This window comes from Streptomyces sp. NPDC001816 (assembly GCF_042892235.1).
In the GTDB taxonomy this organism is placed as follows: Bacteria; Actinomycetota; Actinomycetes; order Streptomycetales; family Streptomycetaceae; genus Streptomyces.
In genome coordinates, this window is the sequence record NZ_JBIATY010000004.1 from 451,309 (window position 1) to 671,985 (window position 220,677).

At 71.0% G+C, this 220,677-nt stretch carries 224 protein-coding genes, 1 tRNA gene, 4 pseudogenes and 1 riboswitch (2 of these 230 cut by a window edge); of the genes and pseudogenes, 110 read left to right on the forward strand and 119 right to left on the reverse strand.

Translation table 11 applies throughout. From position 1 onward, the window contains the following. Positions 1-79, reverse strand: the start of a protein-coding gene (locus ACFYZZ_RS17575) for a TIGR03084 family metal-binding protein (protein WP_389176460.1). Its footprint begins 716 nt before the window's first position; only the first 79 of its 795 coding nucleotides appear in the window; the start codon lies at positions 77-79; the stop codon falls past the left edge of the window. A gap of 134 nt (positions 80-213) precedes the next feature. Beyond that, a complete protein-coding gene (locus ACFYZZ_RS17580; protein ID WP_389176462.1) occupies positions 214-942 on the reverse strand; it encodes a hypothetical protein in 729 nt (242 codons plus the stop codon). A 193-nt stretch (positions 943-1,135) separates the two neighbouring features. On the opposite strand from ACFYZZ_RS17580, the gene ACFYZZ_RS17585 reads away from it, so the two are divergent. The 3 genes from ACFYZZ_RS17585 (at position 1,136) to ACFYZZ_RS17595 (ending at position 2,988) form a co-directional block, all read left to right on the forward strand. Beyond that, a complete protein-coding gene (locus tag ACFYZZ_RS17585; protein WP_389176464.1) occupies positions 1,136-1,588 on the forward strand; it encodes a hypothetical protein in 453 nt (150 codons plus the stop codon). Between the two features lie 96 nt (positions 1,589-1,684). Further along, positions 1,685-2,164, forward strand: coding sequence for a hypothetical protein (locus ACFYZZ_RS17590; protein WP_389176466.1), 480 nt, complete (start codon positions 1,685-1,687; stop codon positions 2,162-2,164). A gap of 80 nt (positions 2,165-2,244) precedes the next feature. Next, positions 2,245-2,988 carry a class I SAM-dependent methyltransferase gene (locus ACFYZZ_RS17595; RefSeq protein ID WP_389176468.1) on the forward strand — a complete coding sequence of 248 codons (744 nt, stop codon included), beginning with the start codon at positions 2,245-2,247 and terminating at the stop codon, positions 2,986-2,988. A 3-nt stretch (positions 2,989-2,991) separates the two neighbouring features. On the opposite strand, the gene ACFYZZ_RS17600 is transcribed toward ACFYZZ_RS17595, so the two are convergent. From ACFYZZ_RS17600 to ACFYZZ_RS17625, 6 genes are all read right to left on the reverse strand, one after another. Next, on the reverse strand, positions 2,992-3,933 hold the full coding sequence (locus ACFYZZ_RS17600; RefSeq protein WP_389176470.1) for a DMT family transporter: 942 nt from the start codon (positions 3,931-3,933) through the stop codon (positions 2,992-2,994). A 128-nt stretch (positions 3,934-4,061) separates the two neighbouring features. After that, positions 4,062-6,035 carry an ABC transporter ATP-binding protein gene (locus tag ACFYZZ_RS17605; protein ID WP_389176472.1) on the reverse strand — a complete coding sequence of 658 codons (1,974 nt, stop codon included), beginning with the start codon at positions 6,033-6,035 and terminating at the stop codon, positions 4,062-4,064. 99 nt (positions 6,036-6,134) lie between these two features. Then, positions 6,135-6,266: a hypothetical protein gene (locus ACFYZZ_RS17610; protein WP_389176474.1), complete on the reverse strand. Its 132-nt coding sequence runs from the start codon at positions 6,264-6,266 to the stop codon at positions 6,135-6,137. A 124-nt stretch (positions 6,267-6,390) separates the two neighbouring features. Further along, on the reverse strand, positions 6,391-7,515 hold the full coding sequence (locus ACFYZZ_RS17615; protein ID WP_389176476.1) for a lipid II:glycine glycyltransferase FemX: 1,125 nt from the start codon (positions 7,513-7,515) through the stop codon (positions 6,391-6,393). 53 nt (positions 7,516-7,568) lie between these two features. Next, complete coding sequence (locus ACFYZZ_RS17620; RefSeq protein ID WP_389176478.1) at positions 7,569-8,345, reverse strand: metallophosphoesterase family protein; 777 nt, start codon at positions 8,343-8,345, stop codon at positions 7,569-7,571. Then, positions 8,342-11,203, reverse strand: coding sequence for an FAD-binding and (Fe-S)-binding domain-containing protein (locus ACFYZZ_RS17625; protein ID WP_389176480.1), 2,862 nt, complete (start codon positions 11,201-11,203; stop codon positions 8,342-8,344). Before ACFYZZ_RS17625 ends, ACFYZZ_RS17620 begins: the two co-directional genes overlap by 4 nt. 156 nt (positions 11,204-11,359) lie before the next feature. Between ACFYZZ_RS17625 and serC the strand changes: the two genes are divergently transcribed. After that, positions 11,360-12,478 carry a phosphoserine transaminase gene (gene serC / locus ACFYZZ_RS17630; RefSeq protein ID WP_389176482.1) on the forward strand — a complete coding sequence of 373 codons (1,119 nt, stop codon included), beginning with the start codon at positions 11,360-11,362 and terminating at the stop codon, positions 12,476-12,478. A 231-nt stretch (positions 12,479-12,709) separates the two neighbouring features. Here serC and ACFYZZ_RS17635 read toward each other — a convergent pair. From ACFYZZ_RS17635 to ACFYZZ_RS17645, 3 genes and pseudogenes are all read right to left on the reverse strand, one after another. Continuing rightward, positions 12,710-13,577: pseudogene (locus ACFYZZ_RS17635) on the reverse strand (sensor histidine kinase); the annotation flags it as partial. A 1,096-nt stretch (positions 13,578-14,673) separates the two neighbouring features. After that, the gene (locus ACFYZZ_RS17640) at positions 14,674-14,853 is read right to left on the reverse strand and encodes a hypothetical protein (RefSeq protein WP_386573570.1); all 180 of its coding nucleotides are present in this window, start codon (positions 14,851-14,853) and stop codon (positions 14,674-14,676) included. A gap of 196 nt (positions 14,854-15,049) precedes the next feature. Then, positions 15,050-16,039 carry a WD40 repeat domain-containing protein gene (locus tag ACFYZZ_RS17645; RefSeq protein WP_389176484.1) on the reverse strand — a complete coding sequence of 330 codons (990 nt, stop codon included), beginning with the start codon at positions 16,037-16,039 and terminating at the stop codon, positions 15,050-15,052. An 89-nt stretch (positions 16,040-16,128) separates the two neighbouring features. On the opposite strand from ACFYZZ_RS17645, the gene ACFYZZ_RS17650 reads away from it, so the two are divergent. From ACFYZZ_RS17650 to ACFYZZ_RS17665, 4 genes and pseudogenes are all read left to right on the forward strand, one after another. Then, a complete protein-coding gene (locus ACFYZZ_RS17650) occupies positions 16,129-16,812 on the forward strand; it encodes an SGNH/GDSL hydrolase family protein (protein ID WP_389176486.1) in 684 nt (227 codons plus the stop codon). Between the two features lie 88 nt (positions 16,813-16,900). After that, a complete protein-coding gene (locus ACFYZZ_RS17655; protein WP_389176488.1) occupies positions 16,901-17,494 on the forward strand; it encodes a Uma2 family endonuclease in 594 nt (197 codons plus the stop codon). 132 nt (positions 17,495-17,626) lie between these two features. Then, a pseudogene (locus ACFYZZ_RS17660) lies at positions 17,627-17,977 on the forward strand (hypothetical protein); the annotation flags it as partial. 96 nt (positions 17,978-18,073) lie between these two features. Continuing rightward, positions 18,074-19,066 carry an aldo/keto reductase gene (locus ACFYZZ_RS17665; protein WP_389176490.1) on the forward strand — a complete coding sequence of 331 codons (993 nt, stop codon included), beginning with the start codon at positions 18,074-18,076 and terminating at the stop codon, positions 19,064-19,066. Positions 19,067-19,211: 145 nt separating this feature from the next. Here the strand turns inward: ACFYZZ_RS17665 and thpR are convergent, their stop codons facing one another. After that, a complete protein-coding gene (thpR, locus tag ACFYZZ_RS17670) occupies positions 19,212-19,784 on the reverse strand; it encodes an RNA 2',3'-cyclic phosphodiesterase (protein WP_389176492.1) in 573 nt (190 codons plus the stop codon). Positions 19,785-19,860: 76 nt separating this feature from the next. On the opposite strand from thpR, the gene ACFYZZ_RS17675 reads away from it, so the two are divergent. Beyond that, positions 19,861-20,397 carry a GNAT family N-acetyltransferase gene (locus ACFYZZ_RS17675; protein WP_389176494.1) on the forward strand — a complete coding sequence of 179 codons (537 nt, stop codon included), beginning with the start codon at positions 19,861-19,863 and terminating at the stop codon, positions 20,395-20,397. Between the two features lie 25 nt (positions 20,398-20,422). Here ACFYZZ_RS17675 and ACFYZZ_RS17680 read toward each other — a convergent pair whose 3' ends face one another. Next, a complete protein-coding gene (locus ACFYZZ_RS17680; protein WP_389176496.1) occupies positions 20,423-21,694 on the reverse strand; it encodes an MFS transporter in 1,272 nt (423 codons plus the stop codon). A 123-nt stretch (positions 21,695-21,817) separates the two neighbouring features. Next, positions 21,818-22,255 carry a MarR family winged helix-turn-helix transcriptional regulator gene (locus tag ACFYZZ_RS17685; RefSeq protein ID WP_386573586.1) on the reverse strand — a complete coding sequence of 146 codons (438 nt, stop codon included), beginning with the start codon at positions 22,253-22,255 and terminating at the stop codon, positions 21,818-21,820. 156 nt (positions 22,256-22,411) lie between these two features. Here ACFYZZ_RS17685 and ACFYZZ_RS17690 point away from each other — a divergent pair, with 156 nt between their 5' ends. Both ACFYZZ_RS17690 and iscB read left to right on the forward strand, forming a co-directional pair. Continuing rightward, complete coding sequence (locus tag ACFYZZ_RS17690) at positions 22,412-22,609, forward strand: ribbon-helix-helix protein, CopG family (RefSeq protein ID WP_389176498.1); 198 nt, start codon at positions 22,412-22,414, stop codon at positions 22,607-22,609. Positions 22,610-22,948: 339 nt separating this feature from the next. Further along, the gene (gene iscB / locus ACFYZZ_RS17695; RefSeq protein WP_389176886.1) at positions 22,949-24,244 is read left to right on the forward strand and encodes an RNA-guided endonuclease IscB; all 1,296 of its coding nucleotides are present in this window, start codon (positions 22,949-22,951) and stop codon (positions 24,242-24,244) included. 141 nt (positions 24,245-24,385) lie between these two features. Here the strand turns inward: iscB and ACFYZZ_RS17700 are convergent, their stop codons facing one another. Then, positions 24,386-25,837, reverse strand: coding sequence for an NCS2 family permease (locus ACFYZZ_RS17700; RefSeq protein ID WP_389176500.1), 1,452 nt, complete (start codon positions 25,835-25,837; stop codon positions 24,386-24,388). 163 nt (positions 25,838-26,000) lie between these two features. Here ACFYZZ_RS17700 and ACFYZZ_RS17705 point away from each other — a divergent pair, with 163 nt between their 5' ends. Together ACFYZZ_RS17705 and ACFYZZ_RS17710 are read left to right on the forward strand one after the other, a co-directional pair. Next, positions 26,001-26,270 (forward strand): DUF2530 domain-containing protein, encoded by a 270-nt coding sequence (locus ACFYZZ_RS17705; protein ID WP_389176502.1) that lies wholly within the window; start codon positions 26,001-26,003, stop codon positions 26,268-26,270. A gap of 127 nt (positions 26,271-26,397) precedes the next feature. Then, positions 26,398-28,794 (forward strand): HAD-IC family P-type ATPase, encoded by a 2,397-nt coding sequence (locus ACFYZZ_RS17710; RefSeq protein ID WP_389176504.1) that lies wholly within the window; start codon positions 26,398-26,400, stop codon positions 28,792-28,794. Between the two features lie 3 nt (positions 28,795-28,797). On the opposite strand, the gene ACFYZZ_RS17715 is transcribed toward ACFYZZ_RS17710, so the two are convergent. Then, on the reverse strand, positions 28,798-29,040 hold the full coding sequence (locus tag ACFYZZ_RS17715; protein WP_389176506.1) for an FG-GAP repeat protein: 243 nt from the start codon (positions 29,038-29,040) through the stop codon (positions 28,798-28,800). A gap of 31 nt (positions 29,041-29,071) precedes the next feature. Here ACFYZZ_RS17715 and ACFYZZ_RS17720 point away from each other — a divergent pair, with 31 nt between their 5' ends. Next, positions 29,072-29,257, forward strand: a complete 186-nt coding sequence (locus ACFYZZ_RS17720) for a hypothetical protein (protein WP_389176508.1) — start codon at positions 29,072-29,074, stop codon at positions 29,255-29,257. Then, the gene (locus tag ACFYZZ_RS17725) at positions 29,245-29,625 is read left to right on the forward strand and encodes a DUF6086 family protein (protein ID WP_389176510.1); all 381 of its coding nucleotides are present in this window, start codon (positions 29,245-29,247) and stop codon (positions 29,623-29,625) included. Before ACFYZZ_RS17720 ends, ACFYZZ_RS17725 begins: the two co-directional genes overlap by 13 nt. 71 nt (positions 29,626-29,696) lie before the next feature. Here the strand turns inward: ACFYZZ_RS17725 and ACFYZZ_RS17730 are convergent, their stop codons facing one another. From ACFYZZ_RS17730 to ACFYZZ_RS17745, 4 genes are all read right to left on the reverse strand, one after another. Continuing rightward, entirely contained in the window at positions 29,697-30,476 is a 780-nt protein-coding gene (locus ACFYZZ_RS17730) for a hypothetical protein (RefSeq protein WP_389176512.1), read from the reverse strand. A gap of 194 nt (positions 30,477-30,670) precedes the next feature. Next, entirely contained in the window at positions 30,671-31,558 is an 888-nt protein-coding gene (locus tag ACFYZZ_RS17735; protein WP_389176514.1) for a hypothetical protein, read from the reverse strand. A 112-nt stretch (positions 31,559-31,670) separates the two neighbouring features. Beyond that, positions 31,671-34,799, reverse strand: coding sequence for a sacsin N-terminal ATP-binding-like domain-containing protein (locus ACFYZZ_RS17740; protein ID WP_389176516.1), 3,129 nt, complete (start codon positions 34,797-34,799; stop codon positions 31,671-31,673). A gap of 127 nt (positions 34,800-34,926) precedes the next feature. Next, positions 34,927-35,853 (reverse strand): DUF3027 domain-containing protein, encoded by a 927-nt coding sequence (locus tag ACFYZZ_RS17745; protein WP_389176518.1) that lies wholly within the window; start codon positions 35,851-35,853, stop codon positions 34,927-34,929. Between the two features lie 678 nt (positions 35,854-36,531). On the opposite strand from ACFYZZ_RS17745, the gene ACFYZZ_RS17750 reads away from it, so the two are divergent. The 4 genes from ACFYZZ_RS17750 to ACFYZZ_RS17765 all read left to right on the forward strand — a co-directional run bounded on the left by ACFYZZ_RS17750 (position 36,532) and on the right by ACFYZZ_RS17765 (position 40,054). Then, positions 36,532-37,938, forward strand: a complete 1,407-nt coding sequence (locus ACFYZZ_RS17750) for an MFS transporter (RefSeq protein WP_389176520.1) — start codon at positions 36,532-36,534, stop codon at positions 37,936-37,938. Positions 37,939-37,999: 61 nt separating this feature from the next. Continuing rightward, complete coding sequence (locus tag ACFYZZ_RS17755) at positions 38,000-38,497, forward strand: DUF2771 domain-containing protein (RefSeq protein ID WP_389176522.1); 498 nt, start codon at positions 38,000-38,002, stop codon at positions 38,495-38,497. Further along, a complete protein-coding gene (locus ACFYZZ_RS17760) occupies positions 38,470-39,216 on the forward strand; it encodes a futalosine hydrolase (RefSeq protein ID WP_389176524.1) in 747 nt (248 codons plus the stop codon). Before ACFYZZ_RS17755 ends, ACFYZZ_RS17760 begins: the two co-directional genes overlap by 28 nt. Then, on the forward strand, positions 39,206-40,054 hold the full coding sequence (locus ACFYZZ_RS17765; protein WP_389176526.1) for a 1,4-dihydroxy-6-naphthoate synthase: 849 nt from the start codon (positions 39,206-39,208) through the stop codon (positions 40,052-40,054). Before ACFYZZ_RS17760 ends, ACFYZZ_RS17765 begins: the two co-directional genes overlap by 11 nt. A 12-nt stretch (positions 40,055-40,066) precedes the next feature. Here the strand turns inward: ACFYZZ_RS17765 and ACFYZZ_RS17770 are convergent, their stop codons facing one another. After that, on the reverse strand, positions 40,067-40,450 hold the full coding sequence (locus ACFYZZ_RS17770; RefSeq protein WP_389176528.1) for a cold-shock protein: 384 nt from the start codon (positions 40,448-40,450) through the stop codon (positions 40,067-40,069). A gap of 165 nt (positions 40,451-40,615) precedes the next feature. On the opposite strand from ACFYZZ_RS17770, the gene ACFYZZ_RS17775 reads away from it, so the two are divergent. Beyond that, a complete protein-coding gene (locus tag ACFYZZ_RS17775; RefSeq protein WP_094217163.1) occupies positions 40,616-40,867 on the forward strand; it encodes a hypothetical protein in 252 nt (83 codons plus the stop codon). On the opposite strand, the gene ACFYZZ_RS17780 is transcribed toward ACFYZZ_RS17775, so the two are convergent. Then, complete coding sequence (locus tag ACFYZZ_RS17780) at positions 40,843-41,478, reverse strand: HAD family hydrolase (RefSeq protein ID WP_389176530.1); 636 nt, start codon at positions 41,476-41,478, stop codon at positions 40,843-40,845. The two genes, ACFYZZ_RS17775 and ACFYZZ_RS17780, sit on opposite strands and share 25 nt — an antisense overlap. A 183-nt stretch (positions 41,479-41,661) precedes the next feature. Then, positions 41,662-42,657, reverse strand: coding sequence for a hypothetical protein (locus tag ACFYZZ_RS17785; protein ID WP_389176532.1), 996 nt, complete (start codon positions 42,655-42,657; stop codon positions 41,662-41,664). A gap of 146 nt (positions 42,658-42,803) precedes the next feature. Here ACFYZZ_RS17785 and ACFYZZ_RS17790 point away from each other — a divergent pair, with 146 nt between their 5' ends. The 3 genes from ACFYZZ_RS17790 (at position 42,804) to ACFYZZ_RS17800 (ending at position 47,584) form a co-directional block, all read left to right on the forward strand. Continuing rightward, the gene (locus ACFYZZ_RS17790; RefSeq protein ID WP_389176534.1) at positions 42,804-44,417 is read left to right on the forward strand and encodes a hypothetical protein; all 1,614 of its coding nucleotides are present in this window, start codon (positions 42,804-42,806) and stop codon (positions 44,415-44,417) included. A gap of 114 nt (positions 44,418-44,531) precedes the next feature. Beyond that, complete coding sequence (locus tag ACFYZZ_RS17795; RefSeq protein WP_389176536.1) at positions 44,532-44,975, forward strand: carboxypeptidase-like regulatory domain-containing protein; 444 nt, start codon at positions 44,532-44,534, stop codon at positions 44,973-44,975. 65 nt (positions 44,976-45,040) lie between these two features. After that, complete coding sequence (locus ACFYZZ_RS17800; protein WP_389176538.1) at positions 45,041-47,584, forward strand: helicase-associated domain-containing protein; 2,544 nt, start codon at positions 45,041-45,043, stop codon at positions 47,582-47,584. Between the two features lie 189 nt (positions 47,585-47,773). Here ACFYZZ_RS17800 and ACFYZZ_RS17805 read toward each other — a convergent pair whose 3' ends face one another. Beyond that, positions 47,774-48,319 (reverse strand): hypothetical protein, encoded by a 546-nt coding sequence (locus tag ACFYZZ_RS17805; protein ID WP_389176540.1) that lies wholly within the window; start codon positions 48,317-48,319, stop codon positions 47,774-47,776. Between the two features lie 148 nt (positions 48,320-48,467). Here ACFYZZ_RS17805 and ACFYZZ_RS17810 point away from each other — a divergent pair, with 148 nt between their 5' ends. Beyond that, positions 48,468-50,111 carry a DNA repair helicase XPB gene (locus ACFYZZ_RS17810; protein ID WP_389176542.1) on the forward strand — a complete coding sequence of 548 codons (1,644 nt, stop codon included), beginning with the start codon at positions 48,468-48,470 and terminating at the stop codon, positions 50,109-50,111. 39 nt (positions 50,112-50,150) lie between these two features. Here the strand turns inward: ACFYZZ_RS17810 and ACFYZZ_RS17815 are convergent, their stop codons facing one another. From ACFYZZ_RS17815 to ACFYZZ_RS17825, 3 genes are read right to left on the reverse strand one after another with little or no spacing between them, the layout of a single operon-like run. Continuing rightward, positions 50,151-50,480 (reverse strand): hypothetical protein, encoded by a 330-nt coding sequence (locus ACFYZZ_RS17815; RefSeq protein ID WP_389176544.1) that lies wholly within the window; start codon positions 50,478-50,480, stop codon positions 50,151-50,153. Next, a complete protein-coding gene (locus tag ACFYZZ_RS17820; protein WP_389176546.1) occupies positions 50,444-51,637 on the reverse strand; it encodes a glycosyltransferase 87 family protein in 1,194 nt (397 codons plus the stop codon). Before ACFYZZ_RS17820 ends, ACFYZZ_RS17815 begins: the two co-directional genes overlap by 37 nt. 18 nt (positions 51,638-51,655) lie before the next feature. Continuing rightward, a complete protein-coding gene (locus ACFYZZ_RS17825; RefSeq protein WP_389176548.1) occupies positions 51,656-51,838 on the reverse strand; it encodes a hypothetical protein in 183 nt (60 codons plus the stop codon). A 291-nt stretch (positions 51,839-52,129) separates the two neighbouring features. Between ACFYZZ_RS17825 and ACFYZZ_RS17830 the strand changes: the two genes are divergently transcribed. The 3 genes from ACFYZZ_RS17830 to ACFYZZ_RS17840 all read left to right on the forward strand — a co-directional run bounded on the left by ACFYZZ_RS17830 (position 52,130) and on the right by ACFYZZ_RS17840 (position 58,527). Beyond that, positions 52,130-54,184, forward strand: a complete 2,055-nt coding sequence (locus ACFYZZ_RS17830) for a HelD family protein (protein WP_389176550.1) — start codon at positions 52,130-52,132, stop codon at positions 54,182-54,184. Between the two features lie 102 nt (positions 54,185-54,286). After that, entirely contained in the window at positions 54,287-54,703 is a 417-nt protein-coding gene (locus ACFYZZ_RS17835; RefSeq protein ID WP_389176552.1) for a hypothetical protein, read from the forward strand. Then, entirely contained in the window at positions 54,700-58,527 is a 3,828-nt protein-coding gene (locus tag ACFYZZ_RS17840) for a hypothetical protein (RefSeq protein ID WP_389176554.1), read from the forward strand. The genes ACFYZZ_RS17835 and ACFYZZ_RS17840 overlap by 4 nt, the downstream gene beginning before the upstream one ends. Before the next feature lie 29 nt (positions 58,528-58,556). Here ACFYZZ_RS17840 and ACFYZZ_RS17845 read toward each other — a convergent pair whose 3' ends face one another. Then, complete coding sequence (locus ACFYZZ_RS17845; protein ID WP_389176556.1) at positions 58,557-59,258, reverse strand: copper homeostasis protein CutC; 702 nt, start codon at positions 59,256-59,258, stop codon at positions 58,557-58,559. Between the two features lie 77 nt (positions 59,259-59,335). Continuing rightward, positions 59,336-60,004: a maleylpyruvate isomerase family mycothiol-dependent enzyme gene (locus ACFYZZ_RS17850; protein ID WP_389176558.1), complete on the reverse strand. Its 669-nt coding sequence runs from the start codon at positions 60,002-60,004 to the stop codon at positions 59,336-59,338. 224 nt (positions 60,005-60,228) lie between these two features. Here ACFYZZ_RS17850 and ACFYZZ_RS17855 point away from each other — a divergent pair, with 224 nt between their 5' ends. Further along, a complete protein-coding gene (locus ACFYZZ_RS17855; RefSeq protein WP_389176560.1) occupies positions 60,229-60,873 on the forward strand; it encodes a hypothetical protein in 645 nt (214 codons plus the stop codon). A gap of 27 nt (positions 60,874-60,900) precedes the next feature. After that, the gene (locus ACFYZZ_RS17860; protein ID WP_389176562.1) at positions 60,901-62,001 is read left to right on the forward strand and encodes a GNAT family N-acetyltransferase; all 1,101 of its coding nucleotides are present in this window, start codon (positions 60,901-60,903) and stop codon (positions 61,999-62,001) included. A gap of 47 nt (positions 62,002-62,048) precedes the next feature. Here the strand turns inward: ACFYZZ_RS17860 and ACFYZZ_RS17865 are convergent, their stop codons facing one another. Both ACFYZZ_RS17865 and ACFYZZ_RS17870 read right to left on the reverse strand, forming a co-directional pair. Beyond that, on the reverse strand, positions 62,049-62,330 hold the full coding sequence (locus ACFYZZ_RS17865; RefSeq protein WP_386573632.1) for a DUF4031 domain-containing protein: 282 nt from the start codon (positions 62,328-62,330) through the stop codon (positions 62,049-62,051). 7 nt (positions 62,331-62,337) lie between these two features. Beyond that, positions 62,338-62,721 carry a hypothetical protein gene (locus ACFYZZ_RS17870; protein ID WP_389176564.1) on the reverse strand — a complete coding sequence of 128 codons (384 nt, stop codon included), beginning with the start codon at positions 62,719-62,721 and terminating at the stop codon, positions 62,338-62,340. 67 nt (positions 62,722-62,788) lie between these two features. Between ACFYZZ_RS17870 and ACFYZZ_RS17875 the strand changes: the two genes are divergently transcribed. The 5 genes from ACFYZZ_RS17875 (at position 62,789) to ACFYZZ_RS17895 (ending at position 67,031) form a co-directional block, all read left to right on the forward strand. After that, complete coding sequence (locus ACFYZZ_RS17875) at positions 62,789-63,694, forward strand: MurR/RpiR family transcriptional regulator (protein WP_386573634.1); 906 nt, start codon at positions 62,789-62,791, stop codon at positions 63,692-63,694. Positions 63,695-63,729: 35 nt separating this feature from the next. Beyond that, entirely contained in the window at positions 63,730-64,653 is a 924-nt protein-coding gene (gene murQ, locus ACFYZZ_RS17880; RefSeq protein WP_389176566.1) for an N-acetylmuramic acid 6-phosphate etherase, read from the forward strand. A gap of 16 nt (positions 64,654-64,669) precedes the next feature. Further along, positions 64,670-66,121, forward strand: coding sequence for a PTS transporter subunit EIIC (locus ACFYZZ_RS17885; protein ID WP_389176568.1), 1,452 nt, complete (start codon positions 64,670-64,672; stop codon positions 66,119-66,121). Between the two features lie 34 nt (positions 66,122-66,155). Continuing rightward, the gene (locus ACFYZZ_RS17890) at positions 66,156-66,368 is read left to right on the forward strand and encodes a hypothetical protein (RefSeq protein ID WP_389176570.1); all 213 of its coding nucleotides are present in this window, start codon (positions 66,156-66,158) and stop codon (positions 66,366-66,368) included. A gap of 90 nt (positions 66,369-66,458) precedes the next feature. Then, positions 66,459-67,031 (forward strand): hypothetical protein, encoded by a 573-nt coding sequence (locus ACFYZZ_RS17895; protein ID WP_389176572.1) that lies wholly within the window; start codon positions 66,459-66,461, stop codon positions 67,029-67,031. Here the strand turns inward: ACFYZZ_RS17895 and ACFYZZ_RS17900 are convergent. From ACFYZZ_RS17900 to ACFYZZ_RS17915, 4 genes are all read right to left on the reverse strand, one after another. Beyond that, positions 67,028-68,575: a carboxylesterase/lipase family protein gene (locus ACFYZZ_RS17900; RefSeq protein ID WP_389176573.1), complete on the reverse strand. Its 1,548-nt coding sequence runs from the start codon at positions 68,573-68,575 to the stop codon at positions 67,028-67,030. The genes ACFYZZ_RS17895 and ACFYZZ_RS17900 overlap by 4 nt on opposite strands. Before the next feature lie 89 nt (positions 68,576-68,664). Then, positions 68,665-69,792 carry an NADH:flavin oxidoreductase gene (locus tag ACFYZZ_RS17905; protein ID WP_389176575.1) on the reverse strand — a complete coding sequence of 376 codons (1,128 nt, stop codon included), beginning with the start codon at positions 69,790-69,792 and terminating at the stop codon, positions 68,665-68,667. Between the two features lie 146 nt (positions 69,793-69,938). Further along, a complete protein-coding gene (locus ACFYZZ_RS17910; RefSeq protein ID WP_389176577.1) occupies positions 69,939-70,085 on the reverse strand; it encodes a hypothetical protein in 147 nt (48 codons plus the stop codon). 77 nt (positions 70,086-70,162) lie between these two features. Further along, on the reverse strand, positions 70,163-70,396 hold the full coding sequence (locus ACFYZZ_RS17915) for a hypothetical protein (RefSeq protein WP_389176579.1): 234 nt from the start codon (positions 70,394-70,396) through the stop codon (positions 70,163-70,165). A gap of 115 nt (positions 70,397-70,511) precedes the next feature. Here ACFYZZ_RS17915 and ACFYZZ_RS17920 point away from each other — a divergent pair, with 115 nt between their 5' ends. The 3 genes from ACFYZZ_RS17920 to ACFYZZ_RS17930 all read left to right on the forward strand — a co-directional run bounded on the left by ACFYZZ_RS17920 (position 70,512) and on the right by ACFYZZ_RS17930 (position 72,336). Continuing rightward, positions 70,512-71,351 carry a Scr1 family TA system antitoxin-like transcriptional regulator gene (locus ACFYZZ_RS17920; RefSeq protein ID WP_389176581.1) on the forward strand — a complete coding sequence of 280 codons (840 nt, stop codon included), beginning with the start codon at positions 70,512-70,514 and terminating at the stop codon, positions 71,349-71,351. After that, a complete protein-coding gene (locus tag ACFYZZ_RS17925; RefSeq protein WP_389176582.1) occupies positions 71,335-71,526 on the forward strand; it encodes a DUF397 domain-containing protein in 192 nt (63 codons plus the stop codon). The genes ACFYZZ_RS17920 and ACFYZZ_RS17925 overlap by 17 nt, the downstream gene beginning before the upstream one ends. A 126-nt stretch (positions 71,527-71,652) precedes the next feature. After that, positions 71,653-72,336, forward strand: coding sequence for a class I SAM-dependent methyltransferase (locus ACFYZZ_RS17930; protein ID WP_389176584.1), 684 nt, complete (start codon positions 71,653-71,655; stop codon positions 72,334-72,336). A 90-nt stretch (positions 72,337-72,426) separates the two neighbouring features. Here ACFYZZ_RS17930 and groL read toward each other — a convergent pair whose 3' ends face one another. From groL to thrC, 4 genes are all read right to left on the reverse strand, one after another. After that, positions 72,427-74,049, reverse strand: a complete 1,623-nt coding sequence (gene groL, locus ACFYZZ_RS17935; RefSeq protein ID WP_389176586.1) for a chaperonin GroEL — start codon at positions 74,047-74,049, stop codon at positions 72,427-72,429. Between the two features lie 325 nt (positions 74,050-74,374). Continuing rightward, the gene (locus ACFYZZ_RS17940) at positions 74,375-74,581 is read right to left on the reverse strand and encodes a cold-shock protein (RefSeq protein ID WP_019057200.1); all 207 of its coding nucleotides are present in this window, start codon (positions 74,579-74,581) and stop codon (positions 74,375-74,377) included. A gap of 441 nt (positions 74,582-75,022) precedes the next feature. Beyond that, positions 75,023-75,298, reverse strand: coding sequence for a MoaD/ThiS family protein (locus ACFYZZ_RS17945; RefSeq protein WP_145876013.1), 276 nt, complete (start codon positions 75,296-75,298; stop codon positions 75,023-75,025). Continuing rightward, positions 75,295-76,578, reverse strand: coding sequence for a threonine synthase (gene thrC / locus ACFYZZ_RS17950; RefSeq protein ID WP_386573651.1), 1,284 nt, complete (start codon positions 76,576-76,578; stop codon positions 75,295-75,297). The genes ACFYZZ_RS17945 and thrC overlap by 4 nt, the downstream gene beginning before the upstream one ends. A gap of 17 nt (positions 76,579-76,595) precedes the next feature. Continuing rightward, positions 76,596-76,737, reverse strand: a riboswitch (SAM riboswitch). A gap of 159 nt (positions 76,738-76,896) precedes the next feature. Here thrC and ACFYZZ_RS17955 point away from each other — a divergent pair. Together ACFYZZ_RS17955 and ACFYZZ_RS17960 are read left to right on the forward strand one after the other, a co-directional pair. Beyond that, positions 76,897-77,841: a glucosyl-3-phosphoglycerate synthase gene (locus ACFYZZ_RS17955; RefSeq protein WP_389176888.1), complete on the forward strand. Its 945-nt coding sequence runs from the start codon at positions 76,897-76,899 to the stop codon at positions 77,839-77,841. A gap of 86 nt (positions 77,842-77,927) precedes the next feature. Beyond that, positions 77,928-79,346 carry a trehalose-6-phosphate synthase gene (locus ACFYZZ_RS17960; RefSeq protein ID WP_389176588.1) on the forward strand — a complete coding sequence of 473 codons (1,419 nt, stop codon included), beginning with the start codon at positions 77,928-77,930 and terminating at the stop codon, positions 79,344-79,346. A 26-nt stretch (positions 79,347-79,372) separates the two neighbouring features. On the opposite strand, the gene otsB is transcribed toward ACFYZZ_RS17960, so the two are convergent. Genes otsB through ACFYZZ_RS17975 form a run of 3 tightly spaced genes read right to left on the reverse strand, consistent with a single transcriptional unit; the run spans position 79,373 to position 81,759 of the window. Beyond that, positions 79,373-80,206, reverse strand: a complete 834-nt coding sequence (gene otsB / locus ACFYZZ_RS17965; RefSeq protein ID WP_389176590.1) for a trehalose-phosphatase — start codon at positions 80,204-80,206, stop codon at positions 79,373-79,375. Positions 80,207-80,255: 49 nt separating this feature from the next. Continuing rightward, entirely contained in the window at positions 80,256-80,480 is a 225-nt protein-coding gene (locus tag ACFYZZ_RS17970) for a DUF3263 domain-containing protein (RefSeq protein ID WP_389176592.1), read from the reverse strand. Between the two features lie 34 nt (positions 80,481-80,514). Beyond that, a complete protein-coding gene (locus ACFYZZ_RS17975; RefSeq protein ID WP_389176594.1) occupies positions 80,515-81,759 on the reverse strand; it encodes an extracellular solute-binding protein in 1,245 nt (414 codons plus the stop codon). Between the two features lie 139 nt (positions 81,760-81,898). Between ACFYZZ_RS17975 and ACFYZZ_RS17980 the strand changes: the two genes are divergently transcribed. The 3 genes from ACFYZZ_RS17980 to ACFYZZ_RS17990 all read left to right on the forward strand — a co-directional run bounded on the left by ACFYZZ_RS17980 (position 81,899) and on the right by ACFYZZ_RS17990 (position 85,096). Further along, on the forward strand, positions 81,899-82,840 hold the full coding sequence (locus ACFYZZ_RS17980) for an ROK family protein (protein ID WP_389176596.1): 942 nt from the start codon (positions 81,899-81,901) through the stop codon (positions 82,838-82,840). A gap of 80 nt (positions 82,841-82,920) precedes the next feature. Next, a complete protein-coding gene (nagA, locus tag ACFYZZ_RS17985) occupies positions 82,921-84,048 on the forward strand; it encodes an N-acetylglucosamine-6-phosphate deacetylase (protein WP_389176890.1) in 1,128 nt (375 codons plus the stop codon). 118 nt (positions 84,049-84,166) lie between these two features. Then, positions 84,167-85,096 carry a 1-phosphofructokinase family hexose kinase gene (locus ACFYZZ_RS17990; protein WP_389176598.1) on the forward strand — a complete coding sequence of 310 codons (930 nt, stop codon included), beginning with the start codon at positions 84,167-84,169 and terminating at the stop codon, positions 85,094-85,096. A 34-nt stretch (positions 85,097-85,130) separates the two neighbouring features. Here ACFYZZ_RS17990 and ACFYZZ_RS17995 read toward each other — a convergent pair whose 3' ends face one another. Both ACFYZZ_RS17995 and cdgB read right to left on the reverse strand, forming a co-directional pair. Continuing rightward, the gene (locus ACFYZZ_RS17995) at positions 85,131-86,030 is read right to left on the reverse strand and encodes a carbohydrate-binding protein (protein WP_389176600.1); all 900 of its coding nucleotides are present in this window, start codon (positions 86,028-86,030) and stop codon (positions 85,131-85,133) included. Positions 86,031-86,147: 117 nt separating this feature from the next. Further along, positions 86,148-87,803, reverse strand: coding sequence for a diguanylate cyclase CdgB (cdgB, locus tag ACFYZZ_RS18000; protein ID WP_389176602.1), 1,656 nt, complete (start codon positions 87,801-87,803; stop codon positions 86,148-86,150). Between the two features lie 293 nt (positions 87,804-88,096). On the opposite strand from cdgB, the gene ACFYZZ_RS18005 reads away from it, so the two are divergent. Further along, positions 88,097-88,669: a flavin reductase family protein gene (locus ACFYZZ_RS18005; RefSeq protein ID WP_389176604.1), complete on the forward strand. Its 573-nt coding sequence runs from the start codon at positions 88,097-88,099 to the stop codon at positions 88,667-88,669. 200 nt (positions 88,670-88,869) lie between these two features. Here ACFYZZ_RS18005 and arfB read toward each other — a convergent pair whose 3' ends face one another. Next, entirely contained in the window at positions 88,870-89,307 is a 438-nt protein-coding gene (arfB, locus tag ACFYZZ_RS18010) for an alternative ribosome rescue aminoacyl-tRNA hydrolase ArfB (RefSeq protein WP_389176606.1), read from the reverse strand. Positions 89,308-89,457: 150 nt separating this feature from the next. On the opposite strand from arfB, the gene ACFYZZ_RS18015 reads away from it, so the two are divergent. Then, the gene (locus ACFYZZ_RS18015; RefSeq protein WP_389176608.1) at positions 89,458-90,033 is read left to right on the forward strand and encodes a TerD family protein; all 576 of its coding nucleotides are present in this window, start codon (positions 89,458-89,460) and stop codon (positions 90,031-90,033) included. Positions 90,034-90,103: 70 nt separating this feature from the next. Here ACFYZZ_RS18015 and ACFYZZ_RS18020 read toward each other — a convergent pair whose 3' ends face one another. Then, a complete protein-coding gene (locus tag ACFYZZ_RS18020; protein WP_389176610.1) occupies positions 90,104-90,532 on the reverse strand; it encodes a hypothetical protein in 429 nt (142 codons plus the stop codon). Between the two features lie 96 nt (positions 90,533-90,628). On the opposite strand from ACFYZZ_RS18020, the gene ACFYZZ_RS18025 reads away from it, so the two are divergent. Together ACFYZZ_RS18025 and ACFYZZ_RS18030 are read left to right on the forward strand one after the other, a co-directional pair. Beyond that, positions 90,629-91,150 carry a GNAT family N-acetyltransferase gene (locus ACFYZZ_RS18025; protein ID WP_389176612.1) on the forward strand — a complete coding sequence of 174 codons (522 nt, stop codon included), beginning with the start codon at positions 90,629-90,631 and terminating at the stop codon, positions 91,148-91,150. A 363-nt stretch (positions 91,151-91,513) separates the two neighbouring features. Continuing rightward, the gene (locus tag ACFYZZ_RS18030; RefSeq protein ID WP_389176892.1) at positions 91,514-93,070 is read left to right on the forward strand and encodes a M4 family metallopeptidase; all 1,557 of its coding nucleotides are present in this window, start codon (positions 91,514-91,516) and stop codon (positions 93,068-93,070) included. Positions 93,071-93,100: 30 nt separating this feature from the next. Here the strand turns inward: ACFYZZ_RS18030 and ACFYZZ_RS18035 are convergent, their stop codons facing one another. After that, positions 93,101-94,495 carry a M1 family metallopeptidase gene (locus ACFYZZ_RS18035; protein WP_389176614.1) on the reverse strand — a complete coding sequence of 465 codons (1,395 nt, stop codon included), beginning with the start codon at positions 94,493-94,495 and terminating at the stop codon, positions 93,101-93,103. A gap of 70 nt (positions 94,496-94,565) precedes the next feature. On the opposite strand from ACFYZZ_RS18035, the gene ACFYZZ_RS18040 reads away from it, so the two are divergent. Beyond that, positions 94,566-95,066: a hypothetical protein gene (locus ACFYZZ_RS18040; RefSeq protein WP_389176616.1), complete on the forward strand. Its 501-nt coding sequence runs from the start codon at positions 94,566-94,568 to the stop codon at positions 95,064-95,066. Between the two features lie 4 nt (positions 95,067-95,070). On the opposite strand, the gene ACFYZZ_RS18045 is transcribed toward ACFYZZ_RS18040, so the two are convergent. Next, positions 95,071-95,754, reverse strand: a complete 684-nt coding sequence (locus ACFYZZ_RS18045; protein ID WP_389176618.1) for a pentapeptide repeat-containing protein — start codon at positions 95,752-95,754, stop codon at positions 95,071-95,073. A gap of 137 nt (positions 95,755-95,891) precedes the next feature. On the opposite strand from ACFYZZ_RS18045, the gene ACFYZZ_RS18050 reads away from it, so the two are divergent. From ACFYZZ_RS18050 to ACFYZZ_RS18060, 3 genes and pseudogenes are all read left to right on the forward strand, one after another. Beyond that, the gene (locus ACFYZZ_RS18050) at positions 95,892-97,052 is read left to right on the forward strand and encodes an NAD(P)-binding protein (protein WP_389176620.1); all 1,161 of its coding nucleotides are present in this window, start codon (positions 95,892-95,894) and stop codon (positions 97,050-97,052) included. A gap of 49 nt (positions 97,053-97,101) precedes the next feature. Further along, positions 97,102-98,076, forward strand: a complete 975-nt coding sequence (locus ACFYZZ_RS18055; RefSeq protein ID WP_389176622.1) for a zinc-binding dehydrogenase — start codon at positions 97,102-97,104, stop codon at positions 98,074-98,076. Positions 98,077-98,136: 60 nt separating this feature from the next. Further along, positions 98,137-98,415 (forward strand): annotated as a pseudogene (locus ACFYZZ_RS18060) (MFS transporter); the annotation flags it as partial. Between the two features lie 106 nt (positions 98,416-98,521). Here the strand turns inward: ACFYZZ_RS18060 and ACFYZZ_RS18065 are convergent. After that, positions 98,522-101,764, reverse strand: coding sequence for a Tat pathway signal protein (locus tag ACFYZZ_RS18065; RefSeq protein WP_389176624.1), 3,243 nt, complete (start codon positions 101,762-101,764; stop codon positions 98,522-98,524). Positions 101,765-101,862: 98 nt separating this feature from the next. After that, positions 101,863-103,269 (reverse strand): NAD(P)/FAD-dependent oxidoreductase, encoded by a 1,407-nt coding sequence (locus ACFYZZ_RS18070; RefSeq protein ID WP_389176626.1) that lies wholly within the window; start codon positions 103,267-103,269, stop codon positions 101,863-101,865. 617 nt (positions 103,270-103,886) lie between these two features. On the opposite strand from ACFYZZ_RS18070, the pseudogene ACFYZZ_RS18075 reads away from it, so the two are divergent. Continuing rightward, positions 103,887-104,282: pseudogene (locus ACFYZZ_RS18075) on the forward strand (CHAT domain-containing protein); the annotation flags it as partial. A gap of 17 nt (positions 104,283-104,299) precedes the next feature. Here the strand turns inward: ACFYZZ_RS18075 and ACFYZZ_RS18080 are convergent. Continuing rightward, a complete protein-coding gene (locus ACFYZZ_RS18080; protein WP_389176894.1) occupies positions 104,300-105,019 on the reverse strand; it encodes a rhomboid-like protein in 720 nt (239 codons plus the stop codon). Positions 105,020-105,162: 143 nt separating this feature from the next. On the opposite strand from ACFYZZ_RS18080, the gene ACFYZZ_RS18085 reads away from it, so the two are divergent. Both ACFYZZ_RS18085 and ACFYZZ_RS18090 read left to right on the forward strand, forming a co-directional pair. Beyond that, positions 105,163-106,233, forward strand: a complete 1,071-nt coding sequence (locus ACFYZZ_RS18085) for a nitrous oxide reductase family maturation protein NosD (protein ID WP_389176628.1) — start codon at positions 105,163-105,165, stop codon at positions 106,231-106,233. 56 nt (positions 106,234-106,289) lie between these two features. Continuing rightward, on the forward strand, positions 106,290-107,318 hold the full coding sequence (locus ACFYZZ_RS18090; RefSeq protein ID WP_389176630.1) for a methyltransferase: 1,029 nt from the start codon (positions 106,290-106,292) through the stop codon (positions 107,316-107,318). A gap of 84 nt (positions 107,319-107,402) precedes the next feature. Here ACFYZZ_RS18090 and ACFYZZ_RS18095 read toward each other — a convergent pair whose 3' ends face one another. From ACFYZZ_RS18095 to ACFYZZ_RS18125, 7 genes are all read right to left on the reverse strand, one after another. Next, a complete protein-coding gene (locus ACFYZZ_RS18095) occupies positions 107,403-107,726 on the reverse strand; it encodes a TcmI family type II polyketide cyclase (protein WP_386573687.1) in 324 nt (107 codons plus the stop codon). 22 nt (positions 107,727-107,748) lie between these two features. Then, a complete protein-coding gene (locus ACFYZZ_RS18100; RefSeq protein ID WP_389176631.1) occupies positions 107,749-108,228 on the reverse strand; it encodes an SRPBCC family protein in 480 nt (159 codons plus the stop codon). A gap of 1 nt (position 108,229) precedes the next feature. Further along, a complete protein-coding gene (locus ACFYZZ_RS18105; protein ID WP_389176633.1) occupies positions 108,230-108,487 on the reverse strand; it encodes an acyl carrier protein in 258 nt (85 codons plus the stop codon). A gap of 19 nt (positions 108,488-108,506) precedes the next feature. Beyond that, positions 108,507-109,754, reverse strand: a complete 1,248-nt coding sequence (locus tag ACFYZZ_RS18110) for a ketosynthase chain-length factor (RefSeq protein WP_389176635.1) — start codon at positions 109,752-109,754, stop codon at positions 108,507-108,509. Further along, positions 109,751-111,031 (reverse strand): beta-ketoacyl-[acyl-carrier-protein] synthase family protein, encoded by a 1,281-nt coding sequence (locus tag ACFYZZ_RS18115; RefSeq protein ID WP_389176637.1) that lies wholly within the window; start codon positions 111,029-111,031, stop codon positions 109,751-109,753. The genes ACFYZZ_RS18110 and ACFYZZ_RS18115 overlap by 4 nt, the downstream gene beginning before the upstream one ends. Further along, a complete protein-coding gene (locus tag ACFYZZ_RS18120) occupies positions 111,028-111,465 on the reverse strand; it encodes a cupin domain-containing protein (protein WP_389176896.1) in 438 nt (145 codons plus the stop codon). The genes ACFYZZ_RS18115 and ACFYZZ_RS18120 overlap by 4 nt, the downstream gene beginning before the upstream one ends. An 89-nt stretch (positions 111,466-111,554) precedes the next feature. Beyond that, positions 111,555-112,637 carry a SchA/CurD-like domain-containing protein gene (locus tag ACFYZZ_RS18125; RefSeq protein ID WP_389176639.1) on the reverse strand — a complete coding sequence of 361 codons (1,083 nt, stop codon included), beginning with the start codon at positions 112,635-112,637 and terminating at the stop codon, positions 111,555-111,557. Positions 112,638-112,838: 201 nt separating this feature from the next. On the opposite strand from ACFYZZ_RS18125, the gene ACFYZZ_RS18130 reads away from it, so the two are divergent. Beyond that, positions 112,839-114,479 (forward strand): FAD-dependent oxidoreductase, encoded by a 1,641-nt coding sequence (locus tag ACFYZZ_RS18130; RefSeq protein ID WP_389176641.1) that lies wholly within the window; start codon positions 112,839-112,841, stop codon positions 114,477-114,479. Between the two features lie 59 nt (positions 114,480-114,538). Here the strand turns inward: ACFYZZ_RS18130 and ACFYZZ_RS18135 are convergent. Next, a tRNA-Thr gene (locus tag ACFYZZ_RS18135) sits at positions 114,539-114,612 on the reverse strand. Between the two features lie 206 nt (positions 114,613-114,818). On the opposite strand from ACFYZZ_RS18135, the gene ACFYZZ_RS18140 reads away from it, so the two are divergent. From ACFYZZ_RS18140 to ACFYZZ_RS18150, 3 genes are all read left to right on the forward strand, one after another. Next, positions 114,819-115,955: an ABC transporter ATP-binding protein gene (locus tag ACFYZZ_RS18140; protein ID WP_386573694.1), complete on the forward strand. Its 1,137-nt coding sequence runs from the start codon at positions 114,819-114,821 to the stop codon at positions 115,953-115,955. 207 nt (positions 115,956-116,162) lie between these two features. Then, positions 116,163-116,624, forward strand: a complete 462-nt coding sequence (locus ACFYZZ_RS18145) for a hypothetical protein (RefSeq protein WP_386573695.1) — start codon at positions 116,163-116,165, stop codon at positions 116,622-116,624. A gap of 85 nt (positions 116,625-116,709) precedes the next feature. After that, a complete protein-coding gene (locus tag ACFYZZ_RS18150) occupies positions 116,710-117,441 on the forward strand; it encodes an NDP-sugar synthase (RefSeq protein WP_386573696.1) in 732 nt (243 codons plus the stop codon). Between the two features lie 63 nt (positions 117,442-117,504). Here ACFYZZ_RS18150 and ACFYZZ_RS18155 read toward each other — a convergent pair whose 3' ends face one another. The 7 genes from ACFYZZ_RS18155 to ACFYZZ_RS18185 all read right to left on the reverse strand — a co-directional run bounded on the left by ACFYZZ_RS18155 (position 117,505) and on the right by ACFYZZ_RS18185 (position 124,292). After that, positions 117,505-119,172, reverse strand: a complete 1,668-nt coding sequence (locus ACFYZZ_RS18155; RefSeq protein WP_389176644.1) for a DoxX family protein — start codon at positions 119,170-119,172, stop codon at positions 117,505-117,507. Between the two features lie 128 nt (positions 119,173-119,300). Continuing rightward, on the reverse strand, positions 119,301-120,242 hold the full coding sequence (gene rlmB / locus ACFYZZ_RS18160) for a 23S rRNA (guanosine(2251)-2'-O)-methyltransferase RlmB (protein WP_389176646.1): 942 nt from the start codon (positions 120,240-120,242) through the stop codon (positions 119,301-119,303). 87 nt (positions 120,243-120,329) lie between these two features. After that, positions 120,330-121,733: a cysteine--tRNA ligase gene (cysS, locus tag ACFYZZ_RS18165; RefSeq protein WP_389176648.1), complete on the reverse strand. Its 1,404-nt coding sequence runs from the start codon at positions 121,731-121,733 to the stop codon at positions 120,330-120,332. A 45-nt stretch (positions 121,734-121,778) separates the two neighbouring features. Beyond that, positions 121,779-122,183: a PPOX class F420-dependent oxidoreductase gene (locus ACFYZZ_RS18170; protein WP_389176650.1), complete on the reverse strand. Its 405-nt coding sequence runs from the start codon at positions 122,181-122,183 to the stop codon at positions 121,779-121,781. Between the two features lie 62 nt (positions 122,184-122,245). After that, complete coding sequence (gene ispF / locus ACFYZZ_RS18175) at positions 122,246-122,767, reverse strand: 2-C-methyl-D-erythritol 2,4-cyclodiphosphate synthase (protein ID WP_389176652.1); 522 nt, start codon at positions 122,765-122,767, stop codon at positions 122,246-122,248. After that, complete coding sequence (gene ispD / locus ACFYZZ_RS18180; RefSeq protein ID WP_389176654.1) at positions 122,757-123,509, reverse strand: 2-C-methyl-D-erythritol 4-phosphate cytidylyltransferase; 753 nt, start codon at positions 123,507-123,509, stop codon at positions 122,757-122,759. The genes ispF and ispD overlap by 11 nt, the downstream gene beginning before the upstream one ends. Before the next feature lie 300 nt (positions 123,510-123,809). Beyond that, positions 123,810-124,292 carry a CarD family transcriptional regulator gene (locus ACFYZZ_RS18185; protein ID WP_003953493.1) on the reverse strand — a complete coding sequence of 161 codons (483 nt, stop codon included), beginning with the start codon at positions 124,290-124,292 and terminating at the stop codon, positions 123,810-123,812. 639 nt (positions 124,293-124,931) lie between these two features. On the opposite strand from ACFYZZ_RS18185, the gene ACFYZZ_RS18190 reads away from it, so the two are divergent. Next, on the forward strand, positions 124,932-125,621 hold the full coding sequence (locus tag ACFYZZ_RS18190; RefSeq protein ID WP_389176656.1) for a DUF461 domain-containing protein: 690 nt from the start codon (positions 124,932-124,934) through the stop codon (positions 125,619-125,621). Between the two features lie 100 nt (positions 125,622-125,721). Here ACFYZZ_RS18190 and ACFYZZ_RS18195 read toward each other — a convergent pair whose 3' ends face one another. Continuing rightward, positions 125,722-126,402, reverse strand: a complete 681-nt coding sequence (locus ACFYZZ_RS18195; protein ID WP_010358452.1) for a response regulator transcription factor — start codon at positions 126,400-126,402, stop codon at positions 125,722-125,724. Continuing rightward, positions 126,399-127,652: a sensor histidine kinase gene (locus tag ACFYZZ_RS18200; RefSeq protein ID WP_386573705.1), complete on the reverse strand. Its 1,254-nt coding sequence runs from the start codon at positions 127,650-127,652 to the stop codon at positions 126,399-126,401. The genes ACFYZZ_RS18195 and ACFYZZ_RS18200 overlap by 4 nt, the downstream gene beginning before the upstream one ends. 234 nt (positions 127,653-127,886) lie before the next feature. Here ACFYZZ_RS18200 and phoU point away from each other — a divergent pair, with 234 nt between their 5' ends. Both phoU and ACFYZZ_RS18210 read left to right on the forward strand, forming a co-directional pair. Beyond that, on the forward strand, positions 127,887-128,576 hold the full coding sequence (gene phoU / locus ACFYZZ_RS18205) for a phosphate signaling complex protein PhoU (RefSeq protein WP_389176658.1): 690 nt from the start codon (positions 127,887-127,889) through the stop codon (positions 128,574-128,576). 132 nt (positions 128,577-128,708) lie between these two features. Continuing rightward, a complete protein-coding gene (locus ACFYZZ_RS18210; protein ID WP_179851626.1) occupies positions 128,709-128,864 on the forward strand; it encodes a hypothetical protein in 156 nt (51 codons plus the stop codon). Between the two features lie 65 nt (positions 128,865-128,929). On the opposite strand, the gene ACFYZZ_RS18215 is transcribed toward ACFYZZ_RS18210, so the two are convergent. After that, the gene (locus ACFYZZ_RS18215) at positions 128,930-129,664 is read right to left on the reverse strand and encodes a GAF and ANTAR domain-containing protein (RefSeq protein ID WP_389176660.1); all 735 of its coding nucleotides are present in this window, start codon (positions 129,662-129,664) and stop codon (positions 128,930-128,932) included. Positions 129,665-129,863: 199 nt separating this feature from the next. On the opposite strand from ACFYZZ_RS18215, the gene ACFYZZ_RS18220 reads away from it, so the two are divergent. Then, entirely contained in the window at positions 129,864-130,181 is a 318-nt protein-coding gene (locus ACFYZZ_RS18220) for a hypothetical protein (protein WP_389176662.1), read from the forward strand. A gap of 301 nt (positions 130,182-130,482) precedes the next feature. Here ACFYZZ_RS18220 and ACFYZZ_RS18225 read toward each other — a convergent pair whose 3' ends face one another. Beyond that, on the reverse strand, positions 130,483-130,704 hold the full coding sequence (locus tag ACFYZZ_RS18225; protein WP_386573710.1) for a CarD family transcriptional regulator: 222 nt from the start codon (positions 130,702-130,704) through the stop codon (positions 130,483-130,485). A 238-nt stretch (positions 130,705-130,942) separates the two neighbouring features. Between ACFYZZ_RS18225 and ACFYZZ_RS18230 the strand changes: the two genes are divergently transcribed. After that, a complete protein-coding gene (locus ACFYZZ_RS18230) occupies positions 130,943-132,949 on the forward strand; it encodes an Ig-like domain repeat protein (protein WP_389176664.1) in 2,007 nt (668 codons plus the stop codon). A 70-nt stretch (positions 132,950-133,019) separates the two neighbouring features. Next, entirely contained in the window at positions 133,020-133,274 is a 255-nt protein-coding gene (locus ACFYZZ_RS18235) for a ribosomal protein L7/L12 (protein ID WP_389176666.1), read from the forward strand. Between the two features lie 136 nt (positions 133,275-133,410). Here ACFYZZ_RS18235 and ACFYZZ_RS18240 read toward each other — a convergent pair whose 3' ends face one another. Next, positions 133,411-134,172, reverse strand: a complete 762-nt coding sequence (locus ACFYZZ_RS18240) for a phosphoglyceromutase (RefSeq protein ID WP_386573714.1) — start codon at positions 134,170-134,172, stop codon at positions 133,411-133,413. Positions 134,173-134,334: 162 nt separating this feature from the next. Here ACFYZZ_RS18240 and ACFYZZ_RS18245 point away from each other — a divergent pair, with 162 nt between their 5' ends. The 4 genes from ACFYZZ_RS18245 to ACFYZZ_RS18260 all read left to right on the forward strand — a co-directional run bounded on the left by ACFYZZ_RS18245 (position 134,335) and on the right by ACFYZZ_RS18260 (position 137,347). After that, on the forward strand, positions 134,335-135,627 hold the full coding sequence (locus ACFYZZ_RS18245; protein ID WP_389176668.1) for an MDR family MFS transporter: 1,293 nt from the start codon (positions 134,335-134,337) through the stop codon (positions 135,625-135,627). A 138-nt stretch (positions 135,628-135,765) separates the two neighbouring features. Continuing rightward, positions 135,766-136,239, forward strand: a complete 474-nt coding sequence (locus ACFYZZ_RS18250; RefSeq protein ID WP_145875930.1) for a carboxymuconolactone decarboxylase family protein — start codon at positions 135,766-135,768, stop codon at positions 136,237-136,239. 255 nt (positions 136,240-136,494) lie between these two features. After that, the gene (locus ACFYZZ_RS18255) at positions 136,495-136,674 is read left to right on the forward strand and encodes a hypothetical protein (RefSeq protein ID WP_389176670.1); all 180 of its coding nucleotides are present in this window, start codon (positions 136,495-136,497) and stop codon (positions 136,672-136,674) included. Between the two features lie 22 nt (positions 136,675-136,696). Then, positions 136,697-137,347, forward strand: coding sequence for a DUF2637 domain-containing protein (locus ACFYZZ_RS18260; RefSeq protein WP_389176672.1), 651 nt, complete (start codon positions 136,697-136,699; stop codon positions 137,345-137,347). Between the two features lie 20 nt (positions 137,348-137,367). Here the strand turns inward: ACFYZZ_RS18260 and ACFYZZ_RS18265 are convergent, their stop codons facing one another. After that, positions 137,368-137,853: a DUF2000 family protein gene (locus tag ACFYZZ_RS18265; RefSeq protein ID WP_389176674.1), complete on the reverse strand. Its 486-nt coding sequence runs from the start codon at positions 137,851-137,853 to the stop codon at positions 137,368-137,370. Between the two features lie 49 nt (positions 137,854-137,902). Here ACFYZZ_RS18265 and ACFYZZ_RS18270 point away from each other — a divergent pair, with 49 nt between their 5' ends. Further along, positions 137,903-138,703 carry an AraC family transcriptional regulator gene (locus ACFYZZ_RS18270; protein ID WP_389176676.1) on the forward strand — a complete coding sequence of 267 codons (801 nt, stop codon included), beginning with the start codon at positions 137,903-137,905 and terminating at the stop codon, positions 138,701-138,703. Positions 138,704-138,948: 245 nt separating this feature from the next. After that, on the forward strand, positions 138,949-139,464 hold the full coding sequence (locus ACFYZZ_RS18275) for a hypothetical protein (RefSeq protein WP_389176678.1): 516 nt from the start codon (positions 138,949-138,951) through the stop codon (positions 139,462-139,464). A 19-nt stretch (positions 139,465-139,483) separates the two neighbouring features. Here ACFYZZ_RS18275 and ACFYZZ_RS18280 read toward each other — a convergent pair whose 3' ends face one another. After that, complete coding sequence (locus ACFYZZ_RS18280; RefSeq protein ID WP_389176680.1) at positions 139,484-139,984, reverse strand: YbjN domain-containing protein; 501 nt, start codon at positions 139,982-139,984, stop codon at positions 139,484-139,486. Beyond that, a complete protein-coding gene (gene mshA / locus ACFYZZ_RS18285; protein ID WP_386573723.1) occupies positions 139,977-141,314 on the reverse strand; it encodes a D-inositol-3-phosphate glycosyltransferase in 1,338 nt (445 codons plus the stop codon). Before mshA ends, ACFYZZ_RS18280 begins: the two co-directional genes overlap by 8 nt. A 192-nt stretch (positions 141,315-141,506) precedes the next feature. Between mshA and ACFYZZ_RS18290 the strand changes: the two genes are divergently transcribed. From ACFYZZ_RS18290 to ACFYZZ_RS18300, 3 genes are all read left to right on the forward strand, one after another. Then, entirely contained in the window at positions 141,507-142,322 is an 816-nt protein-coding gene (locus ACFYZZ_RS18290; RefSeq protein WP_389176682.1) for a class I SAM-dependent methyltransferase, read from the forward strand. Between the two features lie 199 nt (positions 142,323-142,521). After that, complete coding sequence (locus tag ACFYZZ_RS18295; protein ID WP_389176684.1) at positions 142,522-143,595, forward strand: NlpC/P60 family protein; 1,074 nt, start codon at positions 142,522-142,524, stop codon at positions 143,593-143,595. A 296-nt stretch (positions 143,596-143,891) separates the two neighbouring features. Next, entirely contained in the window at positions 143,892-145,196 is a 1,305-nt protein-coding gene (locus tag ACFYZZ_RS18300) for a PP2C family protein-serine/threonine phosphatase (protein ID WP_389176686.1), read from the forward strand. Between the two features lie 18 nt (positions 145,197-145,214). On the opposite strand, the gene ACFYZZ_RS18305 is transcribed toward ACFYZZ_RS18300, so the two are convergent. The 3 genes from ACFYZZ_RS18305 to ACFYZZ_RS18315 form a co-directional block, all read right to left on the reverse strand. Next, a complete protein-coding gene (locus ACFYZZ_RS18305) occupies positions 145,215-145,565 on the reverse strand; it encodes a DUF2516 family protein (RefSeq protein ID WP_389176688.1) in 351 nt (116 codons plus the stop codon). Between the two features lie 106 nt (positions 145,566-145,671). After that, positions 145,672-146,268 (reverse strand): hypothetical protein, encoded by a 597-nt coding sequence (locus ACFYZZ_RS18310; protein WP_389176690.1) that lies wholly within the window; start codon positions 146,266-146,268, stop codon positions 145,672-145,674. Positions 146,269-146,347: 79 nt separating this feature from the next. Continuing rightward, on the reverse strand, positions 146,348-146,839 hold the full coding sequence (locus ACFYZZ_RS18315) for a helix-turn-helix domain-containing protein (RefSeq protein ID WP_389176692.1): 492 nt from the start codon (positions 146,837-146,839) through the stop codon (positions 146,348-146,350). 221 nt (positions 146,840-147,060) lie between these two features. On the opposite strand from ACFYZZ_RS18315, the gene ACFYZZ_RS18320 reads away from it, so the two are divergent. After that, positions 147,061-148,257, forward strand: a complete 1,197-nt coding sequence (locus ACFYZZ_RS18320; RefSeq protein WP_389176694.1) for an NAD(P)/FAD-dependent oxidoreductase — start codon at positions 147,061-147,063, stop codon at positions 148,255-148,257. A gap of 25 nt (positions 148,258-148,282) precedes the next feature. Next, the gene (locus ACFYZZ_RS18325; protein ID WP_389176696.1) at positions 148,283-149,179 is read left to right on the forward strand and encodes an RNA polymerase sigma-70 factor; all 897 of its coding nucleotides are present in this window, start codon (positions 148,283-148,285) and stop codon (positions 149,177-149,179) included. On the opposite strand, the gene ACFYZZ_RS18330 is transcribed toward ACFYZZ_RS18325, so the two are convergent. Then, the gene (locus ACFYZZ_RS18330; RefSeq protein WP_389176698.1) at positions 149,103-150,506 is read right to left on the reverse strand and encodes an MFS transporter; all 1,404 of its coding nucleotides are present in this window, start codon (positions 150,504-150,506) and stop codon (positions 149,103-149,105) included. The two genes, ACFYZZ_RS18325 and ACFYZZ_RS18330, sit on opposite strands and share 77 nt — an antisense overlap. Positions 150,507-150,702: 196 nt before the next feature. Continuing rightward, complete coding sequence (locus ACFYZZ_RS18335) at positions 150,703-151,374, reverse strand: DUF4097 family beta strand repeat-containing protein (RefSeq protein ID WP_389176700.1); 672 nt, start codon at positions 151,372-151,374, stop codon at positions 150,703-150,705. Positions 151,375-151,606: 232 nt separating this feature from the next. Here ACFYZZ_RS18335 and ACFYZZ_RS18340 point away from each other — a divergent pair, with 232 nt between their 5' ends. Then, the gene (locus ACFYZZ_RS18340; RefSeq protein WP_389176702.1) at positions 151,607-152,359 is read left to right on the forward strand and encodes a helix-turn-helix domain-containing protein; all 753 of its coding nucleotides are present in this window, start codon (positions 151,607-151,609) and stop codon (positions 152,357-152,359) included. 17 nt (positions 152,360-152,376) lie between these two features. Here ACFYZZ_RS18340 and ACFYZZ_RS18345 read toward each other — a convergent pair whose 3' ends face one another. Together ACFYZZ_RS18345 and ACFYZZ_RS18350 are read right to left on the reverse strand one after the other, a co-directional pair. After that, positions 152,377-152,853: an HAD domain-containing protein gene (locus ACFYZZ_RS18345; RefSeq protein ID WP_389176704.1), complete on the reverse strand. Its 477-nt coding sequence runs from the start codon at positions 152,851-152,853 to the stop codon at positions 152,377-152,379. A gap of 12 nt (positions 152,854-152,865) precedes the next feature. After that, a complete protein-coding gene (locus tag ACFYZZ_RS18350) occupies positions 152,866-153,489 on the reverse strand; it encodes an RraA family protein (protein ID WP_389176706.1) in 624 nt (207 codons plus the stop codon). 159 nt (positions 153,490-153,648) lie between these two features. Here ACFYZZ_RS18350 and ACFYZZ_RS18355 point away from each other — a divergent pair, with 159 nt between their 5' ends. After that, the gene (locus ACFYZZ_RS18355; protein ID WP_389176707.1) at positions 153,649-154,491 is read left to right on the forward strand and encodes a nitroreductase/quinone reductase family protein; all 843 of its coding nucleotides are present in this window, start codon (positions 153,649-153,651) and stop codon (positions 154,489-154,491) included. 18 nt (positions 154,492-154,509) lie between these two features. Here the strand turns inward: ACFYZZ_RS18355 and ACFYZZ_RS18360 are convergent, their stop codons facing one another. From ACFYZZ_RS18360 to ACFYZZ_RS18380, 5 genes are all read right to left on the reverse strand, one after another. Beyond that, complete coding sequence (locus tag ACFYZZ_RS18360; RefSeq protein ID WP_389176709.1) at positions 154,510-156,549, reverse strand: HelD family protein; 2,040 nt, start codon at positions 156,547-156,549, stop codon at positions 154,510-154,512. 31 nt (positions 156,550-156,580) lie between these two features. Beyond that, a complete protein-coding gene (locus ACFYZZ_RS18365) occupies positions 156,581-157,216 on the reverse strand; it encodes a TetR/AcrR family transcriptional regulator (RefSeq protein WP_389176711.1) in 636 nt (211 codons plus the stop codon). A 10-nt stretch (positions 157,217-157,226) separates the two neighbouring features. After that, positions 157,227-159,503: a phosphotransferase family protein gene (locus tag ACFYZZ_RS18370; protein ID WP_389176713.1), complete on the reverse strand. Its 2,277-nt coding sequence runs from the start codon at positions 159,501-159,503 to the stop codon at positions 157,227-157,229. A gap of 86 nt (positions 159,504-159,589) precedes the next feature. Next, positions 159,590-160,327: an HAD family hydrolase gene (locus ACFYZZ_RS18375; protein ID WP_389176715.1), complete on the reverse strand. Its 738-nt coding sequence runs from the start codon at positions 160,325-160,327 to the stop codon at positions 159,590-159,592. After that, complete coding sequence (locus ACFYZZ_RS18380) at positions 160,327-161,205, reverse strand: GntR family transcriptional regulator (RefSeq protein WP_386573746.1); 879 nt, start codon at positions 161,203-161,205, stop codon at positions 160,327-160,329. The genes ACFYZZ_RS18375 and ACFYZZ_RS18380 overlap by 1 nt, the downstream gene beginning before the upstream one ends. A 130-nt stretch (positions 161,206-161,335) precedes the next feature. Here ACFYZZ_RS18380 and ACFYZZ_RS18385 point away from each other — a divergent pair, with 130 nt between their 5' ends. Then, on the forward strand, positions 161,336-161,524 hold the full coding sequence (locus ACFYZZ_RS18385) for a hypothetical protein (protein WP_389176717.1): 189 nt from the start codon (positions 161,336-161,338) through the stop codon (positions 161,522-161,524). Positions 161,525-161,537: 13 nt separating this feature from the next. Here ACFYZZ_RS18385 and ACFYZZ_RS18390 read toward each other — a convergent pair whose 3' ends face one another. The 3 genes from ACFYZZ_RS18390 to ACFYZZ_RS18400 form a co-directional block, all read right to left on the reverse strand. Next, positions 161,538-162,446 carry a FadR/GntR family transcriptional regulator gene (locus tag ACFYZZ_RS18390; RefSeq protein ID WP_386573748.1) on the reverse strand — a complete coding sequence of 303 codons (909 nt, stop codon included), beginning with the start codon at positions 162,444-162,446 and terminating at the stop codon, positions 161,538-161,540. Between the two features lie 303 nt (positions 162,447-162,749). Continuing rightward, positions 162,750-163,988, reverse strand: a complete 1,239-nt coding sequence (locus ACFYZZ_RS18395) for a GNAT family N-acetyltransferase (RefSeq protein WP_389176719.1) — start codon at positions 163,986-163,988, stop codon at positions 162,750-162,752. Positions 163,989-164,046: 58 nt separating this feature from the next. Then, on the reverse strand, positions 164,047-164,637 hold the full coding sequence (locus tag ACFYZZ_RS18400) for an aerial mycelium formation protein (protein WP_389176721.1): 591 nt from the start codon (positions 164,635-164,637) through the stop codon (positions 164,047-164,049). Between the two features lie 160 nt (positions 164,638-164,797). Between ACFYZZ_RS18400 and dtd the strand changes: the two genes are divergently transcribed. Continuing rightward, positions 164,798-165,223 carry a D-aminoacyl-tRNA deacylase gene (gene dtd / locus ACFYZZ_RS18405; RefSeq protein WP_389176723.1) on the forward strand — a complete coding sequence of 142 codons (426 nt, stop codon included), beginning with the start codon at positions 164,798-164,800 and terminating at the stop codon, positions 165,221-165,223. A 33-nt stretch (positions 165,224-165,256) separates the two neighbouring features. On the opposite strand, the gene ACFYZZ_RS18410 is transcribed toward dtd, so the two are convergent. The 6 genes from ACFYZZ_RS18410 to ACFYZZ_RS18435 all read right to left on the reverse strand — a co-directional run bounded on the left by ACFYZZ_RS18410 (position 165,257) and on the right by ACFYZZ_RS18435 (position 169,999). Then, on the reverse strand, positions 165,257-166,222 hold the full coding sequence (locus tag ACFYZZ_RS18410; RefSeq protein ID WP_389176725.1) for a YgfZ/GcvT domain-containing protein: 966 nt from the start codon (positions 166,220-166,222) through the stop codon (positions 165,257-165,259). 10 nt (positions 166,223-166,232) lie between these two features. Continuing rightward, positions 166,233-166,670: a Fur family transcriptional regulator gene (locus ACFYZZ_RS18415; RefSeq protein WP_386573755.1), complete on the reverse strand. Its 438-nt coding sequence runs from the start codon at positions 166,668-166,670 to the stop codon at positions 166,233-166,235. Positions 166,671-166,702: 32 nt separating this feature from the next. Then, complete coding sequence (locus ACFYZZ_RS18420) at positions 166,703-167,278, reverse strand: FABP family protein (RefSeq protein WP_389176727.1); 576 nt, start codon at positions 167,276-167,278, stop codon at positions 166,703-166,705. 209 nt (positions 167,279-167,487) lie between these two features. After that, positions 167,488-168,333: a hypothetical protein gene (locus ACFYZZ_RS18425; RefSeq protein ID WP_389176729.1), complete on the reverse strand. Its 846-nt coding sequence runs from the start codon at positions 168,331-168,333 to the stop codon at positions 167,488-167,490. Next, positions 168,330-169,181, reverse strand: a complete 852-nt coding sequence (locus ACFYZZ_RS18430) for a hypothetical protein (RefSeq protein WP_389176731.1) — start codon at positions 169,179-169,181, stop codon at positions 168,330-168,332. Before ACFYZZ_RS18430 ends, ACFYZZ_RS18425 begins: the two co-directional genes overlap by 4 nt. Beyond that, positions 169,178-169,999, reverse strand: a complete 822-nt coding sequence (locus ACFYZZ_RS18435; RefSeq protein ID WP_389176733.1) for a hypothetical protein — start codon at positions 169,997-169,999, stop codon at positions 169,178-169,180. Before ACFYZZ_RS18435 ends, ACFYZZ_RS18430 begins: the two co-directional genes overlap by 4 nt. Positions 170,000-170,101: 102 nt before the next feature. On the opposite strand from ACFYZZ_RS18435, the gene ACFYZZ_RS18440 reads away from it, so the two are divergent. Beyond that, a complete protein-coding gene (locus ACFYZZ_RS18440; protein WP_094217032.1) occupies positions 170,102-170,464 on the forward strand; it encodes a DsrE family protein in 363 nt (120 codons plus the stop codon). A gap of 10 nt (positions 170,465-170,474) precedes the next feature. On the opposite strand, the gene ACFYZZ_RS18445 is transcribed toward ACFYZZ_RS18440, so the two are convergent. From ACFYZZ_RS18445 to ACFYZZ_RS18475, 7 genes are all read right to left on the reverse strand, one after another. Then, complete coding sequence (locus ACFYZZ_RS18445; protein WP_389176735.1) at positions 170,475-170,738, reverse strand: DUF3099 domain-containing protein; 264 nt, start codon at positions 170,736-170,738, stop codon at positions 170,475-170,477. An 89-nt stretch (positions 170,739-170,827) separates the two neighbouring features. Next, positions 170,828-171,115 carry a DUF1416 domain-containing protein gene (locus tag ACFYZZ_RS18450; protein ID WP_145875861.1) on the reverse strand — a complete coding sequence of 96 codons (288 nt, stop codon included), beginning with the start codon at positions 171,113-171,115 and terminating at the stop codon, positions 170,828-170,830. 45 nt (positions 171,116-171,160) lie between these two features. Continuing rightward, on the reverse strand, positions 171,161-172,006 hold the full coding sequence (locus tag ACFYZZ_RS18455) for a sulfurtransferase (protein WP_389176738.1): 846 nt from the start codon (positions 172,004-172,006) through the stop codon (positions 171,161-171,163). Between the two features lie 132 nt (positions 172,007-172,138). Next, positions 172,139-172,219 (reverse strand): Ms5788A family Cys-rich leader peptide, encoded by an 81-nt coding sequence (locus ACFYZZ_RS18460; RefSeq protein ID WP_350751515.1) that lies wholly within the window; start codon positions 172,217-172,219, stop codon positions 172,139-172,141. Positions 172,220-172,417: 198 nt separating this feature from the next. Next, positions 172,418-173,155, reverse strand: a complete 738-nt coding sequence (locus tag ACFYZZ_RS18465; RefSeq protein WP_389176739.1) for a DUF2993 domain-containing protein — start codon at positions 173,153-173,155, stop codon at positions 172,418-172,420. Between the two features lie 113 nt (positions 173,156-173,268). Continuing rightward, entirely contained in the window at positions 173,269-173,409 is a 141-nt protein-coding gene (locus tag ACFYZZ_RS18470; protein ID WP_389176741.1) for a hypothetical protein, read from the reverse strand. 143 nt (positions 173,410-173,552) lie between these two features. Continuing rightward, positions 173,553-173,957, reverse strand: a complete 405-nt coding sequence (locus ACFYZZ_RS18475) for a hypothetical protein (protein ID WP_389176743.1) — start codon at positions 173,955-173,957, stop codon at positions 173,553-173,555. A 164-nt stretch (positions 173,958-174,121) separates the two neighbouring features. On the opposite strand from ACFYZZ_RS18475, the gene ACFYZZ_RS18480 reads away from it, so the two are divergent. Then, positions 174,122-174,964, forward strand: coding sequence for a helix-turn-helix transcriptional regulator (locus ACFYZZ_RS18480; protein WP_389176898.1), 843 nt, complete (start codon positions 174,122-174,124; stop codon positions 174,962-174,964). Further along, on the forward strand, positions 174,946-175,152 hold the full coding sequence (locus ACFYZZ_RS18485; RefSeq protein WP_389176745.1) for a DUF397 domain-containing protein: 207 nt from the start codon (positions 174,946-174,948) through the stop codon (positions 175,150-175,152). The genes ACFYZZ_RS18480 and ACFYZZ_RS18485 overlap by 19 nt, the downstream gene beginning before the upstream one ends. Here ACFYZZ_RS18485 and ACFYZZ_RS18490 read toward each other — a convergent pair. From ACFYZZ_RS18490 to ACFYZZ_RS18500, 3 genes are read right to left on the reverse strand one after another with little or no spacing between them, the layout of a single operon-like run. Next, a complete protein-coding gene (locus ACFYZZ_RS18490) occupies positions 175,149-176,342 on the reverse strand; it encodes a hypothetical protein (RefSeq protein WP_389176747.1) in 1,194 nt (397 codons plus the stop codon). The genes ACFYZZ_RS18485 and ACFYZZ_RS18490 overlap by 4 nt on opposite strands. 4 nt (positions 176,343-176,346) lie before the next feature. Beyond that, entirely contained in the window at positions 176,347-176,601 is a 255-nt protein-coding gene (locus ACFYZZ_RS18495; RefSeq protein WP_094217022.1) for a MoaD/ThiS family protein, read from the reverse strand. 47 nt (positions 176,602-176,648) lie between these two features. Then, positions 176,649-177,521, reverse strand: a complete 873-nt coding sequence (locus ACFYZZ_RS18500; protein ID WP_389176749.1) for an alpha/beta hydrolase — start codon at positions 177,519-177,521, stop codon at positions 176,649-176,651. 181 nt (positions 177,522-177,702) lie between these two features. Between ACFYZZ_RS18500 and ACFYZZ_RS18505 the strand changes: the two genes are divergently transcribed. From ACFYZZ_RS18505 to ACFYZZ_RS18530, 6 genes are all read left to right on the forward strand, one after another. After that, positions 177,703-178,482 (forward strand): winged-helix domain-containing protein, encoded by a 780-nt coding sequence (locus ACFYZZ_RS18505; protein WP_389176751.1) that lies wholly within the window; start codon positions 177,703-177,705, stop codon positions 178,480-178,482. 97 nt (positions 178,483-178,579) lie between these two features. Further along, entirely contained in the window at positions 178,580-179,602 is a 1,023-nt protein-coding gene (locus tag ACFYZZ_RS18510) for a LacI family DNA-binding transcriptional regulator (RefSeq protein WP_389176753.1), read from the forward strand. A gap of 88 nt (positions 179,603-179,690) precedes the next feature. Beyond that, positions 179,691-180,704, forward strand: a complete 1,014-nt coding sequence (locus tag ACFYZZ_RS18515; RefSeq protein WP_389176755.1) for a S1C family serine protease — start codon at positions 179,691-179,693, stop codon at positions 180,702-180,704. A 28-nt stretch (positions 180,705-180,732) separates the two neighbouring features. Continuing rightward, the gene (locus ACFYZZ_RS18520) at positions 180,733-180,984 is read left to right on the forward strand and encodes a hypothetical protein (RefSeq protein WP_389176757.1); all 252 of its coding nucleotides are present in this window, start codon (positions 180,733-180,735) and stop codon (positions 180,982-180,984) included. Between the two features lie 106 nt (positions 180,985-181,090). Then, positions 181,091-181,825: a response regulator transcription factor gene (locus ACFYZZ_RS18525; protein WP_389176759.1), complete on the forward strand. Its 735-nt coding sequence runs from the start codon at positions 181,091-181,093 to the stop codon at positions 181,823-181,825. After that, positions 181,822-183,300 carry a sensor histidine kinase gene (locus ACFYZZ_RS18530; protein ID WP_389176761.1) on the forward strand — a complete coding sequence of 493 codons (1,479 nt, stop codon included), beginning with the start codon at positions 181,822-181,824 and terminating at the stop codon, positions 183,298-183,300. The genes ACFYZZ_RS18525 and ACFYZZ_RS18530 overlap by 4 nt, the downstream gene beginning before the upstream one ends. Here the strand turns inward: ACFYZZ_RS18530 and ACFYZZ_RS18535 are convergent. Continuing rightward, a complete protein-coding gene (locus ACFYZZ_RS18535; protein WP_389176763.1) occupies positions 183,275-183,634 on the reverse strand; it encodes a hypothetical protein in 360 nt (119 codons plus the stop codon). The genes ACFYZZ_RS18530 and ACFYZZ_RS18535 overlap by 26 nt on opposite strands. Beyond that, on the reverse strand, positions 183,631-183,981 hold the full coding sequence (locus ACFYZZ_RS18540; RefSeq protein WP_389176765.1) for a DUF6247 family protein: 351 nt from the start codon (positions 183,979-183,981) through the stop codon (positions 183,631-183,633). The genes ACFYZZ_RS18535 and ACFYZZ_RS18540 overlap by 4 nt, the downstream gene beginning before the upstream one ends. 414 nt (positions 183,982-184,395) lie before the next feature. Between ACFYZZ_RS18540 and ACFYZZ_RS18545 the strand changes: the two genes are divergently transcribed. Beyond that, positions 184,396-185,118: a hypothetical protein gene (locus ACFYZZ_RS18545; RefSeq protein WP_389176767.1), complete on the forward strand. Its 723-nt coding sequence runs from the start codon at positions 184,396-184,398 to the stop codon at positions 185,116-185,118. Between the two features lie 58 nt (positions 185,119-185,176). Here ACFYZZ_RS18545 and ACFYZZ_RS18550 read toward each other — a convergent pair whose 3' ends face one another. Further along, positions 185,177-186,970 carry a bifunctional metallophosphatase/5'-nucleotidase gene (locus ACFYZZ_RS18550; protein ID WP_389176769.1) on the reverse strand — a complete coding sequence of 598 codons (1,794 nt, stop codon included), beginning with the start codon at positions 186,968-186,970 and terminating at the stop codon, positions 185,177-185,179. 170 nt (positions 186,971-187,140) lie between these two features. Here ACFYZZ_RS18550 and mshD point away from each other — a divergent pair, with 170 nt between their 5' ends. The 8 genes from mshD to ACFYZZ_RS18590 all read left to right on the forward strand — a co-directional run bounded on the left by mshD (position 187,141) and on the right by ACFYZZ_RS18590 (position 195,515). Continuing rightward, positions 187,141-188,067 carry a mycothiol synthase gene (gene mshD / locus ACFYZZ_RS18555; RefSeq protein ID WP_389176771.1) on the forward strand — a complete coding sequence of 309 codons (927 nt, stop codon included), beginning with the start codon at positions 187,141-187,143 and terminating at the stop codon, positions 188,065-188,067. 105 nt (positions 188,068-188,172) lie between these two features. Then, a complete protein-coding gene (locus ACFYZZ_RS18560) occupies positions 188,173-188,559 on the forward strand; it encodes a GntR family transcriptional regulator (RefSeq protein ID WP_389176773.1) in 387 nt (128 codons plus the stop codon). Next, positions 188,556-189,452 carry an ABC transporter ATP-binding protein gene (locus ACFYZZ_RS18565; RefSeq protein ID WP_389176775.1) on the forward strand — a complete coding sequence of 299 codons (897 nt, stop codon included), beginning with the start codon at positions 188,556-188,558 and terminating at the stop codon, positions 189,450-189,452. Before ACFYZZ_RS18560 ends, ACFYZZ_RS18565 begins: the two co-directional genes overlap by 4 nt. Continuing rightward, a complete protein-coding gene (locus ACFYZZ_RS18570; protein WP_389176777.1) occupies positions 189,449-190,462 on the forward strand; it encodes an ABC transporter permease in 1,014 nt (337 codons plus the stop codon). The genes ACFYZZ_RS18565 and ACFYZZ_RS18570 overlap by 4 nt, the downstream gene beginning before the upstream one ends. Next, the gene (locus tag ACFYZZ_RS18575; RefSeq protein ID WP_389176779.1) at positions 190,459-191,316 is read left to right on the forward strand and encodes a hypothetical protein; all 858 of its coding nucleotides are present in this window, start codon (positions 190,459-190,461) and stop codon (positions 191,314-191,316) included. Before ACFYZZ_RS18570 ends, ACFYZZ_RS18575 begins: the two co-directional genes overlap by 4 nt. Before the next feature lie 222 nt (positions 191,317-191,538). Beyond that, positions 191,539-193,893, forward strand: coding sequence for an RNA degradosome polyphosphate kinase (locus ACFYZZ_RS18580; RefSeq protein ID WP_389176781.1), 2,355 nt, complete (start codon positions 191,539-191,541; stop codon positions 193,891-193,893). After that, positions 193,874-195,082, forward strand: a complete 1,209-nt coding sequence (locus tag ACFYZZ_RS18585) for a CHAD domain-containing protein (protein ID WP_389176783.1) — start codon at positions 193,874-193,876, stop codon at positions 195,080-195,082. Before ACFYZZ_RS18580 ends, ACFYZZ_RS18585 begins: the two co-directional genes overlap by 20 nt. Positions 195,083-195,101: 19 nt before the next feature. Then, positions 195,102-195,515 (forward strand): NUDIX hydrolase, encoded by a 414-nt coding sequence (locus ACFYZZ_RS18590; RefSeq protein ID WP_389176785.1) that lies wholly within the window; start codon positions 195,102-195,104, stop codon positions 195,513-195,515. 22 nt (positions 195,516-195,537) lie between these two features. Here the strand turns inward: ACFYZZ_RS18590 and ACFYZZ_RS18595 are convergent, their stop codons facing one another. After that, positions 195,538-195,711 (reverse strand): hypothetical protein, encoded by a 174-nt coding sequence (locus ACFYZZ_RS18595; protein ID WP_389176787.1) that lies wholly within the window; start codon positions 195,709-195,711, stop codon positions 195,538-195,540. Positions 195,712-195,855: 144 nt separating this feature from the next. Here ACFYZZ_RS18595 and ACFYZZ_RS18600 point away from each other — a divergent pair, with 144 nt between their 5' ends. Both ACFYZZ_RS18600 and ACFYZZ_RS18605 read left to right on the forward strand, forming a co-directional pair. Beyond that, positions 195,856-196,725, forward strand: a complete 870-nt coding sequence (locus tag ACFYZZ_RS18600) for a hypothetical protein (protein ID WP_389176789.1) — start codon at positions 195,856-195,858, stop codon at positions 196,723-196,725. A gap of 95 nt (positions 196,726-196,820) precedes the next feature. Then, positions 196,821-196,994 carry a hypothetical protein gene (locus ACFYZZ_RS18605; RefSeq protein ID WP_386573815.1) on the forward strand — a complete coding sequence of 58 codons (174 nt, stop codon included), beginning with the start codon at positions 196,821-196,823 and terminating at the stop codon, positions 196,992-196,994. Positions 196,995-197,034: 40 nt separating this feature from the next. Here ACFYZZ_RS18605 and ACFYZZ_RS18610 read toward each other — a convergent pair whose 3' ends face one another. Continuing rightward, positions 197,035-197,340 (reverse strand): metal-sensitive transcriptional regulator, encoded by a 306-nt coding sequence (locus ACFYZZ_RS18610; protein ID WP_345059085.1) that lies wholly within the window; start codon positions 197,338-197,340, stop codon positions 197,035-197,037. Positions 197,341-197,546: 206 nt separating this feature from the next. Here ACFYZZ_RS18610 and ACFYZZ_RS18615 point away from each other — a divergent pair, with 206 nt between their 5' ends. Together ACFYZZ_RS18615 and ACFYZZ_RS18620 are read left to right on the forward strand one after the other, a co-directional pair. After that, entirely contained in the window at positions 197,547-198,167 is a 621-nt protein-coding gene (locus ACFYZZ_RS18615) for a DUF47 domain-containing protein (RefSeq protein WP_094216994.1), read from the forward strand. 7 nt (positions 198,168-198,174) lie between these two features. Continuing rightward, the gene (locus ACFYZZ_RS18620) at positions 198,175-199,173 is read left to right on the forward strand and encodes an anion permease (RefSeq protein WP_389176791.1); all 999 of its coding nucleotides are present in this window, start codon (positions 198,175-198,177) and stop codon (positions 199,171-199,173) included. Positions 199,174-199,452: 279 nt separating this feature from the next. Here ACFYZZ_RS18620 and pstB read toward each other — a convergent pair whose 3' ends face one another. The 4 genes from pstB to pstS all read right to left on the reverse strand — a co-directional run bounded on the left by pstB (position 199,453) and on the right by pstS (position 203,616). After that, positions 199,453-200,229: a phosphate ABC transporter ATP-binding protein PstB gene (gene pstB, locus ACFYZZ_RS18625; RefSeq protein WP_389176793.1), complete on the reverse strand. Its 777-nt coding sequence runs from the start codon at positions 200,227-200,229 to the stop codon at positions 199,453-199,455. 45 nt (positions 200,230-200,274) lie between these two features. Then, complete coding sequence (gene pstA, locus ACFYZZ_RS18630; RefSeq protein ID WP_389176795.1) at positions 200,275-201,336, reverse strand: phosphate ABC transporter permease PstA; 1,062 nt, start codon at positions 201,334-201,336, stop codon at positions 200,275-200,277. Then, on the reverse strand, positions 201,333-202,340 hold the full coding sequence (pstC, locus tag ACFYZZ_RS18635; protein WP_389176900.1) for a phosphate ABC transporter permease subunit PstC: 1,008 nt from the start codon (positions 202,338-202,340) through the stop codon (positions 201,333-201,335). The genes pstA and pstC overlap by 4 nt, the downstream gene beginning before the upstream one ends. A gap of 145 nt (positions 202,341-202,485) precedes the next feature. Next, complete coding sequence (gene pstS / locus ACFYZZ_RS18640; protein ID WP_389176797.1) at positions 202,486-203,616, reverse strand: phosphate ABC transporter substrate-binding protein PstS; 1,131 nt, start codon at positions 203,614-203,616, stop codon at positions 202,486-202,488. A 327-nt stretch (positions 203,617-203,943) separates the two neighbouring features. On the opposite strand from pstS, the gene ACFYZZ_RS18645 reads away from it, so the two are divergent. Further along, the gene (locus ACFYZZ_RS18645; RefSeq protein ID WP_389176799.1) at positions 203,944-205,503 is read left to right on the forward strand and encodes an FAD-binding oxidoreductase; all 1,560 of its coding nucleotides are present in this window, start codon (positions 203,944-203,946) and stop codon (positions 205,501-205,503) included. Between the two features lie 90 nt (positions 205,504-205,593). On the opposite strand, the gene ACFYZZ_RS18650 is transcribed toward ACFYZZ_RS18645, so the two are convergent. The 4 genes from ACFYZZ_RS18650 to ACFYZZ_RS18665 all read right to left on the reverse strand — a co-directional run bounded on the left by ACFYZZ_RS18650 (position 205,594) and on the right by ACFYZZ_RS18665 (position 210,010). Continuing rightward, positions 205,594-206,298, reverse strand: coding sequence for a phosphatase PAP2 family protein (locus ACFYZZ_RS18650; RefSeq protein ID WP_389176801.1), 705 nt, complete (start codon positions 206,296-206,298; stop codon positions 205,594-205,596). Between the two features lie 228 nt (positions 206,299-206,526). Further along, positions 206,527-207,528: an NlpC/P60 family protein gene (locus tag ACFYZZ_RS18655; RefSeq protein ID WP_386573823.1), complete on the reverse strand. Its 1,002-nt coding sequence runs from the start codon at positions 207,526-207,528 to the stop codon at positions 206,527-206,529. 56 nt (positions 207,529-207,584) lie between these two features. Next, positions 207,585-209,321 (reverse strand): serine/threonine protein kinase, encoded by a 1,737-nt coding sequence (locus ACFYZZ_RS18660; protein WP_389176803.1) that lies wholly within the window; start codon positions 209,319-209,321, stop codon positions 207,585-207,587. 86 nt (positions 209,322-209,407) lie between these two features. Then, complete coding sequence (locus tag ACFYZZ_RS18665; protein WP_386573825.1) at positions 209,408-210,010, reverse strand: ScbR family autoregulator-binding transcription factor; 603 nt, start codon at positions 210,008-210,010, stop codon at positions 209,408-209,410. Positions 210,011-210,144: 134 nt separating this feature from the next. Here ACFYZZ_RS18665 and ACFYZZ_RS18670 point away from each other — a divergent pair, with 134 nt between their 5' ends. From ACFYZZ_RS18670 to ACFYZZ_RS18680, 3 genes are read left to right on the forward strand one after another with little or no spacing between them, the layout of a single operon-like run. Continuing rightward, on the forward strand, positions 210,145-211,092 hold the full coding sequence (locus ACFYZZ_RS18670; RefSeq protein ID WP_389176806.1) for a ScbA/BarX family gamma-butyrolactone biosynthesis protein: 948 nt from the start codon (positions 210,145-210,147) through the stop codon (positions 211,090-211,092). Between the two features lie 2 nt (positions 211,093-211,094). Beyond that, positions 211,095-211,358 (forward strand): LysR family transcriptional regulator, encoded by a 264-nt coding sequence (locus ACFYZZ_RS18675; RefSeq protein ID WP_386573828.1) that lies wholly within the window; start codon positions 211,095-211,097, stop codon positions 211,356-211,358. A 58-nt stretch (positions 211,359-211,416) separates the two neighbouring features. Continuing rightward, positions 211,417-212,115 (forward strand): HAD family hydrolase, encoded by a 699-nt coding sequence (locus ACFYZZ_RS18680; protein ID WP_389176808.1) that lies wholly within the window; start codon positions 211,417-211,419, stop codon positions 212,113-212,115. 136 nt (positions 212,116-212,251) lie between these two features. On the opposite strand, the gene ACFYZZ_RS18685 is transcribed toward ACFYZZ_RS18680, so the two are convergent. Next, positions 212,252-212,812, reverse strand: coding sequence for a TetR family transcriptional regulator (locus ACFYZZ_RS18685; RefSeq protein WP_389176810.1), 561 nt, complete (start codon positions 212,810-212,812; stop codon positions 212,252-212,254). A gap of 108 nt (positions 212,813-212,920) precedes the next feature. On the opposite strand from ACFYZZ_RS18685, the gene ACFYZZ_RS18690 reads away from it, so the two are divergent. From ACFYZZ_RS18690 to ACFYZZ_RS18715, 6 genes are all read left to right on the forward strand, one after another. Beyond that, positions 212,921-214,063 (forward strand): acyl-CoA dehydrogenase family protein, encoded by a 1,143-nt coding sequence (locus ACFYZZ_RS18690; RefSeq protein ID WP_389176812.1) that lies wholly within the window; start codon positions 212,921-212,923, stop codon positions 214,061-214,063. Positions 214,064-214,311: 248 nt separating this feature from the next. Then, positions 214,312-215,934, forward strand: coding sequence for an arginine decarboxylase (locus ACFYZZ_RS18695; RefSeq protein WP_389176814.1), 1,623 nt, complete (start codon positions 214,312-214,314; stop codon positions 215,932-215,934). Between the two features lie 6 nt (positions 215,935-215,940). Further along, positions 215,941-217,527: a class I adenylate-forming enzyme family protein gene (locus ACFYZZ_RS18700; RefSeq protein WP_389176816.1), complete on the forward strand. Its 1,587-nt coding sequence runs from the start codon at positions 215,941-215,943 to the stop codon at positions 217,525-217,527. A 66-nt stretch (positions 217,528-217,593) separates the two neighbouring features. Next, complete coding sequence (locus ACFYZZ_RS18705) at positions 217,594-218,607, forward strand: DMT family transporter (RefSeq protein WP_389176817.1); 1,014 nt, start codon at positions 217,594-217,596, stop codon at positions 218,605-218,607. Between the two features lie 252 nt (positions 218,608-218,859). Further along, on the forward strand, positions 218,860-219,372 hold the full coding sequence (locus ACFYZZ_RS18710) for a hypothetical protein (protein ID WP_389176818.1): 513 nt from the start codon (positions 218,860-218,862) through the stop codon (positions 219,370-219,372). A 114-nt stretch (positions 219,373-219,486) separates the two neighbouring features. Continuing rightward, a protein-coding gene (locus tag ACFYZZ_RS18715; RefSeq protein ID WP_389176819.1) for a S8 family serine peptidase crosses the window boundary here: on the forward strand, positions 219,487-220,677 show its 5' portion. It continues 573 nt past the right edge of the window; only the first 1,191 of its 1,764 coding nucleotides appear in the window; its start codon is at positions 219,487-219,489; its stop codon lies off the right edge, out of view.

Here is a 220,677-nt window from a genome sequence, read left to right on the forward strand (position 1 = left end):
CGGCCAACTCGGCCACCACGTGGTCGAGTTCTTCACTTTCCTCGCGCAGGTCGTCAAAGACGGGCGTCGGCTCGGACATGGCAGGGAGCATGGCAGCGGCGCGAGAAACAATCAAGCGTGCTTGCATGAATTTGTTTGGGCGGCTTGCGGCCGCCGAGTCACGCAAGGGTGCCTCAGAGTGATGCGGGGGTGTCTTCGAGTGGTTGCGGGTGGTTACGAGTGGTACAGCACCCTGACCACCATCGTCTCGGGCGGAAGGGCGTCGAGGTAGGCGTTGAACTCCCGGCGGTAGTCCGGCCCGCCGTACTCGACCCACCGGCCGTCCAGTGTGAGGAGGGCGGGGGTGGGCAGCGCCTCGTCCACACGGGCCGCCACGAACGCCTCCCGGTCGGGGCCGAAGAAGCCGATCGGGTCGTAGGGGAACCGTTCCCGCAGCTCCGGGTCCTCCCTGAAGGCCCGGATCAGCGGCTGAGCGGCGTACTCCGCCCGGGCACGCTCCTCGGGGCAGCCCACCGGGTCGAGGTACGCCCGGTCGAGGTAGTGGCCGGCGGACAGCGCCGGGGGGTGGCCGGCGGCGAACCGCGCCCAGTCGTCCCACCGCCGGGCGGCCTCGTGCGCGGCCGCCTCCCGGTCGGTGTCGAGGTCGAGAAGGGCCCGGGGCCCGCCGTGGCAACGGTCCCGGGGCAGCTCCTCCTCCGACGGTCTCCACTCGTCGTTCCGGACCAGCCGGGGGTCGTCCTCGTGATCGGGGAGAACCGCGAAGGGGCAGTTGGAGCCGGAGATGAACCAGTAGTCCCACTCGCCGACCCAGTCGGGGTGCGGTCTGTCCTCGCGCCAGTAGTAGTGGGGAGCCATGGCCTCCCCGATCGCCTGGCGCAGGGCGTCGGGGTCGGCGGGGTCGCTGGGCGGTGGGACGCAGACGGTGATGCGCTGTTTGGCCATGATCCCTGTCTAGCGCAGGGCCGTGATTCCAAGAATGTTGTATCCCTGCACAGCCGTCCGCGACTCCAAGACGTCGTTTCACTTGGTGAGTCGGCGGCAGTTGATGAGGCTGGTGGTGAAGGCGGGGAGGTGCTCGGGCTTGCGTTGGTAGCGCCGGTTGCCGGGCGGGCACGGTGCGTGGTCCCATCTCGCCATGAGCAGAGCCGCGGACGTCATCGTGCTGGCCCCCTACTGTGACGCTGTGATGGAACCGCTGACCCGAGAAGAACCCGGGCGCAGCTGGCGGGGGCGGTTCGAACCGGTGCGGGCCCAGGATGGCGGCTTCGGCTACGGCTGGGCGATCGAGTTCGACAAGGCGCGGGGACGGTCCGGGCTCCTCAAGGATCTGGAGTCGCTGCCCTGGCCGCATCCGGGCGGGGTGCAGGTGTTGATCCGCGACCAGGACGACGACTGTTTTGGCCTATGGATGCTGTACGACGGCAAGCTGGTGGAGGTGCCGTTGCCGCGCACGGAGCGGTTCCACCGGCCTGCACCGCCGACCGAGCAGTTCCCGCCGGACCCCGGCATGCTGCTGCGCACTGACATTCGCCGGCAACTGCCCGAGCAGACCCCGTCGGAGCTCCGGGACCCCCGCCCGGCCTGGTAAGAGAGCGTTTTCAGGGGAAATCCCCGGACGGATCCGACCGTCTTCCGCACCGCGATCGACACCCGGATCGCGGACACCGGATTCGTACTGGACCAGTTGGAAGCCCTGGCGGCCGGGCGAAGCGACCTCGGCCGTGCGCTGGATCTGAGGCGGGTGGGCATCTACGGCCACTCGGCGGGTGGGACGACAGCGGCAGAGGCGATGCACGAGGACCGCCGCATCAAAGCGGCGATCAACCTGGAGGGCTTTCTGGACTACCCGGACGGGAAGTTGTTCCCGGTTGCCGAGCACGGGGCGGACCGGCCGCTGCTCCTGCTGGGAACCGACGGCTTCTCGGAGAAGAAGGAGCTGGAGCGTTCCTGGTCGATCATGCGGCGTGTCCACCGGCGGGAGATCGACAACGCCACGCATGGGGTGTTCACGGATTACGCGTCCACTGCGCCCCAGTTGCAGTCAGCCAGGCTCATGACGGCTGACAACCGGAACAAGCTCATCGGGGCGATTGCCCCGGAGCAATCTGTGCCGCTGGTGCGCGGCTACATGCGCTCGTTCTTCGCCCGGCACCTGCGGGCGTAGATCTACTGTCGCTGCGCGCGGCTCTTCGTCCAGCAGAAAACCACACGCGTGGCGGGGCGTGGCCGCAGTACCGTCAGCCGGTGACTGATGAAGACGGTTACTTCGGGGAAGCGGTCGCGGCGAGGTACGACGAATCGTCCGCGGAGATGTTCGCGGCGGAGGCCGTGGACCCGGTTGTCGGGTTTCTCGCGGAGCTCGCCGGTGACAGTGGGCGGGCGTTGGAGTTCGGGGTCGGGACCGGGCGGATCGCGCTGCCGCTCGCGCGGCGCGGGGTCGAGGTGCACGGGATCGAGTTGTCCCGGGCGATGGTGCGGCGGCTGCGGGACAAGCCGGGCGGTGACGCGATCGGTGTGTCCGTCGGGGATTTCGCGACGGCGAAGGTGGACGGCGACTTCTCCGTCGCCTATCTCGTCTACAACACGATCATGAATCTGACCTCCCAGGACGCCCAGGTGGACTGCTTCCGCAACGCCGCGAACCATCTCGGGCCCGGCGGCTGCTTCGTCGTCGAGGTCGCGGTGCCCGACCTGCGCCGGCTGCCGCCCGGGCAGAACGCCGTGCCGTTCCGCGTGGAGGAAGGGCGGCTGGGCTTCGACCTGTACGACGTGGCGACGCAGTCGATGAGCTCGCACCATGTGCGGGTGGTGGACGGCGACGCCACGTACCTGTCCGTTCCGTTCAGGTACGTGTGGCCGGCGGAGCTGGATCTGATGGCCCGGCTCGCGGGGCTGCGGCTGCGCGAGCGGTGGGACGGCTGGAGCAGGGAGCCGTTCACGAGCGAGAGCCGGCAGCACGTCTCGGTGTGGGAGAAGCCCGCCGACTGACGCCTACTGGCCCTCGGCCGGAAGAGGCGGCACCTTCCCCCGGCCCACCTGAGTCCGCACCGCGCCGATGCTCGCCGCGATGACCAGGGCGATCGCGGCGGCCTCCGTGGCGGACAGGGCCTGGCCGAGGATCAGGAAGCCGGCTGTGGCCGCGATGGCCGGTTCCAGGCTCATGAGGATGGCGAAGGTGGAGGCGGGCAGGCGGCGCAGGGCCAGGAGTTCGAGGGTGTAGGGCAGCACCGAGGAGAGCAGGGCCACCGCCGAGCCGAGGGCGACGGTGGTGGGGTCGAGGAGGCGGGTGCCCGCCTCGGCAATGCCCAGGGGGAGGAAGAGCAGGGCCGCCACGGCCATCGCGAGGGCCAGACCGTCCGCCTGCGGGAAGCGGCGGCCCGTACGGGCGCTGAAGACGATGTAGGCCGCCCACATGGCGCCGGCACCCAGGGCGAAGGCCACACCGGTGGGGTCGAGGTCGCTGAAGCCTCCGCCGCCGAGCAGGAAGACGCCCGCGAGGGCCAGACCCGCCCACACCGCGTTGATCGCACGGCGGGACGCCAGGACGGACAGGGCGAGGGGGCCGAGGACTTCGAGGGTGACCGCGGGGCCCAGCGGGATGCGGGCGACCGCCTCGTAGAAGAGGCCGTTCATCGCGCCCATGGTGATGCCGAAGACGACCACCGTGCCCCAGTCGGTGCGCGAGTGGCCGCGCAGCCGGGGCCGGCAGACCACCAGGAGGACCACGGCCGCCGCGAGCAACCGCAGGGTGACGACGCCGAGCGCGCCGGCCCTCGGCATCAGGGTCACCGCGAGCGCCCCGCCGAACTGGACCGAGATTCCGCCGGCCAGCACCAGCCCGACGGGTCCGAGCGAGCCGAGGCGGCGCGGGGCACCACCCGAGGGTGCGGGCGCTTGCTGCGTCGAGGGTGCGGTGGCGCTGGGGGTGCTCACGGGCGGTCCTGGGGCTGGCTCGGATCAGATCTTGTTCATCTCGATGTACTACCGAGTCCAGGGTAATAGACTTCGTCAGGAGTGTGAACCCTTTATGTAGCTGTCCTGGATGCTGAGATGCGTGGGGGTCAGATGCCGGACCAGGGGTCCTCATGCGCGGGCTGGGGCCACGATGCGGGTTGGGCAGAGTATGGGTCGTAGCCATGGCCGTGGCCGTGGCCGTGGCCGTGCGGGTACTGCTCGACCTGCGCGTACTCGTACACCGGCGCCGGCTCGGGCGGCTGTGCCTCCTCGAACAGTGGCAGTCGCAGCTCGGCCGTGTCCATCACCGCGTTGTTCTGCGAGCGGTGCAGCCGTGCGTAGGCCCCGCCCCGTGCGAGCAGTTCCTCGTGGCGGCCCGTCTCGACGATGCGGCCACGGTCCACGACGAGGATGCGGTCGGCGTCGGGGGCCAGGTTGAGGTCGTGGGTGATCATGATCGTCGTGCGGCCGGTCATCAGGCGGCGCAGCGGCTTGACCACCCGGCGGGCGGCCATCGCGTCCAGGCCGGTGGTCGGCTCGTCCAGGACCAGGACCGGGGCGTCGCGCAGGATCGCGCGGGCGATGGCCAGGCGCTGGAGCTGGCCGCCGGACAGCCGGGCCGAGTTGGGGTCGACCCTGGTGTCGTAGCCGTCGGGGAGCCGGACGATGAAGTCGTGTGCGTCGGCCGCCCGCGCCGCCTCCTCGATGGCCTGGTCACTGGCGCCGGGCCGGCCGCAGGCGATGTTGGCGCGGACCGTGTCGTGCAGCACCAGGGTCTCCTGCGGGAGGAGGGTGACGTACTCGCGCAGGCGGGCCAGCGGGAAGTCGCGCAGGGGTATGCCGTCCAGCAGGACCTGGCCGGAGTCCGGGTCGTAGAAGCGGAGCAGGAGCTTGGAGACCGTGGACTTTCCGGCGCCGCTCGGGCCGGTGACGATCACCAGTTCGCCGGGGCTGACCGTGAAGGACAGGCCTTCGAGGGCCGTGCGGTCGGCGCCCGGGTAGCGGAAGGAGACGTCGCGGACCTCGATCGTGCCGTCCGGGCGGCCGGTCTCCATGCCCCGCCGGGGGTCGGTGACCGAGGGCCGCACGTCCAGGATCTCGATCAGCCGCTCGGCGCCCGCCGTGGCCGCGGTGACCGTGAGCCCGAGCTGGGCCAGGCCCCGCACGGGCGGGTAGAGGTAGCCGAGGAACGCGGCGAAGGCGAGGAGCTGGCCGAGGGTCATCCGGCCGGTGGAGATCTCCCAGGCGCCGATGCCGATCACCGCCAGGACGCAGATCGTCTCTATGACCTGGACGAGTTGTTCGTAGGCCTCGTTGAGGCGGGTGGCGCGGACCGAGGCCCGGAACCAGGCGTTCGCCTCCCCGCTCAGCCGCCGCCGCTCGGCGTCCCGGCGGTCGTACGCCTGCGTCAGCACGATGGTGCCGAGGGACTCCTCCACCACGGAGGTGATCGCGCCGTCGGCGACCCGGCCCTCGCGGGAGACGTCCTTGATGGAGCCGGAGAAGCGGCGGGCCGCCAGCCAGAACAGCGGGGCGAGGACGAAGGTCGCGGCGGCCAGGTCCCAGCGCAGCCAGAACGCGGCGGCCGCGTAGAAGAGGGCGGAGAAGGCGGCCGAGGCGGCGCCGACCAGGCCGGACACGACCATCGTCTCGATCGCCTCGACGTCACTGGTCAGCCGGGAGAGCAGGTCGCCCTGGCGGTGGCGCTGGAAGAAGTGCGGGGGCAACTGCTGCACATGGTCGAAGACGTGCTCGCGCAGCCGCATCACGAAGCGCTCGGTCGCCCACGCGGCAAGGGAGTTGCCGGCGTACGCGACCAGCGCGCCGACCACGGCGACGCCCAGCCACTTGACGGCCGGACTCCAGAACGCGGCCAGCGAGCCCTTCTGCAGGGCGTGGTCGGTGAGGTCGCTGAAGAGCAGGATGGACTCGGTCTCGGCGAGCGCGGCGAGCACCGTGCACACCCAGACGAGAAGCAGCCATTTCCTGAGCCCCTTTGTCAGCGGCCAGAATCGGCGGAACGCCGTCCTGGCGAGAATGGCAGGCGTCTCGTACTCGAATTCTTCGCTCTCGTCCGTCACCGGAGTCCCTTTCCGAATCACCTTCCCGAATCAACTTCCCGAATGAAGGCGAAAAGGGGTCGACGGTGCACCATCGACCCCTTTCGGCTCAGCGTCGGATCACTGGTCCCGGCCGGGCACCGGCTTGGGCAGCGGCTTGTGGACGTGCTTCTTGGGCTTCGGCTTCGGCGGCGGCGGGAGCTGCTTCGACTTGGGCTTCGGGGGCAGCGGGGCAAGCTTCTTGAAGCTCATTTCGACTCCTGGTGTTTTCGCAGTTCTATGGTCCGGGAATTCCGCGTCCGGAACCCGACACCGAAGAAGCTACACAGGCGCTCTGTGATTCCCCTTGGAACACCTTGGAATTACTTGAGGGGCCTCAGCGCCGGGACATGTAGACGTCGAGCGCCTTGTGCAGCAGCCGGTTGAGCGGGAAGTCCCACTCCCCCACGTACTCCACCGCCTCGCCGCCCGCGCCCACCTTGAAGCGGAGCAGCCCGAGCAGGTGGTTGGACTCCTCCAGGGTGTCGGTGATCCCCCTGAAGTCGTAGACGTGGGCGCCGAGTTCGTGTGCGTCGGCCATCATCCGCCACTGCATGGCGTTGTTGGGCTGGACCTCGCGCTTGCGGCTGGTGGAGGCGCCGTAGGAGTACCAGACGTGGCCGCCGACGATCAGCATGGTGGCCGCGGCGAGCACCTCGCCCTCGTGGTGTGCGAGGTACAGCCGCATACGGTCGGGGTGTTCGGCGGCGAGCGCCGTCCACATGCGCTGGAAGTACGGCAGCGGGCGCGGGATGAACCGGTCGCGCTCGGCGGTCTCCGTGTAGAGGCCGTAGAAGACCGGCAGGTCCTCGTATCCCCCGCGCACGACCTGCACGCCGGCCTTCTCGGCCTTCTTGATGTTGCGCCGCCACTGCTGGTTGAGCCCGCGGTGGACCTCCTCCAACGACTTCCCTGTGTACGGCACTTGGCACACATACCGAGGCTGCCCGGCGGCGAACCCCTCCTCGCTGCCCGCCTCGGCCTGCCGCCAGCCCATGCGCCGCAGCCGCTCCGCCAGCTCCACGGCACGCGGCTCGGTCGACGTCGCCTCCGCGTCCCGCAGCCGGTGCGCGCCCGGGTCGGCGATCGCGGCCTTGACCGCCTCGGGACTCCACCGCCGCACGACCACGGGCGGCCCCATCTTCACGGAGAAGGCACCGCGCCCCTTGAGATAGGCCAGCATCGGCTCCAGCCAGCGCTCCAGGTCGGGCACGTGCCAGTCGATGACGGGCCCTTCGGGCAGGTACGCCAGATACCGCTTCACCTTCGGCAACGGCCGCAACAACACCAGCCCGGCACCCACCAGCCGCCCGTCCCCGTCGAACCATCCCAGGCTCTCCGCCCGCCAGTCGGGCTTCACATCGCCCCAGGACGGGAGCTGCATGTGGCTGACCGAGGGCAGAGAGGCCACGAAGGACAGGTGCTCGGCACGGCTGATGGGTTGAAGACGGAGGGACGTCATGCGGGCTGTGCTCCTTCAGGGGTGCTTGGTTCCGTCAGCTTATGAACCCGCCGCTACGAAACCTCAGAAGCCTCCCTGCCGTCCTTCGGCCCCCAGGCCGCCAGCACCTCCGTGTCCGAAGCCCGCGCGTGAAGGAAGTAGTCGGCCCACTCGGCGATCTGCGGATACGCGCACTCGGCGGTGAGCCGGGCCGCCGCCCCCGGTATGTCGTACGACGTCACGCGCAGGTCGGCTCCGGGGCCCAGGAGGCACCAGTGGGCGCCGGGACGGCCGTACGGCATGCCGATGCTGCCCGGGTTGACCACCAGGCGGCCGTGGGCCAGGCGGACGTAGGGCATGTGGGTGTGGCCGCAGACGACCGTGCCGATGTCGGGGGCGAGGCCGGAGAAGACCTCGGCCCAGCGCTCAGGGCGGGAGTCCACCAGCACCACCTCCTCGTCGTCACGCGGGGTGGCGTGGCAGAAGAGCACCTTGCCGAGGCCGCGGACGCGCAGGGTGAGGGTTCCGGGCAGTGCGGCCAGGAAGTCCACCTGGTCCTCGCGGAGCGACTGCGCCACGAACGGGCCGATCGGGTCCGGGATCTCCGTGCGCTGGCCCCGCCGGTACTCCACCAGTTCCCGGTCCGCGTTCCCGCCGACCCACAGCACCCGGTCGCCCAGCGACCGCAGCAGGTCCAGCACCTCGGACGGCTGGGGGCCCGCCGTGATGTCCCCGGTGAGGACGATCCGGTCGGCGGCGGTCACTTCGGGCTCTGCCAGGACGGCCTCCAGGGCGGGGAGTACGCCGTGGATGTCGGAGAGGACTGCCAGCCGGGTGTGTTCCTCGGTCATTTCTCCACTCCCGATGCTCCCGATACTTTCGATCCCGATACTCCCGATGCTTTCGATTCCTTCTCCAGGCCCTCTGCCAGTACCTCCGCCAGGTGTCGGCCCCGCACCCCCGCCAGCTGCTCCAACTGGGTGCGGCACGAGAAGCCGTCCGCCAGGATCACCGTGCCCTCGGCCACGCCCCGTACCGACGGCAGCAGCTGCTCCTGCGCGCATGCCTTCGACACCTCGAAGTGGCCTTTCTCGAAGCCGAAGTTGCCCGCAAGTCCGCAGCAGCCGCCGCTCAGCTCGCCGGTCAGGCCCGCGGACTCGCGCAGGCTGCGGTCGGCGGCGTCGCCGAGGATCGCGTGTTGGTGGCAGTGGGTCTGGCCGGCGACCGGGCGGTCGACGGCGGGCGGGGTCCAGTCAGGGGCATGGCGTTCGAGTGCCTCGGCGAAGGTGAGGATCGATGACGCCAGCCGGGGGGCGCGTGGGTCGTCGTGCAGGAGTTCGGGGAGGTCGCCGCAGAGGGCCGCCGCACAGCTCGGTTCCAGGACGACGACCGGGGCGCCCCGGCGCAGCACCGGTTCCATCAGGTCCAGGGTGCGGCGCAGCACCGCGCGGGCCCGGTCGAGCTGGCCGGTGGAGACGTAGGTCAGGCCGCAGCAGACCCCGCCGCCGAGCGGGTGGGACGGTGGCAGGACCACCCTGAGGCCGGCGGCCTCCAGCACCCGGACGGCCGCCTGTCCGACCGAGGGCGAGAGGTGCTCGGTGAAGGTGTCGGGCCACAGGACGACCAGGTCTCCCGTGGTGCGCCGCTGCCGCCGTCGCCACCAGTGGGTGAACGGCTCCTTCGCGATTCTTGGGATCTGCCGTTCCGGTGCGATTCCGCCCAGGCACTTCCCCAGCCGGGCCAACGGCCGTACGGACGCGAGTCGGTTGAGCAGCGGCGCCGTGCGGGTTCGTGCCACCCAGCGCAGCCATACCGGCAGCCATCCCATCGTGTAGTGGGCGGCGGGACGGCGTCGGCCCTCGTAGTGGTGATGCAGGAACTCGGCCTTGTAGGTGGCCATGTCGACGCCCACCGGGCAGTCCGAGCGGCAGCCCTTGCAGGACAGGCACAGGTCCAAGGCGTCCCGGACCTCCGTGGAGCGCCAGCCCGTCGTGACCAGTTCGCCCCCGAGCATCTCGTGCAGCAGCCGGGCCCGCCCACGGGTGGAGTGCTCCTCCTCGCCGGTCGCCCGGAAGGAGGGGCACATCACGGCGGACCCGGCCACCGTGGTCGTACGGCACTTGGCGACGCCGACGCAGCGGCGGACGGCCGCGCCGAAGTCGCCGCCGTCGGCCGGGTAGCCGAAGGTCACGTCCACCGGGCGGCGGGGCAGGACGGAGAAGCGGAGGTTGCTGTCGAGCGGGGCCGGGCGGACCAGCATGCCGGGGTTGAGGAGGTCGTCGGGGTCCCAGACCGCCTTGGCCCGCTCGAAGAGCCGTACCGTCTCCTCGCCGTACATCCGCGGCAGCAGTTCCGCGCGGGCCTGGCCGTCGCCGTGCTCCCCGGACAGTGAGCCGCCGTGGGCGACGACCAGGTCGGCCAGCTCCTCGGAGAAGCGCCGGAAGCGGCCGACGCCCGCCTCGGTGAGCAGGTCGAAGTCGATGCGGACGTGGATGCAGCCGTCGCCGAAGTGGCCGTACGGAGTGCCGCGCAGGCCGTGGGTGGAGAGCAGGGCGCGGAAGTCGCGCAGGTAGGCGCCGAGCCGGGCGGGCGGCACCGCGCAGTCCTCCCAACCCGGCCAGGCCTCGCTGCCGTCGGGCATCCGGGTCGCCGTACCGCTCGCGTCCTCTCGGATGCGCCACAGGGTCCGCTGGGCCGCCGGGTCCGTCACCACCAGGGAGTCGACGACGTCGGCCGCGCGGACGATCGCCTCCGCACGCGCGCGTGCCTCGGCCGGTGTCTGTCCGCCGGTCTCCACGAAGAGCCAGGCGCCGCCCGCCGGTAGCCCGGCCGGCGAGCGCACCAGGTCGGCCGCCATGCCCTCCACCGTCAGCGGGCCGAGAGGCAGGAGTCCGGCGGCGGCCTCGGCGGCGCCGGACTCGTCGCCGTACGCCAGCACCGCGAGGGCCCGTGCGCGTGGGGCCTCGACCAGCGCTACGACCGCCTCGGTGAGGATGCCGAGGGTGCCCTCGGAGCCGCAGAAGGAGCGGGCGACGTCGGCGCCCTTCTCGGGGAGCAGGGCGTCCAGGGCGTATCCGGAGATGCGGCGGGGCAGATCGGGGAAGCCGGTGCGCAGGCGGGCCAGGTCGCCCTCCACCAGGGCGCGCAGCCCGTCCGGCGCTCCGGCCCAGTCCCGGCCCGGCCGCAGCCGCTGCCCGCGCGCGGTGATGACGGACAGCTCGCGGACGCTGTCCGCGGTCGTCCCCCAGGCGACCGAGTGGGAGCCGCAGGAGTTGTTGCCGATCATTCCGCCGAGCGTGCAGCGACTGTGGGTGGACGGGTCGGGGCCGAAGCGCAGGCCGTGCGGGGCGGCGGCCTCCTGGAGGCGGTCGAGGACCAGGCCCGGCTGGACGACGGCCGTACGGGTGGCCGGGTCCAGCTCCAGCAGGCCGTTCATGTGCCGGGTGAAGTCCAGCACCACGCCCGTGCCGGTCGCCTGCCCCGCGATCGACGTGCCCCCGCCGCGCGCCACCACCGGCACTGCGCGTGCCCGGCACACCTCCAGCACCGCCGCCACGTCCTCGGCGTCCCGCGGGGCCACCACGCCCGCCGGGACCCGCCGGTAGTTGGACGCGTCCATGGTCACGAGCGCCCGGGCGGTGACATCGAAGCCGACCTCACCCCGGACGACCCCACGCAGCTCCGCCTCAAGGCCCGAGAGATCCGTCATGCGTCCAGGATGCATCCGATCACGCACAGTCACCGTGACTTTTCCACAGCCCCGCAGGTTTCGTCGTACAACCTCACAAGTCCGCAGTTCAGCGATCTTGTCTCATCGGACGGACACGGTTCCGTCCCGTTTCACGTGGGCGATACCCTCCGACTCGTGGCCGACATCCAGATTCCCGCTGACATCAAGCCCGCCGACGGACGCTTCGGCGCGGGCCCCTCCAAGGTGCGTACCGAGGCCCTCGAGGCGCTCGCCGCCACCGGAAGCTCTCTGCTCGGCACCTCCCACCGCCAGGCCCCGGTCAAGAACCTGGTGGGCCAGGTCCGCGAAGGCATCAGCTCCCTGTTCTCCCTCCCCGACGGCTACGAGGTCATCCTCGGCAACGGCGGGTCCACCGCCTTCTGGGACATCGCCACCCACGGACTGATCGAGAACAAGTCCCAGCACCTCAGCTTCGGTGAGTTCTCCTCCAAGTTCGCCAAGGCTGCCAAGCTCGCCCCGTGGCTGGCCGAGCCCACCGTCATCGCCACCGACCCGGGCACCCACCCCGAGGCGCAGGCAGAGGCGGGCGTCGACGTGTACGCCTTCACCCACAACGAGACCTCCACCGGTGTCGCCATGCCGATCAAGCGCGTGGCCGGCGCCGACGAGGGCTCGCTCGTCCTCGTGGACGCCACCTCCGGCGCGGGCGGCCTCCCGGTCGACATCGCCGAGACGGACGTCTACTACTTCGCCCCGCAGAAGTCCTTCGCCTCGGACGGCGGCCTGTGGATCGGCGCCTTCTCCCCGGCCGCGATCGAGCGCGCCGAGCGCGTCCACGCCTCCGGCCGCCACGTCCCGGAGTTCTTCTCGCTCCCCACGGCGATCGACAACTCCCGCAAGAACCAGACGTACAACACCCCGGCCCTCGCCACGCTCTTCCTGCTGAACCAGCAGCTGGAGTGGCTCAACGGCCAGGGCGGTCTGGCCTTCTCCACGGGCCGCACGAAGGACTCCTCGACCCGCCTGTACACCTGGGCGGAGGAGTCCAAGTACGCCACCCCGTTCGTCTCGGACCCGGCCAAGCGCTCGCAGGTCATCGGCACGATCGACTTCTCCGACGAGATCGACGCGGCCGCCGTCGCCAAGGTGCTGCGTGCCAACGGCATCGTGGACACCGAGCCGTACCGCAAGCTCGGCCGCAACCAGCTGCGCATCGCGATGTTCCCGGCGATCGACCCGGCGGACGTCGAGGCGCTGACGAAGTGCATCGACTACGTGATCGAGAAGCTCTGACCTCCTTCCCACGTACGTCCACGAGGGGCGCCCCGGGTCTGCCGGGGCGCCCCTCGTCGTACGACGGCCACCGCCGCCTACGCCTTCACCACCCGGCCCGTCATGAGTGCGGACGCTCGATGGACAGGCGGCCGGAGTCGCAGATGGTGAACAGGTGTGCCGTGGCGGGGGGCAGCTGCCCGCCCTCATGGTCGACGTGGCCGGCGTACGGCTGCTCCGGAACGAACTCCCTGGCGTCGACGGGCAGCATGACCAGCGCGGTCGTACCACCGGTGTCGGACGGGCGCAGCTGGACCCGGATGCCGTGCCGATGGGACAGAGCCCCGACCACGAACAGACCCATGCGGCGGGCGACCGACATGTCCAGGACCGGCGGCGCGGCGAGCAGTTCGTTGGCCTCGGCGAGGTCCTCGGCGAAAAGGCCGATGCCGGTGTCGTGGATCTCGATCAGCACACGGCCCTCGGGCAGTGCGTGACCGGTGACCTTGACCCTGGTCTGCGGCGAGGAGAAGGCCGTCGCGTTCTCCAGCAGCTCGGCGAGCAGGTGAACGAGGTCGGTGACCACACGGCCGGCGATCTCGACGCTGGGCACGTCGGCCAGCTCGACGCGCTCGTACTGCTCCACCTCGGACGCGGCCGCACGGAGCACGTCGACCACCGGGACCGGCCGGGTCCAGCTGCGGCCGGGCTCCTCACCGGCGAGCACGAGGAGGTTCTCGCAGTTGCGGCGCATCCGGGTGGCGAGGTGGTCCAGTTTGAACAACGACGACAGCCGGTCCGGGTCCGTCTCGGACTCCTCCAGGTCGGAGATCAGGGACAACTGGCGCATGACCAGGCCCTGGGAGCGGCGCGAGAGGTTGATGAACATCGCGTTGGCGTTGCTCCGCAGGAGGGCCTGGTCAACGGCCAGTTGTACGTATGCGCGGTGGACGGTGTCGAGTGCCTGGGCCGTCTGCCCGATGTCGTCCAGGCTGTGGATGCCGATGGGCCGCACCACGATGTCCACATCCTCCGGGTGCGCCTGGGACAGCTGCTTGGCCAGCTCGGGCAACCGGACCTCGGCCATCTGCTGCGCGGCCTCCTTCAACTGGCGCAGCGCGGCCGATCTCCTGAGCACCGGAGGCCGGACCTTCGTGGCCCTCAGCGTTGCCTCCTGCAGCAACTCGTCGGCCTTGGTCTTGGCCTCCTCCAACTGGGTCGCGGCCTCCCGGGCGGCTGCCAGGCGTACCTGTTCGGCTTCCAGATGAACGCGCTCCAGGTCCGCCAGACGGTGCTCGGCGACCTCGGCGGCCTTGGCCAGACGCAGCCGCTCCTCCCTCGCCTGCCGCTCCAGCTCCGCTCGCTCGGCGGCCTCCTGCGCCACGGCCAGTTCGGCTTCCAGCTCCCGGCACCGCGTCCGCGCGGCCTCCCGCTCCCGCTCCGCCTCCTGGAGCGCACTCTCCAGACGAGCGACCTTGTCCCGCAGACGCGCGCACGCCTCCTCCAGCTCCTCCTTGCGCATCCGGTGCCGTTCCAGGTCCGCCCGTAACGCGCCCCGCTCCTGCTGCTCCGCCGCCGCCAGCTGAAGGAGCTGGGACTCCAGCGCCCACAACTGCTGCTTCTGCCCCTTCGCGGCCTTCCTCAGCTCCCGGATCTCCAACTGCGCCTCCTCCTCGCGCAGAACGGCGTCCTCCAGCCGGTCGCTGGCCATCTGCTCCCGGTACCGGGCCGGGTCCTCGGCCAGCAACGCCTCTCGATGCAGCCGGTACATCAGGCCCTGCAGCGCCTCACTGACCTCCTTGCCTTGAGCCTTGCAGGCCGACTTCATCAACCCGTCGAGAAAGTGCTTGTCCGGGATTCGCTCACCGCTCAGATAGCGCGAGACCGTGGAGACGCCGATGTGGTGATAGACCGCGAACTGCCGCTGCGACTTCCCCGAGCCCTTCAGCAGGCGGCGCAACGCCTCGGCCAGCTCCCGCACTTCAGGACGCAGCTCTCCCGACAGCGGTTTGAAGCCCTCCGCGTCACCGAAGGCCGCATCGCCGAACGCCGCGTCATCGAAGGCCGCTTCATCGCGGTCATGGTCCCCCACCACCGTCTCCTCTCCCAGGATGCATCCGGGATCTATCTACCGGAAAACGACAGGCCACCTGGCCCACACGTCATGTCAACGACGACAACCGGTCTCGGTCAGTGCGTCCGAGCGGCCAATAGGCCTAATCGATGATGGAGTTGAAGAACGCGACGGCGGCCGCGAAGGCGGTCGCGCCCACCATCACCGACTTCGCTTCGCCGCCGGCGTCGGCACAGGCGGTCAGCACTCCCGCTCCCACGCCGACGAGAACACCCAGCAACAGAATCAGCGCCGAGCGCATGGTCAGCAGTGATCGGTTCACTTGAGCCCTCCTGGATACGGCGGCACTCCGTATCACGACGAACGAGAGCACCGGAGCCGGCGTACGGCCCTCTCAGTCTGCCGGGACGGGAGAGCGTTCCCGGCCGGGAACAGGGTGTTCCCATGCAGGTGGGAACACATGTCGAGGGGCGCCGTACAGGTCGGCGAAGGCACCGCCCCGCCACCCGGATGGCGGTTCAGCTCCTGCGCCGCAGCAACCGCAAACCGAACAGGGCGGCCGCACCCACGGCCACGACCACGGCGCCGACCTTGATGCTCCCGCTGTTGCCGGCACCGGTCCCGGCGGCGCCGTCGGAGGCGGAACTCCCACTGCCGGACGGCTCCTTGCTCGCCGCCCCGGCCGGCGCGTCCTGCGCCTCCACCGAACTGTCGGCCCCCTCGCTGCCGTACATCAGCCTGGTGCCGTCGGCGGAGTACGTGACGGACTCCCCCTGCCCCTGCAGAGGCACGTCGAGCCGCCCCGCCCGCTTGATCTTCCCGCCGTTCCAGTCGTAGTAGATGCCGCCGAAGTACCCCCGGACGGCGAGCTGTCGGCCGTTCGGCGAGAACGCGGCATCGGTGGCCCACAGGTCGACGGCGGCGACGGGCTTGAAGATGTTCGCGCCGGTGGTGGAGAGCTGCGCGGGCCCCTCGTAGAGGTGCCCGCCGTTCTCCTTCTTGTCGATGATGTAGACCCGCCCGGTCTTGGGATGCACGACCATCGACTCGGCGTTCCTCGCCCCGTCGGAGTACTTCACGACGTACTGCGTGGCCCGGACCGTCTGGTCCTTGAGCGCCTTCGGCTCGGGCAGCCGGTAGATCCAGACGTACGGCCACGTGCCGTCGAGGTTGTCACCGATGTCGCCGACGTAGATCTGGTTGTCCGGCCCGATGGAGATGGCCTCGACATCGCGCGGGGAGCCGATGCCGCGCAGGGTCAGCGTGGCGACGGTCTTCCCGGTCGCGCTGTCCACGGCGTAGATGTACGGCCCGTCGTCGCTGTCGTTGTGCGTCCAGTAGATGCCGGGGTGCAGGTGGGAGGCGGCCAGGCCGCTGGACTCGGCGATCCGGGGGTCCTTGATGGTGAACCCCTGATCACCGGCACTGTCACCGTCGGCGGCGGAGGCGGGCAGCGCGCAGGCACCCGCGAGCAGGACCCCGGCGAGCAGGGCGAACGGTCGGCGCATGACACCAAGCCTGCCATCCCCTCCGTGGGTTCAGGGGGCGTGGTGGGCCTCACACCCCACACGCTGCCGTGATCGTCCATTATGAGCGGATGCTTAGGTTCATGCCCGTGGGCGACTCCATGACGATCGGGAGCGCGGGCGAGCACACGTGGCGTTACCGGCTGTGGCGACACCTGTGCGAGTCGTACGGCGGACCGTTCACCTTCGTCGGCCCGCGCGAGGAGCTGTACGACAAGACGACCGAGGCACCGACGTCGTACGCGTACGCCGACCCCGGCTTCCCCCGCACCCACCTGGCCGGCTGGGGCGAGGGCTGGCTGCACATGGCTCCGCTGATCGGAGAGGCGGTACGGGAGCACCGGCCCGATGTGCTGCTGGTCTCCCTCGGCCTGATCGACCTGGGCTTCTACACGAACGCCGAGCAGACGGCGGAGAACGTACGGGCCTTCGTCGCGGGCGCCCGCGAAGCCCGCCCGCGCATCCGCATGGTCCTGCTGCCGGTGATCCCGAACATCCGCGCCCACGCGGACGCGCCCTTCGCCGAGCAGGTTGACCGGTTCAACGTCCTGCTCGCCAAGGCGGTCGCCGACCTGGACGAGCCCCGGTCGCCGATCCTGCTGGCCTCGCCGCCGGAGTCGTACGACATCCACACCGACACCTACGACGGGACGCATCCCAACGCGAGCGGGGAGCACCGGATCGCGGGGGCGTTCGCGGGGGCGATGTGGGAGGCGTGGGGAATCGGACAGGCGTACGCGGCCGGAACAGATTGACCTGATTCCGGCGTCTCCCAGTCACCGTGCGTATCGTTGAACCGCGCGGCTGCACTCGCCGATGGGGCAGCCGGGGAGGAGCGCCACGATGACCGTCCTTGAAGACAGGATCGAGATGGCCGACGCCGACGCCAACACCAAGCGTTTGGACGAGTGGTTCGAGCGCCTTGAGCGGATGCCCGTCCCCGAAGGATTCAGGGTCGAGATCGTCGGGGGCAACGTCCACATGACGCCGCAGCGGAACACGCATTGGCAGATCATTCGCCGGATCCTATGGGCCATCGAGGACAGGTTCGGGAGGGATGTCATGGTGTTCACGGACGTCCGGATCGACTTCCCGGGCCACGAGAACGGCTTCTGCCCGGACGTCGCCCTGCTCAAGGACTCGGCGAAGCCGGACGACGAAGGCCACTGGCGGTACCAGGACGTCAAGTTCGTCGCCGAGGTCATCTCCCAGGGCACGGCCGCCAACGACTACGGCCCGAAAAAGACCGCCTACGCGCTCGCCGAGGTCCCCCTCTACGTCATCGCCGACCCCTACCAGGGCCGATGCTTCGTCTACACCGACCCCAAGGACGGCGACTACGAGAACAGGACGCCGGTGGACTTCGGCACCGACATCGACCTGACCGGCACAGTGGTCGACCTCGTCCTCAAGACCGACGACTTCCCCCGCGACTGACACCCCGCCCTCACGCTCAGGGCCCACTTCCCCCACCTACCGCCCCGCCCCAGCGCCACACTCCCCGGCGCCCGGGCGGGGCGGCGTTCGTTCGGGGCGCACCCGCGGCTTCGGATGTGGCTGGAGTGACCGGCCGACATCCGGCTGACCTGCGTCGGCACCCGGCTGTTCGCCGCCCGGAAGACGGCCGAGCCCGGCCAGGTCGACGGACGCTACGGCGACACCGAACACGCCTGGCGGGCGGTACCGGTGCCCGCGCGGATCGGCAGGTCGGTGCACGAGTACCTGCGCGTCGCCGAACTGGCCTACGCCGCCTTCGACTTCGCCGAGGACGAGGACGGCGTCTGGTGGTTCCTGGAGTGCAACCAGGGCGGCCAGTTCGGCTTCGTGGAGCTGGAGACCGGGCAGCCGATCTCGGAGGCGGTCGCCCTGTGGCTGTCCCGGCGCGCCGGGGATCGCATTCCCGCGCAGCGCTCCGGGTGAGAGCCGCCTGCGGGGTGGCCCGTTCGCAGGACGGGACGGCCACCCCGCCCGGCAGCCCTTGCCTGGAGTGCACTCCAAGCCGTTGGCTAGGACACCATGAAGTACACGCAGCTAGGACGCACGGGACTAAAGGTCAGCCGACTCGTCCTCGGCACCATGAACTTCGGCCCGCAGACCGACGAAGCCGGCAGTCACGCGATCATGGACGCGGCGCTGGACGCGGGCATCAACTTCTTCGACACCGCCAACGTGTACGGCTGGGGCGAGAACAAGGGCCGTACCGAGGAGATCATCGGCAACTGGTTCGCCAAGGGCGGGGACCGGCGCGACAAGGTCGTGCTGGCCACCAAGGTGTACGGCAACATGGCCGCCGACGGCGACGCCTGGCCCAACCACGACAAGCTGTCCGCCCTCAACATCCGGCGGGCCGTGGACGCCAGCCTGAAGCGGCTGCAGACCGACCACATCGACGTCTACCAGTTCCACCACGTCGACCGCCGGACCCCCTTCGAGGAGATCTGGCAGGCGATCGACGTACTCGTGCAGCAGGGCAAAATCCTGTACGTCGGCTCCTCCAACTTCCCCGGCTACAAGATCGCCCAGGCCAACGAGATCGCCGCCCGGCGCGGCGGCACCATCGGGCTGGTCAGCGAGCAGTGCCTGTACAACCTCGCCGAGCGGCGCGCCGAGATGGAGGTCATCCCGGCGGCGCAGGAGTACGGCCTCGGGGTCATCCCGTGGTCGCCGCTGCACGGCGGTCTGCTCGGCGGTGTGATCAAGAAGGAGGTGCAGGGCGGACGCCGTGCCTCCGGCCGGGCCGCCGACTCGCTCGCCAACACCACCATCCGCGCGCAGATCCAGTCGTACGAGGACCTGCTCGACAAGCACGGTGTGGAGCCCGGCGAGGCCGCCCTGGCCTGGCTGCTCACCCGGCCCGGCGTGACCGGCCCGATCGTCGGCCCGCGCACGCCGCAGCAGCTGGAGTCGGCCCTGCGGGCCGTGGAGCTGGAGCTGAGCGAGGAACTGCTGGCGGGCCTGGACGAGGTCTTCCCGGGTCCGGGGCCGTCGCCGGAGGCCTTCGCCTGGTAGCCGTGGCCGTACGCCGCAGCGGCGGTACGGCGAAGCGGCGGCGGTCTACTTCCCGACCGCCGCCGACACGGCAACCACCACGAACATCAGCACAAGCACACCGGCCATGATCCGGTTCCGGGTTTTCGGGTCCACGTACCCGAGCCTAACCGGCCCCGCCGAGCGCCCAGTGGGCGACCGTCTCGTAGCGGGGCTGCTCCCCGGGCACCCCGGACTTCGGCAGGTTGCTGCGCACCAGGGCCAGCTCGGCCACGGTCCAGGTGCGGCTCGTGAAGGCGTGCAGGGCCTCGACGCACGGCCGTACGTTCACCGAGTACCGGCTGCGGGCCACCGTCAGATGGGCCAGATAGCGACGGTGCTCCCCCATCGGCACCCCGGACTTCACCGCCGCCGCCTCCGTACGGTCGGCCAGCAACCGCAGGGCCGGCAGGTCTCCGTCCGCGCCCACCCACAGCACCTGCCCGCGCCCGAACTGCCCGCCGCCCCGCAGGGCCAGCGGGAAGGGCGACGTACGGCGAGCCGCGCGGCCCAGGCGGGCCGACAGGTCCGGTACGAGGGCGTCGTCGACCTCGCCGTAGAAGGCGAGCGTGAAGTGCCAGCCAGGACGGTTGGTCCAGCGCAGACCCTCCGTGCCGGGCAGCCTCTTCAACGTCGCGACCTCGGTGGCAAGCTCACGGATGACGTCCTCCGGGGGCAGCACGGCGGCGAAGAGTCTCATGACGTCACCCTCCCAGGGAACGGATCACCGGGCCAGGCGACTGCCCCGACGCCCCCGGACGGGCATGATCAGGTGCATGGAGAAGAACGGGAAGATCAGCATCAGAGCAGGCAGGCCTGACGACATCCCCGTGATCCTCGGCATGTTCGACAGTGCCGTGGAGTGGCTGGTGGCCCAGGGCCGCACCCAGCAGTGGGGCACGACACCTTGGTCGAAGAACCCGAGGGCGGTGGCCATGATCACCCGGTACGTCACCGAGGGCGCCCCGTACATCGCCGAGTACGACGGTGTCCCGGCGGCCACGCTCACCCTCACCGACGCACCCGGCGAGTATCTGCGGCCCGCCGACGAGCCCGAGCGCTACATCCACACCTTCGCCTCGGACCGCCGCTTCAAGGGCCACGGCGTCGGTGCCGCCCTGCTCGCCCACGCGGCCGAGGAGACCCGCCGGGCCGGGGTCTCGCTGCTGCGGGTGGACTGCTACGCGGGCGACGACCGCAAGCTGGTCTCCTTCTACGAGCGCAACGGCTTCGTGCCGACCGAGTCCTTCAGCGTCACCATGCTCGGCGCGGACGACTGGCCGGGGCAGGTGCTGGCCCGGAGGGTCCTGTAGGGGACCCTCCGGAGGCGGGGAGCCCTCAGGCCGCCGTCGCCAGCTGTTCGCGCTCTCTCGGCACGAACCGCACCCGCGGGTGGCCGTGGTGCCAGCCCACGGCCACGCGCAGGCCGCCGATGCGGGCGAGGACCAGGCCGACGGTGGCGGCCGCGGCGGCGGAGATGACGCCGCCGAGGACGAAGCCGACGCGGGGGCCGTAGGTGTCGGTGATCCAGCCGACGACCGGCGCGCCCAGCGGCGTACCGCCCATGAACACCATCATGAACAGGGCCATCACCCGGCCGCGCATGGCTGGGTCGGTGCCCATCTGGACCGCGGTGTTCGCGGTGACGTTGACCGTCAGGCCGAAGACGCCTATCGGGACCATGAGCAGCGCGAAGAGCCAGTACGACGGGGCGAGCGCGGCCACGATCTCCAGCGTGCCGAAGGCCACCGCGGCGGCGATCAGGACGCGCAGCCGGGCCGTGCCGCGACGGGCCGCCAGCAGGGCGCCGCCCAGCGAGCCGACGGCCATCAGCGTGTTGAAGAGGCTGTAGGCGCCGGCGCCGGCGTGGAAGACGTCGTCGGCGTAGGCCGACAGCCACACCGGGAAGTTGAAGCCGAAGGTGCCGATGAAGCCGACGAGGACGATCGGCCAGATCAGCTCCGGGCGCTTCGCCACATAGCGCAGGCCCTCGCGCAGCTGGCCCTTGCTTTTCGGCGCCCGCTCGACCACGTGCAGCTCACGGGCGCGCATCAGCAGCAGACCGGCGATGGGCGCGACGAAGGACAGGCCGTTGAAGAGGAACGCCCAGCCGGTGCCCACACCGGTGATCATCAGGCCGGCGACGGCCGGGCCGACCAGCCGGGCGGACTGGAAGTTCGCGGAGTTCAGGCTGACCGCGTTCTGCAGCTGCTCGGGGCCGACCATCTCGGAGACGAAGGACTGCCGCGCCGGGTTGTCGAGCACCGTGGCGAGGCCGACGGCGAAGGCGGCGACGTAGACGTGCCAGACCTGGACGTGCCCGGTGAGGGTGAGCGCGGCGAGCGCGAGACCCGTGACGGCCATGGCGGTCTGGGTGACGAGCAGCGTGGGGCGCTTGGGGAGGCGGTCGACCAGGACACCGCCGTAGAGGCCGAACAGCAGCATCGGCAGGAACTGCAGGGCCGTGGTGATGCCGACGGCCGCGGAGGAACCGGTGAGGCCGAGCACGAGCCAGTCCTGGGCGATGCGCTGCATCCAGGTGCCCGTGTTGGAGACGACCTGGCCGATGAAGAAGAGGCGGTAGTTCCTGATCCTCAGCGAGCTGAACATCGAGGATCTGCGGGGGCCAGGGGTAGTAGGAGTGGTCGGTGCGGGGGCGGAAGGTGCTCCGGATCCCGAACTCAAAAGGGTTCGCCTCCTTTTTTGACTGCTCGTTCGCGGAGCGATACGTCCTTACAGATGTGCGAGCTTCTCCAGCACGGGGGCGGCGGCGCGCAGTTTGGCCCACTCGTCCTCGTCGAGGCCCTCGACCAGGCCGGCCAGGAACGCGTTGCGCTTGCGGCGGCTCTCCTCGAGCATCGCCTCGGCCTGCTCGGTCTGGCTGACGACCTTCTGGCGCCGGTCCTCGGGGTGCGGCTCCAGCCGGACCAGCCCCTTGGCTTCGAGCAGCGCGACGATGCGGGTCATCGACGGCGGCTGGACGTGCTCCTTGCGGGCCAGCTCGCCCGGCGTGGCCGAGCCGCAGCGGGCCAGGGTGCCGAGCACCGACATCTCGGTGGGGCTCAGCGACTCGTCGACCCGCTGGTGCTTGAGCCGACGGGACAGCCGCATCACGGCGGAGCGGAGAGCGTTCACGGCGGCAGCGTCGTCGCCATGGGTAAGGTCCGGCATGTTCTTTAGAGTAACTCATTACTCTCCCTAAAGACCACCGCAACACGCCCGAATACCCGTGACGCCCGCCACTGAACCCCGTCCGATCACTCATACGAGTGATCCGGTTCCGGAAAGTGACGCGAACGGCCGCCCGATGTGGCGACCCTCGTACGCATGGGGACCACTGTGCTCAGCCTGCGCATAGACGGGGAGCTGCTCGAAAGGCTCCGGCATCACGCGGCCAGAAGAGGAATGAGCGTGCAGGACTATGTGATCCGCACGCTCATCCGGGACGACTTCGACGAGCGGTTCCAGGCCGCCGTCGAGGAGACGGAGAAGTTCTACGGCGTCGCCCGGGATCCCGTTACGTAACGGGATCCCGGGCGTAAACGCCCGGGCTTTCAGCCATGTCGGCTGAGGGCCGCCGTTACCAGACCGAGCCATCACCATCCCCAGAGGAGGTGACCGACGATGGCTACCTTTCGCGTAGGACAGCAGACTCACCCATCTGTGCTTCACCAGCAGTTGGCTCTGAAATTCGAATCAGCAGACACCCTCCGGATCGAGGACGAAACGGGGCTCGAAGGCCGTACGGCATCCGGCGCGGAAGTTGGTCGAGGTGAGACCCCCGGCAGTTCACCTGCTGCCGGAGGCGTCACCCCGGACCGCCAGGTTCGGGCGAAGGGACGTGAGTCCCACCCATACGTGTTCGTGCTCGACAAGCACGGACACCCGCTACAGCCCACTACACCCGCACGGGCACGGAAGCTCCTCAAGAAGGAACGTGCTGTTGTCCACCGGCATACCCCGTTCGTCATACGCCTCAGGGACCGCACGGTCGCCGAGTCCGAGGTAGACGGCGTGGAGCTGGGCATCGACCCCGGCAGCAAGCACACCGGCATCGCCCTGTTCACCGTTTCGGCGGGGGAGCGGCGGGCAAGGTTCGCGCTCCAGGTTGACCACCGCGGGCAAAGCATTCGGAAGAGGATGGAGCAGCGGGCAACCTACCGGCGTGAACGCCGCTCCCGGAACCTGCGCTACCGGACACCGCGGTTCCGCAACCGCACCCGTCCCGAGGGCTGGCTCGCCCCCTCGCTACGGCACAGGATCGACACCGTCGTGTCGTGGACGTCCCGGCTAGCCCGCTGGGCACCGGTCCGCGCCGCGCATGTAGAGCGGGTCGCGTTCGACACCCACGCCATGAGCGCGGGCCGCCCACTGGAGGCCGCCGAGTACCAGAACGGCACCCTCCACGGCTACGAGGTCCGTGAATACCTGCTCGCCAAGTGGGGCCGGGCCTGTGCCTACTGCGGCAAGCAGGGCGTGCCGCTCAACATCGACCACATCCAGCCCCGCTCGCGCGGCGGATCCGACCGGGTGTCCAACCTGGCGATCGCCTGCATTTCCTGCAACCAGAGCAAGGGAAACCAACCGATCGAGGACTTCCTCAAAGGCAAGGCGAAACTCCTGGCAAGGATCAAGGCTCAGGCCAAAGCCCCGCTCAAGGACGCCGCCGCCGTGCAGTCCACACGGCAGGCTCTACAGGAGGCACTCGATGCGGTGCTGCCCACCCACACCGCCTCGGGCGGTCGCACCAAGTGGAACCGCAGCTGCGGCCTGCCCAAAACCCACACCCTGGATGCCCTCGCCGTAGGCAAGGTCGACTCGATCACCGAGACCGTTACCACGGTCCTGATGGCCGGGTGCACGGGGCGGGGCGTGCACCAGCGCACCAGCCCGGACAAGCACGGCTTCCCACGCCGCACCGCCCCCCGCATCAAGCGTGTCTACGGCTTCGCCACCGGCGACCTCGTGACCGCCACGGTTCCCACCGGAAAGTACGCAGGCACTCACACCGGTCGCGTCATGGTCCGCACCACCGGCAAGTTCGACATCCGCACCCGGCATGGTCTCGCAGCCGCTATCAAGCACACCTATGTACGGCTCACCCAGCGCGGTGACGGCTACGCCTACACCACCCGTCCAGAAGGGAGCACTCCGAAGTGACGCTGCGGCGCTCCCCGCCGCGAGACCAGGGAGGGCATTCCGCCCAGGCGTGGACGCCTGGGCAGGAACCCCAGACGTAGATGCCTGCGATTCCTGCCCAGCAATCACTAACGCCCGTGCGTCAGGCGAGACCCAGGCGCGTCAGGTCAGGCCCAGGGCCGGCATCAGGTAGTAGAAGAGGAACACGGCCGAGACGACGTACATCGGCACCGGGATGTCCTTCGCGCGTCCGGCCACCAGGCGCAGCACCACGAAGCTGATGAAGCCCATGCCGATGCCGTTGGTGATCGAGTAGGTGAACGGCATCATCAGCATGGTCACGAAGGCCGGGATCGCGATCGTGTAGTCGGCCCAGTCGATCTCCTTGACGGAGTTCGACAGGATCAGGAAGCCCACCGCGATCAGCGCCGGCGTGGCCGCCTGGGCCGGGACCATGGTGGCGACCGGGGTGAGGAACAGGGCCGCCGCGAAGAGGCCGCCCGTGACGACGTTCGCGAGACCCGTGCGCGCACCCTCGCCGACACCCGCCGTGGACTCCACGAAGGCGGTGGTGGCCGAGGAGGAGCTGGCGCCACCGGCGGAGACCGCGAGGCCGTCGATGAAGAGGACCTTGTTGATGCCCGGCATGTAGCCCTGGGCGTCGGTCAGCTTGGCCTCGTCGCTGACGCCCATGATCGTGCCCATGGCGTCGAAGAAGGACGACAGCAGGACCGTGAAGACGAAGAGGGTCCCGGTCAGCACGCCGACCTTGGAGAAGCCGCCGAACAGGCTGAACTGGCCGATCAGGCCGAAGTCGGGGGTGGACACCGGGTTGCCCGGCCACTTCGGGACCGTCAGACCCCAGGTCGTCACATGGGCGACCGAGTTGATGATCAGCGCGAGGACGGTCATGCCGACGATGGAGATCAGGATCGCGCCCGGCACCTTGCGCACGATGAGGGCGAAGGTGAGCAGCGCACCCAGGATGAAGACCAGCACCGGCCAGCCGTTGAGGTGGCCGTTGCTGCCGAGCTGGAGCGGCACGGTGGTCTGGGCGGCGTCCGGGATACGGCTGACGAAGCCGGCGTCGACCAGGCCGATCAGCATGATGAACAGGCCGATACCGATGGAGATCGCCTTGCGCAGGCCGAACGGCACCGCGTTCATCACGCGCTCGCGCAGACCCGTGGCGACCAGCAGCATGACCACGAAACCGGCCAGCACGACCATGCCCATGGCATCCGGCCAGGACATCCGCGGCGCCAGCTGGAGCGCGACGACCGAGTTCACGCCGAGACCGGCGGCGAGCGCGATCGGGACGTTGCCGATGACACCCATGAGGAGGGTGGAGAACGCCGCCGTGAGGGCCGTTGCCGTGACCAGCTGGCCGTTGTTCAGGTGGTGCCCGTACATGTCCTTCGCGCTGCCGAGGATGATCGGGTTCAGCACGATGATGTACGCCATCGCGAAGAAGGTGGCGAGACCGCCGCGGATCTCGCGGGCGACGGAGCTGCCGCGCTCGGAGATGCGGAAGTAGCGGTCGAGGGCGCCGAAGGCGGGGGTGCCACCCGGCTGTTCGGGGGCGGGGACCTTGGCGGGTGCCGAGGTGGACATGCGGGACCTCATCACCTACGGGGTTCCCCCGAGCCCCGTTGGAGTTTCATACGAGCAGAAATGGACCAAAGTCAAACGGTTTCAGTATGAACGTATGAGTCTCACATCGCCATCTCCGCGCGTAGACAGCTCAGCCTCGGAATCGCCTCGTAAGCTGTGCCCCATGACCAAGTGGACCCCCAAGCACGAGGCGCCGGAGCCCCTGGAGGGCCCCGTGGTCGCCACCATCACCGGCGGCACGATCGTGTGGTTCGTCCTCTTCCTGGTCCAGCTCCCCTTCTACGGCTGGTTCGCCGACCACGACCACACCTGGTGGCTGTGGACCTGCCTGACCGGCGGCGGGCTGGGCCTGATCGGCATCTGGTACGTCCGCAGGCGCGACGCGGCCATCAAGCGGGACGCGGCGCTGAAGTCGGCGGCCGCGGCGGAGTAGCCGGCGGCCGTGGCGGAGTAGCCGGCGGCCCGGCTCTACGACCTGCGCACGACTCGGGTCCTCCCCAGGTCGGAACTTCCCCCCACTCGGCAGGTGAAGGCGCAAAAGCGCACGTAACGTCGAATGCATGACCCATACCGACGCGGGCGCCGAACTCGACCCCGTGCACCCGGTGTCCCCGCCGGGCGCACCCTCGGCCGGTCTGACCGGCGCCCAGGTCGCGGAGCGCGTCGCGCGCGGGCAGGTCAACGACGTGCCGGTGCGCAGCAGCCGCTCCCTGGGCGAGATCGTCCGGGCGAACGTCTTCACCCGGTTCAACGCGATCATCGGCGCGCTGTGGCTGATCATGCTCTTCGTCGCGCCGATCCAGGACAGCCTCTTCGGCTTCGTCATCCTCGCCAACACCGGGATCGGCATCGTCCAGGAGTGGCGGGCCAAGCAGACCCTGGACTCGCTCGCCGTGATCGGCGAGGCCCGGCCGACCGTGCGCCGCGACGGGACCGCCGTCGAAGTGGCCACGAACGAGATCGTCCTGGACGACCTCATGGAGATAGGTCCGGGCGACAAGATCGTCGTGGACGGGGTGTGCGCGGAGACCGACGGTCTCGAGATCGACGAGTCGCTGCTCACCGGTGAGGCCGACCCGGTCGTCAAACACCCCGGCGACCGGGTGATGTCCGGCAGTTTCGTGGTCGCGGGCGGCGGCGCCTTCACGGCGACCAAGGTGGGCCGGGAGGCGTACGCGGCCCAGCTCGCCGAGGAGGCCTCCCGCTTCACCCTCGTCCACTCCGAGCTGCGCTCCGGCATCTCCACGATCCTCAAGTACGTGACGTGGATGATGATCCCGGCCGCGATCGGGCTCGTCGTCACCCAGCTGGTCGTCAAGAACAACGACCTGAAGGACGCGGTCGCCCGCACGGTCGGCGGCATCGTCCCGATGGTCCCGGAGGGGCTGGTGCTGCTCACCTCCGTGGCCTTCGCCATCGGGGTCATCCGGCTCGGCCGGAAACAGTGCCTGGTGCAGGAGCTGCCCGCCATCGAGGGCCTCGCCCGCGTCGACACCGTCTGCCTGGACAAGACCGGCACCCTCACCGAGGGCGGCATGGACGTCACCGAGCTGAGGACCCTCGACGGCTACGACGAGACGTACGTACGCAAGGTCCTCGGTGCCCTCGGCGAGTCCGACCCGCGCCCCAACGCCTCCCTCCAGGCGATCATCGACGCCTGCCCGGACAGCGAGGAGTGGCGCTGCATCGAGTCGCTCCCGTTCTCCTCCGCCCGCAAGTACAGCGGCGCCGCCTTCAGCGAGGGCGACGGCGAGGCCAGTACCTGGCTGCTGGGCGCCCCTGACGTGCTGCTCGCCCCGGGCGACCCGGCCCTAGTCGAGACCGAGCGCCTCAACGAGCAGGGCCTGCGGATCCTGCTGCTCGCCCGCGCCACCCGCGACCTGGACGACCCCGAGCCGGCCCGGGGCGCCCGGCCCACCGCCCTCGTGGTGCTGGAGCAGCGGCTGCGGCCCGACGCCGCCGACACCCTGCGCTACTTCGCGGAACAGAAGGTCCGCGCCAAGGTCATCTCCGGCGACAACGCGGTGTCGGTCGGCGCGGTCGCCGCCAAGCTGGGCCTGTCCGGGTCGGCGGTGGACGCCCGCCGGATGCCGGCCGACCCGCAGGGCATGGCCCGGGCGCTGGACGAGGGCACCGTGTTCGGCCGGGTCACCCCGCAGCAGAAGCGGGACATGGTCGGCGCGCTCCAGTCGCACGGGCACACGGTCGCAATGACTGGCGACGGCGTGAACGACGTGCTCGCGCTCAAGGACGCCGACATCGGCGTCTCCATGGGCTCGGGTTCGGAGGCGACCCGGGCGGTCGCGCAGATCGTCCTGCTGAACAACAGCTTCTCGACGCTGCCGTCGGTGGTCGCCGAGGGCCGCCGCGTCATCGGCAACATCACGCGGGTGGCGACCCTGTTCCTGGTCAAGACGGTCTACTCGGTGCTGCTCGCGGTGCTGGTGGTGTGCTGGCAGGTGGAGTACCCCTTCCTGCCCCGCCACCTGACCCTGCTCTCCACCCTCACCATCGGCATCCCGGCCTTCTTCCTGGCCCTGGCCCCCAACAAGGAACGGGCCCGCCCCCACTTCGTCCGCATGGTCATGCGCTACTCGATCCCGGGCGGGGTGCTGGCCGGAGCGGCGACCTTCGTGACGTATCTGATCGCCCGCCACTACTACACCGGCCCGGGCGCCCTGGACGCGGAGACCAGCGCGGCGACCCTGACCCTGTTCCTGATCTCCATGTGGGTCCTGGCGATCATCGCCCGCCCCTACACCTGGTGGCGTGTCGCCCTGGTGGCGTCGATGGGTGTGGCGTTCGTCTTCGTCCTCGCCGTGCCCGCGCTTCAGCACTTCTTCGCGCTGAAGCTGGTGGGCGTGGCGATGCCGTGGACGGCTGTCGCGGTGGCGGTGGTGGCGGCGGCCGCCCTGGAACTCCTGTGGAAGTGGGTCGACCGCCGCTTTCCCGTGTGAGCGTCAGACCGTGGGCCACATGTTCTTGCCAGGGGCCAGCTGGCCCTTGCCGGCGAACCAGCTCCGCTGGCCGTTGACCTCCATGTACGCGATGTCCTCCTTGCCGTCGCCGTTGAAGTCGCCGGCCAGCAGGGGACGGAAGCTCGTCCAGTCCTTGCAATCCTTTCCGGTGTCCGAGGCGTGGTGCGCACGGCAGCGGTGGCCAAGGCTGGCCTCGGAAAGGGGTGCCTCGTAGGGCAAAAACAACTACTAAGGTCTACGACCCGGCACGGTTAACTTGATCACCGACATCGACCACTTCGACGACGACGTCCTCTGGGAGCTGAAGGTTACGTTCTACGCGGACGACGAGTGGATCCTCAAGAACATCGACCCACGGTTCGGGGCGGCGGTCGAAGCCCGCGTGCAGCATCTGCGGGAGAAGTACCCCAACGAGGACATCAGGATCAGGTGGGACCACTGAGCTACGAATTCGAGACGCCCGACCACACCAAGACCCTCTGGGATCCTGCGCTCCGCGTGGGAAAGGTGTACGTGTGCGTCGCCCAGGGCGTCGGCGAACACCTGGACCTGCCCACGGGCCTGACGCCCAACGCGCGCGGCGGGGCCTACGTGGACCTGGGGACGTTCCAGCAGTTCACCCAGGGCATGTACAACGCCTACTGCTCCACCGGGCACTTCATCCTGCGCGATCTGCTGCGAGGGCTGCTGCTCTCCTCGATCGTGATGCTGGAGAACGGCGGCCGCACGATCGTCCGCGACCCGGAGTGTGAGGCGGGGCTGCTTGCCGAGCGCGACGCCTACGTGCGCGGCATGTGGGTGGAGGACTGACCGCACGGTCGGGAAAAGGCGGCCGCGCCACCGGTACGACACCGGTGGCGCGGCCGCTCTTTTGGCAAGTACTACTGCACGTCGACGTAGTCGCCCGTGGCGCTGACGCCCGACGTGGTCGAGACGCCCGCGAAGCTGTAGCGGTAGTAGCCGTCGGAGCCGGCCGTGACCGTGGTCTTCAGGGCGCCCGTGGAGGACGAGGTGATGGTCTTGAGGGTGGTGTAGGTGGTGGTGCCCGCCTTGCGGAACTGGAGCTTGACCGGCTGGCCGCCGAAGCCAGCGTACGTGCCGGTCTCCCAGTTGGCGCGGGTCAGCTTGCCGGTGACGGTGAGGGTCGCGCCCTTCTTGACCGGCTCCGGGGTGGCGTCGGCGGTGAGCTTGGCGGCGCGGCGGACCGGGATGGTGCCCAGGTCGCTCTGCCACTTCATGGCGTGGGTCGTCCTGTCGACGGCGACCCCGCCCTCCTTCCAGGTGCCGGCGTCCGAGTTGTACAGCTCGGCGGCGGGGAGGGTGATCGTGGCCGAGCAGTTCAGGGTGGTCGAGGAGACCTTGGTGCAGGTGCCCGGCTCGTCGCTGATGACCTCCGCGTCGGCGCTCTGCGCCGAGGTGCCGCGGTAGAGCACCGGGCCGGAGTCGATGTTGCTGACGGAGACGGTGGAGGGGTGCGTCAGGGTGTAGGTCGCCTTGACCTGGACCGTGGACGTCGCGCCGATGGTGATGGCCTTGCCGCTGTTGACCTTCATGTTGGAGAAGGTGACGTTCGGCGCCGTGGCGGCGTGAGCGGCAGGGACGGCGAAGGCGGAGAGGGCCAGGGCGCCGGAGACGGCGGCCACGGTGGCACGTATGCGCATGTGCGTTCCCCTGGGGGAGAAGTGATCGTGGAGTCGGTTGACTCGCGCGATCAGATCCGTGAGGGGTGCAACTGGTTGTACGTCAAGAGCGGCTACCGGCCAGATTTTGGCCTCGCATTGCCAGCCCATGACGCAAGTGAGAAGAAGCGTTCCGGCTCCGGAAACGGCAGGTGTCCGGAGCCGGAACTCGGCGCCTACTGCACGTCGACGAAGTCACCCGTGGCGTTGACCGCCGGGGTGGTCGAGGTGCCCGCGAAGGCGAAGCGGTAGTAGCCGTCGACCGACGCGGTGGTCGTCGTCTTCAGGTCGCCCGTGGAGTTGGACTTGATGGTCTTCAGCGTGGTGTAGGTGCTGGAGCCCTTCTTGCGGAACTGCAGCTTCACCGACTGGTCCGTGTAGCCGGCGTACTTGCGCGTCTCCCAGTTGGCACGGGACAGCTTGCCCGTGACCGTGAGGGTCCGGCCCTTCTTCACCGGCTCGGGCGCGGCGTTGACCGTCAGCCTGGAGTTCCGCTGGACGAGGGTGGTGGCGAGGTCGGACTGGGTGGAGCTCTTCCCGGCCTTGACGTCCAGGGCGACCGCGGCGGCGTGCCAGGTACCGGCCTGCCAGTTGCGCAGCCTGAACTCCGGGTCGACCTCGGTCGGGTCGATGTCGATCGCACCCTTGCAGGTGGCGGTGGTCGCCGAGGTCGCGACGCAGGTCGCCGGCTCGTCGCCGCTCTGGCCGGCGGACGGGTCGTCGAAGTCACCGCGGTAGATGCCCGCGAAGCTGAGGAACGAGTCCGCGTCGACGTCGACGTCGGCCCCGTAGGTCAGCTGGTAGCTGACGACGGCGGAGACAGGGGCGGTCGTACCGACCTTGATCACCTTGGCGATCTTGAAGTCGGAGAAGGAGACGCCCAGGTCACCCTCCGGCGCGGGGGTGGCGCTGATGGCGGCTTCGCCGGACGTGTGCTGCGCGAAGACCTTCGCGATCTCGGAGCGGTACGACGAGCCGCCGTCGGCGGCGTGCGCGGCCGGAACGGCGAGGGCGGACAGGGCCAGAGCGCCGCTCACGACGGCGACAGAGGCACGAATGGGCATGTGTTGTCCCCACGTTGGTTGTCTGTGGAGTCACGCGACTCCACAGACATGACGTGGGAGAGAAGTGAAAGGTTGTACTACTGTTAAGGAATTGGTGTGAGAGTTGCGGAGGTCAGTCGAACCACCGGTCCCGCGCCAGCTCCTCCGTCCGCGACGGGTCCTCCAGCAGGGCCGCCACCTCGAAGCGGCGCGGCCACTGGCCCGCCGCCCAGGCGAGGCCCGCGGCGACGCCCTCCAGGGTGGCTGCGTGCAGGACGCCGTCACCGGTCACCCGCCAGTCGATCTCCACGCCGTCCACGACCAGTTCCTCGTGCTCGACGTAGGTACTGGGCGTGCGCGGCCCGAGCAGTACCCGCACCGGGTCCGGTACGTCGTGCTCGGTGCCTTCGGAGGTCACCTCGCCGGTGACGGACTCGCTCAGCCGCCGCACCTGGAACAGCTCGGCCAGCTCGGCCGCCCGGGACGGACGCACCGGCAGCAGCGGGACACCGGAGGTGAAGGGCAGCAGGTCGGGTGAGTCGACCACGACCGCGTCGGCCGCGTCCACCACCGTCACCCGCCCGTCGGTCACGGCCCGTAGCTCGTCCGGCAGGGTCACCTGCTCCGGATCCAGCTCGGCCAACGCACCGTACAGGCCGTGCAGTTGGGCTGCGGTGACCGGTCGCTCCGGGTCGGCGAGGCGGTCCAGCAGTTCGGCGGCGCCGCCGGGCTCCTCCAGCAGGGCGGCCACGGAGGTCCGCACGCCCAGCGCACGCAGCACCTGCTCGTCGTCGAAGCCGGTCGCGTCGGCCTCGTCGTACAGGCCGCGCAGCAGCGGGTCCCCGCCGGCCGCGAGCAGACCGGCGGGCCGGCGCCCGTCGAGGACCGGGTGCCCGCGCAGCCACCATGCCGCGTAGGGGCGTACGACCTCGTGGGTGCCGTCGGGCAGCAGGATCCGCACCGGCTGCGTGAGGGCGTCACGCAGCGGCGGCCGGGCGAGCAGGGAGAGGGCCTCGGGCCAGTGGTCGTCGTCGACCAGGTCGAGGTCCCGTACGGCGACGAGTTCGGTGGCAACCGGGGGCACCGGGCTGTCGGGGAAGCGGTCGAGGATGTCCTCGCACCACACATCGACGGCGTCCAGCAGGCCCGCGTCGTCCGGCTCGGCGAAGTCGCTCTCCCGGGGCTCCAGTTCGTCCGGGTCGAGGACCACGTCCGTGGCGCGCACCAGCGCGAAGTCCGCGAGGACACCGCAGGCGGTGAGGGGCTGTTCGCCCCACTTCGCGGCCAACTCGGCGTCCACGGCGGCCAGTTCGTCCTCGCGGATCACGCGGGCGAAGGGGCTGCCGGGGAAGACGAGTTCGCCCGCCGGGGCGAGTTCGCCGTCCTCGTCGGGCAGCGCGAGGGCACCCAGCCAGGGCTCGTCACCGGGCTCCAGACCCGCGTCGCGCACCAGGGCGAGGACGGTGTCGGCCAGCTCCTCGGTGTCGGGAGCGTCCTCCTCCCACAGCGCCCCGCCCTCGTCGTCCAGGGAGTTCGCCACGGCGGCCCGCACCTGCGGAGTGGTCAGCACCGCGCGCGGGGACGCGGGCAGCGCGCCCAGCTTCTCCAGCAGCGGATGCGCGGCGTCCTCGTGGGCGACCTTGAGCCCCAGCCGGCCGAGGATGTCCGGGTCGAGGCGCGCGGCGTCCGGGGCGGGGAGCAGGACCTGCCGGGGGCCGATGGTCGTACGGCCGTCCGCGAGGGGCACCGGAAGTCCCGAGAGCCGGTCGGGGTCGACCCCGGCGAGGCTGTCGTAGAGCCGCCACCACCAGTCGGGGTCCTTCTCCAGACCGGCGAGCCGGTCGATGGCGTCGGCGAGCGGAAGCCGGGCGACCCCGAGGGTACGCAGCTCGACGCGGCGCTCCAGGCCCGCGGGAAGGAGTGTCGGCAGCACCTCCGCGAGGACCCGTACGGTGTCCGCCCCGGCGCCCTCCACCACCTCGGCGTCCCGCGGCCGCAGCGCCTCCGGAAGCTCGTCGTCACTCCTGGAGTCGACGGCCGGCGGCAGGAACGCGGTGCGCGGCAGCCGCTCCAGGACCGCCTGCCGCAGCGCGCCGTCCAGCTCGCCCTTGCCCAGCGGTCCGGGTACGAGGTCGATCACGCCCTCCGTCACCGGCCGCCACTCGGCGAGCAGTTCGGCGTAGGAGTCCGCCGCCCGCTGCACCAGGAAGTCGGTCAGCGGGCCGGGAGCCGCGTGCCGGCGGGTGGTGTCCAGCGGGAAGGAGGCGATGAGCAGGGCGGGGACGCCGAGGGGCTCGTCGCTGGGGGTGGGGGCGTGCACGACCGGGGTGGTGCGCGGCCGGACCGGGCGGCCGTCGGCGTCCGTCGGCACGGCCCAGGTCAGCGACCAGTGCGGGCGCAGGCGCTCCTCCACCGGGCGGTCGGCGAGCAGATCCGGGGTGAGCGGCCCGTGCGCGGAGACGGTACGCCAGGTGGTGGTCCCCTCCCGCGAGTCCTCCACGACGGTGACGGCGCCCTCGGTACGGCGGCGCAGGGTGCGCGGGGCACTCCCGTCGACCTCCACCACCACTTCCTCCAGCCCGGGCAGGGCGAGGAGCAGGGCGTCGTCGACGGCACCGAGGAGGCGTTCGGCGAGGTCGGCGGCGGCGGTGTCCCGCAGGGGCAGGATGACGGCGGTGTCGTACGGCTCCGGGGCGGAGCCCTCGGCGGCGAACGGGAGGCGGAGGAGCGGGACATGTCCGTCGCGGCGGCGGACCTCGTCACCGAGGCCGGGGCTGTGCCGGGCCGTGTCGGCGGCCAGCTCGCGAGCCTCGGCCAGGGCCCAGCGGACGCCGCCGTGCCGGCCGACGATCGCGGGCTCGTCGGTGACGGAGAGCACGGCGGCGAAGCCGACACCGAACCGGCCGACGGCGCCGTGGGTGTCCTGCGCGTCGCGCTTGGCGGAGGCCCGCAGGGTGGACAGCGACTCGACACCGGTCGCGTCCAGGGGGGCGCCGGTGTTCGCCGCGACCAGGACGCCGTCGCGGAGGGTGAGGCGCAGCCGGCCCGGTGTCCGCGCGCGGGCGGCGGCGTCGGCGGCGTTCTGGGCCAGCTCCACCACGAGCCGGTCCCGGTAGCCGCCGAGGACCAGGTCCTCCTCGGCGTTGGCGTCCTCACGGAACCGGGCGGGGCTGGTGGCCCAGGCGTCGAGCACACCGCGGCGCAGACGGGCGGTGCCGAAGGGGTCGGCGCCCTCGGCCGCCGGCCGCACGAACTTGCTCACGTTCACTCTCCTCGTCGACGTGAGGACGAAGGTACAGCGAGTGCGGCAGGGAGACCGAAGGCGCAGGTCAGGCCCCGGAGACGGACGAAAACGGGCGCCAGGGCCGCTCGGGCCGGGTCCTGCCGGCCTACGAGTGGCCGAGTTCCGCCGTCTCCGCGTCGCCCGCCTCCGGGACCGAGCCCGAGTCGCGGGCCGGGCGGAGCGGGAAGACGTCGACCTTCATCTCGTCGATCACCGGAGCGGGGGGCTGGGGCGCCTTCGGCATGACCGCGGCCTCCGAGTGGCCGCCGCAGCCGTACGCCAGCGAGACCACACGGCCGTCGGCCGGGGAGAACTCGTTGGCGCAGACGCCGAAGGCCTGGCCCAGGGAGCCGCCGATCGGGCTGAGGAAGCCACAGGTCAGACAGGTCGCCGGGGCCGCCTGGGCCATCGGGGTCTTGGGTCCGAAGCCCTCCTCCCAGCGGTCGGCCGCGATGTGCAGGCCGTAGCGGGACAGGACACGGGCGCGGCGCAGGCCCAGCTCCTCGGCCACCGCGGCGATCGAGCCGCGGGTGGGAGTCGTGGGCTGGGTGGCGGGGGTGCCTGGCGTGAGGGCGGCGTCCTCGGCGTCCGCCAGTTCCGCCATCTCGTGGGACACCACGGAGTTCGGCGGGGGCTGCTCCTCGCCCGTGTAGCCGGGCTCCAGGCGGAGGTCCTCCTGGTCGGTCGGGAGCAGGTCGCCGGGGCCGAGGTCGCCCGGGCGCAGACGTTCGCTCCACGGGACCCACTCGGGGGCGAGCAGGGCGTCGGGGCCGGGGAGGAGGACCACCTCGTCCAGGGTCACGATCTTCGCGCGGGAGGCACGGGCCACCGTCGCCGCCCAGCGCCAGCCTCGGTAGCCCAGTTCCTTGCACTCGAAGAAGTGCGTGACGACCCGGTCACCCTCCGACACCAGGCCGACGTGCTCACCGACAACTCCGGGCGCGGCTGCCTCCTCGGCGGCGGCGCGGGCGAGGTCCACGGCCTCCGCGCACAGACGGTCGGGGGTGCGGCTTCGCGTTGTCGCTGCGCTCACAGGTATCGCTTCTCTCCTACGCCGTCTGCAATGAGTGCGGCTGCCTCCGGCGGTCAGGCGGACGGAGCGGACCGGGGGACCGCATCGACGTCTGCATCCGACGCGCACTCGGGCGCACCTCTGCCATCCATTCTGCGTTATGGCTGAGATACGCACGCTACCCCGTCGTCGGTGGTCGGGGACAGTCCGCCGCTTCGCGGCGATGTTTCCCACCCACCCACCCGTCTCACTCGGCTGCGAAGTGGCCCACCACTTTCCGCATCGGCCGGCTGCGAAGTCGCCCCCGCGTTCCGCCTCGGTCGGCTGCGACGCGACCCCGGCGCGCGCCTGGACCGGCCCACGAAGTCGCCCCCCTCTTTCCGTCTCGGCCGGCTGCGAAGTCGCCCGCGGCATCCCACCTCGGTTCGCAGCGAAGGGCCCCTGGCACGCCGACTCGGCCCGCTGCGAAACCGGCCTGGCATCCCGCCACGCGGGGTGGGGCGAGGTGGGGTGCGGGTTCGGGGTGGGGCGAGGTGGGGTGTGGGAGTGGGTTCGGGGTGGGGTGCGGGGGCGGGTTCGGGGCGGGATGTGGGGGCGGTTTCGTGGTGGGCCGAGGTGGGATGCGGGGGCGGCTTCGCAGCGGGCACACCCGACTCGCTTGGGTTCAAACCGCACTATCGGGCGGCGTCTCGGGGCACTATGAAGCACGTGGCAGCCGCGGACAGTAGGGGCGTTCGAGGTGGCGGTTCGGGCCGGGTCGGTGGTGCCGTCCGCGCGGTGGGGCGTGCCCTGCACTTCCCGGTGACCGGTACTGCGCGCGGGATCCGGAAGGCCACGCACGCCCATGGTGCGGGCGAGTCGGGGCTGGGCAAGCTGATCGAGCTGCACGCGGTGAACGGCGCCGGTGATGTCATGATCACCATCGCGCTGGCCTCGACGGTGTTCTTCTCCGTGCCGACCGACGAGGCGCGCGGGCGCGTCGCGCTGTATCTCGCCATCACCATGGCCCCCTTCACCGTCCTCGCCCCCGTCATCGGGCCGCTCCTCGACCGGCTGCCGCACGGGCGGCGGGCCGCGATGGCCGCGGCGATGCTGGCCCGGGCGCTGCTCGCGCTGATCATCTCGGGGGCCGTGGCCAGTGGGAGTCTGGAGCTGTATCCCGCCGCGCTGGGGGTGCTCGTGGCCTCCAAGGCGTACGGGGTGGTGCGCAGCGCTGTCGTGCCGCGGTTGCTGCCGCCCGCCTTCTCGCTGGTGAAGGCCAACTCCCGGGTCACTCTCGCCGGCCTCCTGGCCACCGGTGTGGCCGCGCCGATCGGGGCGGGGCTGCATGCCATCGGGGACCCCTGGCCGCTGTACGGCGCGTTCGTGATCTTCGTTGCGGGGACGTTCCTGTCGTTCTCCCTGCCGCCCAAGGTGGACTCCGCCAAGGGCGAGGACGTGGCCCTGCTCGCCGCCGACGCCGAGCATCTGCACGGGCCGCACCGCAAGCAGACGATCAAGCGACGGCCGGGGCTGCGGACGGTCGGACCCGCCGTCACCCATGCCCTCGGCGCCAACGCCTCCCTGCGCTGCCTGTCCGGCTTCCTGATCTTCTTCCTCGCGTTCCTGCTGCGCGAGCAGCCGCTGGCCGGGGAGAGCGCGGCGGTCTCGCTGGGGATCGTGGGCGTCGCGGCGGGGGCGGGGAACGCGCTGGGCACGGCTGTGGGGGCCTGGCTGAGGTCCAGGGCCCCCGAGATCATCATCGTGACCGTCGTCGCCGTGGTGCTGGGGACGGCGATCGTGGCCGCCGTGTTCTTCGGGGCCTTCCTGGTGACCTGTCTGGCCGCCGTCGCCGGGTTCGCGCAGGCGCTGGCCAAGCTGTCCCTGGACGCGCTGATCCAACGGGACGTGCCCGAGCTGGTGCGGACGTCGGCGTTCGCGCGCTCGGAGACACTGCTCCAGGTGGCCTGGGTCTTCGGCGGCGCCATCGGCATCGTGATGCCCCTCAACGGCACTCTCGGCCTCATGGTCGCCGCCGCCATCGTGGCCGCCGGATGGCTGACGACGCTGCGCGGACTCCTCTCCTCGGCACGCCACGGCAGCAGGCCGCGGGCGCGAGTGGCGTAACGAACCGGGCACGCCGCACCCCACGTGGGCGGCGGGCTCCGGTGGCCGATAGCCTTCGCCCATGACCACGCTGCCCCGCGGCGAAGCCGCTGATGTAACACGCGTCGTGCGACGCCGCCGTGCCGTCGCCGCCGCCGGCGCCGTTACCGCCGGACTGCTCGTCCTGTCCGCCTGCGAGAAGCCGACTCCCGTCGCGACGGTCACCGTAGGCCGGGACTCGGTCAACTCCGAGGCCCTCTGCTACAACGACGGCAAGGCCCTGGACGCCAAGTCGCTGGCGAAGTGCGCCAAGAACGCCGGGGACATCGAGTCGATCAAGGTGGACCCGGACCAGACCGTCCGCTTCGGCGTCGACCCGAAGATCGCGGACGCCGGCTGGATCCTCCTGGTGAACGGCCGCCAGTTCACCGACGTGAGCAAGAAGACCTACACCACCATCCCGGGCAGCGCGTTCTTCAACGCCCAGTACGGCACCCAGGGCACCAGCAACACCGTCTCCATCCAGATGGGCCAGCAGCCGGCCAAGGGCCTGTGGTCCTTCAAGCTGAAGAAGGCCTGACCACGCCCTCCGTACGCGTTCTCGTAGCCACCGCGGTCCCGGCCGAACGGGATGCGGTGGCCCGGGCGTTCCCCGAGGCGGGTGCGCAGGTACGGCTGCCGGGGGTCTGCCTCGTGCGGACCGGTGCCGGGTACGACCTGCTGGCCGGCGGTGTCGGGCCCGCGCTCGCCGCCGCCTCCACCGCCACCGCGCTCACCGCCGCCGCCCTCGACGGCAGCCCCTACGGTCTCGTCGTCTCGGCCGGGATCGGCGGTGGCTTCCCGCCCGAGGCCCCGGTCGGCTCGCTCGTCGTCGCCGACGCGATCACCGTGGCCGATCTGGGCGCCGAGACCACCGACGGCTTCGTCCCGGTCACCGAGCTGGGCTTCGGGACCGTCACCCACCGGCCGCCGCCCTCGCTCGTGCGAGCCGTGTCCGAGGCCACCGGCGCCCGTCCCGGCACCGTCCTCACCGTCTCCACCGTCACCGGCACCGCCGCCCGCGCCGCCGAACTGCGCGCCCGCCACCCGCGGGCCCTGGCCGAGGGCATGGAGGGGTTCGGCGTGGCCGAGGCGGCCGCGGCGCACGGGGTACCCGTGCTGGAGATCCGGGCGGTGTCCAACCCGGTCGGCCCGCGCGACCGCGCCGCCTGGCGCATCGGCGACGCGCTCGCCGCCCTCACCGAAGGCTTCGGGAAGCTCGCGCCCGCATGGGAGAGTTGGAACACGCATGACCAGTGATGCGATGCAGATCGCGTACTCGCCCTGTCCGAACGACACCTTCGTCTTCGACGCCCTCGCGCACGGCCGCGTCCCCGGCGCCCCCGCGCTGGACGTGACCTTCGCCGACATCGACATCACCAACGGCATGGCCGAGCGCGGCGAGTTCGACGTGCTGAAGGTGTCGTACGCCGTGCTGCCCTACGTCCTTCACGAGTACGCGCTGCTGCCCTGCGGCGGTGCGCTGGGGCGGGGCTGCGGGCCGCTGGTGCTGACCCGGGAGGCGGGAAGCGACCTGACGGGCCGTACGGTCGCGGTGCCGAGCGAGAAGTCGACCGCCTACCTGCTGTTCCGGCTCTGGGCGGCGGACACGCTGCCGGGAGGGGTGGGCGAGATCGTCGTCCTGCCGTTCCACGAGATCATGCCGGCCGTCCGGGACGGCAAGGTGGACGCCGGACTCGTCATCCACGAGGCACGCTTCACGTACCGGAACTACGGGCTGCACAAGCTCGCCGACATGGGCGAGCACTGGGAGCGCAGCACCGGGCTGCCGATCCCGCTCGGCGCGATCATCGCCAAGCGCTCGCTGGGCGCCGAGACCCTCGGCCGGCTCGCCGACTCCGTCAAGGCGTCCGTCCGGGCCGCCTGGGACGATCCCGAGGCCTCCCGGCCGTACGTCATGGAGCACGCCCAGGAGATGGACCCGGCCGTCGCCGACCAGCACATCGGGCTGTACGTCAACGAGTTCACCGCCGACCTCGGCGAGGACGGCTACGCGGCGATCCGCGGGCTGCTCACCCGCGCGGCGGCCGAGGGGCTGCTGCCGCCCCTCGGTCCGGATGCGCTCGCTTTCCCCTGAGGGTCCTGAGGGTCACACGTCCAACTGGTCGGCGACCGCGCGCAGAAGGCCGGCGATCTTCTTTCCGGCGGTCTTCTCCGGGTAACGGCCCCTCTCCAGCTGCGGCGTGATGTTCTCGAGGAGGGTCGTCAGGTCCTGCACGATCGAGGCCAGCTCGTCCGGCTTCTTGCGCTGCGCGGCCGCGACGGACGGCGTCGGGTCGAGCACGGTCACGGAGAGGGCCTGGTCACCGCGCTGACCGGCGACGACGCCGAACTCCACACGCTGTCCCGGCTTGAGCGCATCGACCCCGTCGGGGAGAACCGAGGAATGGACGAAGACGTCACCGCCGTCGTCGCGGGAGAGAAAGCCGAAGCCCTTCTCGCTGTTGAACCACTTGACCTTGCCGGTAGGCACGTCTGTCCTCGTCCTCGTACTTGTCGGGAAAACTGCTTCGGAAACGGCTCTTGATAGCACTAGAGCGGGTCGACCATGACCCGCCGACACCAAGGCTAATGGTCTTCGGGCGGGTGACAAGACGTCCCCGGGTTGTTCTCTTGCGCTGGGAACTACCCTGGTCCGGTGCGTGACAAAACCCAAACGAATTCCGCCGGGCCCGGTGACCGACTGATCCGAGCCGGTGCCGTGGTGTTCTTCATCGGGGCCGTGGCCACCCTTGTCACGGTGGCCCCGCTGTTCCTCGGTGCGAAGCCTTTTCCGACGTACATGTTCGGTCTGAGCATGCTCATGGCCGTCGGCTTCCTGGTGGCCGGGGCGGGTGTGCTGCGTTCCGTCGCGGCCGGGCGGCGTCAGGCGCGGGGCGCCTCGCGGTAGGCGGCCAGCCAGGCCGGGAAGGCCGAGAGGTCGTCGAGCACGACGTCCGCCCCCGCGGTGCGCAGTTCGTCGCCGTCGCACGGTCCGGTGACCACGGCGACGGACAGCGCGCCCGCCGTACGGGCCCCGAGGACGTCTCCGACGTGGTCACCGACGTACACGGCCGCGCCGTACTCGCGCAGGGCCGCCGCCTTCTGCTCGGCCCACAGGTCGCCCACGACCACGTCGGGTGCGATGCCCAGGTGGTCCAGGTGCAGCTTGGCGTTCGGCTCGTACTTCGCCGTGACCACCATCGTCCGGCCGCCGACCGACCGCACCGCCTCCATCGCCTCCCGGGCGCCCGTCATCGCGGGCGTCGCGGCGATGGCGATCGAGGGGTACATCTCGCGATACAGATCGGCCATGGCGGCGACCTCCTCCGCGGGGAACCAGTTGACCAGCTCCTCCGCGAGCGGCGGCCCGAGCCGGGTCACCGCCAGGTCGGCGTCGATGAACGTCCCGGTCCGCTCCGCCAGCGCCCGGTAGCAGGCGTGGATGCCCGGCCGGGAGTCGATGAGCGTCATGTCGAGGTCGAAGCCGACGGTGAGGGCGGGGGCCGGGGTGACGGTCATGGGGGACATTGTGCCGGGTACGGGTGCGGGCGCGTCGGCGGGCACCCGGCCTTCGGCCGGGCCTGGATTCCCGCCCGCACCAGCCGTGCGGCTTGTGTGGTCGCGTGGTGCGGGTGGCCCCTGTGGGGCGGATCCGCCGTCGGCGGCTGTCTCCGGGTCCCGTCGGGCTCGTGATCAATACACCTAGCGCTTGCGCTGGGAGCGCCACACCAGGAACAGGGCCGAGGCCACGGCCGCGCCCCGCACCACCCAGGGCCAGGTCTCCGCCACGGCGTCGTTCATGTGCCCCTGGGCGATGGGGGCACCCCAGCGGCCGGTGTCACGGCCCCACAGCCAGAGCAGCCCGGACGCGAGGGCCAGGCCGGGGGCGCCCAGTACGGCCCACTTGGTCTCCGCGGGGGTGAGGCGGCGGGAGCCGTAGGCGATCAGCCATCCGAGCAGGAGCGCGAACCAGTTGCCGAGCACGGCTCCGGCGACCAGTGCGGCAGCGGCCAGCAGGAGGAGGGGGTTGCTCCAGCCGGCGGCGGGGCCCGGCAGCAGGCGGCGGGCGGCCGCCGCGGGCGCGGGCGCCTTGCGGGCGAACAGGCGGCGGCGCGGGGCAGCTGCCTGTTCCGTCGCCTCCGGCGGCTCTGCCTGCCGGGGCTCCGGCTCCTTCTCCCTCTGCGGGCGTTTGAGCAGGTCGGGGATCTCCACCCCGCCCACGAAGCCCGGGACGACATCACCGGCGGGCGTACCGAACGGGCTGCCCTCCACCCGCCACCAGTCGGGGTGCGTCGCGCTGTCCCCCAGCTCGTCCGGGGCGGCGAGATGCGGCGGGGACGGGGCGTCGCGCGGCTCCGGCTCGGCGGCACGCGGCCGGGGTACGACCCTGCGCAGCCCCTTGGGCCGTTCCTTCGGCTCCGGCTCCGGCTGTACGGGCACGGCGGCGGGCGCCGACCGCGGCACCCCCGCGCTGCCGCCCGCGGCCTCGACCACCTCGTCCGGGGTGCCCAGCCGCTCCAGGATGCGGCGCACGGCGGCGGGGCTGTCCACCGTCGCACTGGCCCGGTGCCGGTCGATCTCGTTGCGCAGCTCCGACACCAGCCGCATCCGCGCGGACGACGGCAACTGCCGCTGCTGAGCGATGTCTCCGACGCGGCTCAGATACTCGTAGACGACCTGATCGCTTTCGATCCCCACGGAAAACCCCTCCGGGGCAACGGCGATGACACCCCGTTGGACGACGGTACCGCGTGGGTGCGGGTGCCCGACGCCATGACCTCTCATCCTGAGCGTGACCTGCTCACCGGCCACCGAGGCTGCGAAGCGAGGAGAGGAAACCTGTCTTGACGACCAGACGGAGGGTGCGCCGCGTGGTGCCGGCCCTGCTGGCCGCGCTCGCGCTGAGCCTGGGCATGGCTCAGGCGACCGGGGCGTCCGCTCACCCCCAGGCGGAGGGGAAGCCGCTCCCGGCGCCCCGCATGGTTCACGTGTCCAAACCGAGGGTGGTCAACCCGAGCGGACACGCCCAGCCGAAGGTTCGCAGGGAGCAGGGCCCGCTGCCCACCGTTTCCCGCAAGAAGCTCGCCGCGCTGAAGGCCGCCGCCGCGAAGCACCGGGCGAAGCAGCGGCCCGGACAGACCGGCGGGAACAAGGCCGGGAAGCTGGCGCCGCCGCCGAATCAGGGCGGCTTCGAGGGACTCAGCCAGCCCTGCTGCGTCCGGCCGCCGGACACGACCGGCGCCGTCGGCAAGACCCAGTTCGTTCAGACCGTGGACGGCGCCGGCTTCGGCGTGTTCCGGAATTCGGACGGCGCCCTCCTCAAGAGCGTGTCGTTCGCAAGCTTCTTCCGCTACACCGCGCAGACGATCTTCGACCCCCGTGTCGTCTACGACAAGAAGTGGAACCGCTGGGTCATCTCGGCCGCGGCGTTCCCGGAGAACAGCACGGTCCAGAGGGTGTTCTGGGCGGTGTCCACCGGCTCGGACGCCACCGGCTCGTTCTACGTCTACACGTTCGACCCGCCCGAGAACTCTGGTGACTTGTACGACTTCCCGCAGCTGGGGCTCGACCAGGACGCCGTGATCGTCACGGCGAACATCTTCGACTCCTCGGACCACTACGTCCGCACGCGTGCCTACGGCATGGCCAAGGCCGACGTGTACAACGGCCTCGGCCCCAGGTTCCCGTACTTCAGCCTGGGCACGCCGGGCAGCGTCGCGCCTCCCGTCGTGGAGGACAACAACGCGAGCGCCTTCCTGGTGGGAGCCGCCCCGGCGGACAGCAAACTGACCCTGTTCAAGGCCACCGGCCTGGGCCGCAGCAACGCCACGATCGTGCAGCAGCCCAACGTGCCGGTGACCGCCTACACCGTGCCACCGGACGCCCGCCAGCCCGGTACGACCGACCGGCTGGACAGCTCGGACTCCCGGTTCTCGCAGAACAGCACGCAGATCGGCAACCAGCTGCTCAACATCCACACCGTCAACATCGGCGGACGCCCGACGCCGGTCTGGGTGCAGATCAACACCGCCAACAGCACGGTGCCCGCCGGTCAGACCGGACGTGTGACCGAGTCCAGTAACTCCGACGACTTCAACGCGTCCGTGGCCGGCTCGGCCGTGGGCGGCACCTCGGCGAACCCGATCGGCCGGATGTTCTTCACCTGGTCCTCGACCAACGTCACGGCCGGCGTCACCCACCAGGTGCGGGTCATGAGCGGCGGCCGCCTCGCCACCGACCCGGTCAACGTCGTCGGAGGCAACAATCACTCCCAGGCCTCGACGTTCTACAACCCGTCCACCGACCCCGTCGAGCGCTGGGGCGACTACTCCGCCGTCACCGTCTACCCCTCCGCGGCAGGCGCCTGCGCCGCCGGCAACCGTGCCTACGTCGTGAACGAGCGCCAGAACAGCACCACCGCGTGGGGCTCGCGCATCGGCAAGCTCGGCTTCTGCTAGCCGGCGGGACCGGACACCGCTGACACACCCCAGGGCGGAGGGGGCGGCCGCCGTGCCGCCCCCTCCGCCCTTTCGCGCTGTCCGGGCCCACGCCCCGCTGCCTACAGTGGAGACGTGCTCCCGCAACGCCGCCGCATCGCCCGGCGGCCGCCGGCCGGCCTGCTTCTCGCGCTCGTGGCGCTGACCGTGCCGGTGGCGCTCGCCGCGTGCTCCGAAGCGGCCCCGAGCGGCCCAGGCGGCACCCCGGCGGACACCCGGTCCGGGGTGCGGGGCGTCGTCGTCCGGTGGCCGACCTGTCCCGTGGAGGGCGCTCCCGAGAGCCAGGACTGCAGCAGGCCCGCCGAAGCGACCGTGCGGGTGCGCGACCGGTCCTCGGACACCGAGGTGGCGAGGGTGCACACCGGTCCGGACGGCCGGTTCCGGGTGCCGCTGCGGGCCGGCGCGTACGAGGTGCGGGCCCGGACCTCCGGTCCCGCGCACTGCGCCCCGGTGGAGGTCACCGTCCGCCCCGACGCGTACACGAAGATCACGGTCAGGTGCGACACGGGTCTGCGCTGACCGCGTGACGGCGGACCCCGTCCTGCAGCGCTGCGTCCGGCCGCCATCCGGGTACCGTGGGCGGGATGAGCGCCCACACGTCCCCGTCGGCTCCACGCTCCCTCGCGGAAGCGCTCCGCGCGCGCGACGACGCTTCCCTGGCCGCGCTCCTGCGCAGCCGGCCCGATCTCATCACGCCGGTTCCCACCGACCTCACGCAGCTCGCCACCCGCGCCGGCACCCGCGCCTCGGTCCTGCGTGCCCTGGAGCGGCTGGACCGGTTCGCGCTGCAGACCGCCGAGGCTCTCGCCGTGGCCCCGGAACCGGCGTCGTACGAGATTCTGCTCGGCCTGATGGCCGGGTACGCCCGGGACGAGACCGTCGCCGCCGCGCTGCCCCGCGCGGTGGCCACCCTGCGCGAACAGGCCCTGGTGTGGGGCGACGACGAACGGCTGCGGCTGGTGCGGACCGCACGGGAGCTGCTCGCGCCGTCCGCGCAGCACCCCTCCCCGACCGGTCTCGGCCCGAGCGTGCAGGAGGCCACCGCGGGCATGTCCCCGGGGCGGATCCAGGAGATCGTCGGCGCCGCCGGGCTGGCCTCGACGCACGACTCGGTCTCCGCAGCGGCCGCGCTCACCGCCCTGTTCACCGACCGCAAGAAGATGGCGGCCCTGCTCGCGAAGGCCCCGGAGGCCGCCCGCGAGGTGCTGTCCCGGCTGGTGTGGGGGCCGCCGTACGGGCAGGTCACCGCCGACCCGGCCGCCCATCTGCGCTGGCTGCTGGACCGCGGCCTGCTGCTGCCCACCGCGCCCGGCACGGTCGTCCTGCCCCGCGAGGTCGCCCTGCATCTGCGCGAGGGCCGCGCGCACCGGGCACCCGAACCGCTGCCGCCCGCCGTCGAGCCGGCCGCCACCCACGGTCCGCAGATCGTGGACGCCACCGCGGCCGGGCAGGCCTACAGCGCGCTGGCCACCGTCGAGGAGCTGCTGAAGGACTGGGACGAGGGCGGCCCGGCCGTGCTGCGGGCCGGCGGGCTGAGCGTGCGGGACCTGAAGCGGACCGCCGTCGCCCTCGACGTGCCCGAGCCGGTCGCCGCCTTCTGGGTCGAGCTGGCGTACGCGGCCGGCCTGCTCGCCTCCGACGGCGAGGCCGACGAGCGGTACGCGGCCACCCCCGCCTACGACGAGTGGCTGGAGCGGCCGCCCGCCGAGCGCTGGGCCCGGCTCGCCGAGGCCTGGCTGACGGCCACCCGGACACCGGGGCTGGTCGGCGGGCGGGACGCGAAGGACCGTACGTTGTCCGCGCTGGGCCCGGGACTCGACCGCTCGGCCGCGCCCGAGGTACGGCAGCGGGTGCTGACCCTGCTGGCCGGGCTCCCGCAGGGCGCCGCCCCCAGCGCCGAGTCGGTGCTGGCCCGGCTGCTCTGGGAGCGGCCGCTGCGCGGTCCTCAGCGCGATGGCGGCGGCGCCGACGACCTGCGCTCCCGGCTCGCCCGCTGGACCCTCTCGGAGGCGGAGATGCTCGGTGTCACCGGGCGCGGGGCGCTGTCGACGCACGGTCGGGCGCTGCTCGGCGCGCCCGCGGCCGCGCACCCCTCGGCCGCCGCGGAACCCTCCGGGCCCGGCGACAAACTCCCCGTCCACCACCGCACGGGCGCCCTGCTGGAACCCCTCTCCCCCACCGAGCAGACCGTCGCCACGGCCGCCGCGGCCCGGCTCCTCGCACCCCTGCTGCCCGAACCCCTGGACCACGTCCTGCTCCAGGCGGACCTCACAGCGGTGGCCCCCGGCCCGCTGCGGCGTCCGCTCGCCGACATGCTCGGGATCCTCGCGGACGTCGAGTCCAAGGGCGGGGCGACCGTCTACCGCTTCACACCGGCCTCGGTCCGCCGCGCCCTGGACGCCGGCCAGGCCGCCGCCGACCTGCACGCCTTCCTCACCGCGCACTCCCGCACGCCGGTCCCGCAGCCCCTGGCCTATCTGATCGACGACGTGGCACGCAGGCACGGCCATCTGCGGGTCGGCGCGGCCTCGGCCTACGTCCGCTGCGACGACGACGCCCTGCTGAACGAGATCCTCGCCGACAAGCGGGCGACCGCCCTGCGCCTGCGCCGCCTGGCCCCGACCGTCCTGGCCGCCCCGACGGACCCGGCCACACTGCTGGACGGCCTGCGCGCGATGGGCTACGCGCCCGCCGCCGAGTCCGCCGAGGGCGACGTCCTGATCACCCGCGCCGACGCCCACCGCACCCCGCCGCGCACCGCGCCCGAGCCGGTGCCGGACGGACCGCCGCCGCCCGACGCCACGCTGCTGGCGGCCGCGATCCGCGCGATCCGCGCGGGCGACCTGGCCGCCACCGCGCCGCGCAAGCCGTCGGGCGGCGCGCTCACGGGCGGCGAACTGCCCCGCACCAGCTCCGCCGAGACCCTGGCCACCATGCAGGCCGCCGTCCTGACCGGCGAGTCGCTGTGGATCGGCTACGTCAACGCCGAGGGCACCGCCAGCCAGCGCGTCATCGCCCCGATCCGGGTCGAGGGCGGTTTCGTGACGGCGTACGACCACACGGCCGACGAGGTGCGCACGTATCCGCTGCACCGGGTCACGGGGGTCGCGGAGCTGGCGGAGGACTAGGGCCTGCCTGACAATTCCCGTCGTCCGCCCGGAGGGCGGGTCGCGCGGCGTCTGGTGCGTGCGATCGCAAGGCGCCGGAGCGCCCTCGTGGCGGAGCCACGTGGGCGGTTCGGCAACGCGGCGAGCGTGCGTGCCAGACGCCGCGCGACAGGCGGGAATTGTCAGGCAGGTCCTAAGGCGCCGACCCGGTCAGCAGTCCTTGACCGGAGCGTTCGCGGGCAGGCCGAAGTGCTTGCGGGCGGCGGCCTCCAGGCCGTCGGACCCGCCCGTGCCCTCGGGGCCGGGCTCGTGGAAGAAGCTGAAGTGGTCCTCCACCCACTTCCCGCTGCCCGCGCCGTCCGGCCCCTCCTCCCGCGACGTCACGCGAAAGCCGCCGTGCGCGCCCGCGTCCCGCTTCAGGCGCACCACCTGCGGGACATCGGCTCCGGAGCACTCCACCAGAGCGCCTTGGCGCACCCCGTACTCCGTGCACAACGTGGTCACGCCCGCCCGGACGACGCCGTCGTGCTCGTCGAGGTCCCGTGCCTCGGCCCTGCAGAACCACTGCGCCCGCACACCGGGCTGCGTCTCCCCGTACCCGCTGCCCTTCGAGTCCGCCACCAGCCGCGCCTCGATCACCGGCCGCACCTCGCCCCACAGGTGCTGATCGACACCCGGGGGCCACACCGCCCACACCCCTGCCGCCAGCAGTACCGCCGTGGCTCCCAGGCCGGTCACCCACCTGCGTACCGACATCGCGCCCCGCTCCTCCCCGGACCGCGCCCCCGCGCCGGCCCCGCGGTAGGAAGACCCGTGTCGGGTGCCCATGGTTGCAGCGCCCCGCCGCGATCATCCGCTGATAGGGCACACTGGACGTTTGGCCACGCGGAAGGGAAGTGCGTCGGTGAACGGACCGCTGATCGTCCAGTCGGACAAGACCCTGCTCCTGGAAGTCGACCACGAGCGGGCCGACGACTGCCGGCGTGCCATCGCGCCCTTCGCCGAGCTGGAGCGGGCGCCGGAGCACATCCACACCTACCGGGTCACCCCGCTCGGCCTGTGGAACGCGCGGGCCGCCGGGCACGACGCCGAGCAGGTCGTGGACGCGCTGGTGCAGTACAGCCGCTACCCGGTGCCGCACGCGCTGCTCGTGGACATCGCCGAGACGATGGACCGGTACGGGCGGCTCACCCTGAGCAAGGACCCCGCGCACGGACTCGTCCTCACCACCACCGACCGGCCGGTGCTGGAGGAGGTACTGAAGTCCAAGCGGATCACCCCACTGGTCGGGGCGCGGATCGACCCGGACACCGTGGTCGTGCACCCCTCCGAGCGCGGGCAGATCAAGCAGATGCTGCTGAAGCTGGGCTGGCCGGCCGAGGACCTCGCCGGGTACGTGGACGGCGAGGCGCATCCGATCGAGCTGCGCGAGGACGGCTGGGCCCTGCGGGCGTACCAGAAGCAGGCCGTGGAGAACTTCTGGCACGGCGGCAGCGGGGTGGTCGTGCTCCCCTGCGGCGCCGGAAAGACGCTGGTCGGCGCCGGGTCGATGGCGCAGGCGAAGTCCACCACCCTCATCCTCGTCACCAACACCGTCTCGGCCCGGCAGTGGAAGCACGAGCTGGTGAAGCGGACCACGCTGACCGAGGACGAGATCGGCGAGTACAGCGGGACCCGGAAGGAGATCCGCCCGGTCACCATCGCCACCTACCAGGTGCTGACGACCAAGCGGAAGGGCGTCTACCCGCACCTGGAGCTGTTCGACTCCCGCGACTGGGGTCTGATCGTCTACGACGAGGTGCACCTGCTGCCCGCGCCGGTCTTCAAGTTCACCGCCGACCTCCAGGCGCGCCGCCGCCTCGGTCTGACCGCGACCCTGGTGCGCGAGGACGGCCGCGAGTCCGACGTCTTCTCCCTCATCGGGCCGAAGCGGTTCGACGCGCCCTGGAAGGAGATCGAGGCGCAGGGCTACATCGCGCCCGCCGACTGTGTCGAGGTCCGGGTGAACCTCACCGACTCCGAGCGGCTCGCGTACGCCACCGCCGAGACCGAGGAGAAGTACCGCTTCTGCGCGACCACCGAGACCAAGCGGAAGGTCACGGAGGCGATCGTCCGCCGGTTCGCCGGTCAGCAGATCCTCGTCATCGGCCAGTACATCGACCAGCTGGACGAACTGGGCGAGCACCTGAACGCCCCGGTGATCAAGGGCGAGACGTCCAACGCGCAGCGCGAGAAGCTCTTCGACGCGTTCCGCGAGGGGGAGATCAGCGTGCTCGTGGTGTCGAAGGTCGCCAACTTCTCCATCGACCTGCCCGAGGCCACGGTCGCCGTCCAGGTGTCCGGCACCTTCGGCTCCCGCCAGGAGGAGGCCCAGCGCCTGGGCCGCGTGCTGCGCCCCAAGGCCGACGGCCACCAGGCCCACTTCTACTCGGTCGTCGCCCGCGACACCATCGACCAGGACTTCGCCGCCCACCGCCAGCGCTTCCTGGCGGAGCAGGGGTACGCGTACCGGATCGTGGACGCGGACGAGATCCTGGCGGGGAGCTAGGCGGGGCGGCGAAGAACCTGGGGCGTGGAGGGGTACGGCCTAGAAGAAGGCGTGCTCCTCCATCCAGCCGTAGGTCGAGCCGAACTTGCCGTAGTACCAGGAGCCGCTCTTGGCGGTGCAGTACACGCGGACCTTGTTGCCCATGTACACGGACTTCTTGACCCGGTAGTTGTTGCCGGGGCCGGTGTGCATGTCGGCGTGGTCGTACTGGACGACCGTGTAGGTGGTGTCCCTGATGTTCTTGGTGCAGCCGGAGGAGCCGACCGCCGAGGCGGTGGGAGCGGCCATGAGGGTGGCGCCGAGGGCGAGCGCGGTGGCGGCGGTCAGTCCGCTCACCGCCCTGCGGAACGGAAGCTTCGAGAAGGGCATGCCTGTTTCCCCGTTTGCTCGGTCGAATGGATCGGACAACGGTTGATCATGTTGGCACACGCCCCTGCAAGACCGAGCGCCAGGATCGGGTAAGGGGCCGCCAACAGCTGCTGCCACCAAGGAAGTTCGAGGTCCAGGACGCCCTCGTGGGGCACCAGCCACATCGTGCGGGCGGTGAAGACGAGGGCCACGAGCCCGGCGGTGAGCGTGCGGCCCTCGGCCAGGAGCACCGCGAGGAGCGGCACGCACCACACCCAGTGGTGCGACCAGCTGATCGGGCAGACCAGCAGGGCCGCGCAGGCGGCCAGCAGGATGCCGTGGCTCTCCTGGCAGGCACAGGCGGCCAGCAGCAGGACGATCACCGCCACCAGCGCCGCCGGGAGCGCCCAGGCGAGGCCCGGCGCCGGGTCGCCCAGGGCCCGCGCGATCAGCCCCCGTAAGGACTGGTTGTCCACGATCCACGCCTTGCCCACCCGGCCGGTCTCGTACAGGCGCCGGCTCCAGAAGTCGGCGCTCGCGGCGGGCAGCAGCAGGAACCCGAGCAGGGCCGTGGCCGCGAAGCCGGTCACCGCCGTGGCCGCCTCGCGTTTGCGTCCGCGCAGGAACAGATGGACCACGAACACGGCGGGCGTGAGCTTCACGCCGGTCGCGAGGCCGAGGGCGAGGCCCTTGGCGCGCGCGCCCGGAGGCCGGGTGAGGTCCCACAGGACGAGGCAGGCCACGGCGAGGTTGACCTGGCCGAACAGGAGCGTCTGGAAGACCGGCTCCAGCCAGAGGGCCAGGGCCGCACACGTGCAGAGGAGGGGCGGGGGCAGGGGGCGGGCGGCCAGGCGGGCCGAGAGGGTGACCAGGCCGGCGAGCAGGAGCGCGTTGCCCGCCAGGAAGGCCGCCTTCAGCGCCGGGACGGGGAACCAGGCGGCGGGGACGAAGAGGATCGCCGCGAAGGGCGGGTAGGTCGCCGGGAGCCGCCACTCGGTGACCGTGAATCCGTACAGGTCGCCGCCGTGGGACGCGGCAGCGCCCTCGGCCCGGTAGACCAGCAGGTCGGCCATCGGGGCCCGCTGCAGGACGCACAGGGCGGTGAAGGAGCAGACGGAGACCGCGAGCAGGAGCAGGGACAACAGGGCAGGGCGGGACGCCACCGTCCGTTTCGGCACGGAGGTGACCCTATGCCGCTACTTACGGCGTATGCCCGCTTCCTCGCCGTACTCGCCGAGGATCACCACGCGGAACGCGGCCTCGACGAACACCTTGACGGCGCGCAGGGCGTTGCCCAGGGGGTGGTGATGGGAGCCGTCCATGGCCGTGGCACCGGACGGGGGGCGGACAGAGGCTGGGTGGATGGTTGCTGCGCTCATGTCTCCATGGTGGAACTTCGCACCCAGGTCACGCATCGGTCTCCAGAGCCAATCCCCAAGGCGTCCGCGTAGGTCTCCGGGTGGACCCCCGCCCCTACGCCGGACGGTCCGCGTCCCCTAGGGGGCACGACCTCCGGAGGACCCGCGAGACCCCGCGCGGAAATTCATTGGCCTCCTCCCGGCCACCCCGCCTACAATCTCCGCTCTTGCCCGCCTCCCTACGGAGAGCCGCCGCCCGCACGGAAACCGGGCGGCCTTCAGTCATGCCACGAGCAGATCCGGAGGCACCCCTTGTCCACGCCCGCCCACGAACCGCTCGACGACCCACTCGCCCGGGAGCGCAGCCACCTCGCCTCCTCCCGGTCCGCGCTGCGCGCCATGCGCGAGGACGTCGAGGCGCTGGACATCAGCGACGTCACCGCGAACTGGGTCAACGCCGAGGTGCTCGCCCGCCAGATCGACGAGCGCATCAAGGCGCTCGCCGACCTCAGCGACACCCCCCTCTTCTTCGGGCGGCTCGACTACGTGCACGCCCCGCGCGCCGACCAGGCGGAAGGGGCCGAGGGCGAGAGGTTCTACATCGGGCGGCGGCATGTGCACGACGGCGACGGCGACCCCATGGTCATCGACTGGCGCGCCCCGGTCTCGCAGCCGTTCTACCGCGCGTCCAAGAAGGACCCGATGGACATCGGGCTGCGCCGCCGCTTCGGCTACACCGGCGGCGACCTGACCGCGTACGAGGACGAGCACCTGTCCGACCCGGCCGAGGCGGCCACCACCAGCAAGCTGCTCCAGCAGGAGATCGAGCGGCCGCGCGTCGGCCCCATGCGGGACATCGTGGCGACCATCCAGCCCGAGCAGGACGAGATCGTCCGCAGCGGGCTGGGCGGGACCGTGTGCGTACAGGGAGGCCCGGGCACCGGAAAGACCGCCGTCGGCCTGCACCGTGTCGCCTACCTCCTCTACGCCCACCGGGAGCGGCTCGCCCGCACCGGCACGCTCGTCATCGGCCCGAACAAGTCCTTCCTGCACTACATCGAGCAGGTCCTTCCCGCGCTCGGCGAGCTGACCGTGCAGCAGGCGACCGTGGACGACCTGGTCGCCCATGTGGAGGTACGCGGCACGGACGAGGCGGCCGCCGCCGTCGTCAAGGGCGACGCCCGGATGGCCGAGGTGCTGCGCCGGGCCCTGTACTCCCACGTGACCATGCCCACCGAGCCGGTCGTCGTCGTACGCGGCTCGCGGCGCTGGCGGGTTCCGGCATACGAACTGGAGGAGCTGGTCCGCGAGTTGCTGGACCGGGACATCCGCTACGGCGCCGCCCGCGAGGCCCTGCCGCAGCGGATCGCGCACGCGGTGCTGGTGCAGATGGAGCGGGCCGGGGAGGCGCCGGACGACCGGGTGCAGGACGCGGTCGCCCGCAACAGCGCGGTGAAGGCGGCCGTGAAGACGGTCTGGCCGGCCGTGGACCCGGCGAAACTGGTCCTGCGCCTGCTGACGGAGGCCGACTTCCTCGCCGAGCACGCCGAGGGCGTCCTGGACGAGGACGAGCAGAAGACGATCCTGTGGGCGAAGCCCGTGCGCAGCGTGAAGTCGGCCAAGTGGTCGGCGGCGGACGCGGTGCTGATCGACGAGGCGGCCGACCTGACCCAGCGCACGCACTCGCTCGGGCACGTCGTCCTGGACGAGGCGCAGGACCTGTCCCCCATGCAGTACCGGGCCGTCGGCCGCCGCTGCACCACCGGCAGCGCGACCGTCCTGGGCGACCTGGCGCAGGGCACGACCCCCTGGGCGACCCGGAGTTGGGACGAGGCGCTGTCCCACCTCGGCAAGCGGGAGGGGGTCATCGAGGAGCTGACGGCGGGTTTCCGCGTCCCCACGGACGTCATCACCTACGCCTCCCGCCTCCTCCCCCACATCGCCCCCGGCCTCACCCCGGTCGCCTCGGTCCGTGAGAACCCCGGCTTCTTCGAGGTCCGCACCGCGACAGCGACGACCGAAGTGATCGCCGCCTGCGCGGAGTTGCTGGGCAACGAGGGCTCGACCGGTCTGATCGCGGCCGACGCGCGCATCCCGGCCCTCGCCGAGGCCCTGACCGCGGCCGGGATCACCTACCTGGCCCCGGGCGAGGAGACCACCCGCGAGACCCGGCTGACCCTGGTCCCGGCCTCCCTCGCCAAGGGTCTGGAGTACGACTACGTGGTGCTCGACGAGCCCCAGGCCGTGGTCGACGGTGAGCCGGACGAACGCACGGGCCTGCGGCGCCTGTACGTGGCCCTGACCCGAGCGGTGTCGGGCCTGATCGTGACGCACGCGGCACCGCTGCCCCCGCAGCTCGCCGCCTAGAGACTGCCTGTCGCCTCAGCCTCTGCCTTTCAGATTTCAACGAAAGCGCCTTGCCAGTGAGTACATTTGTTATAAGGGCAGGACATAAAGAGGTTGATGGCGATGGATCCGATCGTATCGTCGGCAGCCACGACCTTGATTGGGGTCATGACAACCGACGCATGGCAGCAGGCGCGGGTCGCCGTTGTCACCTGGTGGCGTCGCATTCGCCCGCGTCAGGCGAGCCGGGTGGATGCAGCGCTCGTGGAGTCCCGGGACCGCATGCTGACCGCCCGTCGAGCGGGTGATGAGGACACCGAATCGGACCTGGTTGCGGCCTGGGGATCCCGTCTGAGCGCGTTGTTGCAGGACGACCCCGCGCTGACCGACGAGCTGCGGCGGCTGATCGACGAGGAGATCGCCCCGCTCCTGCGCCACGAGGACGTCGCCCGGACTGGGTCCCATGAGTTCCAGGCCGAGGCATCCGGACACGGCCGGGTGTACCAGGCCGGCCGTGACCAGCACATCTACGGGCCATGAGCCCCGTCGGCAAACAGCCCGAGGCCGAAGAGGAGATCCGGCTGGAGGCGCACGCCTCGGACCGGGCCAGGGTCTACCAGGCACATCGGGATCTCTACCTGTCGGAACGGGACCTGCATCTGCACTACGAGGACGGGGTGCGCACGGCCCGCCGGGTGTGCACCGACTCCGTCTCCGAGGAGTGCCCATATCCCGGCCTGGCCGCATTCGGGACCGACCAAGCCCAATGGTTCTTCGGCCGGGACGCGCTGGTGGCCAAGCTGCTGGTCCGGCTGGATGCCTGCCTCGCGGTGGGCGGTGCGCTGGTCGTCGTCGCACCGTCCGGGGCGGGAAAGTCGTCGCTGCTCAGGGCGGGGCTCCTGGCCGAGATCGCGCGTGGTGCGCTGCCGGGCTCGGCACGCTGGCCCTGCCTGTGGCTGACCCCGACCGTGCACCCGATGGCGGCCCTCGGCGCACGGCTGCCAGAAGTGACGGGCAGGCGCCGGGACGGGCCGGGCAGCGAGCCGTGGCAGCCTGAAGCACTGCGTCGCGCCCTCTCGGAGGGCGACGGCGACGGAACCGGCTCCGAGCGCCGCATCGTGGTGGTTGTGGACCAACTGGAGGAGCTGTTCACGCTTTGCGCCGACGAGCGGGAGCGGCGGGACTTCCTAGACGCGGTGCTGGACATCGCGGAGTCGGGGCCCGGCGGCGAACCGCCAGTCGGATTGGTCGTCTTCGGACTACGCTCGGACTTCTACACCCACTGCGCCGCCCACCCCCGGCTCCTCAACGCCGTGGAATGCAACCAGGTGATCGTGGGACCGCTGACCCGAACCGGGGTCCGCCAGGCGATCCTCCACCCGGCCCGCTCGGTCGGGCTGAATGTCGAACCGGGCCTGGTACAGGTCCTGTTGCGCGACCTCGGCACACCGGAACCGGCTGGCGCAGATTCGGCGCCGGACGAGGCCAGCGCCTACGAAGCCGGTCGGCTGCCGCTACTCGCACACGCGTTGCGCGCCACCTGGCTGCGTCGGGCGGGCCATCTCCTCACGGTCGACGGCTACGAGTCCACAGGCGGCATCGCGCACAGCGTGACGGCCGAGGCGGACCGCTGGTTCGACCGCCTGGATCCACCGGCGCAGCAGACGGCACAGTGGGTGTTTCTGCGCCTGGTCAAGTTCGGCGACGGCACAGACGACACCCGTCGGCCGGTGCGGTATGCGGAGCTGCTGGGCCACGGCGCACGGGCCGAAGAAGCCGCCCGGGTCATCGAGACGTTCACCCGGGGGCGGCTGCTGACCCGGGAACAGGACACGGTCACCATCACCCACGAAGTGCTGCTGCAGGCCTGGCCTCGCCTTCGGCAGTGGATCGAGACTCACCGCGCCCGATACCGCGCCCGCCAGCGGCTGGAGGACGCGGCCGCCGCCTGGCAGGAAGCCGGGCGCGACCCGGCGCTGCTATACCGGGGCCACAGACTGGACGAGGCCAGGGCATTGGCCGACGACCCGGACATCGGCGAGTTCGATCAGGTGGTGTCCGCGTTCCTGACCGCCTCGGTACGGCAAAGGCAGCGCACGCGCCGGATCCGCCAGGGGGTCATCGCCGGTCTGAGCGTGCTGACGGTGCTCGCCGCGCTCTCGGCCGCCCTCGCGTTCCAGCAGGCCAGCACGGCACGGCAGGAACGCAACACCGCTATCCTCGGCGAGATCAGGGCCGAGGCCGACCATCTGCGCGCGACCGATCCGTCGCTGGCCGCCCAGCTGGACCTGGTGGAGCACCGGATGTCACCGTCCACGTCGGCCGAGAACCAGCTGCTCAGCGACCAGAACATGGCCCTGGCCAGGGTGCTGACCGGCCACCGGGACCGGGTGAACACCGTGGGATTCAGCGCGGACGGACGCGTGTTGGCCAGCGCGGACAGCAGTGGCACGATCCGCCTGTGGAACACCGCCCGGGCGAGCCAACCTGGCCCGCTGGGCGCCCCGTTGCGCGGTTCGCCGGGCGCGATCCGGGCGCTCGCCTTCAGTCCTGTCGGCTACCTCCTCGCTACCACCGGCGATGACGGCACCGTCCGGCTGTGGGACGTACGCAACCCCCACCACCCCGCCAGCCTTGGCACTCCCGTCCGGGCCGGCGGTGCCCTGAAGACGCTCGGCTTCAGCCCCGACGGACGCGCTCTGGCCGCGGCGGGACACGACGGACGCATCCGGCTGTGGGGCATCGCGGACCCTCGGCACCCCAAGCCGCTCGCCAAGTCGCTCACCGGCGCCGACGGCGAGGTGAACGGACTGGCGTTCAGTCCGGACGGCAAGCTGCTGGCATCCGGCGGGAGCGACGCAACGGTACGGCTGTGGCGAGTGGCGGACCTGCAGCATCCGTCTGCCGTCGGCCGCGTGCCGGACCCCATCCCCTTCAAGGCCGGGGTCCCAGGCTCCGCCCAGGCGGTCGCCTTCAGTCCGGACAGCCGCACGCTCGCCGTAGCCGGGAGTGACCAGGTCGCACACCTTTGGGATGTCACGAAGCCTGCCAAGCCGACCGCGCTCGACGTCCCATTCAGCAATGGCGTCGTCAACGCCGTCGCCTTCTCCCACAGCGGCCACTTCATGGCGTACGGCGGCGATGACAACCACGTCTGGCTCGAGAACGTGGCTGATCCGAGCCACTCCCAGGACCTCACCAACGCCCTGACCGGCCACACAGGACACGTACTAGCACTGGCTTTCAACCCGAAGGGCGGCGTGCTGGCCACCGCAGGCGCTGACCGCACCATCAGACTGTGGACGATCCCTCGTACGATCCTCGACGGACATGCGGGGTACGTCGACACCGTGGCCCTGAGCACAGACGGGCGTCTGCTCGCCTCGGGCTCCCAGGACGACACCGTCCGCCTCTGGGACGTCAGCAACCCCGCCGTTCCCCGCCCGGTCGGCACTCCGATCCGCGGCCGCACCCCGTTCATCAACTGGGTTGTCTTCAGCCCCCGTGGAAGGGTGCTGGCCGTCGCGGACGGACAGGACGTTCAGCTGTGGGACATGACCGTACCGGCGAGTCCCAGGCTGCTGGGTAGTCCGCCGCACCGTTCCCAGGAAGGCTTCCGGGGCCTCGCGTTCACCCCCGGCGGGCGCACGCTGGCAGGCGGCAACAACGACGGCACGGTCACCCTCTGGGACGTATCCAACCCATCCCGTCCAGCGGCCCTCGGACCGCCACTGGACACACACGCGGGCAGTGTGATCTGCCTGGCCGTCAGCCCGGACGGCCGCACGCTCGCCGCCGCAACGCAGAGCGGCAGCCTCCGCCTCTGGGACATCACCGAACCCGCACACGCGAGGGTCCTGGGTACATCTCTGCGCGTTAGCGGGGACCCGCTCCAGTCAGTCGTCTTCAGCCCGGACAGCCGCGCCCTCGCTACTTCCGGAAGCGACGACACGATCCGGTTCTGGGACCTCACCGACCGCACGCACCCCACAGCAGTGGGCCCGCCCCTGACGGACCACACGGACAGCGTCAACACCCTGGCCTTCACCCGGGACGGGCGCACCTTGGTCAGCGGTAGCTCCGACGCGACAGTCCAACTGTGGGACGTCCGCGACCGCAACCACGCCCGGGCCCACGGGCTGCCGGTGACCGGCATCGTCAACTGGGTCAACGAGATCGTGTTCTCACCGGACGACCGCTACCTCTTCATCGGCGACGGCGAGAACACCGTGCGCATCCTGCCCCTGTCCACGCGGACCGCCATCGACTACGTGTGCCAAGCGACCGGGAACCTGCTAACCCGCGCACTATGGCACACGTACATCCCGCAATTGCCCTACGATCCACCGTGCGCCCGGCGCTGAGATCTGCCCACCACCCGAAGGCACCCGGGTCAGGCGCCGTCGACCACCCTCCGCCACTCGCCCACAGCCCACTCCGACACCGGCCCCGCCCACCCCTCGGGACGAGCCGCCCCGCCGATGTGGAAGGCGTCGATGCCGGCGTGGCGGAGGGCGGGGACGTGGTCCAGGCGGAGGCCGCCGCCGACGAGGATCGTCTGGTCGTAGCCGGGCTCGCCCCGTCGGCGCACCTCGGCGACCAGGGTCTGCAGGCCCTCGTCGACGCCGGAGGCGGAGCCGGCGGTGAGGTAGGTGTCCAGGCCGGGCAGGTCGGCGAGCTGCTTGCGCAGGGCGTCGCGGTCGACGGCGCGGTCGATGGCCCGGTGGAAGGTCCAGCTGCAGCCGCCCAGCGCGGCGACGACCCGCTCCACCGCGTCCAGATCGACGCCCCCGTCCGCGTCGAGGAACCCGAGCACGAACTGGTCGGCGCCGGCCTCCCGCAGCTCGCCCGCCACCCGGACCAGACGCTCGACGTCCTCGGGGTCTCCGGCCGCGAACCCGTCCGCCGGCCGCAGCATCACGCGCAGGTCGATGTCGACGGCGGCCCGGATCCCGGCGACGGTGGCCGCCGACGGGGTGAGCCCGTCGGCCGCCATCTCGGTGACCAGCTCCAGACGATCCGCGCCTCCGGCCTGGGCGGCGACCGCGTCCTCGACGTCGAGGGCGATCACCTCCAGGACTGCACGCTTGCTCATGGCACCCCATTCATCGGCGGCTACAGGTCTAGTCCAATTCAAGACTACGCCGGTTCCGTACCCGCCCGGGCCGCCCCTCATCCGAAGATGTTCAGATCCCCCTCCGCCGCGCCCGCCAGCTCGTACGCGGCTGCGTCCAGCGGCCGCCCCGCGTACAGCCGTACGAGCGTGGCGGCCGAGCCGATGTACCGGGCGGGCGGAGCCCCCGCCGCCGGGTCCCCCAGCCGCAGCGGCTCGTCCACGTCGTCGAGGTCGGCGTGCAGCGGCAGGTGCTTCTTCTCCCGGGTGACACGGACCAGCAGCGTCAGCGCGTCCGGCAGACCGGCCCCCGCGTACGCCCCCGGCACCCCGAGGACGTCCCGCACGTCACCCGCATGCACCCACTCCCCGAGCGCGATCATGTCCAGCACCCCGCCCGCCTTGGCGATCACCGGCCCCGCCTCGGTCATCCCGCGCTCCAGCTCGTCCACGACCTGCGCGTTCGTCCACTGCGCGCGCTCGGCGACGTCCCGGTCGTTCGACTCGGGCGAGAACACCCCCTTCTCGAACCGGCTCTCCACGACCCGCATCAGCGCGGCGGAACAGTGCGCCAGCACATCCCGCACCGTCCACCCCGGACACGCGACGGTCGGCAGCGCGAAGTCGGCGTCCGCACGCGAACGCAGCAGCGGTATCAGGGCATCCCGCTCGACCTCCAGCAGCCGACCGGGCAGTTCAGGATCCCGTGCTTCCTCTACGTGAGTCATGGGCCCACGCTAGGGCCTGTCGTCAAATTCCCGTCGTCCGCCCGGAGGGCGGGCTCGGCGGCGTCTGGTGCGTGCGATCGCAAGGCGCCGGAGCGCCCTCGTGGCGGAGCCACGTGGGGTTCGGCAACGCGGCGAGCGTGCGTGCCAGGCGTCGCCGGGCAGGCGGGAATTTGACGACAGGCCCTAGGGGCGCCGTCCGCCGCGCGTCACGGAAGAATGAGCACATGGCCGACCTCGACGCCCTGCGCCTGCGTTTCACCCACGCCCTGGAGGGAGCCCGCGCCCCCGGCGACGGCCCCGACCCCACCCCCTATGCCGACAGCCTCCTCACCCGCTGGCAGGAGCCCCAGCGCCACTACCACACGCTCGCCCACCTCACAGCGGTCCTGGACCACATCGACGTACTGGAGAAGCACGCGGCCGACCCGGACGTCGTCCGCCTGGCCGCCTGGTTCCACGACGCGGTCTACCTCCCGGACCGCTCCGAGAACGAGGAGCGCTCCGCGCACCTGGCCGAGCGCGCCCTGCGCGAAGCGGGGGTACCGGAGGCGAAGACAGCCGAGGTGGCCCGCCTCGTCCGCCTCACCGTCACCCACGACCCCACCGACGACGACCGCAACGGCCAGGTCCTCAGCGACGCCGATCTCGCCATCCTCGCCGCGCCCCCGTCGGCGTACGCCACCTACACCGCCGAGGTACGCGAGGAGTACCACTTCGTCCCCAACGAGGCCTTCCGCGAGGGACGTTCAGCGATCCTGCGCCAACTCCTCGACCTGCCCAGTCTGTTCCGCACGCCGTACGGGCGGGAGCACTGGGAGGCGACGGCGCGTTACAACCTGGCGGGCGAGCTGGAAATGCTGTCGACCTGAGGGACCCCGCACCCTAGGGTTCGCCCCATGCGATCGATAAACGGGGACGATGTGATCGCTGCCGTCGAGGGCAGCGTGGCGGTGCTCGGCACGGCAGTGGAGCGGGACTGGAAGGGCGTCAGGGCCGGGCGTCTTGAGTGGAGTTGCCGGGAGACGGCCGACCACATCGTGACCGCCTTCATGGGCTACGCGAGTCGGCTGGTCGTAGGCGCCCAGGACTGGCTCCTCTTCGACGTCACCGTGGACGAGGACGCCCCCAACGCCGGTGTGCTGGACGTGATCCGGTCGACCGGCGCCCTGCTCGCCGCCACCGTCCGCACCACCCCGCGCGACGTCCGCGCCGTCCACCCCTTCCCCTTCGGCAGCGCCGACCGCGAAGGCTTCGCCGCCATGGGTGTCACCGAGGTGCTGCTGCACACGCATGACATCGCCGAGGGACTCGGGATCGCCTACGAGCCGGCCGAGGAACTCGCCGAGGCCGTCCTGACCTGGCTCTTCCCGCACGTCCAGCCCGGCCCGGCGCCCTGGCCGACCCTGCTGTGGGCGACCGGCCGCGGCGAGCTGCCCGGCCGTGCCCCGGTCACCGAGTGGCGCTGGCGGAACAACCTGGTCATCCCCACCGAGCGCCTCACCCTGGTCGGGGTCCGCCCGGCCGCCGCCCGCGACCTCCGCCTCGGCGGCGACGGCGGCTTCGAGTGGATCGAGGGCGGGCCCTTCGAGGGCACGCGAGTGGCCGCGACCTACATGGTGAAGGCCTATGAATCGGGCGTGCACCGGCCCGAGTTCGGCGTCTTCGCCCTCGTACGCCAGGAGGACGGCCGCGCCATCGGCGGCATCGGCTTCCACGGCATCCCGGACGAGGAGGGCCGGGTGGAGGTCGGCTACGACCTGGTCGAGGGCGCCCGCGGCCAGGGCTACGCGACCGAGGCCCTGCGCGCGCTGACGGAGTGGGCGCTGGCCCGGGACGACGTCGACACGGTGTTCGCGACCATCGAGGCGGACAACCTCCCCTCACAGCGCGTGGTGTCCCGGGCGGGGTTCACCCGGGCCACCGTGGAGGAGGAGCGGACGGCGCAGGAGGAGCACGGCGCGGACGGCGAGCTGCAGCTCCACATCCGGCGGCGGTGAGCACCGCTCGCGTCCCCTGCGACGGCCCGCGTGCCCACTGGTTCGGTTCAGTCCCGCACTGAAGGAGCCGGGCGGCCCTTGGGCCGTCGCAACCCCGCCTCCGTGAGCCTGCGGACGAGTTCCTTGGAGCCGATCTCCACCGCCCCGGCGGCCACCGCGTCCGCGTAGTGGTGGGACGGGATGTCGTAGTGGTCGCGTTCGAAGGCGCGGCGGGGTACGCCCAACTCGGCCGCGAACACGTGCAGTTCGTCGAAGGACACATCGCTCACCAGGTGTGACCACATGCGTCCGTGGCCGGGCCAGGACGGCGGGTCGATGTACACCGTCACGGGAGCCTCACGAGGACTGCATCCCGCCCGTGGCCCACCCCAGCGAGCCCACCGCGGCCACCTTCACGCCCGCCTTGCTGCACACCCAGTGCGGGTCGGGCCCCAGTTCCGGCTCCACGTCCAGCGCGTGCGGGTCGCCCGAGCCGCACACCGGGCACAGCGGCCACCGGCCGTACCGCTCCAGGAGCGCGTCCTGGACGTCCTGCGCGACCAGCCCGGCCACGTACTCGACGCCGTCCGGCCACTGCTCGACCCACCAGCGGCGCTGTGTGACGGAGTCCTCGACCAGGGAGACCACGTCGGCCTCGGCGACATCGCCCGCGACCAGATCGGCGAGCACCAGCGCGCGGGCGGCGTGCAGCGCCTGCTCAAGCGGGAATAGGGACTCCATGGTCCCATTGTGCGCACTCTTGTGCGCACTCTTGACCGCGAGAGGGAACCGAAAATATCTTTCATTGGTGACCCAGGACGTGAAGGAAATTTTCGGAAGTCCGGGCGGCTCCCTCGCCGCCAAGGTGCGCACCCTCGCCCCTTCCATGACCCGGTCCATGCAGCGCGTCGCCGAGGCGGTCGCGGGCGACCCGGCCGGGTGCGCGGCCCTCACGGTCACCGGCCTGGCCGAACTGACCGGCACCAGCGAGGCGACGGTCGTACGCACCGCGCGGCTGCTCGGCTATCCCGGTTACCGCGATCTGCGCCTCGCCCTGGCCGGGCTGGCCGCACAGCAGCAGTCCGGCCGGGCGCCCGCGATCACGACGGACATCGCGGTGGACGACCCCATCGCCGACGTCGTCACCAAGCTCGCCTACGAGGAGCAGCAGACCCTCGCCGACACCGCCGCCGGACTCGACACCGCCCAGCTGGGCGCGGCCGTCACCGCGCTCGCCGGCGCCCGCCGCACCGACGTGTACGGCATAGGCGCGTCCGGCCTGGTCGCCCAGGACCTCACGCAGAAGCTGCTGCGGATCGGGCTCATAGCCCACGCGCACAGCGATCCGCATCTCGCGGTGACCAACGCGGTGCAGCTCCGGGCCGGGGACGTGGCGATCGCGATCACGCACTCCGGGTCGACCGGGGACGTCATCGAACCGCTCCGGGTCGCCTTCGAGCACGGGGCGACGACGGTGGCCATCACCGGCCGCCCGGACTCGCCGGTCACCCAGTACGCAGACCACGTCCTGACCACGTCGACCTCCCGGGAGACCGAGCTGCGGCCGGCCGCGATGTCCTCGCGGACGAGTCAACTGCTGGTGGTGGACTGCCTGTTCGTGGGGGTGGCACAGCGGACGTACGAAAGTGCGGCGCCCGCGCTCGCCGCGTCCTACGAGGCGCTGGCGCACCGGCACCGCACCCATCCCAGGTGAGTGAAGAGCACGCGAATCGGAGAGAACCACCCCCCATGACCTCCCACGACCTGCGCAACGAGCTGGAGTCCCTCACCACCGAAGCCTTCCGGCCGGAACTCGCCGAGATCGACCGGTTGCCCACCCTCGACATCGCCCGCCTGATGAACCGCGAGGACACCGGCGTGCCCGACGCCGTCGGTGCGCGGCTGCCGGAGATCGCCGCCGCCGTCGACGCCGTGTCCGAGCGGATGGACCGGGGCGGACGTCTGATCTACGCCGGCGCGGGCACCGCCGGACGCCTCGGCGTGCTGGACGCCTCCGAGTGCCCGCCCACCTTCAACACCGACCCCGCCCAGGTCGTGGGCCTGATCGCGGGCGGCCCCGAGGCCCTGGTCACCTCGATCGAGGGCGCCGAGGACTCCAAGGAGCTGGCCCGCAGCGACCTGGACGCGCTGAAGGTCGGTGCGGACGACACCGTCGTCGGCATCTCGGCCTCCGGCCGCACCCCGTACGCCATCGGCGCCGTCGAGCACGCCCGTGCGCTCGGCGCGCTGACCATCGGGCTGGCCTGCAACGAGCACAGTGCGCTCGCGGCCGCCGCCGAGCACGGCATCGAGGTCGTCGTCGGGCCCGAGCTGATCACCGGCTCGACGCGGCTGAAGGCGGGCACGGCCCAGAAGCTGGTGCTCAACATGCTGTCGACGATCACGATGATCCGTCTGGGCAAGACCTACGGGAACCTGATGGTCGACGTCCGCGCCTCCAACGACAAGCTCCGGGCCCGTTCCCGCCGTATCGTCGCGCTGGCCACGGGAGCCTCGGCGGAGGAGATCGAGAAGGCGCTCACCGAGTCGGGCGGCGAGGTGAAGAACGCCGTCCTGACCATCCTCGCCGGCGTCGACGGCCCGACGGCCGCCCGCCTTCTGGAGGAGTCCGGCGGTCATCTGCGTGCCGCGCTGGCGGTCACGGGCACCTGAGCCGCACGCTCGGGGCGTGCGCAACGACCCCGCCTCCATCGCAGCCGCCGTCCTCGCCCGGGTCGGCGGCCCCGCGAACGTCACGTCCGTCGCCCACTGCATGACCCGGCTCCGGCTGGGCGTCGCCGATCCGGCGGCGGTGGACGGGGAAGGGCTGCGGGGGCTGCCCGGAGTGCTGGGGGTCGTCGCGGACGGGGAGTCGTCCTTGCAGGTCGTGCTGGGGCCGGGGGTGGTCGTCGAGGTCACGGCGGCCGTACGGATCCAGGTCGACGAGGTCGCCGGGGCCGATGCGGTCACCGCGACGACCGCGACGACCGCGACCGCTCAGCCTGTCGGTGATCTACCGGTCGATGCGGCCGGCCGCCAGTTGAAGGAGCAGGTCCGGCAGCGCAATGCCACCCCCTTCAAGACCGCTCTGCGCCGCGTCGCCGCCGTCTTCGTGCCGCTCATCCCCGCCCTGATCGGCTGCGGCATCCTCGCCGGGATCAACGGGCTGCTGGTGAACGCCGGATGGCTGCCCGGGCTGACCCCCGCCCTGGCCGCCGTCGCCTCCGCGTTCATGGCGCTGATCGCGGTGTTCGTCGGGTACAACACCGCGAAGGAGTTCGGCGGCACGCCGGTGCTGGGCGGGGCCGTGGCCGCCGTGGTCGTCTACCCGGGCGTGGCGAAGGTGACGGCGTTCGGGGTGCAGCTGGCGCCCGGCCAGGGCGGGGTGCTCGGCGCACTCGCGGCGGCGCTGCTGGCGACCCGGGTGGAGAAGTGGTGCCGGGGCCGGGTACCGGGCGCGCTGGACGTGCTGCTGACCCCGACCGTGACCGTCCTCGTCTCCGGCCTGGTCACGCTGTACGGCCTGATGTACGCGGCCGGCGTGGTCGCCTCGGCGATCGGTACGGCGGCGAACTGGCTGCTGGCCACGACCGGAGCCCTGGCCGGACTCGTCCTCGGCGGCCTGTTCCTGCCCCTCGTCATGCTGGGTCTGCACCAGGCGCTGATCCCCATCCATGCCACCCTCATCGAGCAGCAGGGCTACACCGTCCTGCTCCCGCTGCTGGCCATGGCGGGCGCCGGCCAGGTGGGCGCGGCGCTGGCGGTGTACGTCCGCCTGCGGCACGACGTCTCCCTGCGTACGACGATCAGGTCCGCGCTCCCGGCGGGACTGCTGGGCGTGGGCGAGCCGCTGATCTACGGGGTGTCCCTGCCACTGGGCCGCCCGTTCGTGACGGCGTGCGCGGGCGGCGCGGCCGGCGGGGCCTTCATCGGGTTTTTCGCGATGCTCGGGGACAAGGTGGGGGCGACAGCCATCGGCCCGTCGGGCTGGGCCCTGTTCCCGCTGCTGGCGGGGAACAGGAGTCCGGGGATGACGGCCGCCGTCTACGGGGGCGGACTGCTCACCGGTTACGCGGTGGGGTTCGCAGCGACGTACTTCTTCGGTCTTCCCCGCGGCTCCCGTGCGGCCGCATCGGCGTGACGCACCGTCGGGACCGGTCGTTGCCCCGGGCATGATGAAGAAGCTTCTGGCCACCGCCGCCCTGACTGCCTGCGGCGCCGCCCTGGCCGCCCCCGCCCACGCCGACGACCACTGGACCGCCACCGCGACCGCCCTGTGCGCCAGTGACCTCGTCGTGACCCCGGCGGCCAAGGCCGTCTCGCCCCTGCCCCTGACCGACGCCGCCCCCGCCTGCGGCAAGGGAAGCCTCATCCACAACGACGGCTGACGGAGCGGCACTCTGCTCACCTTTGGCGTCCTCCCGCAGCTGAGGCCTTGCTGGACCCCGCCCGAGCCGTCCCGCGCTACCGTCGACACCATGAACCACGCCCAGCTCACCGCCCTCGGCCGGGCCCTGCGGCTGCTCGGGGAGCACGGGGAGGCGCTCACCGGGGACACCCCGGATGCCCGGTTGTACGAGGTCAAGGCCGATCTACGGCGGGCCCTCGACCTGCTGGAGGAGAGCGTCGGGGCCGGTGCCCCCTCGACCCGGTGCCCCGAGCATCCGCACGGGCCCGTCGACGAGAGCGCCCCCGATCTGTGCCTGCTCTGCGAGACCCGGCGCCGGGCCGCCCGGCGCTCGGAGTACCAGGGCAGGCCCGGCGCGGCCGAGCCCGTCGCCACCGCCCCCTCCCGTTACGGCGTCCGGGCCGACCGCCCCCAGCCCCAGCAGCGGTGGCTGCCGGAGGCCTGGAACGGGCGCGAGTGGGAGCTGTGCGGGACGCCCCGGCGGGACCGGCGCGAGGCCGAGGCGTATCTGGCCGCCCAGCGACGCGGATCCCGGCCCGCCATGGCGTACCGGCTCGTGCACGAGTTCACCGACTACGAGGTGCTGCGGATCTGGGGGACGCCGGTGCACGTCGACATCGAACCCCTCGGCGGCAACCTCTAGCCGAGCAGCGGCAGGGGCAGGAAGTCGTAGCCCTCCCAGAGGCGCCTGCTGCGCTCCTCCGGGTAGGCGGCGACCGTCGGCTCGGCGTCCAGGATCTGCACCGGGCGGGTCTTGGTGTCGTACGCCGTCCAGCCCGGGTCTCCGGTGCGGGCGAACGACGTCCACGCACGGCGGAAGCGGGCGGACAGCTCCTTCGCCTCGTCCGGTATGTCCGCCCCGGCGAAGAGCAGACCGCCCAGGAAGCCGCGGTACGTGCCGAAGAGCAGGGCGACGTCCAGGACGTGGCACGCGCCCAGGACACCGCCGCTGCCCGGCGCCTCCCAGGTCAGTTCGTAGACGTGGGCCCTGCCGCCGCCCGCCAGCTGGGCCTCGGCGAGATGCAGGCTCGGCATCCCGAACAGCCAGTCCGTCTGGACCCGCTCGAACAGCTCGCTCGGCGAGGCGTCCGGGAAGGCCGAGCGGTAGGCCTGTTCGCCCGCTTCGCCGCCCGGGGCGAACATCCGCAGCGCCGCTGTCGCCCGGTCCTCCGTGATCTTGCCGAGCATGCCGCCCATGGCCAGGAACAGACGGAACTCGTTCCGGTTGTGGCCCACCAGGAGGTCGACGTCCCTTGCCGCGCCCGCCGCCAGCGCCTGCCAGGGGGTGCTGGGCAGGATGTCGCCGTCGACGACCGGGGAGAAGGGCGTGACCGTCGGTGCCGCCTGACCCCATCTGTCCGTGTACTGGAGCATCTTGGCGCCCAACGTCTGTCCGGCGCCGACGAGTTCACGGGGGTCCACCGCGGCCAGATCCGCCGCCGTCGGCTGCCGCCCCGCCTCCGCCGCCAGCGCCCCGGCCATGTCACGCGCCAGCTCGGCGGAGAAGAACGTGCCCGGCAGGCTCTGTGCCACCGCCCGCCGGAACAGTCCCCGGGCTCTCGGCATCGTCAGCAGCGAGGCCACCGAGCCCGCTCCGGCCGACTCGCCGAAGACCGTGACCTGGCCGGGGTCGCCGCCGAACGCCGCGATGTTCTCCCGCACCCACTCCAGGGCCGCCACCTGGTCCAGCAGGCCCCGGTTCGGCGGCGCGCCCTCCAGAAGGGCGAAGCCCTCCATGCCCACCCGGTAGTTGAAGGTGACCACGACGACGTCGCCGTCCCGGGCGATGCGCTGTGCGTCGTAGCCGGGCTGGCCGGCGTGGCCCATCTTGTACGCGCCGCCGTAGATCCACACCATGACCGGGCGGCCGGCGGACGGGTCCGGGCAGGGCGTCCACACGTTCACGGTCAGCCAGTCGTCACCAGTGGGGCCGGTCACCCCACCCCCCTGGACTCCCAAGTCCTGCGGAGGCGGGGGTCCGAAGGCGTACGCCTCCCGGGTGCCGTGCCAGGGCCGGGCCGGGCGCGGGGCCTGGAACCTGGCCTCGCCGACCGGGGGTTCTGCGAAGGGGATGCCACGGAAGACCGCCAGACCGTCCTCGTGGCGCCCGCGCACCGCGCCGCAGGCGGTGCGCACCACAGGTCCGGCGGTCTCCGCCGCCCGGGCACCGGACTCGCTCGTCGTCATGCTCGCTCCTCACTGGTCATCAGGGGAACGGACGGGAGCGATCACAAGTGCCCGGCGAACTCGGCTACTTCAGCCGAGGTCAGCCGAGGTCAGCTGAGGGTCTTCAGCGCGGCCGCATCGTACGGCTTCAGCTCGTCGAAGCGGTCCGCGAGCACCTTCGCCGCCCACTCCGGGTCCTGGAGCAGCGCACGGCCGACGGCGACCATGTCGAACTCGTCGGCCTCCAGGCGGTCGAGCAGGTTGTCGATGCCCTTGACCGGGGAGCCCTCGCCCTGGAAGGCCTTGATGAAGTCGCCGTCGAGGCCGACCGAGCCGACGCTGATGACCTGCTTGCCGGTGAGCTTCTTCGTCCAGCCCGCGAGGTTCAGGTCGGAGCCGTCGAACTCGGGCAGCCAGTAGCGGCGGGTGGAGGCGTGGAAGACGTCGACGCCGGCGGCGGCCAGCGGGGTGAGGATCGCCTCCAGCTCCTCGGGGGTCTCGGCGAGGCGGGCGCCGTAGTCCTGCTGCTTCCACTGCGAGTAGCGGAAGAGGATCGGGAACTCGGGGGAGACGGCCGCGCGGACCGCCGCGACGATCTCCGCCGAGAACTTGGTGCGGGCCACCGGGTCGCCGCCGTACGCGTCGGTGCGGCGGTTGGTGCCGGCCCACAGGAACTGGTCGAGGAGGTAGCCGTGGGCGCCGTGCAGCTCGACGCCGTCGAAGCCGATGCGCTCGGCGTCGGCGGCGGCCTGGGCGAACGCGGCGACGACGTCGTCCAGGTCCTGCTGGGTCATGGCCTTGCCGGTGGGCTCGGCACCCTCGGTGACCAGGCCGGACGGGCCGACCGCGGGGGCGTCCGCGAACGGCGGCTCGCCCTGCTTGCGGACCATGCCGATGTGCCACAGCTGAGGCACGATCGTCCCGCCCGCCGCGTGCACGTCCTCAGCGACCTTCGCCCAGCCGGCCAGCTGCTCCTCGCCGTGGAACCGGGGCACACGGTCGCTCTGCCCGGCCGACTCGTGCCCGACGTACGTCCCCTCGGTGACGATGAGACCGACACCGGCGGCGGCACGGCGCGCGTAGTACGACCGCACGTCCTCGCCGGGGATACCGCCCGGGGAGAACATGCGGGTCATCGGCGCCATCACGATCCGGTTGGGGACCGTGAGCCCGTTGAGGCTGATCGGGCGGGAGAGGATCTGGGCCGCGCGGGAGGCGGGAAGCGTCGTGTCGGTCACGTGGGGGCTCCTCGGGTGTTGCTCGGTCTGACCAGCTGGTATGTGCATGCGCATCGTTGCACCTCCTCAAAGAACCTCCTATGCAGTGCGGAACATTCCGATTCCGGCGCCGACTGCCATGTGATCCCGGCCACGCCCGCCGGTCGTCAGGGCAGCTTGGTCGCCGGGCGTGAGCGGGCGTCATGGTTCAGCCGCCGGACCTTTTCGCGCAGCACCTCGTCCGGCGCCACCTCCCCCAGCTCCTCGGGCGGACAGTCCCACTCCCGGCCGCCGCCGACGGGCCGAAGCTGCACATAACCTCCTACACGCGCCATGACCTCGCCGATCCGCCCGCTCCGAACGTCGACGGCGTACGTCCCGATCTCCCCGATCACGCATCCCCACCCGCCCGCCGCAGCGCCGACGCCAGCCGCGAGGCGACACCCAGGTTGCAGCGGCCCAGGTCGACGAGGGCGTAGGGGTGACCGTGAGCGCCGGTGACCGGGTCGATCCGCAGTGAGGGCAGGATGATCCCGACCTCGTGCAGGGCCGCACGCAGCCGCTCGACGGCTTCCGCCGCGGACCGGGCGGGCCGGTCGTCCGCCGTCATTTCCTTCGCATCCATTGCACCAATCCCTCCACGCTGGGTGTTCGTGTTCGCTACACAGCGTGGCCGACAGCGCTCTAACCTGGCCAGAGAGGGCGCCCCAACAACCTCTGCTGTCAGACCGGGAGTTGCCATGGCAGGACCTAAGGACCTCGATCCGTCGTCGTCGCCGCGCGCTTTGCTGGGTGCCGAGTTACGGCATGCTCGCGAGCGGAAGGGGCTGAGTCAGGAGCAGTTGGGCCAACGGCTGTTCGTGAGCGGGTCGTTCATCGGGCAGCTGGAGGCGGGGACTCGGCGGATGCAGCCGGAGTTCGCGCGGATGCTGGACGAAGTGCTGGAGACGGGTGGCTTCTTCACGCGGAATTGCAGGGCGGCAGCCACCTCGAAGTATCCGGCGCACTTCGTGGACGTGGCGGAGTCGGAGGCTCAGGCGACAGCGATCAGGCAGTACGCACCGCTCCTGATCCCCGGGCTGATCCAGACGGCCGCATACGCCTGGGCCGTGAACCGCGCGTACGACCCGACGACGCCGGAGGAGACCATCGAGGAGTGGACTGAAGGCCGGATGGAGCGGACCCGTCTACTGGACCACCCAACAAAGCCGATGTTGTGGGCGGTGCTTGACGAGGCGGCGTTGCGCCGGGAGATCGGTGGCCGGGCGGTGATGGCAGAGGCCCTGAGGCACATCGCCGGCCTGGCTCGCCGGAGCCGGATCATCTTGCAGGTGCTGCCCTTCAGCGCGGGTGGGCACGCGGCGTTGCAGGGCGCCATGAAGCTGATGGAGTTCGCGGATGCCCCTCCGCTGGTCTACTTCGAGGGGGTGCGCAACTCGCGGCTGGAGGACGACCCGGCAAGAGTCGCCCAACTGAGGTTCGTGTTCGATCTCCTCGTGGCCTCCGCGCTCTCGCAGGAGAAGTCTCTAGCTCTGGTAGAGGCGTTGGCGGAGGATTACACCCATGAGGAACATCCGTGACTACGACCTGAGCTGGCGCAAGTCGACGTACAGCGGCCCCGGCGGCGACGACTGCCTGGAAGTCGCCGACGGCCACCCCGCCCTCGTCCCCGTCCGCGACTCCAAGACCCCCCAAGGACCGAAGCTCTTCTTCAGCTCGGTCACCTGGGCTGCCTTCACCTCTTCTCTCAAGTGACCGTTGGGGCCGCCCGCTTCTTGGCCAGTGTCGTGCTTCCACGGCCCGACGGTCACTGACCAACTCCCGGGGCTCAAGCCTCGCACCCCCGCCCTGCGAGTTGACTTCACTACGCAGACTGACCGTATGCCGAAACCCCCACTGATCTCCGCGAGCGACGAGCTGGAGCGGTCCTCCGTCGTAGCGAACAACTCCATGAACCGGGAACGCGGGCTGACCGGAGTCAACAGCTACGCCCGCGAGTTGGGCTTCGATCCCGTTGCCCGGCTGGCCGGTCGTCCCGCTCCCTCCTGGCTGGACCTGTGCAGTGGTGAGGGCCGGGCGCTGCGGGAAGCGGCCGGTGTTCTGTCGGACGACGCCGTGCTCACCGCCGTAGACCTCGTGGGGCCGCTCGTGCCCGGGGCGCCGACGCCGCCTGTCCTAAGGGAGATCGTTGCCTCCGTTTCCTCTTGGGCGCCCTCACGGACGTACGACCTCATCACCTGCGTACACGGTCTGCATTACATCGGCGATCAGCTGGGGCTTGTCTGCCGGGCCGCCTCCTGGCTCTCTCCCGGCGGGCTGTTCATCGCCCACTTCGACCCCGACTCCGTCCGCTGGGTCGATGGCTCACCTGCCGGGCGGGCCGTTCTTTCCGTCCTCCGCGCCGCCGGGTTCCGTTACAGCTCCCGGCACCACCGCCTCACCCTCGATGGCGCCCGCGACATCCGACCGCCGTTCCGCTACGTCGGCGCCGATCCCTCCGCCGGGCCGAACTACACGGGTCAGCCCGCAGTGGGTTCCTATTACGTGGAGACCTGTGTTGGCTGAGCTTTGAAAACGCCCGAGGGCGGCACCCCCAGCCAGAAGCTGGAAGTGCCGCCCTCGGTCCGAAGGACAGGCGATCAACCGTCAGGTCGATCAGAAGTCCATGTCACCGCCCGGCATGCCGCCCGGAGCGGCCGCGGCGGCCTTCTCCGGCTTGTCGGCGATGACGGCCTCGGTGGTGAGGAACAGCGCGGCGATGGAGGCGGCGTTCTGCAGGGCAGAGCGGGTCACCTTCGCCGGGTCGATGATGCCCTCGGCGACCAGGTCGACGTACTCGCCGGTCGCGGCGTTCAGGCCGTGGCCCGGGGTCAGGTTGCGCACCTTCTCCACCACGACACCGCCCTCGAGGCCGGCGTTGACGGCGATCTGCTTCAGCGGGGCCTCCAGGGCCAGCTTCACAGCGGCGGCACCGGTGGCCTCGTCGCCGTCCAGCTCCAGCTTCTCGAAGACACCCGAGGTCTGCAGCAGGGCCACGCCACCACCGGCGACGATGCCCTCCTCGACGGCGGCCTTCGCGTTGCGGACGGCGTCCTCGATGCGGTGCTTGCGCTCCTTCAGCTCCACCTCGGTGGCGGCACCGGCCTTGATGACCGCGACACCGCCGGCGAGCTTCGCCAGGCGCTCCTGCAGCTTCTCGCGGTCGTAGTCGGAGTCGCTGTTCTCGATCTCGGCGCGGATCTGGTTGACCCGGCCGCCGACCTGCTCCGAGGAGCCGGCACCGTCGACGATGGTGGTCTCGTCCTTGGTGATGACGACCTTGCGGGCGCGGCCCAGGAGGTCCAGGGTCGCGTTCTCCAGCTTGAGGCCGACCTCCTCGGAGATGACCTCGCCGCCCGTGAGGATGGCGATGTCGCCGAGCATGGCCTTGCGGCGGTCACCGAAGCCCGGGGCCTTGACGGCGACGGACTTGAAGGTGCCACGGATCTTGTTGACGACCAGGGTCGACAGGGCCTCGCCCTCGACGTCCTCGGCGATGATCAGCAGCGGCTTGCCCGACTGCATGACCTTCTCCAGCAGCGGGAGCAGGTCCTTGACCGAGCCGATCTTGGAGTTGGCGATGAGGATGTACGGGTCCTCGAGCGACGCCTCCATGCGCTCCATGTCGGTCGCGAAGTAGGCGGAGATGTAGCCCTTGTCGAAGCGCATGCCCTCGGTGAGCTCGAGCTCCAGACCGAAGGTGTTGCTCTCCTCGACGGTGATGACGCCTTCCTTGCCGACCTTGTCCATGGCCTCGGCGATCAGCTCGCCGATCTGGGTGTCGGCGGCGGAGATGGACGCGGTGGAGGCGATCTGCTCCTTGGTCTCGACGTCCTTCGCCTGCTCCAGGAGAGCGGCGGAGACGGCCTCTACGGCCTTCTCGATACCGCGCTTGAGGGCCATCGGGTTGGCGCCGGCGGCGACGTTGCGGAGGCCTTCCTTGACCAGGGCCTGGGCCAGGACGGTCGCGGTCGTCGTGCCGTCACCGGCCACGTCGTCCGTCTTCTTGGCGACTTCCTTGACCAGCTCGGCGCCGATCTTCTCGAATGGGTCCTCGAGCTCGATCTCCTTGGCGATGGAGACACCATCGTTGGTGATCGTGGGGGCGCCCCACTTCTTCTCGAGGACGACGTTGCGACCCTTGGGGCCGAGCGTCACCTTGACGGCGTCCGCGAGCTGGTTCATGCCGCGCTCGAGGCCGCGCCGCGCCTCCTCGTCGAACGCGATGATCTTGGCCATGTGAAGTGGTCCCTCCAGGACTGGGGGTGATTCCTTCGGACCGCGCCCGCGCCCGCGACGGACGGCTCGCCGACCTGTGGTTCCTTGCCCCACCTGGCCTGCGGGCCTCACCGACCCGGTCCTTCTTTGTCACTCTCACCTTCAGAGTGCTAACGCCAATGATTAGCACTCGGCACCCCCGAGTGCAAGCGCCTCGGGGGTGCCGGGGGTGCGCTCAGCCGCGCGCGAACAGGGGGCGCCGGGCATGACGAAGGGCCCGCACCCCGGGAGGTGCGGGCCCTTCGACGATGTACAGAAGAACGTCGCTGTTCAGTCGACGCGTGCTTCAGCTGGTCGCCAGCCGGACCATGTCCGCCTGCGGGCCCTTCTGGCCCTGCGAGATCTCGAAGTCGACCCGCTGCCCCTCTTCCAGGGTGCGGTAACCGTCCATCTGGATCGCGCTGTAGTGGACGAAAACATCCGCACCACCGTCGACCGCGATGAAGCCGTACCCCTTCTCCGCGTTGAACCACTTGACGGTGCCCTGAGCCATGCCTAACTCCCCTATTACTGGCCCTTGCACAGATCCACACTTCGCGGACCCGGGTCAGACCTCACCCCCCATTGGTCGGGGGCGTGCGCCGGAACGCGTCGACCGCGGCTGAATGTATCTGTCCAACTGCCCTCTGCAACAGGTCAATCGGACGAGAAATCTGGACGAGCCCGATCCGGAATCTGCCGAGAATTCGTCCGAATTCAGGGCAAGTCGGGCTCCATAAAAGGCGCAAAAAGGCGCATACAGCCCGTGCACTTTGGCTGCTTCTCACCGGGCGTAACGCATGATTCCGGGGCCCTCGACCCGCAGACCCGGCACGCTTTCCCCAACTGTACCGCGCTCAATCACGCAGAATGGCCCCCTCCGCTTCTCTCACGGAGGAGGCCATTCGATGAACATTCAGTAACCGCGGTTACCGTAGGTAATGGTCGCTTTTGATCAGCCGCCGGCGACCGCGGGAATGATGGAGACACCGGCACCGTCCGGGGTCGCCGTCTCCAGCCCCTGCTCGAAGCGGACGTCGTCGTCGTTGACGTACACGTTGACGAAGCGGCGCAGCTTGCCCTGGTCGTCCAGAACGCGGGCCGCGATGCCCGTGTGGTTCTTCTCCAGGTCCTGGATGACCTCGGCGAGGGTCCCGCCCTCGGCGGCGACCTCGGCCCGGCCACCGGTGTAGGTGCGCAGGATGGTGGGGATGCGAACGGTCACGCTCATGCGAGGCCAGCCTCTCGGAAGGAGTCCAGGGTCGGACGGATGGTGGCGGTGAGACCCGTGCCGGCCACCGCGTCGAGGGTCTTGAGGCCGTCACCGGTGTTGAGGACGACCGTCGTCAGGGTCGGGTCCAGCACGCCGGCCTCGATCAGCTTCTTCGTCACGCCGACCGTCACACCGCCGGCGGTCTCCGCGAAGATGCCCTCGGTCCGGGCCAGCAGCTTGATCGCGTCCACGACCTGCTCGTCCGTCACATCCTCCACCGCGCCACCGGTACGGCGGGCGATGTCGAGGACGTACGGGCCGTCGGCCGGGTTGCCGATCGCCAGCGACTTGGCGATGGTGTTCGGCTTCTGCGGGCGGACCACGTCGTGACCGGCCTTGAAGGCGGTGGACACCGGCGAGCAGCCCTCGGCCTGCGCACCGAAGATCTTGTACGGCCTGTCCTCGACGAGCCCGAGCTTGATCAGCTCCTGCAGACCCTTGTCGACCTTCGTCAGCTGGGAGCCGGAGGCGATCGGGACCACGATCTGGTCCGGGAGCCGCCAGCCGAGCTGCTCGCAGACCTCGTACGCCAGGGTCTTCGAGCCCTCCGCGTAGTACGGCCGCAGGTTGACGTTGACGAAGCCCCAGCCCTCGCCGGCCGGGTCACCGATCAGCTCGGAGCAGAAGCGGTTCACATCGTCGTAGTTGCCCTCGATGCCGACCAGCTCGCCGCCGTAGACCGCGGCCATGACGACCTTGCCCTGCTCCAGGTCGTGCGGGATGAACACGCAGGAGCGCAGGCCCGCGCGGGCGGCGGCGGCGCCGACGGCACCGGCGAGGTTGCCGGTCGAGGAGCAGGAGAGCGTGGTGAAGCCGAAGGCGCGCGCGGCCTCCAGGGCCTGGGCCACCACCCGGTCCTTGAAGGAGTGCGTCGGGTTGCCGGAGTCGTCCTTCACATACAGCCCGCCGGTGACGCCCAGCTCGCGGGCCAGGTTGTCGGCCTTGACGAGCTTGGTCCAGCCCGGGTTGATGTTGGGCTTGTCGGCCACGTCGGCGGGGACGGGCAGCAGCGGCGCATAACGCCAGATGTTCGCCGGGCCGGACTCGATGCGCTTGCGCAGTTCTTCGGTGTCGTAGGCGGAGAAGTCGTAGGCGATCTCCAGCGGACCGAAACACTCCTCGCAGGCGAACACCGGTCCGAGGGGCACCCGGTGACCGCACTCGCGACAGCTCAGCGCCGCGGCGGGGCCGAGGTCTACGGTGGGATTGCTGGTGCTTGCAACTGTCTGCACAGCCATGGAGGCGAGGCCCTTTCTCCTCATCTTCCTCACGACGCATCTCGCCGTGAGACGGATTTGGCACCTTCCCTAGCCGGGAGCCTCGCTGGAGAACGAGAACCGACTGGAGGGTTGCCGGGGCTTCATCGGGCCGTTTCCCTCTGCCCCTCTGGATGAGCTGTATGTGGTTGTCAACGCTCGTTGACCCTGACATGCGATGGTCACCGGCGTTGTTCAAGACTGTAACCGAAGGCCAGGACAGTTGAGATAGTCGTCCGAACCGCGAGATGGATCACACGGTCACGCCATGTGATCAACGACAGTGAGGAGCCGCAGACCGTGCTGGAAGAAGTCGAGCGCTGGCTGGCCACCCGCTCCTGGTCCGTGACCGATCGTCCGCTCCACCGGATACTCGCCGCCAAGCAGCGCACCGGTCAGTCCGTCTCCGTCGTCCTGCCCGCGCTGAACGAGGAGGAGACGGTCGGCGACATCGTCGCGATCATCCGTCACGACCTCATGCAGCAGGTCCCCCTGGTCGACGAGATCGTCGTCGTCGACTCCGGGTCCACCGACCGCACCTCCGAGGTGGCCGCCTCGGCGGGCGCCCGGGTCGTCCACCGCGACGAGATCCTCCCGCGCATCCCGGCCGTCCCCGGCAAGGGCGAGGTGCTGTGGCGCTCGCTGCTGGTTACCAGCGGCGACATCATCTGTTTCATCGACGCCGACCTGAAGGAGTTCTCCTCCGACTTCGTCTCCGGCATCGTCGGCCCGCTGCTCACCGAACCGGGCGTCGACCTGGTCAAGGCGATGTACGACCGCCCGCTCCGCGGCGCAGCCGGACAGGGCGGCCGGGTCACCGAACTCATGGCCCGTCCGCTGCTGAACATGCACTGGCCGCAGCTGGCCGGTTTCGTGCAGCCGCTGGGCGGCGAGTACGCGGCCCGCCGCTCGCTGCTCGAACAGCTCCCCTTCCCCGTCGGCTACGGCGTCGAGCTGGGCATGCTGGTCGACGCCCTGCACCTGGTGGGCCTGGACGCCCTCGCCCAGGTCGACGTCGGCGTGCGCAAGCACCGCCACCAGGACGGCCAGGCACTGGGCCGGATGGCCGCGGCGATCTACCGCACGGCCCAGCTCAGGCTCGCCCGCGGACACCTCGTCCGGCCGTCCCTCACCCAGTTCGAGCGGGGCGAGGACGGGTTCGAGCCGCGCACCTACTCGGTGGACACCGAGGAACGGCCGCCGATGGCGGAGATCGCGGAGTACGCGGCGCGCCGGGTGGCGTGAGGGTCGCACGAGAACGGCTGTATACAGCCCCCTTCCGGGGCTGACCGTACGTTTGAGCGTTTCCGGGCCGGGCTAGGTTGAGGACCATGGCTTCCGCGCACGCTGCTGATGTGCTGGTCGCGTCCAACCGCGGCCCGGTTTCGTACGAGGTGCACGAGGACGGCTCGCTGCTCGCCAAGCGGGGCGGCGGCGGGCTGGTCTCGGGGCTGTCGGCCATCGGGCCGAACCACAATGCGGTGTGGGTGTGCGCCGCGCTGGGCGGCGGCGACCGCGAGGCGGTACGGCGCGCGGACGGCGGGCTGCTGCCGGCCGAGGAGACCGGCGGGCAGCGGGTGCGGATGCTCGACATCGACGCAACCGTGTTCACCGACGCGTACAACGGCATCGCCAACTCGGTGCTGTGGTTCGTCCACCACATGCTGTACCAGACCCCGCTGGAGCCGGTCTTCGACGCGGAGTTCCGGCAGCAGTGGGCGTCGTACGAGGCGTACAACCGTGCCTTCGCCGAGGCGCTGGCCGAGGAGGCGGCGGACGGCGCCGCGGTGCTCATCCAGGACTACCACCTGGCCCTCGCCCCCCGGATGCTCCGCCGGCTCCGCCCCGACCTGCGCATCGGCCACTTCTCGCACACCCCGTGGGCCCCGCCGGACTACTTCCGCCTGCTGCCCGACGACATCGCGGCCGAGCTGCTGACCGGCATCCTGGGCGCGGACCGGGCCGCGTTCCTGACCCGGCGGTGGGCGGACGCGTTCACCGACTGCTGTCATGCGGTGCTGGGCCCCGGCATCCCGTCCGGGACCCGGATCGGTGTGCACGGGCTCGGCGCGGACGCGGACTTCCTGCGTGAGCGGGCGCACCGGACGGACGTGGACGAGCGGATGGCCAGGCTGCGGGAGGAGATCGGCGAGGGGCGCCGGACGATCGTCCGGGTGGACCGCACCGAGCTGTCCAAGAACATCGTGCGCGGCCTGCTGGCGTACCGGCAGCTGCTGGAGGACCACCCCGAGTGGCGCGAACGGGTGGTTCATCTCGCCTTCGCCTACCCGTCCCGGCAGGACCTCGGCGTCTACCGGGAGTACACGGCCGAGGTGCAGCGGGTGGCGGAGACGATCAACTCGGTATATGGGACTCCGGGTTGGACGCCGGTCGTGCTGCACGTCAAGGACGACTTCGCCCGCTCCCTGGCCGCGTACCGGCTCGCGGACGTGGCGTTGGTCAACCCGATCCGGGACGGCATGAACCTGGTCGCCAAGGAGGTGCCGGTCGTCTCCGACGAGGGGTGCGCGCTGGTGCTGTCGCGGGAGGCGGGGGCGTACGAGGAGCTGGGCGAGGACGCGATCGTGGTGAACCCGTACGACATCGGGGGCACGGCGAGCGCGTTGCACGAGGCGCTGAGCCTGCCGGCGGGTGAGCGGGCGGAGCGGTCCAAGAGGCTGGCTGCTGCAGCTACTGCGTTGCCTCCGGCTCAGTGGTTCCTGGATCAGCTTGGTGCACTTGAGCGGTGATTTCCGGGCACCCGGCACGGCGCTGATCACGCCATGTGTGCTGCCAGTGCCCGCAGCAGTGCTACGACTCCCGCCGGGCCGTCCACCACCACGTCCGCCCGTTCCGCCAGTTCCGTGACCTCGGTGCTGCCGCTGCAGACCAGGAGGCCGGGGATGCCGTCGGAGCGGAGTTTGTCGACGGCCGCGTAGGCGGGGAGGTCGCCGAGGTCGTCGCCGGCGTAGAGGACGGACTGGGCGCCGGTGGCGCGGATGTGCTCCAGGAGGGCGACGCCCTTGTCCATGCCCGGCGGGCGGAGTTCGAGGACCAGCCGGCCGGGCTCGACGATCAGGCCGTGCCGGGTGGCGAGGTCGGCGAGGGGGTCGCGCAGGGCCTCGAACGCGGCCTGCGGGTCGTCGGCGCGGCGGGTGTGGACGGCGACGGCGCGCCCCTTCTCCTCGATCCAGGTGCCGTGGCCGGCGCCGACGCGGTCCAGGAGGCCCGGCAGCTCGGCGCGGACCGCGGCCACGCCGGGGTGGGGTGGGGGTGCGGTGACCGTGTTCGTCGCGGCGTCCCAGCGTTCGGCGCCGTAGTGGCCGAGGACGACGAGGTGTTCCAGGCCGGGAGTGCCCCCGAAGCCGCCGTGCTGGACCGCCACCTCGGCGGGTCTGCCGGTGACCACGGCCACCGAGGCGACCTTGGGGGCGAGGGTGGCCAGTGCGGGGACGGCGTCGGGGTGGGCTCGGGCCTGCTCGGGGTCTTCGACGATGGGGGCCAGGGTGCCGTCGAAGTCCAGGCCGATCACTGCGGTGCGGGGCCTTTCGAGCAGCGCGGCAAGTCCATCCCGGCCGGCCTGGGTCACCGGGGTCGGCAGAAGGTCCATACGGCGACAGTATCCAGAGCGGACCGTGGTCACTCCTGGCAGCAGAACCTCAGCGTTCGGAGCGGCGAGCCTCGCGGACCCGGCGGAGGCGGTTCACCGTCACCGGGTCCAGGGACAGGGCCCGCTCGTCGTCCAGGAGGGCGTTGAGGAGTTGGTAGTAGCGGACCGGGGGCAGGCCCAGTTCCTCGCGGATGGCTCGTTCCTTTGCGCCGGGGCCGGGGAAGGTCCGGCGCTCCAGCGCGAGAATGGCCTTTTCGCGGGTGCCCAGTTCCATGGGGCCACCGTAGTGCCGGGCAGTGACAGCCGGGTCAGTTCATGTCGCTGCTGTCCGCCTCGGTCGCCGTCGCCTGGAGGCGGCTCAGGACTCCGGCGGGGCTGCCGCCGGGGGTGACCGCCTGGCCGATCTCCTTCTTCACGGACGCGCTGACCGCTGCCCAGGAGGTCTTGCCGACGGGGTACAGCTCGGAGATCGGGAGCTGGTCGAGGAAGGGGCGCAGGTCCTTGTCGGGGGCGGAGTCCGACTCGGTCATGGTGTTGGACGCGGAGCCCGTGACCGGGAGGAGTCCGTACTCGCGGGAGAAGGCCAGGACGTTCTTCTCCTTGTAGGCGAAGTCCAGGAAGTCGCCTATCTGCTCGGCGTGCCCGTGCTGCTTGAAGCCCATCATCCAGTCGGCGACACCCATCGCGGCCTTGGCCTTGCCGGTGCGGCCCGGCATCGGGACCATGCCGAACTGCACACCCTTCTTGGCGGCCTGCTGGATCAGCGTGGGGTGCCCGTTGAGCATGCCGACCTGCCCGTCGGCGAAGGCGGCGAAGGCGTCCGCGCGGTTGAGCTTGCCGGGGGCGACCGGACCGGTCAGGCCCTTGCCGACCAGGTCGTCCTTGAGCCAGGTGAACGTCTCGACGTTCTGCGCCGAGTCGATGGTGTAGGTGCCGACGTCGTCGGTGTAGCCGGCACCGCCGCCCAGCAGCCACTGCATGGTCTCGGCCTGCGCCTCCTCGGAGCCGAGCGGCAGCGCGTAGGGGTACTTCACCCCCTTGTCCTTGAGGGCCTGCGCGTCGGCGGCCAGCTCGCTCCAGGTGGTGGGCGGGGTGATGCCGGCCTTGGCGAAGAGGGTCTTGTTGTAGAAGAGCACCCGGGTGGACGCGGCGAACGGGATGCCGTACTGCACGTGCTTCCACTCGCCCGCGTCGGAGAGCTGGGAGAGGAAGTCGGCCTGGGTGCGGATGGAGAGCAGGTCGGAGACCTGGTAGAGCTTGCCCGCGGCCGCGTAGTCGGCGTAGGCGCCGATCTGGGCCAGGTCGGGAGCGTCCCCGGCGTCGACCATCTCCTTGACCTTGCGGTCGACGTCGTTCCAGGAGTAGACGCTGACCTGGACCTTCACACCGGAGTGCTGGGACTCGTACGCCTTGACAAGGTTGTCCCAGTACTTCTTCGAGCTGTTGGCGGCCGAGTCGCCGTAGTCGGCCGCGACCAGTCTGAGGGTCACGTCGGAGGAGCCCGTACTCCCGCAGCCGCCGAGGACCGCCGTCATGCCCAGTGCGGACACCACCGCGATCGTTCCTGCCGTACGCCGACGCACCCTCAAAACCCCAACCCTGCTGTCTGACCGTTCAATATGTGGACACGTAAGGTCTACACCACGTGAGTGGACTAGACCTCTTGTGGGTCCGCGGGCCACACTGTCCCCCGTGAGACATGTCATCGCCCTGGACGTGGGCGGTACCGGGATGAAGGCGGCCCTCGTCGGAGACGACGGCGCTCTGCTGCACCGCGCCCGCCGCGCGACCGGCCGCGAGCGCGGGCCCGACGCGGTGGTCGGGACCATCCTCGACTTCGCCGCGGAGCTACGCGCGTACGGCGTGGAGCACTACGGCGAACCGGCCGCCGCGGCCGGCCTCGCGGTCCCCGGCATCGTCGACGAGGAGCACGGCGTCGCCGTCTACGCGGCCAACCTCGGCTGGCGGGACGTACCCCTGCGCGCCCTGCTCGCCGACCGGCTCGGCGTACCCGTGGCACTCGGCCACGACGTGCGCACCGGCGGGCTCGCCGAGGGCCGGATCGGCGCGGGCAAGGGTGCCGACCGGTTCCTGTTCGTGCCGCTGGGCACCGGCATCGCCGGCGCCATCGGCGTCGACGGGCGGGTGGAGGCGGGCGCGCACGGCTTCGCCGGCGAGATCGGCCATGTCGTCGTACGGCCCGGCGGGACCCCGTGCCCCTGCGGGCAGCGCGGCTGCCTGGAGCGGTACGCCTCCGCGTCCGCCGTCAGCGAGGCGTGGGCGGCGGTCTGCGGGGACCCGGAAGCGGACGCGTCCGACTGTGCGAAGGCCGTCGCGTCCGGTGACCCGAACGCTGTCCGGGTCTGGCAGGAGGCGGTGGACGCGCTGGCCGACGGGCTGGTCACCGCGCTCACCCTGCTGGACCCGCGCACGCTGATCATCGGTGGCGGCCTGGCCGAGGCGGGGGAAGTGTTGTTCCAACCGCTGCGGGACGCCGTCCGGCGACGGGTCACCTTCCAGAAACTCCCGTCCATCGTCCCCGCCGCCCTCGGCGACACGGCCGGCTGCCTGGGCGCGGGACTTCTCGCCCGGGATCTCCTCAACCACACCGACCCTACGGAGGTAACCCCCTGATGGCAGCCGACCCAGGGGCGCGGGACGCCTCGACATGCGGCTCCGCCGCGTGGGCGCGATCAGCCCCCACCGGCCCGCAGGTGCTCACCGGCGCGAAGGTGGTCCTCCCCACCGGAACCGTGGAGAGCGGGCAGGTGGCAGTCGACGGCCGGCACATCACCGGTACGGCCCCGGCGAACGCTCAGGTGCTCGACGTGACCGACCACTGGGTAGTCCCCGGCTTCGTCGACATCCACAACCACGGCGGTGGCGGAGCCTCCTTCTCGGGCACGGTGGACGACGTGCTGAAGGCCATCCGCACGCACCGCCTGCACGGCACGACCACGCTGGTCGCCTCCACCGTCACCGACGAGATGGATCTGCTGGTGCAGCAGGCGGGGCTGCTGAGCGAGCTGGCCGAGCAGGGCGACATCGCGGGTATCCACTTCGAGGGGCCGTTCATCTCGCCGTGCCGCAAGGGCGCGCACTCCGAGGAGCTGCTGCGCGACCCGGACCCCTCCGAGGTGCGCAAGCTGATCGACGCGGGGCGCGGCAAGGCGAAGATGGTCACCCTCGCCACCGAGCTGCCGGGCGGCATCGACTCCGTACGGCTGCTCGCGGAGCACGGTGTGATCGCGGCGATCGGGCACACGGACGCCACCTACGAACAGACGGTGGAGGCCATCGACGCGGGCGCCACGGTCGCCACCCACCTCTTCAACGCCATGCCGACGCTCGGCCACCGCTCCCCCGGCCCGATCGCCGCCCTGCTGGAGGACGAGCGGGTGACGGTCGAGCTGATCAACGACGGCACGCATTTGCATCCGGCTGCGCTGGAGCTGGCGTTCCATCACGCGGGGGCTTCCCGGGTCGCGTTCATCACCGACGCGATGGACGCGGCCGGCATCGGCGACGGCCGCTACATGCTCGGCCCGCTGGAGGTCGAGGTCAGTGAGGGTGTGGCCCGTCTGGTGGAGGGCGGCTCGATCGCGGGCTCCACGCTCACCCTGGACCGCGCGTTCAAGCGGGCGGTGACGGTCGACAAGCTTTCGGTGGAGGACGCGGTCGCCGCTCTTTCGGCCAACCCGGCCCGTCTCCTGGGCCTCTCCGAGCGCATCGGTTCCCTGGAGCCCGGCAAGGACGCCGACCTGGTGCTGCTGGACGCCAAATTCGACCTGAAGGGCGTGATGCGCAGGGGTGAATGGGTGGTGGCGCCCCAACTGCCCTGATCCGTTCCCCGCTTCGCCAGCCGGCGGCCGATCCTCGCACTGGGCCGGCCGCCGTCTCTTTGGCATGATCGGGGCCCCGGAACCGATGGCACACGGACTTCGAGGGAGGTCGGCCCGGGTGATCCTCACGGTCACACTGAACACCGCTCTCGACATCACCTATCGCGTACGGTCCCTGCGGCCGCACGCCTCGCACCGCGTCTCGGACGTCATCGAGCGGCCGGGCGGCAAGGGTGTGAACGTGGCGCGGGTGCTGGCGGCCCTCGGACACGAGGTGACGGCCACCGGTTTCGCGGGCGGCGCCACGGGCCGCGCGGTGCGCGACCGGCTCGCCGAAACCCCCGGGGTGACGGACGCGCTGGTGCCGGTCGCGGGGGCCACCCGGCGCACGATCGCCGTCGTCGACGAACTCTCGGGCGACACGACCCAGTTGAACGAGCCGGGCCCGCAGATATCCCCCACCGAGTGGGGCGTCTTCCTGGACCGCTACGAGGAGTTGCTGGTCCCCGCCTCTGCGGTGGCCCTGTGCGGCAGCCTGCCGCCGGGGGTACCGGTGGGCGCGTACGCGGGCCTGATCCGCGCCGCCCGCGCCGCCGGCGTCCCCGTACTCCTGGACACCAGCGGCGAGCCCCTGCGCCGTGGGGTCGCGGCCCGCCCCGACATCATCAAGCCCAACACCGAGGAACTGGCCGAACTCACCGGCTCCCACGAGCCGTTGCGCGCCACCCAGGACGCCCGCCGCCGGGGCGCCCACGCGGTGGTCGCCTCCCTCGGCCCGGAAGGCCTGCTCGCGGCAACCCCCGAGGGCCGCTGGCGCGCCGCCCCTCCGGCCCGCGTCCACGGCAACCCGACCGGCGCGGGCGACTCAGCGGTCGCGGGCCTGCTGTCGGGGCTCGTGGAGCGGCTCTCCTGGCCGGAGCGGCTGGCCCGCGCGGTCGCCCTGTCGGCATCGACCGTACGGGACCCTGCGGCGGGCGAGTTCGACCCCGGGGCGTACGAGGAGCTGCGGGGGCGGGTGGCGGTGAGCGGGGTGGTCAGCGCGGCGTGATGCCATCGCTCGGGGCTCAGCCGCGGGGCTTAACTCAGCCCTTCACCAGCCACAACTGGTCGAGATTCGCGTTGCACTGGTTGCCGTCGTTGCAGGCGATCTGGATCGTGTTCGCGCCCCTGTTCAGGTTCACGTTTGACCAGGTGGTCTTCCAGCCCTTCTCCCAATCGCCTGCGGGCGTGCCGCCACCGAAGTTCTTCATGCTCATCGGCCGCGGGTCCACCTTGTTGTTGACCACCAGGGTTGCGTTGGCGTCCACGCCCGGGATGCCGTAGCGCACGTACAGCCGGTAGGAGCCGGCCTTCTCAAGGTCGTTGACGGTCCAGGTGACTGTCGCTCCAACGTGGTTGAAGCCCGTCACATAGGTACCGCCCTGGGCCTTCGCGCCTTTGATGTCCGACGCTTTCGTAACACCGGGCCCGAGCTGCAGCGCGCTCGCGTCCGTCTTGGGCAGCTCCCCCGGAGCCGCCGAGCTGCTGCTCGACGGGCTCGGCTTTGTGTTCTGGGACTGGGTCGGGGTGGCGCCCGCCTGGTTGCCGGACTTGTTGTCGTCCCCGTTGTCGTTGAGCATCGCGATGCTGATGCCGATCACCACGGCGGCGACCACGGCGATCGCGCCGATCAGCAGGCCCTTGGTGTTCGGGCCGCCGCGGGCCGGGGTCGGCCCGGGCCGGCTGCTCGTCGGGGCGCCGCCGGGGAGCGTCTCCGGGGCCTGGTAGTGGGCGTTCGGCGCGCCGTAGGCGCCCTGCTGCGGGACAGGCTGCGTCTGCCCGCCGTACGTGCGCTCGCCGACCGAACGCACCCTGCTGACCGAGTTCGGGTAGCCGTACCCGCCGGACGGCGGCTGGGCCCCTCTGGCCTGACCGTCGGCGTACAGATAGCCGAACGGGTCGTCGTCCTCGGGCGTGCTCGGGCTGTTTTCGCCGGGCGTCATCCCTTGGTCTCCTCAGCAGGTGCGGGTGGATGCGGTACAGGTCTGGAATGGCGAGCCTACCCGCTCTGGCTGGCCCAAACGGGTGACTCGGACCGCATCAACTCACTGACCTGCGGATCATCCGGCGCGCCGGTGCTGTTTGGGACGAGATCGTTTCTCTACGTACATCCGTTCGTCGGCTGACTTCAACACTTCGTCCGCAGTCATGCCGCAGTGTGCCCAGCCGATGCCGAAACTGGCGCCCACCCGGACGGCCCGTCCCTCGGCGCGGATGGGCTGGATGATCTCGTTGCGCAGGCGTACGGCGAGGTCCTGGGCGTCGGCCTTGCCGAGGCCGTCGGCGAGGATCACGAACTCGTCGCCGCCGAGGCGCGCCACGGTGTCGCCGTCGCGGACGCCCCGGGAGAGCCTGCGGGCGACCTCGATCAGGACCGCGTCGCCCGCGTTGTGCCCGAAGCGGTCGTTGATCGACTTGAAGCCGTCCAGGTCGCAGAAAAGGACCGCGAGGCCCTTGGTGCCGTCGTCGTGGTCGTCCTCGGGGGCGACGGTGTGGACGTGGTGGTCGAACCCGTCGTACTCCTCCGCGCCCGGCGCGAAGTCGAAGCCGTGCCCGGCGGGGGCGTCGAAGGCGGGGTGGCCGTAGGCCGCGTCGAGGGACTCCAGGGCGCCGGCGTGGGTCGGGCGCTGACACAGGCGTGCCGACAGCCGGGAGCGCAGCTCGGCGGAGTTCGGCAGCCCGGTGAGGGAGTCGTGGGAGGCGCGGTGGGCGAGCTGCAGCTCGCGGCGCTTGCGCTCCTCGATGTCCTCGACGTGGGTGAGCAGGAAGCGGGGGCCGTCGGCGGCGTCCGCGACGACCGAGTTGCGCAGCGACACCCACACGTACGAGCCGTCGCGGCGGCCGAGGCGCAGTTCCGCGCGGCCGCCCTCGGCGGAGGTCCTGAGCAGGGTCCCGATGTCCTCGGGGTGGACGAGGTCGGAGAAGGAGTAGCGGCGCATCGCGGAGGCGGGGCGGCCCAGCAGGCGGCACAGGGCGTCGTTGGTGCGCAGGATCCGGCCGTGCTGGTCGCCGCCCATCTCGGCGATCGCCATGCCGGAGGGGGCGTACTCGAAGGCCTGCCTGAAGCTTTCCTCACTGGCCCTGAGGGCCTGCTGCTCCCGCTCCAGGCGGACCAGGGCGCGCTGCATGTTGGCACGTAGACGCGCGTTGCTGATCGCGATGGCGGCCTGGAAGGCGTACATCTGGAGGGCCTCGCGGCCCCAGGCGCCGGGGTGGCGGCCGTTGCGCGGCCGGTCGACGGATATGACGCCGAGCAGCTCACCGGAGGAGCCGCCCTGCACGCCGGGCGTGTACATCGGTGCGAAGAGCCGGTCGGAGGGGTGCCACTCGTCCTCGAAGCGGGGCGCGGGCCCGTCGGTGTACCACTGCGGGACGTCGTCGTCGTCCAGCACCCAGCCCTCGGTGTGCGGTATGAACACCAGGTCGCCCCACTGCTCGCCCATGCTCAGCCGGCGCAGCCAGGACTCGCGGGAGCCGACCCGGCCGGTGATCAGGGCCTCGGCGGCGGGGTTCCCGGAGAAGGCGGCGACGACGAGGTCGCCATCGGGGCGTACGAGGTTGACGCACGCCATCTCGTACCCGAGGGCGTTCACCGCGCCGTCGGAGACGGTCTGCAGTGTGTCCGCCAGGCTGCGTGCCGTGTTCATGTCGGCCATGACCTGGTGCAGCTGCCGCAGGGACGCAAGACGGACATACGGCTCCGACTCGGTCTCCATGCTCGCCCTCCCCCCGAGACCTCGCAGCGAATCAAGGGTTGTCTTCGGCGCTTCTTTACCCCGGTGGTTCTTGTCGTGTTCTTAGCTTCCCGCCACTGAATCACAGCGCGCTGCCCACTCGGTACACAGGGTCAACAATTCCTGCCCCTTGTGACTCAAGTCACAGAAGAACGTGAACAATTGGGTGGAGTTTCTGCGGTTTCCCTGTGTGTTTACTGGTCCCCGGGTCCTAGGACCCGGTTCGGTCCAGGGCCCGATGCGGCGCGCACGGAGCGGAGATTAGCGTCTCCGGCGTGCTGAACACTCCCTCACTCACCGCCGCACCTGCTTCCGGGCATGCTGAGGGGGTGAGCAACGACGAGTTCCGGGCGGCGATGTCCCGGCTGGCCGCGGGCGTGGTCCTGGTGACCGCGCAGGAGCCGCCGCTGGATCCGGACGACCCGACCGCGCCGGGCGGCGAGGACGTCGGCATGACCGCCACGGCCTTCATGTCCGTCTCGCTGGACCCGCCGCTGGTGCTGGTCAGCCTGCGCACGGGTGCCCGCATGGACGACCTGCTCGACGAGCAGCCGCTGTGGGCGGTCTCGGTCCTCGCCGAGAGCCAGCGTCACGTCGCCGGCCGCTTCGCCATGAAGGGCCGGATCAGCGACCGTCTGCTCTTCGAGGACCTCCCCTATCTCCGCGGGGAGGTCTCCGGCGCCCCGCTGGTGGGCGGCGCGCTGGCCACCCTGGAGTGCCGCACCGAGCAGCGGGTGGTGGCCGGGGACCACACCCTCGTCATCGGCCGGGTGCTGACCGCCCGGGTGCCGAGCGCCGAGGGCGGCCCGCTGATGTATTTCCGAGGCCGCTACCGGCAGTTGGGGTAATCGGGCGCCGCGGAATTCGGTGGCGGTGCTGTGAACGCTCGGCTTAATGCGCGCGGACGACTGCGCGGATGACTGCTCCTCCGGAAGAGACTGCTACTCCGGAAGAGAGATAACCGGGGAATCCCGAAGCCGAGAGCCGAGATGACCGAGAGCCGAGATCGCCGAGAGCCGAGATGTACGTCACCTGGCATCCGGAGGGGCTACGACCAGTCGCGGCCGGACCTGCCCCGCTTGGTGTCCGAGCGCTGCTTCTTCTCCCGCAGCCGCCGCTCGTTGATGCCCCGCGGGATCCGGGTCGGTCGGCGCGGCTTGGGCGGTGGGGCCGTGGCCTCGGCGAGGAGGGCGGCGAGGCGCACGGCGGCGGTCTCGCGGTTGCGCCACTGGGAGCGGTGCTCGGAGGAGCGTACGACCACGACCCCGTCGACCAGTCGCCCGGCCAGCCGCTGCAGCGCCCGCTCCTTCCACACCTCGGGAAGCGCCTCCGTGGCCGCGAGGTCGAAGCGCAGCTCCACCTGTGAGTCGCTGGTGTTCACATGCTGCCCGCCGGGCCCGGAGGATCTGGAGAAACGCCACGTCAGCTCGGCCTCGGGAAGCGAGACCGAGCCACGGATGAGGTAGGGCCCGGACATGCATCCCATGTTCCCGGTCCGGCCGCCTCGCGTCATCCGGTTTTCGACATGGGTAAAAAAGGTAAAGGGATCCGGAACCATCGGGACCCCCCTCGACGTTCTCCCCGGTGACGGTAGCTTCGTCGGCACAGAAACCTAAAAGGGAAGGGACTCCCAATCATGGCTGTAAGCCTGTCCAAGGGTGGCAACGTCTCGCTCACCAAGGAGGCTCCGGGCCTGACCGCCGTCACCGTGGGCCTCGGCTGGGACGTCCGCACCACCACCGGCACGGACTTCGACCTCGACGCCTCCGCCATCGCGGTGAACACGCAGGGCAAGGTCTACTCCGACGCCCACTTCGTGTTCTTCAACAACAAGCAGACCCCGGACAACTCCATCGTCCACACGGGTGACAACCGCACCGGCGAGGGCGCGGGCGACGACGAGGCGATCAACGTCAACCTCGCGGCCCTCCCTGCCGACGTCGACAAGATCGTCTTCCCGGTCTCCATCTACGACGCCGAGAACCGCGGCCAGAACTTCGGCCAGGTCCGCAACGCGTACATCCGCATCATCAACCAGGCCGGCGGCGCCGAGATCGCCCGCTACGACCTCTCCGAGGACGCCGCCACCGAGACGGCCATGGTCTTCGGCGAGCTGTACCGCAACGGCGCGGAGTGGAAGTTCCGCGCGGTCGGCCAGGGCTACGCCTCGGGCCTGGTGGGCATCGCCCAGGACTTCGGCGTGAACGTCTGACGGACGCCGCGCTGTGCGGGGACCCCCGGCTTCGGCCGGGGGTCCCCGCATTCGGTGCCGTGTAGCAGCCCTACGAGCCCGCCGGCCGGTAATACCCCAGCACGGCGGACAGTTGGGCGAACCACTCCCCCAGCCGCGCCCTCGGCTTCGCCTCGACGACGCACTCGTAGAACCGGCCGTCGGGGAGGACCACCGCCACCATCAGGGCCTTGCCGGACGGATTCGCCTTGTAGTGGACGCTGCGGATCTCCTGCCAGGGGAAGTCGACGGACATGCCGTGGTCCTCGAAGGCCACGCCCTGGGTGTCGACCACGATCGAGTTGTGGCGGTCGACCGCCATGAACTCCGGGCCACTGGCCTGCGGTGGGGGTGCGGCCGGGGCGTAGGTGTACGGGGGCGGCGGGCCGAAGCCCGGCTGGGCGGGGGCCGGCGGGAGTGGTGGCGGTGGCTGCTGGCCGTAAGAAGGCTGGTTGCCGTACGGCGGTGGCTGGGTCGTCATCGTCTTCCGTCTCCCCGAACATGGTGTGGCTCCTGCGGAAATCTATCCAGCACCGCGGCGCCCCAGAAACGGCCGGCCAGTGGATAGGGTCCCGTCATGCTCCTCGAACAGCTCTCGTCGACCGACGGCTCCCTCCCGGCCGAGCTGCTCACCGAGCTGACCGCCCTGTACGCCTCCAACCGCGAGTTCCACGCGCTCAGCGGCGACTTCCCCGACCCGGACGACGTACGGCCCGAGCAGGTGGCGGCCGCGCTGGCCGACGAGTTGGCGCATCCGGACGCCGAGGTGCTGCTCGCCCGCAGCGAGGGGCGGGTCGTCGGCATCGTGGTCACGCTCGCGCGGCACCCCGACCCGGCCGACCCGGACCCGTGGATCGGGCTGCTGATGGTGGACGCGGCCGAGCAGGGGAAGGGGTACGGCCGGCGGGTCGCCACGCTGGTCGAGGAGCGCTTCCGCTCCGGCGGGCGCCGGGCCGTCCGGCTCGCCGTCCTGGACAACAACCCCAACGGGCTGGCCTTCTGGACCGCCCTCGGCTACGAGGTCATCGACCACCGCCCCGACCGCGCCCACGGCCGCCCGTGCGCCGTGCTGCGCAAGGTCCTGCGGACGCGTCAGTAGGCAGCCCGGGGCGCGGTCGTCGTCCCGGAGGGCGCGGTGCCTACCGAGGGCCGGGGGGGGGTGTGACATAAAGAGCGTCACATGCGCTGGAGCTAAGGGGGGTTGTTTCCTCAGCCCCCATGTCCGCATATCGGATGCCAGACCACGTCTTTCGGATACAAACACGTAAAGTCTTGTCGGCGGCCTGTCAAACAGGCCGTTCCTGATGTCACTCTCTCCTCGCCGCCGCATCTATGCATCCCCTGTGTCCTGCCTGCGTCTCCACCCCACGGAGACCGGCCTGAAGGAGATCGAGTGAGACAGCAGCCCCACGCTCCCCGCAAGACCGCCGTGCGCGCCGCCGCCCTGGTCGGCTCGGCCGCGATGGTCGTCCTCGCGCTGCAGAACGGCGCCGCCACCGCCGCCCCCACGCACACCCCCGGCGCCACCGCCCTCCCGCTCGGCGCCACGGCCCGCGCCGCCGCCCTCGAGTCGGCCCAGCAGCACGCCGGTGCGGCGGCCCGGGAACTCGGCCTCGGCGCCAAGGAGAAGCTGGTCGTCCGGGACGTGGTGAAGGATGTGGACGGTACCGTCCACACCCGTTACGAGCGGACGTACGCCGGGCTTCCCGTCCTCGGCGGCGACCTGGTCACCCACGTCGCGAAGAACGGTTCGCTGAAGGGTGTCAACAAGGCGGCCAAGGCCCGGATATCCGTGCCGACCACCACCGCGGCCGTCTCCCCCGCGAGCGCGAAGAAGACCGCCCTCAAGGCCGCCGACACCGCCAAGGCGACTGCCTCGACCTCCCGCAAGGTCGTCTGGGCGGCCGGTGCCAAGCCGGTCCTCGCCTACGAGTCCGTGGTCAAGGGCCTCCAGCACGACGGCACCCCGAGCGAGCTGCACGTCATCACCGACGCGCAGAGCGGCAAGAAGCTCTACTCCTACGAGGGCATCGACACCGGCACGGGCACCAGCCGGTACAGCGGCACCGTCACGCTCGGCACCACCCCGTCGGCCTCCGGCGGCTTCGACCTGATCGACGGCGGCCGCGGTGGCCACAAGACGTACGACCTGAACGGCGGTACGTCCGGCACCGGCGCCCTCTTCCACGACGCCGACGACGTCTGGGGCGACGGCACGAACAGCAACCGCCAGACCGCCGCCGTCGACGCCGCCTACGGCGCCGGCGTCACCTGGGACTTCTACAAGTCCGCGTTCAACCGCAACGGCATCGCGGGCGACGGCAAGGCCGCCTACTCGCGGGTCCACTACGGCAACGCCTACGTCAACGCCTTCTGGGACGACAGCTGCTTCTGCATGACGTACGGCGACGGCGCGAACAACAACGACCCGCTGACCTCGCTCGACGTGGCCGGTCACGAGATGAGCCACGGCCTGACCGCGGCCACGGCGAAGCTCAACTACAGCCGTGAGTCCGGCGGTCTGAACGAGGCCACCTCGGACATCTTCGGCACCTCGGTGGAGTTCTTCGCGAACAACGCCTCCGACCCCGGTGACTACCTCATCGGCGAGAAGATCGACATCAACGGCAACGGCACTCCGCTGCGTTACATGGACAAGCCCAGCAAGGACGGCAGCTCCGCCGACTACTGGTCGAAGTCCGTCGGCCGCCTCAACGTGCACTACTCGTCCGGCGTCGCCAACCACTTCTTCTACCTGCTGAGCGAGGGCAGCGGCGCGAAGACGATCAACGGGGTCTCCTACAACTCCCCGACCTACGACGGCTCCACGGTCACCGGCATCGGCCGGGCCAAGGCCGACCAGATCTGGTACAAGGCCCTGACCACGTACTTCACGTCGACGACCAACTACGCGGGCGCCCGCACCGGCACCCTGCAGGCCGCGGCGGACCTGTACGGCTCGGGCAGCGCGGAGTACAACGCGGTGGCGGCGGCCTGGAAGGCCGTGAACGTCAACTAGCACGTAGGTGAGTGAAGGCCGGACTGCCTGTCATGGGTGGTCCGGCTTTCCGTCGCCGTACAGCCAGTCCTTCCAGATCTCGCGGAAGTCCTTGTCCGGGGCCTTCTTCTCCACGTACGCGGTGAAGTCGGCCGTGTCGGCGGTGCCGTAGCGGTGGGCGGCGGCCCAGCCCTGGATGATGTCGTAGAAGGTGTCGTCGTCGACCTTCTGGCGGATCTTCTGCAGGACCATCGCGCCGCGGTCGTAGACCGGTCTGTCGGAGATGTGCGCGGCGCTTGTGGGCTTGGCCGGCGGGAAGGCCCACAGGGCCTCGTCGTCGTCCTCGTACAGCTCGTCGAAGGTCTCCTGGGCGCTCTTGTCGCCGAAGTCCTCCTCGTACAGCCACTCCGCGTAGGTCGCGAAGCCCTCGTTGAGCCACATGTCCCGCCAGCTCTTCGGGGTGACCGAGTCGCCGTACCACTGGTGGGCGAGTTCGTGCACGAGCGTGCTGGTGTCGAACTGGTCGGCGGGGAAGACGGGCCGGGTCTGGGTCTCCAGGGCATAGCCGACGTCTTTCGGGCGGTCGACGACCGCGCCGGTGGAGGAGAACGGGTACGGCCCGAAGTTGGTCTCCTCCCAGTCGATGATCTCGGGGATCTTCGCGAGCACCTTCGCGCTGTCCTCGGCCTGGGTGGGGTCGACCGCGGTGAGGACGGGCAGGCCGTGCGGGCCCGTGGTGCGGGTGATGTCGTAGCGCCCGATGGCGACCGTGGCGAGGTAACTGGCCATGGGCTGGGCGGAGTGCCAGGCGAAGGTGGTCCGGCCGCCCTTGGTGTGCTGACTGGTCAACTCTCCGTTGGAGACGGCCTGGAGGCCCTTCGGGACGGTGACCGTGATGTCGTACGTCGCCTTGTCCGAGGGGTGGTTGTTGCCGGGGAACCAGGCCATGGCGCCGACGGGCTCGCCGAGCGCGAGAGCGCCGTCTGCGGTGCGCAGCCAGCCCTCCTCGGAGCCGTCGGCGTCGGTGAGGGTCTTCGGTCTGCCCGCGTAGCGGACGGTGACGCGGAACGTCTCGCCCTTGTCGAGGTCGTCGTGGGGCCGGACGGCGAGTTCCTGGCCGGCGCGGTTCCAGCGGGCGCGCCTGCCCTCGACGGTGACCGAGTCGACGTCCAGTCCGGCGAGGTCGAGGTCGAAGGCGGACAGGTCCTTCGTGGCGCGGGCGGTGATGACGGCTTTGCCGGTGAGGTGGCTGGTGCCGGGGGTGTAGTCGAGCGTGAGGGCGTAGTGGGTGACGTCGTAGCCGCCGTTGCCCGCCTTCGGGAAGTACGGATCGCGCAGGCCGGAGCCCCCCGGGGTGCCGTGGACCCCGCCGTCGCACGCGGTGCCGGTGAGGGCGAGAGCGAGCAGGGTGGCGACCGCCGGGACAAGGCGCGCGGATCTGGACATGTCAGTGATCTTAGGCGGGCGGAGCAGACGGGAGCAGGGGTGAGGCGGTGGGCGTGACACCATCTCTTCCGTGCTCGACATCGGCTACGCCCTCTCCAACCGCTTCCCGGACCCGCCGCAGACCGACTACCGCCGCGCGGACGTCCACGCGCTGCGGCACGACCTGTTCTGCGGGGACGTCTATCTCGCGGACACCAAGTCGGACCGGGAGCTGTCCACAGCCTGGGGATGGGTGCCGGTGCTGGACTTCGCGTGGGCGCTGTGCGACATCGCGGAGCAGCTGGACCGGGATCCCATGGGCTCCCGCGCCTCCCGGCCGCAGCACGCGGAGCTGGACTTCACCGAGTCCACCGACCGCATGCTGTTCGAGCGCCGCTTCGGCTGGGTGGACGTCGAGGCCGACTGGATGCCGGCCGAGGAGCCCCCGCTCACCTTCTCCCACACCGAACTGCGCCGCGAGGCACGGGACTTCCTGCACGACCTGATCGCCGATCTGACCGACCTCCACGAGGACCTGGCGGAGAACCCGGCGATCTGGACGCTCCAGTCGCGTTTCCCCCGCCTGCCCTGAGCGCTCAGTCCTCCACCCGGATCCCCAGCTCCCCCGCCAGCACCGGCGCCAGATCGAGCAGCTGCCCGGTGCTGATCACCGCCCCCGACAGCCGGTCCAGGCCCCGGACGATCTCCAGCGGAGCGGCCCCGCGCAGGTCCACGTCCTTCAGGGTCGCACCGCTGAAGTCGGCCTCCTTCAGGGCGCAGTCGAGGAACTCGACCCGCTCCAGGCGGGCGCCCGCGAAGTCCGGCTCGACCAGGACGCAGGAGTCGAAGACCACGTCCTTGAGGCGGGCCTCGCGCAGGTTGAGGTAGTCGATCTTGCCGCCGCGGATCACGACCCGCTCCAGGACGGCGCCGTGGAGCTGGGTGCCGCCGAGGCGGGGGTCGATCAGCTCGACGTCGCGGAGCGTGGACTCGGCGAGGTGGGTGCCGACGCCCCGCAGGCCGGTGAGGACCGAGTCCAGGAAACGGGCCCGGCCCAGTGCCGTCTCGTCCAGCGCACAGCCCGTCAGCGCGCAGTCCAGGAAGCGGGCGCCCGCGCCGTCCTGCCCGGCCAGGTCCGCCTCCTGGAACTCCAGCCCGTCGTAGTCACCGTCCGGCGCCAACTCCCCGTCCGTCCAGGGTTCCAGGGGCGGCAGCCGCAGCTCCGGCCGCCGTGCGCCCTTGATCCCCGCCCTGTTCGTGCCCGTCGCTCTCCTCGCCATGGCCCCATGCTGCACCCCGCCACTGACAACCCGCCTGAGCTGCGGACTTCAGATCCGCGCCGGGCCGATGTCACATTTCGGGGCCCTGTTCGGTCGTATGCACGGAAGGTGAACCGACCCGAGGGAGAACGCACCCCATGCATCGCATCACCGTCGTCGGCGGCGGCTTCGCCGGGCTCACCGCCGCCATCACGGCCGCCGAGGCAGGCGCCGAGGTCACCGTGTACGAGGCCCACCACACCCTGGGCGGCCGGGCCCGCACCGCCGAGGCGCCGTACCGGACGAACGAGGGCCCGCACGCCCTCTACAACGGCGGCCCGCACTGGACCTGGCTCAAACAGCGGGACCTGATCGGGCCGCTCGCCCCGCTCCCGCCCCTGGAGGCGGCCCGGCTGCGGCTGCGTCACCACGGCGTCCTGCGCCGCACCCCGCCCTTCGCCCTGCTCAAGCTGCTGCGCCCCAGCGTCCGCCAGGCTCCCGTCGACAGCGACTTCCTCAGCTGGGCGACCGGCATCGCCGGTGAGGAGGGCGCCCGGGCGGCGGCGAACTACTCCGCCGTCGCCCTCTTCCACCACGACCCGGGCGCCCTGTCCGCCGCCTTCGTGCAGGAGCGGCTGCGCCGGGCCACCAAGCTGCCACCCGAGGCGCACTATCCACGCGGCGGCTGGGCGAGCGTCATCGACCGGATGGCCGCGCGGGCCTGGAACCTCGGTGTGCGGATCGAGACGCTGTCCCGCGTCGACACCCTGCCGACCGACACCCCAGTGGTCGTCGCCACCTCCCTGTCCGCCGCCCGGCGGCTGCTCGGCGACGACTCGCTGACCTGGCCCGGCGGCCGTACCGTCCTGTTCGACCTCGCCCTGCGCACCCGGCGCGGGGACGCCTTCGCCGTCTCCGACCTGGACGCGCCCGGCTGGATCGAGCGGTTCACCGCGCAGGACCGGACCCTCGCCCCGGCCGGCGAGCAGCTGATCCAGGGGCAGATCCCGATCGGGCCCGGCGAGGCGCGCGCCGGCGGTCTCGCCCGCGCCGAGGAGCTGCTCGACCTGGCCTTCGAGGGCTGGCGGGAGCGGGTCACCTGGCGCCGGGAGTCCGTGGCGGAGGGTCGTACGGGGGCCGTGGACCTGCCGGGGACCAGCTGGCGGGACCGGCCCTCGGTGGACCGCGGCGACGGCGTCTACCTGGCCGGCGACCAGGTGGCGGCGCCGGGCGTGCTGTCGGAGGTGTCCTTCAACAGCGCGGTCACCGCGGTGTCGCTGATCCTCGGCCGGACCGTCCTTGACCTCAAGCATGCTTGAGGTTGAAAAGTGGCCCCCGGAGACGGAGACACGATCACTGGGAGGTCCCATGCACGCCGTGCGCCTGTACGCCTTCGGACCGGCCGAGAACCTGACCTACGAAGAGGCCGCGGACCCGGTCCCGGGGCCGGGCGAGGTGCGGATCGCCGTCGCGGCGGCCGGGGTGCACCTCCTCGACACGGCCCTGCGCGAGGGTCAGCAGGGTCCGCTGCCCGAACCGCTCGCGCTGCCGACCGTCCCCGGCCGTGAGGTCGCGGGGGCCGTGGACGCCGTCGGCGACGGTGTCGAGGAGACGTGGCTCGGCCGGCGGGTGGTCGCCCACCTGGGCTTCGCGCCCGGAGGGTACGCCGAACTCGCCGTCACCGCCGCCGAGCGCCTGCACGAGATCCCGGAAGGACTGGGCTTCGCCGAGGCCGTCGCCATGATCGGTACGGGGCGTACGGCGCTGGGGATCGCGCAGTTCGCCGAGCCTGGTCCGGACGACGTGGTCGTCGTACCGGCGGCAGCGGGCGGCATCGGCACCCTGCTCGTGCAGTACGCCAAGAACGCCGGAGCGACGGTGATCGGCCTCGCGGGCGGTCCGGAGAAGACCGCCCGCGCGCGGGCCGACGGCGCCGACCTCGCCGTCGACTACAACGACACCGCCTGGCCGGCCAGGGTCCGCGCCCATCTCGCCGGCCGGCCCGCCTCGATCGTCTACGACGGCGTCGGCGGCGCGGCCGCCCGGGAGGCCGTGGCGCTGCTCGGGCCCGGCGGCCGGCATCTCGTCTTCGGCTGGTCGGCGGAGGGCATCGGGGAGGGCGCCCGGGGCCACTTCGTCGACGGGCTCTCCGAGTCGGTCCTCGGACCGGCGATGCTGCAGAAGGCCGGCGGACTGCGCGCCCTCGAACTGCGCGCCCTCACCGAGGCCGGCCGGGGCCGCCTGCGCCCGGCCGTCACCCGTTTCCCGCTCTCCGAGGCGGCCGCGGCACACCGGGCGCTGGAGAACCGCGGCACGATCGGAAAGGTGGTGCTGGAGCCATGAGGCCCAAGCACGGCAAGGCCCCGCACGCGGATGCGATACGCCCTGATTCGTGGCCTTTTCGCCATCGCCGCGGTCCTCGGGGCCTTCGCCCTGCTGCACGACCGCCCCGGCCGCACCGACGTACCCGGTGTCCTGCTCGGCTGCGGCGGACTCGTCGCGATCGTCTACGGCTTCAGCGAGGCCGAGCCGCGCGGCTGGACCGACCCGCTGGTGCTCGGCCTGTTCGCGGGCGGTGTCGTCCTGCTCATCGCGTTCGTCCGGTGGCAGAACCGCGCCCCGAGCCCGCTGCTCCCGCTGCGCATCGTCAAGGACCGCAGCCGCGCGGGCTGCTTCCTGACTGGGTGGCGGAGCCGGTGGCCTGACCCGCCGCGCATCGCGCCGCAACCGTCGAGGGGGAGGGTGGCCGACGGCCACCCTCCCCCTCACCCGTGGTCTGTCGGGCGGGTCAGCCGGTGACCGCCTTGGTCGGCGCGCTGGTCGCGGAGCCGTCCTTGTGTCCGGTGCGGTGGGCGATCACCTTCACGGTGATCTTCTTGCCCTTCTGGGCCGCCTTCAGCGACAGCGACGACTTGGTCGCCCCGCTGATCGCCCGGCCGTTCGCGTACCACTCGTACGCGTACGACGTGGCCGCCGGGCTCCAGGTGCCGTTCGTCGTCCGCAGCGTCCTGCCGACCTTCGCCGTGCCGCTGACCACCGGCGGCTTGGTCGCCTTGGGCGCGTCCCCCTTGGCCACGGTCACCGCGGGCGAGGTCGCCGTACCGCTGCTCCAGCCGCTTCTGGCGGCGGTGACGCTCACGGTGAGCTTCTTGCCGACCAGGGACGCCGGGATCGTGTACGACGCAGCGGTCGCCCCGGAGATGTCCTTCCCGTCGACTTTCCACTGGTAGCCGTACGACGACGGGGCCTGCGACCAACTGCCGGTCGAGGCAGTGACCTTGGCGCCGGTCTTGGCGGTACCGGTCACCTCGGGCGGGGCCGTGTTCTGCAGCCGGGGCTGCTCGGTCACGGTGAACGAGCCGCGCTGGTACTCACAGCAGCCCGTGAACACACTGACGTTCCAGCTGCCCGGGACCGCGCCGGTCAGGTCGAGCGTGGCCGTCACCGAGCGGTTGTCGGCGGCGACCGAGTCCGCCTTCGCCCTGATGGTCTGGCCCGCCCGGCTCAGCCGGACCTCCGTGTCCGGGCCGAGCGCGGTGCCGGTGACGGTGACCTGCACCTTGCCGCCGCTCGCGCCCGTGGCCGGGCTGACCGCCGTGACGGACGTCTTCTCCGTGCCGCACAGCGAGGAGGAGCAGGCCAGCCTGGCTCTGTAGGAGGTGCTCGACGCCTTCTCGGGGAGGCCGAGGACAAACACCGTCGGGGTGGCCGCCGAGGACGAACCGAGCGCGGCGCACCGGTAGCTCTCGGGGACGTAGCGCGTACAGCCGTTGTTCCAGGTGGCCGTGTTGTACAGCGCGGGCACCGCCGTGGTGGTGGCGCCGGTGGTGTCCGTGACGTCGAAGTCGAAACGGTCGAAGCCGCCGGTCGGCAGCGCCGCGCACACGGCGGTGTGCGACTCGTCGAGCGTGCCGGTGACCGGCCCGTACCCGAACGCGACGGACGGCACCTTGGTGCACTCGGGCGCGGGGCCGTCGGCGGTGGCGATGCGCAGGGCGTCCAGGTGGTACTCGGGCGAGGCCTTCAGGTTCGCCGGGGTCTGGACGAGGACCTGGTGGGTGGTGGAACCGGTGACCGCGCAGGAGCGGTTGCGGAAGGAGCACTCGGTGCTCCCGTCACCGCCGAGGACGGCGATGTTGGCGGTACCCAGCGGATCCCGGACGTCGACGTGGAGGACGTCGGTGGCCGCGTCGGTGGTGACCTGCGCGCAGTTCAGCGTGCCGGGAGCGCCGTACGTGCCCTTCACCGACGCTCCGCCCACCCGGGCCGCGGCGGTCCTGGTGCAGCCCGCCGAGTCGGCGGTCGCGGTGACGTCGCGGCGGGTGAGGGTGTAGGCGGCGGCCTGGTCGCGGCCGGTGACGAGCACGGTGTGGGCCTTGCCCGGGGTGAGCGGGCACAGGGTCCAGCCGCTGGTGGTGGCCGAGCGGTCGCAGACCTGCTTGCCGGTGGAGTCCAGGACCGAGAACTTCGCGGGTACGTCGCCGGAGGTGGCGGTCAGCTGGAAGACCTCGGCGCTCGTGTGGGCGTCGGCCGGGATGCTCAGACAGTGCGCGAAGACGCCGTCGCCCGTGGTGAGCGTCGCCTTCGCACCGTCGGCGGTGAAGCTGCCGGCGGGCAGGACGGGGCAGTCGTTCGAGCCGTCCGTGCGGTACAGGGCGACCGCGTACGGACCGGTCGCGCCCTCGGCGCTGTACTCGGTGTGGAGCAGCGCGCGGAAGGGCGCCGTACCAGTGAGGGCGCAGTCGCCGGCGGACAGGCTCCGCGCGTCGCACTGCTCGGCGCCGTCCCGGTCCACCACCTCCACGTCGGCGTCGACGCCGGAGGAGGCGAGCGGGGTGAGCGCGGCGATCCGGGCGCCCTGCGGGGCGGGCAGGGTCAGGCAGTCGTACTGGCCGACCGTGCTCAACTCGCCCTTGTGCAGCCCCGTCCCGGTCGTCTCGCACCCGGCGTCGGAGGCGCGGTCGAGGACGACGAGGCCCTCGCGGGGGCCGGAGAAGGGGTAGGGGCTTTCGAGGAGCGCGGTGTACGTGCCGGCGGAGGGCACCCGGCACGGGTCGGTGCCCGACCGGCACACAGTCCTGCCCTCGGCGTCGTACACCCGCACCGGGCCGGTGGAGCGGTCCTCGCTGACGTGGTGGACGGTGTACCGGCCCGCCTTGTCGGCGGTGAAGGTGAAGCAGGGGTTGGCAGTGAGGTCCGGACCGTTCAGGACGCCGTACGGCCGTACGGGTGCCGGGGTGCAGCCCCGCGGGTCGTTCAGGCGGCGCACGCTCACCGCGTACTCGGCCGGGAAGCCCTTCTCCCCGCGCGTCACCTGGGAGATCACGCGGTAGGGGCCCTTGCCGCCGGAGGGCAGGACGCAGCTGTCCTCGCCGTCCTCCGGGAAGTGCGGGCAGATGCGGGCGCCGGTCGCGTCGGTGATCCAGGCAGAGGAGGAGCCGTCCACCCTGGGGCCGTAGGCGAGACGGATCCGCTCGCCCGGCTTCGCCTCGAACGGCTGGCAGTCGACCTCGACGGGGCTCACCGTCGTCCGGGTGACCACCGGGAGGTCCCAGGCGGTGCCCACGGAGTCCGCGCAGCCCTTCACGGAGGCGAGCGGGACGACCGTCACCGCCGTGTCCGCCGCCGACCCGCCCTGGTTGCGGACGCTGAGCGTGTAGGTGCCGGCCGTGGGCAGGTCGCACCAGCCCTTGTCCGCGTACTCGGCGTTGTAGCAGTCGAGTTGGGTGCCGTCGGCGCTGGTGACGTGCGGGTACAGGTCGCTGCTGTCGTCCTTCAGGGACACCAGGTGCAGGCCCGGCGCGTCGGCGGTGAAGGTGAAGCAGGCGGTGCCGTCGGCCGGGACGCTCGCCTTGGCGGCGGCGTCACCGGGGTCGCCGAACGGTGCGAGAGAGAGCGGCGCGCACGACGGGTCGTCGGCGCGGGCGGCGCCCGCCCCGCTGAGGGTCAGCAGTGAGGCGAGCAGCGAGACGAGGACGGCGACGGCGGTGAGCCGCCCGGGTCTCACCGCCGTACAGGTGTTGCCGGACAAGGAATTCCCCCTGGATGGTCGGTAGTTGAGGCGATGGTCGCACACAGGTGCGACACGGCCTCAACGAGTTTCCAGGGGGCCCGGCGACCCGTGATGCCTCAGTGGCGCCCCGCCACCCGGTCCGCGACCTGCGCCAGGCGGGAGGACTGCGTGCCCGGGCGGAGGAGTTCGCGCCGGTCGGCCGCGCGGTAGGTAGCGTACATGCCCTGGACGCCGAGCCAGCGGAACGGTTCCGGCTCCCACTTGCGGACCTTGTGGTTCACCCAGGGCAGGTCGGTCAGCTCGGTGCGGCCGGCCTGGCCGGAGTCCTGCTCGACGAGGTCGCGCAGGGTGCGGGCGGCGAGGTTGGTGGTGGCGACGCCCGAGCCGACGTAGCCGCCCGCCCAGCCGAGGCCGGTGGCCCGGTCGAGGGTGACCGTGGCGCACCAGTCGCGCGGGACACCGAGGACACCGGACCACGCGTACTCGACGCGCACGCCCGCGAGGGCGGGGAAGAAGCGGGTCAGGATCTCCCGCAGGGCCTCGATCGTCTCCGGCTGGGTGCGGCCGTCGTTGTCGGTGCGCGAACCGAAGCGGTACGGCACCCCGCGCCCGCCGAGCGCGATCCGCCCGTCGGCCGTGCGCTGCGCGTACATGTAGGCGTGCGCCATGTCGCCCAGCGTCTCCCGGCCGTCCCAGCCGACGGCCGCCCACTGCTCGTCGGTGAGCGGCTCGGTGGCGATCATCGAGGAGTTCATCGGCAGCCAGGTGCGCCGCTGGCCCTTCAGGGAGGCGGTGAAGCCCTCCGTGCAGCGCAGGATGTAGGGGGCGCGGACCGTGCCGTAGGGGGTCACGGCGTGCTTGGGGCGGATCTCGGTGACCGGGGTCGACTCGTGGATGATGACGCCGAGCGCCTCCACGGCCACCGCGAGGCCCTTCACCAGCTTCACGGGGTGCAGCCGGGCCCCGTGCGGGGTCCAGGTCGAGCCGACCGTGCCGGCCACCCTGATCCGCTCGGCGGTCTGCCGGGCGCCGTACAGCTCGCGGTCCTTCTCGCCGTACGACAGCTCGTGCTCGTGGAACGCCTTCAGCCGGGCCAGCTGGGCGGGCGTGGTCGCCACTTCCAGTACCCCGCCGCGGTGCACGTCGGCGTCGATGCCCTCGGCCTCGGCGACCGTGACGACCTCGGCCACGGTGTCGTTCATCGCCTTCTGCAGCCGTACGGCGGCCTCGTGGCCGTGCAGCTTCGCGTACCGGTCGCGGCCCGCGATGCCGTTGTACAGCCAGCCGCCGTTGCGGCCGGAGGCGCCGTAGCCGCAGAACTTCTGCTCCAGGACGGTGATGCGCAGGAAGGGGGCGGCCTGCTTTAGGTAGTACGCGGTCCACAGCCCCGTGTAGCCGCCGCCGACGATGACGACGTCGGCGGATGCGTCCCCGGGCAGCGGCTCCCGCACCGCCGGGAGACCGTCGTCCGCGTACCAGAAGGAGATGCCGCCGTTGACGACACCGCTTGCCGTGCTTGTCATGCGCGGACGTTAACCGCTCCTGGAGACTGAGTGGAAGTGGGTCCTACGGGGCGAGGCACGCGCACGGCGGGGGAGCCGATGGGCAGCGAGGTTCGACGGGACGACGACGGCGCCGGGTTGGCGGAGCTGCGGAAGGAGGCGGAGGACGCCGTCCGGGAGGCCCGACGGTTGCTCTCCGCCGCCGACGAGCGGGTGCTGACCGAGTCTTTGCCCGGGACATCACGGAGGCCCTGGAGGTGATCGACCGCCTCGCCGCTGCCCCTCCCGCCCCGGAGTATCCGGAGTTCCAGAAGCGGACCGCGGAGTTCAAGCGGGACCTTGAGCTGATACTCACCGAGGCAGCCGTCACGGGTGCGGCCGCCGCACCCGACATCGCCGAGGACGGCGATGACCCCGATGAGGCCACCGCCCCCGAGGACGCGCTGCTCGACGCCGTCCGCGGCCTGGTGGCCCTGGCCGGCTCACGCAGCACGCCGCAGTTCACCCGCGTGCTGGTCTGGCTGAACATCGAGTTGCGTCCCAAGGGTGACGGGCGAACCAGCGGCGGCGCGGACCTGGTGGACCCGGAAGCCGCGCCGCCGACCCGGTGCTGCGGGCGCTGCGCGCGTTATGACGACGCGTACGGCCGCCGGCCGGACACCGCGGGCCCGCTGGTCGTACTCAGCGCCTGCGAGACCGACCTGAGCACGCGCCACCACGACGAGGCGCTGAGCCTCGCCACCGCGCTGGTCACGGGTGGCGCCGCCGACGTCGTGGGGTCCCGCTGGGCCGTGCATGACAGTGCCACCGCCGTGATGATGGCCGTCTTCCACCATCACCTCACCGCCGGCGGGCTGGCCCCGCCCGACGCCCTGCGCGCCGCCCAGCTGTGGATGCTCAACCCGCGCCGCAAGGTTCCGCACACCCTCGACGGCCTCCTGCGCCGCGAGGCCGCCCGCCCCGACCTCCACCGTCTGCATCACTGGGCCGCGTTCACCCACCAGGGCAATCCGGCGTCCGCGGCGACGGGGTGAGGGGCGGCTCCACCGCGTCAGCCGGTCGGTCCGCCGTTCGACGAGGCGGTCGTGATGCGCCGCAGCGCGGCCAGGGTCTCCTTCGGGTCCCATGCTCTGCCGCGGCCTCTGACCAGCGGACAGCACGCCAGGCCGATCAGTACGGACAGGAAGTGCCCGAAGTCGGTGAAGGTGCGGCTGGTGGCGAGCGGGACCGTGTAGATCGCGAGCAGGACCACCAGGTACAGGTACCGCCAGGGCGCCGCGATCCGGTAGGTGAGCACCGCCGCCACGCCCGCCAGGGCGTAACTCACGCCGATGTCCAGGGTGTTGACCGCGGAGTGCGGGGCCATGCCGTCGTGGATCGCCTTCAGCAGGGCCAGCTCGCTGATCAGCGTGGCGAACACGTGCGCGGCCACGCACACCGCGAGCCAGCGCAGGGTGCCGAGCCAGCGTTCGGCCTGGGCGTGGAAGACGGTGTACAGGACGGCGTACGGCAGCCAGTGCCCGCTGTCGATCCACATCGCGCTGGTGATCAGCACCCGTACCGGGTTCTGCGACAGCTCGTGGATGTTGGTCGACCGCTGCCGCAGGAAGTCCTCCTCGAACTCCGGCGACATGTGGTGCAGGGCGACGGTGGTGACGAACAGGATCAGCAGCCAGACGTAGGTGCCCGGGGCGCTGCGGACGTAGGCCGTGACGCCCGGGGCCCTGCGGACACAGGCCGCGACCGCCCGGAGCCCACGCCGACATCGGATGACCCGGTTCACGCACGTCAGTATGACCGGATGAGCTGAGGAGGCGTGCAGCCGGCGATCAGGCGGGAGGTGCGCGGCGGCTGACACGCCGCCGGATGGACTATCCGGGCACTACCGGATTGAACGGTCATACGGTACGCGATATGAAGAGATGTCACGTCGCATATCTCGCCTGTACCGCGGCCCTCGTGGGCGCGGGACCGGGCGCGGCTCCCGCCGCGGCCGCACACCAGACCCTGCTGGTCCGCCCGGGTGAGTCCATCCAGAAGGCGGTGGACGCCGCGCGGGCCGGAGACACCGTGCTCGTGCTCGGCGGTACCTATCACGAGAGTGTCAAGATCATGACGCCCGGGCTGACCCTGCGCGGCGTGGGCCCCGGGACGGTGATCAAGCCCGTCAACAAGAAGACCTCGGACAAGGCGGCCAACAGCTGCGCCGAGCACGGCACCGGCATCTGTGTGCTGGGCACCAAGACCGAGAACATCGAGGGTGTCACCGTCGAGGACCTGGCCGTGACCGGCTTCAGCAAGACCGGTGTGTTCGGCATGGCGACGGACACCATGACCGTCCGCCGGGTGCACGCCTACAAGAACGGCGTGTGGGGCATCGCCCAGGAGCGGTCCGTGCACGGGCAGCTCCTGCACAACTACGCGCACGACAACGGCGACGCGGGCCTGTTCCTCGCCAACACCATCACCGAGGAGGCGGGCGCCTACGACGCCGGGCAGACGCTGGTCGCGCGCAACCGCCTGGAGGGCAACCGGATCGGCGTCACCGTGCGCAGGCTGCGCAACCTCGCCGTTGCGGAGAACTACGTCACCGGCAACTGCGCCGGGGTGCTCGTCGTCGGCGACGAGAACAAGCCCAAGGCCGGCGCCCTGGAAGTGGCCGCCAACCGCGTCGTCAAGAACAACAAGTCCTGCCCGAAGACCGAACGGCTGCCCGCCCTCCAGGGCTCCGGCATCGTCCTGACCGGCACCGAGGAGGTCACGGTCACCGGGAACCTGGTCACCGACCACTCGGGCACGTCCCCGCTGTCGGGCGGCATCGTGCTGTTCAAGAGTTTCGTGGGCGCCACCGGCGAAAAGAACCGGGTCAGCGACAACATGCTCGCGAGCAACTCCCCGGCGGACCTGGTCAACACCGAGACCGGCAAGAGCAATGCCTTCCAGCACAACTCCTGCCGGGCCTCCAAGCCCGCGGGCCTGTGCTGACCGCACCCCCCTGCCCCTGCTGGACCGACGAACGCCGAAGAAAGAGAGGGCGGCACATGACGTCCGCTGAAACAGCCCCACCGCCACCCATGCGGCTGCGCGAACTCGTGTTCGGCGCGGCCTGTGCCGCCGCCGTCCGGGCGGCGGCCCGGCTGGGCGTCGCCGACGCCCTCGACAACGCGCCGATGGCCGTCGAGGACCTCGCGGCCGCGGTGAAGACCGAACCGAAGCCGCTGCGCCGGCTGCTGCGCGCCCTGTCCTGCTACGGCGTCTTCGCCGAACAGCCGGACGGCACCTTCGTGCACACCGAGACCTCCCGGCTGCTGCGCGAGGACGACCCGAACAGCCTGCGTGCCATCGCCCTGTGGTGCACCGAGCCGTGGACCTGGGACGCCTGGCCCAAGCTGGACGAGGCGGTGCGCACCGGCAGGAACGTCGTGGAGGACCTCTACGGCAAGGAGTTCTTCACCTACCTCAACGAGGACGCCCCCGAGTCCGCGGACGTCTTCAACCGCGCGATGACCCGTTCCAGCGAGCAGTCGGCACGGGAGGTGGCGGCCCTGCTGGATCTGTCCGGCAGCAGGTCCGTCGCGGACGTCGGCGGCGGCCAGGGGCACGTGGTGGCGTGCCTGCTGGACAAGTACCCGGAGATGCGGGGCAGTCTGCTCGACCTGCCCCGGGTGGTGGACAACGCACTGCCGCGGCTGCGCGAGGGCGGCGATCTCGCGCACCGCGCGCGGATCGTGCCCGGCGACGTCCGGGAGGCGATCCCGGTCCAGGCCGACGTCTACGTCATCAAGAACATCCTGGAGTGGGACGACGAGAGCACGGCCCGGACGCTGCGCAACGTCGTCGAGGCGGGCGGCCCCGGCACCCGGGTCGTCGTCATCGAGAACCTGGTGGACGACACCCCCTCGATGCGCTTCAGCACCGGCATGGACCTGCTGCTGCTCCTCAACGTCGGCGGGGCCAAGCACACCACCGACTCCATGGTGAGCAGGCTGACCTCGGCGGGCCTCAAGGTGGAGGACATCCGGCCGGTCAACCCGTATCTGCACGCGTTCGACTGCCACGTGCCCGGGTGACACGAAGAAGTACAGAGCACCGGCCGCCGGGCCCGCGACGCTGCGGGCCCGGCGGCCGGTGGCCGTCCGGACGGGCCGTACGGCTCAGTCGCGCTCCCAGACGTAGAAGCGGTGTGCCATCGCGTCCTTGGGGGACCTCCAGGTCTCCGGGTCGTACGCGCTGACGTACGCCTGCAGGCGCTCGCTGATGTCACGGAACTCGGGGTGGTTGGTCACCTTGGCGATGGCCGGTCCCGGCTCCCGCTCGGACTCGATGAGGTGCATGTACACGTCGCCGAACTGGAAGAGGCTGCGCCGCACCACACCGACGAGGTGGGGCAGCTCTCCGCGGTCGGACTCCTCGAAGACCTTGGCGATGCCGGGTGCGGAGCCCGGGGCCATCCGGGCGACGATCAGGGCCTGGTGCATGGGGCCTGCTCCTTCTTCCGGTTCAGTCGGCCAGGGCCGGTGCGGGCCGGTGTCCGGCGGCGGCCTTCTCGATCTTGTCCCGGATGAGGGCCATCTGGACCTTGGAGTTCCGGTTGATGTTGTCGGTCATCCACTCGTCGTCGACCGGGGCGTCGGGCTTCATCGCGAAGTCCTGCGTCCAGACCATCCGGGTGCCGGCCGGGACCTCCTCGTACCGCCAGTGGATGTCCATGTGGGCGAAGGGGCCGGTCTCGACGCGGCGGGCCTTCACAGTGAGGGTGTCGCGGTCGGGCTCGCGCTCGGAGACCCAGCTCCAGACGACGTCGTTGTCGTCCGGGTGCATGGTCAGCCGGAACGTCGTCTTCTTCCCCTCCCGGGAGAGGACGTCGACGGACGCGTACTCGCTGAACAGCTGGGGCCAGCGCTCCAGGTCGTTGGTCATGTCCCAGACCAGGTCCAGCGGCGCGGCGATGGTGATCTCGTTCTGTGTGTGTCCTGCCATGTCAGGCTCCTGCCATCAGAGTGCTGTTGACCAGGTCGAGGAACTGCCGGGGCGTCTTGCAGCGCTCCGCGTCGGGCGGCATCGGGGTGCCGTGCGTGTTCTCCAGCTCGCCGACGATGCCGAGCAGGCCGAGCGAGTCGACGCCGAGGGCGTCGAAGCCGGACTCGCCCTGCTCCAGAAGCACCTCCGGGGCCACGGTGACCCCGGCGGCCTGCTTCATCAGCGCGGCCAGTTCTTCCACGGTGATCTGTGCGGACATGCGATTACCTCCTGTACTGCTAGGCGTTCACGGCGCCGTGCCGGAGCACCAGCGCCGAGTTCGACCCCATGAGTCCGCGGCTGAGCACCAGCGCCGTACGCAGCTCGGCGACGCGGGCGCGGCCGGTCACGAGGTCGAGGTCGTGGCAGACGTCGAAGACGTTCGGCGTCGGCGGGATCAGCCCGTGCTCCATCGCGAGCACGGCCGCCGCGGTGTCCAGCACGGGCGCCGCGCAGTAGCCCCGGCCGACGCCGGTCTTCGGCGCCGTGACCGGCACCCGGGTGCCGTGTGCGCCGAGGGCGTCGGCGAGCGCGAGCGCCTCGGCCCGGTCCGCCTCCGGCACCCCGAGGGCGTCGGCGAAGACGACGTCGACCTCCTCGGGCGCGCAGCCGGCCTCGTCCAGGGCCTGCCGGATGGCGTGGGCCAGGCCGCCTTGGGAGTCGGCCCAGCGGGAGGCACCGGTGAAGGTGGCCGCATGCCCGGCGACGAAGGCCCGGATGTCCGCGCCGCGCTCGCGGGCGGAGCGCTCCGCCTCGACCACGAGCATGGCGCCGCCCTCCGCCGGCACGAAGCCGCAGGCGGCGTCCGTGAACGGGCGGTAGGCGCGGGTCGGGTCCTCTTCACGGCTCAGCTCCTCGTAACCGAGCTGGCAGACCATCGAGTACGGCGCCAGCGGCGCCTCGGTGGAGCCGGCCACGATCACGTCGGTGCCGCGCCGCACCGCCCGCGCCGCGTGCGCGAGGGCGTCCAGACCGCCAGCCTCGTCGGAGGCGACGACCGAGCAGGGGCCCTTGAACCCCCGGCGGATGGAGACCTGACCCGTGCTCGCGGCGTAGAACCAGGCGATGGACTGGTACGGGCCGACGAACCGGCTGCCCTTGCCCCACAGCCGCTGCAGCTCGCGCTGGCCGAACTCACCGCCGCCGGACCCGGCGGCGGTGACCACACCGATGGAGTACGGCTCCCCGGAGGTGTCGGCCTGCCCGAGCCGGGCGTCGGCCAGCGCGAAGTCGGCCGCGGCCATGGCGAAGTGCGTGAACCGGTCGGTCTGGACGAGGAACCGCTCTTCGATCGTCACCGCCGGATCGAACGCGCGGACCTCGCCGGCCACCTTCAGCGGAAGGTGCTCACAGCCCTCGCGGGTGATGCGGTCGAGGACGCAGAGACCTCCCTGGGTGGCCTTCCAGAAGGTGTCGGTGCTGGTGCCGTTGGGCGCGACCACCCCGATGCCGGTGACGGCCGCGCGCCGGTCATGCGGTTCGCTCATCTTGTCCTCTCCCTAGTCCGGTCCCTCGTCCGGGTCAGGACCACCGCGGACTGGAAGCCTCCGAACCCGCTGCCCACGGACAGGACGCTGGTCAGCTTCCGTTCGCGGGCGACGCGCGGGACGTAGTCCAGGTCGCACTCGGGGTCGGGGGTCTCGTAGTTCGCGGTAGGGGGTACGACCTGCTTGGCCAGGGCCAGCACACACGCGACCACCTCGATCGCCCCGATCGCCCCGAGGGAGTGCCCCACCATCGACTTGATGGAGCTCATGGGGGTGTCGTAGGCGTGGTGGCCGAGCGCCCGCTTCACGGCCGCCGTCTCGTGGCGGTCGTTCTGCCGGGTGCCGGAGCCGTGCGCGTTGACGTAGTCGATCGCCGTGGGGTCGAGCCGGGCGTGGTCGAGCGCGGTGTCTATCGCCCGGGCCATCTCCAGGCCCTCGCTGGTCAGTCCGGTCATGTGGTAGGCGTTGCCGAAGGTGGCGTAGCCGCCCAGCTCGCAGTACACGTGCGCGCCACGGGCCCGCGCGTGTTCCAGCTCCTCCAGGACGAGCACCGCACCGCCCTCGCCCATGACGAACCCGTCACGGTTGTTGTCGAAGGGCCGGGAGGCGTGTGCCGGATCGTCGTTGTTCGGGGACGTGGCCTTGATCGCGTCGAAGCACGCCATGGTGATCGGGGAGATCGGCGAGTCCGACGCGCCTGCTATGCAGATGTCGGCCCGGCCCTCCTCGACGGTGTGGAAGGCGTACCCGACCGCGTCCAGGCCGGAGGTGCAGCCGGTGGAGACGGTCTGCACCGGACCCTGGGCGCCGAAACGTTCCGCCACCGCGGAGGCCACCGTGCTGGGCGAGAACGCCCGGTGCAGATGCGGCTCCGCCTCGCGGTCGTCGACGTCCCAGCGCTGCCCGCGGTTGCTGACCAGGACGTAGTCGTGCTCCAGGCGGGTGGTGCCGCCGACCGCGGTGCCCACCGAGACCGCGACCCGCCAGGGATCCTCCCGGGCCAGGTCGAGACCCGAGTCCCGGACCGCCTCCTCCCCGGCGACCAGGGCGAACTGGATGTACCGGTCCGCCCGGGCGGCCTGGTCCGCATCCAGACCGTGCGCCGCCGGGTCGAAGTCGCACTCCGCCGCGATCCGCGACCTGAGCCCCGAGGGGTCGAAGAAGGTTATGCCCCGCGTCGCGGTCCGGCCGTCGGCAAGCAGATCCCAGAATGCCGGTACGCCGATGCCGCCCGGAGCAACGATGCCTATGCCAGTGACCGCCACGCGCCGGGTCATGACCGAACCCGACCCCGGTCGGCCGCGTGCGCGGCATCCGCCTCGGTGATCACCGCGGCGGCCCCGATGACCTCCGTCTCCTCGGTGTCGACATGGCCCAGCTGGGGCCTCGGGGCCAGCGGACCGAGGTGGAAGACGATCCGCGCCTCCACCTTGCCGGTGTTGCGGAAACGGTGCCGCATGTGGGCCGGGATCATCAGACCCTGCTCGGGCCGCAGCGCGTGCGGCTCACCGTCCAGGTCCACCTCCAGCTGCCCGCAGACGACGTACACGAACTCCTCGGAGTACGGGTGGTAGTGCTCCCCGATGCGGTCACCGGGCTGCACGATGGCCACGCCCATGAAGCCGCTGGTGGAGCCGACCGTGGCAGGGGTGAGCATGGCGCGCAGGTCGCCACCTCGCCGGACGTTGGGCTCGACCTCACTGAGGTCCACGATTTTCGGACGGGGTTTGATGGACAACGTTTCCTCCGTTGGATGTGCGCTGCGTCGGCGCTTGGCGGTGGGGGGACCCGGCCGCCGGATCAGGCGCCCGGCGAGCGGCGGTCGGTGATCAGGTCCATGCGGGCGACCTCGGCGTCGAGCAGCTCCCGCACCTCGGCGGCCATCCGGGACTCCCGCGGCACCACCTCGGCCTCCTGGTCGCCGCGCATGTCGACCAGGCGCACGACCACGTCGTCCCGCTGGAAGACCGTGCTGCGCAGCAGGGGGCTCGCCGCATCGTCCGCGGCCGCCGAGTCGGCCTGTGCGATCAGCTCGGCCAGCCGCAGTCCGCAGCCGGACCGGGCCGGGTAGTACAGGGCCTGCCGCCTGCCCTCAGACCGGTCCTCCGTGTTCACGTGGTGCACGGCCGGCAGCGCCGCCCGGGTGAAGAACATCCGGGCCGACTCCGGGTCGCCCAGGTCCCGGTCCTGCTCCAGGTACGGGTTGATCGCCTCCTCGACGGCCCGCACCTCCGGCTGCTGGGCCACGTGCCGCAGCGCCGCGAGCAGGTCGCCGCGCACCTCGATGGCCCGCACCACCCGGTTGCCGTGCATGAACAGCGAGGTCCGGCACAGCCGCGTCTTCTCGTCCACCTGGGCCTCGGGCGAGGCGTAGCCGGCGAGGATCTTCGCGACCTTCTTCTCGCTGCCCGGCTTGACCGTGAAGGTCAGCGCGTGCCGGATCACGCCGTCGCCGATGCGAGGGTGAGCCTGCAGCCGGCGTTCCGCCGACGGCTTGTGCTCGGCGCCGCCGGTCTCCCGCACGATGTGGAAGCGCAGCGACCGGGTGTCCCGGACACAGCTGTGCAGCGGCTGCACCATCCGCACGTGCTCCTCGCTGTTCACCCAGGTGAGGAACGGCGGGGCACTCTCCCACTCACTCGTGATGAGCCATTGGGAGGGATTCTCGATGGACTGGCACAGCTGGTCGCTGACATGGCCGGGCACCGACGCAACCTGCTTGCACAGCTTCTCGTACGCCTCCAGGAACTGCTGCTGTGCGCCGTCGTAGACGTCGACCAGGAGGACGACCCGGAGCCGGGAACCGTCGAACACGGACTGGGAGACACGCTTCGAGACCTCGCGTGTCAGCTTCTCTGAAAGACGTTCAGACGTCGTGGTCATCCTGCACACATCTCCTTCGCGGGGCAGAGGCATCGCCGGCCGCGAGTGACGCGACGGCAGCGTTCCTTGATCCTGTGCCGGTCCCCACCACCCCGCGACTCGTATGAACCACGTGGGTGATTGGGCACGCGGAGCGGGCGCCACCGGGCATGAGAACTCACAGGGCGCCCCACACGCCCACCCCTGCCTCTGGAGGCTTCGATGCATCAAAAAGCCGACCACCGGGTCCCCGTCCTCATCGTGGGCGGCTCTCTGGTGGGCCTGTCCATGTCCGTGTTCCTGGGCCGTCTCGGTGTGCGGCACATGCTCGTCGAGCGCCACTCCGGGACCTCGATCCACCCACGCGGACGCGGCAACAACGTGCGGACGATGGAACTGTTCCGGGTGGCCGGCATCGAGCCGGACATCACGGCGGCGGCCTCACTCCTCGCCGACAACCACGGCATCCTGCAGACGCCGACCCTCGTCGGGGACGCCGGCGAATGGCTGTTCAAGCACATCGACCCGGGCGGCGGACTCGCCGAGCTCAGCCCCACCAGCTGGTGCCTGTGCAGCCAGAACGACCTCGAACCCGTCCTCGTGGACAGCGCCCGGGAACTCGGCGGCGACCTGCGCTACCACCACCAGATGGAGTCCTTCGAGCAGGACGCCTACGGGGTGACCGCGGTGATCCGCGACCGCACCACCGAGGAGCGCTACACCGTCCACGCCGACTACCTGATCGCCGCCGACGGCCAGCGCAGCCCCATCCGCACCGCGCTGGGCATCGGCCAGACGGGCCCCGGCGACCTCTTCGCGAACGTCAGCGTCACCTTCCGCTCCGCGAGCCTGGCCGAGGTGGTCGGCGACCGCCGCTTCATCTGCTGCTACCTCACCCACCCGGACGCCGACGGCGCCCTCCTGCCCGTCGACAACAAGGAACACTGGGTCTTCCACGCCCCCTGGCACCCCGAGTACGGCGAAACGCTGGAGGAGTTCACCGAGGAACGCCTGCGGCGCCACATCCGGCGGGCGGTGGGCGTGCCCGACCTCGACGTGGAAATCACCGGAAAGGCGTCCTGGCGTGCCGCCGAACGGGTCGCCGACCAGTACTCCTTCGGCCGGGTCTTCCTCGCCGGCGACTCCGCCCACGAGATGTCCCCGACCGGCGCCTTCGGCTCCAACACCGGCATCCAGGACGCCCACAACCTGGCGTGGAAACTGGCCGCCGTCCTGGCCGGCTGGGCCGGCCCCGGCCTGCTCGACTCGTACGACACCGAGCGCCGCCCGGTCGCCCTCGCCACCAGCGCCCGCGCCTCCGCCCGCTCGGTCGAGCACAGCCACCCCGGCTTCGCCCCCGCCCCCGGTGTCGGCGGCGCCAAGCGCGGCGGCATCCTCAACGTCGTCCTCGGCTACCACTACCCGCACGGCGCCGCCCTCGGCACCGACCCCGAGCGGCCGGTCGTCCCCGACGCCCTGGACCTGACCGGCCGGCCCGGCACCCGCGCCCCCCACCTCTGGCTGCGCCGCGCAGGCACCCGGCTGTCCACCCTCGACCTGTACGAACGCTCCCTGGTCCTGCTCTCCGACGCCCCGGACGACGCGGGCTGGCACGCGGCGGCCCGCCGTATCGCCGACACGGACGGAGTACGGCTCGACGCGTACCGGATCGGCCCGGGCGCCGACGCGGACCTGACGTACGACGCCGAGGGCACCGACTGGGCCCAGGCCCACGGCACCAGCGCCGACGGCGCCGTCCTGGTCCGGCCGGACGGATTCGTGGCGTGGCGGGCGACGGGCGCCGTCCCGGATCCGGAGGCGGAGCTGCGAAAGGTCCTGCGAACCCTGCTCCACACCGCCTGACCTGCACAGACGACAAAGGCCACCCGCACTGTGAGGTGCGGGTGGCCTTCGCCCTGCCGAGCCCCCTGTCGGATTCGAACCGACGACCTACGCATTACAAGTGCGTTGCTCTGGCCAGCTGAGCTAAGGAGGCGTGCGCTTGCGCGCCCGTGCAGTGTACCCAGGCCCGGGGTACCCCTTGTCGAAAATTTCCGCGAAGTTCACAGCGGCCCGGGTACTGACAGAGCAGGTGAACGCCAGGTACCGTCCTGACCCAGTTCACCCTCGTGGACTACACCACCACCTTCCTACAACGGATCGTCCGGCACGTTCCTGCCGGTAGAAGGGGGCCCATTCACCATGGCCACTGTCACGTTCGACAAGGCGACCCGGATCTACCCGGGTTCCACCAAGCCCGCCGTCGACCAACTCGACATCGCGATCGAGGACGGCGAGTTCCTCGTCCTGGTCGGCCCGTCCGGTTGCGGAAAGTCCACCTCCCTGCGGATGCTCGCGGGCCTGGAGGACGTCAACGGCGGTGCCATCCGCATCGGCGACCGCGACGTCACGCACCTGCCGCCCAAGGACCGGGACATCGCCATGGTGTTCCAGAACTACGCGCTCTACCCGCACATGACGGTCGCCGACAACATGGGCTTCGCGCTCAAGATCGCCGGCGTCAACAAGGCGGAGATCCGGCAGAAGGTCGAGGAGGCCGCGAAGATCCTCGACCTCACCGAGTACCTGGACCGCAAGCCGAAGGCCCTGTCCGGCGGTCAGCGCCAGCGTGTCGCCATGGGCCGCGCCATCGTCCGTGAGCCGCAGGTCTTCCTCATGGACGAGCCGCTGTCCAACCTGGACGCCAAACTCCGCGTCTCGACCCGTACGCAGATCGCGTCCCTGCAGCGCCGCCTCGGCATCACCACCGTCTACGTCACCCACGACCAGGTCGAGGCCATGACGATGGGCGACCGGGTGGCCGTGCTCAAGGACGGCCTCCTCCAGCAGGTCGACTCGCCGCGCAACATGTACGACAAGCCCGCGAACCTCTTCGTCGCCGGCTTCATCGGCTCCCCCGCCATGAACCTGGTCGAGGTCCCGATCACCGACGGCGGCGTGAAGTTCGGCAACAGCGTCGTCCCCGTCAACCGGGACGCCCTGAAGGCCGCCGCCGACAAGGGTGACCGCACGGTGACCGTCGGTGTCCGGCCCGAGCACTTCGAGGTGGTCGAGCTGGGCGGCGGTGCCGCCGCCTCCCTGTCCAAGGACACCGAGGACGCCCCGGCCGGTCTCGCCGTCTCCGTGAACGTCGTCGAGGAGCTGGGCGCCGACGGCTACGTCTACGGCACCGCCGAAGTCGGCGGCGAGGTCAAGGACCTGGTCGTACGCGTGGGCGGCCGCCAGGTGCCGGAGAAGGGCGCCACCCTGCACGTCGTGCCGCGTCCGGGCGAGACCCACGTGTTCTCGACCTCGACGGGCGAGCGTCTCTCCGACTGACGGCCTGAGCAGGGCGTTTTCACGCAGGTTGACGAGCAGGGCCCCGCGGACCCCCGCGGGGCCCTGCTCATTGCCGCGAAATACCCCGGCACAGCAATCATTTCGGGCACCGTGCGTCAACGCTTTACCCAGAAAATTGCGCCACTTCATCCCCCATAAGGGTGACTAAATGTCGCCAAATCATTACCGGGCGCTACCCTCACACGCGTGAAGCACTCCACCAACCCTCAGACGCGACGCGGCCATCGGGGCGGCCCTGCCCACCGGATCGGTCGCACTCTCGCCCTCGTCCTGCCCGTCGTCCTGGTGCTCTCCGGAACCCTCGCGGTCACCCGCGTCAACTGGACGGGAAGCCCCTCCAGCTCGGTGCTCACCGCCTCGGACGTCTCCTCGGCGGAGGTCGCCCCGAAGGCGGTCTCCCACGCCCCGCAGGACGTGCTCCGCGACCAGCTGATGACCGAGCTGCAGGACAAGAACCCGGGCGTGGTCCTCACCCACCTCCAGCAGGCGGTCAACGGGCACCCGGCGCTGGCGAAGCACTGCACCTCCATCGCCCGCGCCCTGGGCAGGGCGGCGGTGCGCATCTACGGCGCCTCGCGCGCCCAGTCCTACGCCCGCCCGGTCTGCGACACCGCCTTCGCCACCGGGGTCCTGGCCGCGCACAGCTGAGTGCCGGTTCGGAACTCGGTAACGGCTCCTTAAGGAGCAGGTTGCGGTCGGAATTCCGGCCGGGGCGCCACGTACAGTTCGGGGCATGACCCATCCGAGCGCCGCGTTGCGCCCCACTCAAGCCGTCGTCCTGGCCGGTGGCCAGGGCTCACGGCTGCGTCCCTACACCGACGACCGGCCCAAGCCGATGGTCGAGATCCCCGGTACGGGCACTCCGATCATCGGCCACCAACTGGCCTGGCTCGCCGAGGAGGGCGTGACGGACGTGGTGGTCTCCTGCGGCCACCTCGCCGAGGTCCTGCAGAAGTGGCTGGACACGGCCGACCTGCCCGTCTCCGTCACCACCGTCGTCGAGACGGAGCCCCTCGGCCGTGGCGGCGGCCTCAAGTACGCCGCCACGCACCTCCCCCACCCCGACCGGCCCTGGTACGCCACCAACGGCGACATCTGGACCCGCTTCTCCCTGCGGGACATGGCCGACTTCCACACCGAGCGGGACGCCGTCGCCACGCTGGCGCTGGCCCGGCCCCGGATTCCCTGGGGTGCGGTGAAGACCGACGGGTTCGGGCACATCACCGACTTCATCGAGGCACCGCCGTCGCCGTTCGAGATCAACGCGGGTGTGTACGTGTTCTCGCCCGAGTTCGTGGAGCTGCTGCCCGAGCGGGGGGATCACGAGCGGACGACGTTTCCTCGGCTGGCCCGGGAGCGGAAGCTGTTCGGGTTCCCGATTCCGCAGGGGGCCTACTGGCGGGCCATTGATACGGCCAAGGACCTGACTGAGGCGGCTAAGGAATTGGCGGCGCTGGGTCGCTGACAGAAGAGGACGTCAAAGGGCCCCGTACCTTCGCGGTACGGGGCCCTTTGGTGTCTCGTACGGCTAGCCCAGGATGCCGCCCACCAGGCCCGGCTGGCCGGAGGACGTGGTGCCGCCCGAGGTGCCGGTGCCGCCTGTGGAGGTGCTGCCGCCCGTTGACGTGCCGCCCGTGGTGGTCGGGCCCGCCGTGGTGCTGGGGGCGCCGCCCGTCGGGGAGGACTGGCGGGGCGGGACCTGGCCCGTGGTGCCCTGGGTCTGGGTGGGCGTCGTGGTGGTCGCGCCGGCGCTGTGGCTGGCGCCCGGGGTCGTGGCCGCCCCGGAGGGGCTCGCACCGGCCGTGGCGCCGCCCGTGGGTGAGGCGGAGGCCGACGGGCTCGTCCGCTGCCGCTGACTGGGCTCCTCGGGCAGCGCGGAGCCCGGCAGGTTGTTGCGCGGGGCGTCGCCGGGGCCGGGGACGACCACGCGGCTGGAGTCGCGTACGGCGCCGCCCAGCATGGAGCCGGCGAGCAGGGTGAGACCGACGGTGACGGCCGTGATGAGCGAGCCGCGGCGCAGGACGTAGCGGCGCAGCTCCCAGATGTCGGAGCGGGGGCCGAGCCGGCGCCAGGCGCTGCCGGCTAGGCGGCCGTCGACGGAGTAGACGGGGGCGCCGGCGATGATCAGCGGGGACCAGGCGGCGAGGTAGATGATGTCGGGGGTGTCGTAGGCGGGGACCGTCTTCCAGCTGACGGTGACGATCAGGGCGGCGGAGAGCAGGGCGCCGACCACGGCGGCGACGCGCTGCCAGCAGCCGAGGATGGTCAGGACGCCCACGACCACCTGGAGGAAGGCGATGACCAGGCCGGAGCCGACCGGGTGGTGCAGGGCGAACTGGCGCAGGGGCTCGGCGACTTCCCAGGGGTGCAGGGTGTTGAGCCACTTGACCATGGAGCCGCGCTTGCCGCCGTCGAAGTAGACGGGGTCGCACAGCTTGCCCATGCCGGCGTAGATGGAGATGAAGCCGAGGAAGATGCGCAGGGGGAGCAGGACCACGCCGAGGTTCATCCGGCGGCCGGGGTAGTAGGCGTGCCGGGCCGAGTCGTCGCCGTGGCGCTTGGCGGGGCGGTCACCCGCCCCGGCGCTCTCCTCGTAGTGGTCGAACTCGTCGTCGGCGTAGGCGGGTTCGTCGTAGGCGGGTTCGTCGTAGGCGCTGCCGACCGTGCGCATGTGGGGCAGGAGCCGGGTGCCGTCCTCGGGGGCGGTGCGCTGGTGGCCGACGACGGGGGTCTCGACGGTCTGGTCGAATTCGTCGTAGCCGCGGGCGTAGCCGCCGTCGTAGCCGGTCCCGACGCGCGGGATGACCTGGGTGGCGCCGGCCTCGACGGGCTCGTCGGCGTGGCGGACGCTGCTGCCCCGCACGGCCTGGAGCAGCCGGTGGGCGCCGGTGTCGTCGGGGGCGGACCTGCCGCTCCACACGACGGGGCGGCGGCGGCCGGCCGCGGTGCCGGCCCGGCCCGCCGTGCCCACGACCGGCATACGGGCGTTGTTCTGGGTGGCGCTCAGGTGCCCGGCGATCCACGAGGATTGGCTGCGTCTCGCCGACGCGCCCAGCTGCACGCGGAAGCTGGCGTGATTGACGATGACCTGCGCCGGATCGCTCGGCACCTTCACCATGCTCAGCGCGGGAGCGTCGTCGAATCCCGACGAGCGGTCCCCCGTGGGTGTGCGGGGTGTTCTGGTGTCCACACTCATCTAACCGAGTGACGTGGAGTTAGGACACTGCTTTGATCGGGCGGATGTGTCCGGACCGCGTCAAAGCGGCCCGGAACGCCATATGGACGCCTGAATTACCCCGCACGGGTGAGACGGCGGACGCTTGTTCAGCCGCGTCGGCGAGCCGTCTCGTACAGGACGATTCCCGCCGCCACACCCGCGTTGAGCGACTCCGCACCACCCGGCATCGGAATCCGCACACGGAAGTCGCACGTCTCGCCGACCAGGCGGGACAGGCCCTTGCCCTCGCTGCCGACCACGATCACGACCGGGCCGTCGAGGGCCTGAAGCGCACCGAGTTCGACCTCGCCGTCGGCGGCCAGGCCGACGACCGTGATGCCGGCCTTCTTGTAGGCCTCCAGGGCGCGGGTCAGGTTGGTGGCACGGGCGACCGGCGTGCGGGCGGCCGTGCCGGCGGAGGTCTTCCAGGCGCCGGCGGTCATGCCGGCCGAGCGGCGCTCGGGGACGACGACGCCGTGGCCGCCGAAGGCGGAGACGGAGCGGACGACCGCGCCGAGGTTGCGCGGGTCGGTGACGCCGTCGAGCGCCACGATCAGCGGGTCCTCGCCCTCGTCGTAGGCGGCCGCGGTGAGGTCCTCCGGGTGCGCGTACTCGTACGGCGGGACCTGCAGGACCAGACCCTGGTGGTTCAGGCCGTTCGTCATGCGGTCCAGCTCGGGGCGCGGGGCCTCCATGAGGTTGATGCCACCGCGCTCGGCGGCGAGCTGGAGGGCCTCACGGACGCGCTCGTCGTTGTCGATGAACTGCTGGACGTAGAGGGTGTTCGCGGGCACGCCCTCGCGCAGCGCCTCGACGACCGGGTTGCGGCCGACGACCAGCTCGGAGGACGACTTGCCGCCCCGGCCCCTGGGCACCGGGCGGCGCACGGCCTGCTTGGCCTTGGCGTTGGCGATGCGGTTCTTCTTGTGCCCCTTGCGCATCTCGGCGGGCGGGGTCGGGCCCTTGCCCTCCAGGCCCTTGCGCCGCTGGCCGCCACTGCCGACCTGCGCGCCCTTCTTGCCGGACATGCGGCGGTTGTTCGCGGCCATGACCTACCTGTCTTCGTGAGCTTCGTACGTACGTCTTATGCAGTGTGCCGCCCGGAGGGCCGGACGGCACAATCGATCAAGCGGGGGCTAGCGCGGGCCGAGGCTCCAGCGCGGGCCCTGGGGGCTGTCCTCGATGACCAGACCGGACTGGTTCAGCTGGTCGCGGATGGCGTCGGCGGTGGCCCAGTCCTTGCGGGCGCGGGCGGACTCGCGCTGGTCGAGGACGAGGCGGACGAGGCTGTCGACCACGCCGTGCAGGTCCTGGCCCCGGTCGGCGCCCTCACCGGCCCAGCGCGGGTCGAGCGGGTCGAGGCCGAGGACGCCGAGCATGGCCCGCACCTCGGCGAGCCGGGCCACGGCCGCTTCCTTGTCGTCGGCGGCCAGCGCGCTGTTGCCCTGCCGGACGGTGGTGTGCACGATCGCCAGGGCCTGCGGGACACCCAGGTCGTCGTCCATCGCCTCGGCGAAGGCGGGCGGGACCTCGGCGGCCGGCTCGACCGTCTTCCCGGCCAGCTCGACGACCCGCTGCACGAAGCCCTCGATCCGCGCGAACGCCGACTCGGCCTCGCGCAGCGCCTCCTCGCTGTACTCGATCATCGAGCGGTAGTGCGGGGTGCCGAGGTAGTAACGCAGGACGATCGGGCGCCAGTGCTTGACCATCTCGCTCACGAGGACCGAGTTGCCGAGCGACTTCGACATCTTCTCGCCGCTCATGGTGACCCAGGCGTTGTGCACCCAGTAGGTGGCGAAGTCGTCGCCGTAGGCCTTGGCCTGGGCGATCTCGTTCTCGTGGTGCGGGAAGATCAGGTCGAGGCCGCCGCCGTGGATGTCGAAGGCGGAGCCGAGGTACTTGTGGGCCATGGCGGAGCACTCCAGGTGCCAGCCGGGGCGCCCACGGCCCCACGGCGTCTCCCAGTCGGGCTCGCCCGGCTTGGACGCCTTCCACATGGCGAAGTCGCGCGGGTCGCGCTTGCCGGTGATGCCCTCCTCGGCGGGCTGCCGCATCTCGTCCAGGTCCTGCTTGGACAGCTCCAGGTAGGAGGGCCAGGAGCGGACGTCGAAGTAGACGCTGCCGTCGGCCTCGTAGGCGTGGCCGCGCTCGATGAGGGTGCGCATCATCTCGACCATCTCGGTCACGTGCCCGGTGGCGCGCGGCTCGTAGGTCGGGGGGAGGCAGCCGAGGGCGTCGTAGCCGTCGTTGAAGGCGCGCTCGTTCTCGTACCCGATCGACCACCAGGGGCGGCCCTGGTCGGCGCCCTTGGCGATGATCTTGTCGTCGATGTCCGTGACGTTCCGGATGAACGTCACGTCGTAGCCGCGGTACTGGAACCAGCGGCGCATGATGTCGAAGTTGAGGTACGAGCGGACGTGCCCGATGTGCGGTGCCGCCTGCACGGTGGCACCACACAGGTAGATCGAGACACAACCCGGCTTGAGCGGGGAGAAGTCACGGATCTGCCGGGCGCTGGTGTCGTACAGGCGAATGGTCACCACTCCAGGGTAGTGGGCCGGGAGTGATGCCTCGTGCCGCTTGCCTCACATCAGCCCGACGACCTTCCGCGGGGTGATCCGAACGATCACACGGTCGGCGTCCTCGGCCGAAGCCGGATTGAACTCCGCGTACGTCTTGCCGGTGTACTTCAACGACAGTTCGTCGATCAGTTCCTTGGCGCCCTGTGTGGTCATCTCCGCGGTGCCCCGGATCTCGCCGTAGACGTAGGGCATCTGAGGGTCCTGGACGACGACGCTCACCCGGGGGTCACGGTCGAGGTTCTTCTTCTTGCGGCGGTCGACGGTCGTGGAGAACAGGATCTGGTCGCCGTCCCGCTTCACCCACACCGGGGACAGCTGGGGGCTGCCGTCGGGCTGGACCGTGCCGACCACGATGAAGACGGGACCGTCGAGCAGGGACTTGAGCTGGTCGGAGAGGGCGGCGGGCATGGGGGTACCTCCGGGACCTGGGGGCGGGTCACTGATCGCTCTGCAGGCACCCTCGCACGCCGTCAGCCCACTCGCACCACGAGCGCCGTGGCCACCGCCATCAGCCCCTCCTCGCGGCCGGGGAAGCCGAGGCCGTCCGTCGTCGCGCCGGACACCGACACCGGTGCGCCCGCCGCCTCGGAGAGGATCTTCTGGGCCTCGTCACGGCGCTTGCCGATCTTCGGGCGGGGGCCGACGACCTGGACCGCGATGTTGCCGATGGCGAACCCGGCCTCGCGGACGATCCGGGCGGCCTCGGTCAGCAGGGTGACACCGGAGGCGCCGGACCACTCGGGCCGGCCGGTGCCGAAGTGCTGGCCGAGGTCGCCGAGCCCGGCGGCGGAGAAGAGCGCGTTGCAGGCGGCGTGGGCGACGACGTCGGCGTCGGAGTGCCCGGCCAGGCCGGGACCCTCGCCCTCCCACTTCAGGCCGGCGCACCACAGTTCGCGGCCTTCCTCGAAGGCGTGGATGTCGGTGCCGATGCCGACCTGGGGGAGCACGGGCAGCCCGCCCTGCGGCCGCAGAGCGGATGCTTCAGAAGCCATCGTTCAGCCTCCTGCGGGCCAGGACCGCCTCGGCGAGGACGAGGTCGAGGGGGCGGGTGACCTTGAAGGCCTCCTCGTGACCGGGGACGGTGACGACCCTGAGGCCGAGCTGCTCGACCATGCTCGCGTCGTCGGTGACGTCCTCGGTGACGGTCTCGTGGGCGCGGACCAGGGTCTCCCGGTCGAAGCCCTGGGGCGTCTGCACGGCCCGCAGCCGGGCCCGCTCGGGCGTGGCCACGACCGGCTCGGGGTCGCCGGCGACGGCCGCGGGCTCGACCTCCTTGACGGTGTCGGCGAGCGGCAGCGCGGGGACCACGGCGGGGGCGCCGTCGCGCACGGCCTCGATGACCGCGTCGACGGTGTCGACGGGGACGAGCGGTCGGGCCGCGTCGTGGACGAGGACGACGCCGTACTCGGGCGGCAGGGCGTCGAGGCCGAGCCGGACCGACTCCTGGCGGCTGTCCCCTCCGGGGACGACGAGGAAGTCGGTGCGCTCGGGCAGCGCGTGCACGTCGAGCAGGGACTTGACCTCGGCGGCGCCGTCCGGCGGGGCGACGACGATCACCAGGGAGACATGGCGGGACGCGGCGAGGGCGCGGACCGCGTGGATCAGCATCGGCGTGCCGTTCAGCGCGCGGAGCGCCTTGGGGGCGCCCGGGCCGAGCCGTACGCCCCGGCCGGCCGCGGGAATCACGGCGGCGACGGGGATCTGCGCAGGTGCGGGGCGCGAATCGTCAGACATCGGTTCCTGTCAGGTTTGTGTGCTCGACCTAGGTGGGTATGGCCTGGAGGAGTGCCGGGCGCGAAGCCTTGACCGGACCCTTCCGTGACCCTGGTCGAGCCATCTGCCCGGGCCCGGCACACCAAGTATCGGGGGACTTCCCCCGAGATGAACGACAGGTGGTCCGGCGGTCTCACGGCGGCCGGAACATTCCGGGGACGAACATGCCGCAGCGCCCGGCGACAGGATCAGTGTCATCGGGCACCGCGGCATTTCACTGTGCTGAACGGGCTGCGGGCAGCGGAAGCCGCCGGTGGCACGTCAGGAGGCGAGCACCTCGTCGAGCAGGGCCTCGGCCTTGTCCTCGTTCGTGTTCTCCGCGAGGGCGAGCTCGCTCACCAGGATCTGCCGAGCCTTGGCGAGCATGCGCTTCTCACCGGCGGAGAGACCGCGCTCGCGCTCACGACGCCACAGGTCACGCACGACTTCCGCGACCTTGATGACATCGCCGGAGGCGAGCTTCTCCAGGTTTGCCTTGTAGCGACGAGACCAGTTCGTGGGCTCCTCGGCATACGGCGCACGCAGCACCTCGAAGACCCGGTCCAGCCCGTCCTGACCGACCACATCACGCACGCCCACGAACTCAGCATTGTCCGCTGGCACACGCACCGTCAGGTCACCCTGGGCGACCTTCAGCACCAAGTAGGTCTTGTCCACGCCTTTGATCTGGCGAGTTTCGATGGCCTCGATCAGCGCGGCCCCGTGATGGGGATAGACCACGGTGTCGCCAACCTTGAACGTCATGTGACAGGTACCCCTTCCGTGGCTATCAAGGGTAACACGGATACGGCGTCTTCTGAATGGCGTTTTCGCAGGTCAGGGCATATCTCGGGGCTTGACAACAACAACAGGAACGTGCTTCGCGGGCACTCGCCGGGCCGAGATGCAACAGGTATTCGCAGGTCGGGGCAGTTCTCCGGGCGAGGCGAAACACGTACGTCACAACCTCGCGGAGTCTCGCCCAAGAGGTTGAACATCCCGATTTGTCCAGTTCCAAGCGTACGACTTCCGCTACTCCGTTCGGCCGCAGGAGCCGGGTACGAGACGAATCCGGAATTGATCACGGGAGGCCGGATGGGCACCGGATGATCAATATCCGAGGTGGCCATACATTCCTTCACGGAAAATTTGGGGACCGTGTTGCGGGGATGCGGACTGCGGTCTTGCGGGTGGGTTATGTGAATGGCGGACGAGCGCCTCGGCAAAGTGACTCGCGAGTCACTTGTGGGCGGCGAGGTACCCCCACCCGGAGGGAAGCCCGGTGCCTGGGGGAGGGTCGGGTGCGGCCGCGCGGGAACGGCTCGGTAACCTAAGGCCGCTGACAGACACTTAGGGCGGCTTTATAAGGGGAGCCGCCCCTGCGTTCAAGGAGTTGCCGCCGCCGTGAGCAGCAGCCTTCGACGCGGCGCCCTCGCCGCATCCGCCATCGCCTTCTCGATCGCCTCGCTCGCCGCCTGTGGCGCCGGAAACAACTCGCAGACCCTGCAGGTCAAGCCGGACAACGCGGCGACCAGCGTCGGCGACATCATGATCCAGAACGCCACGGTCATCACGCAGCCCGACCTGAAGGCGACCGGTCCGGCCGTCGTTTCCGCGACCCTCTTCAACAGGGGCAACACGAACCAGACCCTGCAGTCGATCTCCGTCGAGGGCAGCGGCGAGCCGGTCAAGCTGTCCGCCGCCAAGGGCCAGAGCCTGACCGTCCCGGCGCACGGCTCGCTCGTCATCGGCGGCAAGGACAACGCGTCCGCCGTGATCGCCAGCGGCCGTGAGGCGGTCCAGGACGGCAACGCGCAGAAGGTGACCTTCACCTTCAGCAAGACCGGTCCGGTGAGCCTGCGCGCGTTCGTGGTCCCGGCCGCCAGCTACTTCAGCGGCTGGGGTCCGAGCGAGATCCCGACCGCCTCGGCGACCGCCACCGCCGCGCCGGGCTCGACCGCGTCCGGCAGCGGCAAGCCGCGCAAGGGCGGCAAGACCAGCCCGTCGGCGACCGCCACGGACTCCGCCACCGGGACCGCGACCACGGGCGCGACCCCGAGCGACTCGGCGTCGCAGTCGGCCACGAGCCACTGAGCAACAGCCAGTACATACGAAGGGCGGCACCCCGCAGTGGGGTGCCGCCCTTCGTATGTGCGCGGTACGACTGACGTACGACTCGGCGCTGTCGTACGGCTTACGGCTCGAACTTGTAGCCCAGGCCGCGGACCGTCACCAGGTACCGCGGCGCCCCCGGGTCCGGCTCGATCTTGGCGCGCAGGCGCTTGACGTGGACGTCGAGGGTCTTGGTGTCGCCCACGTAGTCGGCGCCCCAGACCCGGTCGATCAGCTGCATGCGGGTCAGGACGCGGCCGGCGTTGCGCAGGAGCATCTCCAGGAGGTCGAACTCCTTCAGCGGGAGGTCGACCTTCGAGCCCGACACCGTCACCACGTGGCGGTCGACGTCCATGCGGACCGGGCCCGCCTCCAGGGCGGCCGGGGTGACCTCCTCCGGCTCGCCGCGGCGGCGCAGGACGGCGCGGATGCGGGCCACCAGCTCGCGCGAGGAGAACGGCTTGGTGACGTAGTCGTCGGCTCCTATTTCGAGACCCACGACCTTGTCGATCTCGCTGTCCTTGGCGGTCACCATGATCACGGGGACGTTGGAGCGGCCGCGCAGCTGGCGGCAGACCTCCGTGCCGGGCAGACCCGGCAGCATCAGGTCGAGGAGGACGAGGTCGGCGCCGTTGCGCTCGAACTCGTCGAGTCCGTCGGGGCCGGTGGCCGCCACGGCCACCTCGAAGCCCTCCTTGCGGAGCATGTACGACAGGGCGTCGGAGAAGGACTCCTCGTCCTCGACGACGAGCACTCGGGTCACGGAAGGACCTCCGGGGCGGGAAGCGGTTCGTACGGGGTTGAGTCGGCGGTGCCGCCGGCCTCTTCGTCGAGGTCGGGGTGCTGCTGTGCACGGTCGCGGGCGGCACCCGCCTCCGGCAGCCTGAGGGTGAAGGTGGAGCCCTGGTTCTCGGCGCTCCAGACCGTGACCTCCCCGCCGTGCGAGGCGACCACGTGCTTCACGATCGCGAGACCCAGGCCGGTGCCTCCGGTCTGCCGGGAGCGGGCCGGGTCGACGCGGTAGAAGCGCTCGAAGATGCGCTCCTTGTCCTTGTCGGAGATGCCGATGCCCTGGTCCGTGACGGCGAGTTCGATCATGTCGCCGCCCGGGGCGTTGACCCGGCGGGCGGCTATGCCGACGCGGGTGCGGGCCGGGGAGTAGTTGACGGCGTTCTCGACGAGGTTGCCGAGGGCGGCGGCGAGCTGGCCGCGGTTGCCCCAGACGTGCAGGTCGGCGGTGCCGCCGGCGGCCATCGTGATCTGCTTGGTGCCCGCCTGGTGGCGGCAGCGGTCGATGGCTTCGGCGACGAGGTCGTCCACGCGGACGGGCTCGGCGTCCTCCAGGGGGTCGTCGTTCTGGACCCGCGAGAGGTCGATCAGCTCCTGGACCAGGTTGGTCAGCCGGGTCGCCTCGATCTGCATGCGGCCCGCGAAGCGCTGTACGGCCTCGGGGTCGTCCGAGGCGTCCATGACGGCCTCGGAGAGCAGGGAGAGCGCGCCGACGGGCGTCTTCAGCTCGTGGCTCACGTTGGCCACGAAGTCGCGTCGTACGGCCTCGATCCGGCGGGCCTCGGTGAGGTCCTCGACCAGCAGCAGGACCAGGCGGGAGCCGAGCGGGGCCACGCGCGCGGAGACGGCGAGGGCCTCGCCCCGTCCGGTGCCGCGCCGGGGCAGGTCCAGCTCGACCTGGCGTATCTCCCCGTCCCGGCGGGTGTCCCGGGCCATCTGGAGCATGGGCTCGACGGCGAGCTTGCCGCCGCGGACCAGCCCGAGGGCGTACGCGGCGGAGCTTGCCTTGACGACGGCGTCGGCCTCGTCGAGGACGACGGCCGAGGAGCGGAGCACGGACAGCACGGTGTCCACGCCGGGCGGGAGTACGGGATCGGTGTGCAAAGAAGTCCTGGTCGGTCGCTTCTGGTCGCGTTCGCTCCAGCGGAACGCCAGCATGGCGATGACGCCGGTGAGCACCCCGGCGATCGCTGCCGCTGCGGCGACCGCCGCGTTCACGTCCATGCATCCAGGTTAGGCATGGGGTACGACATACCCACAGCCGTCGAGGTGCGACCTCGGACACTCGTCGCCCAGAGTTCACCTTGGAGCCAGTAGTGGTTCATTTGGGGTGGCAGAAACGGACGCGTGCGAGGCAGAACGTGGGAGCGTGGGGTTCGCACCGCCGGTTTCGCCACGGGGCGCCTGGTGTCACGGCCCCCGGAAGCCCCGAAAGAGAACGTACGAGAGGGAACCCTGATGCGGGACGCGTACCACGAGGAACTTGACTCGATCGGCGACGGTCTGGTGGAGATGGCCCGGCTGGTCGGGTCGGCCATCGGGCGCGCCACGACGGCGATCCTCGACGCCGACCTGAAGCTGGCCGAGAGCGTCATCGAGGCCGACCAGAAGGTGGACGAGCTCCAGCACGACCTGGAGGCGCGGGCGATAGCCCTGCTCGCCCGCCAGCAGCCGGTGGCGACCGACCTGCGGATCGTCGTCACGTCGCTGCGCATGTCCGCCGACCTGGAGCGCTCCGGCGACCTCGCCCAGCACGTGGCGAAGCTGGCCCGGCTGCGCTTCCCCGAGCGCGCCGTCCCGCACGACCTGCACGCCACCATCCTGGAGATGGGCCAGCTCGCGCAGCGCCTGATGGCGAAGGCGGCCGAGGTGCTCGTGACGAAGGACGTCGACCTCGCCCTCCAGCTGGAGCAGGACGACGACGAGATGGACCAGCTGCACCGCACCCTCTTCCAGCACCTGATCGACGAGCGCTGGAAGCACGGCATCGAGACGGCCGTCGACGTGACCCTGCTGGGCCGCTACTACGAGCGGTACGCCGACCACGCGGTGGCCGTCGCCAAGCGCGTCGTCTTCCTGGTCACGGGCGAGCACGCGGACGAGCTGCAGCCCGACATCCAGCCCGTCACCGGGGTCGACGAAGCCTGACACCGGCGTTGCCCCGGGGGCTCGAAGGCCATCGGGCAGGGCGCGCGGACGCCTCTGTGCGCCGTTGATGCGCCCGGATAAACGGGCATGGAATGGGCGAGGGCATCAGGCCCCAGTGTCGAGGAGGGACCCATGGCCGAATCCCCCAGCACCACGCCCGACCCCACCCAGGAGCGCGAGACCGACCAGCCCGCCGAGATGAGGAGCCTGCCGCTCGTGGCCGCGTGCGGCTGCGGTTCCGGCTGCGGCTGCGGCTGCCAGTCGGGCGCTCCCTGCCAGTGCGGCTGACGGCGTACGACCTGTGAGGGGCCCCGGTGACTCCGGGGCCCCTCACTTCGTCCACCGGGCACCGGCTACTGCAAGCTGAGTTTGCGGGCCAGGACCCTCCGGGCGGCCTGGCTGACCGTACGGCCCTCGGCGAACGCGCGGGCCCGTATCCGGTCCAGGGCCTGCTCGGGGTCCAGGTCGAGCTGCACCATCACCATGCCGACGGCCTGCTGCACCTCGGTGTGATCGGCCTGCGAGGCGCACACCCAGGACGCCGCCTCCCCCTCCTCTCCCCTCTCCTCTCCCCTGGGCCGCAGCTCCGTCAGTGCGTCCGTCAGGGCGTCCCGCACCCGCAGCGCGGTCCGCAGATCCGGCTCGGCCAGTCCGCCGGGCCGGTCGCAGTACAGGTCGAGGGTGCCGATGGCGGTGCCGGTGACGCCGAGCGGCAGGGAGAACACGGCGGCCGCGCCGAGCCCGACGGCCTCGTGCGCGAAGATCGGCCAGCGGCAGGTGTCGCTCCGCCCGGCGAGGTCGGCCGCGAAGACCGGAACGCCCTGATCGAGGGCGGTCTGGCAGGGCCCCTCCCCCACGGTGTACTGCAGCTCGGCGAGCCGTGCGGCGACGCGGTCGCTGGCGCACCAGGTCACCCGGATCCCGCGCCCGCCGGACAGCGACACGGACGCGCCGGTGACGGGCAGCAGCCGTACGCAGGCCGTGCAGAGCGCGTCGGGAACGCGCCGCGGATCCCCGGCCCCCCGCGCCGCTGCGGCGAGCGCCGCGCCGACCCGCGAGGCCGACTGCTGGGACTGCCCGGACTGCATGGTCATCACCCCCGGCACGGCGTGCGGTGAGCGGGTCCCGTGCCTGCCGGGTTCCCCGGTTGCGCGGAGCTAGTGCACGACACGTCGTGCCGTCCGGGCGGCAATCCGAAAAGGCGCCTCGCACGTATCGAAGAAGTAGGGCCGCAACCTGGGGGTACGTCCCCGGTCGGCTCGTTCCGGAAGGAAGAGTGCATCCATCATGCGAGCACACGACGCGGGGCGTCTGCTCGCGGTGTCCGCGGCCGGCGTTCTGCTGGCCGGCGGCGCCGCGATCGGCACGGCGGGCACGGCCTCAGCGGCAGCCCCCGCCGTGCACACCCAAGTGACCACCGACTCGTGCTTCGGCCACGACAACGACAACGGGCGCTGCTTCGACCGCGGTGGATTCCGCTTCGACCACGGATTCCGCTTCGATCACCGCGGCTTCTGCTTCCACCACCCCGGGTTCTGCTTCGGCCACCACCACTTCGACAACCGCTTCGGCAACGGATCCGTCGTGATCATCATCGTCAGGTAGCGGCAGGCCGGCCCGGGACCACACGGAAAGACGAACAACTCACTCGGCAGCAAGAAGGCCCGGGTCACGGCCCGGGCCTCGTTCTTGGTTCTTGCTAAGCCGCCTCGGGCCGCACCGCACGTACGCCCGAGGCGGGCTCCGGTACGTCCTCCAGCGGCAAGGTCTCGTCTTCCCCGAAGTCGGGAGCCTGGAAGGGGTTGGTCGCCGGAGGCGGAGATGCCGCGGTGGAGCGGCGGGGTTGCCCTTCCAGGGCGGAGAACAGCGACGTCGTATCGATGGGAGGACTCTCTTTCCTTCGGTCCTACAGCTTGGTCATCTTGGCGTACGGGCTCAAGATCCGCATCTGCGCCGAGCCGAAATCCACGAGCGCCGCGATTCCGTCCTCGATGCCGACCACTCGGCCGAGGCCGTACATGTCGTGTGTGACCTGATCTCCCACGGCGAAGTGCTTGGGAGCCGGTGGAACCGGGGCCTTGAAGGGACTCGTAGGCAAATGGCGCTTCGGCGCAGCAGGCTTCGTCATGGTTCAGTATGGGCCCACGCGTCTCCCGTTCGCTGTGGCCGTCGGCACAGATCACGACGGGCACGCCCGGCACAAAGGCCCCTGCCAAGGGCTAACCGCAGGTAGGGGCCTTGATCAGTACTGCTTACTTCTTCTTGCCCTGGGGTCTTGCCGGGGATCTTGCCGTACAACCCTGAAGGGGCTCCAGGGGTCTTGTGGGCAGTCTTTTCTTCCTCGTGGGGGTTGCATCACTGTGCGTGTGCGCAGCATTTCGGCCGTGACGGCGCTCGCGGTCGCTCTCAGTTCTGTAGCCCTGATCGGGTCGGCCGCGGGCCCTGCTGTCGCCGATAGCAGCGCCACGCTGCCCATCTCGTCCAGCGGCGACATCATCGTGGACGGCGTTCACCAGCGGGTCTTCATCAGTGACCCGTCGGGAGGCAGGGTCGTTGCCACCGACTACAACGGCACCGTCATCGGGACGATCACCTCGCTGCCGCAGGCTGACGGCCTGGAGCTTTCCGCCGACTCGGCAACGGTCTACGTCGCCGTGCCGGGAACTGATGAGATCGTGGCCATCGACACGGCGACGGTCACCGAGACGGGGCGGTACGCGACGGGTGACGGCACAGATCCGCAGCACCTGGCGCTCGCGGGCGGCAAACTCTGGTTCGGCTATGGCAGCGTCGGTCACGGCAACATCGGCTCTCTCGACCTGTCCGGCGGGCAGACGCGGGTTTCCCTCGCCCAGGAGGCCGACGGAACGTGGAACGACGCTCCCCTGCTGGACTCGGCACCCGGCGCTCCCAACACCCTGGCGGCCGGCTCGCGCCAGTACTACTTCACCCTCGGCATCTATGACGTGTCGTCCGGCACGGCCAGCCGGACCGCGTTCCTCGGCGGGCAGGACGCGGCCATCGGCAACACCGCGGAGGACCTGGCGCTCACCCCGGACGGCACAGAGCTCGTGGTGGCCACCACAGCAGGCGAGTTCCAGCAGGTCTTTCGGACCTCAGACCTGTCAGAGACCATCAGGTATCCGAGCAGCTACTGGGAACAACGGTCGGTGGATGTCGCGCCGGACGGCCTCGTCGCGGGGGGCACCGATACTTACGCCTCCTTCGGCCTCCCCCATGTGTCCATCTACAAGCCGGGTAGCACGACCCCGAGGCGGACCGCCGACTTCACCGACTACCAGGGGGGAGTCGCCCAAGAGACCCTGCTCGACCACGGCGACCTCGCTTTCGCGCCCGACAGCAGCCGGCTCTTCGCGGTCACACACGACCTCCGCAACAAGTACCGCCTGCGCGTCGTCACCGACCCCAGCAAGGCCGTCACCGCCATCACGGTGAACGCCCCGGCGACGGCCGCCCGTGCCAAGTCGCTGACCGTCTCCGGCAAGGTCACGAACACGCTCGGGCTGCCCGCGGGGACCACCGTCGCGGTCACCCGAACGGACCTGGAGTCCCCGAACGGCAAGGCGCTCCCGGCCGCGACAGTGAAGGCGGACGGGACCTTCTCCTTCACCGACACCCCGCCCGCGGGCGGCAAGGTCACGTACAAGGTCTCCTACGCCGGCGACGCCGATCGCACGACTGCCTCCGCCTCCGACGCGGTCGAGGTCTCCCGGAGCTCCACGACCCTGACAGTGAACAAGAACGGCAACATCTACGCCTACGCCAGCAACGTGCCGTTCACCGCCCACCTCGGCACGACGTACAAGAACCGGACGCTCTCGCTCTACGCGGACACCGCGGGCGACGGCAAGGGCAAGTACCTGGTCAGGACCGGCACGGTCAACAGCGAGGGCAACCTGTCGGTCACCTTGCCCCTGAAGCGCGACACCACGGTGAGCGCGTACTTCTCCGGCGACGCGCGGACCGCCCCGAAGACGGCCAAGAGCTGGGTGGGCGCGAAGGTCAGGGTGTCGCTGAGCCTGAGCCGCTACTACAAGACGGCCACGGTCGACGGGCACACCAAGTACTACTTCCGGAAGGCGACCAATCCGCACCTCACGACCACGATGACGGCCTACCCCGGCCGCTCGCAGAGGCTGCAGTTCCAGATCTACTACGCCGGCGCCTGGCGGTCGGCGGGGTCCCAGTACTTCAAGCTCGACTCCACGGGCAAGTCGGTGGTGGAACTGGGCGGCACGCACCAGACCGGCTACTCGATGCGCGTGCGGTCGTCCTACGTCAACAACTCCTCGGGCGACACCGTGAACTCGACGACGCACGGCTCCTGGAAGTACTTCACCTTCACCAGCTGAGGCCGCAGTGCCCGGTGTCTGAGATGGCTCAGGCACCTACGCTCCTGATCAGAACGGGAGGGAACCAGGGATGGCGGTCGAATACTTCACGTTGGTCTGCGACGACGTGCCCAAGGACGTGCTCCTCGTCGACCCGGGCGCCAGCCCGCTCGATGTGGCCCAGGTCGTACGCCGACTGGCAGGACTGAGCCTCTGGCGTAGCAAGGCCCTGGTGGATCAAGCCCCGGTTGTGATCCTCGACGGCATTCCAGAAGAAGCCGCCGGAATCGCGGTCGCGGCGCTCCGCGATGCGGGCGCACAGGCAGAGGCGAGGCAGCAGACCTGATCGCACTCCGTCGGTCCTGTCACCCGACTCGCCCGACGGCCCGGCCAGGCAGCTCACGGCCCAGAGACGGCCCCGGCGAAGTACAAAGGCCCCTACCAACGGCTGAGCCGCAGGCAGGGGCCTTGATCAGTACTGCTTACTTCTTCTTGCCCTGGTTCTTGACCGCCTCGATCGCCGCCGCGGCCGCCTCGGGGTCGAGGTACCTGCCGCCGGGGGTCACCGGCTTGAAGTCGGCGTCCAGCTCGTAGAAGAGGGGGATGCCGGTCGGGATGTTCAGGCCCGCGATGTCCGCGTCCGAGATGCCGTCCAGGTGCTTGACCAGGGCGCGGAGGCTGTTGCCGTGGGCCGCGACCAGGACGGTGTGGCCGTCGAGCAGGTCGGGGACGATGCCGTCGTACCAGTACGGGAGCATGCGGACGACGACGTCCTTCAGGCACTCCGTCTTCGGGCGCAGCTCCGGCGGGATGGAGGCGTAGCGCGCGTCGTTCGCCTGGGAGAACTCGGAGTCGTCCGAGAGCGCGGGCGGCGGGGTGTCGTACGAGCGGCGCCAGAGCATGAACTGCTCCTCGCCGAACTCGGCGAGCGTGGCCGCCTTGTCCTTGCCCTGCAGGGCGCCGTAGTGGCGCTCGTTCAGGCGCCAGGTGCGGTGGACCGGGATCCAGTGGCGGTCGGCGGCCTCGAGGGCCAGCTGCGCGGTGCGGATCGCGCGCTTCTGGAGGGACGTGTGGACCACGTCGGGGAGCAGGCCGGCGTCCTTGAGCAGCTCACCGCCGCGGACCGCCTCCTTCTCGCCCTTCTCGTTGAGGTTGACGTCCACCCAGCCGGTGAACAGGTTCTTCGCGTTCCACTCGCTCTCGCCGTGGCGGAGGAGGATCAGCTTGTACGGTGCGTCGGCCATGCCTCAGAGCGTAATCCACGCATTAGCCCTGCCAGGGCCCGCGCCCAGCAGCCGGACAGTTGACGGCATCCGTTAATTGAGTGGCCGGGATTCAGCCGCTGGACGTAAGTTGCGCTTTTGGTTGTAGCTACTTACATCAGCGTGCATCGTGGGGGTTCCTTCATGTCCGTCGCCCGTCTGAGACGAGCCGCCCGGGAGACCGTCTCCGGGCTCCCCCGCGAGTTCTGGTGGCTGTGGACCAGCACCCTCGTCAACCGGCTGGGCGCCTTCGTCGCCACCTTCATGGCGCTCTACCTGACCCTCGACCGCGGGTACTCGGCCTCGTACGCCGGTCTCGTGGCCTCGTTGCACGGGCTCGGCGGGGTCGTCTCCTCGCTGGGCGGCGGGGTGATGGCCGACCGGATCGGCAGGCGGCCCACGCTGCTGATCGCGCAGACCGCCACCGCCGGGTCCGTCGCGCTGCTCGGGTTCATGCGGGACCCCATCGCCATCGCCGCCGTCGCCTTCCTCGTCGGCATGGCCTCCAACGCCTCCCGGCCCGCGGTGCAGGCGATGATGGCCGACATCGTGCGGCCCGAGGACCGGGTACGGGCCTTCTCGCTCAACTACTGGGCCATCAACCTCGGCTTCGCCGTCTCCTCCATGGGCGCGGGGTTCATCGCCGAGTTCAGCTATCTCGCCGGGTTCCTGATCGAGGCCGGGATGACCCTGGCGTGCGCGCTCGTCGTGTTCCTGAAGGTGCCCGAGTCCCGGCCCACCGCCACGGCCAAGCAGGCCGACGCCGACGTCAGCCTCATGACGGTGCTGCGCGACGGGCGGTACATGGCCGTCGTCGGGCTGTCCTTCCTCGTCGCCCTCGTCTTCCAGCAGGGCGCGGTCGGACTGCCGGTGGCCATGGGGCGGGCCGGGTTCTCGCCCGCCGACTACGGCCTGGCCATCGCCGTCAACGGCGTCCTGATCGTCGCCCTGCAGATCCCGGTCACCCGCTTCATCGAGCACCGGGATCCGCGCACGCTGCTGGTCGTCTCCTCGGTCCTCGCCGGCTACGGCTTCGGGCTCACCGCCTTCGCCGGGTCGGTCGGGGTCTTCGCGCTCACCGTGTGCGTGTGGACGCTCGCCGAGATCGTCAACGCGCCGACCCAGACCGGGCTCGTCGTCCGGCTCTCGCCCGTGCACGGACGCGGTCGCTACCAGGGCATGTACACGCTCTCGTGGTCCGTCGCCGCCCTGATCGCGCCGCTCATGTCCGGCGCCGTCATCGACCGGTTCGGCGCGGAGTGGCTGTGGGCCATGTGCGCGGCCGTCGGGACGGTGGCGGGGGTGGGGTACGGCGTGCTCATGCGACGGCTTCCCGAGCAGGGGAACGCGGAGGGGGTCATGGATGGGGACATGGAGGGGGACGCTGCGGCGCCCGGGCGGCAGCAGCGGTCACAGGCGGCCGAGCAGGCGGTCTGACCCCCACCGCCCGACCCCTGGCGATTACCGCCCGGCCCCTGGCGAACGAGTGACGCAGGCCACATTCAGTCCTGTCACATCTCGCCGAGTCGTTCCGTCATGCAGGTGTAGCCAACAGCAACGACACAGGAGCCCACGATGGAAGCTCGCCTGAACCTCTTCGCCAACCCGGTCGCCGGCAAGTTCATGCGGTACATCAACTCGGCGGGCAAGGCGATCTCGGACTCGACCCTGCCGGCCGCCACCCAGGAGCTGGTGAAGATCCGCGCCAGCCAGATCAACGGCTGCGGCTTCTGCACCGACATGCACACCAAGGACGCCGCGCACGCCGGGGAGACAGCACAGCGCCTCCACCTGGTCGCGGCCTGGCGGGAGGCCAAGGTCTTCACCGACGCCGAGCGCGCCGCCCTGGAGCTGGTCGAGCAGGGCACCCGGATCGCCGACGCGGCCGGTGGCGTCACGGACGAGGCCTGGGCCGACGCCGCCAAGCACTACGACGAGGACCAGCTGGCCGCCCTGGTCTCCCTCATCGCCCTGATCAACGCCTACAACCGTCTGAACGTCGTCGTCCAGCAGCCCGCGGGCGACTACGAGCCCGGCATGTTCGGCTGAACGACCAGCGCCTGACGAACATCCGCGCCCCCTTTGGCAGCTCTGCCGGAGGGGGCGCGCGCGTAGGCCGCCTTCACTCCCCCGGCAAGCCCCCGGCCGGGACCAACCATTTTAATTCCAGTACTCAGGGAATGTAATTGACTGGGTATTCACATTTCCAACAACCATATATTGACAGGCGCTCAAAAACTCCCCTTTCGGGGGACCCGCATCCCCCGAACGCCTCACAACCTCACCTCCACTGGCCGTCGTTAGGTGACCGTGACGCGATTCAACTGGTACGCAAGTGAAGATCATCCGACGACCATGCTCCGCTGGGACGGCGACGGGGGCCTCAAGTCGTGCTCGGACCTGCTCGATGATTTCCTGACCAATATCAACAGAATGGAAACCGAATATCTGCGGGCGATGGCAGATCTGTACGGAGCTTCCTGAGGCGGGGGCCGGAGGATCACCGATGGACAGGATTCACGACCAAGCCGGTCTCTACGGCGACGCCTGGAGCGTCCCGGAGCCGGACATCGCGGCGACCGACTGGGACCCGGTCGAGGAGCTGGCCCAGATGCTGTCCACGACGGCCAGCATGCCCACCGTTCCCAGCACCCCGCTGACCATCCCGTCCGCGCGCCGGAGCAGCCGTCGACGCCCCCGCCACGAATCCCATTTCCTCGACGGCGGTCGGCGCGTCACCCACATCTCGTTCCTGATCGCGACGGTCTCGCTGTGCGCGGTGGCCATGCTGGCCTGGTCCGTCTGCTATTCCTACGACCAACTGCGCGGGATCGCCTCGTCGATGCTGCCGACGGGACTGGCGCAGTGCTGGCCGCTGACGGTGTACGGGCCGTGGTTCGTGGCAGCTCTTTCGGTGATTCGGGCCACCGCTCAACGGCGGAGTGCCCGGCGGTCCTGGTGCGTCGTGGTGGCCTCCTCCGCGATGGCCATGGCGCTGTGTGTCAGTCACTCGTCACACGCGCTGCTCTCATTAGTCATCTTCGGAATTCCGCCGGTCACCGCTCTGGTGTGCTTCTGGGAACTCGTCGGCCAGATCTCGTCCAGGAGCAGGCCCCGGCACTCCACACACCCCGGCCGGCCGGCGTCCAAGTCGTGAAGGGGGCGCGGCCCTCGCCCTCACGGGTGCATCCGCGCCCCCTTCAGCACCTTGTCCACCCCGTTCCGCGGTCCGTACACGGCCAGGCCGACCCGGTCCAGATCCGCGGTCCGCACGGCCCGTACCGCCGCGCGGTTGTCGCGGTCGTTGCCCGTCAGGAAGAGGTCGGCCGTGAACACCGCGCACGGCAGGGCGCGCGCGAGGGCCCGGGTGTGCGCCGCCCGCAGGGTCTCCTTGGTGCCCTCGAAGACCAGCACCGGCTGGCGGAACATCGGCAGGTACGACGCGCCGTCCGCGTCCTCGTACGGGTCCCCGATCACCTCGGGGACCCGGCTGCCCAGGCCGCTGACCAGGAACGCGGTGACGTTCAGGCGCTGCCAGGGCTCCAGGTCCGTGCGGAGCAGCACGGCGATCTTCGTGTCGAAGCGGACCGGCTCGGCGGGGGCGTCGGGACGCTGTTCGGTGTTCTCGGCGTTCTCGGCGTTCTCGGTGTTCTCGGTGTTCATGGGGTGAGACTGCCGACCGTCGTACGGCACCGTCTTGTACGTTTTTTGCGTGGCCGCCGCAGCCCAGTCCGAGGTCTCCGCCTGGCGCCCCCGCATCCCGGGCGTCGTGGAGGTCTTCCACGCCCACTTCACCGAGTACGCCTACCCGATGCACGTCCACGACGCCTGGACGCTGCTCATCGTGGACGACGGAGCCGTGCGGTACGACCTCGACCGGCATGAGCACGGGACCCCGCACGACACCGTCTCGCTGCTGCCGCCGCACGTTCCGCACAACGGTTCCCCGGCCACCCCGCACGGCTTCCGCAAGCGGGTTCTCTACCTGGACGGCAGCCACCTCGGGGACGAGCTGATCGGTGCGGCCGTCGACGGGCCCGATCTGAGGGATCCCGTGCTACGGCTGCGGGTCGGGCAGTTGCACGGCGCGCTCGGGCGGCCCGGTGACGAGCTGGAGGCGGAGAGCAGGCTGGCGCTCGTCGGCGAGCGGTTGCGGGACCATCTGCGGCGGCGGGAGAGCGGCGCCGCCCGCCCCGACCCCGCCCTCGCCCGTTCACTGCGGGAGCTGCTCGACGAACACGTCGTCGAGGGGCTCGCCCTCGCCGGGGCCGCGCGGCTGCTGCACGCCCATCCCGCCCACCTCGTACGGGCGTTCAGCACCGCTTACGGCATCCCGCCACACCAGTACCTGATGTCCCGCCGCGTCGGCCGCGCCCGCCGGCTGCTGCTGGACGGGCTGGCGCCGGGCGAGGTGGCGGCGGCGACCGGGTTCTGTGATCAGGCCCATCTCACCCGGCACTTCAAGAAGCTGGTGGGGGTCACCCCGGGGCGTTACCGGCTCAGTTCCCGCTGAGCCTCGTACAGATTGCGCGGGCGCACCCCGTCCGCGCAGCCAGGGCCTCGGCGGTGGCGCCGGCGAGGAGTGTCCGTCTGCTGACGTGCCCGTGGTTCATGTCCAGCCGCCCCTTCATATGCATGCATATGAACGACGTTCAGGAATGCGTTGGCGGAGAGCATGAATCACCACCCCTTGGCGGGGAAGAGGCCGGATCGGCGGAAGTCCTCCGTCCGGTGATCATCACCGGTTAACGTCCCGCCATGGATGACACACAGAAAGCACAGGAACCACAGACTCCTCGCGATCCATCCATCAAGACCCGTTCCCTGCCGGTCAGGCGTCTCACGACCGCCGTCGTCGGTGCCGTGGCCCTGGTCGCCCTCAGCGTCGGCGTCGCTCTGGCGGCGACCTCGGGCGACGAACCGAGTCCCGGGCCGAGCGCCACGAGCACCCTCCCGCCGGGCACGGACTCCGGGGGCACGTCCGGCGGCGGCACCGTTGACGGAGGCGGCACCGTCGGCGGCTCCGGCGGCGGCGATCCGAGCCCGACGTCCACCTCTCCCGACGACCCGCCGATCCCCGATCCCGACCCCGACCCCTCGGGCGAGCCCTCTCCACCGGCCGACCTGAACGAGCTCAACCGGCGCATCACGGAACTCGACAAGAAGGTCGACCAGCTGCCGACGAAGAAGGAACTGGCGGACGCCCTGCGGGCCTTCGCCGACGAACTCGACCACAGCGGCCGCAGCGGAAAGCCCCAGCCGGATCCGTCCTGAGCGTCCGGTCGTCCCGGGGTCAGTCGGCCTGGCGCTCGATCAGATGCTTGAACGCGTCCAGGTTCCGCGTCGACTCGCCCCGGGACACCCGCCACGCGTACTCCCGGCGGATCGCGGAGGCGAAGCCCAGCTCCAGCAGGGTGTTGAAGGCGCCGTCCGCCGCCTCCAGGACCTGGCCGAGGAGGCGGTCGATCTCCTCGGCGGTGACGGCGGTCAGGGGCAGGCGGGCGGTGACGTAGACGTCGCCGAGCCGGTCGACGGCGTAACTCACGCCGTACAGCTTGAGGTTGCGCTCAAGCAGCCAGCGGTGGACGCCCGCCTCGTTCTCGTCGGGGTGGCGGACGACGAAGGCGTTAAGGGAGAGGGTGTGGCGGCCCACCAGGAGGGAGACGGTGGTGGACAGCTTGCGGGTGCCGGGGAGCTTGACGACGTAGGTGCCGGGCTCCGGGCTCTCCCACTCCAGTTCGGCGTCCTTCAGGACCCCCTCGATGACCTGCGCTGCCTTCTCCACATCACCCATGCTGGGAGCGTACGCGACGGCGGTGGGACTGGGTCGCTGCCATGTAGACGTCGGCGGTGGCGGCCGCGGCGGTGTCCCAGCCGAAGGACTGCGCGTGCCGGGCGGCCGCCGCGCCCATCTCGGCGGACAGGGACGGCTCGTCGGCGAAACGGCCCAGTACGCGCGCGTACTCGGCCGGATGATGACCCGTGACCAGGAAGCCGGTGACGCCGTCGCGCACGGCCACCGGGAGGCCGCCGACCGCGGCCGCGAGCACCGGGGTGCCGGCGGCCTGTGCCTCTATCGCGACCAGGCCGAAGGACTCGCTGTAGGACGGCATGACGAGGACGGAGGCGGCCCGGAACCAGTCCGCGAGCTGCTCCTGGCCGACCGGCGGGCGGAACCGTACGACGTCGGCGATGCCGAGCCGGGCGGCGAGCTTCTGCAGCCCCTCGGGCTTGGCCAGACCACTGCCGCTGGGGCCGCCCACGACGGGTACGACGAGCCGGGAGCGCAGCTCCGGGCGCTCCTCCAGCAGAACGGCGACCGCCCGGAGCAGCACGTCGGGGGCCTTCAGCGGCTGTATGCGGCCCGCGAAGAGCGGGACCAGCGCGTCCTGGGGCAGGCCGAGGCGGGCGCGGGCGGCGGCCCGGCCGTCGGCGGGGCGGAAACGGTCGAGGTTGACGCCGGGGTGCACGACGGCGACCTTCGCCGGGTCGGCGGCGTAGTGCCGCACCAGCTCGTCGGCCTCCTCGGCGGTGTTGGCGATGAGCCGGTCGGCGGCGGCGACGATCTGGGTCTCGCCGATGACCCGGGCGGCGGGCTCGGGGGTGTCGCCGTCGGCCAGGTTGGCGTTCTTGACCTTGGCCATGGTGTGCATGGCGTGTACCAAGGGGACGCCCCAACGCTGGGCGGCGAGCCAGCCGACGTGGCCGGAGAGCCAGTAGTGGGAGTGGACGAGGTCGTAGTAGCCGGGGCGGTGGCCGGCCCAGGCCTGCATCACACCGTGCGTGAAGGCGCACAGCTGGGCGGGCAGGTCCTCCTTGGCCAGGCCCTCGTAGGGGCCGGCGTCGACGTGCCGGACGAGGACGCCGGGCGCGAGCTGGACCGTGGGCTCAAGGTCGCCGGCCGTGGCCCGGGTGAAGATCTCGACCTCGATGTTGATCGCGGCGAGGCGCTGGGCCAGCTCCACGATGTAGACGTTCATGCCGCCGGCGTCGCCGGTGCCGGGCTGGTGGAGCGGTGAGGTGTGCACGGAGAGCATGGCGACGCGGCGAGGCCTGCGGTGGAGCCTGAGCCGCGAGGGGGCCGCCGGGGAGCGACGCCCGAGCCTGCTGACGTACTGGCTCACGTGGGCTTCCTCCTTGCTGCGGGCATGCCTGCCGGAGGACCGACCTCGCCCTCCAAGGGGGTGCAACAGCGGCGGGGGCGGCTCGAATTCCCCTGCGGCAGCCTTTGCCGAATCATTACCGTTATCCGCTCAACCGTTCGACAGGTGTCGCGCGGGCATCTGGCCTCCTGGGCTCCACCTACCCTCATAGATATGACAGCCCGCGCGACGGCCCGCCCCGTGGGAACGGTGACGCGCGGGACGACCAACCCCAACCGGTTGCGGCGCATGGACCGCTGGATAGCGGCCACGCACGGCGCCGAGCTGCGGCGTGCCCCGGATCCGGTGGCGGTCGACCTCGGGTACGGGGCGGCGCCGTGGACCGCGGTCGAGCTGCTCGGCCGGCTGCGGACCGCCGCACCCCGCGCGCGCGTGGTCGGCGTCGAGATAGAGCCGGAGCGGGTCGCGGCGGCGAGGCCGTACGAGCGGGAGGGCCTGGTCTTCCGGCACGGCGGTTTCGAGGTGCCGGTGCCCGGGCGGCCGGTGCTCGTGCGGGCCGCCAACGTGCTGCGCCAGTACGACGAGGGCCAGGTCGCCGCCGTGTGGGAGCGGCTGTGCGCACGGCTCGCACCGGCGGGCGGGGGCTCGCGGGGCGGACTGCTGGTCGAGGGGACCTGTGACGAGATCGGGCGCCGGCACGTCTGGGTGGCGCTCGGCCCCGAGGGCCCGCGGACGGTGACCTTCGCGACCCGGCTCGGCTCCCTGGAGCGCCCCTCGGACCTCGCCGAGCGGCTGCCGAAGGCCCTGATCCACCGCAATGTGCCCGGCGAGCCCGTGCACGCCTTCCTGCGCGACTTCGACCGCGCCTGGGCGGCCGCCGCCCCCTACGCCTCCTACGGCGCCCGCCAGCGCTGGATCCGTACAGTCCGGGACCTGTGCACCGATTGGCCCATAACGGACTCGCCGGCGCGCTGGCGCCAGGGGGAAGTGACGGTGACCTGGGGAGCGTTGGCGCCGCGCGGGCGCTGAGCACCCTCGGGAACGATCTCCGTGCGTCATGCGTCACATCGGCGCGCCGATCGTCGTAATCGGCGCGGACAGGGGGAAGTGCGCCGGATGGGTGGGGCGAAACTCCGACTTCCCGCGACCTCTGTCGTTTTGCGCGTCGCCGTGGCACGATCCGTCGGGCGACCGTAAGTTACTGACGGTAAATCAGTTTGGGGAGCACATGGGCACGGACAAGCGCGGTCTGCTCACGGCCGCCGTGACGGTGGTCTGCGCGGTGACCGTACTGGCGGTACCCGGCACGGCGTTCGCCGCCCCGACCCCCACACCGAGCACGAGCGCGTCACCGACTCCCCCGCCGAGCGAGGACCTTGAGAAGGTCCGCGAGAAGCTCGACAAGCTCTACCACGACGCCGCCGTCGCCACCGACGCCTACAACGCGGCCGAGGAGCGGACGAAGGAGCAGTCCGCCCGCATCGTCGAGCTGGCGAAGAAGATCGTCGAGGGACAGCAGAAGCTGGAGCGGCTCAAGAACCAGGCCGGCGCGGCGGCCCGCGCCCAGTACCGCACCGGCGGACTGCCGCCCACCGCCCAGTTCCTGCTCAGCGACGACCCGCAGGAGTTCATCGACGGGGCCGGCACGGTGCTGAACGGCCAGCGGGCGACCAACAAACTGATCGCGGAAATGACCCGCACCCAGAAGGACTTGCGGAGCTACGCCGACGACGCCTCCGCCCAGTGGCAGAAGCTGGAGGCCAACCGCAAGGCCAAGGCGGCCGCCAAGAAGAAGATCAAGCAGCAGATCTCCGAGGCGGAGCAGCTCGAGTCCCGGCTGGAGAAGAAGGAGCAGGAACGACTCGCCGAGCTGGAGCAGCAGGCCGCCTCCCAGGCCCAGACCAAGTGGCTGGACACCGGCATCCTCGACGAGATCAACGGCAAGGCCTCCGCACAGGGCAAGAAGGCGGTCAAGTTCGCCACCGCCCAGCTGGGCAAGCCGTACGTGTGGGGCGCCGAGGGCCCCAAGTCCTACGACTGCTCGGGCCTGACCTCCCAGGCCTGGCTTAACGCCGGTGACCCCATCCCGCGCACCTCGCAGGAGCAGTGGAAACAGCTCAAGCACGTGGACGTCAAGGACATGCGCCCCGGCGACCTCATCATCTACTTCGACGACGCCAGCCATGTCGCGATGTACGTCGGCGACGGCGCGATCATCCACGCCCCGCGGCCCGGACGCACGGTGACGGTCGCGGGCGCGGGTTCGATGCCGATCCTGGGAGTCGTACGACCGGACGCGTGAGCCAGCTCATGTGACGGCCCCCACGCGCCCCGCACCCCCCGCGTGCGACCTCCCGTGTGACCCACCACACGCCCAACCCCCGCCCAAACCCGGGCGATACGTGAGCTTCGTCATCCCAGCTCGCCGGCCGTCCTGTCCAACTGCGATACGGATCGCGGCATATGACAGCGGACTGCGCCCGAGCGACGCGGCTCACACCATTCCATCGGGGCGGGCAGTACCGCTATGGTCACCCGACGGTGGGTCGAGGTCCCTCGCCCCGCCTGCCCTCGGGGGGAGGGAAGGAAACAAAGACGATGCCCGTACCCGTACCGCGGCAGAGAGCGATCCCGGCCGCGGAGAGTGGTCAGGCGCAGGCCGCCGCCCATGGCGGTCCCCTCAAGGAAGAGGCTCAGCGCAGCGCCAATGCCGGCGGCGCCACCGGCGCTCCTCTCACGCTGCTGCTGATCGAGGACGATCCGGCAGGCTCGCCGATCGTGCCCGAACTGCTGGACGCCTCCGGCAAGCCGATCCGCGTCCGTACCGCCCGCAACCTCACCGAGGCCGGGCGGCTGCTCACCGACGACGTCCACTGCATCCTGCTGGACCTCGCGCTTGCGGCCCCCGGCCGGGCCGACGACGAGGACGCCGACGAACTGGCCGTGCTCAAGCACGTGCTGGCGCTGGCGCCCCGGCACGCCGTGCTCGCGCTGACCGCCTCCGGCGACGCCGAGCGCGCCGCCGAGGCCGTGCGCGTCGGCGCCCAGGACTACCTGTTCCGGGACGAACTGGACGGCCGTCTGCTCAGCCGCGCCATCCGTTACGCGGTGGAGCGGAAACGTTCCGACACGGCAGAACGCCGCCTGGCGGAGGGACGGCTGCGCGCCCAGGAGAACCGCCGGCTGGAGCGCGGGCTGCTGCCCACACCACTGCTGGACGGCTCCTCGCTGCGATTCGCCGCCCGCTACCGCCCCGGCCGCTCCCGGGCCCTGCTCGGCGGCGACTTCTACGACGCCGTCCGCACCCCGGACGGCACCGTGCACGCCATGATCGGCGACGTCTGCGGCCACGGCCCGGACGAGGCCGCGCTCGGCGTGGAGCTGCGCATCGCCTGGCGGGCGCTGACGCTGGCCGGGCTGTCCGGCGACGAGCTGCTGGGCACCCTCCAGCAGGTGCTGGAGCACGAGCGCGCGGACGAGGAGATCTTCGCGACGGTGTGCACGGTGGACATCGCCCCGGACGGCCGCTCGGCGGGCCTGTGCCTGGCCGGACACCCGGCCCCGCTGCTCGCCCGCCCCGGCCACAGCGCGAAGCTGCTGCCGTACGACAAGAACGGCCCCGCCCTCGGCCTGCTCCCCAGCGCCCGCTGGCCGCGGATGCAGGTGGAGCTGGGTGCCGAGTGGAGCCTGATGCTCTACACCGACGGTCTGATCGAGGGCCGGGTGGGCACGGGCGGAGAACGCCTGGGCCAGGACGGGATGGTGGAGATGATCCGCCGCCAGCTCTCCGAGGGCCGACGGGGCGAGGATCTGCTGCGGGCGGCGGTGAGTGAGGTCCGCGACCTCAACGGCGGAGAGCTGACGGACGACGTGGCAGTGGTCCTGCTGGACCGCACGCCGTAAGCCCCCCGCCGCGGGGGCTCAGCGGCCGCCGTTGTACGGCCCGTACGGGCCGTCGCTGCTGCTTCCGCCGCGGCGGCGGCCCCAGCCGCTGCCGCCGCCGGAGACCTGCTTGAGCGCGGGGCGTACGTCGACGATGTAGACGATGCTGGCCACCAGGCCGGCGATGGGCAGGATGCCGAGGATCGAGAACAGGTAGCTGACCACGAGCGCGATGCCGAGGATGATCAGCCAGAAGACCTTGTTCTGCTTGTCGGCCGCGCGGAAGGCGTCCTCGCGCCGGAACGCGGCGTCGACGAGCCCGAACGCGGCGAGGGCCATCAGGATGATCTTCAAGATCCCCATGAACCCCGCGAAGCCCAACATCAGCATGCCGTCCACCGCCCGCCGTCTCCCGATCCGTACCTCGCCACCGTACCCATAGAACGGGCCGGACACCCCCATGGTGCCCGGCCCGTTCACGCCTCGTCGGTCACGCTCACTTCGCCGGCGGGGTCGTCTTCTTCGCGGGGGCGGCCTTGCGGGGGGCCGGGGTCTTCCGGGCCGCGGGCTTCTTCGCCGCAGCGGGCTCGGTCTTGGCCTCGGCCGGCTGCGGCTCCTCCTCGGCCGCGGCCGGCTCGGGCCTGCCCTCGACGGCGATGGCCAGCTCCTCGATCTCCTCGGCGGCCTCGCCACGCCAGCTCTTCACGGCCTGCTCGCCGTGCTCGGCGACCCGCTCGTAGGTCTCGCGGGCCTTGACGGCGTACTCGGCGGCGACGCCGACACCGCGCAGGGCGAGGTCCTGGGCGCTCTCGCCGAACTTCTTGAGGTCGCCGTCGAGGGTGCCGATGAACTCGTTGACCTTGGTCTGCAGGGTCGCCTGCGCCTCCTTGGCCCGGGCGGCGGCCTTCTCCTGCACGGCCTTCGGGTCGGTGTTGCGCACGGCGTCGATCCGGGCCGGGGCCTCGGCACGCAGCTGCTCGACCAGGCCGGGCACCTTCTTGGCCTGCTGGAGGGCGAGGTCGGCGGTGCCCGCGGCGAAGTAGAGCGGGGTCGGGTCGCTGAGGGTCTTGCGCAGGTCGTCGGTGATGGCCATGGTGATGGTCCTCCCGGATTCGCGTTCGGCTGAGGGTTGGTGTGGTCCGCGGTGTGCGGCCGGACGCCCTGGTCCGGCTCTATCCGGCCGTCCGCCGCGGACCGGCATCACTGCCGCCGGCCGTGCGGGTGCCGCGTACGGCGGTGTCGCTCGGGTCATCGGTGTCGCTGGGCACTTCCTCCGCCGCCCCTTCACCGAGGTCCTCCACCGCTTCGCCGACCCCGAATCCGTTCTCCTTGCGGAAGGATTCGTAGATCTGGAGCAGCACCTGCTTCTGCCGCTCGTTGAGCGAGGGATCGGCGAGGATGACGGCGCGGGTCTCCACGTCGTCCCGGTCCCGTTCGGCGTCGAGGATGCCGGCGCGGACGTACAGCGTCTCGGCGGAGATGCGCAGCGCCTTGGCGACCTGCTGGAGCACCTCCGCGCTGGGCTTGCGCAGCCCGCGCTCGATCTGGCTCAGGTACGGATTGGACACCCCGGCGGCGTCGGCGAGCTGCCGCAGCGAGAGCTGGGCGTTGCGCCGCTGCTCGCGCAGGTACTCACCGAGATTGCCGACGTTGAGCGATGCCATACCCCCACCTTGCACCAGTCGCGCTAACTATTGCAAGCACCTGCTTGCAATAGTGCGCCACGCCACGCCCGGACTTCACCCGGTCGCCGCAAGGGCGGCCCGCACCCCTTCCGTGAAGTGAACTGGATCACACCCTGTCACAGCGATCCGACCCGCGGTGTCTTGAGGTCGAACTCCCGTACCGAGCCCCGTACCGAACCTCCGAAGCGAAGGAAGAGGCCATGCCCGAGAACACCGAAGTGCTCGTGATCGGCGGCGGTTACGCCGGAGTCTTGGCGGCCAACCGCCTGACGCAGCGCGCCGACGTGTCCGTGACCCTGGTCAACCCGCGGCCGTCCTTCGTCGAGCGGATCCGCCTGCACCAGCTGGTGGCCGGGACCCACACCGCGGTCGTCGACTACAGCCAGGTGCTGGCCGAGGACGTCCGGCTGGTGGTCGACACCGTGACCCGGATCGACGCGGTCGGGCGGAAGGTGGCGTTGGCTGCCGGCGGCACGGTCGGCTACGACTACCTGATATACGCCGTGGGCAGTGGCAGCGCCGACCCGCACGTGCCCGGAGCGGCCGAGTTCGCCTACCCGGTCACCAGCCTGGAGGACGCGCAGCGGCTGCGGACGGTTCTCGACTCCGCGTCCGCGAAGGCTGCCGTGACCGTGGTCGGAGCCGGTCCGAGCGGCATCGAGACCGCCGCCGAGCTGGCGGAGCGGGGCCACGGCGTGACCCTGGTCTGCGGCGGGGTGCTCGGCCCGTACCTGCACCCGCGGGGCCGGCGCTCGGTCGCCGGGCGGCTGGCCGGACTCGGTGTGACCGTGCTCGAAGGTCCCGACGCGAAGGTGACGGCCGTGACCCGCGACGCCGTGCGGCTCGGTGACGGCCGTGAGCTGCCGAGCGAGGTGACCGTCTGGACCGCCGGATTCGGCGTTCCGGACCTGGCCGCGCGCAGCGGCCTGAGCACCGACGCCCTGGGCCGCCTGCTCACCGACGAGACCCTGACGAGCGTGGACGATGTGCGGATCGTCGCGGCCGGGGATGCGGCGGCACCGTCGGACCTGCCGTTCCGGATGAGCTGTCAGGCCGCCACGAGGATCGGCGCACATGCCGCCGACACGGTGCTCAGCCGGATCGCGGGTGGCCAACCCGCACCCATCAACCTGGGGTTCTTCGGTCAGTGCATCAGCCTGGGGCGTCGCGCCGGTATCTTCCAGTTCGCCGCCAGGGACGACACCGCCACAAAGCTCTACCTCGGTGGACGACCTGGCTCGAAGCTCAAGGAGTTCGTTTGCCAGGCCACCGTCAAACATCTGGCGAACGAGGCACGCAAGCCCGGCTCGCTCACCTGGGTCAGGGACGACAAGCGCGGGCAGCTGCTGCGGGCCGAGCGCGGCGGGGCGCCGGCCGCCTCCGGACAGGCTGCCTAGCAAGGCGAACAAGGGGGAACCAGACATGAGCGACCACGCCACGGACCCGGCGACCGAGGCTTTCGCCGCCCACCGCAACCTGCTCTTCACCGTCGCCTACGAGATGCTCGGATCGGCGGCCGACGCGGAGGACGTCCTCCAGGAGACCTGGCTGCGCTGGGTCGGGGTCGACCTGGAGCAGGTGCGCGACCAGCGCGCCTACCTGGTCCGGATCACGACCCGGCAGTCGCTCAACCGGCTGCGCACCATGTCGCGCCGCAAGGAGGCGTACGTCGGCCCCTGGCTGCCCGAGCCGCTGCTCACCGCGCCCGACGTGGCCCAGGACGTCGAGCTGGCCGAGAGCGTGTCGATGGCGCTGATGCTCGTCCTGGAGACCCTGTCGCCGACGGAACGCGCGGTGTTCGTGCTGCGCGAGGTCTTCGACGTCGGCTACGACGAGATCGCGGCCGCCGTCGACAAGAGCCCCGCGGCCGTCCGCCAGATCGCGCACCGCGCCCGCAGGCACGTCGACGCCCGCCGCCCGCGCGAGGTGGTCTCCGCGAGCCGGACCCGGGCGGCTCTGGAGTCGTTCCGGCGCGCGCTCGACACCGGGGACCTGCAAGGTTTCCTCGACGTGCTCGCCCCCGAGGTCGTCCTGATGAGCGACGGCGGCGGCATCAAGCAGGCCGCGGTGCGACCGATCGTCGGCGCGGACAAGGTGGCCCGCTTCATCGTCGGCGGCGCCGGGAAGCACACGGCCACGATCACCACTGAGCTGACGGTGGTCAACGGCAGCCCGGCACTCGTCCTCCGGCTGGACGGCGAGATCGACGGTGTCATGGCGATCCGCGTGGAGGACGCCCGTATCACCGGCCTCTACTACGTGCGCAACCCGGAGAAGCTGACCCGCGTCGAGTCCGAGACCCCGCTGACCCTGCGCTGACCGAGGCACCGTCGCCTCGCGAGGGGACGGACTTACGGACGACGAGGGCGGCGGTCAGGCACACGGCTCCGGCGACCGCCATGCCGGACGCGGGGCCGAGAGCCGTCATCACCCCGCCTGCTGCCGCCAGGGTGAGGGTCTCCAGGCTCATCCGCGTCGTGCTGAACAGCGCGGCGCCGGCCCCTCCGCGCCGGGCAGGCACGTACCTGAGCGCCTGCCCGTCCGGGACGCCCTCGGTCAGCCCGAGGCACAGACCGACCACCGCGGCCGCGCCGAGAAGAGCCGCGGGACGGTCGGTCACCTGGAGGACGACCGCGGTGACCGTGCAGGCGAACAGGGCGGTGGTCACCAGCGGCCGGGCCAGTCGGCGCGCGAGCCGCGCGGCGAGCAGCGGAAGGACCGTCGACGGCACGGTCAGCAGACTGAGCATGACCGCTGCCTCGCCCCGGCCCATGCCCTGGGCGGAGCCGAGCCGGGGGAGCACGGTCAGTCCCACCACGAGCATCCCCATGAAGGCTCCCGTCGCCACGGCGTACGCGCGATAGGCGGGGATCCGCAGCAGGTCCACGGGGATCGCGGGATCGCAGGCGCGCCGTTCCACGCGGACGAGTCCGGTGGCGCAGGCCGCCGCGACGAGGACGAGCAGGGCCGGCCCCCACCACGGGACGCCGGACCCGAAGCCCAGCCCGAGCGCGGTCACCCCGGCGGCGACGGTCACCCCGAACAGGACGGCGCCGGCCCGGTCGAAGCTCTCGTTCGGCTCGGGGTCGCGCAGGCCCGGCAGTCCGAGCGTGGCCAGGGCCGCGACGGCGGCGACAGCGCCCGGCACGACGAAGACGAGCCGCCAGCCTCCGACGGCCATGAGGGTCTGGGCGACGACCGGCCCCAACGCCAGGCTGCTGCCCAGCACGGCGCCCGCACAGCCGTACACCCGACGCCGTTCCTCGGGCGGGTACACGGCCAGGACCATCGACGATCCGCCGGCGGCACACATCGCCGCCCCGACACCGCCGACCGCGCGCAGTGCCACCAAGGACGGCAGGTCGGGAGCGAGGGCGGACAGGAGCCCGGTGGCCGCGACGAGGAGGTTGCCGACGGCGAAGAAGCGGGTGCGGGCGCTGCGATCCGCCGCTGCTCCCGCCAGCAACAGGGCCGCGGCGAAGAGCCCGTTGTAGGCGAGGACGAGCCACGGACCCAGGGCTGCGCCACCCGGCAGTTGGGCCGTCACATCGGGGACAGCGGCCGTCGCCCCGGTGATGGCGAGGGGGAACACGGCCGTGGAGACGAGGTCGGCCACGAGGACACGCCGACGCTGACGAACAGTCAAGGGGAACATGAAGTGCGCTCCGGAACAGGGAGATCCGAGCGCCACGAAGGCGCTCCTGGCCAAGGGGTCAGGAGCGACGGCGAGAACTGGGGTTGTGCGCCGTCGCTCTCAGCGACGGCGCACCCTGTCTGATTCCGGCACGGGCTCACGCTAACAGTGGAGTTGGAGCCCGGGACACTCATTGATGGCTGGCGTTCTACAGGCTGCGGGCGGTGATGTCGCCGTAGGTGGTGGTCGCGCGGATGTTCAGGCCGGCGGCGGCGCCGTCGGTGTTCCTGAGCGCGTTGTGGATCCGGCCGTAGCCGGTGCCGGCGTCCAGGGAGGCGGAGACCCCGCGGGCGGCGCCGACCTCGATCCCGCCGTGCTCGGTGCGCAGGGTGACCGTGCCGCGCACGGCCTCGGTGATGCGCAGGTCGCCCTTCTGGGTGCTGATCTCCGCGGGGCCGCCCAGGTGGCCGACCGAGATGTCGCCCGCCTGCAGGGTGAGGCGCGCACCGTCGGTCTCGTCGAGCTTGACCGTGGCCTGGGCGCCCTCGAACGCGACGTCGCCGAGCCGTCCGACGCCCCGGAGTTCGGCGAGGGCCGCCTTCGCCTCGACACGGGAGCCGGCCGGCAGCTGGACGGTGACCTCGACGGATCCGGAGTGCCCGAGGATCCGGTTCTTGGCGTTGGGGGCCTCGATCCGCAGGACGCCGTCGACGTAGGCGACCTCGATCTCCTCCGCCGCCTTCACGTCGCGGCTCTTCGAGGGGTTCGCGGGCAGGACCTCGACCGTGGTGTCGGCCCGGTCGGCGGCGATGAGCTGGATGCGTCCCGCGGGGATGTCGAGGACGGCCAGGACCGGGGCGGTGGTGTCGAACTTCTGCATCGTGCTCTCCTTCAACTCGTTGTTTCCGATGACAGAAAAGCTACGTTGCGTTCATAGATTTGGCAACATCTTCATTGCACTTCATCGACATCTTCGCAGGTCATAGGCAGGAAATCGTTGCAACGGTTTGAACTAGAACGCAACGGCACCTTACCCCGCCGTTGCAATGAATTGCGCGTGAACGCTATGCTGGAGACACCGGGAGCCAGGAAAGACCGCGAAGGAGACCGCGATGCCGGGAGGCAGACTCACTCAGTCGGAGCGCCAGCAGATCGCGCTGGGACTGGCCGACGGCCTCGCCTACGCGGAGATCGCCCGCCGCCTCGACCGCCCCACCTCGACCGTCACACGCGAGGTCATGCGCAACGGCGGCCCCACCGCCTACCGCGCCGACCTCGCCCACCGGGCCACCGAACGCCGCGCCCACCGCCGCAGGCAGGCCGCGCCGCGAGGGCCTCAGGCGTCCCCCCAGGCCCACGGACGTGACGCCGAGGCCGTGCGCGAGTACGAGGAGACGCTGACCGTCGTCCTCATGCAGTCGGGCACGCCCAAGATGATGGCTCGGGTGATGGCCTGCCTGATGACCAGCGACGCGGGCAGCCTCACCGCGTCCGAACTCGTCCAGCGCCTGCAGGTGAGCCCGGCGTCCATCTCCAAGGCGGTCGCGTTCCTCGAAGAGCAGGGCCTCGTCCGTCGGGAACGCGACGAACGCCGCCGCGAGCGCTACGTCATCGACGACGACGTCTGGTACCAGTCCATGATGGCCAGCGTCCGCGGCACCGCCCACGTCGCCGAAACGGCACGACAGGGCGTCGGCGTCCTCGGCGCCGGCACCCCGGCCGCAGCGCGCCTCGAGAACGTCGCCCGCTTCCTCGACTTCGTCTCCGAGAGCCTCGCCCGCGCCGCGGACCAAGCCCGCGAAGTTCTCCACACGAGGCCCGTGACGCCCCCGGACGACACTGCCGAGCCGAGTGCGGATCGCTGACGGACAGCTGCGGACCTTCAGCTGCCGCCGAGCCACTCCCGTACCGCCTCGAAGTCGGCCTCCGTCAGGCCGTAGCCGTGGTCGACGCGGTGGAGGAGGGCCGGACCGGGGTGATGGACGGCGACCCAGGAGCGGTCGGCCTCGGTGAGTTCGTCGTCGATCCAGACGAAGGGGCGGCCGGCCGCCCAGGCGACCAGGGGGCGGGTCTTCCAGTGCAGCAGGTCCGGTGGCTCGTCCTCGTCGGGCCACTCCACGACCGGCAGCGGGGGCAGGCCCAGCCAGGGGGCCAGGCAGACGTTGGCGTCGTCCATCCAGGTCGTGGCCCACACCAGGTCGCAGCCCAGCGCCGCGAGCCGTCGGCCGAGCGCCGGGTCGACACGGGTGAGCAGCGGGTGCCCACCGGCGCTCACCGGCGGGCCCTCGTACACCGGGTAGGCGCGGTCCGCCGCCCCGAACGGGATGAGCGGACCGTCGACGTCGAGGAAGAGCAGCATCACCGACCAGGATCAGCCCTCGAAGCCGTTCCCCGCGAGGAACATGTCGATCCGGGTGCGGTGTGCCGCCTCCCACGCGTCGAGGGTCTCGGCGGCCTCCTCGGCGAGCTTGGCCCGTGCCTCCGCGAGCGTCCCCGCCCGGCGGGCGCCCGGGACCACCACCACGCCCTCCTCGTCGGCCACCACCATGTCCCCCGCCCTGACCCGTACGCCCCCGCAGCGCACCGGCTTGTTCAGCGGCCGCACGGCCTTCTTGGCGCCCGGGATCGGGATCACGCCCCGGGCGAAGACCGGGAAGCCCAGCTCGCGCACCTCGGCGAGGTCGCGGATCAGACCGTCGGCGACGAAGGCCGCGACCCCGCGCCGCCGGGCCACCGCGCAGACGTTTCCGCCGGCCAGCGCCCAGTCCAGGTCCCCGGACTCCACGACGATCACCGAGCCGGGCTCAGCGCGGTAAATCGCGGCGTGCAGCATCAGGTTGTCGCCGGGCGGGCAGCTCACGGTGAACGCCGGTCCGGCGATCCGCGGCACCGGGGCCCACAGCGACCGTATGCCGATGTCCATGACCTGGTCACGGCCGAGCAGATCGGCCAGGGTCGTGGTGGGGATGTCCTGGAACTCGGTGGCGTCAGTCATGTCAGGGACGGTAGCGTCCCTGACATGACTGCCGGGTCGGCCTTGTGCCGTGAGCGAGTTGGGTGCCCGGCCTCTGAATGAGGTCCGCGCGGGCCAGGAGCCCGCCGCTTTCTCTGCGTACTGAGACCAGTTCATCAGCCGCAGAGAAGGAAATCCCGAGTGCCCAACCCTTTCAACCAGAACATCATCGATGAGTTCCGCGCCCACCACGGCCGCATGAGCGGCTCCTTCGAAGGTGCCCGGCTCATCCTGCTCACCACCACCGGTGCCCGCACCGGCACCCCGCACACCACCCCGGTCGGCTACCTCGCCGACGGCGGCGAGCGGATTCTCGTCATCGCCTCGGCCGGGGGCTCTCCCCGGCACCCCGACTGGTACCGCAACCTGCTCGCCCACCCCGAAGTAACCGTCGAGAGCGGGGTGTTCACCTATCGGGCCCGTGCCGAGGTGCTCACCGGCGAGGAGCGCGACCGCGCCTTCGCGCGGGCGGTGGAGGCCGAGCCCGGCTGGCAGGCGTACCAGGAGAAGGCGGGTGACCGGGTGATACCCGTCGTCGCGCTGTACGAGATCGCACAGGGCGGACCGCCGAACATCGCCGCGGACTCGCCCGGCGAGGCGATCCGTCTTGTCCACGACATGTTCCGGCGTGAACTCGACCTGATCCGGAAGGAGATGGCCGCGGGCGACGGTACCCTGCTCGGCGCCCAGCTCCGCGTCAACTGCCTCACCCTGTGCGCGGGGCTGCTCAACCACCACAACGGCGAGGACACGGCCCTGTTCCCGTTCCTCGCCGGCCGCCATCCGCACCTCGCGCCCACCCTGGAGCGGCTGGAGCAGGAGCACGTGCACATCGCGGACCTCGTGGAGCAGTTGCGCCGCGCGGTCTCCGGCGAGCATCCCGACCCGGCCGCGGCCCGCGCCGAGGTGGACCGGCTGACGGCCGCGCTGGAGGCGCATCTGGCGTACGAGGAAGAGCAGTTGGTGCCCGCACTGGGCGGCTAGTGCCCCAACAGCGCGGCACTAGAACGGCAGCGGCCGCGCGTGGACGACGTCGAGCCGGGACACCGCCCGCGTGAGCACGACGTACAGCCGGTGTGCGCCGCGCTCCTCCGCCTCGGTGACGGCGGCCGGTTCCACGGCGACGACGTGGTCGTACTCCAGGCCCTTGACCAGGCTCGCGGGCACCACGGTCACCCGGGCGCCGAGTTCGTCGGGTCCGGCCGGGTCGATGCCGGCCTCGGTGAGCGCGGCGCACAGGCCGGTCACGTCCGCGTCCGCCGCGACGACACCGACCGATCCCGCGTGGGCAAGGGCCTCGCGTACGGCCGTCACGGTCGTGCCGGGCACGTCGTCGGTCGGCCGGAGGGTCAGCTCGCCGTCCGCGCGCAGCGACCGTGCGGCGGGCACGGCCACGTCCAGTCGGTCCAGCAGCCGGTTGGCCAGCTCGACGACGGCGGCGGGCACCCGGAACCCGGTGGTCAGCGGCACCACGGCGGCGTCCGGCTTGCCGAGGTGGCGCAGCTGGACGTCCCAGTCGCGGGCCGCCCACGGGGTGGTGCCCTGGGCGAGGTCGCCGAGGACGGTCAGCGAGCCGAAGGCGGCCCGGCGGGCGATCGCCCGGCACTCCATCGGCGAGAGGTCCTGCGCCTCGTCCACGACGATGTGGCCGTACCCCTCGGGGTGCTCGATCAGCCCCGCCAGCTCGTCCAGGAGGACCAGGTCGGCGGCCGACCAGCGGGCGGACTTGTACGAGCGCGGCGGGCGCGGCCACAGCAGTGCCGCCTGCTCGTCGGGGTCCAGCAGCCCGTCGGCGGCCGCCGCCAGCGCCTCGCCGTCGGTCAGCAGTCCGGCGAGGGCCTCCTCGGGCCGGACCTTCGGCCACACCGCGTCGAGCCGGGCGGTGAGCGGCCGCATCCGCTCGACCTTGCGCAGCCAGGCGTTCGGCGGCGGCCCCGAGCGCCGCTCCACCTGCTCCAGCAGCAGGCGTACCACCCGGGCGCGGACCCGCTCGCGCCCGATCGCGTACGGCGGCTCCTCCGCGCGCACCTCGTGGACGACGCCGGCCAGCTGCCCGGCGGTGACCCGCAGCCAGTAGGAGCCGTCCCGTACGGCGAGGTCGGTCACCCCCTCGGCCGACACCCGCGCGTACAGCGCCCGGCGCAGCACCTCGGCCATGCGAGGGTCGTGCTTGAGCGCGGCCGTGGGGGTGGGGTCGGTGCCGGTGGCCGGGTGGCGGGCGATCTCGTCCTGGAGGGTGGCCTGGCGCACCCCGCTCTCGCCGAGGGCGGGCAGCACCTCGGCGATGTAGGCGAGGAAGGTGCGGTTGGGGCCGAGGATCAGCAGGCCGGAGCGCTGGACGCGTTTGGCGTGGGTGTAGAGCAGGTAGGCGGCGCGGTGCAGACCGACGGCGGTCTTGCCGGTGCCCGGGGCGCCCTGGACGCACACGGAGGCGGTGAGGTCGCCGCGCACCAGGTCGTCCTGCTCGGGCTGGATGGTGGCGACGATGTCCCGCATCGGGCCGACCCGGGGCCGCTCGATCTCCCGCGCCACGATGTCGCTGACCTGGGTCTCGCCCCGGCCGAGGTACTCGTCCTCGAACCCGGTGAGGTCGGCGGCCTCGCCCTGGCTGCCTGACGCCCAGCCGAACCGGCGGCGGACCTCGACGCCCTGCGGATCGCGCGCGCCGGCCTGGTAGAAGGCGCGGGAGACGGGGGCCCGCCAGTCGACGACGAGGGGCGGGGCGGCCGGGTGCTCGGTGATCCGCAGCCGGCCCACGTGGTAGTTCTGCCCGCCGTGTTCGGGCTCGGTCGCGGCGAAGTCCAGCCGGCCGAAGAAGAGCGGGCCCCGGGGCAGTTCGCGCAGCGCCTTGGCCTGGCTGCGCAGCTGGTAGCCGAGGACCTCGGCGTCGGCGCCGGAGGCGGAGACGTCCTCGCCGATGACGACCTGTTCGGCGGCGCCGTCGACCATGGCGGCGAGGGCGGCGCGGCAGGTGTCGTGGTAGGCGCGTTCGCGGTGGAGGGCGGCCTCGATGTCCTCGGGGGCGGGGTGGAGTGACGGCATGGCTCCACCGTACCCAGAAAATGTGACTGAGTTAAATATGTGACCGAGTATCACCGGGTTGGGCGGTCAGCCCGGGCAGCCCCGCCGCCAGCCGCTCGAAGGCCCGCTCGGCGGCCCGTACCGCGTCCGGCCGCACCTGCTCCACGCCCTCCCCCGCCGCGATCCGCCGCCAGTTCTCCAGCGCGAGGATCCGCTGGACGGCGATGATCTGCCCGGCGGCGAGCCGGGCGTCCAGACCGCCCCCGAGCGCCTCGGCGAGCGCCGCCTCCGACCGCTCCTGATAGCCGTACACCCGTGCCACCAGGGCGGGCGTCCCGTACAGCAGCCGGTGGAAGGCGAGCACCGCGGGATGGTCGTTCAGCCCCGTGACCGGATCGGAGCGCTCCAGCCCGTCCAGGAAGCTGCGGCGCAGCGCGTCCAGCGGGTCGGCCGCCCCGGCGACCACCCGCGCGGCCTCCGTCTCGTGGTCCGCGATCCGGTGCAGGACCAGGTCCTCCTTGGCCGGGAAGTACCGGAAGAGAGTCGGCTTGGAGATCCCGGCCGCGGCGGCCACCTCCGCGACCGACACGGCGTCGAAGCCGCGCTCCAGGAACAGCGCCACGGCGGTGTCCGACACGTTCTGGTACATCCGCCGCTTCTTGCGCTCACGCAGGCCCATCTCTTCCATGGGACCGAGCCTACGCAGCACCGTCCGGGAGGGTCGGCCAGGCCAGGGCGCCGGTGAGGTAGGGGCTGGTCCGGTGCCGGGACGACAGGCCCAGGGAGGCGGTGGCCGCCGCCAGGGTCATCGCGTACGACTCCACCGCGCGGCGGACGTTGGGGGCGTCCAGGCTCGCGCCGGTGACCAGGCGGTCGAGGTCGACGTAGGCCGAGCGGACGATCTCGACCCACCGGTACACCCGCCAGTCCTGGCGCCAGTCGTGGGTGTACTGCGCGGGCAGGCGGGTCTCCCAGCGGCGGAACATGCGGTCCCGGATCTCCGGCCGGGTGGGGGTGAGGTGCATGTGCCGGACCAGCTCGTACAGCGGGTCGCCGACCAGGGCCATCTCCCAGTCGATGACGGTCAGGGCCGGGCGGCCGTCACGGCGCACCAGGTTCCAGGGGTTGAGGTCGCCGTGCAGCAGGGCCGGGGCGCGGGAAGTGACCTGGTGCCGGGCGAGGATCTCGCGCAGCCTCGGCGCGTCGGGCAGGCCGAGGAAGCGGGCCAGCTGCTGGGACCCCTTGGGCAGGCCGGCGACCAGCGCCACGAGCTGCTCGCTGAGCCAGCCGTAGAAGCCGCCCCGGCCCGCGACCGGGTCGATCTCGGTGTAGTCGACCGCGGTGAGCGCGGCCAGCTGGTCGACGAGATCGTCCGCCTCGTGCGGGCGCAGGCCGCCCACCGGGTGGACGGGCCCCCGGCCGATGTCGCCCGGGCCCTCGTAGGTGTGGATGGCGAAGCGGTCCCCGGAGTACGTCCGGATGCCGGAGCGGTCCATCGAGTGGCTCTCGCCCAGCGCCAGCACCCGGGGCGCGGCCACCGCCGCCCCGGACCGCTCGATCGCCCTGAGCACGGCGTGCTCGCTGAGGAAGCTGCGTTCGCGCCGGGTCACGTTCACGGCCTTGCGGCGGACCACGACGGGGAACGGGGTGCCGGGCACCCGGAGCACCGTGTTGAGGTGCGCGGTGCCCTTGAAGACCCGGTCGGCCGGGGCCGCGCCCTCCAGCAACAGGGCGTCGGCGACGGCCCAGTGGGGGAAGTCGGGGTGCTCGGGGACGCGCCGGTCCGGCGTCCAGTCGATCGCCCGGACCGCGGGCACGCCCAGCGCCCCGCCACCGGTCCCCGTCCGCACGCCGGGCCGCACGGACGCCCGCCAGCGGAACAGGATCCGCTCGATCTCCCGCTCCCCGGGCACATGGGCGAGGCGCAGCGGCGCGGCCGCCGCCTCCAGGGCGCGCCGGACCCGGGCCGTCGCCTCGTCCAGGCTCTTCTGGTCGAAGGACTCGTCCAGGGACGTCGCGGCCCGCATCACGTCCGGGTACACCGACTGGGCCTGCTCGAAGGCGATGTAGTGACGCAGGTCCCTGGTCACGCCGTTGACGGCCGCGGGGCGGACCTCGCGCATGGCGCGCGCCCACGCCTCGACGACCTCGTCCCGCTGGTGGTCCGGGTAGCGCATCCGGACCAGGTGGGTGGCGAGGTCGTGCAGCGGGTCGCCGTAACTCGCCAGCTCCCAGTCGACACGGACCAGGGGCGAGGTGCCGTCGCGGGGCATGATCACGTTGTCGCGGTGCAGGTCGGCGTGGAGCAGGCTGTAGGGCCGGCGGGTCATGACCGGGACCCGTTCGGCCAGCCGGACCAGGGCGTCCTCGGGGATGCCCAGGGCGGCGAACAGGCCGCCGAAGCAGGCCCGGTTGGGCTGCCGGATCTGCAGGTCGGCCATGCGGGCCAGGGTCCGCAGAAAGCCCTGGCTGTCGGTGAAGTTCCGGGGCCACAGGGCGGGCAGGGGCGGCAGCGCGGCGCTGCTGCGCACCTGGGCCGTCTCGGCGAGCAGGCCCGCCAGGGCCCTGACCAGCAGGCCGTCGACGGGCTTCCCGTCGCCGCAGACGCTGGAGAGCGGACTTCCGTCCACATGGCTGTGGACGGCGAAGCCGTCTCCCTCGGCCAGGCACTCGGGCACGCCGGGCAGGACACCCCTGACGGCCCGCAGGACCGCCGCCTCGTTCTGCCAGGTCCGGATCACCACGGGCAGGGCGCCCGCGCGCCGTACCCGCACGGTCACGACGGTGCCCGGCTGACAGCCGATCAGCCGGGCCATCGGTTCGTCCAGCTGCAGCACGTAGTTCTGGTGGTGGAAACCTCCGCTCGCCCGTCCGGTCGCGGTGGCCCGCGCCAGAAACTCCTGGCACACGGCGCGGGGCAGAACTCGGTCGGCGCGCCTCCCGGTCATGTCGCGGGGGACGGGTGGTGCGCCCACGGGCCGCTCCGGGGTTCGGTCGCGCTGTGCTGGAGGGGGACGAACGGGTCGGGGAAACGCTAACTCCCCACAGATGGTTCGGCATGCTAGCGCACGGACGGCGCGCTCCGGAGCAACTGCAGCAACGGCTCCAGCGACCGTACGACGCGCTCGGCCCCCGCCGCCCTCAGGAGTTTCTCCTTCCCTTCGTGACGCGCGTAACCCAGGAACGGAACCCCCGCCTCACGGGCCGCCAGCAGGTCTGAGGGGGTGTCGCCGATCATCAGGGCCTTGGTGGGCGGGGCGCCCGTCCCGTTCAGGGCGCGGTTGAGGCAGTGCGGGTCCGGCTTGAGCAGGTGCAGGTCCTGGGTGCGGCCGTAGACATGGGGGGCGAAGCAGGCGTCGAGGCCGCGCTGCTCGAGGTAGGCCCGGACCACCCGGGGGGAGTTGTTGGTGGTGATGGCCAGGCGGGATCCGACGGCCGTCCAGGTGCGGATCAGGGGGTCGGCGTAGGCGGTCGGCAGGGCGGAGGCGGCGGCCCGCAGCTCCTCCTGGGTGAGCCGTTCCTCCACTTCGGCGACGAGGTCGCTGCCCGGGTGCCGGCGGTCCACGGCACGCAGCACGACCTGCGGGTCCAGCGTGTCGCGCTCGGTGTCGGTGAGCAGCCCGCGCAGGCCCTGCAGCTCGAGCCACTCCACCAGCTCGGCAGCCACGCCCGCCGCCTTGTGCCTGGCGAACAGGCGGCAGATCGGCCCGTCGAAGTCCCAGAGGACGACCCGCGCAGCTGTGATCAGTTCTCGTAGCTTCTCGATCTCGTTCGCATCAGGAGTCGCATCAGAAGTCACTAGGAGAGTGTCAGGTCCGTCGTGATGGTTTCCCAGAGGGCGTCGAACCACTTCTGGGATTGCTCGACGAACGCCGCGTCCCGCTGACCGGCCCGCTTCTCGAAGGAGAAGAGGAGGGACTCGGAGCCGACGGTGTCGTACATCTCCAGCGTTCCGCCGTCGGTCGGCTCCTCGCGGCGCGTGATCATGTAGTACGCGTACAGCGCCTCGGACCCGTTGAGCAGGTACAGCTTGGCCGGCGGGGTGAACGGCAGGGCCCGGAAAGTGACGTGTACGTCGATGTCGTGGGTGGAGCGCAGGGCCTGGAGGTTGTACTGCAGGACCTGCCCCTGGGCGTTGCGCATCGCCAGCCAGCGCTGGTGCACGGTGTCGTCGTCGGGGCGGGCGTCGACCGAGACCGGGAAGGCGAGGTTGATGGCCCGGGAGGGCAGCAGGATGCGGACGTCGATCCGGTCGGGGCGCAGCCGGCCCTCGTGGATCAGGCGCAGCGGCTCGCCCAGGGCGGGAATCAGGGACTGCGCGGTCAGGCAGGCCGCGTCGATACGCACGTGCGGCGCGGAGAACGCCTCGGTCAGCCGGGGGGCGAGGCCCACCATCGTCGGCTGGGGCTCGTCGTGGGCCGGGGCGGGCTCGGCGATGCGCGGGGGGCTGCCCTTGCTGACGTTGCTGAGCAGGCCGGCGTCCGCGAGCGCCCGGATGGCCTGGCGTACGGCACCGCGCTCCACCCCGAACTCCTCGGCCAGCTCGGCCTGGGTGGGCAGGCGCTCGCCCGCCTTCAGGGCGCCGGTGCGGATGCGTTCCCGCAGGATGTCGGCGATCTCCTGGGGCGTGAGCCTTCTGCTGCCGTTCACTGCCACGTTCTCCTGGGTCACAACCAAACGCTACAACCCTGATCCATCTAAAGGGAGTTGTTACGAAGTTGTTTGCGAGTAGCGACCAAGTGGGGACAACCTAATTAGAGTTGGTTGCCAACTTGGTCAAGTTGGCAGACCGAAAGGGGGAACCACCATGCCCGTCCTCGCACTCCTCTGCGCCGTCTTCGTCGTCGGCTTCGAGCAGCTCGTCCAGTGGAAGTACGGCGCCGCCGGCATCGTCGGCCTGCTCCTGCTCTCCGTCGGCATCAAGGCCAAGAGCCCGGCGGTCAGCTCCGCCGGGGCCGTGCTGCTCGCGGTGCTCCTCGCGGGCCCCACCCTCTGATCGCGAGCCTTCGCTACGTCAGCACCAGCTCCGAACTGATCGTCTCCCACAGCGCGTTGAACCACAGGTGGGACTGCTCCACGAACGTGGTGTCACGCAGGTCGCCGCCCTGTTCGAAGGCGAACAGCAGCGACCGCGTGCCCTCGGCGTCGTACAGCTGCAACTGCTCGTGGTCGATCTCCCGCTCGCGGCGGCTGAGCGTGTAGTACGCGAACAGCGCCTCGGACCCGTTGAGCAGATACAGCTTGACCGGCGGCGTGAACGGCAGCGCACGGAAGGAGACGCGCACATCGATGCGGTGCGTGGTGCGCAGCGCCTCCAGGTTGTGCCGCAGCACCTGGCCCTGGGCGTTGCGCTGGGCCAGCCAGCGCCGGTGCAGCAGGCCGCCGTCGGAGGCGTCCACCGGGGCGGGGAAGGCGAGATCGATGTCCCGGCTGGGCAGCAGCACCCGGACGTCGATCTTGGCCGGTTTCAACTGCCCGGCGTGGATCTGGCGCAGCGCGACGCCCAGGGCCAGCGTGAGCGAGACCGACGTCAGGCAGAGGGCGTCTATCTCGACGTGCGGGGCGGCGAAGGCGGCCGCGATGCGCGGGGCGAGGCCCACCATGGTGGGCTGCGGCACCGCCGGGACGGTCACGGGGCGGGCGTGCTCCTCGGGCGCGGCCACGGTGGCGGGGCTGCCCTTGGACACGTTGGTGAGCAGGCGCTCCGACTGCAGGATCCGCAGGGCCTCCCGTACGGCACCGCGCTCCACGCCGAACTCGTCGGCCAGCTTGGCCTGGGTGGGCATGCGCTGACCCGGTCGCAGCACACCGGAACGGATCCGGGCGCGCAGTTCGTCGGCCACCTCGCGATGTGACGTGCGTGACCGCTGTGGCCTCTTCCGTTCACTGGCGGAGGCGTGTTCCGGGTCCACGAACAAACACTACAACTTCTCGCCATCTTCCGGCAGTTCACGGAAAGGTGGTTATGAGCCGCATCCAAGCGGAGATAAGTACAGTGAAGTTGGTCGCCAACTTGAACAACATGGTCGAGCTTCCCCAGTGGTTGGCCGATCGGGCTCCCTTCCGGAGGGGAGCCGGGAGCCCGGGCAGGGGGCGGCCACCGGAGCGCACAGTCACAACTGAACAGCCGGCACAGCCACAACTGAACACGGTCATGGCACAGCCACAACTGAACAGCCAGCTACGGATGCACAGTCAGCGTCGGCCGGACGAGGGGAGCCTCAGAAGATGTCCGGGCACCACGGTCGCCCGGACGTGCGAAACAGGGCGTCGGCCTTCCGGGCGGCGCCCTCTCGTTCTTCCCGGACCCGGCCGAGCGCCGCGAGCCGCACCAGGGACTCGTCCCCGAGCCAGACCGTGGCCAACTCGCCCACCGGCAGCGTGAGATCGACGGCGGCACCGCCCGCCGGAGTGCAGGACGCACCCTCCGGCGAGGCCTCAAGCCGGAACCGGCCCCCGGCCAGTCCTCCCTCGTCCACGACTTCCAGCACCAGCGAGCCCGTCCCCTCGTACGTCCGCGCCTCCAGGGCCCGTACGACGTCCAGGATCCGCACCCACAGCCAGTCCGCGTGGTCGGTGACCCGGGCGGCGCGCGGGTCGGGCAGGAAGAACGGCAGCAGGTCGTCCGGGCCGCGCCAGCCGCTCTTGACCTTGGTGATCCAGTCGATCGAGCACAGGTACCGCCACAGGGCGCCCTCGGCCGCCGGGGTCGTGGCGAGCAGCCAGCTGACGTCGGCGGTGTTGTGCGGCTGCTTGTCGTGCCAGTTGTCGTCCGACCGGTACGACACCAGGCCCTCGACCTCACCGGAGGCGGAGCGGTACACGGCGAAGAACGGCTCGGTCCAGTCCTTGACGAAGAGCACGGTGCCGGTGATCTTCTGCCACCACAGCTCGTCCCGGCTGACCGCACCGGGCTGGGCACGGCGGACCCGCTCGTGCAGCTCCGGGCCGAGCTTGCGGAGCTCCTCGCCGTCCACCAGGTCGATCCGGCCGCCGTCCTCGGGGCCGGACCAGCGCGGGTCGAGACCCGCCCGGGGCACCTCGACGGTCCACTGGGTCGTCCAGGTCGCCGGACCGAAGCCGTATCGGCCGTAGATCGGGTACTCCGCCGCGATCAGGGTGGCGACGACGTCACCGCGCTCCTTCGCCGCCGCGAGGTCCCGGCTCATCATGCGGGTCAGCAGGCCGCGGCGGCGGTGGGTGGGGGTGACCGTGACGTTGGAGATGGCGTTCGCGGGCACGAACGCACCACCCACCGCGGTGAGTTCCTGGGCGAAGGAACGGAAGGTCGCCACGCAGCGGTCGCCGTCGAAGGCACCGAGCATGCGGGAGGACACGCACTGCCGCCGGTGGGCCTCGATCTGGTCCTCGTTCGGCCCCGGTTCTCGCAGGAACCCGGTGTTCAGGGCGCGCAGCCAGCCCTCGAAGTCGGTCTCGGAGACGGTGCGTACGTCGGTCATGGAGCCACCGTAGGCATCCTCCGGACGACGTGTCGCCCCAATATCAGCCCGCCACCCCTCACATCAGCAGATCGTCCACCTGCGCCTCACCCACCCGGTAACGGCGGGCGATCTCCCCGCTGCAGTCGTCGGTGATGCGCTGCAGCCGCTGGCGGCGCCGGGAGACCTCCTGCTCGTAGCGGACCAGGCGGCCCATGGCGGTGGTCAGTTCCAGGTCGGTGCGGGCCGTGAGGTCCGACAGCTCGACCTCGCCGAGCATCTCCGCGGCCAGCAGCCGGTACTCCTCGTTGTGCGGGGTGCCGAGCGTGACATGGCGGGCCGAGGAGCGCTGCCGGGCCGGGGCGTCGGTGAGGATCTCCGGGAGCCGCTCCACCACGGAGGCGTCGGCGGGCGCCGGCACGGACGCCCGGCCGCGCCGGGCCAGTTCCGCGCGCAGGATGTCGATCCGGCCCTGCAGCAGCCGCCGCACATAGCTGAGGTCCGCCTCGTCGCGCTGCGCGTCACGGCGCAGGACGCGCAGTTCGGGCAGGCTCAGCGGGGCCAGGTCGCGCTCGGGCGGCTCCGCGGGCAGCGACGGGCCGGGCGGGCCGTCGCCGCGCTGCGCGGGCGGCCGGAACGTCTCCAGCCGCCCGGAAATCGGTGTGCTCATGTGCGTGTGACCGTCCCCTCGACCGGCGTGTGGAAGCATCGTGCCACCCCAAGTGGCAGCTATGTGACCGAGAGCCCCCGAACGGCCCCAGATGGGGGCTTAAGGAGCAATAATGGACCGCCTGTGACCACGGCCGGGGGCACCCGGCATGATGGTCGGCATGCGTGCGGTGGTGCAGAGAGTGGACGGCGCGAGTGTCGTCGTGGCCGGCGAGACGGTGGGCGCGATCGAGGGCGAGGGCCTGTGCGTCCTGGTGGGGGTGACCCACGAGGACACCAAGGAGAAGGCGGCCCAACTGGCCCGCAAGCTCTGGTCGATCCGCATGCTGGACGACGAGAAGTCCTGCTCGGACATCGACGCCCCGCTGCTCGTCATCAGCCAGTTCACTCTCTACGGCGACGCCCGCAAGGGCCGCCGCCCCACCTGGAACGCGGCGGCCCCCGGCGATGTCGCCGAGCCCCTGGTCGACGAGGTCGTCGCCCAGCTGCGCGCCCTGGGCGCGACGGTGGCCACGGGCCGGTTCGGGGCCCAGATGCGGGTGTCGTTGACGAATGACGGGCCGTTCACGGTGCTGCTGGAGATCTAGCACCGCGAAAGCCGGCGGCGCTGCCTCCCTGAGCTACGGCTCGACCACGACCTCCTGCGCGGCGGCCGTGTCTCCGGCCAGGAGCCTCGCGTCGGTCGGGACGTTGCGCTTCACCAGGGCCAGGGCGATCGGGCCCAGCTCGTGATGGCGTACCGACGTCGTCACGAAGCCGATCTTGCGGCCGTCGGGGCCCTCGTCCGCGAGGCGGATCTCGGTGCCGTGGACCGGCAGGTGGACCTCGCTGCCGTCCAGGTGCAGGAAGACCAGGCGGCGCGGCGGCTTGCCCAGGTTCTGCACCCGGGCCACCGTCTCCTGGCCGCGGTAGCAGCCCTTCTGGAGGTGGACCGCGGTGCCGATCCAGCCCAGCTCGTGCGGGATCGTGCGGTGGTCGGTCTCGAAGCCGACGCGGGGCCGGTGGTGCTCGACGCGCAGCGCCTCGTGGGCGAGCAGGCCCGCCGCGGGGCCGGACTCGGCGGCGAAGGACTCCAGGTCGGCGCGGGGCAGGAAGAGATCACGGCCGTACGGCGTCTCGCGTACGACGACGCCCCTCGGCACCTCGGCGATCGAGCCGGCCGGCAGGCTGACGACCGCGAAGTCGGCGGTGCGGTCGGCGACCTCGACCCGGTAGAAGAACTTCATCGACTCCAGGTACGCGAGCAGCGCCTCCTGGGTGCCGGGCTCCACATGGGCCCAGACCGTCGTCCCGTCGTCCACCAGGTACAGCGCGTGCTCGATGTGGCCGTGCGCGGAGAGGATCAGTGCCTCGGTGGCCTCGCCCGCGGGCAGTTCGCTGACGTGCTGGGTGAGCAGCAGATGCAACCAGCTGAGGCGGTCCTCGCCGGACACGGTGACCACCCCGCGGTGGGAGAGGTCGACGAATCCGGTGCCGTCGGCGAGGGCGCGCTGCTCGCGGAACAGGTCGCCGTAGTGGGCGGCGACGCCTTCGTCCACACCCTCGGCGGGGACGGCGCCGGGCAGGGACAGCAGAGGGCTCTTCATACGGGTAAGCCTACGACTTGGTACTTGAACCCTTGAGCGAACAGTCCTGGCATCGGCCGAAGATCGCGAAGTGCTTCATGTCGGTGTCGAAGCCGAACTGTCCCCGCAGCTTGGCCGTGAACTCCGCGGCCACGTCCACGTCGGCCTCGATCACGTTCTCGCAGTCGCGGCACACCAGGTGCAGATGGTGGTGGCGGTCGGCGAGGTGGTAGGTGGGCGCACCGTGGCCGAGGTGGGCGTGGCTGACCAGGCCCAACTCCTCCAGCAGCTCCAGCGTGCGGTACACGGTGGAAATGTTGACCCCCGACGCGGTCTTCCTCACTTCACCGAGGATGGCGTCGGGGGTCGCGTGCTCAAGGGTGTCCACGGCTTCGAGCACGAGTTGCCGCTGCGGCGTCAGCCGGTAGCCGCGCTGCCTGAGGTCGCTCTTCCAGTCGGTGCTCACCACACTGGAAAGTCTAGAGCCACCCGGTGGAAGGCCTACTTGAAGAACGCGATGCCGTCGTCGGGCAGGTCGTCCGGGAGGGCCTTGGCCCAGCGCTCGACCTCCTCCGGGGTGACGACCTTCTTCAGGTGGGCCGACATGTAGGGGCGCAGCTCGACCTCGGGGGTCTGCTTCTCGCCGACCCACATGAGGTCGCTCTTCACGTAGCCGTACAGGCGCTTGCCGCCGTTGTAGGGGCCGGAGGCCGCGGTGCGCGCCACCGCGTCCGTGACCAGGTCGATCTGGGGCTTCTTGGCGGCCATCTCGCCGTACCAGACCTCGACGACGCCGTCGTCGCGGACCATCGTCACCTCGACCTTGCGGTCGGCGTCGATACGCCAGAAGCCGTGCTCGGACTCCAGCGGGCGGACCTTGTTCCCATCGTTGTCCAGCACCCAGGTGTGGGACTGGTACTCCAGGAAGTCCCGGCCGTCGTGGGTGAAGGTGACCTCCTGCCCGAAGTTGCACTTCTCCGAGCCGGGGAAGTCGTGGACGCCCGCGCCAGCCCAGTTACCGAGCAGGAAGGCGAGGGGGACCAGGTCCTTGTGGAGGTCGGACGGGATCTCGATCATGAGCGGCAGTTCCTAGGTGGGGGTCAGCGCTGGCCCTGGTACAGCTTCTTCACGGTCAGCCCGGCGAAGGCGAGGACGCCGACGCAGACCAGGACCAGCAGGGTTTCGAAGAAGATCTCCACGGGTGCTCCTTGAGCGAGGGTGGGCGTACGACAGAGCCGGGGCCCAGCTTACGCGGCTGGGGCCCGGCCCTCTTTCCGAGGTCTGTCTCAGGTGAGCAGCTCGGTCTGCAGCGTCACGGTCTGCCGGAACGGCACGGCGTTCACGCCGCCCTTGCGGGACTGCGTGATGACCGCGATGGTGTCCCCAGCCGCGAGATAGGCCAGCCGGACCTGCTCGGCGCCGTACGGCTCGGTTTCGGTGTACGGCATGAGGGTGACACCGTCGATCTGCGCCGCGGACGGGAACTTCTCGTCCAGCACGTGGGCATCGGCTCCGCGCTCCGCGTACGTCGGGCCCGTGAGGCCGGTCAGTTCCTGTGTCATCAGCTGGTCGGCGACGGCAGCCGTGTCGAACTGCAGCAGGTAGATCCGGGTGTGCGTGCCGTCCTCGGAGGCCCAGCCACGGGCCGCGACATGTCGCAGGCCGTAGTCGATGAGCTTCTGCCCCAGCTCCCGGCGGTCGTCCTTGACCGCGTACCGGGTGACGAAATCCTGGGTCGTCAGCCATCCGCCGTGACCGCGCAACGCCTGTTCCTCGGTGGCGCCCTTCGACGCAGGCAGCAGCAGCGCACGCAGGTCGGCGTAGTGCGTTCCCGTTCGGTTCGCGTCGGAGAGCGGCCCCGGACTGCCGGCCGGCACCGGCGGCCTGACCAGCTCCGGATACTCCCATCGGCCGTCGGAGGCGGTGGCAAGGCCGGGCACGTCCGTCCGGTCGATCCGGGTGATCCCGAAGGCGGTTCCGGCTCCGACCACGGCGAAGACGGCCGCGGCAGCGGTCCACCGCAGCGTCGCCCGCAACACCCGTCGGTCCTTCCCCGAGCTGGGCGCGGGCGAGTCGCCGACGGGCGGCGACGGCTCGGGGGCCGGGAGCTGCGCCTGTGCCTGCTCGGTCATACGGCCTTCCCCGGGTCCTTGATGCGGTTGAGCTGGGCGGCGAGCATCTCCGCCACCCCCTCCTTGTCCAACGGCCCGGCCGAGGTCGCGGTGGCCGTGACCAGGACGTCTCCGACGTACCCGGAGCACACCATCATGTCGAGCTTCTCCCCCTTGTCGGCCGGCGGCAGGAAGCACGCGGCGTTCTTGTGTCCCTCGATGGCCGGGCCCTTGCGGAAGATCTTCATGGCGGAGAAGAACTCCTGCTGGAAGGTGGTCATGGAGCGCACGATCCGCCGGTCCGCCATCTGTGACAGCACGACCTGCAGGGTGAACACACCACCGGAGGAGGCTTCGGAGTCGCTCACCTGCACCGTGCTCAGGTAGCTGCGCATCGCCATGCCCTTGACGGGGTTCCGGTCGATCTGGCGCTCCAGCGACCGCCGCTGGGACCGGGGCAGCTCTGCCAGCGATTCCTTGCGCAGGGCCGTGGCCTGCCGGCCGGACAGTTCGGCGTCGGAGCCGAACCCGGCCAGGTCCGGGCCACGCCCGTACCGGTCCTCGCCGTAGGGCAGCAGCATGGCGCTCAGCCCGGTGCCCTGGGCCTTGGCGGGCTTGTCTGCGGACGCCTTGGGCAGGCGCCAGGTGGCGGCGCCCGGGTCGTGCTCGGCCTCGTGCACGACGACCGCGGTCCAGCCGACACCCGCGACGGCGGCGAGCAGCAGCGCGGCGCCACCGGCCAGCAGAGCGATACGGCGACGGGGGCGGTGGGTCTGGTCAGGGGAGGGATCCGAAGCGAGAACCTCCGCCGCTCCCTGCGCCTGCGGTACCTCGGGCTGTACCGGGTGCTCGGTGCTGTCGGTCGTCACAGCCGCTCCATCTGCCGCTTCGCCAGGCCCAGGATCGCGCTCTTCGGGACCGGCTTGGTGTCGTACATCCAGATCTCCATGGCGACGTCCCCGCGCCACGCATGCGCCTCCGCCTGGTACACGCTCACGCCGAACTCGCTGCGCGGATTGCGGTGGACGTAGGCCATTCCGTCACCCGTGCCGGGAATCGCCCAGCTGTCGGCGTCGTGCGCGTTCTCGGCCCAGTAGTAGCTGTCGTCGGCCGCGTCGTAGGCGCCGAGTACCTCCTCCTGCCGGTACTGGACCAGCCGGATCTCGACCGTGCGGGTGCTGCCCTCGCGCCACGAGACGACGGCGGCGCGGCGGAACTCCTCGCTGAGCAGCCAGCCGTAGCCCTGCGCCGGTTTGCGGTATGACTCCGCCAACTGCGTCAGGTCCATCCAGCCGTCCTTACCGACGGAGAACGGGGCCTCGCGCGCGTCGCCCGGCTTCTTCAGGAGGAGTTTGCGCAGGTCCCCGTCGACTTTGACCTTGCGGTCCTGCGCGGCGGACAGGGGTTCGGGTGCCTTCCCTCCGGCCTGGGCGAGCTTCGGCTGCGACAACGGGGGCAGCGCGGTGGGCTCGCGGTCGGCCTGGACGAGGTACCCGGCACAGGCGCCGGCGACCAGGCCGAGCAGGGCGGCGGCGCCGATCAGCCGGGGCGTACGGCCGCGCCGGCGGGGCCGGGACGGGTCGGGCGCATCCGGCACAACCGGCGCGTCCGGTGCGTCCGGTGCGTCCGGTGCGTCCGGCGTATCCGGCGTATCCGGCGCGCCGGATCTCTCTTCAGTTACTTCCAAGATGTCTCCCTGATCACGGGAAGCGTGGATTCCGTCATCCGCGCGCACAGGAGACTCATGGCATGTGCATGGAGTTGTAAGGGGAAGGATTACGATTCGGCCATGGCGAAGAAGCTCGTGATCAAGGTGACCGCCGGGGCCGACGCACCCGAGCGCTGCTCACAGGCGTTCACGGTGGCAGCGGTGGCCGTGGCCAGCGGGGTCGAGGTCTCGCTGTGGCTGACCGGGGAGTCGTCCTGGTTCGCACTGCCGGGGCGGGCCGCCGAGTTCGAACTGCCGCACGCCGCGCCGCTGCCGGACCTGATCGACTCGATCCTCGCGGCCGGCCGCATCACGCTGTGCACGCAGTGCGCCGCCCGGCGCGAGATCACCGAGAAGGACGTCCTGGAGGGCGTACGGATCGCGGGCGCGCAGGTCTTCGTACAGGAGGCGCTGGGGGACGAGACGCAGGCGCTCGTCTACTGAGCAGCCCGTCTCACGACCTGGGCCGCTTCTTCCCGTCCAGCTCGTCCCACCACTCGTCGGACTGCGGGTCCCCCGAGGGGTCGTCCCACCAGCGGTCGTCGGGCCCGCGCCGGTTCGCGATCATCGCGGCGACCGGCGGGATGATCATGGCGACCACGCACATGCCGACCGCCACGGGGATCGACCAGAGGCGCACGACTGCCCAGGCCAGGACGAAGAGACCGATGCAGGTCCCCATCATGGCGAGGTACACATGACGTCGCCTTGCGAGCACAACTCCAGGGTAGGTCCGGGCAGGCCGAAGGGCCGCACCCCAGGCGTCCAACCCGGGGGGTGCGGCCCTTCGGCCGGTTCTGAGGTTGCTCAGACCGCGATCGCGACCTCCGCGAGGCCGCCCTTCTGGGCCACGACCGTGCGGTCGGCGGTGGCGCCGGGGACGAGGGCGCGAAGGGTCCAGGTGCCCTCGGCCGCGTAGAAGCGGAACTGTCCCGTGGCGGAGGTGGGGACCTCCGCGGTGAACTCACCGGTCGAGTCCAGCAGACGGACGTAGCCGGTCACCGGCTCGCCGTCGCGGGTCACCTGACCCTGGATCGTGGTCTCACCGGGCTTGATCGTCGAGGCGTCCGGGCCGCCGGCCTTCGCTCCACACATGTCTTTCTCCAGAGGGGTCTGACCAGAAGGTCGGGTCGGGAAGGGTTACTTGTTGGCGCCGAGCTCGATCGGCACGCCGACGAGGGAGCCGTACTCGGTCCAGGAGCCGTCGTAGTTCTTGACGTTCTGGACGCCCAGCAGCTCGTGCAGCACGAACCAGGTCAGGGCCGAGCGCTCACCGATGCGGCAGTAGGCGATCGTGTCCTTGGCGAGGTCCACCTTCTCGTCGGCGTACAGCTCCTTGAGCGCGTCGTCCGACTTGAAGGTGCCGTCGTCGTTGGCGTTCTTCGACCACGGGATGTTGCGGGCGGTCGGGACGTGGCCCGGACGCTGCGACTGCTCCTGCGGGAGGTGCGCCGGGGCGAGCAGCTTGCCGGAGAACTCGTCGGGCGAGCGGACGTCGACCAGGTTCTGCGTGCCGATCGCGGCGACGACCTCGTCGCGGAAGGCGCGGATCGAGGTGTCCTGGGCCTTGGCCTTGTAGTCGGTCGCGGCGCGCTCCGGCACGTCGGCGCCGTCGACCAGCTCGCGGGCGTCCAGCTCCCACTTCTTGCGGCCGCCGTCGAGGAGCTTGACGTTCTCGTGGCCGTAGAGCTTGAAGTACCAGTAGGCGTACGACGCGAACCAGTTGTTGTTGCCGCCGTAGAGGATCACCAGCGTGTCGTTGGCGATGCCCTTCTTCGACAGGAGCTTCTCGAAGCCCTCCTGGTCGACGAAGTCGCGGCGGACCGGGTCCTGCAGGTCCTTGGTCCAGTCGATGCGGATCGCGTTCTTGATGTGGTTCTTCTCGTAGGCGGACGTGTCCTCATCCACCTCCACGATCGCGATGCTGGGGTTGTCCAGGTTGTCCTGGACCCAGTCGGCGTCGACGAGGACGTCGCTACGGCTCATGCTCTTCTCTCCTCCGGGGCAGTTACGGCGAGGCGTGCGAATGCGTACGGGTACGGCTCCGGTTCGTCCGGAGGCGCACGGGTGCCCTTCCATGAGGGCGGGGGGTGAGATGCGGAAGTCGGGGACTTTCGCTCAGAAGGGGCGACAGAGCATGGCGGCAACGCGGCACAGGTCGACTGCCCGCCGCTTCGTGAGATCCGCCTGTCGCTTCATGGCCCCGATCGTAGGGACGTCCGGGCGGGCGTGTCACCGGCGTGTCGGACTGTGAGACGAGATCGTCCGAATATTGGGACAAGAAAGCGCCCGGGGCGTCGCGGGACGGCCTCCGGGCGCTTGCGCCAGTCAGTGCTTCTGCGGTGCGGACGGGGGCGTCTCGCCTGTCGGACACCCGCCGTTCAGTCGGCTGTCGTACTACCCGGCAAGCCGGACGTTCGAACCCTTCACGCTGATCTCCACGCCGTCCTTGGCCGCCTGCACCTTGTCCAGCTTGATGCCGCCGGGGAGCTGGTCGATGGCCTGCTGGAAGTCGGTGATCTGGCGGATGCGGTTCTCGGCGATCACGGCGGCGCCGAGCTTGGGCAGGCTGTCCGCGTGCACCCGGACCCTGTCGTTCTCGACGGTCACCGAGCTGAGGACGGGCACCGTCTGCTTGAGCCCGACCGACGCGACGGTCCCCTCCACCATGACCTTGATCTTGCCGTGGCCGCCGTCGGAGAGGCCGACGACCCGGGCGGTGATCCCCGGGGCGACCTCGGTGGGCTCGGACTTGGCGGTCTTCAGCAGCTCGTCGTACGAGATCGTCGCGGTACCGGTGGCGGACGCCGCGGTGGCGGAGCTGTAGTCGCCGGAGAAGTCCACGCCCTTCATGTCGGCCTGGAGGTCGTCGATGCGGATGGTCTTGCCGTTGGTGCCGGTGGCCGCCTCGTAGTCCTTGATGCCGACCTCGACGTCGTCCAGGGAGCCGCCCGCGACCTGGGTGAGGAAGGGGAAGCCCTTGATGTCCACGTCCGGGGTCGACGCCAGGTTCTCGGTCGTCCTCAGCTTGTCCGCGGCCTCACCCTCGGCGAAGTGCACGGCGACGCGGTCGGCGATCACGAAGAGCCCGCCCAGGATCACGACGAGGATCAGGATTATTCGCAGGGCGCGCATGTGGTGGTTTCCCCCGGGTCGGCGGTCGTGTGCGGTGGTGTACGTGTACGCCACGGTAACCGGACGCACCGGACCGCCGGGGGGTTGTGGATCAGTTGTGACAAGGGCCCGGTTCAGCGGCCGGCCGCGACAACGGTTGCCACGAGCAGCGCGCCGAGGCAGAGGGCGACGAGTACGCCGCTCACCGCCGCGCCGTCGACCAGCCGGGGCCGCCGGTACCGACGCCGGGCGTGGGGGGTGGGGCCGTGGCCCATGTCGGGAGCGTCAGTCGTAGTACCGGCGAACCCGGGATGGAACGGCGGGAGCGCATACGCCGGCCAGGGGCGTGTCCGATCTCGCGGCGCCGCGTGTTTCTGCTGCCGCCGGCACTCCTCGTACGGCAGACCCCGGCCGCCCCTCATGCGCGGTGCTCCTGTCGCTGGTGCTGGCGAAGCAGGACGTTCGCGTCGGTCTCGGCGCTGCGGTCGTACACCGCCCGGGCCTCCTCGCGCCGCCCGACCAGTTCCGCGCAGCTCGTGCAGCCGGGAACGGGCGCGGGCGGGCGACCGACGTCCTCGGGGTCCGGCGGCGTGCTCATGTCGGCCGCGCGGGTGTGCTGGTTCGCCGCCCGCACTCCCGCGCTCAGCCGCTCCCGGTGCGTGGCCGGGCGCAGCGAGGCGGGGTCGGCCTGCCACTCCCGGCCGCCGCCGACGGGGCGCAGCATCGCGTACGGGCCTGACTTGTCCTGGTACTCACCCACCCTGCTCGTCGCCGGGTCGTAGAGAAGGGATCCGGGTTCGAGGGGCTCCGACTTCGTTGTCATCGGATTCCGCTCCTTTCCGTGAACGTCCGTGCGCAGCGCAAGCGCTGAACTACGCTGCGTGTTCGGGTGCTTCGAGCATGGCGCACGGAAGAGGCGTTTGGGCTGTTGAGAGGCCCAACTTCAACGCTGGGCCTGCCAAATTCAACAAATTCAACAGGAGCGGGATGCCGCAACGATTGGTGATCACGGGGCGGAGCCAGGAGCCGAGGGAGCGATTCACCGAGGAGTTACGGCGCCTGAGGACCGAGCGGGGCCTGAGCCTGCGGGACCTCGCGAAGGAGGTGGGCTGGGACTCGTCCCAGTTCAGCAAGATGGAGAGCGGGCGGACGCTGGGCGGGCCCGAAGTCGTACAGGCGCTGGACCAGTTCTACGGGACGCCGGGGTTGCTGGTGACGCTGTGGGAGCTGGCGGTGGCGGACCCGACGCAGTTCAAGGAGCAGTACAGGCGGTACATGATTCTGGAGTCGGAGGCGGTGAGTCTCTGGCACTACGGCGTGAGCAGGCCGCCGGGGCTTCTTCAGACCGACGCGTACGCGCGTGAAGCACTCGCGGCGGGTGGGATCAAGGGAAACGAGCTGGACCAGCAGGTAGAAGCGCGCATCGGCCGACGGGAGCTGCTGGAAGGAGGCGAAGCCCCGACGTTCCGCAGCATCCTTTCCGAGGCGGTCCTGCGGACTCCGTTGCCCAACCGGGGCGAGTGGCGGGAGCAGTTGGAGCACCTGGTGGAGATGTCGGAGCGCCCGAACATCACGCTCCAGGTGTTGCCGTTCAGCGCCAGTTTTCACGGTCTGGCGAGCACCACCATGATGTTCCTTCGGCTGCTGGACACCCGTACCGTGGCATACGCCGAGAACGACGTACACGGTGAACTGATCCCAGAACCAAGCAAGGTCGAGCGTTTCCAGCGCACTTATGATGCGCTGCGCGATACGGCCCTGACCCCGGCCGAGTCGCGCAAGTTCATCCTGCGGATGTTGGAGGAAGTGCCGTGCGGGCCATCGACCTGAACACCCTGACGTGGCGCAAGAGCAGCTACAGCAACTCGGACGGCGGTGAGTGCATAGAGGTGGCCGACAACCTCCCTGTCGTCCCCGTCCGCGACAGCAAGCACCCCGCCCGCGGAGCCCTCCTCTTCGACGCGGGCGCCTGGTCGGCCTTCGTGGACGGAGTCAAGCGGCAGGTCAACGGCGCCTAGCCCAGGGCGCGCCCCAGTACCCACACCACCGGTGCCGCCGCCGACAGGGGAAGGGCCACGCCCGCCGTGAAGTGGACGAAGCGGGACGGGTAGTCGTAGCTGGCGACCCGGTGGCCGATCAGGGCGCAGACCGCGGCGGCCGCTCCCAGGACGGAGCCCTTCGCGCCGAGGCCCGTCATGCCGCCCACGGCGATGCCCGCGCCGGCGGCGGCCAGCACCGCGACCACGACCGACGCCGGGGTCGGCAGCGGCAGCGCGCGGGCCAGGATCGCCACGGCCACCGCCGCCGCGCCCACCGAGACCGCGTGCGGGTCGGCGGCCAGGTAACCCGTCGCCAGGACCGCGAGGGCCGAGGAGGCGACCGTCGCCATCAGGCCGTACATCCGCTCGTCCGGCGAGGCGTGCGAGCGCAGCTGGAGGACCAGGGACAGCAGGACCCAGACGCCGAGGGGGCCGAGGATCGCGGCCGGCGCGTTGTCGCGGCCCGCGGCCAGGACGGCCACGTCCGCGGTGAGCGCGCCCAGGAAGGCCAGCGCGATGCCCTGGCGGGCGGGCCACATGCCGTTCAGCCGGAACCAGCCCGCCGCGGTCACGGCCTGGAGCAGCACCAGCGGTACGACGAGGGCGTACGAGGCGACAGGGGCCGTCGCGGCGAGGAGCAGGCCCAGCCCGGCGGTGAGCAGGGCCGGCTGCATGCCGGGCTCGATGATCGGGGAGCGGCCTTCCAGGCGGGCCCGCTGTGCGTCGGTGATGCGGGAGTTGCCGGAGAGGGTGGCGGGGCCGTAGCCGGGATCCGCCTCGGACTCGGCCTCGGGCACAGGCGCGGGCTGCGGCTGCCGGTACTGCTGCGGCTCGGGCTGCGGCTGCTGGTATTGCTGCGGCTCGGGGGCCGGTGCCTGCGGCGCGAACGGCTCCTGCGCCGGCAGGTACGCCGTCTCCGCCGCGTGCACATGCCCGTGCGTCTGCGTCTCCCAGGTCTGGCCCTGCCACTGCTGGGTGTGCTGCGGGTCGTACCCCGTGTGCGGGTAGGCGTCGCCGTACTGGTCGTACCCGGCCTGGGGCTGCTGCCCGGGCCAAGCCTGCGGCGCCGCCTGGTGCTGCTGATGCTGCTGGTATTGCTGGTGCTGTCCGTACGGGTCGTAACCCTCGTACCCCTCGTACGGCCCGCCCTGATACGGCTGGTCGCTCAACGCCTCATCCTCCTGCGAACGGCGGGAGCACCTCGACCGTGCCGCCCTCGGCCAGCCGTACCGTCTCATGCGCGCGGGTCCCCACGGGGTGACCGTCGACGATGAAGGAGCATCGCTGCAGGACGCGCGTGAGTTCACCGGGGTGTCGCTCACGCACCGCGGCGAGCGCGTCGGCGAGGGTGGCCGCGTCGTACGGCTCCTCGGCGACCTGGGCCGCGGCCTTGGCAGCGGCCCAGTAGCGGACCGTGACCTTCGGCATCTGGTTCCTCAATCGACGACAAGAGACTAGGGACGGATGGTGTCAGGCTAAGGCACCCCGGCGGCGCCGGTACGCGCGTTCCCGTCGCCCCAGTCGCCGATCCGGGCCAGCAGGGCCTCGTCCGCCGCGTGCTCGGCGTGGCCCATGCCGGGCTCCAGCCAGAGTTCGGCGTGGTCACCGGCCGCCTCGGCGAGCATCCGGGGGTGGTCGAGGGGGAAGTAGCCGTCGCGGTCGCCGTGCACGATGAGCAGCGGGGTGGGGGCGATCCTCGGGACCGCCTGCACCGGGGAGAGCGGCACCGGGTTCCACTCGCGGTGGTGGATACGGGTGCGCAGGCCGTAGCGGCCGACCAGGCGGCCCTCGGGACGGGTGACCAGCCAGTGCAGCCGGCGCATGGGGGCCGTGCCCCGGTAGTACCAGCGCGCGGGGGCGCTGACCGAGACCACCGCGTCGACCGTGCCCGGGTACAGGGCCGCGTGCCGCAGCACCACCGAGCCGCCCATGGAGAAGCCGACGGTCACCACGCGCGCGTGCCCGAAGCCACGCGCCCACTCCACCGCGGCGGCCAGGTCCAGCACCTCCTTGTCGCCGACCGTGGACCGGCCGCCCGAGGCGCCGTGGCCCCGGAAGGAGAAGGTGACGACGGCACCGTAACGAGCGAGGACGCCCGCCACCCTTCGTACATGCGGCCGGTCCACGTCCCCGGTGAAGCCGTGGGCGATCACGAACACCAGGTCGCTGGAGGGTGGACGTGAGGTGTCCGAGGCTGCTTCGTATACGACCGCTGCCGGGTTGTATACGGAATGGACCGGAACTCCGTCGGCCGTGTGCAGAAACGTCCTGTTAGGGGCCCGTCTGCCTGTCTCGGGATTCGGACGAACGGTGGAACGTGCCGCATGACCTGCCGGACGGTTGCTCATGTGGGCTATTCTGCTGGGCAGAGGACTCGGGCAGCGTAGCCCCCGGGTCCTTTTGTGCTTTCGGAAGCGTTGTATACGAAGCGGGAAACCTACGGTGACCGCGGGTGTACGGGGCCTTCGGGATCGCAGAGCAGTGCCGCACCGCACACGTCCTCGCAGGGACCGAGGAGGAACCAGACGTATGAGTTCTCTGCTGCTCCTGACCAACGCCCTCCAGCCGTCGACGGAGGTGCTGCCCGCACTCGGCCTGCTCCTGCACAACGTGCGGGTCGCCCCGGCCGAAGGCCCCGCCCTGGTCGACACCCCGGGCGCCGACGTCATTCTCATCGACGGCCGCCGCGACCTGCCGCAGGTGCGCAGCCTCTGTCAGCTGCTGCGCTCGACCGGCCCCGGCTGCCCCCTTCTCCTCGTCGTCACCGAGGGCGGCCTGGCCGCCGTCACCGCCGACTGGGGCATCGACGACGTCCTGCTCGACACCGCCGGCCCGGCCGAGGTCGAGGCCCGGCTCCGGCTCGCGATGGGCCGGCAGCAGATCGTCAACGACGACTCCCCGATGGAGATCCGCAACGGCGACCTGTCCGTGGACGAGGCGACCTACTCGGCCAAGCTCAAGGGCCGGGTCCTGGACCTCACCTTCAAGGAGTTCGAACTCCTCAAGTACCTCGCCCAGCACCCGGGCCGCGTCTTCACCCGCGCCCAGCTGCTGCAGGAGGTGTGGGGCTACGACTACTTCGGTGGCACCCGGACCGTCGACGTGCACGTACGGCGGCTGCGCGCCAAGCTCGGCCCCGAGCACGAGTCGCTGATCGGGACCGTCCGGAACGTCGGTTATCGATTCGTTACGCCCGAAAAAGGCGACCGGTCCGGTGACGGCTCCAAGGCCAAGGCGGACCCGGCAAAGGCAGAAGATACGGGCGCATCGGCCGTGTTGGACGACTCCGAGGTCCGCGCGGACGCGTAGCGGATGCATGGGAACCGCTTGTGCAGGGCATTGCTACCGCACAGTCGGCATGCGATACGCCCTGCCCAGAGCGGGTCCATCCGCGTAGACTCCGCGCGTGGCCAAGGTGACTCGGGATGATGTGGCACGGCTGGCTGGGACCTCCACCGCCGTCGTCAGTTATGTCATCAACAACGGACCCCGGCCGGTCGCCCCGGCCACGCGCGAGCGTGTCCTCGCCGCGATCAAGGAGCTGGGATACCGGCCCGACCGGGTCGCCCAGGCGATGGCGTCCCGGCGCACCGACCTCATAGGCCTGATCATCCCGGACGCCCGTCAGCCCTTCTTCGGGGAGATGGCGCACGCGGTCGAGCAGGCCGCCTCCGAGCGCGGAAAGATGGTCCTCGTCGGCAACACCGATTACATCGGCGAACGCGAGGTGCACTATCTGCGCGCGTTCCTCGGTATGCGGGTGTCGGGCCTGATCCTGGTCAGCCACGCGCTGAACGACCTCGCCGCCGCCGAGATCGAGGCCTGGGACGCCCGGGTGGTGCTGCTGCACGAGCGCCCGGAGGCCATCGACGACGTCGCCGTCGTCACGGACGACCTGGGCGGCGCCCAGCTCGCCGTACGCCACCTGCTGGAGCACGGCTACGAGTACGTCGCCTGTATGGGCGGTACGGCCGAGACGCCGGCCGTGGGCGACCCGGTCTCCGACCACGTCGAGGGCTGGAAGCGGGCCATGGCCGAGGCGGGCATCTCCACCGAGGGCCGCCTGTTCGAGGCGCCGTACAACCGCTACGACGCCTACCGCGTGGCCCTGGACGTCCTGTCCGGTCCGAACCGGCCGCCCGCGGTCTTCTGCTCCACCGACGACCAGGCGATCGGCGTACTGCGGGCCGCGCGCGAGCTGCGCATCGACGTGCCCGGTGAGCTGGCGGTGGCCGGGTTCGACGACATCAAGGAGGCGGCGCTCGCCGACCCGCCGCTGACGACGATCGCCTCGGACCGCTCGGCGATGGCCCGGGCCGCGGTGGACCTCGTCCTGGACGACGGGCTCAGGGTGGCGGGCTCGCGGCGCGAGCGGCTGAGGACCTTCCCGTCCCGGCTCGTGGTCCGCACGAGCTGCGGCTGCGTCTGAGCCCTCTTTATATCGGGCAAACGAGGTTCTGTCGGGCTTCTCAGGGAGCACTCAGGAAGCTCTCATGGTTCCGGGACATCCTCCTTTCATGACCGAGAGCCAGGGCACATACAGCCCTCAGCCGCACAGCTACTCCGCTCCCGTGAACCCCGAGTGGCCGCCCCCGCCGCCGTACGAGCCCCCGACGGCCACGATGCCCGTCCCCGAGCCCGGCCCCGCGCCGAGGCGCAGGCGCACCCGCGGCCCGATAGGGCTGCTCGCGGCGGTGGCCATCGTCGCGGCCGCGGTCGGCGGCGGCACGGCCTACGCCTTCCAGGAGCTGACCGGCAAGGACACGGTCGACTCCACCGGTACGACCACCACGGTGGTCCCCTCCAGCAAGAAGGGCGACGTCGCAGCGATCGCCTCCGCGGTCAGCCCGAGCGTGGTCGAGATCCAGGCGACGCTCGGCAGCGGCTCGTCCACCGGCTCCGGCGTGATCATCACCGGTGACGGCGAGATCGTCACCAACAACCACGTCGTCTCCGGCGCCACCTCCGTCAAGGTGCGCACCAGCGACGGCAAGAGCTACACCGCCGAGATCGTCGGCACCGACAGCTCCAAGGACCTCGCGCTGATCAAGCTGAAGGGCGCCTCCGGTCTGAAGGCCGCCGCGCTGGGCAACTCCTCGAACGTCCAGGTCGGCGACTCGGTCGTGGCGATCGGCTCTCCCGAGGGCCTGACCGGCACCGTCACCAGCGGCATCGTCTCCGCGCTCGACCGTGACGTGACCGTCTCCACGGACGAGAACCAGGGCCAGAACCAGGGCGGCGACGGGCAGTGGCCGTTCCAGTTCGGCGGCCGCGAGTTCAACGGCGACACCGGCTCGTCCACGACCACCTACAAGGCGATCCAGACGGACGCCTCACTCAACCCCGGCAACTCCGGCGGCGCGCTGATCGACGCGAACGGCAACATCATCGGCATCAACTCCGCGATGTACTCGTCGAGTTCGCAGTCCTCGTCCTCGTCGGACGCGGGCAGCATCGGCCTGGGCTTCGCGATCCCCGTCAACACCGTCAAGTCCGACCTGGCCAAGCTGCGGGCGGGCTCCACCAGCTGAGCCCCCGCGAGACACGAGGGAGTACGTCATGATCAAGCACGTTTCGCACCAGGCCTCCGGCACCGGTCCGGCCGACCTCACCCTGGCCCTCTCGGTCGCGCACGCACTGCACGCGCCGGTCCCGCGCGCCCCGGAGGTGCCGCCGGTCCCGCGCGCTCCAGAGGTGCCGCCGGTCCCCCAGCTGATGGGCCTGCGCACCCCCGCCGGCCGCCCGCACCGCCGCAAGGTGCCGCTGCACCGCCTCTCCGCGTTCCGCGAGCTGACCACGCTGGGCGCCTGAGCCCGGCACACGCGCCCGGCGGCCTCGACTCGTGCGAGGCTGAGAGACACCCGTCCACGACCGAGACACCCGTCCACGACCCACCGCACCCCGAGGAACGCGAGCGATGAGCCCCGCCGAAGGCGACCGTGACCCCCAGCGCATCCTGATCGTCGACGACGAGCCCGCCGTCCGCGAGGCGCTCCAGCGCAGCCTCGCGTTCGAGGGGTACGACACGCAGGTCGCCGTCGACGGCGCGGACGCGCTGGACAAGGCCCAGGCCTACAAGCCCGACCTGGTCGTCCTGGACATCCAGATGCCCCGCATGGACGGCCTGACCACCGCCCGCCGCATCCGGGGCGCCGGCGACACGACCCCGATCCTCATGCTCACGGCCCGCGACACGGTCGGCGACCGGGTGACGGGCCTGGACGCCGGGGCCGACGACTACCTGGTCAAGCCCTTCGAGCTGGACGAACTCTTCGCCCGTATCCGCGCCCTGCTCCGCCGCAGCACCTATGCGTCGGCCGTGTCCACCGAGGCCCAGGAGGACGAGGCGATGACCTTCGGCGACCTGCGCATGGACCTCGCGACGCGCGAGGTCACCCGGGGTGGCCGCCCGGTCGAACTGACCCGCACGGAGTTCACCCTGCTGGAGATGTTCATGGCCCACCCGCGCCAGGTCCTCACCCGCGAGCAGATCCTCAAGGCCGTCTGGGGCTTCGACTTCGAGCCGTCGTCCAACTCCCTGGACGTCTATGTCATGTACCTGCGCCGCAAGACGGAGGCCGGCGGCGAGCCGCGGCTCGTGCACACGGTCCGGGGCGTGGGATACGTCCTTCGTCAGGGCGGCGCGGAATGAACAGGCTGGTCCGCAGCTACCGGACCCTGCCGATCCGGGCGCGACTGGCGATGCTGGTGGCGGCGGCGGTGGCGTTCGCGGTGGCCGCGGTCTCGGTCACCTGCTGGTTCATCGTGGAGCGGAAGCTGTACGACCAGCTCGACAACGATCTGCAGAAGGCCTCCTCGCCCCAGCGGTACGGGGACGCGATGTCCACGCTGGAGTCGTGCCCGCAGAAGCCGAGCGGGTCCGACTTCGGCGGCTTCCGCATCCACAGCAGCTACTACCAGCTCATGAAGCGGGACGGCACCGCCTGTGTGTTCGCGAACTCCGCGGGCCGGGTGAAGACCACCGACTCCGACATCTCCGTCATCGCCGAAGCGGCCGCCCGCGACGGCGTACTGCACATGAAGTTCCTCAGGCGCAACGGCACCGACTCCGAGGGCAACGCCGTACGCGTGCTGACCCAGCCCCTGACCGTCACCGGTACTCCGGGCACTCCGCCGCAGCTGGTTCCGGACGCGGCTCTCCAGGTCGCGATACCGCTGAAGAACACCCAGAAGACGCTCAACGACCTCGCGCTGATCCTCCTCATCGTCTCCGGTATCGGCGTCGTCGGGGCCGGTGCGGCGGGCCTCGCGGTGGCCCGTGCGGGACTGCGGCCGGTCGACAAGCTCACCGAGGCCGTCGAGCACGTCGCACGGACCGAGGACCTGAGTGTCCGCATCCCCGTGGCGGACGACAGCGAGGACGAGGTCGCCCGGCTCTCCCGCTCCTTCAACTCGATGACCACCGCCCTGGCCGGCTCCCGCGACCTGCAGCAGCAGCTCATCGCGGACGCCGGCCATGAACTCCGTACACCCCTCACTTCCCTCCGCACCAACATCGAGCTGCTCACCCGAAGCGAGGAGACGGGCCGCCCGATCCCGCCGGAGGACCGCAAGGCGCTCCTCGCCTCGGTGAAGGCGCAGATGACGGAGCTGGCCTCCCTGATCGGCGACCTTCAGGAGCTGTCCCGCTCGAAGGGCCAGCGCGGCGAACGCGTCCAGGTCGTCGCCCTCCAGGACACGGTCGAGGCCGCCCTGCACCGGGCCCGGCTGCGCGGACCGGAGCTGACGATCACGGCGGACCTGAAGCCCTGGTTCGTACGCGCGGAGCCCTCCGCCCTGGAGCGGGCGATCGTCAACATCCTCGACAACGCGGTGAAGTTCAGCCCCGACGGCGGCACGATCGACGTCCAGCTGGCCGACGGCGTCCTGACCGTCCGCGACCACGGCCCCGGCATCCCCGCCGACGAACTCCCGCACGTCTTCGACCGGTTCTGGCGCTCGCCGAGTGCACGTGCGTTGCCGGGTTCGGGCCTGGGCCTGTCCATCGTGGCCCGTACGGTGCAACAGGCGGGCGGCGAAGTCACCCTGACCCGGGCGGAGGGTGGCGGCACGGTGGCGACCGTGCGGCTGCCGGGGGCGGCTACTGCTCCGCCGGAGGTTCTGTAGGGGGTTCGGTTCCTAGCCAGAAGAGCTGTTCCACCACAATCTGCGGATCTTCGGTGCGGGGTACGAAGACGAACCTCAGCCAGCCTTGTCCGTTGTCGAACAAGCAGATGTGACGGCCCTTCGGCTCAGTGGACCGGATTGGCCGCACCTTCATGCCATCGGGAAGGCCCGCATCGGTCTCGATGCCGCGGAAATAGGGGTCCTTGGCAGTGACCAGTTCGGCACGCGCGGCGTAGACCATTTCTCGTGCATGCGCAGGCAACGCTTCCAGGGCAGCCAGAGCATCGAGCCGCCAGTCCATCTGCCAGGGCGGTCCCATGAACCCGTCGGTCACTGGCCGGGCTCCAGTTTCTGCACACGGTGGTGGATCTTCGCTGCCTCTTCGAGAAGGGCCTTGGCCTCGTTGATGTCGGTGCACTCGTACGCGGCCCGGTGTTCGAGATCACGAACGTGCGCGTCCAGCTTGGGATCGCGGGCCAGGGCGTACTCGCCCCACCAGAGGGCCATGAACGCCGGCACAGGGCCCAGGTCGTACGTGTCGGCAATCGCCCGCTTCCAGTGGGCGTCGAAGTCGGGGAGCAGCTTGGGGGCGTGCTCGGCGATGGCCTCGCGCAGCGCCTTCGGCGTCCGTTCGGGCATGGGAGGGACGACCGACTCGGGTTCCGCAGCGTGAGCAGCCATGACCGATGTCCTCCTTTGACGCGCTGTGTCTACGACCATAACCGCCTTGCACCTTTGCCATCAGGAGTTCGTGACCCGGCCGCCCCTCGGCCGCAAGACCCACGATGGCCGAGGCACAGCCCCCGAAGCGGCACACCTACCAGCGATCACCCGAACGTGTGCACACCAGCCAATGACCAACTCCTATGTCGTCGGGAACGTCGACTTCGTCTGATCAACCGCCGCCGCTGGCCCCGCATCGTCCTGGGCCAGGCCGCCTGGGCGATGCTCTGTGCCCTGCTTCTCACCCAGGTGCCATGGACGGACCGGACCGTTCCGCAGATCATCTTCTGGGCGGGCTGGTGCCGACGGCGGCCACGATCTGGTTCGACCGGCGGAAGAGGACCTGAGGCAGCGCACGGAGGCGGGCGGGGCGTGGACACGTACGACGGCGGGATCGAGCGCGAGTACCGCAAGCGGAAGAAGACACCGCCTCTCATGGCCCTCAGCATGGGACTGCTGGGTCTGAACGCCCTCTTCCAGCTGCACCGGCAGCACACCACGCCCCCGTGGGTTCCGGCGTCGATCGCCGCGTGCTACCTCCTGGGGGCCGCACGGATGGTGGTGTACATGCGGCGCGGCCGCACCCTCATCGGCGCCCGCGGGATCACCGCACGGCGGGCCCTGACCGAACGCAGCCGGGCCTGGCACGAGATCTACGACATCCGGGCCGAGCCGGTGCCGAATGCCGCCAAGTCGGCCCGCAAGTGGTTCACGTTCCTCTACGACACCGAAGGCCGCCGGTTCGTGCTGCCGCACATGGACGACTGGCAGCTGGACGACGTGCCCGCCGAGGTCGCCGCGCTGCGCGAGGCCGCCGCCCGGCACCGCGGCGCGGCCTGGGACCGGCGGCCGGAGGTGGAGGCCCGGATACGGCGCCGGGCGGGGCACCGCAAGGCGTGGGAGCGGGCGTTCACCGGCGGCGTCATCGCCCTGGTCTGCGGCTTCCTGCTGTGGGTGGTGCTCCTGTTCACCAAGGACCACCCGCCCACGTTCCTCCCCTTCCTGTGGCTTCCGCTGGGCACGTTCGCGGTGCTCGCCGCGCTGCTGCACTGGCGCTGGGAGTCCCAGGTTCCCCGGGAGCTGCGACAGCCCTGAGAGGCATCCTCAGGGCTGTTCCGGAACCGCAGCACTGTTCACACAGGCTCTACTGCCTCTACTGCACGACGGTGATCCGGTCCGCCGCCGTAGGCGCGAGCGGTGAGGCGGCCGACGAGTGTGCCGTCAGGTACTTCTCCAGTGCGGCCAGGTCGTCCCCGCCGACCAGGTCGCCGGTGCCCTTGCCGAGTGTCGGGAAGCCGTCGCCGCCGCCCGCCAGGAAGCTGTTGGTGGCGACGCGGTAGGTGGCCGCCGGGTCGATCGGCGCGCCGTTCAGCCGGACGGAGTCGGTGACCACGCGGTCGGCGCCGGTCTTCGTCATGTCCAGCGTGTACGTCAGACCCGCCGACGGCTGCAGGATCTTCGGTGCCGCCGCGTTGACGCCGCTCACCTGCTCCTTGAGCACCTGGATCAGCTGGGCGCCGGTGAAGTCCTGGAGGTTCACGGTGTTGGCGAAGGGCTGGACCGTGAAGCCCTCGGCATAGGTGACGACTCCGTCGCCCTCGGCGCCCTTGGCCTGGTAGGTCAGACCCGCGCGCACGCCGCCCGGGTTCATCAGGGCGAGGCTGGTCTTCGGGTCCAGCTCCCGGCCGTAGGCGAGCTGCGCGTCGGCGATCAGGTCGCCCATCGGGGACTCGGTGCCGGTGTTGTTGATGTCGGCCGAGATGTAGCCGATGGCACGGTTGCCGATGGGGGCCGCCAGGGTGTTCCAGCGGGAGATCAGGTCCGTCATGTCCGGGGCCTTCGGGACGTCCCGGGTGACCACGTGGTTCGCGGACTTCACGGCCGTACGCGCGATGTCGCCGGTGAAGCGGTCGTACGTCAGCGTGGTGTCGGTGTACAGACGGCCGAAGGAGGCCGCCGAGGTGACCATGCGGGGCTTGCCCGACGGGTCGGGGACCGTGCAGACGTAGGCCTGGTGGGTGTGGCCGGTGACGAGGGCGTCGACCGCCGGGGTCACGTTCTTCGCGATGTCGACGATCGGGCCCGAGATGCCGGAGCCCGCACCCGGGGAGTCGCAGTTGTAGTTGTACGCGCCCGAGGCCGGGAAGCCGCCCTCGTGGATCAGGGCCACGATCGACTGGACGCCCTGGCGCTGCAGCACCTTGGCGTACTTGTTGATCGTCTCGACCTCGTCCTTGAAGGCCAGTCCCTTGACGCCGTCGGCGGAGACGATGCCCGGGGTGCCCTCCAGCGTGACGCCGATGAAGCCGATCCGTACGTCCCGCTTCTTCCAGACCCAGTACGGCTTCAGGATCGGCTTGCCGGTCTTCTCGTCCTGGACGTTCGCGGCCAGGTACGGGAAGTCCGCGCCCTCGAACTCCTCGTCGTTGTAGCAGCCGTCCGTGGGGTGGCAGCCGCCGTTCTGCAGGCGGGCCAGTTCCCGTGCGCCCTCGTCGAACTCGTGGTTGCCGACCGAGGTGACGTCCAGGTCCAGCTTGTTGAGCGCCTCGATGGTGGGCTCGTCGTGGAAGAGACCGGACAGCAGCGGGGAGGCGCCGACCATGTCGCCGCCGGCCGCGGTGATGGAGTACGGGTGGCCGTCGCGGGCCTTGCGCAGGTGCGTGGCGAGGTACTCGACGCCCCCCGCGTCGATCGTCTTCGTCGTGCCGTCCGGCTGGAGTTCGGTGACCCGGCCGGAGGAGCCCGACGGGGGTTCGAGGTTGCCGTGCAGGTCGTTGAAGGACAGGAGCTGGACGTCCTGGTAGCGGCTCGGCAGCGGGTGATGCCCCTGGTCCCCGTGGGCCTGCGCGGGCAGCGCGGCGGCCAGGGCGGCGGCCGTGGCGAGAGCTGCGGTCGCGCCGAGGAAGGCGTAGGTACGACGTCTGGTGCGCCGGGGCGCGGCTGGCATGGGACCCCCCTGTGGGTCGGCTGTGGCGAGTGGCCGTTTCCGGCGCAGCCTAGGGTCAACGCGCGTAGCGCGACAGGGGGTTCGAGGTTACTTCCTGGTTTCCCTTTGGTGATTCCTTTAAGTGCTGCGGTGTCGGCACTTCGGCCCGCCCGCCCCGTACCCTCGTACGCATGAGCAGCGACGACGCCGTACGGCCCTTCCCCTCCCGCTCCATCGAGACCTTCTCCGCGCTCGACCCGGACCGGGCCGAGGCCGTGCTCGGGCTGCTCGCCGAGGCCGCCCGCGTCGACGGGCAGCAGTCGGTGTCCGAGCAGGGCCGGCTGCAGCTGCGCGGGGGCGCCCGCCCCGGTGTGTCGCATCTGCTGCTGACCGTCGGGGACGAACTCGTCGGCTACGCCCAGCTGGAGGACACCGACCCGGTGGAGGCGCCGGCCGCCGAACTGGTCGTCCACCCCGCGCACCGCGGGCACGGGCACGGGCGGGCGCTGGGCTCGGCGCTGCTCGCCGCCTCGGGCAAGCGGCTGCGGGTGTGGGCGCACGGCGGGCACTCCGCCGCACGGCACCTCGCCCAGGTGCTGGGGCTGACCCTGTTCCGCGAACTGCGCCAGATGCGGCGGTCGTTGACCGATCTGGAGCTGCCCGAGCCGGTGTTGCCGCCTGGCGTGACCGTGCGCACCTTCGAGCCCGGCAAGGACGACGCGGCCTGGCTCGCCGTCAACGCGGCCGCCTTCGCACACCACCCGGAGCAGGGCTCGCTGACTCAGCGCGACCTGGACGACCGCAAGGCCGAACCGTGGTTCGACCCGGCCGGGTTCTTCCTCGCCGAGCGGGCCGGGGAGCTGGCCGGCTTCCACTGGACCAAGGTGCACGCCGAGGAGGGGCTCGGCGAGGTGTACGTGCTCGGGGTCCACCCGGGCGAGCAGGGCGGCGGCCTCGGCAAGGCCCTGACCACGATCGGCCTGCGCCACCTGGCCGCCCAGGGACTGCCGACGGCGATGCTGTACGTCGACGCGGACAACACGGCGGCGGTGTCGGTGTACGAGCGGCTGGGGTTCGGCACGCACGAGACCGACCTGATGTACCGCACCGAAACGTGACACAGCGACGTGACATGACCCCACGCGAGGGGCGGCCGCCTTGACGGCCGCCCCTCTTTTGCACCACCCTTTCACTACTCAATTAGTGAAAGGGTGGTTCAGCGCGTGGTCGAATTCCGTATCGACCGGCACAGCGGTGTCGCCACCTACGTCCAGATCGTCCAGCAGACCAAACAGGCCCTCCGCCTGGGCCTGCTGCAGCCCGGCGACCGGCTGCCGACGGCCCGCGAGGTCGTCGAGGCCACCGCCATCAACCCCAATACCGTCCTCAAGGCCTACCGCGAGCTGGAGCGCGAGGGCCTGGTCGAGGCGCGGCGCGGGCTCGGCACCTTCGTCCGACGGTCCCTGGGCGCCGCCCCGGCCGACTCCCCCCTGCGGGCGGAGCTGGAGGAGTGGGCGGCGCGGGCCGTCGAGGCGGGGCTGGACCGGGACGACGTGGCGGCCCTCTTCACCGCCGTACTCGACAAGCACTTCCAGGGAGAACGTTCATGAGCGACACGGCTCTGGAGGCCACCGGCCTCGGCAAGCGCTTCGGGCGTCGGGGACGCTGGGCACTGCGGGACTTCGCGTTCCGGCTGCCCGCCGGGCGGGTGTGCGCCCTCGTCGGGCCCAACGGCGCCGGCAAGTCGACGCTGCTCGCGCTCGCCGCCGGGCTGCTCCCGTCCACCGAGGGCCGGCTGACGGTGCTCGGCAGCACGCCCGCCGAGGCCCGCGCCCGGGTCGGCTTCGTCGCCCAGGACAAGCCGCTGTACCCGCAGCTCACCGTCGCCGAGACACTGCGGATGGGCGCCGACCTCAACCCCGAGCGCTGGGACGCGGCCACCGCCGAGCAGGTCGTGACCGGCGGCGACCTGGACCCGAGGTCCCGCATACGGTCCCTGTCCGGCGGACAGCGCACCCGCGTCGCGCTCGCCCTCGCGCTCGGCAAGCGGCCCGAACTGCTGCTGCTGGACGAGCCGATGGCCGACCTCGACCCGCTGGCCCGGCACGAGCTGATGGGCACCCTGATGGCCGACGCCGCGCAGCACGGCACCACCATTGTCATGTCCTCGCACGTGGTGGCCGAGCTGGAGGACTCCTGCGACCACCTGATGCTGGTCGGCGGCGGCCGGATTCGCCTCGCCGGCGAGATCGACGACCTGCTCGCCGCCCACCTGAGGATCAGCGGGGCCGCCGAGTCCACCGATCTGAGCAGGCACACCGTGGTCGAGTCCCGGGTCACCGGCCGTCAGCTGACCGCGCTGGTCCGCCCGGCCGGACCGCTCCCCGGCGACCTGCGCACCTCGACGCCCTCGCTGGAGGAACTGGTCCTCGCCCACCTGCGCAACCCCGAGGCCCCGGCGCTGGGCGCCGCTTCGGCCGTGGCCCAGGAGAGTGCCGCGTGAGCGCCGTGACGACACCGGCGGCCGTCCGCCGCCCGCACCTCACCCGCTGGGTCCTGCGCCTGCACCGGCCGGAGCTGCTCGTCTGGGCGGGCCTGGTCCTCCTCGGCGCCGCCCTGCTGCTGTGGCTCGGGGGACCCCTCACCGACGCGGCGGCGGACGGCTGGCGGCAGTACAAGGCCTGCCACTGGTCCGAGAAGTGCGCCTACGACCAGGACGCGATCCTGCGCTACAAGGACACGTACAACTACCTCACGCTCCCCCTCGCCGCGCTGCCGCTCCTGGTCGCCGCCTGGGCGGGCGCCGCCCTCACCGGCCGCGAGCTGGAGTCCGGCACCGCGCGACTGGCCTGGGCACAGGGCGTCACCCCGGCCCGCTGGCTGGCGACCAGGCTGGCCCTGCCGGCCGCCGCGGTCACCGCGGGGACGAGCCTGCTGGTGTTCCTGCACCACCGGGCGTGGGTGGCCGCTCGCGGCCGCGTCGACACCCTCAAGAGCCAGTGGGACTGGTGGACCTTCCAGACCAACGGCCCCACCACCGTCGCCCTGTCCCTGGCCGCCCTCGCCGTGGGTGCCCTCGCGGGCCTGGCCCTGCGCCGCGCCCTGCCCGCGCTGGCCACCGGCGTCGTCGCCACCGGGGGCCTGTGGGGCGTCGCGCAGTGGATCATGCCGCACCTGTGGCCGACCGTCACCCACGTGACGAGCTTCGGACACGCCTCCGGCTACTCCTCCCCCGGCCTGGGCGTCGACCAGGGCCTGGTCACGCGCACCGGCGGGCACATCCCCGAGCCCCGCTGCCACGCGGACACGTGGGAGGGCTGCCAGCGGCTGTTCCAGAAGCGGGGTGGCGTCGGCTTCTACTACACCAACCACCCCGACGCGCACTACTGGCCGCTCCAGCTGACCACCAGCGCCCTGGTCCTGGCCCTGGCCGGACTGTTCACGGTGGCCGCGTTCCTCGTGCTCCGCCGCCTCACCGGCGCTCTTCGTCTCCCGAAGGGAGCCACCGCATGAGCGCCGCCGTCCAGGGGCTGCCCCGCACCGTGCTGCGGCTGCACCGCACAGCCCTGCTGATCTGGGCCGCCGTCGTCGCCGGCCTTGTCTGCTGGCTGGTGTACCTGAACGAGGTCACCGCTCCCGCCACCCGCAGGGCGGTACAGGCCTGCGCCCACGCGGACGTGTGCATCGACGCCTTCGACAGCTTCGACTACGGCAACACGGTCGGCTGGGTCGGCACCCTCATCTGCTACACCTTCCTCGCCGTCGCCGTCTTCGCGGGCGGCGCACTCGTCGGCCGCGAACTGGAGTCCGGTACGGCGCGGCTGGCCTGGACACAGGGCGTCACCCCGGTGCGCTGGCTGACCGCCAAGCTGGCCCTGTCGGCCGTGGCCGTCGCCGCCGGGGGACTGGCCCTGGTCCTCGTGTTCCGCTGGAGCTGGGCGGCCAACGAGGACCTGATCCCCATCACCAACTGGTACCAGAACGACATCATCGTGGCCCGCGGCCCGCTCACGGTGGCGTACGGCCTGTGCGCCCTCGCCGTCGGCGCGCTCGCCGCGCTGCTGCTGCGCCGCACCCTGGCCGCGCTCGGCGCCGCCTTCGCCGCGATGTGGCTGCTCAACTTCCTGCTCACCCGCTACCGCGCCGACCTGTGGCCGGCGGTCACCCGCACCTCGCCCAGCGAGCCGGACCTGGCCCACGACGTCTGGCGCGTGAACTGGGGACGGAACGCCGACGGCTATTTCGCCGTCTACCACCCCGCGTCCCACTTCTGGGCACTCCAGTGGGTGGAGACCGGCATCGTCCTGGCCGTGGCGGCGCTGACCACCGCCGCCGCGTACGCGGTACTGCGCCGCCGGGCGGCCTGACACCGAGGCGAGCCGAGGCTCCGTACGCCCCTTCGGTCCCGTACGTCCCTTCCACGGGGGGAGTGACGTACGGGACCGCAGTTTTCGCGGGTACGGGAACGTCAATTTCGGGCGTACGGGATCGTCACGCGCGCACCGCGGACCCCTTCGGGCCGCCCCCCGATATCCCGCACGTCATGTCTCCGTAACCATCGATTCAGACGGTCTTGCGACGCTCAACCAATGAACCCCGCCGTGCCAGAGCCTTCGCCGCCCCCCGAGGGGCTCGCGGGAAACGGGACCGTAAGGCTCCCTCCCGCACGTTCCGACGCGCCTGTCTCGCCCTTGGCGCGGAAGAATGGGTTCATGAGTCAGCAAGACACCCAGGCAGAGGTCCAGCACGTCCAGCCCTCCGTGGGCTCCATCGCCGCGCACCGGCCGCACACCGTGTCGGCGAACGTCTCCGACCTCGAGCCCGACATCGATGCGGACCTCGACGCGTACGAGGAGGCGCAGGGTGAGGGGGCACCGCTGCCGCAGGGGCGTTTCCTCGACCGGGAGCGCAGCTGGCTCGCGTTCAACGAGCGCGTACTGGAGCTGGCCGAGGACCCGAACACGCCCCTGCTGGAGCGCGCCAACTTCCTGGCGATCTTCGCCAGCAACCTGGACGAGTTCTTCATGGTCCGGGTGGCCGGTCTGAAGCGCCGGATCGCGACGGGCGTCGCCACCCGTTCGGCCTCCGGACTGCAGCCGCGCGAGGTCCTGGAGATGATCTGGGCCCGCTCCCGCGAGCTGATGGCCCGGCACGCCGCCTGTTACCACGAGGACGTCGCCCCCGCGCTCGCGGAGGAGGGCATCCACCTGGTCCGCTGGAACGAGCTGACCGAGAAGGAGCAGGCGCGCCTCTTCACGCTCTTCCGGCACCAGATCTTCCCGGTCCTGACCCCGCTGGCCGTGGACCCCGCGCACCCGTTCCCGTACATCTCCGGCCTCTCCCTGAACCTGGCCGTCGTCGTGCGCAACCCGGTCAGCGGCCACAAGCACTTCGCCCGGGTGAAGGTGCCGCCGCTGCTGTCCCGCTTCCTGGAGGCCGCGCCCGGCCGGTACGTCCCGCTGGAGGACGTCATCGCCGCGCACCTGGAGGAGCTGTTCCCGGGCATGGAGGTGGTGGAGCACCACGCCTTCCGGCTGACCAGGAACGAGGACCTGGAGGTCGAGGAGGACGACGCCGAGAACCTGCTCCAGGCCCTGGAGAAGGAACTCATGCGGCGCCGCTTCGGGCCGCCGGTGCGCCTGGAGGTCGAGGAGTCCATCGACCGCGAGGTGCTCGACCTGCTGGTGCGCGAGCTGAAGATCAGCGAGGCCGAGGTCTACCCGCTGCCGGGCCCCCTGGACCTCACCGGCCTCTTCCGCATCGCCGGCATCGACCGTCCCGAGCTGAAGTACCCGAAGTTCATCGCGGGCACCCACCGCGACCTCGCCGAGGTCGAGTCGGCGTCCGCGCCCGACATCTTCGCGGCCCTGCGCAGCCGGGACGTCCTGCTGCACCACCCGTACGACTCCTTCTCGACATCCGTGCAGGCCTTCGTCGAGCAGGCGGCCGAGGACCCGGACGTCCTCGCGATCAAGCAGACCCTGTACCGGACCTCCGGTGACTCCCCGATCGTCAACGCGCTCATCGACGCCGCCGAGGCCGGCAAGCAGGTCCTGGTCCTGGTCGAGATCAAGGCCCGCTTCGACGAGCACGCCAACATCAAGTGGGCGAAGCGTCTTGAGGAGGCCGGCTGCCACGTCGTGTACGGCCTGGTCGGCCTGAAGACCCACTGCAAGCTGTCCCTGGTGGTCCGCCAGGAGGGCGAGACGCTGCGGCGCTACAGCCATGTCGGCACGGGCAACTACCACCCGAAGACGGCACGCCTGTACGAGGACCTCGGTCTGCTCACCGCCGACCCGCAGGTCGGCGCCGACCTGTCCGACCTCTTCAACCGGCTGTCCGGCTACTCCCGCCGCGAGACCTACCGCCGGCTCCTGGTCGCTCCCAAGTCCCTGCGGGACGGCCTGATCTCGCGGATCAACAAGGAGATACAGCACCACCGTGCGGGCCGCCCGGCCTTCGTCCGCATCAAGGTCAACTCGATAGTCGACGAGGCGCTCATCGACGCCTGCTACCGGGCGTCCCAGGCGGGCGTGCCGGTCGACATCTGGGTGCGGGGCATCTGTGCCATCCGCCCGGGCGTCGCGGGCCTGTCGGAGAACGTCCGGGTCCGCTCGATCCTCGGCCGGTTCCTCGAACACTCCCGGGTGTTCGCCTTCGGCAACGGCGGCGAGCCCGAGGTGTGGATCGGCAGCGCCGACATGATGCACCGCAACCTCGACCGCCGGATAGAGGCCCTGGTCCGGGTCACCGACCCCGGCCACCGGGCAGCCCTGAACCGGCTGCTCGACACCGGCATGTCCGACACCACCGCCTCCTGGCACCTCGGCCCCGACGGCGAGTGGACCCGGCACGCGACGGACGCGGACGGACAGCCCCTGCGCAACGTTCAGGAGATGCTCATAGACGCCCGGAGGCGCCGGCGTGGCACAGCAACACCTTGACCCGACGGACCCCACGGCCACGGAGGTGACGGGGGACGCCCTGGCGGGCTACCTGCGCGCCCAGGCCACGGAGTTCCTCCGCGCGCTGCGCCTGCACCGGGAGAACGGCGGTACGGCGAACGGCGGCGCGGCGAACAAAACGGAGGAGGCCGTCGACGCGGCCCGGGCGCTGCGCCGCTCGGCCCGCCGCATCAGCGGCAGCCTGCACACGTTCCGCCCCCTCCTCGACACGGACTGGTCGGAGGAGATGCGTCCGGAACTGGCCTGGCTGTCCGGCACGTTGGGCCTTGAACACGCGTACGAGTCCCGCCTGGAACGGCTGTTGCTGGCGTTGCACCGGTTGTCGGGGGCGGCGGTGTTCCCGGGACAGGCGGTGAGCGACGCGGCGGGCCGCCGTAGCGGGGCTGCGGGCGCGGCCGCTCCCTCGGCCGACGCAGCCGGCGCGTCAGCCGCCGTAGCTGCGGGCAGTCGTGCCGCTGGGGCGGCACGGGTGGGCGCGGCACGGGTGGGCGCGGCACCTTCCAACGCCAGTGGCCCTGCCCACCCGACGGCCACCCCAGAGCGCGGCAACCTCACAGTAGGCGCGGCAAAAGCAGGCGCCCTACTCGAACGCCAGCTCACCCTCGCCCGGACCCGAGCCCATTCCACGGCCCTCCAGGCCCTGGGATCGAGCCGCTTCCACGCCGTCGCCGACAAGGTCGCCGTGCTCGCCAGCGAGGTCCCCCTCACCCCGGCCGCCCCCACCACCGACCTGCGCCCCCTCGCGGCCGCCGCCGAGGAACGCCTCACGGACGCCATCACCGCCCTCCCCCTGCTCACCGCCGGCCACCCCTACAACGCGGAGGCCCTGGTCCACGGCCTGTCCCCGGACCCGTCCCCGCACCCCCAGGACGGCCCCTGGCACCAGGTCCGCCTGCTGCTGCGCCTGCACCGCTACGCCTTGGAGGTGCTGTGCGGAGGCAGCACCCCCGTGGACGTACGCCTGCTCGCGGCGGGCCAGGCCCTGAACCGGCACCGGGACGCCTCGGAGGCAGCGGCCGCGGCCGCCCAGGCGGCTCGCACGCCCCGCATCGCACCGGCGACGGCGTACGCGCTCGGCGTGCTCCACGCCGACCAGCGGCACGAGGTGGAGGCGGCCCGGTTCGCCTTCCAGCAGGCGTGGCAGAAGCAGACGGTCAACGCACCCTGAACCCTCCCGAGGAGGCGGTGTGAACGACACCCTGGTCCTGGCGGCGGGCTGCGTGCTGTGGCGCCGCTCGCCGGTGGACGACGAGCTGGAGGTCTGTCTGGTCCACCGGCCGAAGTACGACGACTGGTCCCACCCCAAGGGCAAGCTCAAGCGGGGTGAGGACCCGCTCGCGGGTGCCCTGCGCGAGGTCGCCGAGGAGACGGGCTACACCGCCGAGCCCGGCAACGAGCTGCCGGCCCTGCACTACCTGGCCAACGGCCGCCCCAAGCAGGTGCGTTACTGGGCGGCCGAGGCGGTCTCCGGCCGGTTCACCCCGAACAAAGAGGTGGACCGCATCCTGTGGCTCTCCCCCACCGCGGCCCGGGGCCGGCTGACCCAGCCCCGCGACCGCGACCTCGTGGACACCCTCGTGCGGGAATTCGAGCACAGGTAGCGGCGGGGGGCGGCCGGGGCCCTCACAGGGCCGCCGAGTGGCCCGCCGCGTCCGTTCTGGCCTGGCTGCGCGCCCGGCGGGCCGGGCCGCGCCAGCCGCAGGTGCAGCGGGCGACACAGAAGCGCCCCTGCTCGATCGTCGTCGTGAGGTGCTCCTGCCCCTGCCGGAGTCGCTCCGGCCCGTCCTCCTGCGCCACGCCGACAACGTTACCGACACCCCGGTTAAAGCGTTTGTATGCCCTATCCCAGCCTTCGGCAGTGCGTGACGGCACTCCCTACTCGTCGTTAACCGGAACGACAGGGGGCCCGTGACGGACGTACCGGCTGGGGGTAGGCAGGCGATGGATCGGCGGCAGCAGAGGCGCGCGGGCAGGACGGTCGTCGCGGTGGGGATGATGGTCGGGCTCGGCGTGGGTGCCACAGGGTGTTCCAGCAGCGGTGCCGCGGCCCAGGGCGTCAACGGCGCGGGCGGCAACCCCGTGACCGCCCTGCAGCGCGCCGCCGACACCCTGCGCGGTGCGGGCAGCTCCAAGGCCACCACGTCCATGGAGATGGCGACCGGCGGCACCCGGGTCACCATCCGCGGCAAGGGCGTCTACGACTACCGGCGCCGGCTCGGACAGCTGACCGTGATCCTGCCGGAGGACCCCGCGGGCACCTCCGGGCACCGGCCCATCACCGAACTCCTCGCCCCCGGCGCCCTGTTCATGAAGAACCGGGGTGCGGGGGTGCCCGCCGACAAGTGGGTGCGGGTGGAGACCGCGAGCCTGTCCGACGGCAACCTCGTCACGGGCGGCGCGACGGACCCGTACGCCGCCGCGGAGGTGCTGCGCGGGACGCGTACGGCGACGTACATGGGGCGGACGAAGGTCGGCGGCACACAGGTGCGGCACTACCGCGGGACGGCCGATCTGTCCCACGCGTCGAGGCGTGCCTCGGCCGCCGGCCGGGCGTCCCTGGCAGCGGCAGCGAAAGGGTTCGCCACGGCCGAGGTTCCGTTCGACGCCTATCTGGACGACGAGGGCCGCATCCGCAAGCTGCGTCAGCACTTCAGTTTCGTCAACGGCCGCGAGAAGACCGCCGTGGCGGTCGCCTCGACGACCCTGCTGTACGACTTCGGCGCCCCCGTGGACGTGCGCCTGCCCAGTCCGAAGGACATCTACGCGGGCCGGATCGCCGACAGCGGGGCCGAAAACCAGTCGGCGCACTAGTCCGGACCGCCACCCGCGAACTAGCCCGTCCGTGCCATGCGCGGTGTGTAGACCGCTCCCTACTCTAGGAAGTCGGTGACGGTTGAGAAGAGGTGATGCACGTGGCTCCGGTCGGCGGTACGGCAGTTCAGGACCACGTGGCCCTCGCCGAGATCGAGCTGTGCGGAGAGCTGATCATCGCCGCCTCGGCCGCCGAGGACCGGCTGAGCCTGGAGAGCATCGACGAGGTACTGCGGGTGGCCGAGGAACGGGAATCCGCCGAGGTGTGATCAGGCCCTGCCGGCCCTGATCACACCCCGCCGGCTCCGATCAGGTGCGCAGGAGCCGGCCGATCGCCTTCGTGGCCTCGTCCACCTTCGCGTCGATCTCGTCGCCGCCCTTGACGGCCGCGTCCGCGACACAGTGCCGCAGGTGCTCCTCCAGCAGCTGGAGGGCGAAGGACTGCAGGGCCTTGGTGGAGGCGGACACCTGGGTGAGTATGTCGATGCAGTAGGTGTCCTCGTCGACCATGCGCTGCAGACCGCGGATCTGCCCCTCGATCCGGCGCAGCCGCTTGAGGTGCTCGTCCTTCTGCTTGTGGTAACCGTGCGTGGCGCCGGCCTCGGTCGTCGTCATCGCGGGCCTCCATATCGGGACGAACTGAGGAAACATACCCCTGGTGGGTATATGGTAACGAATTTTGCTGGGTAAAGGGCCCTTGGTACGCCCCCGTGCTGATCACCATGCCCGATGGGTGACACTGGAGGACGACCCGATAGCCGTGGCCGGATGTTGCGCCTAGCATCAGCCTGACCGAAACCGAAGCACCCCGAGGACCACACGTGCGCTTTCGTCTGACCCCCAGGGAGACGAGCTTCTACGACATGTTCGCCGCATCCGCGGACAACATCGTCACCGGCTCGAAACTCCTGATGGAACTGCTCGGGGCGGACGCGTCTGCCCGGGCCGAGATCGCAGAGCGTATGCGGGCCGCGGAACACGCAGGTGACGACGCCACGCACGCGATCTTCCACCAGCTGAACTCCTCGTTCATCACGCCGTTCGACCGCGAGGACATCTACTCCCTCGCCGGGTCCCTGGACGACATCATGGACTTCATGGAGGAGGCCGTCGACCTCGTCGTCCTCTACAACGTCGAAGAGCTGCCGAAGGGCGTCGAGCAGCAGATCGAGGTGCTGGCGCGCGCTGCCGAACTGACGGCCGAAGCGATGCCCAACCTGCGCACGATGGACAACCTCACCGAGTACTGGATCGAGGTGAACCGTCTGGAGAACCAGGCGGACCAGATCCACCGCAAGCTGCTGGCCCACCTCTTCAACGGCAAGTACGACGCGATAGAGGTGCTCAAGCTCAAGCAGATCGTGGACGTCCTGGAAGAGGCCGCGGACGCGTTCGAGCACGTGGCGAACACGGTGGAGACCATCGCCGTCAAGGAGTCCTGAGGCGTCGATGGACACCCTCGCTCTCGTCGTGACCATCGCGGTCGCGCTCTTCTTCACGTACACGAACGGTTTCCACGACTCCGCGAACGCGATCGCGACGTCGGTGTCGACGCGGGCGCTGACCCCGCGGGCGGCGCTCGCCATGGCTGCGGTCATGAACATGGCCGGCGCGTTCTTCGGAACCGGGGTCGCCAAGACCGTCAGTGAGGGCCTGATCGAGACGCCCTCCGGGTCGACCGGGATGGGGATCCTCTTCGCGGCCCTGACCGGCGCGATCACCTGGAACCTGATCACCTGGTACTTCGGCCTGCCCTCTTCCTCCTCCCATGCACTGTTCGGCGGCCTGGTAGGGGCGGCGCTGGCGGGCGGTACGGACGTCCTCTGGAACGGCGTCCTCGACAAGGTCGTCATCCCGATGTTCCTGTCGCCGGTCGTGGGCCTGATCGTCGGCTACCTGGTCATGCTGGCGATCATGTGGATCTTCCGCCGGGCCAACCCGCACAAGGCCAAGCGGGGCTTCCGTATAGCGCAGACGGTCTCGGCGGCGGGCATGGCGCTGGGCCACGGCCTCCAGGACGCCCAGAAGACCATGGGCGTGGTGGTCATGGCCCTGGTGATTTCCGGCCACGAGACGTTCGGTGAGCCGATCCCGGTGTGGGTGAAGATCGTGTCGGCGGTGATGCTGTCCCTCGGCACCTACGCGGGCGGCTGGCGCATCATGCGCACGCTGGGCCGCAAGATCATCGAACTCGACCCCCCGCAGGGTTTCGCCGCCGAGACGACCGGTGCGTCGATCATGTTCGCGACGGCGTACCTCTTCAAGGCGCCGATCTCGACCACTCACGTGATCACCTCGGCGATCATGGGTGTCGGCGCGACAAAGCGTGTGAACGCCGTCCGCTGGGGCGTGGCCAAGAACATCGTCATGGGCTGGTTCATCACGATGCCGGCAGCGGCCCTGGTAGCGGCCCTGTCCTTCGGCCTCCTGAACCTGACGATCCTGTAACCCACAGACCCGCCCACCACACCCACCCGTCTCGGTCCGCTGAAAAGCCGGACAGAGGGGGTGGGTGTTCCTTTCCCCGCTTCTCAGCCGACCGAGACGGGTGGGCGAGTGGGAAAGAAAACGGGGACCAGGGGCGAACCCCTGCGAGGTTGGGGGCGGAGCCCCCGGAGCAGCGGCCGAGGCCGAACGCAGTGGGCCCGCCCCCGGGAGCCAGGGGCGGGCCCTCTTGCGTCCTCGCGGTGGCACCGCCATGCAGCACCGCGAGGGGACTGGGGAGGCTCAGCCGAAGCGGCCCGAGATGTAGTCCTCCGTAGCCTGGACCGAGGGGTTCGAGAAGATCCGCTCGGTGTCGTCGATCTCGATCAGACGGCCCGGCTGACCGACCGCGGCGAGGTTGAAGAACGCCGTACGGTCGGACACACGCGCAGCCTGCTGCATGTTGTGCGTCACGATGACGATCGTGAATCGTTCCTTCAGCTCACCGATCAGGTCCTCGATCGCGAGCGTCGAGATCGGGTCCAGCGCCGAGCACGGCTCGTCCATGAGCAGCACCTTCGGCTCGACCGCGATCGCACGGGCGATGCAGAGCCGCTGCTGCTGACCACCGGACAGACCGGAGCCCGGCTTGTTCAGGCGGTCCTTCACCTCGTTCCAGAGGTTCGCGCCCTTGAGGGACTTCTCGACGATCTCGTTCAGCTCGGCCTTCTTGTAGCTGCCGTTCAGCCGCAGCCCCGCCGCCACGTTCTCGAAGATCGACATCGTCGGGAACGGGTTCGGGCGCTGGAAGACCATGCCGACCTCGCGGCGCACCGACACCGGGTCGACGCCGGCGCCGTACAGGTCCTCGTCGTCGAGCAGCACCTTGCCCTCGACGCGGCCACCGGGCGTGACCTCGTGCATACGGTTCAGCGTGCGCAGGAACGTCGACTTGCCACAGCCGGAGGGGCCGATGAACGCCGTCACCGAGCGGGGCTCGACGGTCATCGAGATGTCTTCGATCGCCTTGTGGGATCCGTAGTAGGCGGTGAGTCCGCTTACGTCGATTCGCTTGGCCATGTCTACTTCACTTCCAGAAAGTCTTGAACGGTCGCTGTCGGCCGGTCAGCGACCGGTCTTCGGGGCCTTCCAGCGGGCGATCGCCCGGGCCACCAGGTTGAGGATCATCACGAAGGCGATCAGCGTGAGCGATGCCGCCCAAGCCCTGTCGTACGCCGCTCCGGAACCCGCGCTGTTCGCGAACTGCTGGTAGATGTACAGCGGCAGCGAAGCCTGCGCACCCTCGAAGGGGTTGTTGTTGATGAACGGATTGCCGAACACCAGCAGCAGCACCGGCGCGGTCTCACCGGCGATACGGGCGACCGCCAGCATGATGCCGGTGGTGATGCCGCCGATGGAAGTCGGCAGGACCACCTTCAGGATGGTGCGCCACTTCGGCACGCCGAGCGCCAGGGACGCCTCGCGCAGCTCGTTCGGAACGAGCTTGAGCATCTCCTCGGTGGACCGGACGACGACCGGCATCATCAGGATGGCCAGGGCCAGCGAACCGGCGAAGCCGAACGGCTGCATCTTGAAGATGAGCATCAGGCTGAGGATGAACAGACCCGCGACGATCGACGGGATACCCGTCATGACGTCGACGAAGAAGGTGACCGACTTGGCGAGCCTGCCTCGTCCGTACTCCACGAGGTAGATCGCGGTCATCACGCCGATCGGGGCGCCGATCAGGGTGGCGAGGCCGACCTGCTCCAGGCTGCCGATGATGGCGTGGTAGATGCCGCCGCCGGGCTCGGTGTCGGCGACGACGCCCATCGAGTGGGTCAGGAAGTAGACGTTCAGGACCTTCACACCGCGTGCGACGGTCACCCAGATCAGGGAGACCAGCGGCACCACGGCGACCACGAAGGCGACCCAGACCAGGCTGGTCGCGATGCGGTCCTTGGCCTGCCGGCGGCCCTCGACGCTCGCGGCGATCACGTACGTGCCGAGGACGAACAGGACCGCGGCGATCAGACCCCACTGGATCTTGCTGTCGAGACCGGCGGCCAGCGAGATGCCGATGCCCAGGGCGATGGAGCCCGCGGCGATCGCCCACGGGGACCACTTGGGCAGGCTGGCGGCGCGCAGCGTGCTGGGGCGCTTGTCGGTGACGGCTGCGGTGCTCATGCGTTGGCCCCCGAGTACTCCGCGCGCCGGGCGATGATCAGCCGGGCCGCGCCATTGACCAGCAGAGTGATGACGAACAGGACCAGACCGGACGCGATGAGCGCGTCCCGGCCGAACTCGTTCGCCTCGCTGAACTTGCTGGCGATGTTCTGGGCGAAGGTGCCGCCGCCCGGGTTGAGCAGGCTGGCCTGGATGTCGAAGGACGGGGAGAGCACGGTGGCCACGGCCATCGTCTCGCCGAGCGCGCGGCCGAGGCCGAGCATCGACGCGGAGATCACACCGGAGCGGCCGAAGGGCAGCACGGCCATGCGGACGACCTCCCAGCGCGTGGCGCCGAGGGCCAGGGCCGCCTCCTCGTGCATCCTCGGGACCTGGCGGAAGACCTCACGGCTCACGTTGGTGATGATCGGCAGGATCATGATCGCGAGCAGGATGCCGACCGTGAGCATCGAGCGCGGGGCGCCCTGGTCCCAGGAGAAGAGGCCGGTCCAGCCGAAGAAGTCGTTGAGCCAGCCGAAGAGGCCGTTCATGTGCGGTACGAGGATCAGCGCGCCCCACAGGCCGTACACGATGGAGGGCACGGCGGCGAGCAGGTCGATCACGTACGCGACGGGGCCGGCCATCCGGCGGGGCGCGTAGTGCGTGATGAACAGCGCGATGGAGACCGCGACCGGGACCGCGAGGGCCATGGCGATGACCGAAGAAACGATCGTGCCGAAGGCCAGCACCGCGATGCCGAAGGTCGGCGGGATGAGGTTGGTGTTCCACTCGAAGGTGGTCAGGAAGTTGCCGTGGTCCTTGCTGATCGCGAGGGAGGCACGGTAGGCGAGGAAGACCGCGATCGCGGCCATGATCGCCAGCAGCAAAATGCCCGAGCCGCGCGACAGGCCCAGGAAGATGCGGTCACCGGCGCGGGTCGCGGCGTGGGACTTGCTCTTGTGCTGGGCCGCTTTCGGCTGGGGAGCGGGGGGAGATGCGTCAGTTGTCTGCGTCGATATGTCCATCGGGTTCTCCGGTCTGCGGAGCCGCGCGGTGGGCGGCGGCTCCATGGAGCCGCTCCCCCAACGGTACGGGGTGCGGCTCCGGGCGGCGGTGCACCGGACGGTGCGGCCCGGGTCGGTGAGAACCGGGCCGCACTCTCGGATCAGGTCAGCTCAGGCCGTCGATGGTGGTGCGGACCTTGGCGATGATCTCGTCGGGGACGGGGGCGTAGTCGATCGTGGAGAGGATCTTCTGGCCGTCCTCGCTGGCGATGTAGCGCAGGAACGCCTTGGTGGCGGGCAGGGTGTCCGCCTTGTTGCCCTTGTCACAGACGATCTCGTAGGTGACCAGGGTGATCGGGTAGGCGCCCTCGGCCTTGGTCTTGTAGTCCAGCTGGAGCGAGAGGTCCTTGCCGGTGCCGACGACCTTCGCGGCGGCGATGTCGGCGGTGGCGCTCTCGGTGCTGGGGGCGACCGGCTTGCTGGCACCCGTGTTGACGGAGACGGCCTTGATGCCGTCCTTGACGTAGGACAGCTCGAAGTAGCCGATGGCGCCGGAGGTCTGCTTGACCTGCTGGGCCACACCGGCGGACTGCGGAGCGGACTGGCCGCCCTTCGCCTGCCAGGCCTTGCCGCCGGAGTACTTCCAGTTGTCCGGGGTGGTGGCGATCAGGTACTTGGTGAAGTTGTCCGTGGTGCCGGACTCGTCCGAGCGGTGGAACGCCTGGATCTTGAGGTTGGGCAGCTTGACGCCCGGGTTGAGCTTGGCGATCGCCTTGTCGTTCCAGTTGGTGATCTTGCTGTCGAAGATCTTGGCGAGCGTCGGGGCGTCCAGGACCAGGTTGTCGACACCCGGGACGTTGTAGCCGAGGGCGATCGGGCCGCCGACCATCGGCAGGTCGATGCCCTGGCCGCCGGAGCAGATCTTCTTGGAGGCGGTGACCTCTTCTTCCTTCAGCGCCGAGTCGGAACCGGCGAAGGCCACCTGGCCCTGGGTGAACGCGGTGACACCGGCACCGGAGCCGCCACCCTTGTAGTTGATCTGCACGCCACAGGCCTGCGAGAAGTTCTTGACCCAGGCGTCGATCGCGTTCTTCTGCGCGGAGGAGCCGTCGGCGAGGAGCTGGCCCTTGGCGTCGTCGCACTTGATGGAGCCCGCGCTGGCCGAGGACGACGGCTTGCCCGTGGCGTCGTTGTTGCCGTTGTCGTCGGAGCCGCACGCCGTGAGGGCCAGGGCGCCGGAGACGGCGAGAGCACCGAGAGACAGGGCGCGCAGCCGGTTCTTGCGCTGAAGCATCACTTTCGGGAGTTCCTTCCAGGAGCCGCCGCAGGCAGTCGGCGGCGTGCGAAGTACTTCGTGCGCGAGCGCATTCCTGAACCGCCCCCGCACCGGGTAAGGCCGAAATTAGGCAGATCAGGTGAAGCGGCCGATGGCCATAAGTGAACGGCGGGTGAACCCCTGCCGTCGGTGCGGTGAGGTCACGGAATGCTTACGGGGAGGGCACACGTAGGTTCCGACAACGAGGTTAACCGGACAGGCATTCGAGACTCGTAAAGCTGTCGGCTGGAACCTCTGTGCGCATGGCGTCGTCTCGTTCCAGGAGAGCCGAGGAAAGGCGACGAACACATGGAACGGCGTACGTTCATCTCGGGCGGCGCGGCCGCTCTGGCGGCGACCGCGCTGGCCGGGTGCAGCACTGGCTCGGGCACCTCCGCCGGATCCTCGGCGCACACGCTCACATCCTCCGGTACGGCGCTGAAGACCACCAGCCAGGCGGCCGCCGCGAACTGGGCGGCCCTCGCCCGCGACCTCGACGGGCCCCTGGTGCGCCCCGGGGACGCGACCTGGAAGACGGCCCACCAGCTGTACAACACCCGCTTCGACGGCCTGAAGCCCGCCGCGGTCGCCTATGTCGCCCACGCCGACGACGTCCGTACGACCCTGTCGTACGCCCAGTCCCACGGGATACGCGTGTCGATACGCAACGGCGGCCACTCCTACGCCGGCTACTCCTCGGGCGACAACCGGCTGATCCTTGACGTGTCCAAGCTGAACCGGGTCCGGGTGAGCGGTGGGACGGCGGTGGTCGGCGCCGGCTCCAAGCTGATCGACGTCTACCGGGCGCTGGGCGCGAAGGGCGTGACCATACCCGCGGGCTCCTGCCCCACGGTCGGCGTCTCCGGCCTGGTCCTCGGCGGCGGCCACGGGGTCGCCTCCCGCGCCTACGGCCTGACCTGCGACAGCCTCACCCAGGCGACGGTGATCACGGCGGACGGCACCCAGGTCACCGCGAACGCCACCTCCCACTCCGACCTCTTCTGGGCGCTGCGCGGCGCGGGCAACGGCAACTTCGGTGTCGTCACCGAACTGCAGTTCAAGACCCACGCGGCGCCCCAGGCGGTGACCGCGTACATGACGTGGTCCTGGTCCAAGGCAGCAGCGGTGATCAAGGCGTGGCAGGAGTGGGGGCCGAGCCAGCCGGACGAGATCTGGTCCTCCCTCCACCTGTCGAACACCCCGGGCGGCACGCCGACGATCTCCGTGGCCTGCTTCTCCCTCGGCACCTACGGCGAACTCCAGAACGCGGTGGACCGCCTCGCACACAAGGCAGGGGCAAACGCCCGGACCGTCTCCCTGCGCCGCCGCGGCTACGAGGAGGCGATGGAGATCTACGCCGGCTGCTCCTCCTTCTCCACGGACGCCCAGTGCCACCTCCCGGGCTCGACCCCCGGCCGCTCGCCCCAGGGCCGCCTGGGCCGGGAGACCTACGCGGCCCGCTCCGACTTCTTCGACCGCTCCCTGTCCTCGGCGGGCATCCAGACCCTGCTGAAGCAGATCGGTTCCGTCCGCGGCGGCGGGGGCAGCATCGCCTTCACGGCCCTCGGCGGCGCGGTCAACCGGGTCAGCCCCACGGCGACGGCCTTCGTCCACCGCCGCTCCCGCATGCTGGCCCAGTACATAGCCTCCTGGGGCGCGGGTGCCTCCGGCAGCTCGGCCCAGTCGTGGCTCACGTCGGCCCACAACGCGATGAAGCCGTACGCCTCCGGCGCGGCGTACCAGAACTACACCGACCCGACACTGACGAACTGGCGCAAGGCGTACTACGGCGACGCGGCGACCCGCCTCGGCAAGGTGAAGAAGCAGTACGACCCGGAGAGGTTCTTCTCTTACGCGCAGGGGTTGTAACAGGGTTGTCAGGGATCGTGGGGACCTGCGGGCCGGTGGGGGCTGGGCGCGCACTTCCCCGCGCCCCCGGGGAGTTGTAGTCCCGCTGCGCTACGCAGCCAGGTCCTTCTCCTCCGACTCCACCGGCTTGCGGGCGCTCGGCATCACCGCATCGCGCTGCTCGTCCGCCGCCGACCGGCGTCGCACGATCCACCCCGCCCGCGGCGACCGCTCGACCGCCTTCGTCAGTGGGGTCAGCAGGGCCATGGCCAGCGGGGAGAGGAGCAGTACGACCGCCGTGCCCAGGGCGAAGCCGCCGACCACGTCGGTCGGGTAGTGCACGCCCATGTACACCCGGCAGAACCCCTCCAGCAGGGCCAGGCCGATGCCCGCGAGGCCGAAGCGGCGGTTGGCGACGAAGAGGCCGACGCCGAGGGCCATGGTGATCGTCGCGTGATCGCTGACGAAGGAGAAGTCGGTCTTGCCGGTGACCAGGACGTCCAGGTTCTGGTGGTCGACGAAGGGGCGGGGGCGTTCGACGAAGCCGCGGATCGGCACGTTCACCAGCACCGCGATGCCGGCCGCGAGCGGCGCCCAGACCAGCGCGGCGACGGAGGACGCGGCGTCCTCCTCGGCCCGGCGGCGCACCGACCACCAGCACCACAGCACGAGCAGCACCATGGCCAGAAGCAGTCCGTACTCACCCACGAACTCCATGACCCGGTCGAACCAGTGCGGCGCGTCCTTGGCCAGGCCATTGATGTCGTAGAGCAGGTCGACGTCGGGGTTCGATCCGGATTCGGCGAGTACAGCCATCGTGCTGCGGCCCCTTCGTCGTCTTCCCGGACGCACCTCGTGTGCGTCGCTCCAGCCCCCCGTGGTTCGTAGATCCGCTTCCGCTGCACTGCCGCTGACGTCCGCTCGGCTACGTCATCAGGAACGCACAGCCCCCATTGATACGTTCCACTCTCCACCGAATGATCACTCAGACGTTATCGAAGAGAGACTCATCACCGCAGCTCAGGGGGTGGGTTCACCATCGGTTCACACCGCGGTCGGGAGCGCTTTTGCGCCATCTTCGGTGACCCGCGTGGCACCGAAGTAGTCGGGGGTGTCGACCGGGTCGAACCGGATCACGGCGCCCGACCGCGGCGCGTCGATCATGTACCCGCCGCCCACGTAGATCCCCACGTGCCGGATGGCCCGCGAGTCGGTGAGGTCGTCGGAGAAGAAGACGAGGTCACCGGGGAGCAGTTGGTCGCGCGAGGGGTGCGGGCCCGCGTTGTACTGGTCGTTGGCGACCCGGGGCAGGGTGATGCCGACCTTCTCGTACGCGGCCTGGGTCAGACCCGAGCAGTCGAAGCGTCCCCCCTGGTCGGCAGTGCCGTTGCCGCCCCACAGGTAGGGCGTGCCGAGCTTGCTCTGGGCGAAGGCGATGGCGCCCGCGGCCTGCCGGGTGGGGTCGATCCGCCGGAGCGGCGCGGCGAAGCTCTTCTCCAGGCTGCGGATCCGCTGGACGTAGTTCTGCGTCTCGCTGATGCCCGGGACGCCGCCCGCCTTGATGACCCGGTAGGCACCGGCGTTGTAGGCGGCGAGCATGTTGTCGGAGACGTTGCCGGGAACGTCCTTGACGTACTTGGCGAGTTCGCAGTCGTACGACGCGGCCGACGGGATCGCGTCGCTCGGGTCCCAGATGTCGCGCTTGCCGTCGCCGTTGCCGTCGATGCCGTGCGTCGCCCAGGTGCTCGGGATGAACTGGGCGATGCCGCGCGCGTCGGCGGGGCTGACGATCGTCGGGTTCCAGCCGCTCTCCTGGTACAGCTGGGCGGCGAGCAGGGCCGGGCTGAGCGCGGGGCAGAGGTTCCCCCACTGCTGCACAAGCTGCTTGTAGGCGGCCGGCACGGCTCCCTTGGCGAGCCCGCGGCTGCCCGTGGTGACGCTGTTGACGAGATTCCCGGCGACGACGTACACGCCGACGACGAGCAGCATGACAAACGCCGTCCCGAGCCCGACGGCCGCCCCACCGATCACCCATACCTTCCGCACGGTTCAACTTTCCCCCATGCGCCCCCGGTTCAAGGCGCTTTCGGCATGATGTGGCGTCATTTCACAGTGAAGCCGCCACACGTGATGCTGCTGTAGTCGTGGGGCGTACGGATGTGGTGCCACTCGATGGTCCAGTCACCGGGATCGTTGGCGAGCGGGATGGCAGGCCATGACCTCTTCCCGTCCGGCGACCAGGAACGGAAGTCGTCCGGGTAGGTGAGGTACTTCCAGGCGGACTTGTCGCCGCCGTAGAGGTCGACAGGCTTGCTGGTGTAGCCCAGCGTCACGTTGTCGATGAGCGCCCCGGGCGCGGGCTTTCCGGTGCTGGAGTCGATGCTGTGCGGCGGCTTCACGCTGACGGTCACGTAGTACGGGGCGTGGGTCGCGGATTTCCCGCTGGTCCAGGAGTAGACGTTGTTCCAGAAGCCGATCTTCACCTTGTGATCGAGGATCAGCCGCTCGCCGCGCTTGTCGGGGTCGTCGGGGTCGGACACGGAGGTGATGAAGCCCTCGGGCGCCCGCTCCTCGGCGGGCAGCTGGCACTGCGCGCTCGACGACTGCCAGAAGGTGCGGTCGATGTCGTCACCGGCGTAGGCGGGCGCGCCGCCCTTGCCGTCGTCCGCCTTGGACGCCGTGGCCTTCGGGCTGGACCCCGTGGCCTGCGCACTCGCGGAAGCCCGCCCGTGCGCGGTGTCCTTCTCATCGCCCTGCTGGGTGAGCACCACGGTGGCGGCCGTCCCGACGCCCACCACGAGCCCCACTGCCGCGGCCACCATCCACCGCTTGCCCGAGCGCCGGCTCGGCTGGGCCAGCTGGGTGGGCGTGTAACCGGGCGGACCGTACTGCGCCGACCCCACCGTCGGCAGGTCGTGCGGCGTCACCGGCGGAGCCGTCGACGGCGCCACCGACTGCCGTACCGGCGTCGGCGGGGTCTGCGGTGCGGCCTCGCCCAGCACGGCGAGCCCGGCGTAGACCGGGTCCTCCACCAGTGCGGTGCGCACCCCGCAGCGTGCGATCACCTCGGTGAGCCCCGGCCGGGCGGCGGCGTCCTTGGCCACGCACGCCTCGATCAGGGCCGCCAGTTCCGGTGCGACACCGGCCAGGTCGATGGGCTCGTGAACGGCGCGGTAGCTGACCCCGTTCGGGTCGCCCGAGCCGAACGGTGCCCGGCCGGTGGCCGCGTAGGCGAGGGTGGCGCCGAGGGCGAACACATCGGCAGGCGGTCCGACCTCGTTGCGCATCAGCACCTCTGGGGCGGTGAAGCCGGGTGTGCCGGATGCCAACCCGGCATCGGTGAGGGCGGTCTGGCCCACACCGCGTGCGATGCCGAAGTCGATGAGCTGCGGGCCCTGGGCGGCGAGGATGACGTTCTGGGGCTTGAGGTCCCGGTGGGTGACGCCGTGTGCGTGGACGGCGGCGAGGCCCTCGGCGAGCGCCGCGAACAGCCCTCGGCAGGACTCCGTCGGCAGCGGGCCGCGTTCCGCCACGGCCTTGGCGAGGGTGGGCCCGGCGACGTACTCGGTGGCCAGCCAGTAGGGGGTGTTGTCCAACGAGGCGTCAATGAGGTTGGCCGTATAGGCACTCCGGACCGTCCGCGCGGTCTCCACCTCGCGCCGGAACCGCGCCAGAGCCTCGGGGTGATCGATGATCTCGTCCCGGATCACCTTGAGGGCGACGAGCCGACCGCCGGGCGACCGCCCGAGATAGACCTGTCCCATCCCACCCGCCCCGAGCCGGGCGAGCAGGGTGTGCGTGCCTATGTGCGGCGGGTCCTGGGGCTTGAGTGCGTCCACGGACCCACCTTGCCACGAAGATCACTCAGACGAGCGGGGTGTTTCACAACCCCGTTCCGCTCCCCGGCCACTGCCCTCGCCCCGCCTCAACCCCGCAGCCCCTCCAACACCACCGCCCGCAACTCCCCGTACCGCTCCGCCAGATCGGCCCGTCGGCTGAGCACGTCCGAGACGTGCTGCATGCCGAAGAACGCGGAGACGATGACCCGGGCGGCCGAGCGCGGGGTGACGCCGGCGCGCAGTTCGCCCGCCTTCTCGACCTCCTCGACCAGGCCGGTGAGGAAGTCCTCCCAGCCGACGTACGGCTCGGGCAGGTCGGCGGCGATCAGCGACCGCTCGATCTGCAGCCGGGCACCGGCCTGCACCACGACGTCGTCGCGGAAGGCCTCGGTGACCCGGTCCAGGACCGCCACGAGCGCCTCGAACGGCGGCAGTTCGCGGGCCGAGACCGCCTCCAGGATCACCGGCCAGCGGGCGTAGTGCTCCTGCACCACGGCGACGGCGAGGTCTTCCTTGTTCTTGTAGTGGAAGTACACCGCTCCTTTGGTCATCGACGCCCGTTCGGCGACGTCCTGCAGCGTCACCGTGGCGTAGCCGCGCTCGGCGAAGAGTTCGGCCGCCATCTCCAGGATGTGGGCCCTGGTCCGACGTGCCCGTTCCTGCTTCGGCTCCGCCCTGCTGCTTGGCATGTACTCCACCTTCCCGAGGATCTCCATTGCAATATACATTCCCGAAGGTATATTTCTTGGGCGGGGGGCGCCAGGCAGCCGATCAGGCACCCCTCATCTGCGCGTAACGCAAACAGCCTTGGGGGGAAACAGGCATGTCTGTCAGCACGCTGCGGTCCGCGTCTCCGATGGAGCACGCCCGGGCCGGTCTCACGTACGACCGCACGGTTCCACGCCAGTTGGTGCACCGCGCCTCCGTCACCGAGGTCTTCCTCACCGACGCGGCCGCAGTCGCCGGCGACCGCTTCCTGGTGGGCGCACAGTGGCCTCGCCACCACGCGCTCTACCACCCCGACCAGTCCGGCCGCTGCGACTTCATGCTGCTCGCGGAAACGGTTCGCCAGGCGGGGATCTACCTGCTCCACCGCTTCTACGACGTTCCGCTCGGCCACCACTTCGTCTTCAGGTCCCTCGATCTGCACATCGACGACCACGCCGCCCTGCGGGTGGGGGGCACCCCGCTCGGCGCCGTGCTGGACGTCTGCGTCACCCCGGCCGGCAGCCCGGGCTCGGGCCGCTTCGACGCCCGGATCGACATCACCATCGAGGTCGACGGGCAGCCGTGCGCGCACAGTACGGTCGCCGTCGTCGTGGTCGACGCGCGTCGCTACGAGGTCCTCAGGAACCGCGGCCGCGACCTCACGAGCGGCATCACGGCCACGACCACGGCCGCCGCAACGCCCTCCCGGGCACCGGTCATCGCCGGCCGCCAGGACGCCAACGTGCTGCTGCGCACCGCGGCCGACGACGACTCCTCGACGTGGCTGCTGCACGTCGACCTCCAGCACCCGGGCTACTTCGAGCACCCCTCGGACCATGTGCCCGGCATGATGCTGCTGGAGGCGTTCCGCCAGGCGGGTCATCTGACCGCGGCCAGCAACTGCGTCCTCACCGCGCTGGAGGCCAGGTTCCGGTCCTTCGGCGAGCTGTTCCAGCCCATCGTCATCCGCTCGGCCACCGGCTCCGACGGACTGCTGCGGCTGACCGCCGTACAGGGCGAGCGCACCCTCGCCGAGGCCGACGCCCTCTTCGTCCGGGACTGACCATGGATCTCCAGCGTCTGCGCACCTTCCGGGAAGTCGCCCGCGAGCTGAGCTTCACCCGCGCGGCCCGCAACCTGCACTACTCGCAGCCGACCATCACGGCCCAGATCAAGGGCCTCGAAGAGGCCGTCGGCACACCGCTGTTCGTGCGCCGCGGCAACCGCGCCGTCGAACTCACCTCGGCGGGCACCCGGCTGTGCCCGTACGCCGACCGGATCCTGGACCTGGTCGAGGCCGCCCACACGGAGCTGCACTCCGGCCGGTGACACCGGTCCGCCACACCGCACTCCGTCCCCACACCATCCGCAAAGGGTTTCCCACCTCATGACGACCGACCCCGTCAGAGCCGCGTTCTTCGACGTCGACGAGACGCTCATCACCTGCAAGAGCATGCTGGGCTTCCTCGGCTTCCACTGGGGCCGCGCGGGCCGCTCCCCCGCCCGGCTGACCGCGGCACGGGCCGCACTCGGCCACCAACTCCGCTCGGGCGTACCCCGGGAACAGGTCAACCGCGCCTTCTACCGCCTGCTGCGCGGCAGCCGCGCGTCGGACCTGGAGGAGAGCGGCCGCCTCTGGTTCGCCCGCGAGAACGCCCGCGGTCTCTTCCACCCGCCGGTCCGCGAGGCCTTACGGCAGCACCACCGGGCCGGCGACCTCACGATCCTGCTCTCCGGCTCGTTCGCCGCCTGCCTGGCCCCCATCGGCCAGGCGGTGGGAGCCGACCTCCTCGTCTGCACGACCCCCGAGGTCACCGACGGCATCCTGACCGGCGACCTCACCGACGGCCCGATGATCGGCCAGGCCAAGGCGGACTGGGCCCACCGCATCATGACGGCCTTCGCCCTCGACCCGTCCGACTGCCACGCCTACGCGGACGACGCCACCGACCTGCCGCTCCTGACCAGCGTGGGCCACCCGGTGATCGTGGGCAGCGACCCCACCCTGACCACAAGAGCAACCAGGGAAAACTGGCACCGCCTACCGGGCCCGGCCCTCAACGGCCTCTTGGCGAAGGCAGCCTGAGAAACGGCCACGACGCAGGTCCCTGCGCTCCAAGGCCCCAAAGGAGCGCGGGGCTGTGCCGATCAGCGGCTCCGCCGCGGGGCGCGACAAGCCACAACGAGCCGGCACCCGCCAACAGACCTGGCCACCCGAGCTCTCAGGCCCCCGCATCCAGGGCCGACAACACAACATCCCACAGCTCACCCACGTCCCCACCGCCAACCTCCCAGCGGGCCACGTGCGCCCCCATCAACAAGGTCACGACCAACCGAGCCAAGGCCTCCGGCCGATGGGACGCATCGATCCGCCCCTCCCGCTGAGCATCCCGGACCAACTCCAGCAGCCTCACCCGCAACTCGCCGACAGGCACCGGCTCCTGCCGGGACACCCGGGCCGCATCCGCGGCTAGCCGCAGCCCCGCGGCGAACCGAACGTCCTCGTCCATCCTGCGCGCCAGCCCCACGGTCAGCTCGCGCAGCGATCGCAGTGAACTCCCGGCCGAGGCGAGCAACTTGGCCCACTCCGCCTCGAACCCCCGGGTCAGCTCCTCGGCCAGCTCCGTCTTGGAGGCGAAGTGGCCGTAGAGCGCGCCCTTGGTGAGGCGGGAGCGGGCGGCGACGTCGGACAGGTTGGTGCCCACGAAGCCGTGGAGAACGAACTCGGCCGCCGCCGAATCGAGGAGTACCTCGTGTGTGCGCCGCGCTCTGTCCTGCTTCACCTCGTCCGTCCCCGTCTGTCGACCTGGTGCAACTGCAACCACCAAAGAAAATACCTTCTCGATCGAATCTTTTTCTACCCGTCAGCGTTTCTTCACGAAAGGCACCCAATGACCACGGCCCTGCCCGCCCCGCCCCTCGCCCCGACCGCCGTCACCGCCGTCACCGCCCTGGCGGCCCGGCACGCCCGCGCCACGGAGGAGGCCGCGAACCTGCACCCGGACGTGGTCGACGCACTGCCGGCCGCCGGCTTCGCCCGCCACTTCGTGCCGCGCCGCTGGGGCGGACGGGCGGGCGGCTTCACGGAGTTGGTGAACGCCGTGGCCGCCGTCGGCGAGGCGTGCGCCTCCACCGCGTGGTGCTGCGCGCTGCTGGCCGGGCACGCCCGACTCGCGGCCCATCTGCCCGAGGAGGCGCAGGCGGAACTGTGGGCCGACTCGCCCGACACGGCGATAGCGGCGGCGGTGGTCCCACCCGCCGGCCGGCTCACCCGCGTCCCCGGGGGCTGGCGCCTGACCGGGCGCTGGGCGTTCGCGAGCGGTGTCGAACACGCCGACTGGATCCTGCTCGCCACGCTGGACGAGCAGCCGGCAGGTCCGCCCGCCTACCGCATCCTGCTGCTCCCCCGCCGGGACGTACGCGTGCACCGCACCTGGGACAGCGTCGGCCTGCGCGGCACGGGCAGCCACTCGGTCGGCGTCGAGGACGTGTTCGTACCCGAACACCGCTCCTGCCTGCGGGACGCCCTGATGACGGGCGTGCGCGAGCCGGACGCGGCGCCCTGCCACCGGGTGCCGTACCCCCTGGTCGCCGCGCTGCTGTTCTGCGCGCCCGCGCTCGGCACCGCCCGGGGCGCGCTGGACGCCTGGACCGCGCTGACCGAGGAGCGCGGCGCCGCGGCCGACGCCGGCATCCAGCGGACCCTCGCGCGCTGCTCGGGCGACATCGACGCGGCCGCCTTACTCCTGGAGTCGGCGGCGCAGCGCGCGGACCGGGCGGCGCTCACGCCTCCGGCGGCGTTCGAGCCGGAGACCGCGGCCCGCAACCAGCGTGACGCCTCCCGCGCCGCCGACCTGCTGACCGACGCGGTGGAGCACCTGTTCCGCACGGCGGGCGCCCGCGCCCTGACCCGGTCGAGCCCCCTGCAGCGCGCCTGGCGTGACATCCACGCGGTGGCGGCCCACGCGACCCTGCAGCCGGGCCCGGCGGCAACGGCGTACGCGACGACGGTGTTTCCACAGGACAACGCGTAGTCGGGACACAGCTGCAGGGCTCGGGGTGGAGGTCGACCCCGGGCCCTGCGGCGTACTCCCGCTCAGCCCCGGGCCCCGCGGCCCACTCCCACTCAGCCCCAAGCCCCGCGGCCCACACCCGCTCAGCCCCAAGCCCCGCGACACACTCCCGCTCAGCCCCGGGCCCTGCACGGCGCACCCCGGCCCCCACTCCATCAGCGTTCCCGATAATATTTGATACCTTCGCGAAGGTTTTGTTTTATGGAGGCATGACCGAACCCACCAGCTCCACTCCCGCCTCCGGGGAGGGCCCGCAGGCGGCGCCCCGGCGTCACGGGGCGAGCAGGACGCCGCTGGCCGATGCCGTGCTCGCGGTGGCCCGCCGGGACATCGCCTCCTTCCACGCCCTTCCGCTCTCGCACGGCCGGTCGATCCGCGACTCCCGCATCCGGAAGTCCTACGAGGCCCTCTTCGGCGCGGCCCAGCTCGCCGCAGACGTGTCGTACAGCGGCACGATGCTCGACTCGTTCTTCCGCCCCCGCGGCCCGCTCCGCGAGGCCCAGCGGCTGGCCGCGGACAGCTTCGGCGCCGACGCGACGTTCTTCCTGTCCACCGGCACCAGCACCGCCAACCGGGTCGCCCTGACCGCGCTGGCCCGCCCCGGCAGCCGGGTGCTGGCCGACCGCAGCTGCCACCAGTCGGTGCACTTCGCGCTCGGCGCGCTCGGCGTGGACGTCACCTACGCGCCCATGCAGAAGTGCTGCGCCGGCTGCCCCCGCACCTTCGGCGACCTGCCCCGGCTGCTGGAGACGTTCCGGACGGCGGTGGCTCAGGGCCGGCCGTACGACACGGTCGTGCTGTCGGCGGTGTCGTACGACGGGGTCCGCTACGACCTGCCCACGGTGCTGGCCGAACTGGCCGCGGCCCACCCCACGGTGTCGGTTCTGGTCGACGAGGCCTGGGGCGCGGTGCACCGCTTCCACCCCCAACTGCGGCCGCTGACCGCCCTGCACGCGGTGGAGACCCTGCGCCGCACCGAGCGCCCGCTGCCCCTGCGCGTGGCCGTGACGCACTCGGCGCACAAGTCGATGTCGGCGCTGCGGCAGGGCTCGTACCTGCATCTGATCGGCGACGGCGAGGCCCAGGAGCGCACCGCACAGGCGCTCTTCCAGCACCACACCACCTCGCCCAGCTGGCCGGTGCTGGCGAGCCTGGACCTGGCCCGGCTGCAGGCCGAGACCGAGGGCGAGCAGCTGCTGGAGCGGTCCCTGAACCTGGCCCGCACCCTGCGCACCGAACTCGGCACCGACCCGCGCCTGTCGGCGTACCGCGCGCTCGGCCCGGACGGCCATCTGACCGACCCGGCGCTGCTGGTGAGCGACGACCCGACCCGGGTGCTGGTGGACATCAGCGCGCTCGGCATCACCGCGGCCGACTTCCGCCGGATCCTGTTCGACGAGTACGCCCTGTACGTGGCCCGGGAGAGCGGCGACGCCGTGCTCTTCCACGTCCACATCGGTGTCGACGAGGCCACGCTGCTACGACTGCTGGACGCACTGCGCACCATCCAGCGCACCTACCGCACCGCGTCGGCGGCCCTGACGCAGGGCACCTCGGACCACTTCATCATCGCCTACCCGCCGGGCATCCCGATCACCGTGCCGGGTGAGCGGCTGTGCGACCGGACCCTCGGCGAGATCGACGCGCTGCGCTCCAGCGGCTGCGAGATCTACACGCTGCAGCAGCCCGGCGCCTCCACCGCCGCGTACGGCGTCCCCTCGGGCCCCGCCGTCCCTGCTGTTCCTGCTGTTCCTGCTGTTCCTGCTGTTCCTGCTGTTCCTGCTGTTCCTGCTGTTCCTGCTGTCTCTGCCGTTTCCGCCGGAAGGAAGTGACCGTAAATGATCAAGCTCTCGGACATCCGCAAGCACGCCGGGCGCCGCCCCGGACACGTCGCCTTGGTCGACGGCGAAGTCCGGCTGACCTGGGCCAGTCTCGCCGACAAGGTGGCCCGCGTGGCGACCGCGATAGAGGAGCGGCTGCCGGACATACGGCCCGCCCGCGCGGTGTTCGTCGCCGAGAACCGCTGGGAGCTGGTCGTCGCCATGGCGGCGGTCTCCTCGCTCGGCATCCCGTGCGTCGGACTCGACTACACCGCCGGGCCCGAGGCCACCGCCGGCGCGCTGGAGCAGCTGCAGCCGACCGTGGTCATCAGCACCTCCGCCCAGCGCGCGGCGCTCACCGACGTCGGCTGGCCCGGGGGCCGGGACGTCCTCGACATCCGGCTGGACAGCGACCCGCCGAAGAACGCGCCGGGCATCGCCTTCACCGACCTGCTGCTGTCGGAGCCGGGCGAACCGCGGCCGGTGGAGCAGCCGTTCGAGGCGTTCTCCTTCACCTCCGGCACCAGCGGCATCCCCAAGCTGGTGATCCGCCGGGCCTCCTTCGAGGCGCGCCGCTTCGCCGACCTGGTGGACCAGTACTCCTTCGACGAGGACGACGTCCACCTGGTGACGGTCCCGATGTACCACGCGTCGGGTCCCGGCTGGGCACGCATCTTCCTGTCCCTGGGCGGCACCATCGTCCTCGGCCCGTACGACGACACCGCGGCCCTGATCCGCCTGATCCAGGACGAGGGCGTCTCCACGACCCTCATGGTCCCGCCGGTCCTCAAGCGGGTCGTCGCCCACCCGGCCTCCGAGCACCTGCACAAGACCTCCCGGCTGCACTTCGTGCTCTCCGGCGGACGGCACCTGAACCGCTGGGTCGTCAACAACACCTGGGACCGCCTCGGCCCGGTCCTGCACCTCTACTACGGAACCACCGAGACCGGCGTGAACGTCATGATCGGCCCCGAGGAACTGCATGTGGCGCCCTGCCGTTCCGGCCGCCCGATGCCGGGCAACACCATCGCCGTCCTGGACCCGGAGAACCGTCCGGTGCCCAAGGGCATGCGCGGCCGGGTCGCGATCGCCAGCTACCAGCTGATGGACGCCTACGCCACCGCCGAGCCGGAGTTCCTCGACCTCGACCACGGCGGCCGCACCCAGCGCTTCCTGCTCACCGGCGACAGCGGCTTCATCGACGAGGCCGGCCGGCTCGAACTCACCGGCCGCAACGACGGCGTCTCCAAGGCGGTCGAGGGCAAGCCGCTCGACGTCAACATCTTCGGCCTCGAGAACGACCTGATGGACCTGCCCTGCGTCCGCGAGACCGCCGTACTGCGCACGAAGCTGCAGGACACGGGCGAGGAAGTGCTGATCGTGCCGTTCGCCCCGGTCTCCCCGGAGCGGCTGGAGAGCGGCCGGCGGGCGGTCGCCGCCGCCTGCGCCCGCCGGGTGCCGTGCCTGCCCGCGTACGTGATCCCGGTGGAGGCGATCCCGTACAGCCCGACGGGCAAGGTGCGGGCGGCCCGCCTGCTGGAGACGGTGCTGCCGCTGGTCCACGCCGAGGCAGCGGCCCGCCACAAGGACCTCGTCCCCGCCTGACCGACCCGACCCGAACACCACTGCCCACCACTGCCCTTGCCGTCCCCCCACTCGACAGGAAGAGTCATGAACGATCAGAAGAACTACGGCCGAGGCGTGCTGCTGTGCCTCCTGGCCACCGTGTCCTGGGGAGCGATGTTCCCCCTCATGGACGTGACCCTGAAGCACATCGACCCGTTCACCTTCACCTGCCTGCGCTACGCGATCGCCGGCGCGATGTTCCTGGTGTTCCTCAAGCTGCGCGAGGGTGCGGCCGGGTTCAAGCTGAAGGGTGAACGGATCGGCCTGGCCTGGCTGTTCGGCACGGCCGGCTTCGCCGGCTTCCAGTTCCTGGTGTTCTTCGGTCAGGACCTCATCGGTGCGCGGGGCGCCCTGAACGCCTCGATCATGATGGCGACCATGCCCATGATGGGCTTCCTGGTGAACTGGGTGCTGCGCAAGGTCGTTCCGCCGAAGGGCGCGCTGGCCTTCATCGCGATGTCCTTCGTCGGCGTCATCCTGGTGGTCTCGGACGGCAGCCTCAGCACCCTCCTCTCCCACCCGTCCGACCTCGGCCCCGACGCGCTGCTGCTGTTCGCCGCGCTGTGCTGGGTGATCTACACCTCCGGTGCGACCTACTTCCCGACCTGGTCGCCGATCAAGTACACCGCGATCACCACGGTCCTCGGCCTGGCCAGCGCCTCCGTCATCACGGCGGTCATCCTGGCCACGGGCGGCGTCCCGGTCCCGACCGCCCACGCGGTCACCTCGATCCTGCCCGAGCTGGCCTACATGAGCGTCATCGCCGGCTTCGTGGGCGTGCTCGGCTGGAACTTCGGCAACAAGTACCTCGGCCCGCTCAACGGCGTCCTCTTCATGGACGTCGTCCCGATCACGGCGTTCATCATCTCGGCGCTGACCGGTGTGATCCCGGCGGGCATGCAGGTGGCCGGCGCCGCCCTGACCGCGCTGGCGCTGGTCCTCAACAACCTGTACCTGCGCAAGGTCGCCAAGCGCACGGCGGCGGAGGCGGCGGCGAAGAAGCCGGCGGTGACGCCCGCTGCTGCCGAGAAGCCCGCACCGGTGGCGGCCGCGCGCTGACCCGGCTCGTTGGAAACGGACACGGCTGCCGTGGGGGTACGACTCCCACGGCAGCCGCGCTGCTGTGTCCGCCGGGCTCACGGATCGGCAGTGGCGTCCTCATGCCCGCCGAGCACGGCGGTGACCCCGAGGACACCCTTCCGATTGCGGTCCGCGTGACGGCAACTTAGCGTCAGGGGCGTCGGAATCTTCCGATATGCCACATAGGACACCTATGTCGGAATCCCTCAAGGCACATCGAACGGAGCATTCATGTCGGTGATGACCGCTGCCCAGCCCCAGCAGCAGTTCGGCCAGCAGATCGGCACTGCCCAGCAGCCGATCGCGCAGATCGTCCAGCAGACCATCCAGCAGGCCTGCCAGCAGGCGAGCGTGCAGATCGCGCAGCGCATGCAGCAGACGCTGCAGCAGCTCCAGCAGGTCCAGCAGCAGCTCCAGCAGCAGGGCCTGGCCCACCATGCGCACCCGTACCTGTCCGTCGCACTGCAGCACACGCTGCGCGAGGGCGTCCGCAGCGCGGTGGAGCAGTCCGTGCAGCAGGCGCTGCCGACCGCAATCGTGACGCTGCTCCAGCAGAGCCAGCAGAGCCTGCAGGGCCAGCAGGGCCAGCAGGGCCAGCAGGGTCTGCAGAGCCAGCAGGGTCTGCAGGGTCAGCAGCCGTCGGGCGGCGGCTTCGGCCAGCAGCCTTACGGCCAGCAGTTCCCCCAGTACCAGCAGCCCGGCTTCGGCTACGGCCAGATGGGTCAGCCCTTCGGCATCGGCTGACATCAGGCGGCGCGCGCGATGCGGTGTGCCCAGGAGCGATTCCCGGGCACACCGCATCACTGCGGATGCGCGAGCCGGCCGACACCGGATCAGGAGCACAAGGACGACGTAGGCGTGGCGAAGGTGGACGTGATGGTGAAGGAAAGGCCGGCAAACAACCGCGAGAGCGGGTCCGGGGGTGCGGGAGTCGGGGGGCCGGGCCCTGAGGGCCCCAAGAGCAAGCAAACCGAACTGCGCGGGAAGGGCGCGCCCGCGCCCATCGCGGTGCAGCCGCGCCGGGCGCGGTACATGGTGACGCCGCTGCCGCAGAGCATGCTCCCGCCCGGGGTGGACGAACTCGGTATGGACGCGGTGTGCGACCGGCTCGACCGGTTGCCCGAGATCACGGTGGTTCGCAGGCTCCGGCCGTCGGAGAAGCTGCAGGGCGCCGGTCTGTACCCCTCCTGTCCGGAGATCGCAGTCGTCGAGGCGGCGGAGGCCCAGGTTCCGGCGATGCGGTCGCTGCACGTGCACATCGAGCCGGATCTGCCGCTGTCCGCGGCCATGCCCGCCGCCGCGCCGACCGCGGGGATGCCGCCGCTGCTCGATCCGGGACTGGTCGCGCCGCTGGAGCAGCCCCTGGAGATCTCATTGCGCGTCTGCGGCCCGGACGACGAACCGCTGGCCGGTGCGGGAGTGTTCCTGATCGGCGCGACCTGGCCGAGCCAGGGCATCACCGGGGCCGACGGAACGGTCACCCTCACCCTGGCGACGGAGACCGTGGAGTCCGTCCAGGCCCTGTACGTCCGCCCCGCAGGCGGCTATTCGGACCGCTGGATCCACCGCCCCGACCTGTCGGCGAGCCAGGAGAATCTCGTCACCCTCACTCCGCTGGCCAAGATGTATCCGGAGCTGGAGAAGCGTCAGCAATACGGCTGGGGCCAGCAGGCGATGGGGCTGGACCGGTTGCCGCCCACGTTTCGCGCCTTCGGTGTCAGGATCGGCCTCATCGGCTCCGGCGTCAGCGCCGAGCACCCCGATCTGGCGCAACGGGTGCACTCGGGCACCGATCTCGTGCGCGGCACGGACAAGGGCTGGACCCACGACACGATGGGTACCGGAACCCACGCGGCGGGCGTCATCGCCGGAGCGGACACCGGCCGGGGCATCATCGGCATCGCCGTCGACGCCGAGATCGAGGTCTGCCAGGTCATGCCGGACGGGCACTTCAGCGACCTGATCGCCGCCCTGGACCACTGCATCGAGCGCGAGGTCGACATCGCTCACATCGCGGTCGCGACCCCGTACCCCTCGGCGCTGGTCTCT

Excerpts from the sequence above, each read along its gene's own strand:
- ACFYZZ_RS17580 (WP_389176462.1), bottom strand. The coding sequence starts at position 942 with ATGGCCAAACAGCGCATCACCGTCTGCGTCCCACCGCCCAGCGACCCC.
- ACFYZZ_RS17585 (WP_389176464.1), top strand. The coding sequence starts at position 1,136 with ATGAGCAGAGCCGCGGACGTCATCGTGCTGGCCCCCTACTGTGACGCT.
- ACFYZZ_RS17610 (WP_389176474.1), bottom strand. The coding sequence starts at position 6,266 with ATGAGCTTCAAGAAGCTTGCCCCGCTGCCCCCGAAGCCCAAGTCGAAG.
- ACFYZZ_RS17615 (WP_389176476.1), bottom strand. The coding sequence starts at position 7,515 with ATGACGTCCCTCCGTCTTCAACCCATCAGCCGTGCCGAGCACCTGTCC.
- ACFYZZ_RS17620 (WP_389176478.1), bottom strand. The coding sequence starts at position 8,345 with ATGACCGAGGAACACACCCGGCTGGCAGTCCTCTCCGACATCCACGGC.
- ACFYZZ_RS17625 (WP_389176480.1), bottom strand. The coding sequence starts at position 11,203 with ATGACGGATCTCTCGGGCCTTGAGGCGGAGCTGCGTGGGGTCGTCCGG.
- ACFYZZ_RS17645 (WP_389176484.1), bottom strand. The coding sequence starts at position 16,039 with ATGCGCCGACCGTTCGCCCTGCTCGCCGGGGTCCTGCTCGCGGGTGCC.
- ACFYZZ_RS17650 (WP_389176486.1), top strand. The coding sequence starts at position 16,129 with ATGCTTAGGTTCATGCCCGTGGGCGACTCCATGACGATCGGGAGCGCG.
- ACFYZZ_RS17655 (WP_389176488.1), top strand. The coding sequence starts at position 16,901 with ATGACCGTCCTTGAAGACAGGATCGAGATGGCCGACGCCGACGCCAAC.
- ACFYZZ_RS17665 (WP_389176490.1), top strand. The coding sequence starts at position 18,074 with ATGAAGTACACGCAGCTAGGACGCACGGGACTAAAGGTCAGCCGACTC.
- thpR (WP_389176492.1), bottom strand. The coding sequence starts at position 19,784 with ATGAGACTCTTCGCCGCCGTGCTGCCCCCGGAGGACGTCATCCGTGAG.
- ACFYZZ_RS17675 (WP_389176494.1), top strand. The coding sequence starts at position 19,861 with ATGGAGAAGAACGGGAAGATCAGCATCAGAGCAGGCAGGCCTGACGAC.
- ACFYZZ_RS17680 (WP_389176496.1), bottom strand. The coding sequence starts at position 21,694 with ATGTTCAGCTCGCTGAGGATCAGGAACTACCGCCTCTTCTTCATCGGC.
- ACFYZZ_RS17685 (WP_386573586.1), bottom strand. The coding sequence starts at position 22,255 with ATGCCGGACCTTACCCATGGCGACGACGCTGCCGCCGTGAACGCTCTC.
- ACFYZZ_RS17690 (WP_389176498.1), top strand. The coding sequence starts at position 22,412 with ATGGGGACCACTGTGCTCAGCCTGCGCATAGACGGGGAGCTGCTCGAA.
- ACFYZZ_RS17700 (WP_389176500.1), bottom strand. The coding sequence starts at position 25,837 with ATGTCCACCTCGGCACCCGCCAAGGTCCCCGCCCCCGAACAGCCGGGT.
- ACFYZZ_RS17705 (WP_389176502.1), top strand. The coding sequence starts at position 26,001 with ATGACCAAGTGGACCCCCAAGCACGAGGCGCCGGAGCCCCTGGAGGGC.
- ACFYZZ_RS17710 (WP_389176504.1), top strand. The coding sequence starts at position 26,398 with ATGACCCATACCGACGCGGGCGCCGAACTCGACCCCGTGCACCCGGTG.
- ACFYZZ_RS17730 (WP_389176512.1), bottom strand. The coding sequence starts at position 30,476 with ATGCGCATACGTGCCACCGTGGCCGCCGTCTCCGGCGCCCTGGCCCTC.
- ACFYZZ_RS17735 (WP_389176514.1), bottom strand. The coding sequence starts at position 31,558 with ATGCCCATTCGTGCCTCTGTCGCCGTCGTGAGCGGCGCTCTGGCCCTG.
- ACFYZZ_RS17750 (WP_389176520.1), top strand. The coding sequence starts at position 36,532 with ATGAAGCACGTGGCAGCCGCGGACAGTAGGGGCGTTCGAGGTGGCGGT.
- ACFYZZ_RS17755 (WP_389176522.1), top strand. The coding sequence starts at position 38,000 with ATGACCACGCTGCCCCGCGGCGAAGCCGCTGATGTAACACGCGTCGTG.
- ACFYZZ_RS17765 (WP_389176526.1), top strand. The coding sequence starts at position 39,206 with ATGACCAGTGATGCGATGCAGATCGCGTACTCGCCCTGTCCGAACGAC.
- ACFYZZ_RS17780 (WP_389176530.1), bottom strand. The coding sequence starts at position 41,478 with ATGACCGTCACCCCGGCCCCCGCCCTCACCGTCGGCTTCGACCTCGAC.
- ACFYZZ_RS17800 (WP_389176538.1), top strand. The coding sequence starts at position 45,041 with ATGAGCGCCCACACGTCCCCGTCGGCTCCACGCTCCCTCGCGGAAGCG.
- ACFYZZ_RS17805 (WP_389176540.1), bottom strand. The coding sequence starts at position 48,319 with ATGTCGGTACGCAGGTGGGTGACCGGCCTGGGAGCCACGGCGGTACTG.
- ACFYZZ_RS17815 (WP_389176544.1), bottom strand. The coding sequence starts at position 50,480 with ATGCCCTTCTCGAAGCTTCCGTTCCGCAGGGCGGTGAGCGGACTGACC.
- ACFYZZ_RS17825 (WP_389176548.1), bottom strand. The coding sequence starts at position 51,838 with ATGAGCGCAGCAACCATCCACCCAGCCTCTGTCCGCCCCCCGTCCGGT.
- ACFYZZ_RS17835 (WP_389176552.1), top strand. The coding sequence starts at position 54,287 with ATGGATCCGATCGTATCGTCGGCAGCCACGACCTTGATTGGGGTCATG.
- ACFYZZ_RS17840 (WP_389176554.1), top strand. The coding sequence starts at position 54,700 with ATGAGCCCCGTCGGCAAACAGCCCGAGGCCGAAGAGGAGATCCGGCTG.
- ACFYZZ_RS17845 (WP_389176556.1), bottom strand. The coding sequence starts at position 59,258 with ATGAGCAAGCGTGCAGTCCTGGAGGTGATCGCCCTCGACGTCGAGGAC.
- ACFYZZ_RS17850 (WP_389176558.1), bottom strand. The coding sequence starts at position 60,004 with ATGACTCACGTAGAGGAAGCACGGGATCCTGAACTGCCCGGTCGGCTG.
- ACFYZZ_RS17855 (WP_389176560.1), top strand. The coding sequence starts at position 60,229 with ATGGCCGACCTCGACGCCCTGCGCCTGCGTTTCACCCACGCCCTGGAG.
- ACFYZZ_RS17860 (WP_389176562.1), top strand. The coding sequence starts at position 60,901 with ATGCGATCGATAAACGGGGACGATGTGATCGCTGCCGTCGAGGGCAGC.
- ACFYZZ_RS17870 (WP_389176564.1), bottom strand. The coding sequence starts at position 62,721 with ATGGAGTCCCTATTCCCGCTTGAGCAGGCGCTGCACGCCGCCCGCGCG.
- murQ (WP_389176566.1), top strand. The coding sequence starts at position 63,730 with ATGACCTCCCACGACCTGCGCAACGAGCTGGAGTCCCTCACCACCGAA.
- ACFYZZ_RS17890 (WP_389176570.1), top strand. The coding sequence starts at position 66,156 with ATGAAGAAGCTTCTGGCCACCGCCGCCCTGACTGCCTGCGGCGCCGCC.
- ACFYZZ_RS17895 (WP_389176572.1), top strand. The coding sequence starts at position 66,459 with ATGAACCACGCCCAGCTCACCGCCCTCGGCCGGGCCCTGCGGCTGCTC.
- ACFYZZ_RS17900 (WP_389176573.1), bottom strand. The coding sequence starts at position 68,575 with ATGACGACGAGCGAGTCCGGTGCCCGGGCGGCGGAGACCGCCGGACCT.
- ACFYZZ_RS17915 (WP_389176579.1), bottom strand. The coding sequence starts at position 70,396 with ATGGATGCGAAGGAAATGACGGCGGACGACCGGCCCGCCCGGTCCGCG.
- ACFYZZ_RS17920 (WP_389176581.1), top strand. The coding sequence starts at position 70,512 with ATGGCAGGACCTAAGGACCTCGATCCGTCGTCGTCGCCGCGCGCTTTG.
- ACFYZZ_RS17925 (WP_389176582.1), top strand. The coding sequence starts at position 71,335 with ATGAGGAACATCCGTGACTACGACCTGAGCTGGCGCAAGTCGACGTAC.
- ACFYZZ_RS17930 (WP_389176584.1), top strand. The coding sequence starts at position 71,653 with ATGCCGAAACCCCCACTGATCTCCGCGAGCGACGAGCTGGAGCGGTCC.
- groL (WP_389176586.1), bottom strand. The coding sequence starts at position 74,049 with ATGGCCAAGATCATCGCGTTCGACGAGGAGGCGCGGCGCGGCCTCGAG.
- ACFYZZ_RS17940 (WP_019057200.1), bottom strand. The coding sequence starts at position 74,581 with ATGGCTCAGGGCACCGTCAAGTGGTTCAACGCGGAGAAGGGGTACGGC.
- ACFYZZ_RS17945 (WP_145876013.1), bottom strand. The coding sequence starts at position 75,298 with ATGAGCGTGACCGTTCGCATCCCCACCATCCTGCGCACCTACACCGGT.
- thrC (WP_386573651.1), bottom strand. The coding sequence starts at position 76,578 with ATGGCTGTGCAGACAGTTGCAAGCACCAGCAATCCCACCGTAGACCTC.
- ACFYZZ_RS17960 (WP_389176588.1), top strand. The coding sequence starts at position 77,928 with ATGGCTTCCGCGCACGCTGCTGATGTGCTGGTCGCGTCCAACCGCGGC.
- otsB (WP_389176590.1), bottom strand. The coding sequence starts at position 80,206 with ATGGACCTTCTGCCGACCCCGGTGACCCAGGCCGGCCGGGATGGACTT.
- ACFYZZ_RS17970 (WP_389176592.1), bottom strand. The coding sequence starts at position 80,480 with ATGGAACTGGGCACCCGCGAAAAGGCCATTCTCGCGCTGGAGCGCCGG.
- ACFYZZ_RS17995 (WP_389176600.1), bottom strand. The coding sequence starts at position 86,030 with ATGACGCCCGGCGAAAACAGCCCGAGCACGCCCGAGGACGACGACCCG.
- cdgB (WP_389176602.1), bottom strand. The coding sequence starts at position 87,803 with ATGGAGACCGAGTCGGAGCCGTATGTCCGTCTTGCGTCCCTGCGGCAG.
- arfB (WP_389176606.1), bottom strand. The coding sequence starts at position 89,307 with ATGGGATGCATGTCCGGGCCCTACCTCATCCGTGGCTCGGTCTCGCTT.
- ACFYZZ_RS18015 (WP_389176608.1), top strand. The coding sequence starts at position 89,458 with ATGGCTGTAAGCCTGTCCAAGGGTGGCAACGTCTCGCTCACCAAGGAG.
- ACFYZZ_RS18020 (WP_389176610.1), bottom strand. The coding sequence starts at position 90,532 with ATGACGACCCAGCCACCGCCGTACGGCAACCAGCCTTCTTACGGCCAG.
- ACFYZZ_RS18025 (WP_389176612.1), top strand. The coding sequence starts at position 90,629 with ATGCTCCTCGAACAGCTCTCGTCGACCGACGGCTCCCTCCCGGCCGAG.
- ACFYZZ_RS18030 (WP_389176892.1), top strand. The coding sequence starts at position 91,514 with ATGGTCGTCCTCGCGCTGCAGAACGGCGCCGCCACCGCCGCCCCCACG.
- ACFYZZ_RS18035 (WP_389176614.1), bottom strand. The coding sequence starts at position 94,495 with ATGTCCAGATCCGCGCGCCTTGTCCCGGCGGTCGCCACCCTGCTCGCT.
- ACFYZZ_RS18045 (WP_389176618.1), bottom strand. The coding sequence starts at position 95,754 with ATGGCGAGGAGAGCGACGGGCACGAACAGGGCGGGGATCAAGGGCGCA.
- ACFYZZ_RS18050 (WP_389176620.1), top strand. The coding sequence starts at position 95,892 with ATGCATCGCATCACCGTCGTCGGCGGCGGCTTCGCCGGGCTCACCGCC.
- ACFYZZ_RS18055 (WP_389176622.1), top strand. The coding sequence starts at position 97,102 with ATGCACGCCGTGCGCCTGTACGCCTTCGGACCGGCCGAGAACCTGACC.
- ACFYZZ_RS18070 (WP_389176626.1), bottom strand. The coding sequence starts at position 103,269 with ATGACAAGCACGGCAAGCGGTGTCGTCAACGGCGGCATCTCCTTCTGG.
- ACFYZZ_RS18085 (WP_389176628.1), top strand. The coding sequence starts at position 105,163 with ATGAAGAGATGTCACGTCGCATATCTCGCCTGTACCGCGGCCCTCGTG.
- ACFYZZ_RS18090 (WP_389176630.1), top strand. The coding sequence starts at position 106,290 with ATGACGTCCGCTGAAACAGCCCCACCGCCACCCATGCGGCTGCGCGAA.
- ACFYZZ_RS18095 (WP_386573687.1), bottom strand. The coding sequence starts at position 107,726 with ATGCACCAGGCCCTGATCGTCGCCCGGATGGCCCCGGGCTCCGCACCC.
- ACFYZZ_RS18100 (WP_389176631.1), bottom strand. The coding sequence starts at position 108,228 with ATGGCAGGACACACACAGAACGAGATCACCATCGCCGCGCCGCTGGAC.
- ACFYZZ_RS18105 (WP_389176633.1), bottom strand. The coding sequence starts at position 108,487 with ATGTCCGCACAGATCACCGTGGAAGAACTGGCCGCGCTGATGAAGCAG.
- ACFYZZ_RS18110 (WP_389176635.1), bottom strand. The coding sequence starts at position 109,754 with ATGAGCGAACCGCATGACCGGCGCGCGGCCGTCACCGGCATCGGGGTG.
- ACFYZZ_RS18115 (WP_389176637.1), bottom strand. The coding sequence starts at position 111,031 with ATGACCCGGCGCGTGGCGGTCACTGGCATAGGCATCGTTGCTCCGGGC.
- ACFYZZ_RS18125 (WP_389176639.1), bottom strand. The coding sequence starts at position 112,637 with ATGACCACGACGTCTGAACGTCTTTCAGAGAAGCTGACACGCGAGGTC.
- ACFYZZ_RS18130 (WP_389176641.1), top strand. The coding sequence starts at position 112,839 with ATGCATCAAAAAGCCGACCACCGGGTCCCCGTCCTCATCGTGGGCGGC.
- ACFYZZ_RS18140 (WP_386573694.1), top strand. The coding sequence starts at position 114,819 with ATGGCCACTGTCACGTTCGACAAGGCGACCCGGATCTACCCGGGTTCC.
- ACFYZZ_RS18150 (WP_386573696.1), top strand. The coding sequence starts at position 116,710 with ATGACCCATCCGAGCGCCGCGTTGCGCCCCACTCAAGCCGTCGTCCTG.
- ACFYZZ_RS18155 (WP_389176644.1), bottom strand. The coding sequence starts at position 119,172 with ATGAGTGTGGACACCAGAACACCCCGCACACCCACGGGGGACCGCTCG.
- rlmB (WP_389176646.1), bottom strand. The coding sequence starts at position 120,242 with ATGGCCGCGAACAACCGCCGCATGTCCGGCAAGAAGGGCGCGCAGGTC.
- ACFYZZ_RS18170 (WP_389176650.1), bottom strand. The coding sequence starts at position 122,183 with ATGCCCGCCGCCCTCTCCGACCAGCTCAAGTCCCTGCTCGACGGTCCC.
- ispF (WP_389176652.1), bottom strand. The coding sequence starts at position 122,767 with ATGGCTTCTGAAGCATCCGCTCTGCGGCCGCAGGGCGGGCTGCCCGTG.
- ispD (WP_389176654.1), bottom strand. The coding sequence starts at position 123,509 with ATGTCTGACGATTCGCGCCCCGCACCTGCGCAGATCCCCGTCGCCGCC.
- ACFYZZ_RS18185 (WP_003953493.1), bottom strand. The coding sequence starts at position 124,292 with ATGACGTTCAAGGTTGGCGACACCGTGGTCTATCCCCATCACGGGGCC.
- ACFYZZ_RS18200 (WP_386573705.1), bottom strand. The coding sequence starts at position 127,652 with ATGGACGTGAACGCGGCGGTCGCCGCAGCGGCAGCGATCGCCGGGGTG.
- phoU (WP_389176658.1), top strand. The coding sequence starts at position 127,887 with ATGCGGGACGCGTACCACGAGGAACTTGACTCGATCGGCGACGGTCTG.
- ACFYZZ_RS18210 (WP_179851626.1), top strand. The coding sequence starts at position 128,709 with ATGGCCGAATCCCCCAGCACCACGCCCGACCCCACCCAGGAGCGCGAG.
- ACFYZZ_RS18215 (WP_389176660.1), bottom strand. The coding sequence starts at position 129,664 with ATGCAGTCCGGGCAGTCCCAGCAGTCGGCCTCGCGGGTCGGCGCGGCG.
- ACFYZZ_RS18220 (WP_389176662.1), top strand. The coding sequence starts at position 129,864 with ATGCGAGCACACGACGCGGGGCGTCTGCTCGCGGTGTCCGCGGCCGGC.
- ACFYZZ_RS18225 (WP_386573710.1), bottom strand. The coding sequence starts at position 130,704 with ATGACGAAGCCTGCTGCGCCGAAGCGCCATTTGCCTACGAGTCCCTTC.
- ACFYZZ_RS18235 (WP_389176666.1), top strand. The coding sequence starts at position 133,020 with ATGGCGGTCGAATACTTCACGTTGGTCTGCGACGACGTGCCCAAGGAC.
- ACFYZZ_RS18240 (WP_386573714.1), bottom strand. The coding sequence starts at position 134,172 with ATGGCCGACGCACCGTACAAGCTGATCCTCCTCCGCCACGGCGAGAGC.
- ACFYZZ_RS18245 (WP_389176668.1), top strand. The coding sequence starts at position 134,335 with ATGTCCGTCGCCCGTCTGAGACGAGCCGCCCGGGAGACCGTCTCCGGG.
- ACFYZZ_RS18250 (WP_145875930.1), top strand. The coding sequence starts at position 135,766 with ATGGAAGCTCGCCTGAACCTCTTCGCCAACCCGGTCGCCGGCAAGTTC.
- ACFYZZ_RS18260 (WP_389176672.1), top strand. The coding sequence starts at position 136,697 with ATGGACAGGATTCACGACCAAGCCGGTCTCTACGGCGACGCCTGGAGC.
- ACFYZZ_RS18265 (WP_389176674.1), bottom strand. The coding sequence starts at position 137,853 with ATGAACACCGAGAACACCGAGAACGCCGAGAACGCCGAGAACACCGAA.
- ACFYZZ_RS18275 (WP_389176678.1), top strand. The coding sequence starts at position 138,949 with ATGGATGACACACAGAAAGCACAGGAACCACAGACTCCTCGCGATCCA.
- ACFYZZ_RS18280 (WP_389176680.1), bottom strand. The coding sequence starts at position 139,984 with ATGGGTGATGTGGAGAAGGCAGCGCAGGTCATCGAGGGGGTCCTGAAG.
- ACFYZZ_RS18290 (WP_389176682.1), top strand. The coding sequence starts at position 141,507 with ATGACAGCCCGCGCGACGGCCCGCCCCGTGGGAACGGTGACGCGCGGG.
- ACFYZZ_RS18295 (WP_389176684.1), top strand. The coding sequence starts at position 142,522 with ATGGGCACGGACAAGCGCGGTCTGCTCACGGCCGCCGTGACGGTGGTC.
- ACFYZZ_RS18300 (WP_389176686.1), top strand. The coding sequence starts at position 143,892 with ATGCCCGTACCCGTACCGCGGCAGAGAGCGATCCCGGCCGCGGAGAGT.
- ACFYZZ_RS18305 (WP_389176688.1), bottom strand. The coding sequence starts at position 145,565 with ATGCTGATGTTGGGCTTCGCGGGGTTCATGGGGATCTTGAAGATCATC.
- ACFYZZ_RS18310 (WP_389176690.1), bottom strand. The coding sequence starts at position 146,268 with ATGGCCATCACCGACGACCTGCGCAAGACCCTCAGCGACCCGACCCCG.
- ACFYZZ_RS18315 (WP_389176692.1), bottom strand. The coding sequence starts at position 146,839 with ATGGCATCGCTCAACGTCGGCAATCTCGGTGAGTACCTGCGCGAGCAG.
- ACFYZZ_RS18320 (WP_389176694.1), top strand. The coding sequence starts at position 147,061 with ATGCCCGAGAACACCGAAGTGCTCGTGATCGGCGGCGGTTACGCCGGA.
- ACFYZZ_RS18325 (WP_389176696.1), top strand. The coding sequence starts at position 148,283 with ATGAGCGACCACGCCACGGACCCGGCGACCGAGGCTTTCGCCGCCCAC.
- ACFYZZ_RS18335 (WP_389176700.1), bottom strand. The coding sequence starts at position 151,374 with ATGCAGAAGTTCGACACCACCGCCCCGGTCCTGGCCGTCCTCGACATC.
- ACFYZZ_RS18340 (WP_389176702.1), top strand. The coding sequence starts at position 151,607 with ATGCCGGGAGGCAGACTCACTCAGTCGGAGCGCCAGCAGATCGCGCTG.
- ACFYZZ_RS18345 (WP_389176704.1), bottom strand. The coding sequence starts at position 152,853 with ATGCTGCTCTTCCTCGACGTCGACGGTCCGCTCATCCCGTTCGGGGCG.
- ACFYZZ_RS18350 (WP_389176706.1), bottom strand. The coding sequence starts at position 153,489 with ATGACTGACGCCACCGAGTTCCAGGACATCCCCACCACGACCCTGGCC.
- ACFYZZ_RS18360 (WP_389176709.1), bottom strand. The coding sequence starts at position 156,549 with ATGCCGTCACTCCACCCCGCCCCCGAGGACATCGAGGCCGCCCTCCAC.
- ACFYZZ_RS18365 (WP_389176711.1), bottom strand. The coding sequence starts at position 157,216 with ATGGAAGAGATGGGCCTGCGTGAGCGCAAGAAGCGGCGGATGTACCAG.
- ACFYZZ_RS18385 (WP_389176717.1), top strand. The coding sequence starts at position 161,336 with ATGCCCGTCCTCGCACTCCTCTGCGCCGTCTTCGTCGTCGGCTTCGAG.
- ACFYZZ_RS18395 (WP_389176719.1), bottom strand. The coding sequence starts at position 163,988 with ATGACCGACGTACGCACCGTCTCCGAGACCGACTTCGAGGGCTGGCTG.
- ACFYZZ_RS18400 (WP_389176721.1), bottom strand. The coding sequence starts at position 164,637 with ATGAGCACACCGATTTCCGGGCGGCTGGAGACGTTCCGGCCGCCCGCG.
- dtd (WP_389176723.1), top strand. The coding sequence starts at position 164,798 with ATGCGTGCGGTGGTGCAGAGAGTGGACGGCGCGAGTGTCGTCGTGGCC.
- ACFYZZ_RS18410 (WP_389176725.1), bottom strand. The coding sequence starts at position 166,222 with ATGAAGAGCCCTCTGCTGTCCCTGCCCGGCGCCGTCCCCGCCGAGGGT.
- ACFYZZ_RS18420 (WP_389176727.1), bottom strand. The coding sequence starts at position 167,278 with ATGATCGAGATCCCGTCCGACCTCCACAAGGACCTGGTCCCCCTCGCC.
- ACFYZZ_RS18425 (WP_389176729.1), bottom strand. The coding sequence starts at position 168,333 with ATGACCGAGCAGGCACAGGCGCAGCTCCCGGCCCCCGAGCCGTCGCCG.
- ACFYZZ_RS18440 (WP_094217032.1), top strand. The coding sequence starts at position 170,102 with ATGGCGAAGAAGCTCGTGATCAAGGTGACCGCCGGGGCCGACGCACCC.
- ACFYZZ_RS18450 (WP_145875861.1), bottom strand. The coding sequence starts at position 171,115 with ATGTGTGGAGCGAAGGCCGGCGGCCCGGACGCCTCGACGATCAAGCCC.
- ACFYZZ_RS18455 (WP_389176738.1), bottom strand. The coding sequence starts at position 172,006 with ATGAGCCGTAGCGACGTCCTCGTCGACGCCGACTGGGTCCAGGACAAC.
- ACFYZZ_RS18460 (WP_350751515.1), bottom strand. The coding sequence starts at position 172,219 with ATGAAGCGACAGGCGGATCTCACGAAGCGGCGGGCAGTCGACCTGTGC.
- ACFYZZ_RS18465 (WP_389176739.1), bottom strand. The coding sequence starts at position 173,155 with ATGCGCGCCCTGCGAATAATCCTGATCCTCGTCGTGATCCTGGGCGGG.
- ACFYZZ_RS18470 (WP_389176741.1), bottom strand. The coding sequence starts at position 173,409 with ATGGGCCACGGCCCCACCCCCCACGCCCGGCGTCGGTACCGGCGGCCC.
- ACFYZZ_RS18475 (WP_389176743.1), bottom strand. The coding sequence starts at position 173,957 with ATGACAACGAAGTCGGAGCCCCTCGAACCCGGATCCCTTCTCTACGAC.
- ACFYZZ_RS18480 (WP_389176898.1), top strand. The coding sequence starts at position 174,122 with ATGCCGCAACGATTGGTGATCACGGGGCGGAGCCAGGAGCCGAGGGAG.
- ACFYZZ_RS18495 (WP_094217022.1), bottom strand. The coding sequence starts at position 176,601 with ATGCCGAAGGTCACGGTCCGCTACTGGGCCGCTGCCAAGGCCGCGGCC.
- ACFYZZ_RS18500 (WP_389176749.1), bottom strand. The coding sequence starts at position 177,521 with ATGAGCAACCGTCCGGCAGGTCATGCGGCACGTTCCACCGTTCGTCCG.
- ACFYZZ_RS18505 (WP_389176751.1), top strand. The coding sequence starts at position 177,703 with ATGAGTTCTCTGCTGCTCCTGACCAACGCCCTCCAGCCGTCGACGGAG.
- ACFYZZ_RS18515 (WP_389176755.1), top strand. The coding sequence starts at position 179,691 with ATGACCGAGAGCCAGGGCACATACAGCCCTCAGCCGCACAGCTACTCC.
- ACFYZZ_RS18520 (WP_389176757.1), top strand. The coding sequence starts at position 180,733 with ATGATCAAGCACGTTTCGCACCAGGCCTCCGGCACCGGTCCGGCCGAC.
- ACFYZZ_RS18525 (WP_389176759.1), top strand. The coding sequence starts at position 181,091 with ATGAGCCCCGCCGAAGGCGACCGTGACCCCCAGCGCATCCTGATCGTC.
- ACFYZZ_RS18530 (WP_389176761.1), top strand. The coding sequence starts at position 181,822 with ATGAACAGGCTGGTCCGCAGCTACCGGACCCTGCCGATCCGGGCGCGA.
- ACFYZZ_RS18540 (WP_389176765.1), bottom strand. The coding sequence starts at position 183,981 with ATGGCTGCTCACGCTGCGGAACCCGAGTCGGTCGTCCCTCCCATGCCC.
- ACFYZZ_RS18550 (WP_389176769.1), bottom strand. The coding sequence starts at position 186,970 with ATGCCAGCCGCGCCCCGGCGCACCAGACGTCGTACCTACGCCTTCCTC.
- mshD (WP_389176771.1), top strand. The coding sequence starts at position 187,141 with ATGAGCAGCGACGACGCCGTACGGCCCTTCCCCTCCCGCTCCATCGAG.
- ACFYZZ_RS18565 (WP_389176775.1), top strand. The coding sequence starts at position 188,556 with ATGAGCGACACGGCTCTGGAGGCCACCGGCCTCGGCAAGCGCTTCGGG.
- ACFYZZ_RS18575 (WP_389176779.1), top strand. The coding sequence starts at position 190,459 with ATGAGCGCCGCCGTCCAGGGGCTGCCCCGCACCGTGCTGCGGCTGCAC.
- ACFYZZ_RS18580 (WP_389176781.1), top strand. The coding sequence starts at position 191,539 with ATGAACCCCGCCGTGCCAGAGCCTTCGCCGCCCCCCGAGGGGCTCGCG.
- ACFYZZ_RS18600 (WP_389176789.1), top strand. The coding sequence starts at position 195,856 with ATGGATCGGCGGCAGCAGAGGCGCGCGGGCAGGACGGTCGTCGCGGTG.
- ACFYZZ_RS18605 (WP_386573815.1), top strand. The coding sequence starts at position 196,821 with ATGCACGTGGCTCCGGTCGGCGGTACGGCAGTTCAGGACCACGTGGCC.
- ACFYZZ_RS18610 (WP_345059085.1), bottom strand. The coding sequence starts at position 197,340 with ATGACGACGACCGAGGCCGGCGCCACGCACGGTTACCACAAGCAGAAG.
- ACFYZZ_RS18620 (WP_389176791.1), top strand. The coding sequence starts at position 198,175 with ATGGACACCCTCGCTCTCGTCGTGACCATCGCGGTCGCGCTCTTCTTC.
- pstB (WP_389176793.1), bottom strand. The coding sequence starts at position 200,229 with ATGGCCAAGCGAATCGACGTAAGCGGACTCACCGCCTACTACGGATCC.
- pstA (WP_389176795.1), bottom strand. The coding sequence starts at position 201,336 with ATGAGCACCGCAGCCGTCACCGACAAGCGCCCCAGCACGCTGCGCGCC.
- pstC (WP_389176900.1), bottom strand. The coding sequence starts at position 202,340 with ATGGACATATCGACGCAGACAACTGACGCATCTCCCCCCGCTCCCCAG.
- ACFYZZ_RS18645 (WP_389176799.1), top strand. The coding sequence starts at position 203,944 with ATGGAACGGCGTACGTTCATCTCGGGCGGCGCGGCCGCTCTGGCGGCG.
- ACFYZZ_RS18650 (WP_389176801.1), bottom strand. The coding sequence starts at position 206,298 with ATGGCTGTACTCGCCGAATCCGGATCGAACCCCGACGTCGACCTGCTC.
- ACFYZZ_RS18665 (WP_386573825.1), bottom strand. The coding sequence starts at position 210,010 with ATGCCAAGCAGCAGGGCGGAGCCGAAGCAGGAACGGGCACGTCGGACC.
- ACFYZZ_RS18670 (WP_389176806.1), top strand. The coding sequence starts at position 210,145 with ATGTCTGTCAGCACGCTGCGGTCCGCGTCTCCGATGGAGCACGCCCGG.
- ACFYZZ_RS18675 (WP_386573828.1), top strand. The coding sequence starts at position 211,095 with ATGGATCTCCAGCGTCTGCGCACCTTCCGGGAAGTCGCCCGCGAGCTG.
- ACFYZZ_RS18680 (WP_389176808.1), top strand. The coding sequence starts at position 211,417 with ATGACGACCGACCCCGTCAGAGCCGCGTTCTTCGACGTCGACGAGACG.
- ACFYZZ_RS18690 (WP_389176812.1), top strand. The coding sequence starts at position 212,921 with ATGACCACGGCCCTGCCCGCCCCGCCCCTCGCCCCGACCGCCGTCACC.
- ACFYZZ_RS18695 (WP_389176814.1), top strand. The coding sequence starts at position 214,312 with ATGACCGAACCCACCAGCTCCACTCCCGCCTCCGGGGAGGGCCCGCAG.
- ACFYZZ_RS18700 (WP_389176816.1), top strand. The coding sequence starts at position 215,941 with ATGATCAAGCTCTCGGACATCCGCAAGCACGCCGGGCGCCGCCCCGGA.
- ACFYZZ_RS18705 (WP_389176817.1), top strand. The coding sequence starts at position 217,594 with ATGAACGATCAGAAGAACTACGGCCGAGGCGTGCTGCTGTGCCTCCTG.
- ACFYZZ_RS18710 (WP_389176818.1), top strand. The coding sequence starts at position 218,860 with ATGTCGGTGATGACCGCTGCCCAGCCCCAGCAGCAGTTCGGCCAGCAG.